At 44.1% G+C, this 171,527-nt stretch carries 152 protein-coding genes, 2 tRNA genes, 1 pseudogene and 1 riboswitch; of the genes and pseudogenes, 76 read left to right on the top strand and 79 right to left on the bottom strand.

What is annotated here, in order from left to right:
- Positions 1-134: 134 nt before the first annotated feature.
- Together R7F67_RS12170 and R7F67_RS12165 are read right to left on the bottom strand one after the other, a co-directional pair.
- The gene (locus R7F67_RS12170) at positions 135-869 is read right to left on the bottom strand and encodes a chromosome partitioning protein ParA (RefSeq protein WP_318057194.1); all 735 of its coding nucleotides are present in this window, start codon (positions 867-869) and stop codon (positions 135-137) included.
- Between the two features lie 31 nt (positions 870-900).
- The gene (locus R7F67_RS12165; protein WP_005377784.1) at positions 901-1,059 is read right to left on the bottom strand and encodes a hypothetical protein; all 159 of its coding nucleotides are present in this window, start codon (positions 1,057-1,059) and stop codon (positions 901-903) included.
- A gap of 527 nt (positions 1,060-1,586) precedes the next feature.
- A riboswitch (glycine riboswitch) is annotated at positions 1,587-1,686 on the top strand.
- A 122-nt stretch (positions 1,687-1,808) separates the two neighbouring features.
- Between R7F67_RS12165 and R7F67_RS12160 the strand changes: the two genes are divergently transcribed.
- Positions 1,809-3,185 carry an alanine/glycine:cation symporter family protein gene (locus R7F67_RS12160; protein WP_104975278.1) on the top strand — a complete coding sequence of 459 codons (1,377 nt, stop codon included), beginning with the start codon at positions 1,809-1,811 and terminating at the stop codon, positions 3,183-3,185.
- Positions 3,186-3,302: 117 nt separating this feature from the next.
- On the opposite strand, the gene R7F67_RS12155 is transcribed toward R7F67_RS12160, so the two are convergent.
- Entirely contained in the window at positions 3,303-3,869 is a 567-nt protein-coding gene (locus tag R7F67_RS12155) for a hypothetical protein (protein WP_005385713.1), read from the bottom strand.
- Positions 3,869-4,504: a LysE family translocator gene (locus R7F67_RS12150; protein WP_017820932.1), complete on the bottom strand. Its 636-nt coding sequence runs from the start codon at positions 4,502-4,504 to the stop codon at positions 3,869-3,871. Before R7F67_RS12150 ends, R7F67_RS12155 begins: the two co-directional genes overlap by 1 nt.
- Before the next feature lie 223 nt (positions 4,505-4,727).
- On the opposite strand from R7F67_RS12150, the gene R7F67_RS12145 reads away from it, so the two are divergent.
- Positions 4,728-6,200, top strand: a complete 1,473-nt coding sequence (locus R7F67_RS12145; RefSeq protein WP_005377788.1) for a carboxypeptidase M32 — start codon at positions 4,728-4,730, stop codon at positions 6,198-6,200.
- A gap of 70 nt (positions 6,201-6,270) precedes the next feature.
- Here R7F67_RS12145 and R7F67_RS12140 read toward each other — a convergent pair whose 3' ends face one another.
- From R7F67_RS12140 to R7F67_RS12130, 3 genes are all read right to left on the bottom strand, one after another.
- A complete protein-coding gene (locus R7F67_RS12140; RefSeq protein ID WP_064369089.1) occupies positions 6,271-7,221 on the bottom strand; it encodes an LpxL/LpxP family Kdo(2)-lipid IV(A) lauroyl/palmitoleoyl acyltransferase in 951 nt (316 codons plus the stop codon).
- A gap of 419 nt (positions 7,222-7,640) precedes the next feature.
- On the bottom strand, positions 7,641-7,976 hold the full coding sequence (locus R7F67_RS12135) for a DMT family transporter (protein WP_169644527.1): 336 nt from the start codon (positions 7,974-7,976) through the stop codon (positions 7,641-7,643).
- A gap of 123 nt (positions 7,977-8,099) precedes the next feature.
- Positions 8,100-8,486, bottom strand: a complete 387-nt coding sequence (locus tag R7F67_RS12130; protein WP_017633992.1) for a DUF6559 family protein — start codon at positions 8,484-8,486, stop codon at positions 8,100-8,102.
- A gap of 340 nt (positions 8,487-8,826) precedes the next feature.
- Between R7F67_RS12130 and metA the strand changes: the two genes are divergently transcribed.
- From metA to R7F67_RS12095, 7 genes are all read left to right on the top strand, one after another.
- Positions 8,827-9,768 carry a homoserine O-acetyltransferase MetA gene (metA, locus tag R7F67_RS12125; RefSeq protein ID WP_005377792.1) on the top strand — a complete coding sequence of 314 codons (942 nt, stop codon included), beginning with the start codon at positions 8,827-8,829 and terminating at the stop codon, positions 9,766-9,768.
- 179 nt (positions 9,769-9,947) lie between these two features.
- The gene (gene pilW / locus R7F67_RS12120; protein WP_017820928.1) at positions 9,948-10,673 is read left to right on the top strand and encodes a type IV pilus biogenesis/stability protein PilW; all 726 of its coding nucleotides are present in this window, start codon (positions 9,948-9,950) and stop codon (positions 10,671-10,673) included.
- A gap of 267 nt (positions 10,674-10,940) precedes the next feature.
- Positions 10,941-11,870, top strand: a complete 930-nt coding sequence (locus tag R7F67_RS12115; protein WP_053303129.1) for a phosphate/phosphite/phosphonate ABC transporter substrate-binding protein — start codon at positions 10,941-10,943, stop codon at positions 11,868-11,870.
- Positions 11,870-14,026: a GGDEF domain-containing phosphodiesterase gene (locus R7F67_RS12110; protein ID WP_225466642.1), complete on the top strand. Its 2,157-nt coding sequence runs from the start codon at positions 11,870-11,872 to the stop codon at positions 14,024-14,026. The genes R7F67_RS12115 and R7F67_RS12110 overlap by 1 nt, the downstream gene beginning before the upstream one ends.
- A gap of 156 nt (positions 14,027-14,182) precedes the next feature.
- Positions 14,183-17,359: a response regulator gene (locus tag R7F67_RS12105; protein WP_225466643.1), complete on the top strand. Its 3,177-nt coding sequence runs from the start codon at positions 14,183-14,185 to the stop codon at positions 17,357-17,359.
- Positions 17,360-17,368: 9 nt separating this feature from the next.
- Positions 17,369-17,845: a hypothetical protein gene (locus R7F67_RS12100; protein WP_017633987.1), complete on the top strand. Its 477-nt coding sequence runs from the start codon at positions 17,369-17,371 to the stop codon at positions 17,843-17,845.
- A gap of 1 nt (position 17,846) precedes the next feature.
- Entirely contained in the window at positions 17,847-18,938 is a 1,092-nt protein-coding gene (locus tag R7F67_RS12095) for a hypothetical protein (protein WP_025766727.1), read from the top strand.
- A gap of 146 nt (positions 18,939-19,084) precedes the next feature.
- Here R7F67_RS12095 and R7F67_RS12090 read toward each other — a convergent pair whose 3' ends face one another.
- The 4 genes from R7F67_RS12090 to R7F67_RS12075 form a co-directional block, all read right to left on the bottom strand.
- Positions 19,085-19,396 carry a hypothetical protein gene (locus R7F67_RS12090; RefSeq protein ID WP_225466644.1) on the bottom strand — a complete coding sequence of 104 codons (312 nt, stop codon included), beginning with the start codon at positions 19,394-19,396 and terminating at the stop codon, positions 19,085-19,087.
- A 202-nt stretch (positions 19,397-19,598) separates the two neighbouring features.
- Positions 19,599-20,033 carry a DUF962 domain-containing protein gene (locus tag R7F67_RS12085; RefSeq protein ID WP_005377800.1) on the bottom strand — a complete coding sequence of 145 codons (435 nt, stop codon included), beginning with the start codon at positions 20,031-20,033 and terminating at the stop codon, positions 19,599-19,601.
- Positions 20,034-20,152: 119 nt separating this feature from the next.
- Positions 20,153-20,506: an MmcQ/YjbR family DNA-binding protein gene (locus R7F67_RS12080; protein ID WP_017633985.1), complete on the bottom strand. Its 354-nt coding sequence runs from the start codon at positions 20,504-20,506 to the stop codon at positions 20,153-20,155.
- Between the two features lie 23 nt (positions 20,507-20,529).
- Positions 20,530-21,012: a MarR family winged helix-turn-helix transcriptional regulator gene (locus R7F67_RS12075; protein WP_017633984.1), complete on the bottom strand. Its 483-nt coding sequence runs from the start codon at positions 21,010-21,012 to the stop codon at positions 20,530-20,532.
- 110 nt (positions 21,013-21,122) lie between these two features.
- Here R7F67_RS12075 and R7F67_RS12070 point away from each other — a divergent pair, with 110 nt between their 5' ends.
- Positions 21,123-22,010 carry a DMT family transporter gene (locus R7F67_RS12070; protein ID WP_042522534.1) on the top strand — a complete coding sequence of 296 codons (888 nt, stop codon included), beginning with the start codon at positions 21,123-21,125 and terminating at the stop codon, positions 22,008-22,010.
- A 132-nt stretch (positions 22,011-22,142) separates the two neighbouring features.
- Here R7F67_RS12070 and R7F67_RS12065 read toward each other — a convergent pair whose 3' ends face one another.
- From R7F67_RS12065 to R7F67_RS12025, 9 genes are all read right to left on the bottom strand, one after another.
- Entirely contained in the window at positions 22,143-23,465 is a 1,323-nt protein-coding gene (locus R7F67_RS12065; protein ID WP_213903618.1) for an EAL domain-containing protein, read from the bottom strand.
- 519 nt (positions 23,466-23,984) lie between these two features.
- Positions 23,985-25,256, bottom strand: coding sequence for a 4-aminobutyrate--2-oxoglutarate transaminase (gabT, locus tag R7F67_RS12060; protein WP_225466645.1), 1,272 nt, complete (start codon positions 25,254-25,256; stop codon positions 23,985-23,987).
- Between the two features lie 14 nt (positions 25,257-25,270).
- Positions 25,271-26,698, bottom strand: coding sequence for an NAD-dependent succinate-semialdehyde dehydrogenase (locus R7F67_RS12055; protein WP_225466646.1), 1,428 nt, complete (start codon positions 26,696-26,698; stop codon positions 25,271-25,273).
- Between the two features lie 54 nt (positions 26,699-26,752).
- On the bottom strand, positions 26,753-27,835 hold the full coding sequence (aguA, locus tag R7F67_RS12050; protein WP_225466647.1) for an agmatine deiminase: 1,083 nt from the start codon (positions 27,833-27,835) through the stop codon (positions 26,753-26,755).
- A gap of 12 nt (positions 27,836-27,847) precedes the next feature.
- On the bottom strand, positions 27,848-28,714 hold the full coding sequence (gene aguB / locus R7F67_RS12045; RefSeq protein WP_225466648.1) for an N-carbamoylputrescine amidase: 867 nt from the start codon (positions 28,712-28,714) through the stop codon (positions 27,848-27,850).
- A gap of 17 nt (positions 28,715-28,731) precedes the next feature.
- Complete coding sequence (locus R7F67_RS12040) at positions 28,732-30,009, bottom strand: NAD(P)/FAD-dependent oxidoreductase (protein WP_054574096.1); 1,278 nt, start codon at positions 30,007-30,009, stop codon at positions 28,732-28,734.
- Positions 30,010-30,046: 37 nt separating this feature from the next.
- Positions 30,047-31,531 (bottom strand): aldehyde dehydrogenase, encoded by a 1,485-nt coding sequence (locus R7F67_RS12035; RefSeq protein WP_225466649.1) that lies wholly within the window; start codon positions 31,529-31,531, stop codon positions 30,047-30,049.
- 35 nt (positions 31,532-31,566) lie between these two features.
- Complete coding sequence (gene puuR / locus R7F67_RS12030) at positions 31,567-32,124, bottom strand: HTH-type transcriptional regulator PuuR (protein WP_005377813.1); 558 nt, start codon at positions 32,122-32,124, stop codon at positions 31,567-31,569.
- Between the two features lie 18 nt (positions 32,125-32,142).
- The gene (locus R7F67_RS12025) at positions 32,143-32,889 is read right to left on the bottom strand and encodes a gamma-glutamyl-gamma-aminobutyrate hydrolase family protein (protein ID WP_005377814.1); all 747 of its coding nucleotides are present in this window, start codon (positions 32,887-32,889) and stop codon (positions 32,143-32,145) included.
- Positions 32,890-33,229: 340 nt separating this feature from the next.
- Between R7F67_RS12025 and R7F67_RS12020 the strand changes: the two genes are divergently transcribed.
- From R7F67_RS12020 to R7F67_RS11950, 15 genes are all read left to right on the top strand, one after another.
- On the top strand, positions 33,230-34,573 hold the full coding sequence (locus tag R7F67_RS12020; RefSeq protein WP_053306915.1) for a glutamine synthetase family protein: 1,344 nt from the start codon (positions 33,230-33,232) through the stop codon (positions 34,571-34,573).
- Positions 34,574-34,591: 18 nt separating this feature from the next.
- The gene (locus R7F67_RS12015; RefSeq protein WP_005377816.1) at positions 34,592-36,067 is read left to right on the top strand and encodes a Na+/H+ antiporter NhaC family protein; all 1,476 of its coding nucleotides are present in this window, start codon (positions 34,592-34,594) and stop codon (positions 36,065-36,067) included.
- Between the two features lie 249 nt (positions 36,068-36,316).
- The gene (locus R7F67_RS12010; RefSeq protein ID WP_318057193.1) at positions 36,317-37,000 is read left to right on the top strand and encodes a DUF4336 domain-containing protein; all 684 of its coding nucleotides are present in this window, start codon (positions 36,317-36,319) and stop codon (positions 36,998-37,000) included.
- Positions 37,001-37,416: 416 nt separating this feature from the next.
- Complete coding sequence (locus R7F67_RS12005) at positions 37,417-37,884, top strand: Sbal_3080 family lipoprotein (RefSeq protein ID WP_253656911.1); 468 nt, start codon at positions 37,417-37,419, stop codon at positions 37,882-37,884.
- A 64-nt stretch (positions 37,885-37,948) separates the two neighbouring features.
- Entirely contained in the window at positions 37,949-38,281 is a 333-nt protein-coding gene (locus R7F67_RS12000) for a YnfA family protein (RefSeq protein WP_005377819.1), read from the top strand.
- 141 nt (positions 38,282-38,422) lie between these two features.
- Positions 38,423-38,827, top strand: coding sequence for a DUF1801 domain-containing protein (locus R7F67_RS11995; RefSeq protein WP_017633973.1), 405 nt, complete (start codon positions 38,423-38,425; stop codon positions 38,825-38,827).
- Between the two features lie 153 nt (positions 38,828-38,980).
- Positions 38,981-39,361, top strand: a complete 381-nt coding sequence (locus tag R7F67_RS11990; RefSeq protein ID WP_047100679.1) for a hypothetical protein — start codon at positions 38,981-38,983, stop codon at positions 39,359-39,361.
- 150 nt (positions 39,362-39,511) lie between these two features.
- Positions 39,512-40,012 carry a GNAT family N-acetyltransferase gene (locus R7F67_RS11985; RefSeq protein ID WP_137281925.1) on the top strand — a complete coding sequence of 167 codons (501 nt, stop codon included), beginning with the start codon at positions 39,512-39,514 and terminating at the stop codon, positions 40,010-40,012.
- Positions 40,013-40,110: 98 nt separating this feature from the next.
- Complete coding sequence (locus R7F67_RS11980) at positions 40,111-40,362, top strand: TIGR03643 family protein (protein ID WP_005377824.1); 252 nt, start codon at positions 40,111-40,113, stop codon at positions 40,360-40,362.
- 405 nt (positions 40,363-40,767) lie between these two features.
- The gene (locus tag R7F67_RS11975) at positions 40,768-41,157 is read left to right on the top strand and encodes a lysozyme inhibitor LprI family protein (RefSeq protein ID WP_017820912.1); all 390 of its coding nucleotides are present in this window, start codon (positions 40,768-40,770) and stop codon (positions 41,155-41,157) included.
- 163 nt (positions 41,158-41,320) lie between these two features.
- Complete coding sequence (locus R7F67_RS11970) at positions 41,321-41,770, top strand: nuclear transport factor 2 family protein (protein ID WP_005377826.1); 450 nt, start codon at positions 41,321-41,323, stop codon at positions 41,768-41,770.
- Between the two features lie 192 nt (positions 41,771-41,962).
- Positions 41,963-42,535 carry a hypothetical protein gene (locus R7F67_RS11965; protein WP_248394029.1) on the top strand — a complete coding sequence of 191 codons (573 nt, stop codon included), beginning with the start codon at positions 41,963-41,965 and terminating at the stop codon, positions 42,533-42,535.
- 205 nt (positions 42,536-42,740) lie between these two features.
- Positions 42,741-43,139, top strand: coding sequence for a VOC family protein (locus R7F67_RS11960; RefSeq protein ID WP_031780991.1), 399 nt, complete (start codon positions 42,741-42,743; stop codon positions 43,137-43,139).
- A gap of 160 nt (positions 43,140-43,299) precedes the next feature.
- A complete protein-coding gene (locus R7F67_RS11955; protein WP_053303139.1) occupies positions 43,300-43,938 on the top strand; it encodes a DJ-1/PfpI family protein in 639 nt (212 codons plus the stop codon).
- 129 nt (positions 43,939-44,067) lie between these two features.
- Positions 44,068-44,298 carry a hypothetical protein gene (locus R7F67_RS11950; RefSeq protein WP_017820907.1) on the top strand — a complete coding sequence of 77 codons (231 nt, stop codon included), beginning with the start codon at positions 44,068-44,070 and terminating at the stop codon, positions 44,296-44,298.
- A 258-nt stretch (positions 44,299-44,556) separates the two neighbouring features.
- Here the strand turns inward: R7F67_RS11950 and R7F67_RS11945 are convergent.
- From R7F67_RS11945 to R7F67_RS11905, 9 genes and pseudogenes are all read right to left on the bottom strand, one after another.
- Positions 44,557-44,633 (bottom strand) — tRNA-Val (locus tag R7F67_RS11945).
- Between the two features lie 33 nt (positions 44,634-44,666).
- A tRNA-Val gene (locus tag R7F67_RS11940) sits at positions 44,667-44,743 on the bottom strand.
- A 179-nt stretch (positions 44,744-44,922) separates the two neighbouring features.
- Positions 44,923-45,261 carry a hypothetical protein gene (locus tag R7F67_RS11935; RefSeq protein WP_005377830.1) on the bottom strand — a complete coding sequence of 113 codons (339 nt, stop codon included), beginning with the start codon at positions 45,259-45,261 and terminating at the stop codon, positions 44,923-44,925.
- A 119-nt stretch (positions 45,262-45,380) separates the two neighbouring features.
- Complete coding sequence (locus R7F67_RS11930) at positions 45,381-46,040, bottom strand: DUF2726 domain-containing protein (protein WP_005377831.1); 660 nt, start codon at positions 46,038-46,040, stop codon at positions 45,381-45,383.
- 195 nt (positions 46,041-46,235) lie between these two features.
- Complete coding sequence (maiA, locus tag R7F67_RS11925) at positions 46,236-46,904, bottom strand: maleylacetoacetate isomerase (protein WP_318057192.1); 669 nt, start codon at positions 46,902-46,904, stop codon at positions 46,236-46,238.
- Positions 46,905-46,925: 21 nt separating this feature from the next.
- Positions 46,926-47,963, bottom strand: a complete 1,038-nt coding sequence (locus R7F67_RS11920; RefSeq protein ID WP_025766743.1) for a fumarylacetoacetate hydrolase family protein — start codon at positions 47,961-47,963, stop codon at positions 46,926-46,928.
- 9 nt (positions 47,964-47,972) lie between these two features.
- Positions 47,973-49,103, bottom strand: a complete 1,131-nt coding sequence (locus tag R7F67_RS11915; protein WP_186584309.1) for a homogentisate 1,2-dioxygenase — start codon at positions 49,101-49,103, stop codon at positions 47,973-47,975.
- Positions 49,096-50,169 carry a 4-hydroxyphenylpyruvate dioxygenase gene (gene hppD / locus R7F67_RS11910; protein WP_005377835.1) on the bottom strand — a complete coding sequence of 358 codons (1,074 nt, stop codon included), beginning with the start codon at positions 50,167-50,169 and terminating at the stop codon, positions 49,096-49,098. The genes R7F67_RS11915 and hppD overlap by 8 nt, the downstream gene beginning before the upstream one ends.
- 595 nt (positions 50,170-50,764) lie before the next feature.
- A pseudogene (locus tag R7F67_RS11905) lies at positions 50,765-53,083 on the bottom strand (collagenase); the annotation flags it as partial.
- Positions 53,084-53,385: 302 nt separating this feature from the next.
- On the opposite strand from R7F67_RS11905, the gene R7F67_RS11900 reads away from it, so the two are divergent.
- Positions 53,386-53,820, top strand: coding sequence for a hypothetical protein (locus R7F67_RS11900; RefSeq protein WP_005389745.1), 435 nt, complete (start codon positions 53,386-53,388; stop codon positions 53,818-53,820).
- A 120-nt stretch (positions 53,821-53,940) separates the two neighbouring features.
- On the opposite strand, the gene R7F67_RS11895 is transcribed toward R7F67_RS11900, so the two are convergent.
- The 7 genes from R7F67_RS11895 to R7F67_RS11865 all read right to left on the bottom strand — a co-directional run bounded on the left by R7F67_RS11895 (position 53,941) and on the right by R7F67_RS11865 (position 61,750).
- Entirely contained in the window at positions 53,941-54,789 is an 849-nt protein-coding gene (locus R7F67_RS11895; protein ID WP_054576453.1) for an ABC transporter permease, read from the bottom strand.
- Positions 54,790-54,791: 2 nt separating this feature from the next.
- Positions 54,792-56,072, bottom strand: a complete 1,281-nt coding sequence (locus R7F67_RS11890; protein ID WP_047100695.1) for an ABC transporter permease — start codon at positions 56,070-56,072, stop codon at positions 54,792-54,794.
- The gene (locus R7F67_RS11885) at positions 56,069-57,190 is read right to left on the bottom strand and encodes an ABC transporter ATP-binding protein (RefSeq protein ID WP_213973380.1); all 1,122 of its coding nucleotides are present in this window, start codon (positions 57,188-57,190) and stop codon (positions 56,069-56,071) included. Before R7F67_RS11885 ends, R7F67_RS11890 begins: the two co-directional genes overlap by 4 nt.
- Before the next feature lie 73 nt (positions 57,191-57,263).
- On the bottom strand, positions 57,264-58,178 hold the full coding sequence (locus tag R7F67_RS11880; RefSeq protein ID WP_213973379.1) for a dihydrodipicolinate synthase family protein: 915 nt from the start codon (positions 58,176-58,178) through the stop codon (positions 57,264-57,266).
- 56 nt (positions 58,179-58,234) lie between these two features.
- The gene (locus R7F67_RS11875; RefSeq protein WP_213973378.1) at positions 58,235-59,209 is read right to left on the bottom strand and encodes an ornithine cyclodeaminase family protein; all 975 of its coding nucleotides are present in this window, start codon (positions 59,207-59,209) and stop codon (positions 58,235-58,237) included.
- A gap of 87 nt (positions 59,210-59,296) precedes the next feature.
- Entirely contained in the window at positions 59,297-60,370 is a 1,074-nt protein-coding gene (locus R7F67_RS11870) for a polyamine ABC transporter substrate-binding protein (protein WP_318057191.1), read from the bottom strand.
- A 123-nt stretch (positions 60,371-60,493) separates the two neighbouring features.
- Positions 60,494-61,750: an NAD(P)/FAD-dependent oxidoreductase gene (locus R7F67_RS11865; RefSeq protein WP_033905157.1), complete on the bottom strand. Its 1,257-nt coding sequence runs from the start codon at positions 61,748-61,750 to the stop codon at positions 60,494-60,496.
- 109 nt (positions 61,751-61,859) lie between these two features.
- Between R7F67_RS11865 and R7F67_RS11860 the strand changes: the two genes are divergently transcribed.
- From R7F67_RS11860 to R7F67_RS11835, 6 genes are all read left to right on the top strand, one after another.
- A complete protein-coding gene (locus R7F67_RS11860; protein ID WP_149191860.1) occupies positions 61,860-62,861 on the top strand; it encodes a 4-hydroxyproline epimerase in 1,002 nt (333 codons plus the stop codon).
- Positions 62,862-62,882: 21 nt separating this feature from the next.
- Positions 62,883-64,415, top strand: coding sequence for an aldehyde dehydrogenase (NADP(+)) (locus tag R7F67_RS11855; protein WP_258474638.1), 1,533 nt, complete (start codon positions 62,883-62,885; stop codon positions 64,413-64,415).
- 152 nt (positions 64,416-64,567) lie between these two features.
- On the top strand, positions 64,568-65,242 hold the full coding sequence (locus tag R7F67_RS11850) for a GntR family transcriptional regulator (protein ID WP_005377862.1): 675 nt from the start codon (positions 64,568-64,570) through the stop codon (positions 65,240-65,242).
- 30 nt (positions 65,243-65,272) lie between these two features.
- Positions 65,273-66,037 carry a hypothetical protein gene (locus R7F67_RS11845; RefSeq protein ID WP_005377865.1) on the top strand — a complete coding sequence of 255 codons (765 nt, stop codon included), beginning with the start codon at positions 65,273-65,275 and terminating at the stop codon, positions 66,035-66,037.
- A gap of 365 nt (positions 66,038-66,402) precedes the next feature.
- Positions 66,403-67,998 (top strand): S41 family peptidase, encoded by a 1,596-nt coding sequence (locus tag R7F67_RS11840; protein ID WP_025766760.1) that lies wholly within the window; start codon positions 66,403-66,405, stop codon positions 67,996-67,998.
- A gap of 70 nt (positions 67,999-68,068) precedes the next feature.
- Entirely contained in the window at positions 68,069-68,389 is a 321-nt protein-coding gene (locus R7F67_RS11835) for a hypothetical protein (RefSeq protein ID WP_053303157.1), read from the top strand.
- Between the two features lie 71 nt (positions 68,390-68,460).
- On the opposite strand, the gene rlmF is transcribed toward R7F67_RS11835, so the two are convergent.
- Together rlmF and R7F67_RS11825 are read right to left on the bottom strand one after the other, a co-directional pair.
- The gene (rlmF, locus tag R7F67_RS11830; RefSeq protein WP_115385898.1) at positions 68,461-69,588 is read right to left on the bottom strand and encodes a 23S rRNA (adenine(1618)-N(6))-methyltransferase RlmF; all 1,128 of its coding nucleotides are present in this window, start codon (positions 69,586-69,588) and stop codon (positions 68,461-68,463) included.
- A complete protein-coding gene (locus R7F67_RS11825; RefSeq protein ID WP_154204655.1) occupies positions 69,575-70,090 on the bottom strand; it encodes a M48 family metallopeptidase in 516 nt (171 codons plus the stop codon). The genes rlmF and R7F67_RS11825 overlap by 14 nt, the downstream gene beginning before the upstream one ends.
- Before the next feature lie 138 nt (positions 70,091-70,228).
- Between R7F67_RS11825 and R7F67_RS11820 the strand changes: the two genes are divergently transcribed.
- Positions 70,229-70,459, top strand: a complete 231-nt coding sequence (locus R7F67_RS11820) for a glutaredoxin family protein (RefSeq protein WP_005377871.1) — start codon at positions 70,229-70,231, stop codon at positions 70,457-70,459.
- 27 nt (positions 70,460-70,486) lie between these two features.
- Here the strand turns inward: R7F67_RS11820 and R7F67_RS11815 are convergent, their stop codons facing one another.
- The gene (locus R7F67_RS11815; RefSeq protein ID WP_005389786.1) at positions 70,487-71,356 is read right to left on the bottom strand and encodes a LysR family transcriptional regulator; all 870 of its coding nucleotides are present in this window, start codon (positions 71,354-71,356) and stop codon (positions 70,487-70,489) included.
- 106 nt (positions 71,357-71,462) lie between these two features.
- Between R7F67_RS11815 and R7F67_RS11810 the strand changes: the two genes are divergently transcribed.
- The 3 genes from R7F67_RS11810 (at position 71,463) to R7F67_RS11800 (ending at position 74,033) form a co-directional block, all read left to right on the top strand.
- On the top strand, positions 71,463-72,686 hold the full coding sequence (locus tag R7F67_RS11810) for an MFS transporter (protein ID WP_154204656.1): 1,224 nt from the start codon (positions 71,463-71,465) through the stop codon (positions 72,684-72,686).
- A gap of 89 nt (positions 72,687-72,775) precedes the next feature.
- Positions 72,776-73,348, top strand: coding sequence for a DUF1415 domain-containing protein (locus R7F67_RS11805; protein WP_025766766.1), 573 nt, complete (start codon positions 72,776-72,778; stop codon positions 73,346-73,348).
- 109 nt (positions 73,349-73,457) lie between these two features.
- Positions 73,458-74,033: a nucleoside triphosphate pyrophosphohydrolase family protein gene (locus tag R7F67_RS11800; protein ID WP_025766767.1), complete on the top strand. Its 576-nt coding sequence runs from the start codon at positions 73,458-73,460 to the stop codon at positions 74,031-74,033.
- 70 nt (positions 74,034-74,103) lie between these two features.
- Here the strand turns inward: R7F67_RS11800 and btuD are convergent, their stop codons facing one another.
- The 8 genes from btuD to cobT form a co-directional block, all read right to left on the bottom strand.
- Complete coding sequence (gene btuD, locus R7F67_RS11795) at positions 74,104-74,871, bottom strand: vitamin B12 ABC transporter ATP-binding protein BtuD (protein WP_017820884.1); 768 nt, start codon at positions 74,869-74,871, stop codon at positions 74,104-74,106.
- Complete coding sequence (gene btuC, locus R7F67_RS11790) at positions 74,858-75,853, bottom strand: vitamin B12 ABC transporter permease BtuC (protein ID WP_025766768.1); 996 nt, start codon at positions 75,851-75,853, stop codon at positions 74,858-74,860. Before btuC ends, btuD begins: the two co-directional genes overlap by 14 nt.
- Positions 75,854-75,935: 82 nt before the next feature.
- Positions 75,936-76,964, bottom strand: a complete 1,029-nt coding sequence (locus R7F67_RS11785) for a succinylglutamate desuccinylase (RefSeq protein ID WP_017820882.1) — start codon at positions 76,962-76,964, stop codon at positions 75,936-75,938.
- 274 nt (positions 76,965-77,238) lie between these two features.
- Positions 77,239-79,035 (bottom strand): M3 family oligoendopeptidase, encoded by a 1,797-nt coding sequence (locus R7F67_RS11780; RefSeq protein WP_138939952.1) that lies wholly within the window; start codon positions 79,033-79,035, stop codon positions 77,239-77,241.
- 128 nt (positions 79,036-79,163) lie between these two features.
- A complete protein-coding gene (gene cobC, locus R7F67_RS11775; RefSeq protein ID WP_138939953.1) occupies positions 79,164-79,778 on the bottom strand; it encodes an alpha-ribazole phosphatase in 615 nt (204 codons plus the stop codon).
- Between the two features lie 11 nt (positions 79,779-79,789).
- Entirely contained in the window at positions 79,790-80,323 is a 534-nt protein-coding gene (cobU, locus tag R7F67_RS11770) for a bifunctional adenosylcobinamide kinase/adenosylcobinamide-phosphate guanylyltransferase (RefSeq protein ID WP_005389806.1), read from the bottom strand.
- Positions 80,320-81,126, bottom strand: coding sequence for an adenosylcobinamide-GDP ribazoletransferase (locus tag R7F67_RS11765; protein WP_053306937.1), 807 nt, complete (start codon positions 81,124-81,126; stop codon positions 80,320-80,322). Before R7F67_RS11765 ends, cobU begins: the two co-directional genes overlap by 4 nt.
- Positions 81,126-82,169 (bottom strand): nicotinate-nucleotide--dimethylbenzimidazole phosphoribosyltransferase, encoded by a 1,044-nt coding sequence (cobT, locus tag R7F67_RS11760; protein WP_104979038.1) that lies wholly within the window; start codon positions 82,167-82,169, stop codon positions 81,126-81,128. The genes R7F67_RS11765 and cobT overlap by 1 nt, the downstream gene beginning before the upstream one ends.
- 248 nt (positions 82,170-82,417) lie before the next feature.
- Here cobT and R7F67_RS11755 point away from each other — a divergent pair, with 248 nt between their 5' ends.
- The 7 genes from R7F67_RS11755 to purT all read left to right on the top strand — a co-directional run bounded on the left by R7F67_RS11755 (position 82,418) and on the right by purT (position 90,007).
- Positions 82,418-83,107, top strand: coding sequence for an NAD(P)H-binding protein (locus R7F67_RS11755; RefSeq protein WP_053350419.1), 690 nt, complete (start codon positions 82,418-82,420; stop codon positions 83,105-83,107).
- Positions 83,108-83,307: 200 nt separating this feature from the next.
- Complete coding sequence (locus R7F67_RS11750) at positions 83,308-84,681, top strand: L-cystine transporter (protein WP_005377885.1); 1,374 nt, start codon at positions 83,308-83,310, stop codon at positions 84,679-84,681.
- Positions 84,682-84,838: 157 nt separating this feature from the next.
- Entirely contained in the window at positions 84,839-86,260 is a 1,422-nt protein-coding gene (gene sbcB / locus R7F67_RS11745) for an exodeoxyribonuclease I (RefSeq protein ID WP_017820876.1), read from the top strand.
- Between the two features lie 55 nt (positions 86,261-86,315).
- Complete coding sequence (locus R7F67_RS11740; protein WP_005377887.1) at positions 86,316-86,690, top strand: CidA/LrgA family protein; 375 nt, start codon at positions 86,316-86,318, stop codon at positions 86,688-86,690.
- Position 86,691: 1 nt separating this feature from the next.
- Complete coding sequence (locus R7F67_RS11735) at positions 86,692-87,369, top strand: LrgB family protein (protein WP_171344747.1); 678 nt, start codon at positions 86,692-86,694, stop codon at positions 87,367-87,369.
- Positions 87,370-87,800: 431 nt separating this feature from the next.
- Positions 87,801-88,688, top strand: a complete 888-nt coding sequence (gene cdd, locus R7F67_RS11730) for a cytidine deaminase (protein WP_005377892.1) — start codon at positions 87,801-87,803, stop codon at positions 88,686-88,688.
- 143 nt (positions 88,689-88,831) lie between these two features.
- Positions 88,832-90,007, top strand: coding sequence for a formate-dependent phosphoribosylglycinamide formyltransferase (purT, locus tag R7F67_RS11725; RefSeq protein WP_262636854.1), 1,176 nt, complete (start codon positions 88,832-88,834; stop codon positions 90,005-90,007).
- A 72-nt stretch (positions 90,008-90,079) separates the two neighbouring features.
- On the opposite strand, the gene R7F67_RS11720 is transcribed toward purT, so the two are convergent.
- Entirely contained in the window at positions 90,080-90,730 is a 651-nt protein-coding gene (locus R7F67_RS11720) for a thiopurine S-methyltransferase (protein ID WP_021707633.1), read from the bottom strand.
- Positions 90,731-91,055: 325 nt separating this feature from the next.
- On the opposite strand from R7F67_RS11720, the gene R7F67_RS11715 reads away from it, so the two are divergent.
- Positions 91,056-91,835, top strand: coding sequence for a phosphoribosylglycinamide formyltransferase (locus R7F67_RS11715; RefSeq protein ID WP_005377897.1), 780 nt, complete (start codon positions 91,056-91,058; stop codon positions 91,833-91,835).
- A gap of 121 nt (positions 91,836-91,956) precedes the next feature.
- On the opposite strand, the gene ihfA is transcribed toward R7F67_RS11715, so the two are convergent.
- Positions 91,957-92,253 carry an integration host factor subunit alpha gene (gene ihfA, locus R7F67_RS11710; protein ID WP_005377899.1) on the bottom strand — a complete coding sequence of 99 codons (297 nt, stop codon included), beginning with the start codon at positions 92,251-92,253 and terminating at the stop codon, positions 91,957-91,959.
- 534 nt (positions 92,254-92,787) lie between these two features.
- Here ihfA and R7F67_RS11705 point away from each other — a divergent pair.
- Positions 92,788-93,669: an AEC family transporter gene (locus R7F67_RS11705; protein ID WP_262636855.1), complete on the top strand. Its 882-nt coding sequence runs from the start codon at positions 92,788-92,790 to the stop codon at positions 93,667-93,669.
- Positions 93,670-93,884: 215 nt separating this feature from the next.
- Here R7F67_RS11705 and pheT read toward each other — a convergent pair whose 3' ends face one another.
- The 12 genes from pheT to thrS all read right to left on the bottom strand — a co-directional run bounded on the left by pheT (position 93,885) and on the right by thrS (position 108,221).
- Complete coding sequence (gene pheT / locus R7F67_RS11700; protein ID WP_262636856.1) at positions 93,885-96,290, bottom strand: phenylalanine--tRNA ligase subunit beta; 2,406 nt, start codon at positions 96,288-96,290, stop codon at positions 93,885-93,887.
- A gap of 18 nt (positions 96,291-96,308) precedes the next feature.
- Positions 96,309-97,292, bottom strand: a complete 984-nt coding sequence (pheS, locus tag R7F67_RS11695) for a phenylalanine--tRNA ligase subunit alpha (RefSeq protein ID WP_005385470.1) — start codon at positions 97,290-97,292, stop codon at positions 96,309-96,311.
- Between the two features lie 191 nt (positions 97,293-97,483).
- The gene (locus R7F67_RS11690) at positions 97,484-98,659 is read right to left on the bottom strand and encodes a hypothetical protein (protein ID WP_054574059.1); all 1,176 of its coding nucleotides are present in this window, start codon (positions 98,657-98,659) and stop codon (positions 97,484-97,486) included.
- Positions 98,660-98,669: 10 nt separating this feature from the next.
- Positions 98,670-99,461, bottom strand: coding sequence for an outer membrane lipoprotein-sorting protein (locus R7F67_RS11685; protein WP_025766823.1), 792 nt, complete (start codon positions 99,459-99,461; stop codon positions 98,670-98,672).
- An 18-nt stretch (positions 99,462-99,479) separates the two neighbouring features.
- Positions 99,480-101,858, bottom strand: coding sequence for an efflux RND transporter permease subunit (locus R7F67_RS11680; protein ID WP_017634848.1), 2,379 nt, complete (start codon positions 101,856-101,858; stop codon positions 99,480-99,482).
- Positions 101,859-102,108: 250 nt separating this feature from the next.
- Complete coding sequence (locus tag R7F67_RS11675; RefSeq protein ID WP_005377913.1) at positions 102,109-102,897, bottom strand: TetR/AcrR family transcriptional regulator; 789 nt, start codon at positions 102,895-102,897, stop codon at positions 102,109-102,111.
- A 448-nt stretch (positions 102,898-103,345) separates the two neighbouring features.
- Positions 103,346-104,155, bottom strand: coding sequence for a helix-turn-helix domain-containing protein (locus R7F67_RS11670; protein ID WP_005385480.1), 810 nt, complete (start codon positions 104,153-104,155; stop codon positions 103,346-103,348).
- Between the two features lie 366 nt (positions 104,156-104,521).
- Positions 104,522-104,839 (bottom strand): heavy metal-binding domain-containing protein, encoded by a 318-nt coding sequence (locus tag R7F67_RS11665; protein WP_005377919.1) that lies wholly within the window; start codon positions 104,837-104,839, stop codon positions 104,522-104,524.
- Between the two features lie 189 nt (positions 104,840-105,028).
- Positions 105,029-105,382, bottom strand: coding sequence for a 50S ribosomal protein L20 (gene rplT / locus R7F67_RS11660; protein ID WP_004727974.1), 354 nt, complete (start codon positions 105,380-105,382; stop codon positions 105,029-105,031).
- Between the two features lie 40 nt (positions 105,383-105,422).
- Positions 105,423-105,617: a 50S ribosomal protein L35 gene (rpmI, locus tag R7F67_RS11655; protein ID WP_005377932.1), complete on the bottom strand. Its 195-nt coding sequence runs from the start codon at positions 105,615-105,617 to the stop codon at positions 105,423-105,425.
- A gap of 120 nt (positions 105,618-105,737) precedes the next feature.
- Positions 105,738-106,289, bottom strand: a complete 552-nt coding sequence (gene infC / locus R7F67_RS11650) for a translation initiation factor IF-3 (RefSeq protein WP_080276913.1) — start codon at positions 106,287-106,289, stop codon at positions 105,738-105,740.
- A gap of 3 nt (positions 106,290-106,292) precedes the next feature.
- Entirely contained in the window at positions 106,293-108,221 is a 1,929-nt protein-coding gene (gene thrS, locus R7F67_RS11645) for a threonine--tRNA ligase (RefSeq protein ID WP_005395892.1), read from the bottom strand.
- 403 nt (positions 108,222-108,624) lie between these two features.
- Here thrS and R7F67_RS11640 point away from each other — a divergent pair, with 403 nt between their 5' ends.
- A complete protein-coding gene (locus R7F67_RS11640) occupies positions 108,625-109,602 on the top strand; it encodes a DUF3187 family protein (RefSeq protein WP_017634849.1) in 978 nt (325 codons plus the stop codon).
- A 6-nt stretch (positions 109,603-109,608) separates the two neighbouring features.
- Here R7F67_RS11640 and R7F67_RS11635 read toward each other — a convergent pair whose 3' ends face one another.
- Complete coding sequence (locus R7F67_RS11635; protein WP_025766828.1) at positions 109,609-110,352, bottom strand: sporulation protein; 744 nt, start codon at positions 110,350-110,352, stop codon at positions 109,609-109,611.
- 248 nt (positions 110,353-110,600) lie between these two features.
- On the opposite strand from R7F67_RS11635, the gene hutC reads away from it, so the two are divergent.
- The 6 genes from hutC (at position 110,601) to R7F67_RS11605 (ending at position 118,079) form a co-directional block, all read left to right on the top strand.
- Positions 110,601-111,308 carry a histidine utilization repressor gene (hutC, locus tag R7F67_RS11630; protein ID WP_005385493.1) on the top strand — a complete coding sequence of 236 codons (708 nt, stop codon included), beginning with the start codon at positions 110,601-110,603 and terminating at the stop codon, positions 111,306-111,308.
- Positions 111,309-111,437: 129 nt separating this feature from the next.
- Positions 111,438-112,688 (top strand): imidazolonepropionase, encoded by a 1,251-nt coding sequence (gene hutI, locus R7F67_RS11625; RefSeq protein WP_054576441.1) that lies wholly within the window; start codon positions 111,438-111,440, stop codon positions 112,686-112,688.
- 1 nt (position 112,689) lies between these two features.
- Positions 112,690-113,700: a formimidoylglutamase gene (hutG, locus tag R7F67_RS11620; RefSeq protein ID WP_054576440.1), complete on the top strand. Its 1,011-nt coding sequence runs from the start codon at positions 112,690-112,692 to the stop codon at positions 113,698-113,700.
- 73 nt (positions 113,701-113,773) lie between these two features.
- Positions 113,774-115,471, top strand: coding sequence for a urocanate hydratase (hutU, locus tag R7F67_RS11615; RefSeq protein WP_054576478.1), 1,698 nt, complete (start codon positions 113,774-113,776; stop codon positions 115,469-115,471).
- An 11-nt stretch (positions 115,472-115,482) separates the two neighbouring features.
- The gene (gene hutH, locus R7F67_RS11610) at positions 115,483-117,018 is read left to right on the top strand and encodes a histidine ammonia-lyase (protein WP_017821814.1); all 1,536 of its coding nucleotides are present in this window, start codon (positions 115,483-115,485) and stop codon (positions 117,016-117,018) included.
- A 335-nt stretch (positions 117,019-117,353) separates the two neighbouring features.
- Positions 117,354-118,079 carry a DUF3581 domain-containing protein gene (locus R7F67_RS11605; protein WP_017821813.1) on the top strand — a complete coding sequence of 242 codons (726 nt, stop codon included), beginning with the start codon at positions 117,354-117,356 and terminating at the stop codon, positions 118,077-118,079.
- Positions 118,080-118,189: 110 nt separating this feature from the next.
- On the opposite strand, the gene R7F67_RS11600 is transcribed toward R7F67_RS11605, so the two are convergent.
- On the bottom strand, positions 118,190-118,651 hold the full coding sequence (locus R7F67_RS11600; RefSeq protein WP_054576439.1) for a methyltransferase family protein: 462 nt from the start codon (positions 118,649-118,651) through the stop codon (positions 118,190-118,192).
- A 73-nt stretch (positions 118,652-118,724) separates the two neighbouring features.
- Positions 118,725-121,760 (bottom strand): FAD-binding and (Fe-S)-binding domain-containing protein, encoded by a 3,036-nt coding sequence (locus R7F67_RS11595; protein WP_054576438.1) that lies wholly within the window; start codon positions 121,758-121,760, stop codon positions 118,725-118,727.
- Positions 121,761-122,022: 262 nt separating this feature from the next.
- Between R7F67_RS11595 and R7F67_RS11590 the strand changes: the two genes are divergently transcribed.
- From R7F67_RS11590 to R7F67_RS11560, 7 genes are all read left to right on the top strand, one after another.
- Complete coding sequence (locus tag R7F67_RS11590; protein WP_005388843.1) at positions 122,023-122,703, top strand: DUF3334 family protein; 681 nt, start codon at positions 122,023-122,025, stop codon at positions 122,701-122,703.
- 208 nt (positions 122,704-122,911) lie between these two features.
- The gene (locus tag R7F67_RS11585) at positions 122,912-123,607 is read left to right on the top strand and encodes a DUF2786 domain-containing protein (RefSeq protein WP_005377954.1); all 696 of its coding nucleotides are present in this window, start codon (positions 122,912-122,914) and stop codon (positions 123,605-123,607) included.
- A 217-nt stretch (positions 123,608-123,824) separates the two neighbouring features.
- On the top strand, positions 123,825-124,484 hold the full coding sequence (locus R7F67_RS11580; RefSeq protein ID WP_005377956.1) for an OmpA family protein: 660 nt from the start codon (positions 123,825-123,827) through the stop codon (positions 124,482-124,484).
- A gap of 76 nt (positions 124,485-124,560) precedes the next feature.
- Complete coding sequence (locus R7F67_RS11575) at positions 124,561-125,535, top strand: J domain-containing protein (RefSeq protein WP_005388848.1); 975 nt, start codon at positions 124,561-124,563, stop codon at positions 125,533-125,535.
- A 177-nt stretch (positions 125,536-125,712) separates the two neighbouring features.
- Positions 125,713-125,895 (top strand): hypothetical protein, encoded by a 183-nt coding sequence (locus R7F67_RS11570; RefSeq protein WP_005377960.1) that lies wholly within the window; start codon positions 125,713-125,715, stop codon positions 125,893-125,895.
- Positions 125,896-126,307: 412 nt separating this feature from the next.
- A complete protein-coding gene (locus R7F67_RS11565) occupies positions 126,308-126,700 on the top strand; it encodes a SulA-like leucine-rich domain-containing protein (RefSeq protein ID WP_005377962.1) in 393 nt (130 codons plus the stop codon).
- A gap of 203 nt (positions 126,701-126,903) precedes the next feature.
- Positions 126,904-128,007 carry a phosphoribosylaminoimidazolesuccinocarboxamide synthase gene (locus R7F67_RS11560; RefSeq protein ID WP_064376418.1) on the top strand — a complete coding sequence of 368 codons (1,104 nt, stop codon included), beginning with the start codon at positions 126,904-126,906 and terminating at the stop codon, positions 128,005-128,007.
- Between the two features lie 78 nt (positions 128,008-128,085).
- Here the strand turns inward: R7F67_RS11560 and R7F67_RS11555 are convergent, their stop codons facing one another.
- The 3 genes from R7F67_RS11555 to R7F67_RS11545 all read right to left on the bottom strand — a co-directional run bounded on the left by R7F67_RS11555 (position 128,086) and on the right by R7F67_RS11545 (position 133,109).
- Complete coding sequence (locus tag R7F67_RS11555; protein WP_258494137.1) at positions 128,086-129,759, bottom strand: alkaline phosphatase D family protein; 1,674 nt, start codon at positions 129,757-129,759, stop codon at positions 128,086-128,088.
- A 329-nt stretch (positions 129,760-130,088) separates the two neighbouring features.
- Positions 130,089-130,466 carry a hypothetical protein gene (locus R7F67_RS11550; protein ID WP_005377965.1) on the bottom strand — a complete coding sequence of 126 codons (378 nt, stop codon included), beginning with the start codon at positions 130,464-130,466 and terminating at the stop codon, positions 130,089-130,091.
- A 288-nt stretch (positions 130,467-130,754) separates the two neighbouring features.
- Positions 130,755-133,109 (bottom strand): helicase-related protein, encoded by a 2,355-nt coding sequence (locus R7F67_RS11545; protein WP_258494136.1) that lies wholly within the window; start codon positions 133,107-133,109, stop codon positions 130,755-130,757.
- A gap of 213 nt (positions 133,110-133,322) precedes the next feature.
- Between R7F67_RS11545 and R7F67_RS11540 the strand changes: the two genes are divergently transcribed.
- The 3 genes from R7F67_RS11540 (at position 133,323) to R7F67_RS11530 (ending at position 137,490) form a co-directional block, all read left to right on the top strand.
- On the top strand, positions 133,323-135,011 hold the full coding sequence (locus tag R7F67_RS11540; RefSeq protein ID WP_005377977.1) for an NAD-dependent malic enzyme: 1,689 nt from the start codon (positions 133,323-133,325) through the stop codon (positions 135,009-135,011).
- A 154-nt stretch (positions 135,012-135,165) separates the two neighbouring features.
- Entirely contained in the window at positions 135,166-135,900 is a 735-nt protein-coding gene (locus tag R7F67_RS11535) for a vancomycin high temperature exclusion protein (protein WP_005388862.1), read from the top strand.
- A 219-nt stretch (positions 135,901-136,119) separates the two neighbouring features.
- A complete protein-coding gene (locus tag R7F67_RS11530; protein WP_005377981.1) occupies positions 136,120-137,490 on the top strand; it encodes an SLC13 family permease in 1,371 nt (456 codons plus the stop codon).
- A 142-nt stretch (positions 137,491-137,632) separates the two neighbouring features.
- On the opposite strand, the gene R7F67_RS11525 is transcribed toward R7F67_RS11530, so the two are convergent.
- Positions 137,633-138,970: a GGDEF domain-containing protein gene (locus tag R7F67_RS11525; protein WP_258475415.1), complete on the bottom strand. Its 1,338-nt coding sequence runs from the start codon at positions 138,968-138,970 to the stop codon at positions 137,633-137,635.
- 334 nt (positions 138,971-139,304) lie between these two features.
- On the opposite strand from R7F67_RS11525, the gene R7F67_RS11520 reads away from it, so the two are divergent.
- On the top strand, positions 139,305-140,129 hold the full coding sequence (locus R7F67_RS11520) for a DUF2797 domain-containing protein (protein ID WP_005377984.1): 825 nt from the start codon (positions 139,305-139,307) through the stop codon (positions 140,127-140,129).
- A 90-nt stretch (positions 140,130-140,219) separates the two neighbouring features.
- Here R7F67_RS11520 and R7F67_RS11515 read toward each other — a convergent pair whose 3' ends face one another.
- The gene (locus R7F67_RS11515; RefSeq protein ID WP_005377986.1) at positions 140,220-141,455 is read right to left on the bottom strand and encodes a cysteine desulfurase-like protein; all 1,236 of its coding nucleotides are present in this window, start codon (positions 141,453-141,455) and stop codon (positions 140,220-140,222) included.
- Complete coding sequence (locus R7F67_RS11510; protein WP_005377989.1) at positions 141,439-142,095, bottom strand: 2OG-Fe dioxygenase family protein; 657 nt, start codon at positions 142,093-142,095, stop codon at positions 141,439-141,441. The genes R7F67_RS11515 and R7F67_RS11510 overlap by 17 nt, the downstream gene beginning before the upstream one ends.
- 359 nt (positions 142,096-142,454) lie before the next feature.
- On the opposite strand from R7F67_RS11510, the gene trxB reads away from it, so the two are divergent.
- The 3 genes from trxB (at position 142,455) to cydC (ending at position 147,019) form a co-directional block, all read left to right on the top strand.
- Positions 142,455-143,414 carry a thioredoxin-disulfide reductase gene (gene trxB / locus R7F67_RS11505; protein ID WP_005377991.1) on the top strand — a complete coding sequence of 320 codons (960 nt, stop codon included), beginning with the start codon at positions 142,455-142,457 and terminating at the stop codon, positions 143,412-143,414.
- Between the two features lie 103 nt (positions 143,415-143,517).
- The gene (gene cydD / locus R7F67_RS11500; protein ID WP_005377993.1) at positions 143,518-145,305 is read left to right on the top strand and encodes a heme ABC transporter permease/ATP-binding protein CydD; all 1,788 of its coding nucleotides are present in this window, start codon (positions 143,518-143,520) and stop codon (positions 145,303-145,305) included.
- On the top strand, positions 145,298-147,019 hold the full coding sequence (gene cydC, locus R7F67_RS11495; protein ID WP_005377996.1) for a heme ABC transporter ATP-binding protein/permease CydC: 1,722 nt from the start codon (positions 145,298-145,300) through the stop codon (positions 147,017-147,019). The genes cydD and cydC overlap by 8 nt, the downstream gene beginning before the upstream one ends.
- 97 nt (positions 147,020-147,116) lie before the next feature.
- On the opposite strand, the gene R7F67_RS11490 is transcribed toward cydC, so the two are convergent.
- From R7F67_RS11490 to R7F67_RS11480, 3 genes are all read right to left on the bottom strand, one after another.
- A complete protein-coding gene (locus tag R7F67_RS11490; protein WP_005377999.1) occupies positions 147,117-148,448 on the bottom strand; it encodes a D-serine ammonia-lyase in 1,332 nt (443 codons plus the stop codon).
- Between the two features lie 90 nt (positions 148,449-148,538).
- Positions 148,539-149,633: a 3-phosphoserine/phosphohydroxythreonine transaminase gene (gene serC, locus R7F67_RS11485; RefSeq protein ID WP_005378000.1), complete on the bottom strand. Its 1,095-nt coding sequence runs from the start codon at positions 149,631-149,633 to the stop codon at positions 148,539-148,541.
- Positions 149,634-149,770: 137 nt separating this feature from the next.
- Positions 149,771-151,039, bottom strand: coding sequence for a DUF945 family protein (locus tag R7F67_RS11480; RefSeq protein ID WP_318057190.1), 1,269 nt, complete (start codon positions 151,037-151,039; stop codon positions 149,771-149,773).
- A 186-nt stretch (positions 151,040-151,225) separates the two neighbouring features.
- Here R7F67_RS11480 and R7F67_RS11475 point away from each other — a divergent pair, with 186 nt between their 5' ends.
- The 3 genes from R7F67_RS11475 to R7F67_RS11465 all read left to right on the top strand — a co-directional run bounded on the left by R7F67_RS11475 (position 151,226) and on the right by R7F67_RS11465 (position 154,500).
- Positions 151,226-153,166: an ATP-binding protein gene (locus R7F67_RS11475; protein WP_031778988.1), complete on the top strand. Its 1,941-nt coding sequence runs from the start codon at positions 151,226-151,228 to the stop codon at positions 153,164-153,166.
- A complete protein-coding gene (locus R7F67_RS11470) occupies positions 153,163-153,660 on the top strand; it encodes a response regulator (protein ID WP_005378005.1) in 498 nt (165 codons plus the stop codon). Before R7F67_RS11475 ends, R7F67_RS11470 begins: the two co-directional genes overlap by 4 nt.
- Before the next feature lie 291 nt (positions 153,661-153,951).
- Complete coding sequence (locus tag R7F67_RS11465) at positions 153,952-154,500, top strand: hypothetical protein (protein ID WP_005378006.1); 549 nt, start codon at positions 153,952-153,954, stop codon at positions 154,498-154,500.
- Between the two features lie 193 nt (positions 154,501-154,693).
- Here the strand turns inward: R7F67_RS11465 and R7F67_RS11460 are convergent, their stop codons facing one another.
- Positions 154,694-155,281, bottom strand: a complete 588-nt coding sequence (locus R7F67_RS11460; RefSeq protein WP_005378007.1) for a TfoX/Sxy family DNA transformation protein — start codon at positions 155,279-155,281, stop codon at positions 154,694-154,696.
- A 369-nt stretch (positions 155,282-155,650) separates the two neighbouring features.
- Between R7F67_RS11460 and R7F67_RS11455 the strand changes: the two genes are divergently transcribed.
- The 5 genes from R7F67_RS11455 to R7F67_RS11435 all read left to right on the top strand — a co-directional run bounded on the left by R7F67_RS11455 (position 155,651) and on the right by R7F67_RS11435 (position 161,368).
- Complete coding sequence (locus R7F67_RS11455) at positions 155,651-156,571, top strand: HDOD domain-containing protein (RefSeq protein ID WP_005378009.1); 921 nt, start codon at positions 155,651-155,653, stop codon at positions 156,569-156,571.
- A 146-nt stretch (positions 156,572-156,717) separates the two neighbouring features.
- A complete protein-coding gene (locus tag R7F67_RS11450; protein WP_005378011.1) occupies positions 156,718-157,623 on the top strand; it encodes a lysine exporter LysO family protein in 906 nt (301 codons plus the stop codon).
- Positions 157,624-157,831: 208 nt separating this feature from the next.
- Complete coding sequence (locus R7F67_RS11445) at positions 157,832-158,344, top strand: hypothetical protein (RefSeq protein WP_017634875.1); 513 nt, start codon at positions 157,832-157,834, stop codon at positions 158,342-158,344.
- Between the two features lie 211 nt (positions 158,345-158,555).
- Positions 158,556-160,202, top strand: a complete 1,647-nt coding sequence (panP, locus tag R7F67_RS11440) for a pyridoxal-dependent aspartate 1-decarboxylase PanP (protein ID WP_005378019.1) — start codon at positions 158,556-158,558, stop codon at positions 160,200-160,202.
- A 311-nt stretch (positions 160,203-160,513) separates the two neighbouring features.
- The gene (locus R7F67_RS11435; RefSeq protein WP_005378021.1) at positions 160,514-161,368 is read left to right on the top strand and encodes a MurR/RpiR family transcriptional regulator; all 855 of its coding nucleotides are present in this window, start codon (positions 160,514-160,516) and stop codon (positions 161,366-161,368) included.
- 76 nt (positions 161,369-161,444) lie between these two features.
- On the opposite strand, the gene R7F67_RS11430 is transcribed toward R7F67_RS11435, so the two are convergent.
- A complete protein-coding gene (locus R7F67_RS11430) occupies positions 161,445-162,689 on the bottom strand; it encodes an iron-containing alcohol dehydrogenase (RefSeq protein ID WP_005378023.1) in 1,245 nt (414 codons plus the stop codon).
- 377 nt (positions 162,690-163,066) lie between these two features.
- Here R7F67_RS11430 and R7F67_RS11425 point away from each other — a divergent pair, with 377 nt between their 5' ends.
- A complete protein-coding gene (locus R7F67_RS11425; RefSeq protein ID WP_005378026.1) occupies positions 163,067-163,333 on the top strand; it encodes a GrxA family glutaredoxin in 267 nt (88 codons plus the stop codon).
- Positions 163,334-163,508: 175 nt separating this feature from the next.
- On the top strand, positions 163,509-165,191 hold the full coding sequence (locus tag R7F67_RS11420; RefSeq protein ID WP_005378028.1) for an aspartate:alanine antiporter: 1,683 nt from the start codon (positions 163,509-163,511) through the stop codon (positions 165,189-165,191).
- A 78-nt stretch (positions 165,192-165,269) separates the two neighbouring features.
- Here the strand turns inward: R7F67_RS11420 and fabV are convergent, their stop codons facing one another.
- The 4 genes from fabV to nhaA all read right to left on the bottom strand — a co-directional run bounded on the left by fabV (position 165,270) and on the right by nhaA (position 171,506).
- Positions 165,270-166,472, bottom strand: coding sequence for an enoyl-ACP reductase FabV (fabV, locus tag R7F67_RS11415; protein WP_005388648.1), 1,203 nt, complete (start codon positions 166,470-166,472; stop codon positions 165,270-165,272).
- 174 nt (positions 166,473-166,646) lie between these two features.
- Positions 166,647-168,929, bottom strand: a complete 2,283-nt coding sequence (locus R7F67_RS11410; protein WP_054728681.1) for an acyl-CoA dehydrogenase — start codon at positions 168,927-168,929, stop codon at positions 166,647-166,649.
- 71 nt (positions 168,930-169,000) lie between these two features.
- Entirely contained in the window at positions 169,001-169,636 is a 636-nt protein-coding gene (locus R7F67_RS11405; protein WP_005378033.1) for a TetR/AcrR family transcriptional regulator, read from the bottom strand.
- A gap of 718 nt (positions 169,637-170,354) precedes the next feature.
- Complete coding sequence (gene nhaA, locus R7F67_RS11400; protein ID WP_005378034.1) at positions 170,355-171,506, bottom strand: Na+/H+ antiporter NhaA; 1,152 nt, start codon at positions 171,504-171,506, stop codon at positions 170,355-170,357.
- Positions 171,507-171,527: the final 21 nt, after the last annotated feature.

Below are 171,527 nucleotides of genomic sequence, written 5' to 3'. Positions count from 1 at the left end.
TTAACATGAGTAGTTTTACAGGCAAAGCCGAAACGGATGATAACCACCTACTGAAGTAGGTGGTTTAGGGCTGAAAACGAAAAAGGAGCTCTTAAAGAGCTCCTTTTGCTTTTCAAAAATCGGATACAAAAGACTTAAAGGCCGATATCTTCCATTATTGCTTTGATTTGTTTGAGGTCCATTTTATAGACTTCAATCATTTGATCGACCTGACTTAGTCGTGAATTAGCTTCATCATGTTTATCACACGCGTCCGACTTCACGTCCCAAGATTTGCCTTCTAAAAATACGTCACACTCTTTCTTGAGTTTCTCAATCTTAGGTAATAATTTTGACCGTTCTTTCTCGAGAGACTCTAATTCTTGCGAAATTTTTAGCTCTTTCTGGAATACTTCGCGGGACCGCTCAAACATAGTCGCTTGCATATCCGCTTGACGACTCAACTTCTCATTTTCTGACTTCGTCGTGTTGATCTTATCTGCCTGCTGCTTCAATTGAGACTCTAGTGACAAGTTGACCTTCTCGACCTCAGTCAATTGCTTTTGCAACTTCTTAAGTGCTTTCTGATGAGCTTCATCTTTCGCGGCGAGTAACTCACTAACTTGGTTTTGTATTTCTTGGTCGAGCGCCTCTTCACGCACTTTTACTTGAGATGCCAACTGGGTTTTATCTTGCGTTAGTGCTTGATACTTTTCTTCTAATACGTGGTAAGTCGATTCCCACTTGTTCGCAGTGACAACCGATCCAACAAGGCCACCAAATGCCAAGCCTAACACCGCAGCGATTGCGATATAGATATGCGTACGTTTGTCACGCTCTTCAATGACAACTACGTCGTCTTGCTCTTCCATTTTGTTCTGAGAACTCACCGTATACTACTCCAAGGACTCTTTTACTTTGCTAGCGGATCAATTCCGCAAACATAATTGATGCTGTATAAATCAGAAATGCGCCAATTAATGTTATAACGGTCGCTTTTTGGACTTTTTCATTGGTTCGATAACGAAACAGCACAAATGCTACTGCAATCAACACCGCAATGGCTAATAATCTGGTCATACCGCCTCCTTGTCCACTCATGAAAAACTGCCTAGGTCCGTAGACTGTTTCACAAAGATTCATTGTAACCCATTTATACGTACCATAAGGTCAACTTAGCGTAGATTTTAAAATAAGTGCTCCGATTTTAATCAATTTTGTGTCCTTAATTGAATAACTTATGTCGTAACAATCGAAACACATTTATCGTTCTGAAGTATTTTTGGGTTCCATTCCCTAACCCAATAAATTTTATTTATGCCGTGACTCGCACAAAAAGATTGGCAAACATAGCTTCATGAAAATTGATGAGGTTATTTCATTGAAAATAAATTGACATAGGGTGTTGAAATGGACCAAAAACATGATAGAGTTCACACGTTAATGATGACCAGCATCATTAACTAACCTTTACTCATTTAATTGAGTAATTGTTCCGATGAAGACTGCAGGAGAGTGGTTATTAATCAAATTTTAACATTTGATTAGCATAACTCGCCGAAGAATTAACTATTTCAGGTGCTACCTAGGTAGCGGGGACTGTAGTTGGAGGAACCTCTGGAGAGAACCGTTAAATCGGTCGCCGAAGGAGCAAGTCTTGCACTCACGCAAGGTGAAACTCTCAGGCAAAAGGACAGAGGAGTGGAAAGTTACAACCTAACTATTTTGCTTGGCCTTCCCGCCTACAACCAATAGCTTAGTTCTTTTAGAGATCGTTGATCTCGTCCTTTCCCTCTTCTCCTTATTAGTTGTTTTATTAAGGGGAAATCATGAACAACCTACAATCTTTACTACAAACCATCGATAATTTTGTCTGGGGTCCACCGCTGCTTATTTTGCTAGTGGGTACAGGTGTTTACTTCACTTTTAGCCTTGGCTTGATCCAGTTTAAACACCTCCCAACAGCGCTAGCGATGGTATTCAGTAAAGATAAGTCATCTAATACTCAAGGTGACGTTTCTAGCTTTGCAGCTCTTTGTACTGCACTCTCAGCAACAATTGGTACTGGTAACATTGTTGGTGTTGCCACAGCAATCAAACTCGGTGGACCAGGCGCTCTATTCTGGATGTGGCTCGCTGCCCTTTTCGGAATGGCGACTAAATACGCCGAATGTTTGTTGGCGGTTAAGTACCGAAGAGTCGATGATAAAGGCCAAATGATTGGTGGCCCAATGTATTACTTGCAATACGGTGTTGGCTCAAAAGCTCTCGCGATCATGTTTGCAGTGTTTGCTTTGGGTGTTGCTTGTTTTGGTATCGGTACGTTTCCACAAGTAAACGCGATTCTGGATGCAAGTGAGATATCTCTTGGTGTTAACCGTGAGCTATCTGCCTTTGTACTAACTCTTTTGGTTGCTTTCGTAACTTTGGGTGGCATCAAATCCATTGCTAACGTTGCAGGAAAAGTGGTTCCTACCATGGCTGTATTTTATGTGTTGGCGTGTTTAAGCGTGATCATCATGAATGCAGACCAATTGTTCAATGCCGTTGAATTAGTGCTGGTTTCAGCCTTTACATCAACAGCAGCGACGGGTGGTTTTTTAGGTGCAAGCATCATGCTGGCAATCCAATCAGGTATCGCTCGCGGTGTGTTCTCAAATGAATCTGGTTTGGGTAGCGCGCCTATGGCAGCAGCAGCAGCGAAGACAGACTCTTGTGTTAAACAAGGCCTAATTTCAATGACGGGTACCTTTTTCGATACCATCATTATTTGTACCATGACAGGCCTTGCTCTAATCCTGACTGGTGCATGGCAAAGTGACTTTGCAGGTGCCGCGATGACGACTCATGCTTTTGCGGTGGGTTTAAATGCAGATACATTTGGTCCTATGCTCGTCTCAATCGGTTTGATGTTCTTCGCTTTTACCACCATTCTTGGTTGGAACTACTACGGTGAGCGTTGCGTTGTGTTCCTGTTCGGAACTAAAGCTGTGCTTCCATACAAACTGATTTTCGTCGGCTTGGTGGCATCTGGTGCATTCCTTCACCTCGATATGATTTGGCTACTGGCTGATATCGTAAACGGTCTGATGGCAATTCCTAACCTAATTGGTTTGATCGCACTGCGTCACGTCGTACTGGCAGAAACCAAACTGTTCTTTAGCTCAACATCGCAATCAGGTAAAGTTGAAGCAGTGAAAGCTTAGTGAAACGGCAGGTTTGCGGTCACAAACTGTCAGTCACAGAGAGCAAGACACATTAGAAATGGTAAAACACAAAGCCCGCTATTATTTAGCGGGCTTTATTTATCTTCGGTTAAATGGTTAATCTCTCAACCATTGATGCTCAACGTTTTCTCCACGTTCTTCAAAAAACTTCGCATTTTTTTGCTTGAATTGATCCGCTTTCAACTCTGATAGCGGCCAGTCTAAAAATGCTTCTGTTACAAACGAGTCGCCGACACCAACTTCAATCGATTCCAGATGTTTCCCGATGTAGCGATAAAAGTAGCCTTGCCCAAACGCATCGCACACCATAGGTACATGCCTGACACGTTGATGATTGACAGAGACCGAAGCCCAAGTCGTCGTTTTAGGTTCACAGGTTTGCTCTTTTACAACGTCGACCTCAAATTTATTGTCCATAGTTGTCGAAACAAAAACGACAATAGCGTCATGCAAATACACACGCCTGAGCAATAACTGTTTAGTGTCTTGAGTTCGCGTTTGTTGTATTCCATTAGCAAAAGGCTCGAAGTAGCCCCAGTGCCAAGACCAGATCATGCCGCGTTGCGCAAACTGTACTTGTGGCCACGTATGCCAAGCTACAGCGGCACCTATCCCCACAATAAATACAGCGAGTAGTATCAACAATCGATAAATATTACGCATTAAACGGGTTTTTCAATTAATAACTTCACACCAAGTGCGACTAATACTGCGCCCGTCGCGCCTTCCATCCACTTCATAAAGCTTGCATTCTTTAGTAGATTTTTAGCCGAGTTAAGCGCGCCAGCTAAACCACACTGCCAAACCATCGCAATAGCAAAGTGTACAGATGCCATCATCATTGATTGAAGCAAGGGTGAACCTTCTGGATTCACAAACTGTGGCAAGAAAGCCAAATAGAAGACCGCCGTTTTCGGGTTCAAGACGTTAGAAAGAAAGCCCTCTCTAAAAGAGCGCTTACCATTAAACACTTCGTGAATCTGCTCGGTCACGGTCAATCCATCTTTCGACGACATTAGCGCTTTTAAACTGCTCAAACCAAGCCAGATAAGATAAGCTGCGCCAATCATTTTTACGATTTGGAACAACTCTGCTGATTGCGCAAGAATCGCCGAGATACCAACCGCAGAAAAAAAAGCATGTACGAATAAGCCAAAGCAAATCCCTAGACTGGTTGTACATCCATCTTTTAGGCCCGATCGGCTAGTGTTACGGATAACAAGTGCAGTATCTAAACCTGGCGTTAACGTTAAAATCGTAATGGCAATAATAAATGCCTCGAAATTCAAAATATCCATATTATCGTGATAATTAATTGTTAATCCTTCATCAATACCGCCAATCCACAAGATTCGCAAGCTTCTTTTTTAAGAGAGCTATACAACTGGGTGAGTTTATGGACAATGGGTTGGAGTTAATTGTTAATTATTAGTAAATTAACGCAGGTTGCTTAGTGCAACACCATATGAAGGACCCGTTATCGGGTGTTTAGGGAAAGAACAAAAGAATAAGAGTAGTCACATGAACGCATTTACAAAACTCGTTGAACATTCCAAAAAAGTGGCAAATTTTGAGCATCTATCAGCCATCATAGATTGGGATCAAGCGGCGGTCATGCCACCTGGTGGCGCTGAAGCACGCTCGAATGCCACGGCAGAGCTCGATGTACATATCCATTCTTTAATGACTCAACCGCACTTGGGAGAGCTTTTCGCTCAGGCAGAAGAAGAGACGCTGTCTACAAAAGAAAAATCTATCCTAAGAGAAATGAAGCGTGGGTGGCAGCAAGCTAACTTACTACCAGAATCATTAGTTCAAGCTCAATCTCTTGCTGGCTCCAAATGTGAACATGCATGGCGTACACAACGTGGAGAAAATGACTGGGCTGGTTTTGAAAAGAACTGGGCTGAAGTCGTAAAGCTATCGCAGGAAGAAGCGCAAATTAGAGCCGAAGCAAATGGCACGACTCCTTATGATGCCATGCTCGATGTTTATGAACCTGGCACAACATCTGCGTCGTTAGACATTCTTTTTGCTGACGTGAAAACCTGGCTTCCTACTTTGATCGATGAAGCGCTTGAAAAACAACAATCAGACAACATCTTATTGCCAACTGCACACTACCCTGCGGAAAAGCAAAAAGCGCTCGGTTTGGAAGTCATGAAGCTACTTCAATTCGATTTTGAACACGGTCGACTTGATGAGAGTACCCACCCATTTTGTGGTGGTGTACCGACAGATGTGCGTATTACGACACGTTATAATGAAAACGAGTTTGTCCAATCACTGATGGGGATTGTCCACGAAACTGGCCATGCTCGATACGAGCAAGGGCTACCAAAAGATTTATCAGGAACACCCGCGGGAGAAGCTCGCTCTATGGGTATTCATGAATCACAATCACTCTTCTTTGAAATGCAAATAGGACGAAGCAGCGCGTTTATCGATCACCTCGCTCGACTGGCTTCTAACCATTTTTCTGGTAGTGAATTCGAAAAAGACAATTTAGCCAAAATTTACACTCGCGTAGAAAAAGGCTTTATTCGCGTAGATGCTGACGAACTAACATATCCTGCTCACGTTATTCTTCGATATGAAATTGAGCGAGATCTCATGAACGGCGTCATCAAACATACAGATGTACCAGAACTCTGGAACGAAAAGATGAAAGCGTACTTGGGGCTATCAACCGAAGGAAACTTCAAAAATGGCTGTATGCAAGATATCCATTGGACAGACGGAAGTTTTGGCTATTTCCCGTCCTACACGCTCGGTGCGATGTACGCTGCACAATTTATGGCAGCAATGAAACAAACCGTCGATGTAGATGCGGTTATTCGTTCTGGCGACTTAGCTCCGATATTCAATTGGCTCTCGGAAAACATCTGGAGTAAAGGGAGCTTATTCACCACTGATGAGTTGGTAAAACAAGCCACGGGTGAAACACTGAATGCTAAACACTTTCAAGCTCACCTAAAAGATCGCTACTTATAAAGCGAAAAGAATAGAAAGTAAAAGCCCAAGGTTCGTATGTTCCTTGGGCTTTTTGTAGGCTCTCTATGTGTTATGCCAAGCTAGGGATGAGCCTAGGCTTGTACAAACAGTCCTCACCCTCTGGTCTAGTTTTAAACCGACGATGAAGCCACATATACTGGCTCGGACTTGCCATGATTGATGTTTCAACTATTTGATTCACGAATGCGGCGGCACGTTGATGATCCTCTTTCGGGAAACCTTCGACGGGCGCACTAATGGTTAGGGTATAGTGTCCGTCTTTTCCTCTTACCATCGTAAAAGGCACAATGGCGCAATCTGTAGAATCAACCAACAAACTTGTGCCTGTCGTAGTACAAGCATTTTTAACGGCAAATAACGGTGCAAATGTCGAGCGTCGGTTACCATAATCGTGGTCCGGTGCATACCAAACCCGCTCACCCGTTTTAAGTGCTTCAAGCATGGCTTTGACGTTTTTACGATCAATCAGTGTACGATTAGAGCGAGAGCGTCCTTTATACTGAAAATAATCAAAACACGGATTATTGTTTGGGCGATAAACACCGGTTCCAGACTTTTTAATGCCAAAAGCTCGAGCACCTAACTCTAGATTCATTGAGTGTACGGCCAACATTAATGCACCTTTGCCTGACTTCTCTAAAGCCTCTAGATGCTCCATGCCTTTTATCGTGACGTGTTTGTTTACCCGTTTATCTGACCAAAACCATGCCATTGCGGTCTCAAAAAGTGCGATGCCAGTATTGTCGATGTTGTCTTTTAGAATTGCTTCGCGTTGGCATTCTTCCATATGAGGGAAGCAAAGCTCAAGATTGCGTCTGATCGTAACTTGACGTTTTCTCATGAGTCGCATAGCTAAACGACCAATGTTGCGTCCCAAAGCTAGTTGAACTTTAAAAGGAAGGAGGCTAAGTAAGTACATCACGCTAATGATAATTAACGTTCCCCAGTAACGAGGCAAAAGAAATTCGGCCTTGAATGCAGGCTTTTTGTATTTGTTCATGTAAGTATTGTCAGATGTGCCCATCTATAAGTGATAAAAACAATGATAATGGACTGCACTTTTATCATTGATAACGCTAATAACATAAATTAAAGCGCGCGGATTCTATGGTTCTTCGACACACTACACAATAAGAACTTTGCAGAAATATGTAGGGAATGAAAAAGCAGTAAAGATGAGTCGCCACGTTAACATCTATCGGAGTGATTTATCTACTGCCCTTTTCTAAAGTTTGAAGAAACATAACTTTGTATTTTCAATGCGCTAAATAATGCCTGTTTTTCAATCACATAATGCGACCGTGATGAATGCAACAATAGACATCATATCAATACTCGCCATTAGCGATTGAATTTGCACTAAAAAGCCGCAGCAATTTCTCGCTGCGGCTTCTTATTCACTTAACAAGTAGAGTGGCGTTATTCGTACCCTACTGTTTTGGATAATAAATTTACGATCAACACACCAGCGATGATAAACCCAATACCAACTAGGGCTGGTAAGTCTAGACGCTGTCCGTAAACAAAGTAACCAACCGTCGCAACCAAAACGATCCCAGCACCACTCCATATGGCATAAACAACCCCGACAGGCATTGTTTGCACTGTGACGGAAAGCAAGAAGAAAGCGATGCCGTAACCAATCAAAACGACTGTGCTCGGCATTACTTTCGTAAATTGCTCTGTTTTGGGAATATAAGAAGTGGCAATCACTTCACATACAATCGCTATCGACAGCGCCAACATTGGTGGCATAGAGACAAGCATTTTGAACATAAGGCATTAACGCTCAACAGAAATGTAACCGACAACATGTCCGGATAATTAGGCCGCGCATTATACCCAACTCATCTCACGATGGAATACCACTAACGATGTTTACACACCATCACTTTCGCTTACTTTTTGATGACCAGGTGAAAGGCTGACGTTTTGGTGCTGACGAGAAATTTCAAAGTAGATATGCATATCGATCGGCTCAGGTGTATTGAGTAGCATCTTACCTACTTCACGTTGGAAATGACCATAATTACCTAGCTCATCCGTTAGTTCTAGGAGCTCGTAAGAGGCTTCATCGGCAAACATTCCATACGCATACTGATAATGACTGATATCCTTGCTCTTATCATAACCCAGCTTTTGAAGAACTTGATCAATCTCTTCCGGCGTATAAATGTCTTTATCACCAAACGAATGCAGTAGCACGCAAGGAACTTCTTGAGCTATGCTCTGAATCTTTGTCTTTCTCTTGAAAATACCGAACATAATGTCCTCCACTGACGATGTTTCCAAATATGCACATTAATGCAAAATGGTGAGCTGATTGTTTTTAGTATGGCTCATTAATTTGAGACTTCCTTACTACGAAGTCACCTTCACATATTAACGTGATCGCATAATTACCAGCAAATAGTACACACTGCGTTTCAAACCTATCTCATCAGAAACTCTGCTTTAGTCACAATTGTGTGACAACCCCGAGTACGGTTTACCATAATGTAAAGAGTAGATTGAAAAGTCGGATTTCGTATCGACATCTAAACTTAATTAAGTTAGCTTTAGAAGTATAGACGTCTAGATTGACTATACTTAGGGAGAGAAAGTCGTGCCAATTAGAATTCCAGATCAATTACCAGCTACCGATGTATTAAGGACAGAAAACATCTTCGTGATGAGTGAAACGCGTGCAGCGAGTCAGGAAATACGTCCTTTAAGAGTGCTGATCCTTAATCTGATGCCAAAAAAAATAGAGACTGAAACTCAGTTTCTGCGTCTACTCTCAAACAGCCCACTACAGGTTAACGTCGAATTACTGCGCATTGATAACCGCCCGAGTAAAAATACGCCAACTGAACATTTAGACACGTTTTATCGCCAATTTGAAATGGTGAGAGATAAAAACTTCGATGGCATGATCATTACTGGAGCTCCATTAGGTTTGGTGCAATTTGAAGATGTCATTTATTGGGATCATCTCAAAACCATCATGGAGTGGGCAAAAGATCATGTGACATCTACTCTTTATGTTTGCTGGGCTGCGCAAGCAGGGTTAAAGCTACTCTACGATCTACCTAAAAAAACGCGTAAAGAAAAACTTTCAGGTGTTTATCATCATCAAATCCATCATCAGTTTCACCCTATCTTACGCGGATTTGATGACACGTTTTTGGCTCCTCACTCGCGTTACGCAGATTTTTCGCCTCACTTTCTAGAAGAGCATACTGACTTAGACATTTTAGCGACATCGGATGTCGCAGGTGTGTACTTGGCCACCACAAAAGACAAACGCAATGTCTTTGTCACAGGACACCCTGAGTATGATTCTCACACCTTACATAATGAATATATCCGAGATTTAAGCGAAGGTATGGAGCCCGCTATTCCTGTCAACTATTACCCAAACAACAACCCAGATAACCCACCAATTGCAAGCTGGAGAAGCCATGGACACCTCCTCTTTTTAAACTGGCTGAACTACTGTGTTTATCAGCAAACACCGTACGATCTCGATCACTTCAGTGAAGATGCTTTCACTAAAGACGATTAGCTTCAAAATAAGCAAACAAAGCACTCATCATTACCGAAATGTAATATGTGAACCAAGCCGCCATATGGCGGCTTTTTCATAACAGTTTGCAAACCTGATCGCATAGTGTTTTTTCCTCAATAGGTTTTTGCTAAGTAATTCATATCATGCAGAAAGATTCAGGGATGTAGGGATAAAGAATGAAAACAGCAAAGCTCGGTGCACTAATATTATTGTCTCAGTTTGCACTCGTGGGTTGCGTGACGGTGAAAGAAGATGGAAGCCCTGTCGTTAAAGCCGATCCTGTGGCAATGGCAGAATCACGTATCGCACTTGGCTTAGGTTATTTAGACGGCGGTAACATGATTCGCGCGCATGATAACTTACAACAAGCCTTAAACCACGCACCTCAATACTATCGCGCGCAATTATCTATGGCTCACTACTACGAAACGGTTGGTGAAGATATTAAAGCCGAACAGATGTATAAACGCTCTCTACGCCAACACACTAAAAACGGAAATGTGCTCAATAACTACGGTACTTTTCTTTGCAAGCGAGGTGACTTCGAAAAAGCCGATCAGATGTTTAATCGAGCCATTGAGCAGCCTTATTACTACCTTATTCCAGCAAGCTATGAGAATGCAGCTTTTTGTGCGCTAAAATCACAAGATAAAGACAAAGCGAGATACTACTTTACTAGAGCTATCGATCATGACCCTCATAGACCAAAATCGATTTTGCAACTCGCTAAAATAGAAATTGATAGCGGTGATTATACTGAAGCTAGAATTCGATTAATGAGATTCAATCAAATGTATGGCGTGAAGAAGCCCTCTTTGCAACTCATGATTCAACTTGAACGTGCAGCAGGCAATGAAGCTCTCGAGAAAAAGTATCAAAAACAATTGGAAAAATTTTCTTAGTACAAAATAGCGATACATAAGGCGCATTAGCTCACAGCCAATACAGCGCTTGACCAAGAATCCAGTGAATTCAGACTCACGGTGATACATTCATCCTGTACATAAACGTCAAATTCGGTACTATTTGAACGGAATAAGTGACCAAGTCACATTATAAAAAGTGCGCACACAACGAAATTTGTACATCATACTGTTTTTAAGATTGATTTCGGCACATTGATAAATACTAAATATTACTGACATGCACCAGAAGGAAGTTGAAGCCGGATGAAACCTGCCTGCACTCTGTTATTACTCACTTTGCTGAGTTCACCTTTTGTTGTCAGTGCACAAGAAAATATTGAGAAAACATTCACATTTGGCATTGTGTCCAATAAAGCCCAAAGCAAAATCAAAAAAGCGACGCCCCTTACTCAGTATGTAACTGAAAATATGACTGAATATGGTTACGCAAAAGGGGCGGTAAAGGTATTTAAAAATTATCGTCAGCTCGCGGTTGCGCTTGAAAATGGCACCGTTCAAATTGCAACGGCGACCCCCTTTAATGCGATGACCTTAGAAAAGGAGTCTAATAGCCAAGTTCTTGCTATACGATGGAAAAAAGGCCTGCAAAAATATCATACGGTGTTCTTTACTAATAAAGAGAGTGGCATTGAGTCACTTTCTGACCTGCGCGGAAAAACGCTTGTTTTCGAAAAGCGCACGTCTACCAGCAGCTATTACCTACCTGCGATTACATTGCTGAACCACGGAGAAAAACTGCAATACCTTCCCTCTCCTGATGACAAACCGGCCAAAGACAGCATTGGTTATTTATTCCTTGATGAGCAACTCGCTCAGTCAAATGAAATCAACCTATCTGTATGGGTATATAAACAGAGAGTTGCAGCAGGAGCATTCAGTAACTTCAACTGGAACAATCCCAAAGATTTGCCAGAGAACATGAAAGACAAACTAGCGATTTTTTCTCGTTCTGTTGAAATACCCAGGGATTTGATTCTCGCTTCTCCAAGCATGAGCCTAGAGCAACAGCGTAAAATCACGTCCATACTGCTTGATATGGATACAACTCACGAAGGCTCTCTCGCACTTAAAAAGTTTCAGAACACCAAAAAATTCAGCGCGCTTACTCCAGAAATGCGAGCCTCCTTAAGTACAGTGCGCAAGTCAGTTCACTTGTTACCGAAGGTGGATTGATGTTTCAAAAGCTCTCACTCGAAACCAAATACATTTGCTCGACAATGTTCGTTGTCTTGTTTGTTGTGGTGATAAATCTTGCGTTATACATGCACGGTTACGATGCATATTCAAATAGCTTAACTCAACAAATCACGAACAACTCTCAAGAAAAAACAGAATCTTACGTTAAGCAAAAAGGGTTGGTTTATGCAGAGCTATTATCAAAACAGCTTTTTGATCCACTCTATACAGACAATATCAGTCAAGCGTATGAGCAAATTAAGGCAACATTGAGCCAGCCAGATGTCTCGAAAATACATGTTGTTGACAATGAAGGGCTAATCTTTCACGACGGCACTACTCAGCTAAGGATGTTTGCCCAACCTCATCACCGCTCTCCTTTTATTTTGAAAGCAATAGAAGAATCCAGAACTCTCGTTTCCTTTTCCAAGCATCAGTTGGAGATCGCAGCGCCGATTCAGCAATCAAATATTACTCTTGGGGCGGTATATCTTGAGCTTAACTTGATACATCTACTGGAAGAGCAAGAACAGAACATTGAACAAGTCCAAGCGATTACCTCACACGATAAACAGAAGATGTTTAACTTGCTGCTAACGATCAGTGGGATATCCGTTCTATTCGGTAGCATCATCGCTTATGCTTTGGGGCGGTCGTTAACTAAGCCACTCAAGCAACTAAAAGATCAATTTTCAGAGTCAAATACCCAAGCGCTGCCAGTCACCGACATACAAAGCAAAGATGAAGTGGGAGAACTTATTTCGGCGTACAACAAAATGTCAAACAAAGTGAACCGATACACCAGCCGAGTTGAGTTCATGGCGTACCACGATATTCTGACTTCCCTGCCAAACCGAGAAAAGTTACTCATTGATATTCAAACGCAAATAACTGACCACAAATCTCCCTCACTTGCGGTTGTGTTTATTGACTTGGATGACTTTAAGCACATTAACGATAACTACGGACATAACATTGGGGATAAATTGCTAGGCCATCTTGCTTCAGAGCTTCAAGGCCGTTTGCCGAGTTATTTTAAGCCGCTTTACCGCCTTTCTACCATCGTAAGTCGAGTAGGTGCGGACGAATTTGTACTGGCCTTTCCGTGCTCGGACAATCATGAAGCTAGAGAAAAAGCGCACGCTATTCATCGCCAACTACTCTCTCCCTTTAGTTTGGAAGAGAACGATATTCAAATTACGGCAAGCCTCGGAGTTGCTGTGTATCCAGAATTTGGTTCAAACGCTGAGTCTCTTTTACAGCTTTCTTCTCTTGCGGCGCAGGAATCCAAAAGACGCGGTAAAGACATTATGACGATATACGATTCCACGTTTGATGAAACGATTAAACAACGTTTATACATAGAACGAGAACTGCGTCGTTCAGTACGTAACTTGTCTCAATTCGAGCTGTGGTATCAACCACAATTTGATCTAAAAACCTATCGCCTAATTGGGGTCGAAGCATTGGTTAGGTGGAATCATCCCGAGAAAGGTTATATCAGTCCAGAATCGTTTATCCCGATCGCAGAGCAAAGTGATTTAATATTGGAGCTTGGAGAACATATCATTAAGACGGCAGTTGCTCAGCGGGCAATGTGGGCAGAACATTTCGGTACTGATTTTCACATTGCACTAAACTTGTCCCCAAGACAAATCTATCGCCAAGATTTAAGTCAATTATTTTCTAAGTATTTACGACGACATGATGTCGCCCCTCAAACCATTCATGTTGAAGTGACAGAGTCACTTTTTATTGATGATACAGAGAAAGCTCAATATGTGCTTAAAAAACTACAAAGTATCGGAGTGGAAGTTTGGCTAGATGACTTTGGTACGGGGTATTCAGCCCTTGCCTACCTACAACATATGGCTTTTGACGGTCTCAAGATTGATCGTTCATTTATCGCTCAAATCCGAAAAAGCGATCAAGACGATTCATTAGTTCGCGCGATTGTATCCATGGCTCACAACCTAAGAATGAAAGTAGTAGCCGAAGGCGTAGAAACTCAAACTCAACTCACACGAATGGAGTCTCTCCACTGTGACGTCGTACAAGGTTTTTTCTTAGGTAGACCTGTACCTGCCGAGGAATTGATTGCATTTGAATACCAACGAGGGAGTGGCGCTCAAAGCGTCAATCACTTTGCTTAGAACGCCGTTTTGTTAACTATTGCCGCTTAGCGCATTAGTACTCGTAATGCAATATCGGTCACACTTCCCCCACCTCATTAATATGAATTTTCTCTTAAAATCTAACATCTGAGATAAATAAACTACACTTTTCATATCAACTTCTTGGATATGGAAATGCGCGTGGTAGGAATCTTTTCTTGGAACAACCTGTCGGTAAAACAAAAGCTATTTGGGTTGGTTTTGCTGCCAATTTTATTGTTGCTTGTCCTCGCGGGTAAACATGTACAAAGCCTTTCTATCCAGGCTCAGGAACTACAAAAAGCACAGTTATTCTCTGTCTACATCGACCGCGTATCTTCGCTTTATCACCTACCGAATAACCCTGATGTAATAGATAAGCAACTAAAAACTCAGCAGATATCTCAATTGTTACGCGACACCGCTGCACCAGTATTCGGTGAAAACGCTGAGATACTAAACCAGTTGACAAGCTTTGAGGAAGCAACCCTCTCGATGCTCTCTTCGCAAAATCAAGAAGAAAAGTTAGATGCGGCAGAGTGGCGCGCTGATACGTTCAAAGAAATCCTCATGAGCTTAGACAAAGTCTATTTTAGAAATGTGAGTTATGAAACAAACACTCACCTTTCTTCTTTGATGCAACTTGAATGGTTGATGTTTTGGTCCACTGAAGAGCATAGATTAAGCGAATATTTGATTCGATCTTCAGAGGAAAATAACGAGTATGACCTCACAACACAGGCTTTTATCCAATCTTTAATCCAGAACCAACAACTATTTCTAGAGCGTTTTGTGACGCTAAATGCCAATCAACAACAAGTAGATCTGCTCATTGAGACGTTTACGGGTGAAGTCTTTATCAAAAGCCAAGAGTTTCGTGCTTATTTATTGCAACCAGCTCAACTCAAATCATTAACCCCGGATGAGATTGATGCGGGGTTATCTGCACTCAACAAACGCTTATCGTTATTACAAAGTGTTGACGACAAAATGGAACAACAGCTGAGTGATGATATATCAAAGACAATCAACACGACGACACAGCACCGCTTTACCTTTATCGCAATGATGAGCCTTTTAACGCTGTTGGTCGTAAGTTTAACGCTAAGATTGGTGCGAAAAGTTACTGGAAACTTGAATCTAGTCCTCAAATTTCTCAGTAACGAAAGCAATGAACAAAGTAACACTGAAAATTCACCTCTTGCTCAACTAATAAAGGGTAAAGACGAGCTGAGTAAGTTTGCTCGAGAGGTAAAAAAGCTTAGTGATGAGCGGATGTTGTCCAGACTAAAGCTCACACAAGCTAAAGAAGATGCAGAACAAGCAAAAGATGATGCAATTAAGGCGAGTAAAGCCAAAAGTAGCTTTTTGGCCAACATGTCCCACGAGATCCGCACGCCGCTAAATGGCGTTATTGGCATCTCTGAAGTGTTATCCGATACTTCCCTGACTGCCACACAACGCGATTACGTCGACACGATTGAAACCTCCTCCCAACTGCTTTTGAGTTTAATTAATGACGTTCTAGACTTCTCAAAAATTGAATCTGGGATGTTGCTCATTAGCCCACATTCAACTTGTGTTCGAGAGTCTATCTATGACATTGCTTCTATCATTTCACCGAAAGCAAAGGAAAAAGGCATCGATGTGCAAGTCAACATTAGCCGTAACACGCCTTACCACGTAATGTTGGATGACCATCGTATACGCCAAGTTGTCATGAACTTCATGTCTAACGCGGTAAAATTTACCGAACAAGGCAGTGTAGAGCTATCGGTCATCACCCGCGAAATTAAAAATGGTGAAGCGGTCATCGAGTTTTCCGTTAAAGATTCTGGGATTGGTATTGATGCCCAGCAGCAAAAGAAAATATTTGCTCCATTTGCCCAAGAGGATAACTCTACTACCCGACAATTTGGGGGAACTGGACTTGGGCTTGCCATTAGCACGCAATTAGTTGAGCTAATGGGTGGAGAAATTCAACTTGAATCCGAGAAAGGTAAAGGCAGTCGCTTCTTCTTTGAACTAACTGCTCCTGTTGTGACGCAAGAGTTTAACGCTTATCACGCTCTGAATCACAACGATATATGGATTGTATGCAGCAGTACTCAACTAGAACAAAAACTGCGTAACGAGTTAAGTTTTTTCAACATCAATATAACGCAGTCAGTAGATACCTTAAGTGCGTTGCCAACGTGGATTGATAACGAGCGCGTTATCGTTATTCATGTAGAAGCATCACCAAATGCAGCGGCGATGCATATCGATGAGATAGAAAGCCTTTGTAAACGAAACATTCGTGTCTGCCTCATCAAGCACCTCCATAGCCCACAATTCGACTTTAGAAACAGTATCAGCGCCTTGGTCACTCAGCCACTACTAGGGCAGCGCTTAATTAAAGCACTTGAAAGTTGTGCGGCAAATTTCTCGCACGCACAACAAGAGAGCACTTCAGCGCAACATGTTAAATCTCTGCCGAAAATTTTGGTCGTTGATGACAATACGGTCAATCAAAAAATCGCGGGGCTACACGTCACAAAAGCTGGCTTCGACTTTGATGTCGCTGTAAACGGACAAGAAGCGGTTGAGAAATTTCAACAGAATCAATACAGCCTAATTTTAATGGACTGCATGATGCCCGTAATGGATGGATTTGAAGCCACCCAAATAATTCGTCAAATAGAAGTAAAAGAAAAACGCGCTTTCAGAATTCCGATTATTGCTCTAACGGCAAGTGTGGTCGATGACGATATACAAAAATGCTTTGACGTTGGAATGGATGACTATGTGCCCAAACCGTTTAAAGCAGGGTTGCTCAAAGAGAAGTTAGATAAGGCAATAGGGTTACGCGTTTCCAACACGACGCCTGCTGAACCACACCAAGAGAACACTACTCCCGATAAAACTCATGAACTACCTGCAAGTTCTGAGCAACCAGAAGCAACGGTAACGCCTATTCGCTCCGAACGCATCTTGCTTGTCGAAGATAATAGAGTGAACCAGAAAGTGGCTTCTCTATTGCTATCTAAAGCAGGCTATCAATTCGAAGTCGCAGAAAACGGACAAATTGCAGTCGAAATGTTCCAAAAAGATGGAAAGTTTGATGTTATTTTGATGGATTGCATGATGCCCATAATGGATGGGTTTGAAGCTTCTAGGCAAATTAGAGCTTATGAAGCGAGTAAAGGATTAGCTAAGACGCCCATTATCGCATTAACAGCAAGCGTCGTTGATGATGATATTCAACGCTGCTTTGATTCAGGAATGGATGCCTACGTACCAAAGCCTGTGCGCAAAGAAAAACTGTTGTATCAAATTGAACAAGCAATGTAGGTGGATTCTATGAGTAGAAATCATTCTCGCGTTGCTTTTCCTTTGCGTTACATAAAACGCTATCTGTTTATTCTGATTGCCCTTCTTTCATTAAATTGCCAAGCTCTCGCTGCAGAGAGCTACGCCGTTTTCTCATTTAATGACGAATTCTCTCCGCTCACTGTCAATAAAGCGCGAAAGTTGTACAGAGGGAAGACGCAACTTTTACAAGGCCAGCGAATTGAACTCTCTGACTGGCCTGCGACATCAACAGAAAGAGCTGAGTTCTATCGTTATCTTCTCAACAAAAATTTAGCGCAAATGAACGCGCATTGGGCAAGCTTGTCTTTTTCAGGTAAAGCTAGACCGCCAAAAGTGATTGCACGCTCCAGCATTGATGACCTCATAGCATGGATGCAAGAGAAGCCGAATAGAATTGGTTATGCCCCAACATCGAGCGTCCCTAGTAATGCTCATGTTTTATGTGTGGTTAGCTCGGAGAATTGATATGAAAAAATATTTAACCATGTTATCGCTGAGTATCGCGACCTTTCCGAGCTCAGCCACGATTGAACTAACAGAACAACTTTCTTTAAGTGGTTTTGGCTCTACTTCGTGGGCAAAATCCGATAACCCAACTACGTTACTAGTTAACCGCTTTATTGGCGATGAATCTTGTTTCGATTGCGATACCACTTTCGGCATGCAGCTCGATTATTTTCACAAGGCATTTCGGGCATCCGCACAAGTCGTAAAGCGCCCGCAAGACCATTGGAGCTCGCCTCAGCTCGAGTGGGCGTATTTGGCTTATACCTATCAAAACATAGAAATACGAGGAGGACGCTTAAGACTGCCACTGTTTTTGATGTCTGAGTACAACTATGTCGGCCACGCTTTTACCCAAGCCCGCCCACCGAATGAGGTATATGACAGCATTCTAGGTATCACGGCTTATAACGGCCTATCTGCACGCTGGATTCATGACCTCAATGAGCAAGTCGTACTTACCGCCATGCCGTTTGTCGGGTTTAAAGACAATAGTGACGTAACCATCAATGAACGTACTGAATTGGAAATTGAGTCAAACAATACTGCAGGGATGAACTTAACGCTAAGCGGAGAGAGCTATCGTTGGAATTTTTCCTACCTCCACGGCGATTATGATCAAACAACGACGCTCTCTAACATTGAGCAGTCCACTCCCGGTGGCGGAACCACAATCATTGACCGTCTAGTTGAAACAGAAAAAAACAACACGATCGATCTGTTCTCTCTAGGGTTAAGATACGAGCTCGATAACATTGTGATTATGGCAGAAGGACAGACCAGCAATCTTTCCTCATCTTGGTACGCGACAACAAGTTATAATGTAAACAAGCTGACTCCTTATATTGTTTACGGTCAGCAGTTTAATAGTCGGGATAAAAAAAGTGGAGACAGTTTCTTACTCGGGTTGAGATATGACCTAGATTACAACGTTTCCCTGAACGCAGAATGGCAAAGGTTCAACGCCTACAATAATAGCTCTGGCGCGTTTTCATCAGCCCCAAAGGATGACAGTGCGAGCCTTTATACGCTAATGCTCAACTTCGTTTTTTAATGTTTCTTACAGTACCAATTTCCACAACACTGGGGGCTGCTGTATTAAGAAGGCTTTTTGCAACACATAACTAAACGCTAAACGACTGGAAGGGATAGAATCGTTCAGATAGGTAAGTGGCAATCCAAACAGAGACAAAGGTTACTCTATTTCGGTTTGTTTTGATTGCCTTTTAACCGCTTTTCTTTGCGTCGCAGTGCCCGGAAAAACTTTGACTCTTCGTGGTACCAACCAAGGACACTAATTGGAAAGCCCACGAGCATCATAATAAAAACATCCGCAGGGAGTTGTTCCCAAATGTCGCTTAAAGAATGCAGCTCTCCCAAAATGAACAAACCGATGACTTTACCAAGCAGTAATGCACAACAAATCATAAAGAAGGACTTTAATATATAGTGCCATTTGCCTTTTTTACGCTCTTCTCTCCAATAGGCATATTTATATTGTCGGTCGTACATTCATCCCCCTAAAGTAAACTTGCCGTAAGTTTAAGTATCTCGATAGCGTAAAGTGCGTTGGCACCTCTTTAATCATAGTGCGTATCTAAAGTGAATGCTTGTCGTGGCAATAAGAAGGAGAGGTATTCTGTAGTAAGAGCTACATAATCTCTGAACGTTATATGTCTTGTGTCATTCGGATGATGCCTGATTTTGCTTATCGCTAGTGTTTTCTGAACACCCAAATCGGGCCGATGAGTAGAAACTGTAAATCCTCAAAAAACGACGGTTTTTTACCTTCAATCTTGTGACCGATAAATTGCAATATCCACAATACGCCAAACAAAAGCATAGAAATATGCAGAACGGGCAACATCAATACCTCTAGAGACCAAATAAGGCCAATGCACGCTAATGTGTAGCCGATCATCATCATGAATACGCTCAGAGACAAACGAAAATAGAAAACCCAAGTGGGGATCACCGCTACCCAAACCCAATTAAGTTCGAAGCCTAATAATGAAATCTGGGGAATCGACCAAATAAGTCCAACCACAGAAAGGTAGATACCTGGAACTGCGATTGTGTGAATCTTTTGGTTGATAGGGTTTTGGTGACTCTCCCCGTATTCTTTTAGCCATTCAGATAATGCTCGCATATCATTCCCCTTTTCCACCTTCTTATTCTTATATAGCCCGAGGATGAAAAAGGTGCGAATTTTTCCGTAAAGGCTACGAGCAACGAGCGACAAAACAACAGAGGCCAGTGCGTTGCCGATTACTCACCAAGCAACGCTCGTTGTGCTTTCGGCAGCTTGGCAACGACAAGAGCATAAGAGCGTTCACACAAGTCTTGAATCAACCCATCCTCGACATCACCGTTAAAATAAACCGTTATCCAATGACGCTTATTTAAGTGATAACCCGGGATAATGTCCGTAAACTGCGACGTTAAGACTTCTCCATCTTCTGGTTTTACTTTTACGCTGACATACTCCCGACCGTTTCTCTCTGCAATGATGGCAAACATCTTGCCTTTGATTTTGTAAACAAGCGCTTCAGGCCCAAATGGGAAATCGCTTTCTGCACACATGAAGGTACTTAAGTATTGTTCTAGTTCTTTGCTTTTCATATCCCCTACCTCCTTCTGCGTTCTCACTCAAATTGTGGCAATAGCAATTTTAACGCCTGGTTAACCTGCTCTTTTTCATTGCCTTCTAAACCATGCAATAACGATTGCTGAACGTCTACATGCTCCAAAATTAGCTTGTCAATTAAGGTTAAGCCTTGCTCTGTTAGTTCAACGGTGACGCTACGTCGGTCTTCTTTACTATGGGTTCTGGTAATAAACCCTTTCTTCTCAAGTTTATCTAAGCGATTAGTCATCGCACCCGAAGTGAGCATCATCGACTCTATTAACGCTGAGGGAGTAAGACAATATGGTGAACCAGCTCGACGCAGTGTCGCTAACACATCAAATTCACCCATTTTCAGGTCGTACTTCTTATGTAGCTCGGCGACCCTAGATTCCATGTGTTTTGCAATTCGCATTAGTCGACCCATTATTGCCATCGGTTCAGTGTCGAGGTCTGGCTTCTCCCTAGCCCACTGCTCTACCACTCTATCAATTGCATCCATTATTTCTCTCCAAACATCATATATTTTTTATTTTAACATAAAGATACTTTACAAAAAGCCACCTTGCCGATATCGTTACATTTAATTATCTCTACATAAAGATATTTAACATGAACATTTTACTTGCGATGATTCCTGCCTTTTTTTGGGGGACGACTTACGCTGTTACTCAGTTTACTCTACCGGACTGGCCTCCCGTTTTACTTGGCGCTCTAAGGGCACTGCCTGCGGGTCTTTTGTTGCTGGCAATAAAGCCCTCGTTTCCAAAAAGAAGTGAGTGGAAGGTGCTGCTTGTTTTAGGAACCATCAACATCGCTTGCTTCTTTGGTCTCATTTTTGTCATGGCGTTGACGCTTCCTTCTGCCATCTCTGGTGTTGGTATGGTTTCGGTCCCCGTTTTTGCGATGCTGTTTGGTTGGGCGGTCTACAAACGTCAGCCTAGTGGCATTCAAGCAATAAGCGGCGCAACTTTGATTGCTTTAGCTTGGTTCTTATTTGATCCTAGCTCTATTTCTCTCGAACCCGTGGGTTTACTTGCGATGATCTCCGCCATTATGTGCATCGTGATAGGAAGTAGCGTAACAAAGTCACTAGGTACAAAAATGCACTGGTGGACAGTACTAACATGGCAGCTCATTTTGGGTGGCGTGATTATGTCTATCGCAACAAGTGTGCTGGCGATAAACAATCCAGAGCCATATGTTACGGTCGTTCAGGACGTATCCATGACGAATATTCTAGGGTTACTGTGGGTAATTATTCTGAACACCGCATTAGGGTATGGCATGTATGTATGGTTATTGCAGCGGATGTCGGTCGTAGATTTTACCTTTGGTGGTATTGCAAACCCAGTCGCAGGCATTGTTTCGGGCCTACTGCTATTGGGGGAAACGTTCACTCCTCTGCAATACAGCTTAATGCTAGGAATGATCGTAATGTCATTACTACCTCAGCTCATTACGTCGATCAAAGCGAAAAGAGCCGCACTCTCCTCCTAAGTAACGTTAATTCCTAACACTCTAGAAGTAATGAGAGTGTTAGGAATCCTCAAGTGTGACCCCATCAGCAGAAATCAGCGCTAACCTAGGCAACTGACACCTTTAAAACGGTACGTTTTGACGTTATGGCTGTTAAGCGCTTGCAAGGTTAGTCAGGGGCTCTGGTTTAGCGTAAACATAACCTTGAATAAGGTAAATCGCATGCTGAGCCAGGTATTCGACTTGAGCCTGGCTCTCTACACCTTCTGCAATCATCTCACATTCCGCTTTGTTCGCTGCAGACACAATTGAGTCCAGCACTTTCAACTTTTGGTCGTCAGATCCTATTGGATCAATGAACATCTTATCCACTTTTACACACCGGATGCCCAAATCTTGTAGGTAAGAAAAGCCACCATATCCGGTACCAAAATCGTCAATTTTGAACTTGTAGCCTTTATTCGTTAAATACAAAATCTCTTTTTTCGCGGCCTCAGTGTCTTTTACTGGTATTCTCTCGGTCAATTCAAAATGAATTCTATTCGAGATTGGCCAATTTAACTCCGACAGCAACTTCGTTAATACACCTGACTCTAAATGGGAGGAAACAATATTGATACTGACCCACGTATGCTCGGGTAAGTCACTTAAGTCTTGTATGATTTTACGAATAAGCTGATTCGTCATCGGGATAATCAGGCCACTTTCTTCTGCAGCACCAATAAACATATTTGGTGGCACCATTCCATCACGTCGCGACCATCGAATCAGAGCTTCGTATCCTACTGTCTTACCATCGCGACTATCGACAATCGCCTGGTAGTAAGGAATAAATTCTGCATTACTAATCCCATTTTCAATTAGACCAGTAATGGATTTTCTCAAGCTTTTACCAGATATGTATGCAAAGGCAGTCGCAAGACCAGCAAGCACACTTACAAGACCGCCCCACAAAAGTACTCTTTCCTGAGCATAATTTTTAAGTTTTTCACCGCTGTATATCTTGATGAGCATGTTGGCTTGAGACTCTCCTGAAAAGAAAAACTCTTTTGAGAGTGCGTTTTCTTCTCCTGCAATATTCGCTTTGCCACGGCTTATCGTTAAATCACCAAATATTGGTTCATCATACTTAAACTCTACAAATAGGCAGTCTTTGCAAGGCGTTTTTATTACCTCGTTAACCCAACTGTTATCAAGTACCCAGAAGACTTCAACGTGTTCATTATCATAAATGACCATCCACTCTATTTGGTCATTCTGTTGCGGCAAAATAAGTGATGCGAAAAAGTTTTCATCCATCTGAAATCGTTCACTACTAGATGGGCGAGACACTTCACTACCAACCGTGGAACACGTTTTTCCGCCTTCTGTGGTCATCGCAATAAAACGAATGTAACGGTTATAAAAACGTGGGTCGCGTAAAGTTCTTACATCACTATCACTACAAGTAAAATCTAACTGAGCAATCTGCTTCACTATTGCTCCGTCCAAATAGGCAGACCTTTGATTTAAATAATCTACGTAAGTATCTATTTTCGACGCTTTTACCGAGTTGACGTAAAAGTTGGTTATCGAATGAAAGGCCACTACAAATATGGCGATGGGAACTAAGCCGAGTAAAATGGCATACCTTGTATTCTTTGTTATCAAAGTTCGTCCTGCTAATCTGTCAAGCAACCTAAGTGGGATATGAATACTATCTCATTTTTATAGTCCAAAAAGTGAGGAATGACGCTCAATAAAATTATAGACTCAAGTGGCTTTCAGATGTCGGGATTTAGAATGTGAGCACCAAACCACATTCGAGGAGAACAAAGTAGCGACTAAGTGAAAAGTAAGAACGAGCCCAACTGTTAAGTCATCCGTAATAAAAGTGACAACTTGGATCTTGAGCAATACTTTTTAGATAGGCAGCAGATACGCTAAAAAACAAAAAGGAAACGATTGATGCCAACCGCTTCCTTTATTTGTTATTGCTATTTAAAAGTGCGTGAATTACGCCACTTCAATAATCACTTTTTCCAATTTATCTAGGCCTTCATTTAGCACGTCAGATTCGATGGTCAGTGGAGGTAACAGACGAATCACGTTCGCTTTTACCCCACAAGAAAGCAGGATAAGACCATTTTCTTGCGCTTTAGAAATCACCGATTTGGTCATCTCTTGTAGCGGCTTACCTGATTCTGGGTCAGTAAATTCAATCGCCATCATCGCACCCGTAGTACGGATTTCACCAATAGCAGGCACAGATTGTTGCAGTTTGGTCATACGTGCATTGACCACTTCACCGATGCCCATCGCTTTAGCACACAAATCTTCTTCTTCGATGATTTTCAGCACTTCAAGACCAGCAACACAACCGAGTGGCGAGCCTGCATAAGTACCACCTAAACCACCAGGCAGTGCGGAGTCCATTACATCCGCTTTACCAACAACAGCTGAGATTGGGAAACCACCAGCAATGCCTTTCGCCATTGTCATTAGATCGGGTTCAATGCCTAGGTACTCCGTCGCAAACATTTTACCGGTACGGGCAAAACCCGTTTGGATCTCATCCGCAATCAGCATGATACCGTGCTTGTCACACAGTTGACGCAAGCCTTGTGCAAACGCTTCAGGTGCTTTGTAGAAGCCGCCCTCACCTTGTACTGGCTCGAAGATGATCGCCGCAACACGTGATGGTTCAATATCACAAGCAAATAGATCGTCGATCGCTTGTAAACTTTGCTCAACGCTGATGCCGTGAAACGCATTTGGGTACAGCGCGTGGTAGATTTCGTTCGGGAAAGGACCAAAGCCCGCTTTGTACGGCGCAACTTTACCAGTTAACCCCATAGTCATGTTTGTGCGACCATGAAAGCCGCCTTTAAACGCTATCACGCCGCTACGGCCTGTATGAGCGCGTGCCACTTTTACGGCATTTTCGACCGCCTCGGCGCCAGTAGTAAGAAAGATCGCTTTCTTCTTAGTCTCACCTGGTGCAAGTTCTGTCAGCTTTTCAGCCAGCTCAACGAATGACGCGTACGGCGTAACCATCGCGCAGGTGTGCGAAAAGTTATCCAACTGAGCTTTTACCGCTTCGCTAATGCGCTTGTGAGAATGCCCGGTGTTAGTCACCGCGATACCCGCTGCAAAGTCGATGTATTTGTTGCCTTCGATATCCCATACGTAAGCGTTTTCTGCTTTCTCGACGTACAGTGGGTACAGTGCGCCCATGCCTTGAGCGATAACTTGGCTTCTTCTTTCGTGTAGTTGTTGGTTTGTCATTGTTTTGTCCTTAATTAGTTGCCGCCAAAGCAGAGATATTTCACGTCCATGTATTCATCGATACCTTGTTTTGCTCCTTCACGTCCGATACCGGACTGCTTAACACCACCGAAAGGAGCCACTTCAGTAGAGATCATACCTTCGTTAATGCCGACCATGCCGTATTCGAGCGCTTCTGCGATTTTCCAAACACGGTGAATGTTTTGGCTGTAGAAGTACGACGCGAGACCGTAGATGGTGTCGTTCGCCATTTCGATCAGCTGTTCGTCGCTGTCAAAACGAATCACTGGCGCGACAGGGCCAAAGATTTCCTCGGAAACAATCTTCATGTCGTGAGTAACGTCTTTGAGAACCACTGGCTGCATAAATAGACCATCGAGCTTTTTAAGTTCTGAAACCGGCTTCGCGCCTTGCTCGATAGCACCATCGATCAACGCTTGAATGCCTTGCTTCGCTGACTCGCTGATCACTGGACCAATGTTGACCCCCTCTTCCAATCCGTTACCAACTTTGAGCTGCTGAACCGCAGCGTCAAACTTAGCAACGAATTCGTCATACACTTTGCTGTGTACATAGAAACGGTTCGCACAAACACACGTTTGGCCTGCGTTACGGAACTTCGACGCCATCGCACCCGCCACGGCTGCATCAATGTCGGCATCATCGAATACGATAAACGGCGCGTTGCCACCGAGCTCCATTGAGGTACGTTTAATGTCCGCCGCGCTTTGCTGCATCAGCACACTACCAACTTGGGTAGAGCCAGTGAAAGACAACTTGCGAATCAACGGATGCGAAGTGAAGATAGCACCGACCTGACGGGAGTTTTCCCCCAATACCACTTGCAGCACATCGCGTGGGATACCCGCTTGATAGGCAAGCTCTGCAACCGCAAACGCTGACAGCGGCGTGGATTCAGATGGTTTTACGACAAAGCTACAGCCTGCCGCTAAAGCTGGCGCTGCTTTGCGCGTGATCATCGCGATTGGGAAGTTCCAAGGCGTAATCGCACAGGCAACACCAATTGGCTGTTTGATGGTCACCAAACGCTTGTCTGCACTTGGGGCAGGAATCGTCTCGCCGTAAGTGCGTTTCGCTTCTTCAGCAAACCATTCGATAAAGCTCGCGCCGTAAAGCACTTCACCTTGAGCTTCCGCTAGCGGCTTACCTTGCTCTAACGTCATCAAACGGCCAAGGTCGGCTTTGTTTTCTAGCAGGAGTTGGAACCAACGATTAAGCATGCCAGCGCGCGTTTTTGCTGGCAGTGCCGCCCACTCTTTCTGCGCCACACTGGCACGTTCAATGCCATTTAAAATGTCGTTTTCGGTTGAGACTGGTGCGTACCCGAGGAGTTCTCCGGTCGCCGGATTAGTCACTGCAATGCCCTGTTGTGGATTCGCTACCATAAACGAAACAAGGCTTTGGTTTTGTATCTGTTGCATGGTCATTCCTTTTGACAACTCATCATCGCCGCTAAGCCAGCGGCGAGTTTATGTTTAAGCAGGGATCTGCTGCGTAATGCAGTGGATGTTCCCTCCGCCGAGTAGAACCTCTCTCGACGGTATCGCGATGATTTGGTATTCCGGCATCGCGTTTTGCAAAATATCGATCGCCATAGCGTCGGTCTCTTCGTCCAGCATCGGCAAGAACACATGCTCGTTGACGATAAGAAAGTTGGCATAAGAGGCACTTAGGCGTTCGCCAGCTTGTCGACTCATTCCTGAACTGGCGTCAATGCCATTGGCTTCGCGCTCGCTGTAATGCAACGGACCCGGTAATGGCAAACGGACAATTTCAATCTCGCGCCCTCTCGCATCGTGCTGAGATTTCAGTACTTGTTCCGCTTGACGAGATAACGCGTATTGCGGATCGCTTGGGTCATCGGTCCAACTTAGTACCACTTTACCCGGTGCGATAACGTGCATCAGGTTGTCGATATGGCCGTCTGTTTCGTCATTGAATAAACCATTTGGCAACCAAATGACTTTTTCGATACCGAGGTACGCCTTTAACTGCTCTTCGATTTGCGCTTTGCTCAACTGCGGATTACGTCCTGGGCTGAGTAAGCACTCCTCTGTGGTGTAAAGGGTGCCTTCACCATCGGTGTGAATCGCCCCTCCTTCAAGTACAAACGGAGCACGGTAATGATCAATACCGATGATGTCGCACACCGAGCCAGCGACAAGGTCGTCCTGCTGCCAGTTGTCGTAAAGGCCGTTGTATTCGCCGCCCCACGCGTTGAATTGCCAACTAATCCCACGGCGCTCGCCCGCTTGGTTAACAAGCACGGTCGGCCCGATGTCTCGCATCCACGCATCGTTAAATGGGATTTCCACCAAACGTACGTCTGAGTGGAGCATTTGACGCGCTCGGTCAAAGTTGTGCGAGCATACCGCCACGCACACATTGGTCACATCCGCGATTAAGTTCGCGATTCTGGCAAAGGTTTCTTGCGCGGGTAATGCGTCATCACGCCAGTTGTCTTTCCTTTCTGGCCACGCTAGCCAAACTTCACTAACCGGCTGAAACTCAGCCGGAAAATAGAAGCCATCTTGCGCTGGTGTTGTCGATAACTTCATTTTAATGCCTCTTTAAACGGCTAGTTTGCCAACGCTGGTGTAAAGGTCTGGACGACGGTCGCGGAACAAGCCCCATGCGTGACGCGCTTTCGCTGTCGCAGCAAGGTCGATTTCTGCGTAAATGATGGCTTCACCTTCACGTGGTGCTTCGGCAATTTTTGCACCAGTGTGGTCAGTGATAAAAGAAGAGCCGTAGAACGTCGTCTCGATACCATCATCGACTTCAGTGCCCACTCGGTTTGACGCAATCACTGGAACGAGGTTTGCTGCCGAGTGACCTTGCATTGTACGTTGCCAGTGGTCACGTGAATCCAGTGTCGGATCTTGAGGCTCAGAACCGATTGCAGTTGGGTAAAAAATCGCTTCCGCGCCGTGCAGAGCCAAGCTGCGTGCAAGCTCTGGAAACCATTGGTCCCAGCAAATGCCAGCACCGAACTTACCGAACTTGGTTTGCCACACTTTGAAACCGGTATCGCCAGGGCTAAAGTAGTATTTCTCGCTGTAGCCCGGGCCGTCAGGAATGTGTGACTTGCGGTAGTTATCTAATACCGTGCCATCGGCATCTATCATCACTAGCGAGTTAAAAAACGTGTTGCCCGCTTTTTCAAAGTAGCTGACTGGAATAACCACGCCGAGCTCTTTAGCCAGTGCACTCATCTCTTTAATAAGACGACAATTCTCCGTTTCTTCTGCAAGCTCGAAATACTTTGCTTCTTGTTTTTTGCAGAAGTAAGGCGCAGCGAACAGCTCTTGCGGAAGAATCACGTTCGCACCGTTTTGTGCTGCTTCACGAATCGCCTTTTTTGCTTTGGCTAAGTTATCTTCCAGATCCCAGCTTTTCGTCAGTTGAAGGGCTGCAAATTTCACCACTTTGCTCATTGGATATTCCTTATCTCTTAAATCGCCAGTTTGTCACGTAGGTTGTAGTAAGCCGCGCCCATTGCCGTAAACGGAATTTGGAAGTGGCGGCCACCTGGGAAGGAGTAATGTTTCAGTGCAGCAAACGCATCGAAACGTTCAGCGTGTCCGGTCAATGCTTCTGCCAGCAACTTACCTGCTAGGTGAGTACACGTTACACCGTGACCGCTGTAGCCTTGTAGGTAGTAAATGTTGTCTGCAAACGAGCCAAATTGCGGCATGCGTGAGTAAGTCAGCAAGAAGTTACCTGTCCAGGTGTAATCAATCTTGATGCCTTTCAATTGTGGGAAGACTTTTTCCATCTTCGGACGGATCAGTGCTTCGATGTTTTCTGGGTCACGTGCTCCGTAAACCACACCACCTCCGAACAACAAACGCTTGTCGGCGGTTAAGCGGAAGTAGTCAAGCAAGTAGTTACAATCTTCAACGCAGTAGTCACTGGTCAGCACTTGTTTTAGCTGCTCATCACTCAAAGGCTGAGTCGCCACCACTTGTGTGCCGCACGGGATCGCTTTGTTGCTGATGTTTGGTGCCAAACCACCAAGGTAGGCGTTACCTGCCAAAACCACGTACTTGCTCTTCACGCTGCCTTGCGCTGTTTTCACTACTGGGTTAATCCCTTTGTCAATCGATACGACCGCCGACTGTTCGAAGATTTGGCCACCCAGAGAAATAAACGCAGCGGCTTCACCTAACGCGAGTTTAAGCGGGTGAATGTGACCACCGCGCATATCCAACAAGCCACCAGTGTACACTTTGGTCCCTACCGCTTGTTCTACTTCTCCTGCGTCAAGCAGAGTCAGTTGGTCGTTGCCGTAACGCTCCCAGTTCTTCTTATGTTCTTCTAGCCCTTTGAGTTGTTTACTGTTCAGTGCCGTGAACAAGCCGCCTTGCTTGTAATCACAGTTGATGTCGTATTTGTCGATCAGACCACGGATGATATCGCCGCCTTCAAAAATCATATCGCACAGAGCTTTGGCTTGGTTTTGGTCGTAACGGCTTTCAATCACGTCAACATCTCGGCTGTAGCTGTTAACGATTTGGCCACCGTTACGACCAGTTGCTCCAAAGCCCACTTTTGCGCTTTCTAGCACAACAACTTTAAAACCTTTTTCTGCAAGGTGTAGTGCAGAAGAAAGACCAGAAAATCCCGCACCGACTACACACACATCGCACTCGATGTCGTTTTGCAACTGTGGGTATTCCGGCATGTTTGGCACAGAGTGCGCGTAGAACGAATCCGTATGCTTGTTCATAGAACTATTCCTTTATTTATCGTAATCGTCAGCAGGCTTAAGGATGGAGGCGAATCCAAGTGGTTTTGGTTTCGGTGAATTTTGCAATCGCGTGGAGAGACTTGTCTCGACCATTTCCGCTCATTTTGAATCCGCCAAATGGGACCGTCATGTCACCTTCGTTGTAGTTGTTGACCCAAACCGAGCCGGCTTGCAGTCGTTTTGCTACGCGATGAACGCGGTTGATATTGCTGCTCCAAAGTGCAGCACCTAAGCCGTACTTCGAATCGTTAGCGATCTCAATTGCTTGCGCTTCATCTTTGAATGGAATGACACACAGCACCGGACCAAAAATTTCCTCTTGGGCGACACGCATCTTGTTGTCGACGTTGTCTAAAATGGTTGGGGAAACAAATGCGCCCTGCCCATCGACATCGCCACCACAACGTACGTTTGCACCTTCTGATTCACCTAACGAGATGTATTCCAATACTTTTGATTTATGATCTTGGTCGATGAGTGCACCCATGGATGAACTTGGGTCCATTGGGTCTTTTGGCGTGAACGCTTTCGACGCTTGAATAACTTTTTCTATAAACTGCTCTTTGATGCTTTCGTGAACAAGCAGGCGGGTTGCCGCGACGCACACCTCACCTTGGTTGTAGAAACACCCTGCGGCGGTGTCTGCTGCTGCGCGGTCTAAATCATCACAATCTTCAAACACGATGTTCGCGTTCTTGCCGCCCGCTTCTGCAAACACACGCTTTAGGTTGCTCTCACCCGATCTGACCATCAGTTGACCTGCAATGCGCGTCGAGCCTGTGAAGGCGATGCAGTCTACGTCTTGGTGTTTCGCCAACGCGTCGCCAGCTTCATGACCAAAACCCGTAACGACTTGGAAAACGCCTGTTGGTAATCCCGCTTGAGAAGCAAGTTGACCTAGAAATATCGCGGTGAGAGAAGATTTTTCTGACGGTTTTAGAATCACGCTGTTACCAGCGGCTAAAGCAGGACCAAGCTTCCAGCACGCAAGCCAAAGGGGAAAGTTCCACGGTACAACTGCAGCCACCACGCCAATTGGCTGATGAGAAATAAAGGCATGTACGTCTTTTTCCGTTGGAGCAACTTCACCGTACACTTTGTCGATCGCTTCAGCGTACCAGCGTAAAGAGTTTGCTGCGCCAGGAATATCGGTAGAGAAGCTGTGAGAGATAGGTTTACCAGTATCGAGAGTTTCTAATAGTGCTAACTCTTCTTGGTGTTGATCAATCAGGTCAGCAAACTGTTTAAGCACTGCTTTGCGATGAGCTGGGCTGCTTTCACTCCAGATACCAGATTGAAATGCTTGGCGAGCGTATGATACCGCGAGATCAACATCTTCATTTTGGCAACGGGCGATTTCGGTGAATATCTCGTCTGTTGCTGGGTTAACTACCGGGATGGTTTGCCCTGTTAAAGCGGCACTGTATTCACCGTTAATGTACGCCCTGTTTTCGATGTTTAGATTGTTTTTTAGTTCAATCCATTGCTCTTGGGTTTTCATACGCTCTCCTTGTGATCACACAAGGCAAGCCCCCACTAAAATGTGGTTGGCGTATGCGCACTTATCATTCGACAAGCCTTGTCTGTGTGATTTGTAAATCGATGGGGCTTCGTCGTATCAATAATGTACGACTCGCCCGCTGTTATGACATGAGATTGCCCTTTATATTCCAGAGTGATTTCACCCTCTAATACGGTGCCAATCTCTTCGCCTTCGTGTTTGATTTCTGCCGCACCAGTGGTTCCATAAGGTGCGTATTCCTCGATCAAGAATCCGATAACTTGATCTTTGTCGCCATTCGTTACCAGTTTCATGGACACCGTCTCGCTCCCGATTTCCACAAGATCTGACGGCTTGATGACTACTTTCACTTCATCGTTCGAAGGTTGTTCAAAAGTGAAAAACTCTGATAACGATAAAGAAAATACATTAACGATTTTTTGTAGTGAGCTGACCGACGGGCTCACTTTGCCATTTTCAATGGATGAGATTGCACTGTGGGTAATACCAGCGCGCTCGGCTAGTTCCCTTTGTGACAATCCATGTTTTTTTCGTAACTGAACAATATTTTTACCAATCTCTTGATTGTCCATTCATACAGCTCCAAACGTTTAACGAGAGGTAGCCATCATAAATTCATTGAACAAAATTTGAGAGAAATGATTGGTTTTTGCTTCCCATTCTGGGTGCCACTGCACGCCAACGAAAAATTTTTGATTAGGAAGACTAAATGCTTCTACCAAGCCATCCGGGGCTTTAGCTTCTACTTGTAATAGAGGAGCAAGCTGATCGACGCCTTGGTTGTGTAGTGTGTTCACTTCAAAGAAGGTGGTATTTTCCCAATGATTTTGCACCAGCCATTGTTCAAATAAGCTCTGCTTTTGAACTAGTACAGCGTGTGCTGGCGCGTATTTTTGTTCGAAATCTTCAACAGGCGCTTCACGATGGTCATTGAAGCCGGAGTCATGAACGGCTGGGTTTAACGAGCCACCAAGTGCGACATTCATCTCTTGAAAGCCGCGGCAAATACCAAGGCACGGAATGTTTTGGTCAACCGCATGACGAATTAACGTGAATGAGAGCTCATCACGAGCTTCATCTTTGTAGCTCTCTTCGTGCGTTGCATTGTATCGATGTGGCGCAACGTTAGAGTGGCTGCCAGGAAAAAGAAAACCATCACATATGTCTAGGATGGTGGTTACGTCATCGCCCGACATGTCGGGAGCCAACATAATCGGTAGTCCTCCAAAATCCTTTATGGCGCGAAGGTAAAAGTCGTTGACCGCTTGTATCTGATAGCCACCCAACTCTTTAGCGCAGCTAACCACACCAATGATGGGTTTGTGTGTATCTGCCATGATATGCCCGTGTTCGATTTATTTAACACAAACCCTACAAACCATGTACAAAATTATCAACACAGATGACCATTATTATCGTCACAACGTGATCTGACGCACTTTTTAGGCTTCAAAACTGAATATTTATGCTCATTATATTGAACAAAACAAAACCAACTGTTACAAAATAGTTAACAGAAAGACATAAAAACCAGCCGTTAAACATCAAAAACACAGTGTAAGTGCATGTTTAAATTAAAAATAACCTAAAAAACAAACAACTCGCTCAGAGTACTGTAATTTATTTGTTAATTTGGTTATTTCTAATTTCTACTCGTCAGGCTATTTGGAGAAGAAAATGGAATCGTATCTACAGGAAGTAAAAAATTTTAAACAAAAATGGCCCGATATTGAATTTATCGATCTCATCTTTACCGATATAAATGCCACCCCAAGAGGAAAACGCATCCCGATAGATGCTCTAGAAAAACTGAATAAAGGTGTTGCCCTCCCCCTTTCGACCATCACCCTAGATACCAAAGGTAACGTCGTTGAAACAGCCGGGTTGGGAGAAGATCTCGGAGAACCAGATAATCTCTGCTATCCAATCAGCGGCACCTTAATGCCGACGGCAAAAGAACAAGTTGGTCAGCTACTGCTTAGTATGATGGATGAAACCGGGCAGCACCCTAACCCACTGTTCATCCGAAACATTCTCGCTTCTATATTGCAAACACTGCATGCTAAAGACCAATATCCTTGCGTCGCGCTCGAGCTGGAGTTCTATTTAATAGACAAAACCCGCGGCGAAAATGGCGAACCATTAACGGCAATTAACCCCACGAAAAAAACTCGAGAAAAAGATACCGAGGTTTACGACCTTGATGGACTAGATGACTACGCTGATTTCTTGGCCGACCTTAATCGAATTGCATTAGAACAAGGTTTAAACACTTCCGGAGCCCTATCTGAATCGGCACCAGGGCAGTTCGAAATCAACTTCAACCATTCTAAAGATGTGCTTCGAGCATGTGATGAAATCATCATCGCAAAACGCTTGATTCGCCAGGTCGCTCATCAGCACGGATTTGACGCCACATTTATGGCGAAACCTTTTAGTGAGCAAGCGGGTAATGGCATGCACATTCACCTCAGCTTGGTTGATACAGATGGTAACAACCACTTTAGCCAACCAGACGGTCAAGCGAGCGCCTTCTTCTATCAAACCATGGCAGCGATGCTGTCACAAACATCCGATGCCATGGCCCTAATCTGTCCTAACGTTAACTCTTACCGTCGCTTTGTTCCTGGCGCTTACGTCCCGACCAAAGCCGATTGGGGAGAAAACCACCGCGGTGTTGCGTTGCGTGTGCCTATCAGCGATAGCAAAAATCGCCGTATAGAGCATCGTATAGCAGGCGCTGACGTTAACCCATACATTCTCGCTGCAGTAGTACTTTCCGCAGTATTAGCGAGTGAAAGCTACACCAAAGATCAATGTCCACCGACTCTCAGTGATGATGCAATTGAGTTACCTCTGCGTATGTCAGAAGCTCTAGAGCGACTGGAGCACAGTGAGCTAGCTCAATACATCTCAAGAGATTTTATCGATTTGTATCTAGCTTGCAAACAGAGTGAACTCGCAGAATTTGAGCGAGCGATTACTCCATTGGAAATCGACTGGATGTTGCACTCGGCATAAACAAAGGAAATGAACTTTATGACTACGCAGACCAAGGCGCTGGATGCGCCTCTTAAAATCAACTCTCAACACATTATTGTTTCTTTAATCTCGGTTGCGACGTTTGTCTTTTTTACCACAATCGGTTTGAACCATGAGGAAGGCGAAGCCTACGGATGGATGAGTCTTTTACCAACGGCGTTGGTATTGGTCTTTGCGCTGACAACACACCGAACTGTGGAAGCCCTCTTTAGCGGCGCTATTGCCGGTGTTCTTCTGCTTAACCCAACTGAAGCGGTGGAACAGATTGTTGATATTTCCATGAGTGTAATGATGGATGAAACTATTGCTTGGATCATCCTCGTTTGTGGTTTGATGGGCGGCCTAATTGCTATTTTGGAGAAAGGCGGCAGTATCTTAAGCTTCTCCGACATGCTGGTCACGAAAGTAAAAAGCCGTAAGCAATCGATGCTGATGACCTTTGCTTTAGGTATTCTGATCTTTATCGACGATTATTTGAATGCGATTGCAATTTCTTCCTCAATGAAAAAAGTTACGGACGGCTACCAAATCTCGCGTGAAAAGCTCTCATATCTTGTGGATTCAACCGCCGCGCCTATCTGTATCCTCGTACCGATTTCCACTTGGGCAATTTTCTTCAGTTCGTTGCTAGAAGCAAACGGAGTAGCAGAAGCGGGAGATGGTATCAAAGCATACATTGAAGCTATTCCATACATGGCTTACGGCTGGGTAACGCTGGTGATTGTTTTGCTGGTTGCAATGGAAAAGATCCCAGATCTAGGTGCGATGAAAAAGGCAGAAAAGCGTGCGAAGAATGGTCAAGTTCGTCCAGACGGTGCAACAGATGTCGACTTTGGCCCCGATGTATCTGCACATACCAACCCAACCATGGGCCTTGTCAACTTCTTGTTACCAATGATCGTACTTGTTGCCGCAAGTTGGTATTTTGGTATCGATCTACTTGCTGGTGTTTTCGTCGCGTTAATCTTTACTATTAGCTTTTACGGCGCACAAAAACTGATCTCGATGAACGACATGTTCGAAGCTGTTTATGATGGCATTAAAGTTATGCTACTGCCGCTTGCGACCGTTATTGGTGGTTTCATGTTGAAATCGGTCAACGACTCATTGGGCGTCACGCAGTATGTCATTGAGACCGTCAGCCCTTACCTGTCAGCGTCTTACTTCCCTGCGATTATCTTTATGATTACGGGCGCGTTGGTATTTGCAACGGCATCGTCTTGGGGAACGTTTGCAGTAGCGATGCCAATTGTTCTACCTTTGGGCGAACAGCTTGGTGTGCCTCTACACTTAACCGTTGCAGCGCTGCTTTCAGCATCAGCGGCAGGGAGCCACTCTTGTTTCTTTAGTGACTCAACCGTGTTATCTGCACAAGGTTCAGGCTGTACAGCAATGCAACACGCAACCACACAGTTTCCTTATGCGTTGATTGGTATTGTTGCAACCGCGATTTTCTTCTTCATCATCGGTTAGCCCCTTTATCTAATTGCAAAACCCTGCTCAAAAATAGCGGGGTTTTGTTCTATCAAGTCAAATGATCCTCTTAAAACTACTTTACGCGCGTTCAGTATAAAAATACTCAAAGACATACAGCTGCACTCAATAAGGGTTTGGTAAACCTAATATTTTTGGTTTACGCTTAGCGAAGCGTTTATTGTGCAGCAAGGCAGCTTTTGAGTAACTTAAATGCCGCCTTAATACAGTGTTAACGGTTGGAGAGACATGAAAAAGTTAGCCCAAGAGATATGGATATTTGACGGAGATCCCGTCCAATTCTTAGGACTCCCATACACCACTCGTATGACTATTGTTAGGCTTTCTGATGGTGGCCTTTGGATTCATAGTCCAATTAAGTTATCAAATTCGATTAGAGAGCAAATCAACAATCTAGGCCAAGTGAAATACTTAATCGCTCCTAATCATTTACACCACTTGTTCTTATCTGAATGGGTATCTGCCTATCCTAGCGCAGAAGTTTATGGCACAAATGAAGTCATTAAGAAGTGCCGTGATATACACTTTCACGCTTCACTTAACCAAGGCGGTAATGCTTGGAACTCTGAGATTGAACAAGAACTATTTTCTGGCTCTCCATTAATGGAAGAGTGTGTGTTTTATCATCGACTTTCAAAGACCTTAATTGTTACTGACCTCGTCGAGAATTTTTCTGGCCAGGACTTTAACTACTGGCAGCGGTTTGTGGCTAAAGGGGCCGGTATTCTTGCTCCGAATGGAAAAATGCCTTTGGATTGGCGCCTAAGTTTTATGTTTAGCAAACAAGAGGCTCGAAAACACTTAAATAAATTGCTGTCTTGGAAACCTAATATATTGGTTATGGCTCACGGTGAAATCGTCCTTGATAATGCAGACGAGTTCTTACAGCGCTCTTTTAAGTGGCTAGTATGAGACAACATTGAAAACTCACACAACAGAATAGACAAGAAGCTATTTTAAAACATTAGGCCCTTTTAGCTTAGTCTTAGGGACGAATTTACAGCACTACACGTTATGTTTAACGATAAGCTCCCCTATTCCTCTTAATTGAGCATTATGCAGCAATTTAAAATTCCGTTAGAATTGCACTTCAAAAACTTCAATGCGAAGAATTCTGGACATTGATACGGACATAAGTTCAAGAGTTAACATAACGCTATAGCAATCTCTTACTAATAATTTGCTTCGAGACATTGGCATACTCCCGAAACAAACCCTTCTACTCTAAAGGTTTTGTTAATAACAGTTGCCATGCTTGTTAGTTATTCTCGTTGAACTCAGTATCTTGAAGTTGTTTGAATATATAAATTTAAAAAAAGAGACATAAGATGCACAAAAAACTCATCATTCTAAGCTTGCCTATTCTATTAGCCGCATGTGCGGCACCAAAGTATACGGTAGAAACAATCTCGAAAGAAAATCAGAGCAAGGAAATCACCATCGTAAAAGACAACGCCACGCGAGATGTTTTCTTAGATTCGATGCAAGACTGGTGTTTGGATACCGCCCATAAATGCACAGTCGTAAGCGATGGCACTCCTCCTGTTAGCTCTGAGCTGACACTTACTTACGTATCACGCTGGAGCTGGGATTTTAGAACATTTATCGCTGATGCTCAGATCAAAGCCTACAAAAATAACGAAAAAATAGGACAAGTTGAATTTAAAGCACCAAACAGCGCGAATCCAGATAAATGGGGTAAAGACAACAAACGAATCATTTCGATGATGGATTTGTTATTCGGTAAACAAACCGTGAGTGAGGCTCAATCCAAGATTAAGCTGGGCGAAATGTAATGAGCCGAGCAATTGCCCATTTAACAAGCATCATATATTTGTAGAAAAAGATAGGAATGTTTAAGTGACTGAAGTCAAAACCATTGGGCTTTTCTTTATAACCGCCATTGCAGAAATATTAGGCTGCTACTTACCTTATCTCTGGTTAAAGGAAGATAAGTCAGTTTGGCTTTTGGTACCAGCAGCGCTATGCCTTGCTATGTTTGCTTGGCTTCTATCTTTACATCCTACCGCAACTGGCAGAGTTTATGCTGCTTACGGAGGTGTCTATATTTTTGTCGCAATTCTATGGTTGTGGTGTATCGACGGCGTTCGACCGACGCTCTGGGACATAGTGGGGGTTTCTGTCGCTATGCTTGGCATGTCAATCATCATGTTTTCACCCAGAGCATCCTAAACGTAACCGAGGGAAACCCTTACGCTTAGTATTTTGGCTATGTGCTAGATTTATTGATTAATAACATTATGACGTAATTGCTACATAGCCAAAGTACGCTTGGGCTTCACCCCAAAACAGCGCTATTTATAGGAGATACCAATGAACCATGCAGTGAAGGCAAGATTTGATGAGTATCCAAAACATGTGCGTATTCGGATAGAAGAGCTACGAAATATCGTCTTAACTATCGCTTCTGAATTAAAACTGGGGGAAGTTGAAGAATCTCTAAAATGGGGAGAGCCAAGCTACAGTGTGAAAACAGGTAGCCCGGTAAGGATGGATTGGAAACAGAAAACGCCTAGTCGTTATTATCTGTTCTTTAATTGCCAAACTAAGCTCGTCGACACATTCCGCGAACTGTATAGTGACTCACTTGAGTTTCAGGGTAATCGAGCAATAATTCTATCTTTATCAGCACCTTTGCCAGAAGCTTCAATCAAGACCTGTTTAGAATTAGCATTAACCTATCAAAAGCGAAAGAACTTACCTCTTTTAGGTATGTAAGATCGCTTAATAAAACTATTTACGGCCGATTAACCATATTCAACTACTCTACCTTTGTATCCTTTTTAATGCTTCCGCAGTAAAGTTTTAGATTAAGTGGTCACCTTAATAGCGCCGTAACCAAACTAGTAATATCGAAATAAAGAAGAGTTTATGAAATCAAAAATCTTGTTTTTACTTATGCTTGGAGCTCATTTCAATGCTTTTTCAGCGACGAACTATCAAGTCAATGTGGTAGTAACAGAGCCTCAATCAACATTCATTTTTCCGACTTTTGAAATATCCTCTAAAGGAAAAAGCAAAACCAGTTTTGTCGACGGCTGCGCGTACTTAGGAACCCTTTCAGAACCGAGCAAAAATAGCATACAGCTTGAAGCTACCATGTCATGCAACCGAGATGGCGCTACGTCAAGGATGGAAATGCCGGTATTTGTACTCAACTCCGAGGGTCAAAGCGCGAGTTATGATCTTGTAGAAAACGGGGTCGTGATGTGGAAATATTCTGTAGAAGTTAAGCCGTCACTTAAAAAGTGATATATCAGAAATACTAAAGTAACAATCAGCACTATTAACCGCCGCTTAAGTGTAATAGGTATATTCTTTACGACTTAATGACGTTACTTGTTGCCGCAAGTCTCCAACTCATGTACAAAACAGCCCTAATTTTAATAGGAGCTAAGTGGCATGAATTTAATTGTACGTCAGGTAACTTTAGGTGATGCTGAAGGCATTACAAACGTCCTCAATCCCATCATTATTGAAGGTTTATACACTGTATTAGATACGCCTTTCACACCTGAAGAAGAAAAAGAGTTCATTACTCATTTCCCAGAACGGGGCGTGTTTACAGTCGCTTTATCCGAAAATAGCTCACAAGTCATTGGTTTCCAAAATATCGAGCCCTTTGCACAATATACAAAAGCTTTTGACCATGTTGGCATAATTGGTACGTTTGTTAGTGACGGTGCTCGTGGCCAAGGTGTGTCTAAACAGCTTTTCAAATCGACATTCGAAGTAGCCAAACAAAAGGGTTACGAAAAACTATTTGCGTACGTCCGCAGCGATAATGACCGAGCGTTATCAGCCTATCTCAAACAAGGCTTCGAAATCGTAGGGACCGCGAAGAAGCATGCAAAAGTTCGTGGGAAATACGTAGACGAAGTCCTCATTGAGAAGTTTTTGTAGGTGTTAAGTCGCTAAACACTAAGCACGCATATAAGAACATTTGAACCAAGACTCAATTTCCGTCGTAACAATGTCTTTTCTTAAATAGGTTATTTGAAATGAAACTGACCTCGGAAACTGAGTCAAGAATAATAGAAATGGCATGGGAAGACCGCACCCCATTTGAGGCTATCGAATTTCAATTTGGTTTGAATGAATCCGACGTGATTCAGTTTATGCGTAGCCGGCTCAAATCAAGTAGCTTTAAATTGTGGCGTAAAAGGGTTTCGGGGCGCAATACAAAACACAACAAGCTACGAAACTCAGACATCATTAGAGGTTATTGCCCGACTCAATATAAGCCGCGATAGCGAACTGCACTTGGCATAAATTTTTATTACGAATCGCAACATTTATCGCCCTACCTTTGAACCAACTTCATGATTGGAGGGGAATAGTCACCACTTAATTCAACCTAGGTGTTTCAGGGCGATAATAAATTCCATGGGAGTCATATTAACATCCTCAGACGCCATCAAACTAATGATTCCACAGAAAAGATTGACACAAAACGCCCACTAAAAGTAAGTCAGATTAAGGCGTCATTTAACCCGTGTATCAATCTTCTTTGACCTTCTGTTTAGGCACTAGAATCACTAACCTTCTATTTTATCTTTGAAGGCACAGACAAAAAGCTGCATGATTAAAAAGGAAAAATAGCGGATAACGGTTTAACAAGCACTCGGAGCTTGGAGGCAATTTTGAACAAATTACTTATGATATTTGCGTTGGTTTCTTTACCTTGCTTGGCCTCTGATGATGTTGAAGATCCCTGCAAAGTAAAAGGCGGTGGCGTTATGGCTGGTTATCAGTGTGTAGAAAAGAAGATGGAATCTGCAGATAAAGAGCTTAACGAAAGTTACAAGGAAGCAATCGCTAGAATAGGTGAGGAAGAAAAAGCACTAAGGGAAACATGGTCTCAGACCGAACTGGTAGAGCCATTTCGAAAGGCCCAAAGAGCTTGGCTAAAATACAGAGACGCCGAATGTGAATTTACGGGCCTGTCTTCCACACCCTCACCCTGGCAAGGTGTCCAGATTGAAGAGTGTAAGTTAAGAATGACGTTAGAACGCGTCGAGTACTTCAATGGAGTATACGTAGGCTAAACGGATTACATCTAACAAAGCACTTCAATAAGATTCGCAACTCTTGGCAATTTCAGTTTAAATGTACTCGGTGTTTAAGATGCAAACGTTCAGGTTGAGTGGTCGCTCCGCTTACTACTTAACCCTGCGTTGTGCGTAAAGCTAATATGGGTGTGAAATAATTATGGAAAAAGACGATTTAGTTGGGCTAGTAGTTAAGTATTTCGAGAAAATAGATGCCGGTGATCCTAGCTATCTGGATCTATTCTCAGAGGATGTTGATTTTTTCTTTCCTAAATTTGGGCAAGCGAAAGGAAAGAGTGCCTTAGTGGAGTTTGGCAATAGGATTGGTAGCTCGTTGATTAGTATCTGGCACGACATAGACGGCTTTCAAATAACGACTGCTGGAAACAAGGTCATTGTTGAAGGACAGGAAGGCGGCGTAATGAGTGATGGTACCTCTTGGCCGGACAACAAAGTTTCCACAGGGCGTTTTTGTAGTGTATTTGAGTTTGAAGGAAAAATGATAAGTCGTATGTTTGTGTACGTAGATCCTGACTTCCCGAGTCGAGATTTTGAGAGAATTTCCGTGCTGTCAGGCGAGAGCAACGTGCGACAAACTGTTCAAGCCTGAATACTACCGTTACCGCATAGCATCTTTGTTATGCGGTAGTATTCATAGTTAAGGTGTGTTGAGGGCTTTGATATCGCTTTACTCACACCTTATCAGTGCGTTAGCCACATTCCCTTACTGATAGAAATGCTACTTTCTTCAATCGTCCTGTATTATGATAATGAAAAAGATTGCACTAATTTTAAAATTAAAATGAACCAAAAATTTTTTCTAAAACTACTCCCTGTCCCTTTTCTTCTAACCGGTTGCCAGTCTACGCAAAGCCAGCTACAGCCTATACCTGAAAACGTATTATCAAACCTATCGACTCAATGGGCAGTGGTAGAGGCCTGTTTTCATTCCGATGCTTATAGCTTAGAGCAATCGGTAAACTATCGAGAGGCCATTAACTATTCTTTTTCTACTTGGCTAGTCGATCAGTCCGATATCGATCAGTCGGTAAATGAAGCTCGTGTAGCGTTATCAGAATATCAGTCTCAGAATGATGGTTTAGGAACAACATGTAAGGATTGGCACCTACCCTTAGAATCTGGATTGCGAGAAGTTAACAATCACAAGAATCAAGTGGCGATAAACCAGCAGCGAGCACATGAAATACATAAAGCAAACGCTTCTAAACCTGTGACCTATTCAACACCAGCATCTACTTCGACTAGTAATGTTGTTCACTGTTACAAATTGGAAGACGTTAGCTTGAATAAGAACATTCAAACGTTTAATGGAATGATATGCCCTATAGGCTGGCTTAAATATTATGGCTATTAATGCATTTGATTAATAAAGCCCTTAAGAATGAACTCAAAGTTTAATTTTTAGTTCAAGGTTGGGTTTCGTGTTTACAATGTTATGTTTCCAGTTGGATTACCGTATTCGAATAGATTGACGAAGTTAATCAATATATGTGTATTGATGCTTACTTTTTATCGAGTTATCTTTGTTTGATAGCCATTAAAACGAGTAAGGAAACAAAGTGACTGTGTTAACAAAAGGCATACACCACGTAGGTTTAACCGTATCTAACCTAGAAGCAAGCGCGAAGTTTTTCACTGAACAATTAGGTTGGAGTGAAGTAAAAAGAAATCCAGACTACCCGGCAATATTTGTGAGTGATGGGCATATCATGCTTACACTATGGGCGGCTAAGGCTGATGCCGCCACTCCATTTGACAGAAAAACGAATATTGGTTTGCATCACTTAGCTTTACTCGTAGAGACTGAGAAGCAACTCTATGAGTTGCGTGATCAATTTATGGCGTCGGGAATCGAAATTGAGTTTGGTCCCGAGCTTGTTAAGACAGGACCCGCAAAACATTTAATGTGTTACGACCCAAGTGGTATTAGGGTTGAGTTTTTCTGGGCGGGCTCGTAAAACAAACATAACAAAGTTTTATAATAGGGATTTGGCACACATGGCATTGTTAGTTTGCACCGCGTTTGGTGTTTAAGGTGCTTAGCAGAAGCTTGTGTATCGAATACCCCCTCCTACTACACATTTTGGACTTACGAGTAAGTCCAAAAGGATAAATGTTATGTATAAAATCGGCGTTGTTTTATTTGATGATTTCACGGATATCGATTTCTTTCTTATGTATGACTTGCTGGGGCGCACAACCGACAGTTGGACAGTAAGTATACTTGGAACTAAATCTGAACATCATTCCCACCTCGGTATGAAAGTTAAAACAGACGGACACCTTTCTGAGGTGACGAATCAAGATGTCGTTCTTATTACAAGCGGCAAACGGGGTATTCCAGCCGCTTTAAAAGATGCTGAATTTATGTCAGCGTTGAATCTTGATCCAAATAGGCAGCTAATAGGTTCGATTTGTGCGGGATCATTCATCCTCCATGAACTCGGTTTACTAAAAGGCAAGCGATTAACAACAAACCCAGATGCAAAGGACGTTCTACAAAGTATGGGAGGAGATGTTCAGGATCTGCCTCTCGTGATAGACGGTAATGTAGCGACGGCTGGTGGCTGTCTTTCACTGATGTATCTAATTGGTTGGTTAACAGAGCGGCTATTTGACTCAAACAAACGAAAAGCTATACAAAATCAATTGATACCTGCTGGGCAATTAGATCTATTTGAAGAGCTTATTGCCACAACTATTCAATCAGCAGAGTTAGCAAGCTCGGATAACAAGGCGTTAAATAATCATTCATAACATGTGGTGTTTTACATTACGTTAGTTTTAGTGTTTAGGGTAAGTCACACATCAGTCTTGTGTGACTTACCCTTGAACATAACGCCACTTGGGGAAATTAACTTACAGGGAGTAAATCAATTGGTAAAAATGTACGGTTCTGAAGAGACAAGAGCGTTTTGCTGTAATTGTAAAGAAGTAACGCTACATCGGTACGAAAGCTTCTCTAAAGCGCAGGAAAAGACCGAGAAAAAAGCTAAAGGTTTCTTCTCAGGTCTATTTGCAGCAATAATTAGCTCATTAATGGAAGGCGAAGCGACTGGTGACTACAAATGTACAATATGCGGCACCAATCTTCACACGCCAGATAATTTAGATTAATAGTCAGTGTCTCTAATGCCACGGCTAGTGGCACGCAACATGATTTATAGACGGCTCTAGTGGGTTTGAAGCGTATGCACCTTATGCATTGCATTTAGGGTTTTGAGGTTGTGTTGCGGATCAAGTAGTGCGCTTTTATCTCTGACAAGGGGCTAAAGCAGAGCAAAAACAAGGGACAAGAAAAGAAGTAGTTTTACTTGAGTATCAATGAATTACAGACACAAAAAAGCCCACCAAAAGGTGGGCTTTTTTAAAATTTGGTGGGTCCGGGCGAACTCGAATCGCCGACCCCTACCATGTCAAGGTAGTACTCTAACCAACTGAGCTACGGACCCAAATTTTTATGTTCCTAACCATTCAATTCAGAATGGTGCGTCCGAGTGGACTCGAACCACCGACCCCCGCCATGTCAAGGCGATACTCTAACCAGCTGAGCTACGGACGCATTTCTCTGGAACGACGAGGATATTAGCTATAAGCGAACGACGGTGCAAGCACAAATTTACCAACTTTGAACCGTTTGGCGAAAATGTAAACTCAACACGCGTTTTCAGATGATTTTATCGACAAGGACTGAGCCTGCAGGGTTTAAAAGTGTGATCTATATAACTTTTATTATCTCACTTAATTGTCGTAAGGCACTTCACTGAGCATCCAAATCTGTAAGGTTTGCGATACCTTAGGGCAAGTGCCGAACAAAATCTGATATTTAGGTTTAAATGGTTCGCCGATATAGGTTGTACGGATCAACTCTCCTGTTTTGACGTCTACTTGAGTGCTCACCCTGCCTTTGAAGTTTTGAAATATGACAAACTGCTCACTGTGGTAAACCATTTGCTCTCGGTAAAACAAGAAATGATCTTGGGGTGTCTCTGTCAATTCACACTCCAGTGGTTTCAAATTAGGTATCGCACTAACATTCGATGCGATGAACAACGCCGATAAAATCCATCCGTATCGCATATGGCTGCCCTATTCTGCCCTCTTTTTCAAAGTATAGGCCCTGCCTTGATGACTGATACAAAAAAGGCTTTGATCATCTCTAATCAAAGCCCCTTGTTTCTGCTGGTTAATTGTCGTGTTTAGTCGTCCGCCTCAAACACAACGTTATAATTTTCGGTGTATGTACAATTCGGCTGACGGCTACAAGTAAAGAAACGTCTCCCTTTGAACTCACCTTGGCTTGCGGTTTTAATGATCATCGGACTGCCGCATTTTTTACAAAAACGCACTTCTTTATCGGGCTCAATCAAATCAATGTGTGCCGCAAGCAAACGACGTAATCGCCCAACTTGATAACTGTGCTTTATCGAAGCGCCAATTAAAGGCAGGTTGGCCGTCTTACAAACATGAATCAATAACTTTTGTCTTTCTATCTTACCCTTGTTTAGCTCCTGCCCATTATCCAATTCAACGATAACGCGCGGCTCTAGTGTCCTTGGGTCACAAATAACGTAATCAAAATAGCTTCGAGATATACGGTTGTTCGCGACAAAAAACTGCTTCTTATTTTTGATTTCTTTTGGCGTAACCAAACTGGACATGTTTACTTTCGCGAATACTACGGCATGCTCCCCTACCGCCGCTCTTAACGCATTATAGAACGCACCCTCTTGACCTCTGAGCAGAGGGCCTTTCGAGCGATAAGGATAATCACGCGTGTCATCGTGCTTAATCACGTACTTTTGAATAACAAAGAAGAATAAAACCAGAAGAACAACAATGATAAAAATGTTGGTCATAAATAAAGTGCATCCAAAACAACTCGTTGCTCAAAGCGTAAATGGAAATGTTATGCAGAGCAACAAAACCTCGCAATTTTGAGGCGCCACGACGATAGCGAGAAACAGAAAATTTTGCTCACCAATAAAAACGAGCCAATCACACACTTGGATTGGCTCGTTTAAATTTTGTTAATACATTATGTATGCTAAGAATCAACTATTAGCGTCTGGCTGATTCTCTGGCATCGCATCAATAAAAGCTGGCAGTTGATTGCATGACTGCACAACAGCGTTAATGGTTGGATAAAGAGAGGTATCTACACCAAAGCGTTGTGCGTTATAAAATTGTGGTACCAGACAAATATCGACAATAGATGGCGAGCTTGTCAGGCTAAACTTGCAATCACCATTTAGTTTACGATGCTTCTGAAGTTTCTCTTCTAATGCTGTAAAACCTTTGTGGATCCAGTGATGAATCCAAGCGACTTTGCGCTCTGGTTCGCAAGCTAGCTCCCACTCTAAATACTGTAGAACTCTTAAGTTATTCAGGGGATGAATCTCCATTGCAATATCCTGAGCCAAAGCTAGCGCTTGGTATCGAAGCGGCGTTTGCTCGGGGATCACAGTGACATCCGGGTAGTGTTCTTCTAAGTATTGAATGATCGCCAGTGACTGGGTTAACTGAACCTCCCCATCCACCAGCAAAGGAACCAGTTCAGAAGCGTTTAACTCATGGTACTCGTCACTGTGTTGTTCGCCACCATTGCGCACCAAGTGTACCGATTTTGAATCATACGATAACTCTTTAAGATTCAAGCAAATACGCACACGATACGCCGCCGATGATCGCCAGTATCCGTATAAAATCATGCTATCGCTCATATCGTCTCCCAACCAGCATTGTTAGTGCTTGAGATATTGGCTAACTTGTTGGTCAATCGAGCCGAATATGTTGTTGCCATCCGCATCGAACATTTCCAATCTAATTGAATCTCCAAACGACATGAAGTTAGTCGACGGCTTACCATCACGAATGGTTTCAATCATGCGAACTTCCGCGATACATGAATAGCCAACGCCACCTTCTTCAATAGAAGTGCCATGTTCCGTTCCCTGCTTGTTGGATACCGTACCTGAGCCTATAATCGCCCCAGCAGATAGCGGGCGCGTTTTAGTCGCGTGAACAATTAAGTCTGCGAAATCAAACGTCATATCGATACCTGCATTCGGGCGACCAAACGGCTTGTGGTTGTAGGTCGAGACCAATGGTAAATGCACTTTGTTTTCGTACCACGCATCGCCTAGTTCGTCTGGTGTTACTGCCACAGGAGAAAACGCAGAAGAAGGTTTAGATTGGAAAAAACCAAACCCTTTAGCTAATTCTGCGGGAATTAGCCCACGCAGTGAGACATCATTCACCAGCATGATCAAACGAATCGACTCCTGAGCCTCTGCAACACTCGCGCCCATTGGTACGTCACCTGTTACCACAGCCACTTCACCTTCGAAATCAATACCCCATTCATCACTCGCAAACTCGATGTTGTCACAAGGACCAATAAAGGCATCAGAGCCTCCTTGGTACATCAACGGATCCGTCCAAAAACTCTCTGGCATTTCAGCGCCGCGAGCTTTTCGAACCAACTCAACGTGGTTTACGTAAGCACTGCCATCAGCCCACTGATAAGCGCGAGGAAGCGGCGACTCGCAGTAGTGCGCTTCAAACTCTTCATACCCTGCAACCGTGCCATTGTTCAGTGCAACGTATAGCTCTTCCAGTTGCGGTGCTAGCGTATCCCAGTTATCAAGTGCCACCTGCATCGTCGGTGCTAAGTTCATGGGGTGGAAAATTTCTGTCGCTGGTACGCAGCGCGTTAAGTCTTTGCTCACGACCATCAACAAACCGTCACGAGTGCCATTTTTCTTGGTTGCTAATTTCATCCTTGCCTCTTACTTCTCTTGCCAGCTATAGACGTATTCTTTGTTTTCTACTTTTTCCAGCTCATCCGAAAACTGAAGTGCGTGACGCGTATCAATCATGACCGCAACTTCGTCGGTGAAAGTCTTCTTATGCTCTCGCCCTGCTTTGAATGCTTTCGGGTGAGGACCATGCGTAAATCCTGCTGGATGGAATGTCACCATGCCTGCTTCAATGTTGTCACGGCTGAAAAAATCACCTGCATGGTAGAACAAGACTTCGTCATAATCGTCATTGTTGTGGTAGAACGGTACTTTGAGCGCTCCAGGATCACTTTCAATTGGACGAGGAACGAAGGTACACACCACAAATCCTGCTCCTACAAATGTAGTATGTGCAGAAGGCGGTAAATGGTAACGATGTGACATAAGTGGACGAATATCACGCCAGTTCACTTTTACTACCGCCAAATCACCATGCCACCCAATCGCATCCAGCGGGTTGAATGGGTAAGTGATAACACTGACTTTATCGTAGCGTTTCACCTGAACCTGTGTTTGATTCTCAGAATATTGAGCACGGAACTGATCGTTGATCGACGGCGTTTCTAAAACCGCCGGATCAAACACCGCGTGGTTTCCAACCATGCCTTTTTCGGGCAATGTATAAGCCGCATCGGTGTTTTCAATCATCAGAATGAACATCGGCTCGCTTGGTTCTAAACGCCAGCTCGTTGAGCGCGGGATCATGACATAATCCCCTTCGCTCACTTTCAAATGACCATAATCACAGTAGAGATCTGCCGTACCTTGGTGGATGAATAGCAGTTCGTCGCCATCTGCATTTCTCACCAAGAAGTCCATTTTTTCATCCATACGCCAAACACGAACTTTACAATTCGCGTTGTGTAATAGATGCGGGACTGCCCAAGGGGTAATATGGCTGGCTTTTTCGACTAGATTAAAATCAAACGCTCGTGGACGTAGCTCGCCCTCCCACTCAGACCACCCCGTTGGGGCATGTTGATGATGAAAATGTGTTGCGGGGCCGAAGAAGCCACTTCGACCTGCCTCACGTTCATAAATTGCCTCTTCCGGGAAGTCAGCATGTGCTTGTTTAGAGCACACTCCCTCCCGATGAGGGAATGTGATCCATTTATGCATCGCTCAATACTCCTCGGCGAATTTGGTCTTCTTCTATCGATTCAAACAACGCTTTGAAGTTACCCTCGCCAAAGCCTTCATTGCCTTTACGTTGGATGATTTCGAAGAACACAGGGCCGATAACGGTTTGAGTAAAGATTTGTAGCAAGATGCCATCTTTCGTTGGCGCACCATCAATAAGAATCTGCAAATCACGAAGCTTGCTTACATCTTCGCCGTGGCCTTCAACACGCTGATCGACTTTCTCGTAATAAGTATCTGGTGTTGGCATAAAGTCCATGCCTCGCTCACGCAAGGTTTTGACCGTTTCGTAGATGTCGTCAGTGGTCAATGCGATGTGTTGAATACCTTCGCCATTGTATTCACGGATAAACTCTTCAATCTGTGATTTATCATCTGACGACTCATTGATAGGAATTCGGATTTTGCCGCAAGGTGCGGTCATCGCACGGCTGACAAGACCAGTCAGCTTACCTTCGATATCGAAATAACGAATTTCGCGGAAGTTACCAATGCGCTCATAGAAACCTGACCAGACATCCATGTTGCCTTGCTTAACGTTGTGCGTTAAGTGGTCGATTTCGTAAAGACCAACATTCGCTTTTGATAAACGCTCATCAGCATCATCATAAAAACGAAAATCGACATCATAAATGCTCTGCTTTCCATAACGATCGACAAAATAAAGCAAGCTTTCACCGATGCCATAAATAGCAGGAATGCTAAGCTCCATCGGCCCAATTTCCGTTTTATATTCTTTACCGCCATTCTCTAACGCATGCGCCAGAGCAACGGTGGCGTCTTTCACACGAAATGCCATGCCACAAACCGACGGACCGTGAACTTTGGCGAATCCCTCAGCTTGGCTATGCGGCTGCGCATTCACAATAAAGCTAATGTCACCTTGTCGATATAACCACGCTTCTTTTGAGCGATGCTTTGCAATCTCCGCAAAACCTAACGATATAAACAGATCTTTAAGCTGTTGAATGCCTTTGTTGTCAGCAGCGGTATATTCAACAAACTCAAATCCGTCTGTTCCTAGTGGGTTATATGCATCAACCATGACTTTCTCCTTGTCTCAGTAGCTTTTGTTTGGACTTATTTTTCTAACTTGGCGCAGGTCTTGAGAAATTGGAATACGTGGGGAGAAATCTTTATCTTGGCGATTTTTACGCATAATTGTAAAATATATGTTACACACAGAGAGCACGTCGAACCCACTTTCGTAAACATCAAACAAACTGCTTATTTTCAATATATTAGATTGATATTTTCGGCTTTACGCCACCACATAAAATGTAAACAAGTTGTTACTTTGGCATTTTATCTTGGCAACGTAGCTCAAAAAGCAAAAGGGGATGGAAAGTCTATTGCACCCTATCTCTATCCGATTTATTCATTTGATCCTGCAAAACATCAAAAGTAATATTTCGTGACGCTTCATACAGTTCGAAAGGCTCATCGGTCAGAATCGTGTCATGGATACCCCTTTATTGATTCACCTCAGTTTTATTCAAAAGTAACTGTGCCATAAGTGGTGCTCTGTTCCCTATCGAGCCGAGCCACAAGGCTTCACGCTCGATCAGAAAAAGAGACATCTAATGACACACATCAATCAAGAACGCTTAGTTGAACACTTTTGCCAACTAGTACGTATCATTATCTGACCACCCGTGAAGATTAGCACCATCCGGCCAACCAGAGTTACTGTATTCAAGCTTTAGGTTGCCCATACCGTTCCCCGTCGTTATCGCCAGATTTGAGCTCTCATTCACCGCTGGCACGCTCAGCCAAATGGTTTGTTGATTTGCCAAGCAAACGGGCTCTCCTGCTGTTAGGCGTCCACCGCTTACTTTACTTTGCACCGCGCAGTCTTGTGGCAATGTGTCATTACCGCCCAACGCTGAGATAACAACAGTATGAGTGGCGGTTGCCGTCAAGCCTTCACTGTCTGTCACACTTAGGCTGACCGAATACTCCCCTTCACTCCCATATTGGTGCGTCGGCTTGGTTTGTGTACTTGTCGAGCCATCACCGAAGTCCCATAAGACGCTGACGATCTTCCCGTTTGGGTCTGTACTGTTTTCACTGCTAAATGTAATGCTTTCACCGACTTTCCCCTTACTGTTTGCGGTTATGACTGCATTAGGTGCACCATTTGAGACAAGGGCTTGCTGCCACTGCTCAAACTCACTTTGATATAAATTCGCCCATTGGGTGATCGTTGCTTTGTAATTGCTCCAATTCCCCTGGCGTGTTTCCACCAGCATTTGGTTTACGTCATCTTTATGATTTTCAAACATAAAACGTACAGCTAAGTACCCCCAACGATAAATTCGATCGACATCAAACCCATCATAAGTAGTCTCGAAAATCTCACTTAAGGTATATGTCGAGCCGTCTAGAATCGTCTCAAGTGCTGCTTGGTTGTCATTTTCTTGAGCGACATACTCTGCAATGCCTTCACTCCACCACACTATTTTTTCAGTTGGATGACTAAACCCTCCATAGAGATCAAATCGACCATCTAAGTAATGCACGTATTCGTGCTCTAAGTTCCAGACAAAGTGATCCGCGTTCGCATAAGAGGCTTCATAAGCAATAAAGTTGGGAATATTCCCCGGCTGGGAAGGATCGCCCTCCAAGTACATACCGCCATTGTCAGTACTAATATCGAAAATTGGCCCTGCGTACTTACCATAATCGGTGCTTGAATCGAAGATATTGACTTGGAGCTGAGTATTGTGGTCATCTTTTACTGGTTGTTCACCCGTTTCTAATGACTGATGAAAGTAACCCTCTTCGTAACCCATTTTAGAACATGCGGCCGCGTGTTGCTCTTGTGTCATATTCTGGGACAATATTCGAATTGTTGGACTACAAGTATAAGTTTGCGATAGCACTAAGCCTTTTAGCTCAGTTTCGAAATTACAAATTCCGAACTCACTACAATCTGCGTAATATGAAGCGGTGTCCGCCGCCGCAAGCCAAACCGAGTCACCCCGACCATACATTTCATACTGTTCAAAGATTCGACTCAGCTGACTCTTCACAACAGAACTCGCGTTACCCGTATACTTGGTCAGACGCCCGAGCTCTCGCCCCGCATTCGCGGCCATAAACTCATCTTCAGCACCGATTGATGACGCCCTCAGAGCAAAATCGCCTAAAGCTTTGGCAAGGTCTGTTTGGTTACCAATTACTTGCACAAATTGCTCGTTCCACTGCCCACCAAACAAAATAGTGAAAACACCATTAACCGCATTGCGCATATACCAGTGCTGGGCGTATTGATCATTCCAACGTGTAAGCCACTGGGTCACTTGCGGTAAGTACGCGTGCTGCAAGCCCGCACTATCCATAGTGATGATGACTTCACTAAGCACTTTGCCGTGACGGTCGCTGTTCTCATAGAAGTTTGCGTTATTAACAAACGCATCCACGGATTCTTTCACCGCTGGTGTGACCCATTCAATAAATGAGATGTTGTCATTGTAAAACTCGGCGTAATAACCCGCGCGTAAGTATAAGAACAACGTTTCTAGTTCATCGCTCCCGCCACCCATATAACCCTTCGCCAAGGTCGTAGTGTGCTTAGCGATGTTGTACATATGATCGGAGCTAAATACCGACTCCTGAACCCGACTTTCAGCAGAGAATAACTGGTTCACGCACGTCGCGCCCTGACTTAAAATTTCGCTGATCAATTGGTTACTGCTTTCGGTAACCAATGCTTCCAAATCACAAGCAGTGCTCGACTCATCAAGGCTTTCAAGTGACTGTACTCGAGTTGCCTTGGAGGGCTGAATAGGGAGAGTTGCGGTTGGTTGGTATTCAACTCGATTGGATTCAACACCGTGTGTATGAGCCGAATGTGCATGTTGCTCTGTAACTTGAGAAACTGGCTCGCTTAACGCAAATACGCCAGTGCTGGTTAATGTTGTCGCAATCGCGACACTCAAAATCTTCAGTTCCATCTAATTTCTTCTATATTGAGTTTTCCTTAGATGCATTACGTCTTTTGCATCGCCACTGCCCTTATTACTGCAAGAGCATCTCCATATAATCTACTCGCAAGACAAGAAGAAACATTTTGTTAACAAATAGATGTGGCGGTATCAGTTTTTGGTACTCGAGTTGCCGTTGCACGAGCTTGCCAGAAATCGATTTGCTTTAGTAATATTGATCAACTAGTTGTTTATCTTTCCATTCAAATATCTTTTATTGCTCCTCACAAAAGCTATAAAATGGTTTCTTTTCTTTTTGCTAAACAACTCCTATGACCGACGCTGATATTGAGCTACAACACCTTTGGTTAGAAGTCCAAGCCGAACGCTGGCAAAACCTGCCACGCTTTTTATTCAGTTACTACTGCTACAAGCACAACCTTGTCAGTAAAACCAACAAAGTTTGCTGGGAGACGGCACGTGCAAAACTGCGCGCTTCAACATCAATAAAAGAGCGAAAAAAGGCGGTGGTTGAATCGTTAGTCCCTGAGGAAACCGTGGTTGGGTTATTGAAAGCCATCAGCAAAGATGGGGAAATGACATTTGACGTGATGGGAACCACACTTGATACGTTTTTGCATTATGTTGTGATTAGCAAGGAAGAAAAAGCGCGACTTAAATCAAACATGCCAGCTAGTTGGTATCAGCAATCAAACAAGTCGTCTTTGGCACGTTTCGAGCAAGCTGGCATTAAGCTACAAGAGTGATATGTCAGTCATCGCTGACGACAAACACAAAAGAAAAGCGCCTACAATGAGGCGCATTTGATCAAAAATTGAGGTGCCCCTAAACAAAAGTGCAAAGTGACCAACAAAGCAAAAGTTTGGTTATTCTTGAATGCCTCGAATGCGTACATTACGTCTACGTAAAACTTCTAATGTCACGAGCAAACACACCGACATAAAAATCAACAACGTAGCGACCGCCAATATGGTCGGACTAATTTGCTCTCGAATTCCTGACCACATCTGCCTCGGAACGGTTTTTTGTTCTGCCCCAGTCAGGAATAACGCCACCACAACCTCGTCGAACGAAGTGCCAAAAGCAAACAAGCCGCCAGAAATCATCCCCGGACGAATCAGCGGAAAGGTAATGTGTCTGAAAGTATAAACAGGGTTTGCTCCTAAGCTAGCCGCCGCTTTTACCAAGCTATGGTCAAAGCCGCTTAACGTCGCAGTAACGGTAATGACGACAAAAGGCGTACCTAAAGCAGCGTGTGCCAAAATGACGCCTAGATAAGTTTGTGACAAGCCAAGGCGCGTGTAGAAAAAGTACATCGCAGCAGCAGAGATAATGACTGGTACGATCATGGGTGAGATCAACAGCGCCATAATCGTATTGCGAAAAGGCAAATTACTACTGGCTAAACCCAACGCCGCCAGAGTTCCCAGCCCTGTTGCAACGAGTGTCGCCATAAAAGCAATGAACGTGCTATTTTTCAGCGCCAACAGCCACTGATCACTAGTAAACATTTCTTGATACCAGCGAGTAGAATACGCTTCCGAATCAAGGTTTAACATCCCCTCGGTAAAAGTAAAGTAAGGCGTTGCATTAAACGATAACGGGATGATGGTCAGAATTGGAGCGATTAAAAAGAACAGCACCACCCCACAAAAAGCTAAGTAACCTGCGTAAGCAACTCGCTCTACTTTTGATGCATAGTTTGGTAATGCCATGGTTATCCCCCTACCTTAAGGTTGTTAATGCCAACCACACGGTTGAACATATAAAACAGAACCAGTACAACGAACAAAAGCAGTCCACCCAATGCGCCAGCCATCCCCCAGTTCAGTGATGTCTGCATATGATAGGCAATCATATTGGAGATCATCTGTCCGCTTCTTCCACCAACCAAAGCGGGTGTAATGTAGAAACCAATAGAAAGAATGAAAGTAAGCAAAGCCCCCGCACCTATCCCCGGTAACGTAAGCGGCATATAAACTTTGATGAACGCAATGAAAGGCGTCGCGCCTAGAGAACGAGCGGCACGGAAATAAGTTGGGCTAATTCCTTTCATTACGCTATACAGAGGCAGGATCATAAAAGGCAACAGAATGTGCACCATAGACACCACCGTTCCGAAGGTATTGTGAATCATCTGAATTCGCTCAGAAGTAAAACCCGACCAAATAAGGAGATCATTAATGACCCCTTGGTTTTGCAGCAGAACAATCCAAGACGTGGTTCTGACTAACAATGATGTCCAAAATGGCAGCAGCACAATAATTAAAAGTAAGTTCGCGCGCTTATCAGGTAAATTGGCAAGCAGGTAAGCAACGGGGTACGCCATCACCAAACAAATTAAGGTGATTGAAATAGACATCCAAAAAGTTTTAAAGAAAAGGTCGACGTATATTTGGCGTTTTTCTGGTTGGGGCTCAATGTCTCCAAACTCATTCACTTGCAAGTCTAGCGCTGCAAGATAATGACTGAATGTTAATGCGCCACTAAGATTCTTAAACGCCGCCCAATATTTAGGATTAGTCCATCGCTTATCCAGCTTAGCCAACTGTGTCACCGAGCTCGGCAGCGACGTCAAACGAGACAACTTTCTGCCGGTTTTCATGAGTAAACTGCGCATACCAGACTCTTCAATATTCATCCGGTTGGCTATTTTCGGCAGCTCTTTGCTTTGATAAAGCGCAAGTACTTCAACAGAGAATGCCTCAATGACTTCTTGATGAGGCTGACCTTGATAATCCCAACTTTCTAAGGCTTGAATAGTTTGTGGTAGTGACAGGGATATTTCTCGGTTATCCACGCTTCGATAAAGCATGTCGAGGATAGGAAAAGCAAACGTAAGCAGAATAAAACACACCAATGGCGTTGTGAGCATAATGGAGCGAAGCTTTTTTCGGCGCTCGGCCTTTTGCAACTGCGCTTTCAAATTGGTTTCTTGCTCATGAACTTGGCGTTCGATTTCCAATACAGAATCTAATGCGGTTAGCTCTCGACTCATGCTGCTACCTCGCTACTTTGAGTTTGTGTCCCATCAAGAGCATGGCAATCGTCACTTTGCCAACCAATACGACAAATTGAGCCAGGCGTTAACTGCAAGTGTTTACGATTATCGTTAGGTACTTTAACGATGAAGTGACCAACGCTCTCTACTTCGACGACCAGACGATAATGATCACCGTGATAAATCAATTCTCGTAGGACGCCCGAGACTTGGTTCTCACAAGACGCTTTCTCTGGTTGAATAACAATCTTTTCTGGTCGAATGGAAAGTGTTGTTCTCTGCCCTTGCTCAGAGACTCTGACAGGTTTCGCAGTAAATAACTCTTTCCCAACGAGCACTTGGCAATACTTTCCGTTCCACTCTTTGACTAAACCTGAGAGTTGGTTGTTTTCTCCGATAAACTGCGCAACAAACGTATTACTCGGAGATTCATAAAGCTCGGTTGGTGTCGCGAGTTGTTGCACTTCGCCGTGATTAAAAACCGCAATACGGTCGGACATAGTGAGAGCTTCGTCTTGATCGTGCGTCACATACAAAATGGTAATGCCAAGCTTTTCATGCAAATGTTTAATTTCCATCTGCATTTGCTCGCGCAGCTGCTTATCTAACGCGCCTAGTGGTTCATCCATCAACACGAGTTTAGGCTCAAACACTAATGCTCGCGCTAACGCAACACGCTGTTGTTGACCACCTGATAACTGCTTCGGGTATCGAGTCGCAACATGCTCAAGCTCGACAATTTCTAATACACTCTGAACTTTGCTTTGAATCGTGTCACTGTCGAGTTTTCGCACCTTTAAAGGAAACGCAAGATTCTCAGCAATGGTCATATGTGGAAACAACGCATAGTTTTGAAACACCATACCAATATCGCGCTTGTGCGGCGCGAGATGATTGACAGGAACGCCATCGATATAAATGTCTCCACCGGTCGCAGTTTCAAAGCCTGCTAGCATCATCAAGCAAGTGGTCTTGCCCGATCCTGACGGCCCCAACATAGTAACGAACTCTCCAGGAGTAATATCTAAGTTGAAGTCTTTCACCACCAAATTCGTGCCATCGTAGGTTTTCTTAACGTGTTGAAAGCTGACATAGTCCTTGTTTTCCGTGCTCATGACTTCCCTCTTCTCATTTTTTGAATATTACGAATGAGTAGAGCGTCAGTTAACGCTCTACTAAACAGCACAATTACAGATTGTATTTGGATAGGTCTAAGCGGGTTTCTAACGCATGTTCAACCATTTGAATGACTTGTTGACGCTCTTCACCTTGTAAGAGTTGGCGTGGCGCACGAACTTGTTCAGAGCCACGTCCGCAGACTTGCTCGGCCAATTTTATGCACTGAACCAGCGTAGGAATGGTGTCTAAACGCAGTAGGGGTAAGAACCAACGGTAGATCTCTAACGCTTCAGCATAACGACCTTGGCTTGCCAGTTTATAAATCGCAACGGACTCTTCTGGGAATGCGTTGGTTAAACCAGAAATCCAGCCGGTCGCACCTAGCATCAATGATTCAAGAGCGATGTCATCAACACCACTGAACACGGTAAAGCGGTCATCAAATTTATTGTAAAGCTCGGTGATACGACGAGTATCAGTGGTCGACTCTTTGATAGCTACAATACTTTCAAACTCAGCCAGTTTCGCCATGATATCGAGGTTTACATCGACACCATAAGCAACCGGGTTGTTGTAAATCATGATTGGCATTTCTGGCGTTGCTTCTGCTAGCGTGCGGTAATATTCGAACGTTTCGCTCTCAGACGTGCGGTAAACCATGGCAGGCATCACCATACAACCATCGATACCAATTTTGTACGCATCCTGCATGTAATCAACAGCTGCTGTGGTAATAGGCTCTGCTGTACCAGCAATCAAAGGCACACGGCCATTTACGACTTCTTTTGCCGCTTGCAAAACCTGGCGTTTCTCCTCCGGGTACAACGCGCAGTTCTCACCGACAGTACCCAAGCAGATAATGCCATTCACACCATCTTTAATCTGGTTGTCTATAACGGTTTGCGTTGCGTCTAAGTCAATTGACTGATCTTGACGAAATTGCGTACTGACCGCCGGATAAACACCTTTCCAATCAATTTTCATGAACTACTTTCCTTATATGTATATTGTATGCAATTTAAATGAACGAGCGAAAATGCTCAGACATGGCTATCTATGCCATTTTCTAACAACACCGCCTTTACAGCGGCCAAATCAGCCAAAGCACTGCCAACTGATTTGTATAAAGTAATGACCTCATCGTTTTGACGTCCTGAGATTTGTTGGGCGCAAAGCTGCGGTAATTCCCCTTTGATATCGTCTGACGTGAATACGCCCTCTTGAATTGGAATGAGAAGATCGCCCGCTTCGGCTAATACATTAATACGGCTATCAACATACACCTGTGCTCGTTGCACTGCTTTAGAGTCGCATTCACGCTTGTCCAAGTCATGATTACCGACCAAATCAATATGGGTGCCCGGCTGCACGTCTGCGCCATTAAACAAAGGCTCTGCTGATGCAGTAATACAGCTGATGATGTCAACGTGTTTGATAACGTGGTCCACATTTTCTACGACTGAAACACGGAACCGACGCTCATCAGGAAGCGACTGATACTCTGAAGATGACACAATGGCATCTACCGTCGCCTCGGCTTTGTCTGAGTTACGCCCCCAAATATAAACCTGCTTAAGTGGGCGAACCGCAGCGTATGCCCACGCAAAATAAGGCGCAAGATTGCCCGTTCCGCAGATCAACAGACGATCAGCATCGGGACGCGCCAAATAGTCCGCTGCCAACGCAGAAGCTGCGGCGGTGCGCCAAAACGTTAAAACTTTACCGTCCACGAGTGCGAGCGGCTCACCATCGTTTCGTCTGAAAACAAGCAGCTTAGATGCAAGCGTATCTTTGCCTTGCTCGGGATTATGCGGGAAATACGTAAAGGCTTTCACCGCAATCAACTCCCGGTTCCAAGCTGGAAGTAGCGCAAACGCCTCGTATTCTCCCTCTTCTAAGGGCATGACTCGGCGTTGAGGTATTGTTGCTGGCCGCGAGTACATTTCACGCATCGTTTCAATAAGAGACTTCATTGTTAAACATTGCGCGACTTGCTGTGCTTCGATGACTTTCATCATTTCTCCGAAAACATAAATACAGTTGAGGAAAAGTACGGAACCTCGCTTATGGATGAAAACTCGGCCCCACACAAAAATTAACGCCTAGTTAAGCAGCCAGGTGTTGAACTCTTCATTGAGTTCATCCGCGTAGTCTGACCACCATTCATCGTTAATCAGGAAGGCCGTTTGGAAGTTTTGAGGTGCGGTAGGAAGGTTCGCTAAAATGTCTGGGTTCACCTCCGCCGAAGACGACTTACGCGTAGGCCCATAGGCAACGTACTTAGCTTGATCAGCTAATGGTTTTGTTCCTGAAGAAAAAGCAATGAAGTCCAATGCAAGCTTTGTGTTCTCACTCCCTTTAGGTATCGCCCATCCATTCATGTAACCCATTTGACGGTCCCATATAATCCGAAATGGTTGACCTTCATCTTTACGGGCATTGTGAATTCGGCCGTTAAACGCCGAGGCGATCACCACTTCTTTGTCTGCAAGCATTTGAGGTGGCTGGGCACCTGTTGTCCACCACAGCACTTCTGATTTGATCGTATCCAACTTAGCAAAAGCACGCTCACGCCCCGCTTCGGTTTCGAGCAGGCTGTAGACCTCTTCTGGCTTTACACCATCAGCCAATAGTGCCCACTCAAGATTGCCCTGAGGTTGTTTTTGCAATGCACGTCGACCTGGAAAAGTTTTTAGGTCAAAAAGATCGGTCAACTTGCTAGGCAAAGCCTTACCTTTAAACGCGTCTTCGTTCACCGCTAATACTGTGGACACAACGATGGTATTGATTGCGCATTCGTGAATCGCACCATCAATGAAATCCTCTTGTGCTGGTGTTCCATCTGCGCCCGGAGGCAAAATACTTGGGCTCACTGGTTCTAGTAACCCTTCGGCGCAACCACGAACAATGTCTGGCTTGTCGAGAGAAACCAAATCCCAGCGCACGTTGTTCGCTTCCACCTGTGCTTTAATTTCAGCTAATCCGCCGCTGAAATCCTCGGATACGATCTCAACACCTGTTCTTTTAATGAAAGGCTTATGATATGCCTCCACTTGGCTCTTGGTGAATGCACCACCCCAAGATACGACCGTCAATTTGTCTTCAGCATAAGCAGAGGCCCCCAACAGCATTCCTGAAATCAACAGCGCCAATGGTGCTTTGGTCATTCGTGACATGTTTTACTCCTTTTGGTTGTTTTTCTGGAGGCATCCGAGTACGGCTGTTGGACACCATTTTTGTTAAAATTAAGTTAACATTAGCATTTAATATATTTTATACAATATTTAATATTAAATTTTTCAGGCGAATCGTTGTAATGAAAAAGGTGATAGATCAATCGATGTCGGCTTTCCTTCGATAAGCTCTAAAAGGAGATCTGCCGTAATCGCCGCTTGAGTTAATCCAAGGTGTTGGTGGCCAAATGCCAGTAATACATTTCCATCCCAAATGCTATCAATAACCGGTAACGAGTCGACTGTTGAAGGCCGATTACCCATCCACTTTTCTCCTTGCTTGAGTGGATTTAACTCCGATTCAAACATCTCATCACCTAACTGAAAAAGCATTTCTGAACGTTTCATATTGGGTGGTGATTCTACATCGGCATACTCAACAGTGCCTGCCAAGCGTAGCCCGCCAGACATCGGAGTCATGATGAATTTTCTATCGGCAGAGCTAATAGGAAATGGCAGTACATCACGCTTGTCATCCACCATTAGGTGATAACCACGCTCGGCTTGAATAGGCACTTTGACTCCGGTTAGCTGCCATATCAAAGGCTTAGAATGTACACCAGCGGCAACGATGATTCGGTCAAATGAATGTGTTTGAGACTCAACCAACACATCACCATTTTTCTCCAACGCAGATACACCTTTTTGTAAAATCTTACCGCCAAGAGCTTCAAAAGCTTCACTTAGCTCAACACAGATCTGATAAGGGTCTAGCGTATGTCCTGTATCGGGAAAAAAGACGCCGACACGAACCTTATGGCTGAGATCAGGTATCCGCTTTCGAATCGCCTCTTGCGTCCAAACTTGATACGCCACACCGTTTTTGGCCAGTGAGTTAAGCGTACTTTGGTAGTCTTTAAACAGTTTCTCGTTTTCAAAAGTGAGCAATGAACCATTCATTTTTATTAGATGCGCTTTTCCGATTGAATCAAGCACGCCACGCCAACTTGCCACTGACCGCTCGTTAAGAGTTTTAATCGCGTTTTTTGCCTGCTCCGCGGCTGATGGCTTTGTTTGTAATAGAAAACGAATCATCCACCCGATAGTGCTTGGAATATCTTGCCAACGGATCGAAACCGGACTTTTGGGATCTAGCAGCATTTTAGGTAATTGTGGAAGCAGCGCTGGCGTTGCAAGAGGGAAGATTTGCTCAGTCGCGATATGACCTGCATTTCCCTTAGAGCATCCATTCCCCACGCCATTGGGATCAAAAATTGTGACTTGATAACCTTGCTGCTGCAACTTCAATCCAATTGATAAGCCAATAATCCCCGCACCTATCACGGCGATCCTTTCCTTTTTTGTTTCATCCTTGACCAACATAAATATGCTCCGAGTCACACTTGAAAACGTAGATTGTATACAATATATTTTACATTACGTTAACATCACTATTGTTTAATTCAACCATTTTTTCAGCAAGGAGCGAAAAATGAGACAAGGAACTTTTTTCTGTATTGATGCCCACACCTGCGGCAACCCAGTTAGGCTGGTCGCAGGCGGTGTGCCTCCACTCGAAGGCAATACCATGAGCGAAAAGCGCCAATACTTTCTTGAGCATTATGATTGGATTCGTCAGGCACTCATGTTTGAGCCTCGCGGACACTCGATGATGTCGGGGTCCGTTGTCTTGCCTCCTTGCAGCGATAACGCAGACGCTTCAATTCTGTTTATTGAAACCAGTGGCTGCTTACCAATGTGTGGCCACGGCACCATTGGAACCGTCACTACCGCTATCGAGAATCGCCTTATCACTCCCAAAAAAGAAGGCCGTTTGATACTTGATGTCCCAGCAGGACAAATCGAAGTGCACTACCAAACAAAAGGTGACAAGGTCACGTCAGTGAAGATATTTAACGTACCAGCTTACCTTGCCCACCAAGACGTAACCGTGAGCATAGAGGGCTTAGGTGAGCTCACTGTCGATGTTGCTTATGGCGGAAACTATTACGTAATCGTCGATCCTCAAGAAAACTACGCCGGACTTGAACACTACTCTCCAGATGAAATTTTGATGCTTTCACCAAAAGTTCGCGAAGCGGTATCTCGAGCGGTTGAGTGCGTACATCCAGAAGATCCAACAGTGTGCGGTGTTTCTCACGTGCTATGGACCGGAGAGCCCACTCAAGAAAACGCCACCGCTCGAAATGCTGTGTTTTACGGCGACAAAGCGTTGGATCGTTCGCCATGTGGTACGGGAACAAGTGCACGTATGGCGCAATGGCATGCAAGAGGCAAGCTCAATCAAGGGGAAGACTTTGTTCACGAAAGTATCATCGGCAGCCTATTTCAAGGACGTATAGAAGGCATTACCGAAGTGAATGGCAAAGCCGCTATTTTGCCAAGTATTGAAGGATGGGCACAAGTATACGGTCACAACACAATATGGGTAGACGATGAAGACCCATATGCGTACGGATTTGAAGTGAAGTAATAAGGATAGTAAGGAAGAATGATGAACCCACAAGAACCAACCACTTTTTACGCAGTCAACGCCTTTACTGGTGAGCCTCTACCTATTGCGTTTCCGGTACATGGAGAGCAAGAAGTTAATCAAGCCGCCTCAGCCGCCCAAAACGTTGCGCGTGAGTTTCGCCAACTAAGCAATGCAAAGCGAGCGAGCTTACTTTGCTCTATCGCCTCTGAATTGGAAGTGAAGAGTGAAGAAATCGTTGCTCGTGCTCATTTAGAAACTGCCCTTCCCGAAGCACGTTTAAGCGGTGAAATAGGACGTACAGCGAGCCAATTAAGACTATTTGCCGAGGTTGTGAGCTCGGGTAATCACCATCAAGCAATTTTCGATACGCCAAACCCAGACCGTCAACCACTGCCGAAACCAGATATTCGTCGTCAGCAAATCGCAATTGGCCCTGTCGCCGTGTTTGGTGCGTCTAATTTTCCGCTCGCATTTTCTACGGCAGGTGGTGATACGGCTTCGGCACTGGCAGCTGGCTGTCCTGTGATTGTAAAAGGCCATACCGCCCACCCTGGCACCAGTCAACTTGTTGCAGAGTGTATTGAGGCTGCACTTGAGAAAGAGTGCTTACCGCAAGCCATCTTCACGCTATTGCAAGGCAACAAACGCGCACTTGGCCAAGCACTCGTTACCCATCCAAAAATTAAAGGGGTTGGGTTTACAGGTTCCGTCGGTGGTGGCCGTGCGCTGTTCAATCTAGCTCAGCAAAGACCAGAGCCAATCCCCTTCTATGGTGAACTAGGGGCGATTAATCCAACATTTATTCTCCCTTCAGCCATACGAGCAAACGCCTCATTGGCTGAAGAGTTTGTGGCTTCTATGACTTTGGGCTGTGGACAATTTTGTACAAAACCAGGCGTTGTATTTGTCTTGAATAGCCCAGAAACGCAAGCCTTTATCGAAATCGCTCAAGGGTTAATTCGACAACAATCAACGGCCACTTTGCTAACGCAAGGAATCCGAGAAACGTATGAATCCGAAGTGGATAAGCGAGCTTCCGAAACAGGCATTAACGTAACTCGTTCTGAACAAGCAGAAGCGACCAATGTCTCACCAGCACTGTTCGTGACGGACAGTAAAAACTGGCGTGAAAACCCGCAATGGGAGGAAGAAATATTTGGTCCTCAATCGTTAATCGTAATCTGTGAAGATTTCGATGACATGTTGAAACTGAGTGATTCACTGACTGGATCGCTCACCGCAACCCTTCACGCTACCGCTGAAGACGAAGAACAAGCCAAGCAACTGCTTCCAAGTTTGGAAGAAATCGCCGGACGCCTTGTATTCAACGGTTGGCCAACTGGCGTCGAGGTTGGTTACGCTATGGTTCATGGTGGACCATATCCGGCTTCAACCAATTCTGCCTCAACATCTGTCGGTGCGGAGGCTATTCATCGTTGGTTGCGTCCGGTCTCTTATCAAGCTTTGCCAGAATCTTTATTGCCGGATTCATTAAAAGCGTCGAACCCACTGGGTATCCAACGCGCCATAGATGGCAGTGTGTCCCAATAAGCCCACCAAATGGCTCAAAAAGGCATCAACTGATGCCTTTTATTTCACTCTACTTCTCAAAACCTTCTTTCCTAGTTGGTTTGTGCCAGAAAAACAATAAACTACTAAAGTAAAATGGATTGGATACAATATTAATTTCACGGGAGACTTCAATGTCACAGAAACCTGTTTTTAAAACGCGCACTCAGCTCGTTGAGGAAGCAATTCGAACTCAGATCTTGAAGGGCGAGTTAAAAACTGGTCAACCTTTACGTCAAGATGCGTTAGCAAAAGAGTTTAATGTTAGCCGAATTCCTGTGCGTGAAGCGTTAGTTCAATTGGAAGCACAAGGACTCGTTAGCTTTGAACCTCACAAAGGTGCGACGGTCACTGAGCTATCTCCAGAGAAAATCAATGAGCTATTTGAACTGCGCGCTGTCGTGGAATGCCACATTTTAGAGCGCGCGATTCAAAATATGACAGACGCTGACCTTGAACGCGCGCGCGAAGTTCGCGAACGTTTCGAGTCAGTAGTGAACAGTGGCGACGAAGTAGAAGAATGGAGCAACTACAACTACGAGTTCCACAAAGCCCTATATGCGCCAGCCAACATGCCTGAAACTATGGACGTCATTTACAACCTGAACACAAAGTGTGACCGATACATACGCATGCAGCTATTGTTTACTACAGGCATTAAAAAGGCAGAAGAAGAGCACTTAAGCTTGTTTGAAATGTGCCAAAATCGCGATATCGAAGGCGCCAAGTACCTACTGAAAAAGCACATTCTAGAAGCAGGCACAGCGATTCGAAACCTGCTGCTTGAAAGGCAAAATATCAGCCAGTAAACGGAATAACGAATAAGGTGATATTCAAGGATGAATGTTGGACCAAAGTTTTTACTTGCAGCGCTACGACAAAAGATTAAAGAAGAAGGGCTTTGCTACAATTCCTTGTCAGAGAAAAGTGGCATCCCTTTATCTAGTATTAAACGCCACCTACATAATCCAGCTTTAGGTTTGGATAAAGTACTTATTTATCTGAACTACCTGAATACCGATCTCATCGAACTCGCAACCTTAGCCAACGAGCTTCAGCACCAAAACGAGCAAATGCTAACAGATGAAGAGAGCGCCCTTTTCGTTGAGCATCCTTATTTACTTGATTTTATTTATATGCTGACTTCTCGTGATATTAAACCGCAAGAGATAGCCCAAACTTACGGACTTTCTGATACAAGCTTACGATTCTATTTGCGTATCGCGGAAATTCTAGGATATGTCGAAAACTTCGGAGACGGCTTGTTTTACCGTTCTGGTCGTCGATTTATTATGGAAGAAGGTACGGCATTAGACACCTTATTCAAAGAGCGATTTCAACAAGATTCGCTTTCTCATGATATCAACCCAGGCGTATGTATAGGTCGCATTAGGCTCACCGAAGAGCAGAAAGTGCAAATAGAGGACGAGCTTTGTAATAAATTAGCGAAACTTAACGCAGTTAACACTTCCAACAATGAAGGTGAACTAACAAATATATTAATGCGCTGCACTCCCGGTGCTCAGATATTTTTCGCTGATGATTTACCTAACATTGACGGAAGCTTATTAAAGCACGTCGCTCAACTCACTAAATTAAGTTAAAGCATCAGATAAATAAATCAAACACCCCCGAGATAACATCATATATCCCTACCAAACTATTGATTCAAAGCGTTTCCTGAATCTAATTCTGATTTTTTATTTAGCAAGCGTCGCTTAGTCAACTAAGAACTTGTCTTAATTTCACACTTATTAATTGTCTTGTTAGCTCTTTTGAAATAGACAGAAAACTTAAGTAATGACTAATTTAGCTTAAGTATAAAAGACAACTTTTTTACGTTATTTACCTCACACTATTTAACTATAAATTTGCAGACGAACAAATTAAATTAATACATTCACCTAGCTAATAAAAACAAAAGCAAAACACATAATTATAATTCTATTATTTATAAGGACATAGAAAAGTGAAATTTAAGTATTCTTTAGCAACGGCAGTCACTCTCGCATTATTACAAGGCTGTGGCGGTGGTGGCGGTGATAGCTCATCACCTACTCCGTCCACTAGCAGTGCAAACGGTCCAACGTGGAAAGTTCATGATTTTAGCCAACCGTCGAAAACGTTTATCAACCAATGTGAAACGCCCCGCGTCGGACTGGACCCATATGACAACTATGCCGCCTATCCAGATAAATTGGGCTCTGCATTACACGAAAAACTCTTTTTAAGAGCTTTTACTAACGAAACGTATCTATGGTATGACGAGGTTCCTGATAATAATCCAGCAAACTACAAAACTGTTACTGATTACTTCAATACGCTGGTCACCTCTGCTACTACCGCGACGGGTAAACCAAAAGATCGCTTCCATTTTACCGTCCCTTATGAGGATGATATGAAATCATCGCAATCCGGTTTAGTTGCTGGATTTGGTTTTAACTGGGCATTCCTACGTGGCGTACAACCTCGAGACGTTCGTATTTCCTACACTGAAGAAGCCTCGCCAGCTGATAGAAGCGGCATTGCTCGTGGTGATAAGCTTCTGAAAATCAATAATATTGATGTGGTTAACACCGGTAGTCAGTCCGACATTGATTTTATTAATAAAACGCTCTTTAACCCTGACATCAATCAAGATTACACCTTCACATTTGAGAGTGTTGGCGGTCTAGAGAAAACCGTGACGCTTACCGCCTCTGATGTCATGACCTCTCCAGTTAAAAATGCCAAAGTGATTACACAAAATGGTATGCGGATCGGCTATCTGCAATACAACTCCTTTGAACCAAGCGCTCAAGCCCCGCTTATTGAGGCGTTCAGTACGCTCTCAGCAGAGAATGTTGACGAGATCGTCGTTGATTTACGTTACAACGGCGGTGGCTTAGTCCTTCAGTCCTCGCAAGTAGGCTACATGCTAAGCGGTGCTGGTCAGAACCGAGTCTTCAGTGAGTTGATTCATAATGACAAAGTGATGCGTACCATTAAAGATGGGGATAACATCTATCGCTTTACGAATCTAGCAATAGACTGGGCAGCACAGAAATATTCGGACCAAGTGCTTCCGACACTGAACAAAAAGCGCGTATATGTACTGACTTCAGGAGGCACGGCTTCCTCAAGTGAACTGTTGATCAACGCTTTGCGCGGCATTGATGTGGAGGTTATCCAAATAGGCTCAACAACCACAGGTAAACCGTATGGGTTCTCACCAGAACAAAACTGCGGCACTATGTACTACACTATTCAGTTCAAGTCGGCGAACGAGAAAAAATTTGGCGACTTCGCTGATGGTTTTATTCCTACTCCAAAGAGCCAAATCAATACCGAGCTAGGCTTAAACAATAGAGTGGAAGGTTGCTGGGTCAATGACGACCTAACAAAACCATTAGGCGATCCGTCTGAAGGTATGCTTTCTGCGGCGCTAAACTACATGGAAACTGGAACCTGTCCGCCAGTATCCCCTTCAAGTTTCAACGCCATGCCGCGTAACATTTCATCTCCGGAGTTAAGCGATCTTCGCTCTCCGCTACGAACAGAGGCAATTCATGTTGAGATCAACTAACTTTTTACGAATGCTGATTCGGGTTGCGCTTTTCTTAGGCACTTCGATTTCTTTGATAGGATGCCAAGCTATGTCACAAGAACCCGTTGAAGCATTGAGTAAAAAGAACTCTCCGGAAACAGTCATAGAGATTCAAAACGCGATCGCAGAAATCCAAGGGACACCAGCACCTAGAGTCGCAAATAACGTATTTGAATCCTCACCGCATTTGTTGATTGAAAAAGGACGAGTAAAAGGGAACAACAATCAACTGTTGGATGGCAGCTATACGGTTCTTCCAGACCAATATACGTTGCAGATAAGAGGTGAAACCTGTGGCTTGTACTATGCCAAAACAGATACTTTTGTCTCTCTCAGTTCACTAGATTGTGAGCCCATCATTAAGTTTTAGATCTCCCAAAATAGAAGCCCGCTGATATCAGCGGGCTTCCTACTTTATTGTTCAGTGTGAAACGGTCAACGTTACTTTAGTTCAATCCATGCTTTGCGCTGTTGCTTATCCATGTATGACCAAGCTACAAAGCGGCTCACTTTCTGCCCTTGACTCATTTCAACCACACGAATGGCTTTCACACCCAATTTTTCAAGCTGCTTGCGCATCGGGCGAACGTTGTCTTTTTTGGATATAAGTGTTGTAAACCACAAGACCTGTGCGGCAAAAGCTTGGCTTTCATTCGCCATTTTTCGGATAAACGCCGCTTCTCCGCCTTCACACCACAATTCAGCGTTTTGACCGCCAAAATTCAACGCAGGCTTACTTGTCTTTACTGGTGCGGTTTGAGGTTTTAGCCCTTTCTTGCGCTGGTTTGCTTTTAGATTATCGATTTTACGCTGGCTGCCCATAGCGGCATCTTCCGCCGAACGGTGGAATGGCGGATTACATGTCGTCACATCATAACGATCATTCGGTTGAATGATACCTCGATAAATATTGGCATCATTGTATTGCTGTACCAGTGCAATTTTTCCCTTCAAAACACGATTGTGCTCTACGATCGTTTGAGCCGATTGGATGGATTTTGGATCGACATCGCTGCCCGTATAGTGCCAACCGTATTTTGTTACACCAACAATCGGATAAATACAGTTTGCTCCCACGCCAATGTCCAACGCTTTCACTTTTTGGTGCGCGTACTGACCTTTTACTTCACCATCAAGAAGTTCTGCCACTCGGTGAATGTAATCAGCGCGGCCCGGAATCGGTGGGCAAAGGTAGGTGTCGGGAATGCCCCAGAACTCGATACCATAATACGCAGCAAGCAATGCTTTATTGAGAATTTTAACAGCGTTAGGATCAGAGAAGTTTATGGAGTCTTCCCCTTTCGGATTTTTGATAACGAATGGCTTTAACTGTGGTTCACTTTCCACGAGTTTTTTAAAATCGTAACGACCTCGATGAACATTACGCTCATGCAAACCATTCTTCGCTATTTTTATGAACTCGACTTCGCTCTTTCCTGCAGGCTGCGAGGATTTGCGCGCAACTTTGTCTTTAACACGCTTCGGCTTGGCTTTATTCGCGTCTTTATTCTGAGCCGCCTTTGAAGTCTTTGGCTTTGCTTGCTTCGCGTTGTGATTATTGTTCTTCATTCAAATTCGCTTTTAAATCGAGGTAAATCATAAACAAACGAGCATCAAATTCGAGTTGGTGATACTCAGGCTCCATATAGCAACATAGCTGATAGAACGCCTTGTCGTGGTTTTTCTCACGAGTATGCGCCAACTCATGTACCACCAGCATTCTTAATAGTGGCTCGGGCGCATCCTTAAATACATTGGCAATGCGAATCTCGTTTTTCGACTTCAGCTTACCGCCATGGTTTCTACTGATTACACTGTACAAACCAAGCGCGTTGTTTACCGCGTGAATTTTCTTATCGTAGACGACTTTACTGATTGGCGCGGCTTTCTTCATGTAGCGGTTTTTGATTGCCATGGCGTACTCATAGAGCGCCCTTTCGCTTTTGATTTGGTGCCTGTCCGGATAACGCTTCTCGAACCAAGGAACAAACTTGCCACTCGCTATCAATGAGCTCACCTGCTCTACGATGTTTTGTGGGTAGCCTTGAATGTATCGAAGTGACGGATGCATAGAATTAACGTCTGTTATGACAAAATAAAGGCGCTCAATATACCTGAGATAAAGGACAGTTTCACCTTAGCTTTCGCCTTTCATTTATTGTGAAAGGCCGTTAAACTTCGCCTCCCAATGATAATGGAGAGAAACTCAATGAAACGTGTCGTCCTTTACGTCAAAGACAAATGCCCTCACTGCAAAGATGCTCAACGTTATCTGGATTCGAAAAATATTAACTATCGTTTGTGCAATGCTAAGATGCAACGCGGTCGCAAAGAACTTGATGCGCTTGGTGCTCGTTCAGTGCCAGTTTTAAAAATTGGTGATCGGGTAATGATTGGCTGGAACCCAAAGAACTTCGAGAAGATGTACAAAGGCGACTAGTGCTCGGACGATGAATCTGCGCTGCGTTTAAACGTAGCGCTTGATAAAGTCGATAAACGTTCGATCTGCTATTGATAAATACCCCTGCTTGCGCCAAGCAAGTGCCAGATCCAGCGTCACTGGTGGTTCAAACGGTAAGCCAACAACGCCCGACTCATGTTGAGTCACCAATTCCAGTAACGCGGTAATCGCAAACTCTTGTTTTACAATACTCAAAATCAAAGGCAGTAAGTTGGTCTCGAATGATGACTTCATGGTAAACCCATGCTCCTCACTCACCTGATCCAAAAATTCGCGGTGAAAATAGCCATGCTGAAACATAACCAAATCGTGTTCAAAGAACTCATCAAAAGTAAGAGCGTGTCGCTGGGCTAACTCATGCTCAGGTGAAACAACTGCGACCATTTGGCTAGTAAACAAATGGTCAGTTTCTAGATCATCAGGCACATTATCACAACTGATCACACCAATATCGAGTTGACCATTGAGCAGCATACGACGAATCGATTGAGTTCCAGCTTCGACCAAGGTCAATTTTAACTCAGGGAATTGGCTTTTAAACGCCATCACAATTCGTGGAAAGAAATAACTGCCCATCATTGATGGCGTCCCTAGTCTTACTTCGCCTTTCGCTAAACCTTTCAACTCATCAATCGCGAGCTGCGCGTCGTGCAACTGTTGAATCACCCGCTTAGCATGTACAAATAACGTTTCGCCCTCTTTCGTTAAGCTGATTTTTTTATCATCACGGCGAAATAGGGTAACGCCCAAAGACTGCTCAAACTTTTTGATAGAAATGCTTAATGCGGGCTGGGCAATATGCAGGGCTTTCGCCGCATGGGTAATGTTTCCGTGTTCAGCGACCGCCAGAAAATGTTTAAGTTGTTTCGATTCCATTAGATCAAAAATATATGGTGTCCATATTTTTAATATATTTTTTTAATTTATAACGAACTGATAGATTGATCACAGTCTCTCCATTTGCTCACATTAGGCAGGATTCATGGTCAGTTTTGGCACACCGGAATACAAACGCATTACGCTCTCGCTAGCGCTTGGTTCCTTCTTGGTTTTTTCAAATTTATACCTACTACAGCCAATGCTGCCCACTTTTGCTCAAATTTTCACGATCTCAGAAACGCAAGTGAACTGGTTATTTGCGGCCTCAACACTCGCTCTCTCTTTTAGCCTCGTTCCAATGGCTGTGTTGTCAGAATCAGTGGGAAGAAAGCCAGTCATGATGGCTGGTCTGTTTTCGATTCCTACCCTTTCCGCTTTGATGCTATTTGGTGACTCATTTCTGTTTTTGGTGGTATGTCGAGCACTGATCGGTGTCGCGCTCGCAGCTTTTGCTGCAGTCGCCGTGGCTTACATGGCAGAAGAGCTCGACAAGCACGCTTTCTCGATGGCAATTGGAACGTACATTGCGGCTAACTCATTAGGCGGTATTGCAGGGCGTATTAGCGGCGGCTTATTGGCGGACAATTTCAGTGTTGATGTCGCCATTGAAGTTATGATGGTGTTCACTCTTCTTGGTGTCATTGGCGTTCACTATTTATTGCCAACACAGCGCAACTTCACCCCGTCATCAAGCAGCTTGCGCCATCAAAATCGTGCGCTTATTGGTCATTTTAAAAACCAACGCGTGTGGTTCGCAATGCTGATAGGAGGACTCAACTTTGCTTTGTTCGTCAACCTTTACTCCGTCATGGGTTTCCGTCTGGTGAGTGAACCTCACAATGTGCCCGTCGGGTTGGCCTCACTGATCTTTATTTGTTACTTGGGAGGGACTTTCTCCTCTCGTTGCGCAGGCCAATGGAGTAAACGTTATTCATCAATCCTCGGTATGTTCTTAGGCGCGATAGTGAGCATGGCGGGGATGTGGATTGCGGCGGTTGAAAGCTTGACTGCAATGCTATTTGGGTTGTTGCTGATAAGTTTTGGTGCCTTCTTTACTCATACCCTCGCCTACGGTTGGGTCGGTCAGAACGCCACTCGCGCCAAAGCCACCGCGACAGCGCTCTACTTAGTACACTACTACGTAGGCGGTAGCTTAGGAGGATTCTTACTTCTTTATTGTTGGCAACATGGTGGTTGGTCGAGTGTTCTTATGGGAGGAAGCGCAGTCTACCTAGCGATGTTTGCTGCAATTGCGTATTTGAAACACATTGCCGAAAGAAAGCATACTGACCAAACACCTGACGCTGCGAGTTTAAAGAGTAGCTAAGGTACGCTCATTTGCGTAATACCTCTCTGGTTACTTGGATAACCAACTCTGCTATGCTTGCGCTACTTTAATAAAAACCAGAAAGTCGTATGTCAACGCGTTCAACACAAAACACAGATATCGAAGCGATCACTCAACAGGTCGATCAATGGCTCAACGATGTAGTAATCGGTCTCAACCTTTGTCCATTTGCTGCCAAGCCGCAACGTAATAAACAAATCAAAATCTTTGTTAGTGAAGCGACTCAAGAAGAAGCGCTTCTAGAAGATATTTTATTGCAGCTGATTGAGCTGAGTAACACAGAACCCGAACAACTTGAGACCACGTTGGTTGTGGTTCCCAACATGCTACAAGATTTCTGGGACTACAACTTTTGCATAGATTGGGTTGAAGGATTAATTAAGCAGCAAAACTGGGAAGGTGTTTTCCAAGTAGCGACTTTCCATCCTGATTACTGTTTTGGCGGCGCAAGGCCTGAAGACGACGAAAACCTAACCAATCGTTCTCCTTACCCGATCTTCCATTTGATTCGCGAAGAGAGTATGGAAAAGGTACTAAAACACTATCCTGATCCTGAATCCATTCCCGATACGAACATCGCTCGTGTTTCCGCCCTTTCAGAGGAAGAACGTAAAAAGCTGTTCCCTTACCTATTTCGTTAAGCACCACCATTCCCAAAGGCAGATTTATCACCAGTTAGATGCAATGCCCTTGGGGTTCAAAGTGCGGTTTGGTATCATTGCCGCTTCAATCGATTCAATGGAAATTAGAATGCAACTGTCAAAGCTAACCCAAGAGATTTTTGATCACTTATACCGTGATATCACCGAGTTCCGTAGTACGTTCGACTTACCAGTCGCAGACGCTGCAAGCCTTGATACGCAAGCAGACACACTACACACCTCTTTGGCGATCGAAGAGCTAACAGAGCTAGCAGAAGCAGATTGTAAAACTGAGCAAGCAGATGCCATCGTAGACAGCGTGTATGTATTAATGGGCCGTCTCGTTCATCTTGGCCACAGCAAAATAGAAGACAACCTGGCGATCAGCTACTTAATTGATCTTCTATTAAACGTTGCGGTAAACCGTGGTATCGAATTTATTCCTTGCTGGGATGAAGTACATTCAAGCAACATGAGCAAAGTATGCCGTAACGAGCAAGAGTACTCAGAAACAGAAGCATTCTACGCGGAACAAGGTATCAAGTTGATGGCGGTGCAGAAAGGTGAGTACATCATCGCGAAATGCGCCGAAGATTTCGTATCGGAAGGTAAAACCATTCGTAAAGGCAAAGTACTCAAATCTGTTTACTACCGCCCTGCAGATCTAAAACCGTTAACTCAATAAGCGTTGAGTTTGGCTATCTCGATTAAAAAAAAACGACCTCAAGTAGGTCGTTTTTTATTGTCCCTAAACATTAATCAAAGATTAAATAAGGTTGCTCATCTACGATGACCTTTTTGACTTGAGTATTGAACACTTCCCCGAGAGCTTCTTCCGTTAGCACAGTATCGGCACTTCCTGATGAGTGCAGCACACCGTTGTTAAGCAGCAATACTTTATCTGCGTGCTTTAATGTTCGATTGAGATCGTGATTAGCAACCAATACTCCAATTCCCTGCGCCGCCATAGCGTTAATCAATTGATAGAGCAGACCCTCTTGCGCAATATCTAACGGTGCTGCTGGCTCATCCAAAATTAAAAACTGCGAAAAAGGATTAATGGTACGCCACACCTGCAAACATACACCTGCTAATCGGACACGCTGCCACTCACCACCGGATAATGTTTGAATACTGCGATGAAGCTTATCTTGCAGTTGTACCAGCTCCACCACCATATTGACAGCATCACGCACTTTGATATCCGCAATCTCAGCACCACTTGGCAGAGATAAAGCGAGATACTGAAACACATCAACATTAAACGCTGGGCGCGATTGCTGACACAAATAACCTCGAACATGAGCTTGCTCTGACAACGGTAAAGTAAGCAAGTTTTTGTTGCCAACGTACACTTCACCACTCATACCGTCTCGGTGACTTAACGTACCAGAAATCGCAGCCAATAAAGTACTCTTACCGGAACCATTAGGCCCAACGATATGTACGATTTCGCCAGCTTTGCATTCAAAAGAAAGAGGCAATAATCGACTACCAACCGACATATGTTTAACGTGCATCATGACTCTTCACCAGCATCCAGATGAAAATAGGTGCGCCAATCGATGTTGTCATGACACCTAGAGGTAACTCTGCGGAGTCCAATAACAGTCTTGCGCCGATGTCAGCAAATACAAGCAACGCAGCACCAGATATTGCAGAAAGTGGCAATAAATAACGGTTTTCCGTACCAAAAGCCAAACGCAACAAGTGCGGCACCACCAAACCAACAAAACTGATGATGCCACCCAAAGCGACTGAACTACCCACCAAAACAGAAATGGCGAGGATCAGTTTCCAACGCATTTGATGCACGTCGACACCCAATTGGGTCGCATGAATCTCACCCAGCATCAATTTATCAAGCGACTTGCCTTTACAACATAACCAGATAAGCACCGGTAACATCACCAAAGTAACGGTATGTTGATACCAACTTGCACCGCCAATACTGCCCATTAACCAATACATCAGTTGGCGTAAACTGAGATCATCACTAAAGTAAAATGCCCACGTCACAATCGCGCTCGATAAAATACCCAATGCGACCCCAACCAAAAGCAATCGAGCCGTCGTCAGGTGCATTGCCCTTGCTATCGCCACCAAAACAAACGTGAATAACATCGAGCCTGCAATCGCTGCCAACATAAAAACAATCGGGGTAGGAAGAACAGGTGACGCGAACATGATTAAGACCATTGCTAAGCTTGCACCACCAGATATACCAAGCACGCCAGGTTCAGCCAACACGTTCCCAAGCAACACTTGTAACGTCGCGCCAGATACCGCTAACGCAGCACCAATAATTGCCGCAGACACTAACCTCGGTAAACGCAAGTCCACCAATAACTTCTGTTCAAATGCAGATAAGGATTGAAAAGGAGAAAGGAAAATTTCTCCGACCATCAAGTGGATGGCAGAGAGTACAGCGAGCACGATCGACATAACCATCAGGTTACGTTGCCAGCGTCGTTCCTTGTTCAGGATAAGTTGTTGAAAATCCATAGCGGCCGATAAAAACAAACGAGGCTTAACCTTACAGTTAAGCCTCGGTAAATTGCAATTAACTTCTCAAAGCAATGTTGGATTAATCGTAAACCAACTCACCCTCTTCAAAACGGGTTTTCACTTCACAAACCATCAGAGCTGCACGTTGACCTATTGCGACGTGGCGGTTCGGGAAGACAATCGCTTCGTTTTCATTCTTCGCCATTAATGGTTTGTCGCCATCATGACCAAACACTTCGCCGTGAACAAATGAGGTGAAGTTTTCAACATTGTCGTCGAACATAAAGTCAAAGTCTTCGTTCAAACGAACGATTGTGCGACTTACGCGATACTTAATGCATGGTTTTGGTAGGTGTTCTGGCTTCGTTTCCGCAATCAAATTACGTAAAGACAAATCAAACGCGGTCAGTTTATCGAGGTCATTTTCACCGATACGAGCCACACGGCCAAGCTCCATTGTGAGAGCCTGCGCACCAAAGTTCTCGGCACTGTACCAGCTAAACGTGCTCGATGGTGAGTTTGACAGGAGCACTGCTTCAATGTGTGCACTGTCCAAGAAATCGATCAATGCTTTGCTGCGCACAGGATGACGAGTCTTAGGACTTACTGCAAACGTATAGTGCTTCGAGCCTCTAATCGCGCAGTGTAAATCAAGGTGCCAGCGTGTTGTCGGGTCGGTATCCTGATAAAAATCTCGAACAAGCAGCTTAAGTGTATCGGCGATAACAAGCTCTTTTGTCTGTTTGTGTTCTTTTTCGTCAAACAGACGGTTGAGGTTTTCTTCGAGGAATCGCGTGTGCGCCAGAGTGGATTCTGGGTGAGCGATAATGAACAGACAACGGGTATCGACCGTCTGGAACCCAGATTCTATGTCTTGAATAATGGAATCCACCAGCTCCATCGGTGCGGTTTCATCTCCGTGAACCCCACAAGAGATGATGATGTTCTTCGTATCCTGAGTATAATTCGCAGGGATTACTTCTAATACACCACGCTGATAGAGTTTAAGTTTTACACCGCTAGAAAGCACCTGCTCCGCTGGTGCAACATCAATATGAACATCTAACGTGTCAGTTAAAAACGATTGGCGAAAGAGAGACTTCGTCATGCGTTACTCCTTAATAGCACGGCGGATATGTTAATAAATTGTACAAAGGATTTTTGTTGCTGCGATCTCACTTATGAGTAGAAATCACTATTTCCCTCGAAAATCCGATGCCTTTTCGCGCCAGGCACTCAAATCAAGCATTGAGGCGTTTAATTTTCAAACAATTACAAAGTGTTAGGGCTGTGAACTTTACCACAGCCCTGATTAAGATCATTATGATTTGATCAAATTTTTGTAGCTATAAAGCAGATTATGCATCAACACTGCGAAAAACTTAGCCGCGCTGTGCGAGCAAACGCTCAAACTCATCGACTTTTTCACGCACTAGCTCAACACTCTGCTGCCAAAACGTTGGCTGGGTTAAATCCATCGACAGATGCTTTTCGACGACATCTTCCGCCATCATGCAGCCTGTATCGCGCAGCAAATTGATGTAATCGGTGTAAAACGCTTCGCCTTTGGTTTCTCGCTGTGCATAGATACCCTTGCTAAACAAGAAGCCAAATAGGTATGGGTAGTTATAAAAGCTCACGCTATCAATAGAAAAGTGCAGCTTGCTTGCCCAGAAGTACGGATCCGGTTCGCTCATTACGTCGCCATACCATTCTTTCCAAGTTTCTGACATCAACTCACAGAAATCATCTGCGGTTAACTCTCCATCCTGGCGGCGTTCATAAAACGATTTTTCAAACTCGTAGCGAACCGGAATGTTGATCATTAAAGCTAGCGCAGATGACAACTCTTCCCACAACATCTCGAGCTTTTCATCAACGCTCTCAGCTTTCGAAATCAAATGATCACGAACGATGTTTTCTGCAAAGATAGAGGCGGTTTCTGCTAACGTCATTGGGTAGTAAGTTTGGCAAAGTGGCAAATCACGAATAACCCAGTTATGGAACGCATGGCCAAGTTCATGTGCCAGAGTCATAAGGTCTGAACGGCTGCCACTCCAAGTCATAAACACAAGTGGTGTTCGCGTTGCTGGCAGTTTGGTGCAGTATGCGCCAAGACGCTTGTTAGCATTTGGCGCGGCATCAATCCAACCATTTTGTACCATCAAACGGACAAACTCCGACATCTCAGGGTTTACTGTTTCAAATGCTTCACAAATAACATCAATCGCTTCATCAAAGTCGTAAACCTTCGCTTCACCGCTCAAAGCAGGCATAGCCGCCAGATGATTCCAAGGTTTCATCTCATCCAGACCATGTACTTGCGCCATCAATAAACCTGCTTTCTGACCAATAGCTCGACTGTCTTTGGCGACTGTCATCATCGCATTTAAAGTTTCAGCTTGGATTCGGCTACCATGCAAACTCGGCTCTAGGAAGTGAACTTCACGCTTCGTAGAACGCTTTTTGTTTTCAGTTAAGCGCCATCCTGCTAACGCATTCAAAATCGCAGCGAATGATTCTTGGTGCGTTTGCATTGCATCTTGTACGCCTCGCCACGCGGCTTCTTGACGCTCGAATTCAGAACCATAAAGAATGCTTGCCGCTTGAGAAAACCCAAGCTCTTCACTATTACCATCTGTGTACTCAAGCTTCACTTTCAATGAGCCAGTCAGGTTATCGTATAGGTTACCCCAAGCCGATTTGCCATCCACACTCATCGCAGCCAGTAACTGTTCTTCTGCGTTGCTAAGACGAGTATCCGCCAACTTTCTAGAATTCAAGATAGAAAAAGCTTGCCCACTGATATCAGGATTCTCATGGTCTAACACGCGCAAGATAAACTCTTCGTCGGCATGAGTTAATGTCAAATCAAAGGGACTGAACGCTTGGGAAAGCTCCGAAAAGATGCGGGTCATTTTACCAAGTAACGATTTCGCTTCGGCGTTTGTTGCATCAACAGAAGCATAACAACTCGCAAAATTTGCAACTGTGCCCGCTAAACGACTCGCGGCTTCATTGGTTAAAATCGCATTTTGCATGATCTCTACGTTGCCACAATCTGCTGATTGTTTATTCAAAAGATCAATACATTGTTCCACAAGAGCAATATCGTCTTGAATTCGTGGGTCAGAAAGGTCGTTATAAACGATGGACAAATCCCAACTCGGCGTTGTCATTTCTATATTTCCTTTTTATGTAACTGAGTCAATTTTCGCTTCCTGCACCTAGCAGATGGGCTTCCACTGACATCTTCCGTGACTATGCCCGTAAGCAATATCGTTCTGGGCATTTTAATATTTATAAATTAACGAGTTAAAAGAGGTACGCCAATCGAACGCACCGAGGCGTAAATTTGCTCATCTATAGTAATTGTTATATGCGTGACAGAAGCGTTTCCTATCGACAACGTCGAATACCACTTTGGGTTACGCCAATCTAACTCCAATACATGAGCAAGAACCATACGAATGACGCCACCATGCGTGACGATAAGTAGATTGTCATTGATATCGTTGATGATTTGAGACCAAACGCGACATATGCGCTCAGAAAATGTGCTTAAGCTCTCAGCATTCGGCAACGTATGTTGTGCTGGCGATTGCCAAAAAGCATCTAGCTTTTTCCACTGCTCAGTGAGCATATCAAAAGGCATACCATCAAAATCACCAAATGCCATCTCTTGTAAAGACTCATCCGTCATTACTGGTAATAATTGCTGTTCAGCAATGATGTTTGCCAGTTCTTGACAGCGTGAAAGCGGAGAAGAAATTATTCCTCCCACACCTCGTCCACTCTCGGCCCAAGCCCGAGCAATACTCTCTTGATCAGCAGGCGTAACTTTTACATCTGTTTGGCCATGGAGTCCTGGTGGAGCGTCTACTTTTCCATGACGCACAAGATAGATATTGAGTGTTTTCATTTTGTTCCATCCTACTCTTTAAGAACCAACGGCAAACCAGCAGCAACAAAGGTAACGCGATGGCAAACACTGGCTAGTTTTTGATTCATCCGTCCTGCATTATCCACAAAATAACGACTAACCGCCCCCAAAGGTACAATGCCCATTCCAACCTCGTTAGAGACGAATATTAACGTCGCATCTGAGCCACGCACCACCTGTATAAGCTTTTCAATTTCTGCTTCTAGCTTCTCATTGGAACATTCATCACCTAACTCAAATATCCAATTGTTGAGCCACAAGGTTAAACAATCGACCAATACAACATCGGTGGTAGCGAAATTTGTCAGTAACTCAGATAAATGAAGCTGGCATTCATGCTCTTGCCACTCGCCCCCGCGTTGCTTTTGATGATGCGCTATTCGCTCTCGCATTTCTTGGTCAAATGGCAGCGCGGTTGCAACATAGTGTAATGCTCGCTGAGAAGCGACCGATAATTGCTTAGCTGTTTTTTCTGCCAAATGCGACTTCCCAGAGCGCGCGCCACCGAGTATCAATTGCTTCATGAGGAGTGATACAACCCAATCATAGTGAGATAAACAAGCAGTTCCGATAGCTGCTGCGCTGCGCCAAGGCAATCCCCCGTAAAGCCGCCAATTCGCTTGGTTAACCAACGTTTGAACATCAAACGAAATACCACGAGAACAAGCGATATCAAGATCGCATCCGCGAAACCAAGCACAAGCAATGTTACGCCACCAGTAAACAACAAAATGGAGACTTCTAGAGAAGACTGGCGACTTGCTAGCGGTTTACTTTTCGACGTATCACTGTCACTGACATAAGGCATGTCATAAATAAGCGTCGCTGCTAGTGCTCGGCTTGCGGTGTAAGCGACGACAATGACCAACCAAAAGTGCGGCAAGTTAGCCAGTTCACTCCAAAAAACATACTTAGCCAATAACGCCATAATGAGAGTGGCGGCACCATAAGTGCCAATACGACTGTCTTTCATAATAGAGAGGCGTCGCTCTACGGTCATGCCACCGCCAATGCCATCCGCCATATCGGTCAAGCCGTCTTCGTGAAAAGCCCCAGTTAACAATAAGCTAAACACCATCGTTAATACTATGGCAACCGACTCTGGGAAAAAAATTGAGGTGAGCGAGAATACCAAAGCGCAAAGTGCTCCAAGCACGAGACCAACTAACGCAAAGTAACGGCCTGCCTGATTCATGCGTTCTTCACTGTAAGGCAACGCTTGGGGCACGGGTAAGCGGCTAAAAAAACTGGTAGCTAATAGAAATAACTCCCACTGGTATCTTAACGATGACGGCGTGACTTTCTCAGAATTATCAGGGACTGACACTATACTGTAACTCCTGCACTCTCGAAGCTCGCCATTTTGTTGTAAAACTGAGCGGCAGCTTTTAACAAGGGTAAGGCAAGAGCGGCTCCTGTTCCCTCCCCTAGCCGTAAACCAAGGTCGAGCAGAGGTTCTGCTTTAAGATGTTCCAATACAAATTTATGTCCATTTTCTTCAGAGCGATGGGCAAACAACATGTATTCACGCGTTTCTTCATCTAGCAACGTCGCAATATAAGCCGCTACCGATACGATAAACCCATCCACTAAAACTGGAGTTTTAAGCCGCTTGGCTTCTAAAAAAGCGCCCACCATTTGTACGATTTCAAAACCTCCAACCTGTGCAAGAATCGCTTTAGTATCAAGACCTCGACATCGGTTTACCCCCTGTGCTACCAATTTATATTTGCGGCTCAACTGCTGTTGATTGATTCCAGTGCCAACGCCAACACAATAATCAATATCTAATGAGCTCAGCGCCGATAACAGTGCTGAGGCCGAACTGGTATTACCGATGCCCATCTCACCGAACATCAAGAGGTTTGAACCATGCAAAATGGTTTGCTCAGCAATCTTCGCACCATATTCTAAACCTAGCGCCACTTGTTCTGGGGACATCGCGGATTGTTTAGAAAAATTAGCCGTACCGTTACCCAACCGTTGTTCAACCAAGTTGGGATGGGATTTAAATTCTGGAACAAGCACATCAATAGGAGCCAACATGCCGCAATCTATTACTTTGAGTTGAATGCCATTGATGTCGCAAAAACAGTTGATGGCTGCGCCGCCAGCGAGAAAGTTAGCCACCATTTGCTGAGTGACTTCGCTTGGCGCAATGCTCACACCCTCCTCTGCAACGCCGTGATCTCCAGCAAATACCAGCATGCTTGGTTTGCAGATAGCGATGGAATCAACTGGCTGAGGTTTATTCTGACTTTGAATAAGAGCTAACTGCAGTGCCACCTTTTCCAATAAGCCTAAAGAACCGACGGGTTTGGTTTTGTTATCTATGCGTGCTTGTATCTCCGCAGCAAAAGAGTCATCCATTTTTTACGTTCCTTTGATGTTATCTGGGTGAGAGGTGTTCTGTTGTTCAAGAGGTCTTGTTCAGCGACAGTTTTTGCGCGCCCACTATTGTATACACTTGCATCCAATTGGGGCAGCGCTAATCAAGTTTATCTCAGGATAGTCTGCCGAGTTCGCAGAGCGTCTCACCTTTCTTGCACGAGATTATAAGTAACTCGTTGAAATCCGCTACAATAGCTTAGACTATGTTCCCATATAGGAGAAAAGATATGGATAACAACACCTGCGCAATCATCGCCGGTGCAACTGGCTTAGTAGGCTCAAAAGTCATTGCAAACCTCATAAATCAATCAGGTGTTGGAACATTATATTATCTTTCTCGCCGCCCACTCGATGGCGTCCTAGATGTGGACAACAAGCTTATTCCTCTCATTGATGCAGACCTTTCTATCCACCAATGGGATGAGAACCAACCAACACCAACCATCGGCTTTATCTGTTTAGGCACGACCCTTAAGCAAGCAGGCAGTAAGGATAATTTGCGTAGAGTAGATGTTGATCTGGTGTGCAAAGTCGCCCAACAAATGAAAACAATCGGAGTCAAACGCCTTGCGGTTGTTTCTAGCCTCGGTGCAAATAGTAAATCGCCATCCCATTACTTAGCTTGTAAAGGACAAATGGAACAACGAATCGAAGCTATGGATTTTGAGGAAATCGTATTTGTTCGCCCAGGCCCGCTTGTTGGTCAACGTCAAAACCCAAGAATGGACGAGAAGTTAGTACAAACTCTGTTTAAGGTAATTCGCCCACTTATGCTTGGCAAACTGTCCAACTTTTTACCTATTCGAGCAGAAGATGTCGCCAAAGCGATGATTTATCAACTTTTCAGTTATCAAGAAGACTCGGTGGTTTACTTACAAAGGAAAGAAATGCGTGACTTACTGCATCACTACGAATAACCATTTTGTACAATTAACGTGCTAATTCACACTCTCACGCGACTTAGATCTCGTTTTTATATTCATTTTAGATCTAGCTAATACCCGTTTGTCATTTTTAAAGTTATATCACGAGCGTTATCTTACGCTCCATAAATAAATCCGTATAAAACCCCGTATAAAAAACAACCGCCACTTCGGCTGGTTGATAAGGTCAAATTATGAATTTTGCAGTGATAGCCTCTCTAGCCGTCTTTGTTGGAATATTGTTCTTTCTATTTAATCAACAACAAAAGAAACACACTCTTTCACGTCTCGTTTTGATCGGTCTTGTTACCGGTTCTCTTTTTGGGCTTGCTTTGCAACTCATTCACGGTGAAGGCAACAGCGCAATTGCTCAAACACTTGAATGGGTAGGCATTGTAGGCAGTGGCTACGTTGGTCTACTGAAAATGGTCATCATGCCACTGGTGTTAGTATCGATGATCTCTGCAGTTGTTAAATTGGAGAAAGGTGGCTCTTTAGGTAAAATTTCTGGCCTGACCATCTCTGTTCTTCTAGTAACGACTGCAATTGCTGCACTCATCGGTATCTTGGTGACAACCACATTTGGCCTTTCAGCAGAAGGTTTAACTGAAGGCGCGCGTGAAACCGCTCGTATCGCCGTTTTAGAAAGCCGTGCCGGTACAGTAAGTGACCTAACTATTCCTCAAATGCTAGTTAGCTTCATTCCAACCAACCCATTTGCTGATCTAACAGGTGCTCGCTCGACATCAATTATCGCTGTTGTGATTTTCGGCGTGTTAACTGGTATCGCCGCTCGTAAAGTGATGATGGAAAAAGCAGAGTTGGAATCACCGATTCGTACTTTCGTAGAAGCAGCTCAGTCAATCGTTATGCGATTAGTGAAGATGATCATGGCGCTAACGCCATACGGCATCGCAGCACTGATGGCAAAAGTGGTAGCGACATCAAGCGCAGGCGACATCCTAAACCTACTTGGCTTTATTGTGGCGTCTTATGTTGCTATCGCACTGATGTTTGTTGTTCATGGCGTATTAGTCTCTTTTGTCGGCGTTAGCCCTGCGGAATACTTTAAGAAAATCTGGCCTGTACTGACCTTCGCGTTTACATCTCGTAGCTCAGCAGCAACAATTCCACTAAACGTAGAAGCGCAAATCACCAAGCTTAACGTTCCACCAGCGATAGCAAACCTATCAGCATCGTTTGGTGCCACTATCGGCCAAAACGGATGTGCAGGTATCTATCCTGCAATGCTGGCAGTGATGGTAGCTCCGACAATGGGCATCAACCCTCTGGATCTTCACTTTATCCTGTCATTGATTGCGATTATCACCATCAGCTCATTTGGTATTGCAGGTGTCGGCGGCGGTGCGACGTTTGCAGCCTTGATTGTTCTTCCTGCAATGGGCTTGCCTGTCACCATCGCGGCGCTGCTTATCTCTATTGAACCATTGATTGACATGGCACGTACCGCACTAAACGTTTCAGGCTCAATGACTGCGGGTACAATTGCTAGCCGAGTGCTGAAGTCACCAGAAAGTGAAGCAACATTGGAAGAAACACGAGCATAGAACTCAAATTCCTTCCAAAGCGATAAAACGTAAAATATCAAGCCGATGGTTCGCCATCGGCTTTTTTCATTTTCAAAAATTCAACTTGCATCTTTCGTTGCTAGTCAAGGCGTTGAATGGTCTAATACTGTCATCGGTTTTGTAAACGGTAAGCAGAATGCACCAAGATAATCAGCCCACTTTTTTCTTCTTTGATTATGAGACATGGGGAACCAACCCCGCGAAAGATCGCCCAAGCCAGTTTGCTGGTGTTCGTACAGATGAAAACTTTAATATCATCGGCGAGCCTTTAGTCATGTACTGTCAACCACCGGCTGATTATCTTCCGTCTCCTGAAGCTGCGCTTATTACTGGTATTACTCCGCAAAAAACGGTTCAAGAAGGCCTTTCTGAGCCAGAGTTTATCGCTAAGATTCACACTGAACTCGCGAGACCAAATACCACCAGTTTGGGCTACAACAGCATTCGCTTTGATGACGAAGTGACCCGTTATACTTGTTATCGCAACTTCATCGATCCATACGCATGGAGTTGGCAAAACGGTAACTCGCGTTGGGATTTACTCGATGTACTACGCGCGTGCCATGCCCTTCGCCCAGAAGGCGTAGAATGGCCAGAAAACGAAGATGGCTTCACTAGCTTTAAATTAGAACATTTGTCCGTGGCTAACGGCATAGAACATAGTAACGCGCACGATGCCATGGCAGATGTGGTTGCGACTATCGAAATGGCAAAGAAAGTAAAAGCAGCGCAACCAAAATTGTTTGATTACTTTTTTTCTATGCGCCAAAAGCGCAAGCTCAATGATTTAGTCGACATCGTCAACATGACACCGTTGATGCACGTTTCAGGCATGCTAGGGCGCGAATGCCAGTACACTAGCTGGATTGTGCCTGTTGCTTGGCATCCAACCAATAATAACGCCGTTATCACCATCGATTTAGCGAAAGACCCTCAACCTATTCTTGAGCTATCCGCAGAAGAGCTGCACGAAAGACTCTACACGAAGCGCGAAGATCTTGGTGAATTGCTACCAGTGCCAGTTAAACTAGTTCATTTGAACAAATGCCCTATTCTCGCCCCTGCAAAAACGTTAACGGCTGAAAATGCAGAGTCTATTGGCATTGATCGCCAACAATGTCTCGCCAATCTCGCTTTGTTGCGCCAACATCCTGAAATTAGAGAAAAGCTGATTAGCCTCTTTTCAGTCGAGCGCAAATTCGATAAAAGTGATGACGTCGATACACAACTTTACGACGGGTTCTTTTCTCCAGCCGATCGCGCAGCTATGGATATCATTCGCGAAACCGATCCGAATAATCTTGCTGCATTAGACATTGAATTTGATGACAAGCGCATTAAACCTCTATTGTTCCGCTATCGTGCGCGTAACTTCCCAGGCACATTAGACGAGCAAGAACAAAGACGCTGGGCACTACACTGTCGAGAAGTGTTTGAAAGCCAAATTGAAGAGTACATGCTGAATTTAGAAAACTTAGTTCACGAACATGAAAGTGACGAAAAGAAGATTGCGATATTAAAATCCGTGTACCGTTATGTAGAGAGCTTAGCTTCCTAACTCCTCCTAATACAAGCGCACCTTATGGTGTGCTTGTTGTTTATATACTGTCAAAATGATTAAAGAACGATTCTTACAACTGATCCAACTGCTCATTTCAATCTTCCTCATCATGGGAGCACTTGGCATCGGAATTACCATTCAAAAGTTCACTGGCGTTTCCGTTCCAGGAAGTGTCATCGGTATGCTCGTACTGTTTTTCTCCATGACTCTTGGGCTTGTAAAAGTCGACTGGGTCAAACCGGGCGCCACGCTATTTATACGCTATATGATCTTATTGTTCGTTCCTATCAGCGTCGGATTAATGCAGCATTTCGATTTACTACTCGCCAATGCGCTCCCTATCATCGCTAGCGCGGTTGGCGGTTCACTCATTGTATTGGTCAGCCTCGCTTGGCTGCTGGATTACTTGCTACAGGAGAAACACTGATATGTGGTTAGTTGTTACCATTGCGGTTTTTCTTATCGCTCGCCAAATCGCAATCAAAGTGAACAATCCTCTAGCAAACCCTTTGCTGATCAGTATCGCAGTGCTCATTCCTTTGCTTACTTACTTAAATGTGCCATTTGAAAAGTATTATGCGGATAACGAAGGAATTAGCTTTTTGCTTCAACCTGCTGTAGTTGCTCTGGCTTATCCACTATATGAACAACTACCGCAAATTAAAGCAAACTGGCGAATCATCACTTTCGCTTGCACAGTAGGCAGTGTGATGTCGATGATGACAACCACCTTGATCGCAGTCGCTTTCAAAGCGGATATCAGTTTAATCGCGAGTCTAGTGGGTAAATCCGTCACGACACCAATAGCGATGGAAATATCGAGTCACCTTGGTGGTGAAGCCGCCGTTGCAGCGATCTTGGTTCTGATTGTCGGTTTATTGGGCGCAATTTTGGCATACCCAATTTACAATTTGATTGGAATTAAACACCCGATTGCACGTGGTCTGACAATGGGTACAGTCTCTCATGCCTTAGGCACCGCTACTTGTGCAGAGAAACAGCCCATAGATGCCGCGTTCTCATCACTCGCATTGGTTTTATGTGGGATCATAACTTCTATTTTGGCTCCAAGTTTTTTTGCTTTGGCGGTCTGGCTATATCAATAGTTAAGCGCTCTCGGTCTGCCCTCCTTCCGGCAGGCCGTAGCCTTTCCGTTTCTTACTTATCCCTTTTCAAAACCCTATCTTATCTATCAAACTCACCCAGTAATATCGTGAAGGGACTTGACTGAGATATACATTCATAGCATTAGCATTCTAGCTGCTACCACTCGCTCTAGATTACGTAAGTATAAAGTAGCATAGCGGTAAAAGTCGCGTTGGTAACATACTCCTGCTCCTTGGTCATATGAATATATACTGATATGGTTAATTGTGAGACGGAGATAACGCTTCACACCTGTGCAATCGAATACATGTGTGAGCTCACTCTAATTATGTAACAGAATTATCAATTGCATTATTTATCGTGATCTAACGCACGGAACATTTCTATCTTTCACATAGAATAACTGTCCATGCAATAACAAGGATTCAACATGAAAAGTCGCATTGAACAGGCGCTAGCAGGCGCTCCAGAAGCACTTTCCAAACAACTTGCTCCTATCATCCAAGCTGATGATTTTGATGCTACGCTTTCAGTTCAACAATTTGAGCAGTTGCTTTCAGCTACCGGTCTATCAGACAAAGAGCTTCGTGTTGCGCTACTTCCTTTTGCCGCAGCGTACTCCTATGCTCCCCTTTCTGACTTTTATGTCGGCGCTATCGTTCGTGGTCTTTCAGGTCGCCTTTACTTCGGTGCCAACATGGAATTCTTTGGTGTACAGTTGGGTCAAACGGTTCACGCAGAGCAGTCTGCGATTAGCCATGCTTGGATGAAAGGCGAACGTGGTGTTAAGGATATCACTATCAACTTCAGCCCATGTGGTCACTGCCGCCAGTTCATGAATGAGTTATCTACCGCAAACGAGCTTAAAATCCAGCTCCCAGAACGTGAAGAAAAGTCACTTCATGAATACCTGCCTGAAGCCTTTGGACCAAACGATCTCGGTATCGAGTCCGGCTTAATGGCAGAAGTTAAACACCAATTCTCATGTGATGATGAAGACGCACTCATCCAAAGTGCAGTTGAAGCGATGAACATGAGCCACTCTCCATACACCAACAACTTGAGTGGTTTAGCATTAGAGATGACTAGCGGCCGTGTATTCCAAGGCGCTTATGCAGAAAATGCAGCGTTTAATCCTAGCTTGCCACCGCTACAAGTTGCGCTAATCCAAGTTTTACTTGCGGGTGAAACCTTTGACAGCATCAAAGCCGCTGCATTGGTAGAAAACTCTGAAGGTAAGATCAGTCACTTAGCCGATACGCAATCAACGTTGGAAGCGTTGAATCCAGATATTCCGCTTAGTTTTGTCAACGTATAAACGACAAATTCAACAAAAAGCTCTACAACATGTAGAGCTTTTTTATTACCTAAAAACCAAAAGCAAACGTTTGCTTTGTCATAAAACTTCAGTATGATCTCCTGCAATTTCTGTCTCATCACTCTATTTTGTAAGGGAACACTATGTTTGGCACTGCAACTAGCGCAAATGCTACCCGTGTATTACTTTTAGGCTCTGGCGAACTCGGTAAAGAAGTCGCCATTGAATGCCAGAGACTTGGTTTAGAAGTGATTGCTTGTGATCGCTATGCCAATGCTCCAGCGATGCAAGTCGCTCACCGTAGTTATGTTATCGACATGTTAGATGGGAACGCCTTAGAAGAAGTTATTACGAAGGAACAACCTACTTACGTCGTACCAGAAATTGAAGCCATCGCAACCGGCAAACTGGTAGAGCTTGAAGAAAAAGGACTGAATGTTGTTCCAACCGCTAAGGCAACCAGGCTAACAATGAATCGTGAAGGTATCCGACGTTTGGCAGCAGAAGAACTGGAATTGACGACTTCACCTTATCGTTTTGCAGATAACTTTGAAGACTTCAAAGCCGCGGTTGAGCATGTGGGTATTCCGTGCGTGGTGAAGCCTGTGATGAGCTCTTCAGGTAAAGGGCAAAGTGTTATCAAGACCGAAGACGACGTTACAAAAGCATGGGATTACGCTCAGGAAGGCGGGCGTACGGGTGCAGGTCGCGTTATCGTGGAAGGTTTTATCGACTTCGATTACGAAATCACTTTATTGACCATCAGAGCCGTTGACGGTGTGCATTTCTGTGCTCCAATTGGTCATCGTCAGGAAGATGGCGACTACCGCGAATCATGGCAACCGCAAACTATGTCAGAAAACGCAGTAAAAGCAGCTGAATACACGACTGAGAAAGTGGTAAACGCGCTCGGTGGCTACGGCATCTTTGGTGTAGAGCTGTTTGTCAAAGGCGATAAAGTCATTTTCAATGAGGTCTCTCCTCGCCCTCACGATACGGGTATGGTTACAATGATTTCGCAGGAAATGTCTGAGTTTGCTCTCCACGTGCGCGCGTTTACCGGAATGCCAATTAATAATATTGTGCAATATGGCCCATCTGCGTCTGCTGTTATTCTTGGACAAGGGACTTCCACAAACATTCGCTTTGAAAACCTAAGCAAAGCTTTAGCTCAACCTCAAACACAAGTTCGTCTATTCGGTAAGCCAGAAATCGATGGTCGCCGCCGTTTAGGTGTTGTCCTTACGCGACGAAAAACCACCGAAGAAGCCGTTCAAGATGCTGTTGAAAGTGCTTCAAAAGTGAATATCATTTATTAAATACGAACCACTCATACAAAAATAGCGCAGCTCAAATTGCTGCGCTATTTCGTGTTCCAAACCGAAGAGAGCCTATTCACTCTCGATTAAGTACACTTCTTCAGAGAAGCGACTTAAGCCTTTTTTCGCAATTTTAGGATGATTCTCGTCAGCTTCATCTACGTTCAAACAAGTAACTTTGTAACCTGAAAATAACTGCTCAATCTCTTCGACCGGCACGCTAAATGGAGGCCCCGCCATCTCTTCTTGAGGATAGTTGAGTGTAACAAGCAAAATACGACCGCCTGGGTTCAAAAGTTGCTTGAGACGCTCTACATACTCCTCTCGCATATCTTGCGGTAAAGCAACCAACGCGGCGCGATCATAAATGATATCGGCTTGAGATACTGGTGCAGTGAAAAAGTCCCCAGTATAAATAGAGAGCTCATCAAATTGATAAAGCTCGTGCATGCCATTAAGAGGCGTTACCGTTGGCGTGTAAAAATGTTCAGCAAAAAAGGCACGCACAGCAATATGGCTTAGCTCAACACCTTCAACCGAATCATGCTTCATCGCTAGCCAAATCAAGTCTTCTGACTTTCCACATAAAGGAACTAACACTTTATCTTCACGCTTTGGATTAGTGTGTTTCCAATATACTGGTAATAGCGGGTTTACATCTTCCAAGTGAAATCCGATCTGATTGCTGGCCCATTTGTTATGCCAAAATTCTTGGTCTCTCATTTTACTTTCTACTTGTCGGCTGTTTTCATTTTGAGAGGTAAGACTAACGTTTTTTTTCAATTTGTCTATGCCGTTCATCTTTGGTTAATACTGCGGTGATAGGATGTAATCGGTCTCATAGGAGACGCGCCTTTATCTGATAATCAGAATAAAGAAAAGAGAAATGGTGATCTAACGCACGATTCTACTTCAAGATAAAACTGAAACCTTGGAATCTTTCGTAATGGCCCCATTTATAAGTTAGTACCTGATTTGCCGAACTTAGCGACCTTTATGTTCCCTATTTTCTAAGTTTTTCTAAGTACAAGCAAGTTAAGGAGAGTGAATGAGCTTATTTCTTCGTACTACAGCATTGATGCTTTTGGTACTTAGCCGTGCACCGGCATTTGCCGCACTTCCAATTACCCCTGCGCCTAATGGCGAACAAAATCGTTCAACCAGCCAAAACGAAGTTTGTTCGAAACTTTTTAAACACAGCCTTAGCGGTTTATATGGCATTCAGTCAATCGACACCACACCAACTCAGCCATATTCTGACTTCGACATTCTTTACAGCAAAGCTCACCAAGCACAATTTGAACTTGAAACTATCTGTAAGAGTACCGCACTTCTTAATGACGCTCAGCCATACTTCGCAGGCGTGAAATCCAAACAACGAGCAGAAGAAAAGATAGCTTTAGAGTTAGATGGGAAAGTTGAACGTATTACTGACCTAGCACGTGCAACGATTGTAGCTGAAGACGTCGCGAGCTTAGTCTCCATTTATGAAACGTTAGAGCGTGAAACAACGATTGTGAAAGTAAAAAATCGATTCAAAAAACCTGGCCCTTCAGGATATAGAGACTTGAACTTGCTCGTTCGTTTACCAAAAACAAACCTAGTAGCCGAAGTTCAACTGCACTTGAAAGCAATCGCAGATGTAAAAAGCGGTCCCGAACACGACCTATACGAAAAAATCCAGAAACTAGAACGTCAAGCGATGTTGGAAAAACGTGAGCTAAGCGAAATAGAGCTTGCCTCTATTCGCAACATGCGTACACAGTCTAAGAACTTGTACCAACAAGCATGGCAACCATACTTAACAACGCATCTAGAAGCGGCGTAACCGATATCATTAGGCGTCTCTCATAAACAGAAAAACCACCGCATTGCGGTGGTTTTCATTTGTATGCACACGAATTTTACGCAAAAAAAGACCACGCCTTAGCGTGATCCATTTATTCGGCTTACTGTACTTTCTTCAGGTTTTCTACACGAGCTTTTAACTTCTGACCCGGGCGAAAAGTCACTACACGTCGAGCAGTAATTGGAATATCTTCACCAGTTTTCGGGTTACGACCAGGTCGTTCATTCTTGTCACGAAGATCAAAGTTACCAAAACCTGACAGTTTTACCTGTTCGCCACTTTCCAGTGCCTTACGAATCTCTTCAAAGAACACTTCCACCGTTTCCTTGGCGTCCCGCTTACTAAATCCTAATTTATCAAACAGGTTTTCTGCCAGTTCGGCTTTTGTGAGCGCCATAAAACTTTCCTCAAAGCTATGTTAAACAATGCTACGTTAGTGTAGCGCCAGAGCAGTTTTACCCTACCAATTCAACAACATATCGGGGTTACATCAGGAAGTGTATGACAAGCTTATGATTTTCGCCAACTTTTTTCTTGGCGAACAAAAGGAATAGCACTACGTAAATTATTGTTAAACGCCAGAAATTTGATATTTTTGTTTTTGTTTCATCTTTATCAGGAAAAACATCCAGATTATAAAACCAAAAGTAGTTTAAATATCAACATTAAACACTATTTAATAAAAATATCAGATATTGGTTATTTAACAGACACTTGACATAGAACTTGTCGTAAATTCAGTGATTTGTATGTAACTCGATACGTAACAATTAGATTAAAAGGTATGACCACCTGTACTTTGCAACTGTGCTTAGAAAGCTTGATTAAACCCACGCTTCTCGCTGTTTAACGATGACGCCATATATAAAGATTGATAATGTGGAAGTTCGTGTATTTCCTCATTAGCTTCTTACACTGCTTCTAGGCGACCATGATTAATCAAATCATAAATATTCTTTTCCCTGTTTTTGCTCTTGTCGGAGTTGGCTATTTGGTCGGTCGTTACATCAAGCCTGACTTTCGCCCAATAAACCGCATTAATATTGAGGTATTCACGCCAGCACTGGTATTTTCGTCACTCGTTAGCATGCCGCTCGATTCAAATCAGGGGCCGCTTCTTTTGGCGGCAATTGTCGCGGTTTTAATTCCCGCACTACTCATGATCCCGGTATGTCGATGGACGTCACTCTCGTTTAAAACCTGGGCGCCACCACATATGTTTCGCAATAGCGGAAATCTAGCTATTCCTTTGTTTACCTATACGTTTGGAGAAATTGCGCTGTCGTCAGCAGTGCTTTTACTTGTCGTGTCAGCATGCTTGCATATCAGCTTAGGCGTAATGCTGCTTAGTCATGGCAACCCTTTTAAGCAAATAGTCAAGATGCCAATCTTTTTAGCAGCGTCTCTGGCTCTGTTTCTCAACGTGTCAAATGTGGGTGCATGGGCGCCTTTATACGAAGCCACTGCTCTACTTGGGCAAGCGGCCGTACCCGTGATGCTTTTATCTCTGGGGGCACAAATGTGTCATTTACGGTTGGACGGTTTAAAGATTGGTGTGTTGTGTACCGTGCAGTCACTGGCAACTGGTGCTGTCGCTTTTGCACTTATTTATTGGTTAATTCCCCTTCCAACGATGCAATTGCAAATGATGGTGCTCTTCACAATGCTGCCGCCAGCCGTCATGAATTACCTATTTGCGGAAAGACTGAATATAGAACCCATGAAGGTGGCGTCAATGGTACTATTTGGCAACTTTTTCAGCATTCTTACGCTGCCTCTTCTGCTTAGCTGTACCCTCTCACTCGCTGCCTAACCGCCAATAAGCTATCGTTAGCGTGTATTAGCTGAAAAACAATACGTTCCTAATCTCGGGTAAGGGCCATCCCTAGTTTGGTCTAGTATTTTAAAATAATGAGGGGTGGTGCGAGCAGTAAGGAACTTGAACAACGATAAGGTAATCCTAAAAATAAAAAAAACCCTGCCAAACTGGCAGGGTTTTCATTTCTTAAGAAGATACGTTACGCGAGATTAGTCACGTAGAGACGCACCAAACTTCTCAGAAACGTGAGCAACGATAGCGTCAACCGCACCAGCGATATCTGCATCTTCAAGCGTACGCTCAAGTGACTGTAGAGTCAGAGCGATTGCTAGGCTCTTCTTACCTTCTTCAACGCCTTTACCTACGTAAACGTCGAACAGTTTTGCATCTTTAAGGAACTCGCCACCTTGCTCTAGACAAGCGTTAACGATGTCACCAGATGCAACAGCTTCATCCACTACTACCGCGATATCACGACGGTTTGAAGGGAACTTAGAAAGCGCTACCGCTTCTGGGATCACTTTGCTGTTGATTGCAGACCATTCGATTTCGAATACGATAGTACGACCGTTTAGACCGAACTTACGCTCAAGCTCAGGGTGAACTGTACCGATCACGCCCACTTCTTTGCCATCTACGATGATTGCCGCAGATTGACCTGGGTGAAGTGCTGGGTTAGCTTTTTTGCTTTCAGGTGACAGTGCAGCGAAAGAGTACGCTTTTTCGTTCGCAGATAGCTCTAGAATCGCTTCTAGATCGCCTTTAAGGTCGAAGAAATCAACCGTGTTAGTTTCGATATCCCAATGTTCTTCACCGCGAGTACCAGCGATAACACCCGCTAGCATAGGCTCTTGGCGCATGCCGTTTTCTGCAGATTCACATGGGATGAAACGTAGGCCGTATTCGAATAGACGAACGCGTGGCTGTTGACGCTTCTGGTTGTGAACAACCGTGTTCAGCAGACCTTGGATAAGACCAAGACGCATTGCTGACATGTCTGCAGAAATTGGGTTTGGAAGTACTAGAGGCTCAACACCAGGTACAACTAGCTTTTGCTGCTCAGGCTCAACGAAGCTGTATGTGATTGCTTCGTGGTAACCACGGTCAACAAGAAGATCACGAACGCGTTTCAGTGGAAGATCCGCTTCAACGTGGTTGTGCATCTTAAGTGCTGCTGCTGGGTTTTGGTTAGGAATGTTGTCGTAACCGTAGATACGGCCAACTTCTTCAATCAGATCTTGCTCGATAGCGATATCGAAACGCCATGTTGGCGCTACTGCCACCCAACCTTCTTCTGAAGCTTCAACAGTCAAACCTAGGCGCTCTAGGATTTCTACTACATCAGCATCAGCGATGTGGTGACCTAGTAGGTTGTCTAGTTTCGTGCGACGTAGTGCAACTTTGTTTGGCTTAGGTAGGTCTGCTTCAGATTCTACAGCTACAACAGGTGCTACTTCACCACCACAAATTTCAACAAGAAGCTGTGTTGCACGCTCCATTGCGCTCACTTGTAGTGCGTAATCCACACCACGCTCGAAACGCATTGAAGAATCAGTGTGAAGACCGTAGCTACGTGCGCGGCCACGGATGTGGTCAGGTGCAAAGAATGCACACTCTAGTAGAACGTCTTTAGTCTCAGTTGTTACACCAGACTCTTCACCACCAAAGATACCTGCGATTGCAAGTGCTTTGTTGTGGTCAGCAACTACCAGTGTATCTGCGTTTAGTTCTGCTTCGTTGCCGTCAAGAAGCGTTAGCTTCTCACCTTGCTCAGCCATACGAACTACGATGCCATCTTCGATCTTCGCTAGATCGAATGCGTGCATTGGTTGGCCTTGCTCTAGAAGAACGTAGTTAGTGATGTCTACTACAGGGTCGATAGAGCGAATACCACAACGACGCAGTTTCTCTTGCATCCATAGTGGTGTTTCAGCTTGAACGTTTACGTTCTTAATAACACGACCTAGGTAACGAGGACACGCAGCAGGAGCTTTCACTTCGATAGACACTTTATCGTCGATTGAAGGGGCAACTGCTTCTACTAATGGCTCTGTCACGTCAGCACGGTTTAGTACGCCAACTTCACGAGCTAGACCACGAATGCTGAAACAGTCAGCGCGGTTTGCCGTTAGGTCTACGTCTACTGTTACGTCGTCTAGACCTAGGAATTCACGGAAATCGGTACCGACTACTGCGTCTTCTGCTAGTTCCATGATACCGTCTGACTCAACGTCGATACCTAGTTCAGTGAATGAACAAAGCATGCCGTGAGATGGCTGGCCACGTAGTTTCGCTTTTTTGATTTTGAAATCACCTGGAAGAACAGCACCAACTGTTGCGACTGCTACTTTCAGACCTTGGCGACAGTTAGGTGCGCCACAAACAATGTCTAGAAGCTCTTCTTCACCCACGTCAACTTTAGTTACGCGCAGTTTGTCTGCATCTGGGTGTTGGCCACATTCAACAACGTGACCGACTTTAACGCCAGTAAAAGAACCAGCAACAGGAAGAACCTCGTCTACCTCTAGGCCGGCCATTGTAATTTGGTGAGTTAGCTCGTCAGTAGTAACCGCAGGGTTTACCCACTCACGAAGCCATGATTCGCTGAATTTCATGTTGATGAACCCTCTGGATTACTTGAACTGTTTTAGGAAACGAAGATCGTTCTCGAAGAACGCACGTAGGTCGTTCACGCCGTAACGAAGCATTGTTAGACGCTCAACACCCATACCGAATGCGAAACCAGAGTATTTTTCAGGATCGATACCTACGCTACGTAGCACGTTCGGGTGAACCATACCGCAGCCTAGTACTTCTAACCATTTACCGTTTTTGCCTTTCACGTCTACTTCAGCTGAAGGCTCAGTGAATGGGAAGTAAGATGGACGGAAACGTACTTCTACTTCTTCTTCGAAGAAGTTACATAGGAAATCGTGCAGGATGCCTTTCAGCTGAGCAAAGTTTACGTTCTCATCAACCAGCATGCCTTCCACTTGGTGGAACATTGGCGTGTGCGTTTGGTCGTAGTCGTTACGGTATACACGGCCTGGTGCGATGAAACGGAATGGTGGTTTACCATTTTCCATCGTACGGATCTGTACGCCTGACGTATGAGTACGAAGCATCAAGTCTGGGTTGAAGAAGAAAGTATCGTGGTCAGTACGCGCTGGGTGATCAGCTGCGATGTTTAGCGCATCGAAGTTGTGGAATGCATCTTCGATCTCTGGGCCTGCCTCGGTGTTAAAACCAAGTTCGCCAAAGAACTTCTCAATACGCTCTACAGTACGAGTTACTGGGTGTAAACCACCGTTTTCAATACGACGACCTGGTAGTGTTACGTCGATTGTTTCTGCTGCTAGTTTCGCTTCAAGCTCAGCACGTTGTAGTGCATCTTTACGAGCTGCGATAGCTTGCTGAACGACGCCTTTCGCTTTGTTGATCTCTTGACCAGCTTCACGGCGTTCTTCTGGTGGTAGTTTGCCTAGGCTTTGAAGTTGAGCAGTTAGCTCACCTTTTTTACCCAGATACTGAACACGCACTTCATCAAGTGCGACTAGCGATTCGGCAGCTTCAATTGCAGTGCTCGCGCTAGCAATGATCTCTTCTAGATGTTGCATCGTTTCCTCATCTACCTGTAGGTAGTGTCCATAAGGGAGTGATTGGTTTTTTGATAGCTGTACATAGTAGCCAAACCGGGCACCAATGCCAAATTGAATTACGAAAAGAAGAGGTTATTGAATAAAAAGAGCACAAAAACGTCAAAAATGTCATCTTTAGTTAATCTGCCGTTTAGTTGCGCCCTTTTGTTTTAGAAATAGTATTGAATAGATAGCTCGATAAAATCGTCATCTCTAGCGAAGTAGAGCAAATCATTTGGTGTTTCATTTTTAAACAACCAAGCATCAATTTGCCACTTAACGTGATTCGATATTCGGCTCGATGCTTCTAACTTAGCATTGTAAACATCATCGTTATCTAAATCCTTCGTAATTCCCGTCAATACTTCCGTTCCGTCCTCATCATTGAGCGCCCAACGAATACCTGCAAACACATCATTTTGACCGATAGTTTGTGCGTTGTTCCCACGACTGTCATAGAGGTACTCACCAATAACTCCCACATCCCAAACCGTGTCAAATGCACCGACGAAGGTATACTCAAAACCCGTTACAAGACCGACATGATTATCAGCGCTATCTCGATAAACACTTTCTAGTTTCCATAACCAATCGCCAACAATTCCTTGCACATCCAGACCGACATGACTCATCAGAGCGTAGTAAGGCTTTAATTCTCCGTACTCTAAACGAAAGTAAGGATCCCGGTTTGTTCCATATAAATAGCTTAGGCCTACGTCCCAATCGCCAAGCATTTTCGAATATCGAAAAGCCACATCTACGTGCTTCTCTTCTCTGCTTGATTCATAGATAGCATCATCAGAGACAACGGGTTCGGTTCGCAAGCGGCCATCTGTACCCGCAAACGTTCGTTCCCTAAAGTAAGGTAACAACATTGCGTGGACGGTGCCCCAGTCTTTGAAAGAGGTAAAATGTAACATCGGCTGACCGAGTTTATCTTCACCATCGACGGCTTCAATGGCATCTGTTTGGTTTACTACATCAACTAAATGGGCTGATTCAGTCACTCCCCAAAAGACCTTACTAATCCCAACTCGAAGCTCATAATCATCCCAATAAGTCAGATAAAGTGCCTCTCGTATGTCACCATGACTTCGCTCATCGTCTAGACCATCCAGACGATAGAAAGGTGTGAAAGTAAAGTTTGCATCACCATTTTGCATCTCCCAGTAAAATTCTGGCTGCAAAACCAATGACGTTTGCGCTTTGCTCTGACCCTGAGAGCCCGTTTTAAAAAACTGACGATGCTCAATATTGACTTGTCCTGCGAGCTCGACGGCAGTCAGAGGCATTGAGTAAAAAAAGGCTGCTGCACTAAGCAACAACCCAGCATTTAATCGCTTCATTTTTCCTCCACTATCTCACTCGCTTCAACACATTCTTATGAAAGTCATTGTCTTGTAATCCAGTGTTAAAACGCATTTCGCTAGTCGTTAGCTCTGTACTTTTTCCTGTTTGATGGTTTGTCATCGCCATAGTGTGCGCGCGCCAATATTGGTTGAGATATTGCTTGTAATCGGAAAAAGAAAGCGTTTTTAACAAAGAGCCTTTGCGGTCGTAAAACTCAACTTTAAGTGGACGATAATGCGCTTTATCTAACCACACCGTTTGCTTGGTATAACCTGAGTTCTTATCGGTCGGAATTTGCTCTACGACGAAAACATCTTGCCCGTTTATGCTGTCATCTTTTAGGTAGTTGAAACGGTATTTTTCAATCTCAAAGGAACTGAGATCCTCATACGCGAATTCACTGCCCATAAAAGGACCTGATTTATTACGCGAGGAAATACGTTTCACACGTTTCAGTGCAGGAAGGTAAAGCCATTGGTCATCGGCACCCACCGTATGAGAATGATTGAGAAACGCCGTGCCTTTTACATCTCTCGGTTCATCAAATATCGTGAGCCCTTTGTCACCATCGCCATCAACTTCGAGTGATTGTAAGCGCATTAAACGTGTGCTGCTTTCTCCTTGCGCGTTTCGCAGAATCATTTGCATCGTAGCAACAGAATCCCCCCACCCTTCATCACGGGCTTTGCGCTCTTGGGCAATTTCTAGTCCTTTTGCTTCATCCGCCAACACCGCATGACTCATAATAAGCGAGACAGAAAGTACTGATACTTTTAAGGCATTTTTTACTAAATTCATGTTCAATCCTTTAATTCGTTATGACTGAGTAACAGTCTTGGTTTGAGAGTCAGTTGATTTAAGCTTATTTCGGCGCTCCACCTCGTCGTAAACGCCTTTGTCAAACAACATCAGTAGAGTCGGTAGGAAGATGAAATCCACAACAAGAGCAATAAAGATGACAATGGCACTCAGCTGTCCCATATCGGCATTTAAACGGAAGCTCGACATCGCCAGAACAGAGAAACCAGCAACAAGCACGACAGTCGTAATCCAAAGTGCGCGCCCCACGGTACGAAAGGCGTAGCGAACCGCTTGCTCCGCACTGTGGCCATCTTTACGAGCGTGTTGATATTTAGAAAGAAAGTGAACGGCGTCATCGACAACAACACCAAGCGTTAATGTCACAACGACAGACAATCCCAAGTTAATCTCGCCAGAAACCAGCGCCCAAATACCAAAACCAATAAGCGCAGGAGCAATATTCGGGACAAGACTAATTAAGCCAAGCTTGAACGAACGCAAGGCAAAGATCAGTAATGCAGAGATTAAGACAAGAGTAATGGGCAAGGTTGACAGCATGCTGGCCATATTCGTTTCACCAATATGCGCAAACATCAATGAAGGACTAGAAGCAACAACATCATATTGAGGCGCGTTTTCGTTAAACCATTGGTAAATGCGATTTTCCAAATCAACAAGCTCGACGCTGCCCAAGTTCTCCACGGTGAGAACCATCTTGATCGACGACTTATCTACATTGATTTGGTTGTTCAAATCTAAACCATACGGTAGTGACATTTCGTAAAGCAGCAGATATTGAGCCGCTAATTCTCTGTCTTGAGGGAGCGAGTAATAAGCCTGATCATCTCCATGCATGTTCTTGTTTAGGCGCTTATAAACATCGCTCAAGGTCGCAACATGGTCCGTTTCTGGCTGCAACCTTAGCCAGTCAGTAAATTTACCCACGGTATTGAGAAAATTAGGATCCGCAATACCCTGCGATTCGTTGGTTTTTATCGCGATACTGATGTTCGCCATGCCACTGATTCGCTCTTCCATAAAATCAGCCGCTCGGCGAAATTCATTGCTATGGCCAAAGTACTCGACGGATTCATCATTGACTTTGTTCAATGGAATCAAGCTCGCACTCGCGACAATAACAAGCACCGACAACGGCAATAAAGCATGTCGCTTTGACACCACGAAATCTCCTAAATGATCCATAAAGTGCTTTCTTTCATCAGAAGTATCCGACTTCACCGTAACCGGAAGGATATTAAGCAAGGCGGGAAGTAACGTGATGGAAAGGAAACAAGCAACCATGACGCCAAGGGCTGATAGGTTGCCGAAATCTCTCAGGATTGGAGAATCCGACATATTCATCATTAAAAAGCCGATCGCGGTGGTAATGGAGGTAATCAAGATAGGCATGAAATTGAGCGCAATACTTCGCTCAATAGAGTGGGCTTTACTAAAGCCGTTTTGCATAGACTGACGCATTGTCGCGATGATGTGTACACAGTCTGCGACGGCAAGCGTCATCACCAAGGTAGGCACATTAACGGTCGCCGTGCTTAAGAACATACCAGCCCATCCTGACAAGCCCATTGTCACCATAACCGAGCCGATAATAACGATGAGTGTCGCGATGACGCTAAGCAATGAGCGCAACATGATGGTCAGAAACACCAATATCACTAGTAACATAGTAGGCACTAATGTTGCGCTATCATCTTGGGCTGCAGTCATAAACGCGTAGTTCATTGCAATAATACCAGCCTTATGGAATTCCGTGTCTGGGTACACTTGCTGATAACGCTCAATCATTCCGTTTATGTAAGCAACCACCTCTTGTACTTCAGCAGTTTTATCTATTTCAGGGAGTTGGACCGTAATGTTTACGACCGTGACATCTCCTTTTTCAGAAATCAGTGAACTTTTCAAAACCGGCTCACTCAACGCAATACTTTTGACTTTCTCTATTCGTTGAGGTGTCAATTCATATTCGCTATACAGTAAATCTTCGACAAGAAGATCATCTTCAAACGCTTCGGTATGCTGGTAGTTGGCGAGGGAATCAACGCGGGTCGAGTATGGAACTTGCCACGCCTCGTCAGTGATCTGCTGAATAAGAGATAATGTGCTAGGAGTAAAAACAGTGCCGCTCTTTGGCGCTATAACCAAAGCAAGACTGTCAGATTTTGCAAAGGTGGTTTGAATTTCATCAAACGCAAGTAACTGCTCATTTGTTCCATCAAAGAAGATGTCGTAATCTCCTCTAAAGTAAAGATTTTTTCCTCCAATAGTTGCTATGACAATCAATAAAACGGTAGCAAGCATCACCAATACACTGTAATTCGTTGGTAGCTTACCCCACCCTGAACGGGCGTATTGTTGAACGTTGTGATGTGGCATCACACTCTCCTTTTGTGACGTTTCGTCAAATTTAAAAACTAAAAAAAACAGCAAATGCTGTAAATAACCAGACAAACTCGACATGCAAACTTTAGATCGAATGAATTTGGCTACATAAGTTAGTTTTTAGTAACTTCCTATGCTTCTCGTGATCATTGGCTGAACGCCAACCTTCGAGATTCAATGACGATTCGTCACAATAGTGCGATAAAAAAGCCAACCATAACGTCAGATTGGCCTTTCCAGTTTATTAGCGATTCACTGACTCTAAATAAGCAAGCTCTTCACTAAATAACTCCTGCTCCACTCGACGCCAGGTTTTACGGTAGTCCCATTCTGTAGATAAAGGCGACCAACCTAAACCATCAAGTAACATATTCGCGTTGTGCAGTACTGAGAATGGGTCTTGAATTCGCTGAATACATCGACTGTTCGATGCATTTTGCGCCAAAGCGTTTGAACCGAATGCAATAGACCAGTTGGCGAATACAATAGCATCAGAACCAATTGCGGGAGAAAACTTAAGATCACCACATTCTACCGCATTGTTCACCAGCGCATCAGCACCATCTATTACTTGTTCTTCCAAGTTATTCAGTTCATTCACACGTTTAGGCGAAGCCTTCTCTAGAACCCAAGGCGTCTTTGCAACAATCGCACAGGTTGATAGTACTGGCTCCATACGAGCGTAAATACGATAACCTACATGCATCGCAATGATTTTTTCTCTGGTATTACCATTAAATTTGGCGGTACGTTCGAAAAATATTGCTTCGCTTTTCAGCGAATGAATACAAAGCGCAAGAATCACATCTTCTTTGCTGCAAAAATGATTGTAGATCGTCCCTTTAGAATAAGGGCTTGACGCTGTAAGCTTGTCCATCGTTAAGTTGGCAAAGCCTTGCTCTTGAACTAAAGACTTAGCCAATTGAATAAGCTCTATCTCACGATCAGCAATCGCCTGTTGCTTTTTTGTTAGCCCTGAAGACACACGACATCCGTCTTGCTTGCTATATTTTTTACAGCGAAAGTTAAACATAATCCTTTGATCCGTATACCAACACACTCCCAATAATTGTAACACGATTCTTTAATACAGGAACGCAACCAAAGTTGACGAACCGTCATAAATGACACTTCGTCATAATAGATCAAAAAACAAACATTTCAAGTATGAATTTATAATTAGAAGATAAATAGCTACCAATTATGCATACCCAAGTAGCTACTGGATGCTTGGTTCAACGAGAATGGTTTCTTTGTAGAGGAAGCGAGAGAGGCTTTGGGAGGAACAACGAAGGAAATCAGCATGTTAAAAATAACGAAAGTAGATGCTGAACAGGTATTATTCGAAATAAGCCCAAAACACTTTAAGTCTGAATTAAGAGCAAACACCGCTGAATGCCCTACTTACAAAGTATTTGCTGTCTTAGGCTTTTTCTTTTGCAACGCCCTTTCAGAAACTCTCTTCAAAAAAGGCTCAAAATCTATATCGATAGGCTTGGCTTATCACCTGCAGCTGCGATGGCATAACGAATATCATCAATAAATCGCCCCTCTGTCTCAATAATGCCGTCAGAGAATGTGACTGGCTGATGTGGCCCAGCAAGTAGAACAATATTAGTAAAATCAGAGACATTAAAGTTCTCTGCTACAACATTTTTGGAATGAAAATCGATGACGGTCTTTGCGACTTGATCTTCCAGTAACAAAAGCTGTTCTTCGGTAATTTTCATACGCGCCAAAGCAACGCGAACACACTTATCGTGGGTAGTCGTCTGCTCTTTTATGATTTCGGTATATTTGTCGTTGAGCTTGGAGTTCTCTGCATAGCTATAATATAAAGGCCCGTGCAGCGTTATATTTTTATCTTCATCAACGTAAACGAGGTCCAACAACTCTAATGCTTTTAAGTAATCGGACATGCTCTGCTCAGACAAGTCATACTTTTTCTTTAAAATAGAATAGCCGTCTTTACCTCGTAACATTCTCAATTCACGATAAAAGTCGTAAAGGTGAGGGAATTGAAAGAATACTTCATCCTGTGTGCGACTAAAGTAATCCTCGTCTTCACCTTGCAATTGATTTGCGAGCTTTTGTAGTTCATCTAACGTGCAATCAACCGCTCTACAATATTCCAGCAACTTATCTAAAGCGAGATTCGTGCTTGTAAGATGTCTCTTAAAGGTAGATAGTGGCATACCCATTTTCTCAGATAGCTCTCGATATGTTAGCCCTTTTGTTTTAATCGCTTGGCGTAATGCGGCTAGCAAGTATTCGGGAGTCAGATCTCTCATCTACAATTCCTTTTGGCAATGTTACAGCTGTATAGTATTTGTAACAATTTAGAACCGCTTGGCAAGGTATAAGTTCATATTTTTATAAGAAAAACATGAATTAATATACCGAAAAGAGAATTCACACAACAAATGAAAAATTCAATATGAATTCAATTTCATTATAGATATAAAATAATATGCAAAATAAAAGTGAAGCAATTACTCTAAATCATCGTGATTAATTTTAATAGTAACGTAAAGTTGAGAATATAAACCTATTCTCTCTACAAAAATCTAGAATAATTAACCTAAAAGGAACAGAACGGTAAATGCATAATAATTCACCGCTCTCTATTAGCATTTTTGCAATGCTATTCAAGTAGACTAGTCCGCTAGTTTCACTGCAGTACCAAATGCCAAAATTTCCGAAGAACCATCTACGATTGAGCTTGTGGTAAATCGAATCCCTACTATTGCATCGGCACCTTTAGATTCAGCGTCCGCCACCATGCGCTGTATAGCAATATCACGCGCGTCGGTCATCATTTCCGTGTAACCACGAATTTCGCCGCCAACAATGCTCTTGATACCCGCCATGAGGTCACGGCCAATATGCTTTGATTGAACAACATTACCAGTTACAACCCCTCTGATTTCAGAGATCTGCTTGCCAGGAATGCTTTCGGTCGTTGTGTAGATCATTTTTAATCCCTTATAAACGTAAAAATTTATACCCAAGCTACCTTATAACTAACATAAGATGCTAACCAATAAATTGAGAAGACTGATAAACAATACTCTAAATAGCCAAGCTAAAAGTCATTTGGGTATAAATTTTAGCAATAAAAAAGGAGAGCTAATGCTCTCCTTCTCTTAATCCTAAACTGCTAATTAAAGAGCAGCTTTCGCTTTTTCAACTAGAACTGCAAATGCAGCTTTGTCGAATACTGCGATGTCCGCAAGGATCTTACGGTCGATCTCGATAGATGCTTTCTTAAGACCGTTGATGAAACGGCTGTAAGATAGACCATTTTGACGAGATGCCGCATTGATACGTGCAATCCATAGTTGACGGAATTGACGTTTCTTAGCGCGACGGTCACGGTAAGCGTATTGACCAGCTTTAGTAACTGCTTGGAAAGCTACGCGGTAAACGCGTGAACGCGCACCGTAGTAACCTTTAGCTTGTTTTAGAACTTTCTTATGACGTGCACGAGCTTGTACACCACGTTTTACGCGAGGCATTATGCTTCTCCTAAACTAAACGATTGATAACTAAAAAGAATTAAGCGTATGGCAACATACGGATTACTGCAGCCACTTCACATTTTGGAAGGATTGCATTCGGACGTAGTTGACGCTTGTTCTTAGTAGTACGCTTAGTCAGGATGTGACGTTTTGTAGCGTGCTTGTACTTAATACCACCAGCAGTTTTCTTAAAACGCTTAGCAGCACCTTTGTTGGTTTTCATCTTAGGCATGATGAATAACTCCGCATTGAGTAGGTTTAATAAACAACGTAATTAGGGCGAACAAAACCCAGCCATATGCCTTTATATAAAGGAAAGCGGCTAGGTTTTAATTACTTGATGAGCCGTTAATTACTTCTTTTTAGGGGCTAGCACCATGATCATCTGGCGACCTTCAATCTTCTTAGGGAAAGATTCAACTACAGCAATTTCTGCAGTATCTTCCTTAAGACGATTTAGAACGTCAACACCGATGTCTTGGTGTGCCATCTCTCGGCCACGGAAGCGAATTGTTACTTTCACTTTGTTGCCTTCTTCAAGGAAACGCGTCAGGTTGCGTAGTTTTACCTGATAGTCTCCAATATCAGTTCCAGGACGGAATTTTACTTCCTTGATCTGGACCTGCTTTTGCTTCTTCTTCTGCTCTTTAGCAGTTTTGCTCTTCTCGAAGAGGAACTTACCATAGTCCATCACACGACAAACAGGTGGCTCGGCGTTAGGACTGATCTCAACGAGATCCATACCAGCTTCTTCAGCAGCTGCAATGGCTTCTTGAATCGATACAACACCAACTGATTCACCGTCAGCGCCTGTTAGTCGAACTTCACGAATACCACGAATTTCACCGTTGATACGGTGCGGGTTTTGTTTTACCGGCTGTTGGCCACGTCTTCCGCCTTTAATAGCTTATTCCTCCAGATTGAGCTTACGGCTAGAGATCTCGTCTTGGATGTATGCAATAAAATCATCCACTTTAAATTTACCAAGATCTTTACCTTTACGAGTACGCACTGCAATTTCGCCAGCTTCCATTTCTTGGTCACCAACAACAAGCATATACGGTACACGCTTCAAAGTATGTTCGCGGATTTTAAAGCCAATCTTCTCATTTCTCAAGTCCGCTTTAGCTCTAATTCCACTTTTTTGTAGTTTTTGTACTATTTCTTGAACATAACCTGACTGTTTATCAGTAATGTTCATAAGAACTGCTTGTTCTGGCGCCAACCAAGTTGGGAAGAAACCAGCATATTCTTCGATAAGGATACCGATGAAGCGCTCTAGTGAACCTAGAATCGCACGGTGAATCATTACCGGTACAAGACGTTCATTGTTTTCACCTACATAAGTTGCACCTAAGCGACCTGGTAGGTTGAAGTCTAGCTGGACAGTACCACACTGCCACGCACGGTCTAGACAATCGTATAGTGTGAATTCAATCTTAGGACCGTAGAACGCACCCTCGCCTTCTTGAATTTCGTATGGGATATCCATCGATTCAAGAGACTGCTTCAATGCTTCTTCAGATTGATCCCAGATTTCATCTGAACCTACACGTTTCTCTGGACGAGTAGACAGTTTCACTACGATGTTGTCGAAACCAAATGTTTGGTACGTATCGTACACCATCTTGATACAGTTTGTTACTTCTTCTTGAATTTGGCTCTCAGTACAGAAAATGTGAGCGTCATCCTGAGTAAAGCCACGTACACGCATAATACCGTGTAGTGCACCAGATGGTTCGTTACGGTGACATGAGCCAAACTCAGCCATACGTAGCGGTAGGTCGCGGTACGATTTTAGACCTTGGTTGAAGATCTGTACGTGACCTGGACAGTTCATTGGCTTAATCGCGTATTCACGGTTCTCAGAAGAAGTTGTGAACATTGCATCAGCGTATTTGTCCCAGTGCCCAGAGCGTTCCCAAAGAACACGGTCCATCATAAGTGGACCTTTCACTTCTTGGTAACCGTACTCATCTAGCTTAGCGCGGATGAATACTTCTAGATCACGGAAGATAGACCAACCATTGTGATGCCAGAACACCATACCCGGTGCTTCTTGCTGCATGTGGAATAGGTCTAGTTGCTTACCAATCTTACGGTGATCACGCTTCGCCGCTTCTTCTAGGCGAGTTAGGTGCGCTTTCAGTGCTTTCTTGTCGTGGAAAGCCGTACCGTAGATACGTTGAAGCATTTTGTTGTCGCTGTTACCACGCCAGTAAGCACCTGCAACATTCAGCAAAGTGAAGTGTTGACAGAAGCTCATGTTAGGAACGTGAGGACCACGACACATGTCGATGTATTCTTCATGGTGGTAAAGGCCTGGACGATCATCACGAGATACGTTTTCGTCTAGGATTTCCACTTTGTATGGTTCGCCACGTGATTCAAACGTATCACGCGCTTCCTGCCAGCTTACTTTTTTCTTAACCACTTCGTACTTGGTTTTCGCTAGCTCTTTCATACGCTTTTCAATCTTTTCAAGATCTTCTTGCGTTAGAGATTCGTCTAAGTCGATATCGTAGTAGAAGCCATTGTCGATGGTTGGACCGATCGCCATTTTAGCTTGAGGGTAAAGCTGCTTAAGAGCGTGACCAAGAAGGTGAGCACAAGAGTGACGAACGATTTCTAGACCGTCTACTTCATCTTTAACTGTGATGATTTCAAGGCTTGCGTCTTCTTCAATTAGATCACACGCATCAACGCGGTTACCGTTTACACGACCAGCGATAGTTGCTTTTGCGAGACCAGGACCGATCGATTGCGCAACTTCCATAGTAGAAACTGGGTTGTCAAATTGACGCTGACTGCCGTCAGGAAGAGTAATAATAGGCATGCTATGTCCTTTACAGTGGTGTTGCACACCAAGCAACACATGTTATTCAAATTAGAAGCTATTTGTTGAAAATAGTTGAGAGTCAATAAAGGCCTCTCGGTAACACGAATACCGGACCGTTATCGAAAATGGGATTGTACCTAGCTCACATTTAGAATGCAAAGCGCGATTTTGTTTTGTCATAAGAACTTAACCGCAGACCCGTCACGACAATCTGATCATGCTTTTTTAAGAGACCGCATAGCTGATGAATGGAATTGCCCCTCAATGAACTTACACAACAAATTACAATATCCCCTATTACGTGTGAACCGATACAAAGCCTAACACGCTGGGCGAGAGCTCAACGTGCGATTTAGGTATATAGTTGTTTTATAGAGTAGTTTGTATGTAGGTATTCATCATGGTCTATTTCAAATCGCGCTTTATGGTGCTTCTAAGCACCTCGATATGTTCTTTGCAAGCCTTCGCATCAAATGACTTATATGGCCCGCTGCGTTCTTACGCACAATCCCCAATGCAAGTGGTTAGTCACACCAACATACTACGTTCAGGACATAGTCTGCCCTCTGGTTTTGTCGAAGCTTATGGTTCGGGAACCGTGGCAAGTGTTTGGGCTCATACTGATGAATACGCACTGGATTATTACCACAATCAAATCGAATTAGGCAGCAAATGGCAAGTCAGCAACCGTTGGCAGTGGGAGCTCAACTATCGATGGGTCTTTGCCGCTGACAACCATTTAGATGGACTGACGAAAAGCTTCCATAAACTTTTCGGTATCGGACAAAATGGGCGGGATAAAGTAGACAGAGATCGTTTTTACATTTCAATGCCGCAATATGATGTGCTTGAAGATGATTTCGAAGGACAAACACTGGCCAATAACCTATCTACTTACTTACAGTATCAAGTGTTCCAAAATGAACATCACGGCCTATCGATTGGCGGCAGTTTGTATTTTAACGATGTGGCTCACGGCACTTTTCAAGGTAGCAGTTTCGAGCAAGGCTTCCAATTAAACTACAGCTACTTAAGTGATGCTCATGCATTTTATTCGATGATTGGCATGACTTTTCGCTCGGATGACCGTGCCTTGCTCGATCTGCCCTATCGACATAATACGATTGCCATTGCGGGTGGGTACCGTTATGCCTTAGAAGATAACCATCACCTGATGTTGGAATATCATTGGTATCAAGGGTCAACAGAAGGACCCACAGAGTTTGCTGATGCCTCTAATGAACTGGTATTGGGCTATCGATATCTAATGGAAAATTCAGCGCTTGAGTTTTTAGCCGTAGAGAACGCAAGAAACATGGATAACAGTACCGATATCGCTTTCACAATAGGATATCGGTACATATTTTCATCAAGGTGATGAGAGCTATAGATTTAGCGTTGGTGCAACTGCGGCTGCGACTTGAGCATCGGTTGCATTGATCGGCAACGTAAACGAGCGATATTGGTCACCAGCCAAGCTGAGCGAACGGTCAATCTCTGCCAAACAATGCATGACCTGCCCTTCCAGAATAAAAGAGAGCTCAATTTCTTTTGATGAGATAAAGCCGTTGTTACGGAACTCTAGCTCTTGATAAATACCAGAGCGAGAGGAAAACGAGCCACCGCGCAAAAAGCCTTTTTCAACATCGGCTTTAACCATAGTGAAACCAGCTTGCTCGATCGCTTGAATAACCCGAGATGCTACTGGTAAAGGTTTCACTTCAATATAGTCACGGTCACGCGGATCAATTGCAAAATCAATATCTAACGTCGTCTCGACCCAAACATGACATTGATTCTTAAGTGCGCTAACCGCAGTAATTGGTGTTTCATCATGCAGTTTTAGCTCAAACGGAACCTGCTTTTCTTCATTAGGTTGAATCACAAAAGGGTCAACTGCTTTCAATTGATCAATAGTGAAGGTTTGGTAACTTACGCTATCATCCACTTCGACTTTCATTTCCGTGTTCAATTTAATCGTAATAGCATCAATTTGTTGTTCGACATCTCCGCCTTTGATATGAACATGCCCTTTCAGCGTCGCTCCTTGAAACACGCTCATTTCGTCCAAAATGGTATCTACTTTTGCAGAGCCGATCCCCAGTGATGCTTTCAATTTTTTAAACATATTTTTCCTTTTTTAGCGACTTTTCTTCTAATAATCGTTTGTTTACACAATTGTTTTCTGCTGTGCAAGCAATAGACCACAAGAAAATGTTTGAATTCAATCATCAAGCCAAATAATGCTCAGCAGCAAGAGTCATTCAGCCCTGCTATAGGATTGTTCGGTCACTAAGCGGTACATTCGTCGAGAAATGTTTGCAATTTGTACCTAAATTAAGCAGTATTTGTATAGTCAAATAAAGGGAAATCATTATGTCTGCACCACTCTACATTCAAATTAAACAATTTATCCTGGATAAAATTGATGCTGGAGAGTGGGTAGTTGGTCATCGCATCGCCACCGAGATTGAGCTTACCGAGCAATTTGGTGTCAGTAGAATGACAGTGAACAAAGCAATTCGGGATTTAGTAAATGAGGGCCGATTACAACGTCGCCCACGCTTAGGCACGTTCGTGTGTGATCCTGGTGAAAAGTCAGAATCTCCCCTGCTAGACATTCGAAACATTGCCGAAGAAGTCAGCGATAGAGGGCGAAAGTATGGCAGTAAAGTGCTCAAACAGATTGCCATAAAAGCAGATGACAACATTGCGACAAAACTCGGCGTTATGCTAGGCACGACAGTGTTTTACAGTGAAATTATTCACTATGAAGACCAAACGCCGATTCAATTGGAGCTCCGCTGGGTGAATAGCCAATATGCCCCGAGTTATTTAAATCAAGACTTCACACAAATCACTCCAAATCAATACCTGTCAGATAATTGCCCACTCAGCGCGATAGAACATACTGTAGAGGCAATTGTGCCTGAAAGCCGTATTAAGCAAGACTTAAAAATGCAAGCCAATGAACCTTGCCTTCTCTTGAATCGCAGAACGTGGAGCCAAGATAAGTTAGTCAGTACCGCCCTACTTTATCACCCTGGTAACAAATATAAGCTGAGCTCAAAAGTGCTCATTTAAGGACAAGATTTATCCTCTAGATCTACGTTTTGATCACATTTTAGCAACATCAATCTTGTCAGTGTTCTTATTTTGCTCTATTTATTTGTATATACATTTAATGATACAAATAAACACAGGGACACAAACATGGATTTGCTGATTGAAAACGCACGTCTAGTTACCATGCAATCGGGAGAATGCGGATACCTTCCAACGCCTCCAGCGCGCATTGGTATTAAATCTGGAAAAATCGTTGCGATCAGTACTTGTGCCATTGGTGAAGACGCACCGCAAACCGAGTCTCTGCTGTCTGCCCAACATTACGCTCAGAGTATCGACCTTCAAGGCAAGTTAGTTCTGCCAGGTTTGATCGACTGCCACACTCATCTTATTTACGCGGGCAATCGTGCCAACGAATTTGAAATGCGCTTAAACGGCGTGCCATATCAAGAAATTTCCAAACAAGGCGGTGGGATACTTTCAACGGTGCATGCGACGCGTTCAGCAACCGAAGCGCAATTAGTTGAGTTAGCGTTGCCACGTTTAGACGGGCTACTCGCGAGCGGCGTCACTTCTGTCGAAGTGAAATCAGGCTACGGATTGACACTGAATGATGAAATAAAAATGCTCCGTGCAGCCAAAATGCTTGAACAAGAGCGCAAAGTTAAAATCACCACTACACTTCTCGCCGCTCACGCCATTCCGCCAGAGTTCCAAGGTCGTGCAGATGATTATATTGAGCACATTTGTCAGGACATAATCCCTGTTGTCGCAAAGGAAGAATTAGCTACGAGTGTCGATGTTTTTTGTGAATCGATTGGTTTCAATCTTGAACAAACAGAAAAAGTGTTTGTAGCTGCAAAACGCCACGGCTTAAAGGTTAAAGGGCATACTGAGCAACTTTCTAATCTCGGTGGTACAGCCCTCACTGCGCAATACAACGGTCTGTCAGCGGATCACATCGAGTTTTTAGATGAGCAAGGTGTTAAAGCACTTGCTCGATCAAACACCGTCGCCACTCTATTGCCTGGCGCTTTTTATTTTCTAAGAGAAACTCAGTTACCACCGATTGAGTTGTTGAGAGAGCATAACGTGCCGATGGCAATTGCTACGGACGTCAACCCAGGTACATCACCATTTTCTGATCTCACACTCATGCTGAATATGGCGTGCACGCTATTTCGCCTTACACCGCAAGAAGCATTGCGTGGTGTAACGCAACATGCAGCCAAAGCTCTGGGTTATCAAAACTCACGTGGCGAAATCAAAGTAGGGTTTGATGCGGACTTCTCTATCTGGGATATCGAAAGCCCTGCGGATTTAAGCTATCAAGTCGGAGCAAAACGTCTGGTAGGTCGTATAGTAAATGGTGAATACATTTCACACGGAGGCCAATAATATGTCTCAATTCGACCTACACTCTCCCCTATTTCATTGGCAAGGCCGTCATGATGCCGAGGACGGCAAGCTTGGTCAGCGAATTCATCACGTTGTTCAACGCCAAAAAGCAGATGAGTTGCGTGCCGTTGCGCATGGCGTCTCATTACTCGGTTTTGCTACCGACGCTGGCGTTGCGAGAAACAAAGGACGCATTGGCGCGAAAAAAGCGCCAGACTTAATCCGACGAGCACTCGCTAATTTAGCATGGCACCAAGACGCCCCACTATATGACTTAGGTACTGTGGTGTGTGAAGACGACTTACTGGAAGAGAGCCAAGCTCTATGTGCAGCAACCATTTCAAGCGCACTGCCCCATACGCCAGTCATCGTGCTAGGTGGTGGGCATGAGATTGCGTGGGCCTCGTTTTCCGGCTTAGCGGAATATTTTAAAGCGCACCATCCAGAGAAGAAGCCTAAAATCGGCATTATTAATTTCGATGCGCATTTCGATTTGCGCGCATTTGAGAGCAACCTCACCGACATAAGACCAAGCTCTGGCACCCCCTTCAACCAAATTCATCATTTTTGCCAACGTAACGATTGGGACTTTCATTACGCTTGTATTGGTGTAAGCCGTAGTAGCAACACTAAAGCGCTATTTGAAAAAGCAGATGCGTTAAATGTTTGGTATGTAGAGGACAATCAGCTCTGCTACTTAAACCACAGTTATCACTTAACTCAGCTTCAGCATTTTATTGACGACTGTGACTACCTCTATTTGACCATTGATCTGGATGTATTTCCTGCCGCAACCGCACCTGGAGTCAGCGCACCAGCAGCTCGGGGAGTGAGTTACGACACTATTGCACCCTTTTTAGATCGAATTCTTCATTACAAAAATAAGCTAATGCTGGCTGATATCGCCGAATACAACCCAAATTATGACGTCGATAGTCAAACTGCACGATTAGCTGCCCGTTTGTGTTGGGATATCGCCAACGCAATGGCGGAAAAACAGCACAAACCATAATGCATCCCAGATGCCACTGATTATTACGACCAAGCAAGTACTTGGTCATCACGAGAAACTAAAGGAGTCTGAAATGACACAGCGCCAGGGACAAGATCCACGACTTGATACAAGCAGAACAATTCGTGCACCTCACGGAGATAAACTGCGCGCAAAATCTTGGCTAACCGAAGCCCCTCTTCGTATGCTGATGAACAACCTTGATCCTGATGTTGCAGAACATCCACATTCACTGGTTGTATATGGCGGCATTGGCCGAGCAGCGCGAAACTGGGAATGTTACGACAAGATTGTTGAAGTACTTGAAAGACTCGAAGATGACCAAACGCTTTTAGTTCAATCAGGCAAGCCTGTTGGTGTTTTCCCTACTCATAAAAATGCCCCACGCGTGCTTATCGCAAACTCAAACCTTGTTCCGCATTGGGCAAACTGGGAACACTTCAACGAGCTCGATAAACAAGGCTTGATGATGTACGGCCAAATGACCGCTGGCAGCTGGATATACATTGGCTCGCAAGGTATCGTACAAGGCACATACGAAACGTTCGTATCTGTTGCAAAAAAACACTTTGACGGTGAAGCAAAGGGCCGTTGGATTCTAACAGGTGGTCTTGGTGGCATGGGTGGTGCTCAACCTCTCGCTGGTACAATGGCGGGCTTCTCCATGATTGCAGTAGAGTGTGATGAATCACGTATCGATTACCGCCTACGTACAGGCTATGTCGATAAGAAAGCGACTTCTTTAGATGAAGCGCTAGCTATCATTAAAGAGTCAGACACACCAGTATCGGTTGGTCTACTAGGTAATGCAGCAGACGTTTTCTCTGAGCTGGTAGAACGTAATATCACGCCTGATGTCGTAACAGACCAAACGTCTGCACACGACCCGCTCAATGGCTATTTACCACAAGGCTGGAGCATGTCTCACGCAGCAGAAATGCGTTTGCAAGATGAAGCAATGGTCGTAAAAGAAGCGAAAAAATCCATGGCTGTGCAAGTTCAAGCGATGTTAGAGCTGCAAAATCGCGGCGCCGCAACACTCGACTACGGTAACAACATCCGCCAGATGGCCTTGGAAGAAGGCGTAGAAAACGCATTCGATTTTCCTGGCTTCGTTCCAGCCTACATTCGTCCTCTATTCTGTGAAGGTATCGGTCCTTTCCGTTGGGCTGCTCTCTCTGGCGATCCTGAGGACATTTATAAAACCGACCAAAAAGTAAAAGAGCTAATTCCAGATAATCCGCACTTACATAACTGGCTAGATATGGCTCGCGAACGCATCCAGTTCCAAGGTTTACCTGCGCGTATTTGCTGGGTTGGTCTTAAAGATCGTGAGCGTCTTGGTCAAGCATTCAACGAAATGGTGAAAAATGGCGAACTTAAAGCGCCCGTTGTCATTGGTCGAGATCACTTAGATTCTGGCTCTGTAGCAAGCCCGAACCGTGAAACCGAAGGTATGATGGACGGTTCTGACGCCGTATCAGACTGGCCATTATTAAACGCGCTACTCAACACGGCGGGCGGCGCAACTTGGGTTTCACTACACCACGGTGGTGGCGTAGGTATGGGCTTCTCGCAACACTCAGGTATGGTTATCTGCTGTGACGGCAGTGAAGATGCCTCAGAACGTATTGCCCGCGTGCTGCATAACGACCCAGCAACAGGCGTGATGCGTCATGCTGATGCGGGATACGATATCGCTAAACAATGTGCAGCAGAGCAAGGGCTAGATTTGCCAATGCTCAACGAAGAACTGAAGAAGCTCAAGTAAGGATGAAAGAGATGTTAAATTTAACGCTAAAGCCAGGTCATATTAGCTTAAACGAACTACGCCAAGTGAGCCGTTCACCAGTCAACCTTACTTTGGATCCTGAAGCCATTCCGGCCATTGAAGAAAGCACACAGGTCGTAGACCGAGTCATCGCGGAAGATAGAACGGTTTACGGAATTAACACTGGTTTTGGGCTATTGGCTAACACACGAATAGCACCAGAAGATTTAGAAACACTGCAACGCAGTATCGTTCTTTCTCATGCGGCAGGTATCGGTGAGTTTATGTCAGATGAAACGGTTCGTCTGATGATGGTATTAAAAATCAATAGTCTGTCTCGTGGCTTTTCTGGGATTCGCCTAAAAGTCATTAATATGCTGACCGACCTAGTCAACGCACAAGTTTACCCTTGCGTACCTAAAAAGGGCTCTGTTGGCGCATCAGGTGACTTAGCTCCTCTAGCCCATATGAGCACTGTATTACTGGGAGAAGGACAAGCTCGCCACAACGGTAAAATCATTTCCGGGCAAGAAGCATTAAAAATCGCAGGTCTAGAGCCTATCACTCTGGCGCCAAAAGAAGGCTTAGCGCTACTAAATGGGACTCAGGCATCCACAGCGTTCGCATTGGAAGGCCTGTTTATCGCGGAAGACCTTTTCGCGTCAGCAACCGTTTGTGGTGCAATGTCTGTTGAAGCCGCTCTCGGCAGCCGACGTCCATTCGATCCGCGCATTCACCGTGTACGTGGTCATCGCAGCCAAATGGACGCAGCACTCGCATACCGTCATTTGTTAGACACATCGAGTGAAATAGGTGATTCACACACTAACTGTGAAAAAGTACAAGACCCGTATTCTTTGCGCTGTCAGCCTCAAGTGATGGGTGCGTGTTTACAGCAAATCCGCAATGCGGCGGAAGTATTACAAGTAGAAGCGAACTCCGTATCAGATAACCCGTTGGTGTTTGCTGAAGATGGTGACATCATCTCTGGCGGTAACTTCCACGCGGAGCCTGTTGCAATGGCAGCCGACAACCTAGCACTTGCGATTGCCGAGATCGGCAGCTTGTCTGAACGTCGTATGGCATTACTTATCGATAGCGCGCTATCAAAACTGCCACCGTTCTTAGTCGACAATGGTGGTGTGAACTCTGGTTTCATGATTGCTCAGGTTACCTCCGCTGCGTTAGCAAGTGAAAACAAAACACTCGCTCACCCAGCGTCAGTAGACAGCTTGCCAACATCTGCAAACCAAGAAGATCACGTCTCAATGGCAACATTCGCGGCTCGCAGATTGAAAGAAATGGGCGAAAACACTCGCGGTATTCTGGCTGTCGAATACCTCTCAGCAGCACAAGGCCTAGACTTTAGAGCGCCAAACAAGTCCTCTGAGCGTATTGAGATTGCGAAACAAATGTTGCGTGAAAAAGTATCGTTCTACGATAAAGATCGCTACTTTGCTCCAGACATTGAACAGGCAAATACTCTGCTTAAGCTGGCTATTCACAACACGCTCATGCCAGAGAGCTTGTTACCAAGTGTTCAATAACCAAGCATAACTGGCATTTCATCGAATAAACAGATAATGACTTGAAGGCTCTACGTTCTGCGTGGAGCCTTTTTATATACGATTAAACATATTGATGGCACTATTTATGAACGCCTGTCTACTTTGATGGCTATACTTTAAAAGATAGGCGAGCGAAAAGGTCGTTGTTTATTGTTTTCACAAATAAAAGCGTTGCTAAAGTATGCGTTTTTAACGGTTTATCCGCCGAAATAGTGTCTTATTGTTAGGATACGGTGAAGTTTTCACTGGATGGACCATTGCTACGCAGATATTCGCATATAATCCCACACAGTTTTGGTTACTACGTAAAAATTATGTTTCTAACACCTTATTTTTCAAACACTAATCACCAGTTTCAGTTCACTCGCGAACAAGCAAGCCACTTTGCAAAACGTGTCGCAGGTGACTACAACCCAATTCATGATGAAGACAACAAACGCTTTTGTGTCCCTGGGGATTTACTTTTCGCTGTGCTTCTCAGTAAAGAAGGCGTTAGCCAAAAGATGCGTTTTAACTTCTCTGGCATGGTAAACGATGGTGTAGCACTTCATATTGAAAATAAGTGTGACAAAGAAAGCGCTGTTGTTGACGAGGCAGGTAAAGAATACTTACACATGTCCCGTGAAGGTGAAACTAACCACGATCCGGCATTTATTGAGCATGTAGTGACAAATTACGTGCAATTTTCTGGTATGAACTTCCCTCACATCATGGTTCCTCTTATGGAAGAGAAGCAAATGATGATCAACTGCCAGCGTCCATTAGTTATTTATGAAAGCATGGAAGTCGAATTTTCACGCTTAGACCTTACGCATCCAGAGGTGGATTTCACTGGCGCAACATTCGACGTAGAAGGAAAACGAGGTGTAGTCACCTTAAACTTTGCGTTTAAAGAAGACGGTGAAGTCGTTGGTAAAGGTATTAAGCGCATGGTTGCAAGTGGCTTGAAGCCATATGACCAAGAAGCGGTTGATGACCTTGTACGCCGCTTTAATGAACGTAAGGATGCATTCCTAGCAAAGTTCGTTAAGGCAGCCTAGTAGACTGCCCTATCAGAAGCGCACAAAAAACGTGTTTACTAAAAGAAAGCCCAACGTCGACCGTTGGGCTTTCTTTTTATGTCTCATCCAAACAAAACTAAACGCAATGCTTAGAGCCAACGACGAACATGGTTTTTATAATCCACATACTCTTCACCAAACAATCGCTCTAAAACGCGTTCCTCAGGCTTGATTTGAAACCGATTCATATAACTGACAAATATCACGCCACAAAGCACCACACTCAAGTGCTGCCACCACAAACCAGTTGCTATGATTAGAAGCAATAATGCCATGTACATAGGGTTGCGTGAAAAGGCAAACACACCAGTTCTTACAACAGAAGATGCCGCTTCAGGTTTTACTGGGTTCACTGTGGTTTTTACTTTGCGAAATTCATACACGCCAGCAATGCCCATGTAGCCAGACAACAAAGTTAATACACCTACTACAAATTCAACAAAGGGTACTCGAATGTTCATGCTCGGCGTCAAAACTTTAAGTCCGTACATCAAAAGTATGACTAGCAAAAACACCACAACAGGTGGGACTTTGAGTTCAAGTTTTCTCAAGATTCATATCCTTTGAAAGGGTCTAAATACGGTTTCTAAAAAGCCCAGTAAAACTGGGCTTGATCTAGTCCGATTACAACAAAGTTAACAATGCCTGAACGGGATGCTTGGGCTTCGTTCCTTCAAAGCGTTTAACTTGGCTGCGGCAAGAATAGCCTGTAATCAAACATCTCTCGTTATCCAACTTATCTAAGCTCGGCTTCCAGCTTAAATTGTAAATGTCTTTCGACATCGACAACTTATCAACCTCATGACCGAACGTACCCGCCATACCACAACAACCAACAGGTACCGTATTCAAAAGTGCACCAAAGTGAGCAAAAATAGCGCCCCACTCTTTTTCCGCATTTGGCATTTTGGTTTTCTCAGTACAGTGCGCAAACAGATACCAAGGTTCCTGCGCCTTATGCTCTCCGCTTTCAAACGCTTCTAATCTTGGGTAAAGCCATTCGTGGGCCGTCAGTACATCGAAATCACCTCGCTTACTGCCAAGCACTTCAGCGTATTCATCTCGATAACACAGCACCAATGCAGGGTCGACACCAACTAATGGGATATCCAAATCCGCTACCATCGCCAAGAACTTCGCTGTGTCGGCTGCTGTGCCCTTAAACTGACGTAAAAACCCTTTAATGTGTTGTGCTTTACCATTCGGCTTAAACGGCAGAAGTACCGGATGCATACCCAGCTTTTTCAATAACTTAACGAAGTCTTCAACGACATCAGCGTCGTAGTAGCTAGTGAATGGGTCTTGAACAATTAAAACATGCTTGCTCTTTTCAGACGAAGACAAACCACTGAGCGCTTGCAGATCATAAGGCGTTGTCAGCGACTCTACTCGTTGTTTCAAGGTGGGTACTGATAACAACGGCGCATCGACATACCCGACCGTAGATGCCGTTAAACTTTTCACCCACGACTGCTTCAAAACACCATTTACGACACCTGGCGCTTTTGCCATCATCGGCAGCATAGTCTCAATGTTGGCAACCAGATAGTCTTTTGCAGGACGTTGATAACGAGAGTGATAGATGTTTAAAAAGCGTGAGCGAAAGCTCGGAACATCGACTTTAATCGGACACTGACTCGCACACGCTTTACACGCCAAACAACCATTCATCGCTTCATACACTTCGTGAGAGAAGTCATACTCGTGACGACGATTGATAGAATGACGTACGCGGTCAATCATGGTTTTGATTGATGTTTTGTTTTCTAGTGTTTGCTTTTCTAAGTCAAGGATATCAATGCCTTGCTCTGTGAGCTGACGCAACCACTCGCGAACCAAACCCGCACGACCTTTCGGTGAATGACGACGATCGGCTGTTACTTTCATCGATGGACACATTGGCGAGCTAGTATCGTAGTTAAAACACAAACCGTTACCGTTACATTCCATCGCTTGTTTAAAGCTGTCACGTACTTGAACGTCAATCTGACGGTCATAGTAACCACGTTTGGTATCGGTAACTTTTACTAACTCTGCATCACTATCAAGCGGCGTACAGATTTTGCCCGGGTTCATTTTGTTGTGTGGATCGAATGCCGCCTTCACACGTCTCAGCTCAGTAAACAACTCATCACCGAAAAACTCAGGGCCATATTCTGAACGGAAACCTTTGCCGTGTTCACCCCACATCAAACCGCCGTATTTCGCCACCAGCTTAACCACTTCATCAGAAACTTCGTGCATCAATGCTTCTTGGTGCGGGTCACACAAATCCAACGCAGGACGTACGTGAAGCACCCCGGCATCGACGTGACCAAACATGCCGTAATTCAGAGATTTGCTGTCTAACAGCTCTCGAAACTCTACAATGAAGTCCGCCAGATTTTCTGGTGGCACACAGGTATCTTCAGCAAATGCGACCGGTTTAGCGCGGCCTTTTGCTGCGCCTAACAAACCCACCGCTTTTTTACGCATGTTGTAAATACGCCCGATACTCGCTACATCGTTACAGACTTGGTAACCGATGATGCCCGCTTCTTCTGTTTCCAGCATGGTATCGAGCTTGGCGGTCAACGCTGCAACCTGCGCTGCAACTTCTTCTTCGTCCTGACCTGCATATTCCACCATATTGATGCCAAGCATCTCTTTATTTGGAACATCGGTAAGCAAATCACTCACGGTGTGCCAGACGATATCTTGCTTCGCGAGATTAAGCACTTTCGAGTCAACGGTTTCTACAGACAGCGCTTTCGCTTCGACCATCAACGGTGCATTACGCAGTGCAGAATCAAAGCTGTTGTATTTAACGTTAACCAAAGTACGCGCTTTCGGAATTGGCGTCAGGTTAAGCTTCGCTTCGGTAATGAATGCCAATGAACCTTCAGCGCCGCACAGTACTCGTGTGATATCGAAACGGTCACCTTCTTCATTCAAGGCATTTTTTAAATCGTAGCCCGTTAAAAAGCGGTTAAGAGGAGGAAACTTATCTACGATCTGCTGGCGTTTTTCACGACATACGGATTCCGTTACACGTAGCGCCTTGGCAGCAAACTCGTCTTCTTTTGGGTAGCCGTTGGACAGGTCTGATTCTAAAACTGAGCCATCAGCAAACACCGCTTGTAGCGACAAAACATGATCGGATGTTTTTCCGTATTTCAGAGAACCTTGACCAGAAGCATCGGTGTTGACCATGCCGCCAATCGTTGCACGGTTACTGGTAGATAAGTCTGGAGAGAAGAAGTAGCCATAAGGGCGAACTGCGTCATTTAACTGGTCTTTCACTACACCAGTTTGTACACGAACCCAGCCTTCTTTCTCATTAATCTCAAGCACTTTGTTCATGTGGCGAGACATATCCACCACAATACCTTTGGTTAGCGACTGACCATTGGTCCCCGTGCCGCCACCACGAGGTGAAAAGGTAATTCGTTCGTACTTTTCTTTATTGCTCAGTTTCCCGAGGAGAGAAACATCTTCTGTCGTTTTGGGATGAACGACAGACTGAGGAAGTTGCTGGTAAACACTGTTGTCAGTGGCAACCGCTAGTCGACTTGAATATTGGCTTTCGATATCACCAGTGAATCCGGCGTGCTCAAGCTCTTTCAGAAAACTAAGAACAAGAGGATCGACATCAGTTTGCGAGTGTAATCTTGGTAACATTTGCTTCCTGCCCCTACGACGCTGATCCGATCAGCTGCGGGTTGTGTAATTATTTGCTCACTTCTCATACAAATTGGCGCTAAGCGAAAAAAACACCACAAAAGAGTTAGTGAAGTAATATTCTTTGAATTTCGTCACTTTACAACATTTAAAAAGACGAGCAAATCAGAATCTCGATACAATAATTAAACTTATGCTTTATTTTTTCACGCTTGATGCCTTACATTGGGGAACGAATCGCGTTTCTAGATGAGTTTTCAGAATGAAAAAAAATAAAATTGTGACCACTGAAGATATCCTTCTCAAACTTTGCCAGTCTGTTTCTGGCGTACTTACTTCGGCGACATCTTCTCAAGTAAATTATTCAGCAATGGTGCAAAAAATCCACAAGACTAGCCTCAAACCAGATTTTGGCTGTTTTGTTCTGTTTGATGGCGGATTTACCGGGCTAGTTGTGATTAATTTTACGGCAAAAGCCGCACTGGAGATCTACACCAACTACATGCGTAATATGGGCATGCCAGAAGAAGAACTGGCAATATCTCATACTTCTGACGAGGTAGGCGATGTTCTGGGTGAACTCATGAATCAACTGGTCGGAGACTTCACTAATAAAATTCGTAAAGACCTGCAAACGAACATCACACAAAACCAACCAAAAATGCTGGCGCTGAATAAGCAAGTTATCTTACAAGTTGATACCAACCTTGACCGCCCTCAAGCGCGCAGAGTGACGTTCTCCACCGAAAACAACAATATTTTCTATCTCGAGCTAGCAATGGATAAAACTGAGTTCATCCAACTGGAAGAGTTTGAAGTTGCTGAAGACGAAAACCCAGACGACATTTTAGAGGCAACACGTAAACAGTTGGCTGAGAAAGAATCTAAATCGTCGGGATCAAACGATGATGCCGATGACTTGCTCAACCAGCTCGGGTTGTAATTCTAACGAATCTTAATGAAGAATGGCTTCTTAGACACAAGTACGACTTCATACTGATTACGACGAACTAAAACGCCAGCCTCGCTTAATGCGAGGCTTCTTTTTATGTGCAGAAATTATCTTCAGTCCCACCTTGTATTTCGTTTTTATGTCAAAAAAGGTAATATGTCTGACTTCATAAATTTTCTGCTTTCGTTACTGGTTGTCGATGGATAAACAAAAAGCTCTGAAAAAAATCGCCAAGTGCTTAGAACTGGGCAATTCCGCTAATGTTAATGAGGCTGCCAATGCTATCAAAATGGCACATCGCCTCATGCTTAAATATGGTCTCGATAAAGACGATATTGAGTTCATCAGAATGGGAAAAACACAATCTTCTCATCTGCTACCAGCGAACATCAGTTCTACCATATTGCGAGTGATTCGCGGCATTAACACAAAATTCGGTGTCGAAGCAGTATTGTTGAATCACAAAGGGCTCAAACGTGTCGAATTTATCGGTGAAGCAGATCGCGCTATTTTTGCTGCATTTGCTTTCGATATTGTTTATCGCGAGATGAACGAAAGTACCGGACAATTCCGAAACAGCTTTGCTGGCACCGGCACCTCTTCTCAGGAAGTGACTCGCCGTGTGAACTCATTTGTATCTGGCTGGGTGGAAGGCGCGATTGAAAAATTGCCAATTATTTCTCCAGATGAAGAGTCGGCCAATAAAATTAATGACTATATTGATAAAGAATTCCAAAACATTGACCGCGAAACGTTCAAGAAGCAATTGAAAGAAGCGATGAAAAACCTAACTGAAGACTACGAAGTGGGCTTAAAGAAAGGTAGAAAGGTTTCAGTTAACCGTGGAGTGGGCGGCGAACAAGCACGCAAAATGTTGGGCGATTCATCGAAATAGCCAGAATAGTAAAGGATTCACATAAGCAGCAATGACTTCGATGTCGATGGGGCTTACTTTGAGAGCTTTGGCAGTATTGATAGGAATTTTCTTACAGAAACTCTTATCAATCTTACTTTCTCATAACAAATATCAATGCTTGTTTATTCATAATTCGCATCCCATTATGAGGCATGGTTTCGCCTCAGTTTTATACGGAGATTTTCCCTTGAAAAAGATGCCTATTGCACTAGCTCTAGTGCTAGCTCTTACTGGCTGTCAAGCCACTCAACGCCAAAATGCAACAACGGGTGAATACGAAACTAACTCCACCACGCAAGGCGCGCTTATTGGTGCGATCGCTGGCGCAGCAATCGGCCTAGCAACGGGTGATGATGCTAAAGAACGTCGTCAGCATGCACTCATTGGTGCAGCCGCAGGCGGAGCGACTGGCGCTGGCGTTGGTTACTACTTTGACCAACAAGAAGCGGAATTACGTCGCGCTTTGCTAAACTCTGGCGTACAAGTTCAGCGTGTTGGTGAAAATCAGCTTTTACTGCGTATGGAAAACGGTATCGGCTTCTCTTCAAGCTCTTACCAGCTTGATGCTAGTATCCATAATACTCTACGCGGTGTTGCTCGCATCCTAGTTGAGTACCCAGATACCAGTCTCGTTATTGACGGTTACACGGATAGCACAGGTAGTGAGTCATACAACCAAACGTTGTCAGAGCGCCGTGCAGAGTCCGTACGTCAATTCCTAGTATCTCAAAACGTTGCACCTGGTCGTGCAATTGCACGCGGCTACGGCGAACGTAACCCAATTTGCTCAAACCAAACTTCTGAAGGTCGTGCGTGCAACCGTCGTGTTGAAATCCAGATCTTGCCACTGAAGTAATTTGGTTGCACCATAACGGTAATAATAAAAAATTACCGGAGCAGGCCTAACCATTATCGTTAGGCCTGACATATTAATGTCTGTCAAAACGTCTGCCCTACTCTGCTTATTTAGCCTCAGCTTTTCTGGCTACTCACTTGCCTCTCAAGCTCCAAATGACCCCATCGAACAATACGAGTACGCACAACAATTATTGGCATCAAACGAAGCTGAAGCCTCACCAGAAACGCGCTACTGGCTAGAGCAATCCGCCAACCAAGGTTACCTCCCTGCACAAAAACAGCTCGCGAACGACTTTGCTAAAGGGATAAATGGCGAAAAAAATGAAACACAAGCGTTATATTGGCTAACCTCTATCGCACTCAATGACCCAACCGATCGTGGCTTTCTTCTCGCCGATTTTATTCAGCGCAATCCAGGTAAGGTCACAACTTCTCAATTGACTGAAGCCTTGTATCAAATGGCTTCTCAGCATAATCCAGCAGCAGAACAAGCTTATAATCAACTGTTAGAGCTGCGCTTCAACCAACTAAGAGCTAAACAAGTCTCGCAAATAAAGTCGCTCGATAAAAAAGCAGAGCAAACACAAGAAGAGAAAAGCACAGTTGCAACCCCCAAAGTAAAACACTCGCAGTTTCTATGGCTGATTTGGCTAGCGGCGATCCTCATCATCAGCGGCTTAAGTTTCCTCGCGATCAAAAAACTTAAGCAGAATAGAAAAGCGCGTGAAGCCAAAGAGGAAAGCCAAAATCAACGAATGGCGGAAAAAATAAAAGAGCTAGAGTTTACGAACAAGCAACTGAAGCGTCAGTTAGAGAAAGTATTCAGAGAATTTAAGAAATCCAAAACTCAGGCAGAAAACCATAAGCTAAGCGTCGCGTGTGCTATGTTTGGCTACACACCACAAACCATCCCTGATTTACAGGCAATCAAGCTACGCTATAGACAGTTATCAAAGCTTTATCATCCTGACACAAGGGGCAGTGAAGAAGAAATGAAGCGACTCAATCATGCCTTTAAGCTCGTCTCACAAAATGTTACAAAACAGTAAAAATAGGTCAGGATACTTTGGCTACCATGCTTTTATTCCCATATAATCAAACACCGCAATCGATCTCCCTCTCAAAGAAATTAACAGACATTTAACTTAAGTCGCGCTTTTATGCCATAATGCCCGGCGCAAAATAACACCTAACGACTCAAATTAATCTAGGTGGGGAGAAAATCAATGTTCACTGAAGAAGGCACCTGTGATTGGTGTAAAAAACCTAGTCTTGTAACTCGTCACGATTATTTAGATGGCAAGCACCACTACTCATGTAAAGCTTGTTACGATATGGCAAAAATCGACGTGCGCCTATTTAACCAAGGCGAATTGCAAATGCGCGAACGTTTGCAACGAGCGAGCTAAGCAAGACGGAATCAATGGAACTGATTTTCAAAAGCGCCTTTTATAAGGCGCTTTTTTGATCTCCCAAGCCTATTTCCAATCTCTATCTCGTATTCCCTCCTATCCTACATAGCATGTCGCATCGGTTATCAGCCCTCTTCCACTGTATACAAACCACTGTCCGTGAAAAACACCTGTATATACAGTAGTAAACCCCTGTATGTCTCTCGTCCAACTTTCTACTCACCTCACATTTTTAAATTGATGTTAGACATATCAGAAATAAAAAATAAACAAATAAATTCAATTACTTAAAGTAAAATTCTTTTATTTCCTTTTCAAAAAACCGCAAATAACTTTTGAGAAACTTGTTGATCAGGTCGCCAAAACAAACTACTGTATAGGCATACAGCATGTATAAAGGAACAGTAAGATGCAGTTACAAAGTCAATCTCATACATACTCTCGTTACAACGTATTGGCACAAGCAACTAAGCCCATGGCCGTTTCGGATCAGCTTCTATCTAAGCTGGCTGTTTTATCGCAGCAGAAACAATGGATTTTGTTTACAGCAGACTGCCCTCGTCCAGACTTTGAACAACTCACTGCTTCTAATATTTGCTGTAAAAACGTTATTCAAATGAAGCCCTCTCAACAGCTTTCAGAAGTCGAGATCGTGATAAAAGCCATCCGATCAGGCAATGCCAGTGCTGTTGTCGCATCCAATAAAATTGCACTTATGAATCAATCTATGTTGCGCGACATGGCGCAGCGCTATCAGTGTGAAGTCTTTTTCGTCGAAGGCAGAGTTAATAAGTACCACTAATAAGTTCGACGTTATCCATCCTGCATCTCGCCTCCTTTTTAAGGGGGCTTTTTTTGTATTAAAGAAAATAGGCAAACGTTTGCTTTTTCTCTGGCGAGTTAAAATAGTTCTGGTATGATGCCCACATTCGATTTATTCAGCGCCCACATTTTGCTGAATATCTTCTCTTTCTGACGTTTGATTAAGATGATAGGAATGTCGCAATGAGCCTTGCTAATCAAGTACTTGCCGTCAATGACGACCTGCCAATTCGCACCCATAAACCCGTTCATAGTGGAAAAGTTCGTTCAGTTTACTGGTTAACTGATGAAGACAGCGCCCGACTGATCAAAGAAAAAGGATACAATGTCGCGCCAGATGCGCCTTTGGCTATCATGGTGATTAGCGACCGAATCTCTGCGTTCGATTGTATTTGGCATGCTGAAGGTGGTCTTAATGGTGTCCCGGGTAAAGGGGCTGCGCTTAATGCGATTTCTAATCACTGGTTCAAACTGTTCAAAGAAAATGGCTTAGCAGATAGCCATATTCTAGACATTCCTCACCCTTTTGTTTGGATTGTACAAAAAGCCAAACCGGTAAAAATCGAAGCCATCTGCCGCAAATACATCACGGGTTCGATGTGGCGCGCTTACGCAAATGGCGAGCGCGAGTTTTGTGGAATCCAACTTCCTGAAGGGTTAGAAAAAGACAAAGCACTGCCAGAGTTGCTAATGACCCCATCCACAAAAGGCATTCTAAAAGGCATTCCCGGTGTGCCAGAAGCGGATGACGTTAATATTACTCGTCAAAATATCGTAGACAACTACGAAGCATTTAACTTCTCAAGTGCGGACGATATCGCACTCTACGAAAAACTGCTGAAAGAAGGCTTTAACGTTATCAGCCAAGCATTAGAAGCAATTGACCAAATCTTTGTCGATACCAAATTCGAATTTGGTTATGTTCATGATGCTGCTGGCAATGAAAAGCTGATTTACATGGATGAAGTGGGTACACCAGACTCGTCTCGTATATGGGATGCTAAAGAGTACCAAGCAGGTCACATCGTAGAGAACTCAAAAGAAGGTTTCCGCCAGTTCCTACTTAACCACTTCCCTGACCCAGATATCTTGCTAAATAAAGAACGTATGCCAGAGCGTGAAGCACTCGCTCGTGATAATGCTTTACCCGTCGAATCTTTGATGGCGATTTCGAGCACCTACATTGGTATTGCCGAGAAGATTACAGGCAAGCCGATTCATTTGAGTGAGAATCCGAAAGCGGAAATCATCGAAGTTCTGAGCAAAGAATACGGATTGATTGACTAGCACTGTCGCTAGATTGCTAAATGCTTTCCAATAAAAAGTCCGCACTAGCTTGCGGACTTTTTTCGTATTAGGCTCAGTTTAGCCGATATTTAACGTAGTGCCATCTGTTGTAGAGGCTGACTTGGTCGTCACCTGATATGTTTTGTCTTTAATCGTTGATACGAAATACCAGGTCGCCTCTGCCTTGTCGGGCGTAAAAGTAACGCGCATAAAGCCACGCTGTTTGATGTCTGCCCACTGTAATTCTGACACTAAGTGCGGCAGCGTGTATTCCATTTGAGTGATCGCAACAGGGTCTAACGCGAGGTAGGCTTCTAACCCAGGGGAACTCACAGAGCTAGTCGCAAACTCTACCCCGATAGGATGCTTAGATACGTCTTTAAGCTCACTTGCCCATGCATTGTGCGTATCTCCTGCCAAACAGACAAAGTTACCACTGCTGGCTTTGGCCAGTTGATAAACGTTCTCTCGCTCAACGTAGTAACCATCCCATGCATCTAGGTTATATGGCAAAGCAATGGTATCTAAACTTGGGTCAGAGAGATAACCCGTAATCGCAGAGTTTACCGCTAATAACGCCTCTGTTTTTTGTTCTTCAGTGGCAGTAAACAATTGAAACATCGCGGTCATAACCGAACTTGGCAACTCCATACGAGACATTAACACTTGTTGCCCTAGCACATTCCAAGTTGCGTCGTGCGTACTGAACACATCCATCAGCCAAGCGAGTTGGTCACCGCCTAACAGCTCTCGGTCTTGACTGCGCGACTGGGCAACTAAACCGCCAATAGCTTCCATCGTTGGTGAGCTGAGCGAGAAATAATCCAACGGTTTATCACGCCCCACAAGTCGCGTGTCGAGCATCATCAAATTGACTAAACTTCCAAACGAAAACTGACGGTAAATCAGCATGTTTGAGAAAGTGTTTTCACGAACGGGCAACCATTCTGTCCACGCGGCAGCCGCAGCTGCACGACGATCATTAAAGCGGCCTTCCTCTTCTTGATGGTTTTCCGCACCATTTTTCCAACTATCATTTGCAAGCTCATGGTCATCCCAGACTGCAATCATTGGTAGGCTCGCATGTAACGCTTGCAGATCAGCATCTTGGCGATATTGCGCATACCGTTTTCGGTAATCATCTAAGGTAATGCATTCAGTGCCTTTGCTTGGCTCTCGCCCTAGTGCCTCAGCATCTTCACTAGCGTAGCCACCAGCCCCATACTCATAAATGTAATCACCGAGATGAAGTACCACATCAAACGGTTCTTGCTCATGTTGATTTAAGATCTCTCGATACACATGGAAATAACCAGCAGGATAGTTTGCGCAAGAAACAACGGCCATGGATGCCTTTTCTACACCACCCTCTGGTAATGTTTGAGTTTGCCCGACTTCGCTAGTGACATCTCCAACCATGAATCGATAGTAGTAGCGAGAATTTGCGTTGAGGTTTTGAACATCAACTTTTACCGTGAAATCTCGGCTCGTGTCTGTGGCAAAAGTGCCACTTTGCACGATATCAGTAAAATTTTCGTTAGATGAAACTTGCCAGCTTACATCTGCGTAGCTCGCTGAGGTTGTAACACGAGTCCAAATGATTACTTGTGTTTGAGTAGGGTCTCCACTCGCCACTCCGTGCTCAAAGGTAACCGCAACAGATTCACTAGCATCGCTACCACAGCCCACCAGCCCGGTAACAATCGCCGTTGAAGAGGCAGCTTTCATAAAGTCTCGACGAGACAAAGACATATTGACTTCCTTTCTTATTGTGTTTGTTTTTATGCCCAAATGACGTGGTGACTCAATCATCCTTGTGTGCCAATAAGGGACGTTAATTCGAACTTACAGTACCAACCACTTAGTCGGTAATTTGTCCTAAAAACACAAAGTTAGAAGCTAGTTATGACAATTGCATTTCCAAACGTTACATTTTTGTTAATTTAAGTGCAAATACTCTATATTCATCACACTTCCAAGACCTGTGACAAAAACCTCAAAATAAAAAAGCGACCTACTTTGAGGTCGCTTTTCATTGCACTATTGTTAAGTGGTACATCGATGAAGTGGAAATGCTCAGCCTAAAACTTGATGTTAAGGACATCTTGTTCTGACGTATCCACCTTCAACTGACTGCGAGATTCTATGTACTCGATTTGCTGAACATCGAGCGAATATGGCATAACGACTCGCAATTCATTGATCCCTTCATGTTTAGCTAACTGGGTTAAGCGGACCAAATTGGATTCATCACTTTTACGAGAAGACATCGATTTTAATGCGGCATCCCACAACCGATCTTCAGGCTTGCTCAATTCCGCAATGTTCTGTTTCCACATCAAACCGAAAATAGGCGCGATGGTGGCAAATGCCTCTAAGAAGGTCCATTTTTTACTACCTGTCGCCCCTAAAAAGCTAGTGTAGTCGAATTCAATGCACGTCTTTCCTTGTTGATCCATTCTATGCCCCCGACACTCGAAAATGAGATATACCAAATATCGTTCAACTGTTTTGATATAGCAATGGGATATAAAACATTCGTCTTTTATGCACTAATTTACATGCAAAAGGAAATATTAAAACCAGCTTTGTAACAACTGATGTACAGCTTCGCCATATATAAGCATTCAATTGATTAATATTTCAATTAAGAAACTAAAAACAACACGTAAGTAACGATATCAATATGAAATCATTATAGATTCACCAAGAAAATATCAATTCTTGTCACAACGTCATCCGCCTACCTACTTCACATCAATCACTCGACTGGCCTTTTTATACTGTATCTTCCAACCAGCCCAGCGTGGCAACTCCCAACGCTTCGGGTCTCCCTTACGGTTTCCCTCTCGATAAACGACCTGTACTAGCTTGCGAGACGCGTAATACTCAACATCCAGTTGGAGTTCTGGCAGCGAAAGTTCTAAAGGGTACTGCTCCGTGAAATCGTCGTATTCCCATTCTGGAACACCGTTAAATGTTAAGTCTTCCGGTTCAAACAACGCCATATCATCGACATTTTCAACGCCTAATGTTTCCAACTGATCCTTTAACCAGCTAGAAAATGTCAAGGAGGCCAAGTCGTTAACCTCTTCTCCTTCGACATTAAGGCCCAATGCGTTGTAGAGTTTCCAGTGTTGGATTTGTTGTTTTCTTTGAGAAGCAAATCCTGGTAACAGTGTCTCGTCTTCTATCATTTCGACAATAGACTGAACAGCAACATCACCTTGTAACGCTTGATGTTCAGAACAGATTGTTCGCCCGGCGTAGACCAAATGCATTGTTGCTCTTGGGGTCTCTTCTTCATAATTCGTCTCACCTTGTTGCCACTCCCCTAGCTCAAGTTCGCGTAATAACGTCAGCGGGATAGGCATCATAACCGATGCGAGGTTTAGTGTTTGCTTAACACCTCGTCCTGGCACGCTATGGCTATCTAGCACGATGGCCGCTTCTTCTTTATCAGGAAAGCGGCTGTTACGCCCAACCAGCATCTCGACTACGCCATTTCCTAGAGCATCCCTTCGACGAGCTCGTCGGACAAACACAAGCTCAGGGTGCAATGAGGCGATGGAGAAAAAGAGCGCTTCACGTTTATATCGAGAGGCAACGTCAAGTTCCGGCAATTCAAACACTTCTCGCATTTGTTTCGCTAAACCTTGTGCCTCTTCGAGCGCGCTAGCATCAATGATAATGCCTGAGAGTTGCTCCCCCCGAACCAAACGGATCAACAAAGAGGCATCACATCCGCATGGCTCCTCTTGAGATAGAAGCTCAGCAACTTCACCACTTTGTCGCTGATAGAGCTGCGCAGGCACAGATAAGGCGGCAGCCAAATCAATCATTGCTTCCTTCTCTGGCTTCGCTTGAATTCTGGTAACGAGATCGGCAAACAGTGCATCAATGGGTAGTGGATATACTTTTCTCCCGTGCTGCGTGACATTGCCATCCTCATCAATCGCTTCCATGGATAACAACGTCGAATGAGATGCCTCTAGCGACTTTTCTGGAATTGAGTCGAGAAAATCGAGTGTTGAGAGACGGTACCCACAACAAGCCGCTGCCAGCATGGGCTCGACGAGCTCTTCTCTGTGTAATTCTGGAGGTGTCACCAACTCTAAAGGCGCGTGCTCACCATATAGACGAATACAAGCCCCTTCGGTAACGCGACCTGCTCGCCCCATTCGCTGCGCGGCACTGGCCTTAGAAATGTTGGTTAACGTCAGTGCTGTACGTCCATTTCGTTGTACAGTTCTGCGCTCTAAGCCGCTATCGATTACCACCCGGATATTAGGAATGGTCAGAGAGGTTTCTGCGACATTGGTTGCCAATACGACTTTCCGTTGCTTTTGTACCGTCAACGCACGATGTCGTTCTTCATCACTGACCGAGGCATGAAGTTTAACCACCATGACATCGCCACAACTTTGTAGCATCTGAGCACATTGGGTGATCTCTTTGCGTCCAGGCATGAAAACAAGAATATCGCCATCTTCATCTTCCAGTGCTTCTTTTACCGCTCCGACAACCTCCTGTTCACATCCCTTTTTGTTCGGTAAATAGCGGATGTCTGTAGAACGATGTGTCACCGTGACTGGAAAGCAACGTCCCTCCGAACGCAGACGCTTAGCATTCAGGTAACGAGCAAGCTTTTCGCCTTCTAAGGTAGCAGAAGTGACGATCAATCGATGTTGATTTTCTTGCTTCAAAATGGCGGTTAATAGATCAATATCCCAGCGTCGCTCGTGAAATTCGTCCACTATCACGACATCAAAGTCTGCTAGCTTGTTTTCCGAAAACCAACGCAGTGCAACCCCCGGAGTCACAAATACAACTTCGGTTTTTTCATCAAAGTAGGCATGAAGCTTGATCGCGTAACCGACTTTGCGACCTATTGGCTCTCCAGATTGCTCCGCAAGAAATTCAGCCAGCGAGGTACAAGCAATTCGACGTGGTTCAATAACCAGAACGCGTCCGTGTTTTGCCGCCCACATGGGCAAGCGGGTAGATTTACCCGACCCGGTTTCGGCTTCCACCACAAGATGGTTAAGGCTTACATGATGGTCAAACTCGGCTTGCAGGCTGTCGATAGGTAGTTGAAACATAGAAATTGGATTTGATTTGATGATGCAAAACATTATACCCAAGTAAAAAAATCATGCTTTAGGTATCTCTAAACAACCAATATTGCCGATATTTTCGTCGGTATCTGAATTTTTTTGCAACATTACATTGATGTGCATCAACGCATGTTTACAACTAAATAGTGAACCCGTTAAAATTTGGTGCGCATCCTTCAACCCTACATAAGGCACCCAATGAACAACGATAAACGCCCACTATATATTCCATATGCGGGTCCGGCCCTTTTAGCAACCCCTCTTTTGAACAAAGGCAGTGCATTCTCTGCTGAAGAACGTAGTTCATTCAACTTAGAAGGTCTGCTTCCAGAGTCGACCGAAACTATCCAAGAGCAGGTGGAACGTGCCTACCAGCAATACAAAAGTTTCGAAAGCGATATGGATAAGCACATTTATCTGCGTAATATCCAAGACACCAACGAAACATTGTATTACCGCCTAGTGCAAAATCACATTTCTGAGATGATGCCTATCATCTACACACCGACTGTTGGCGCAGCATGTGAAAACTTCTCTAACATTTACCGTCGTGGTCGTGGTCTGTTCATTTCATACCCAAACCGTGACCGTATTGACGACTTGCTGAACAACGCAGCAAACCACAACGTTAAAGTGATTGTTGTGACAGATGGCGAACGTATCCTTGGCTTGGGTGACCAAGGTATCGGCGGCATGGGTATTCCTATCGGTAAACTGTCACTATATACCGCGTGTGGTGGTATCAGCCCTGCTTACACTCTACCAATCGTGCTTGATGTGGGTACCAATAACCCGCAACGCTTAGCTGATCCGATGTACATGGGTTGGCGTCATCCTCGTATTACGGGTGCAGAATACGATGCATTTGTAGAAGAGTTTATCCAAGCGGTACAGCGCCGTTGGCCTGATGCTTTGATCCAATTCGAAGACTTTGCTCAGAAAAATGCGATGCCTCTTCTTGAGCGTTACAAAGACCGCGTGTGTTGCTTCAATGATGATATTCAGGGTACTGCTGCTGTTACTGTTGGCTCTCTACTTGCAGCTTGTAAAGCAGCAGGAACTCAGCTTTCTAAACAACGTATTACCTTCCTAGGCGCAGGGTCTGCTGGTTGTGGTATCGCAGAAGCGATCATCGCACAAATGGTATCGGAAGGAATTTCTGACGAGCAAGCTCGCTCACAAGTTTACATGGTTGACCGTTGGGGTCTGTTACAAGAAGGCATGCCTAACCTTCTTGATTTCCAACAACGCTTGGTGCAAAAGCATACCAATACGAAAGAGTGGGAAAATGAAGGAAATGGCTTCTCACTACTCGATGTTATGCGTAACGCCAAGCCAACGGTACTAATTGGTGTTTCTGGTGCTCCTGGCCTATTTAGCCAAGAAGTCATCGAAGAAATGCATAAACACTGTAAGCGTCCGATTGTCTTCCCACTGTCGAACCCAACAAGCCGCGTGGAAGCGACACCGAACGACATCATTCGTTGGACAAATGGTGAAGCACTGGTTGCAACAGGTAGCCCATTTGAGCCAGTGGTTCATGAAGGTCGCACTTACCCTATTGCACAATGTAACAACAGCTACATCTTCCCAGGCATTGGCCTTGGTGTACTTGCTGTCAATGCAAAACGTGTCACTGACGAGATGCTAATGGAATCAAGCCGCGCGCTCGCAACATGTTCTCCTCTAGCAATCAACGGTCGTGGGGCACTACTTCCACCACTGGAAGAGATCCACTTAGTATCGAAAAAAATCGCATTTGCCGTTGGTAAAAAGGCAATTGAACAAGGTGTCGCATTAGAAATTACTGATGAAGCATTGAACGTGGCGATTGAACAGTCGTTCTGGCAACCTGTTTACCGCCGCTACAAACGCACTGCGTTCTAAGCTTGAGACAATTCGTTTAATAATTAGCCCCTACCATGTAGGGGCTTTTATTTTTTTATCATCCTAACCAGATTTTGGCATAAATGGGCTTCTCTCTTTTTGTTTCTATCAGATATGATGAGAACTACATTTTTAGTTAAGGATATAAAACGTTTTGTTGTTTTCTCGCATAAGATCAAAGTGGAAGCTGAAATTTTCCTGGAAGCGATTTGCTTTGATTTTGTCGATCTCTGCACTTAGTCTGCTTGTTTCTGTTATTGCCATCGACCGGTGGGTGGTTTTACAAGCCAAAGAGAGCATTTTCACTGAATACGAGCAAATCCCTCAACATGAGGTTGCCGTAGTTCTTGGTACCAGTAAATACATCGGAAAGATCCTCAACACTTACTACACTCATCGCATTAATGCGGCGATTGAGCTTTACAACCAAGGCAAAGTAAAACAGTTTTTATTGAGTGGTGATAACGCCCACCGTTCATATAACGAACCGTGGACAATGAAACGCGACTTACTTAAAGCAGGCGTGCCTGAAGAAGTGATTCACCTTGATTATGCTGGCTTTCGTACCTTAGATTCGATTGTACGAGCAAAAAAAATTTTTGCTTCGGAGCGATTTCTGATTGTGACTCAACGCTTTCACTGCGAACGCGCACTGTTCATCGCTGATGCTTACAGCATTGATGCGCAGTGTCTCGCGGTAGCAGGGCCGACGGCCAACAAGCAAAAAACATCGATGCGTGTTCGAGAACTGCTAGCCCGTGTGAAAGCGTTTTTAGACCTGTATATTATCAATACGCAGCCTAAGTTTCTTGGCCCTCAAGAACCTATCGTCGCAGTAAAAGAGCCAAATAAAGCAGCTAACGAGCCTCTTCAAGTCCCCGTCGAATAGAGGAATAACGTGGCTCACAAGCCTAGTAACATTTCTATAAAACAAATGGGTAGTTTTCTACCCATTTCCAATTCTCAACATCACACTTTCTAATTTGCTCTACGATTCAGGCAAAACTCTTTTTCGCATTCAAAGTAACATTTCATCAATAAATAACTACAAGTCAGTTACTTTGCCATAAAAAAACCGACAAAAGGCAATGCAAAAGGAGCACTACCCATGACCGCACTCGCTGTGACATTGAAGAATTGGTTCTTCACTCGCAACAGCATGATTTTGAACGCGAATATCCTATTGTTCATTATCTTGTTTAATACCTTACCCTTTGAACCACAAGTAGTAACCGGCCTGAGCATCTTAGTTTTTGTTGCTATTCTGTGGCTAACCGAAGCGATTCACGTCAGCATTACCGCGCTGCTCATACCACTACTTGCGGTATTTTTGGGTGTGTTCAACACTCAAACCGCACTGAATAACTTTTCCAACTCCATCATTTTTCTATTTTTGGGTGGTTTTGCACTAGCTGCGGCTCTACATAAACAAAAGTTAGATCAAGCTATTGCAGATAAAGTACTATTGCTGGCAAGAGGAAAAATGTCTGTCGCTGTATTCATGCTATTTGGTGTGAGTGCTGGCCTGTCAATGTGGATTTCAAACACCGCCACCGCCGCGATGATGTTACCGCTTGTGCTGGGTGTGATGACAAAGCTAGACGCCAAGAAAAACCACAACACCTTTTTGTTTGTTCTACTCGGTATCGCTTACAGTGCTTCAATTGGTGGTATTGCAACACTGGTTGGTAGCCCACCAAACGCAATTGCAGCCGCTGAAGTTGGCCTAAGCTTCACTGAATGGATGAAGTTTGGTGTACCTATTTCCCTAGTATTAATGCCAATCGCTATCCTCGTATTGTACACGATGACTAAGCCTGACCTTAGCCACAAGTTTGACCTTGACCATCAACCAGTCGAATGGACAAACGGCAAAATGATTACGTTAGCGATTTTCTTACTGACCGTGACGTTGTGGATATTCAGTAAGCCTATTAACGCTATGCTGGGTGGCTTCGCGAAGTTCGATACTCTTGTAGCTATTGGCGCCATCCTTCTACTTGGTGCTTCTCGCGCCGTCGAGTGGAAAGATATCGAGAAAACAACCGACTGGGGTGTGTTAATCCTATTTGGTGGTGGTATCTGTTTGAGTAACGTCCTAAAAGCAACCGGAACAAGCGTATTTTTGGCTCATAGCTTGTCAGGCTTTCTTGAGCAAGCTGGTATTCTCTTAACGATTCTTGCAGTGGTTGCTTTTGTTGTCTTCTTAACTGAGTTTGCGAGTAACACCGCCAGTGCTGCACTACTTGTCCCTGTATTTGCGACCATTGCAGAAGCCTTAGGCATGTCTCCGGTTATTCTTTCTGCACTGATTGCCGTCGCTGCATCTTGTGCATTTATGTTACCAGTTGCAACACCTCCAAACGCGATTGTGTTCGGTACGGGTCATATCAAGCAAAAAGAAATGATGCGAATTGGTTTCGTATTAAACATTGCCTGTATTGCTGCACTAACGCTTTTCGCTTGGTTGTTCTGGTAAAAATAGCAAGTTCGATTAGCACTACACTGCTGCTCACGGTAATCGTATCGATAACCCAAACTTCCCCCCTAAGTGGTGTTCAGCAGTTTCCCTCTTGGTGGCCAGTTGGCCACCTTTTTTCTTTCCTTTAAGTGAACGGCTATCAGGCTTGCTTCTTTTCGCAAGCAAGTAAACCATAATGAGCTTCCACTCGGTTGCGACCATTGCGCTTCGCCTGATACAACACTTCGTCAGCTCTCGCCATGGTTTCTGAGACGCGTTCATTCTGCATTTGGGCAACGCCAATACTGCAAGTTAATGATTCACCGTGCACCCACAAATGATCCTCCACATTTTTGCGAATCATTTCTGCCTTCTCTAACGCTTGTTCAATATTGGTATCAGGGCAAAATACGACAAACTCTTCGCCGCCCCAACGAACGAGTCGATCGTCTGAGTAAATAGAAGTCGCTACCACCATGACAAATTCGCGCAATATGTCATCCCCCATTTGGTGCCCAAACTTGTCGTTCACCTTTTTAAACTTATCCAAGTCCAAATAGAGAATACTGAAGGTGTTATGCCCCCAGCGAACCTGACGAGATTGTTGTTCCAGCCAGTGTTGCACAGCATATCGGTTCATCGCGCCCGTCAAAGCATCTCGATGCGCTAACTCTGCAAACTCATAGTTTTGAGCTCGCAAAGTATTATTCACCTTTTCCAAATGACGGTGACGCTTTTGCGCTTTTTCATAAGCCACTCTATTTTTTCGTAACTCATGCAGAGAAAAAGCCAGTCCAAGCGCCATCCAAGAGATTAATAATGCATACAACAATGTTTCTTGCGCAAGGTAAGCGCCTTCAAACTCAATTTTATCAATCACAATTCTATGTTTACCAAGTGCCGCACCAGACCCAGTTGCAATATCAATACGTGTGATGTTTGAAAATTCAGGTGCGGAGTGTTCAATCGCGACTCCGTTATCTACTAACCACCAGGTCATCACCTGAAGATTTTTAATCGGAATTTCGACAATATCGATCGAACCCGACGGAGAAAACTGCATGCCATTATATTTAATGGTGTACTCGTCGTCCGGCTTGGAATACTCAGAATTATAATTGCGAAGATACAAACGTAGGTCGTGGCTAGGGTTAGCCCCTATTCCTGCCTCTTCATATCGCACCTTCAATCGAATCGTATGGTAGTTGGAAAGGTCAATACCCTGTGTTGGCGTTGCTGAATCGGTATAAACCGAGATTCCGCAATAAGGCCAAGCATACGAGCTCTGCTTTAGTTCACAGCTAAGAACTAGGCTTTGCCGATCGTATGTGATATCAGCCTCACTCACACCTCCTTCACTGGCATCTTTAGTTGCATAGATATTGAAATGCTCAGGTGTAATGGTCAGCTTTCGCGTATCGCCAAGCACACTATAAAGGGCAACCAAACTGATAGTGCAAATAGAAAGAGCAAAGATAAAGTTATGGATCCACTTCATGGGCAAGTGACCTGCTGAGATTATACAATACGTGGGGTTCAATAATTTCAAAAAATGAAATCAAGGTAATTTATCAAGAAATAAAATCGCTTTTTCATTCAATTCTTAGTTTCGACACATAGTAACGGATTTTGAACCGTTATCACGTTTTAAAATTTCTAAAAAGTGCAGCCCAACTTCTATTTGCGAAGCATTTCACAGCCATAATTTTTAGAAAATAAAACACGATGCATAATAATTTAGTGAAAGACATTTACTTTAAAGCTCCTGTCAACCCTGCATCTCTTCTCCACTTCAGTATATACTGTGCAAAAACACAATAATGAGTAATGTCATGTCATTAATTGCAACTGGCACGCTAAACAAAATGCGTGCTTCTCTGGACGGTGCCGTCAATTACCGTCTTCCTGTCGGTGAGGAAGAAATCGACTTAACTCCGTTTCTGGGTAAAACGCTCACACTGACTCACACTGGCAATATTTTTTGTTGCTCATGTGGAAAGAAAACGAAAAAGAGTTATTCGCAAGGCCACTGTTTTGTATGCATGAAAAAGCTAGCAAGCTGCGACATGTGTATCATGAAGCCAGAGACCTGCCACTACGATCAAGGGACTTGTCGCGAACCACAATGGGGTGAAGAGAATTGCATGGTGGATCACTTTGTCTACCTGTCCAACACATCCAGCTTAAAAGTTGGTATTACTCGTCATACTCAAATCCCGACTCGTTGGATTGACCAAGGCGCGACTCAGGGCTTGCCAATTTTTAAAGTAAAAACTCGCCATATCTCCGGTTTAATTGAAGTTGAACTGGCGAAACATATCGCAGACAAGACCAATTGGCGCACACTGCTAAAAGGTGACGGTGAACCTATGGCATTGCAGGACCGTTTTGCTGAGCTATTGCCTTTAGTCGAAGAGAAAATTGCCGAGATAAAACAGCAATTCGGCGAAGATGCCATTGAAGTATTAAACGAAAGCATTACCGACCTTAGCTACCCGGTACAACAGCACCCAACGAAGATCACTTCGCATAACTTCGATAAAAACCCGGTTGTTACTGGCACTTTGCAAGGCATCAAAGGTCAATACCTCATCTTTGATACCGGCGTTATTAATGTAAGAAAATTCACTTCCTATGAAGTTGAAGTTAGTGAGTAATCGCTTGCAGAACGCGTTGATTCAAATAAAAATGAAAAAAGCTCGAGTTTGACTCGAGCTTTTGTTTTTCTATTAGGAAGAAATCGTTAGTTATGCGTCAAGGATGCTTTCTAGCACATCGAATAACATATCGACTTCTTCTATTGTGTTGTAATGCATACAACCAATTCGCACTACACCACCCGATTCTTCTAAACCAAGTTGACGAACTAAGCCCAACGCATAAAAGTGACCATTCCATACACAAATGTTATGTTCACCCAGTGTTTTCGCGATGAACTCTGGAGAATATCGGTCAAACGTTAGCGCAAAAGTTGGCGTGCGGAGTTGGCTATCTTCCTTTGCGATACCGAATAGATTGACACCATCTAATGCATTCAAACGCTGCAAGAAACGCTCACTCAAGCGCTGCTCATGTTGTTCATACAGTTGGTAGCTTTGCTCCAATCGTTGGCGAAGAGGTAAACCGACTTCACCAAATTGAGCCAGATACTCAACCGCAGAAACGACACCAGCAAGACCTTCAAAACTTTGCGTTCCTGTTTCAAATCGACCAGGGCCTATATTAGTGGCAGGCTCGACTTTGTAAGGGCGAATACTGTGGAGCCACTGATCGGCTATGTAAGCAATACCAACGTGTGGTCCGAAAAACTTGTAAGCTGAGCAAGCTAAAAAGTCACAACCTAACGCTTGAACATCAACCAAATGATGAGGCGCATAATGGACGGCATCCACATAAACTTGTGCCCCAACATTGTGCGCCATGCTGACTACTTGCTGTACATCCACAATAGAGCCCGTCGTGTTCGATGCATAAGTCACAGCGACAAGGCGCGTTTTATCAGAAAGAAGGCGGCTTAAATGCTCCATATCAAGCGTACAATCTTCTTCGTTGATACGAACTTGATGAACCGTAACGCCTTTATCTTCTGCCGCTTGCTGCCAGCTGGATACATTTGAATAGTGATCCAAAGCGGAGACAATGATCTCATCTCCTGCTTGCCAATCTCGACTAATCGCGCGACTAAGCTGAAAGGTTAGTGAGGTCATATTGGCACCGAAGACAATATTGCCAGATGAAGGGGCATTAAGTAGAGCCTGAGCCGACTCACGCGCATTTTGCATTACGTCAACGGTCACTTGGCTAGAAAAATAATGCCCGCCTAAGTTAGCGTTGAAACGACCTAAATACCCAACCATGCTGTCTAGTACTGGTTGAGGCACTTGTGAGCCACCTGGACCATCAAAAAACGTCACGGGCTTGTCGTTGTGGTATTGAGCCAACGCCGGAAATTGCTCTCTGATCTGATTAAGATTGAAGTTCATTACGCTTATCCGTAGCAGTAAGTACAAATACATCCATATGGCCCGCTTCGTCATCAATAACAGAGCGGATTGGGCACGCGTTATGCCACAGCTTGCTATCAGCCAAGATTGCGACCTCTCCGGTTTCTAGCACTTTACGGAAAAATGGGGCTTGGTTATGGCTGCTGTACAGCATGATGTCGCCACCGATGATGTTATGGCGTCCCACACCAACCATTGCAATATGATCAAAACCGTCTTGGTGCACACCTTCAGGTGCTACTTGGGTTTCTTCTTCCAGTGCCCTGATACGGATTTGGTGAATTTCTATTTCTTGACCGTTTGGCAGATGATTCGCATTGACAAACAATTCACACATTTCTCGAAATCCATCGCTGGTAAGAATATCCTTCTCAATTGGCTCGAATTGTCTTACTACATCACCTTGAAATCGGTTGATATCAGAGGATTGAACAAAGCTATTTTTATTTAAGTCGATGACTTTGCCGTTATCAAAGCCAACCACAGAATAACGTCGTAGTCGATACTGACCATCTGCATGTTCGGTACGAGGCAGTTCTTCAAACGATGGGGAAAGCTGCTCAATTGCTGCCATGCTGAGCTGTGTTAAATGTAGAGTATTCTCACGTGAATGTAACATCATTTGCTCCTTTAATGAGGCACATTAATTAACATTTAATTTACACACTAGGTTACGCAAATATTCTGCAATTACCAGCTTTTAACGTTGATAGCTTCAACAAAACGACGAAAACAACATAACAAACCAAACCAAACCACAAAAACAGAGCCATGTTTCAGTTTTACGCTTTGACAATATTTGAAACTAGACTTCTCTACTACGAATAGAATTTTATGCTAGAAGTCAACGTTCTCAATCAATATTTAGTGGGTTCTAATCTATAACCAATTATTCGATCACAATCGTTGTTTATGCTTTTAAAGCACTAAGAATTTCCATACAATCGAGGGAAATGTTACGCCCTTTTTGGAGCCATAATGAGCGACGTAAAACACTGTAAATTATTAATTCTTGGTTCTGGTCCTGCAGGATACACAGCTGCCGTCTACGCAGCGCGTGCAAACTTAAACCCTGTGCTTGTGACGGGAATGCAACAAGGTGGTCAGCTAACCACCACAACTGAAGTTGAAAACTGGCCAGGCGATGCTGAGGGACTGACAGGTCCAGCATTGATGGATCGCATGAAAGAACACGCCGAGCGTTTTGAAACTGAAATCGTATTTGATCACATCAATGAAGTAGAGCTATCACAACGCCCATTTCGTTTAAAAGGCGACTCAGGTGAGTACACTTGTGATGCCTTAATCATATCTACCGGCGCATCAGCAAAATACCTTGGCCTTGAGTCTGAAGAAGCATTTAAAGGTCGCGGCGTTTCTGCTTGTGCAACCTGTGACGGTTTCTTCTACCGTAATCAGAAAGTTGCAGTTGTGGGCGGTGGTAACACGGCTGTTGAAGAAGCGCTATACCTATCTAACATTGCGTCAGAAGTTCACCTGATCCACCGCCGCGATTCATTCCGCGCAGAGAAGATCCTTGTGAAACGTCTGATGGATAAAGTTGAAAGCGGTAATATCGTTCTTCATACCGATCGCACTCTCGATGAAGTACTGGGTGACGATATGGGCGTAACGGGCGTCCGCATTAAAGACGTGAACAGCGGTGCGACAGAAGATATCGATGTAATGGGTGCATTCATCGCAATTGGCCACCAGCCAAACACACAAATCTTTGAAGGCCAAGTAGACATGAAAGATGGCTACATCATCGTTCAATCAGGTCTTGAAGGCAACGCAACACAAACTAGTATCGAAGGTGTATTTGCAGCTGGCGACGTAATGGACCACAACTACCGTCAAGCGATCACCTCTGCAGGTACAGGTTGTATGGCTGCATTAGATGCTGAACGTTTCTTAGACTCACTTGGTGACAAATAACTTTTCACATTTGTGTCATATCCTTAAAGCCCAGCGGTATTCCCGCTGGGTTTTCTTTTGTATACTACCGCCTCATTAAAACAATTATCATTAAGCCTTCACGATGGATAAGAAAAAGCAAAGCAGCTTGAATAAGTGGCTGAAGCAACAAAGTAAGTTAGCCAAGCGCTGGCTTATGATTGCGATAGGCCTAGGCGTACTTTCAAGCGTGTTTTTATTGGCTCAAGCAGCCCTGCTCGCCTCCATTCTGCACCAGTTAATCATTGACCAAGTCGACAAAGCCGACCTCATTTGGCATTTTGTTGGGCTCGGTGGCACGGTTATCGGTCGAGCTGCTTGTACCTGGGGTCGAGAGCTTGCCGGTTACCGTTGCGGGGAGCAAATTCGAGTTTATATTCGCCAACTCATTTTAGATAAAGTTCATAAACTTGGGCCAGCTTACATCAAAGGCAAACCTGCTGGCAGTTGGGCAACGCTCATCTTAGAGCAAGTAGAAGATATGCAAGATTTCTTCTCACGCTACTTGCCTCAAATGTCATTATCGGTACTAGTGCCTTTCATCATTTTGGTTGTCGTATTCCCAGTAAACTGGGCAGCAGGCTTGATCTTCCTGGTCACTGCACCACTAGTGCCTATTTTCATGGCACTGGTTGGGATGAAAGCCGCAGAAGCAAACCGTAAAAACTTTAAAGCGATGCAGCGTTTGTCGGGTCACTTTTATGACCGCTTGCAAGCAATGACAACCATTCGCTTATTCGATAGAACAAAATCTGAAACTGAGACGCTAAAGGGTGCTTCAGAAGTCTTTCGTACTCGTACCATGGACGTTCTGAAAATCGCGTTTCTGTCTTCTGCGGTGTTAGAGTTTTTCACTTCCATTTCTATCGCAATTACCGCTGTCTACTTTGGCTTTAGTTATATCGGGGAGCTGGACTTCGGCTACTACGGCACAGGTGTTACGCTCTTTGCTGGTTTGTTCATTCTGATTCTTGCTCCAGAGTTTTATCAGCCATTACGTGATTTGGGCACGTTCTATCATGCGAAACAGCAAGCGGTTGGGGCAGCAGAAAGCATTGTCGAGTTTCTGGATTTGGAAGTCGATCAAATCAAAGATGGTACCCAAGCGTTAGATAAAAACAGCCCTATCCATATTGAAGCGGACCAGTTAACCATTTTTAGTCCGGAAGGTAAGCAGCTCGCAGGTCCCCTATCCTTCTCTCTTGAAGCCAACAAAAGTACGGCTTTAGTTGGACCAAGTGGCGCAGGTAAAACAAGCTTGGTAAACACCATCCTCGGTTTCATGCCTTATCAAGGTAGCTTGAAGATTAATGGTTGTGAATTGTCGCAACTGGATCTAGCCACATGGCGAGAGGCAGTAAGCTGGATTGGTCAAAACCCGATGCTATTACACGGTAGCATTCGAGATAACATCACACTAGGTAAGCACAATATTCAGGATGCAGACGTACATTCTGTGTTGAATGACTCTCACGCTGCTGAATTTGTTGAAATGCATGGGTTGGATTATCCGATATCTGATCGTTCTGGTGGTTTATCTGTCGGCCAAGCGCAGCGTTTAGCACTGGCTCGCGCCATGCTACAAAATGGTCGTTTTTGGTTATTAGATGAACCAACCGCAAGCTTAGATGCTCGCAGTGAAAAACTCGTGATGGAAGGCATTAACAAGTATGCGCATGCCACAACGAATTTGATGATTACTCACCAACTTGCGCCTTTACAAAACGTATCGCAAATTCTTGTTATGCAGGACGGCCAGATTGTTCAACGTGGTGATTACGCCACACTGTCGACAGAAGATGGCTTATTTAAAGACATGTTGGAAGCGAACCTCGCACAACGTGAAACAGACAAGGGGAACTTAGATGCGTGATTTACTCCCTTATCTAAAACTCTATAAAAAACACTGGTTTGGTCTTTCGCTAGGTATGCTACTGGCATTTCTGACCTTAGCGGCGTCTATTGGCTTATTAACGCTATCAGGTTGGTTTATTTCAGCCGCAGCGGTGGCAGGCTTGACGGTTGCTCGTGAGACCTTCAACTACATGTTACCAGGTGCCGGGGTACGCGGCGCTGCAATGGCTCGAACCGCAGGTCGATGGGGAGAACGTGTCGTTAGCCACAATGCAACGTTCAAGCTGCTTACCGATCTACGTATCTTCTTCTTTAAGAAACTTGCACCACTGATTCCGGGTCGTGTTTCTACGATGCGTGATGCCGATCTGCTCAACCGCTTAGTAGCGGACGTAGATGCGATGGATCACGTATACCTTCGACTTATCAGCCCTGTCGTGATTGGTATTTTTGGCATATTGAGTTTAACGGCTGTCCTGGCGTTCTTTGATTGGCATCTCGCCCTACTGCTTGGCTCGATTCTTACCGTCATGTTGTTTGTATGGCCAGTGCTGTTCTATAAACTGGGTAAAAATAATGGCGAGAATCTCACTCATCATAAAGCGCAATTGCGAGTGGCGACACTGGACTGGCTTCAAGGCTACAGCGAACTGAGTATCTTTGGAGCAGAAGAACGTTATCGTAATCTCATTCTAGAGAAGCAGAAGCAGTTGCTGTCTAACCAATTTGTGAACGCGAACTTAACGGGCATGGCTTCAGGCCTGCTTATGCTGGTGAACGGCATTACACTGGTTGTGATGCTTTGGTTTGCTGCAGACGGCGTAGGTGGTCGTGCTCCTGATCCTTGGATTGCGCTGTTTGCGTTTGCAACCATGGCGAGCTTTGAGATTCTGATGCCTATCGCAGGCGCATTCCAGTATCTCGGTCAAACGTTGACCTCTGCTCGTCGTTTAAATGAAGTAATTTTGGCTGAACCTGACGTTGTCTTCCCTGAGCAGTCGAAACATAAAGACACAACGTTAGACATTGAATTCGACAACATAGATTTTACTTACCCTGACGGTCAGCAAAAGGTGCTGAAAGACTTGTCACTCTCACTACCGTTGGGCACTAAAACTGCAATTGTAGGTCAAACAGGTTCAGGTAAATCAACACTGATTCAGCTTCTTTGCCGCTACTGGGATGTTAACCAAGGTGAAGTTCGAATCGGTGGTACAAAACTGCAAGATTGGAGCGAGTCGGACCTGCGATCAGCAATGACTGTGGTCAGTCAACGCGTAGATGTACTAAACGGGACACTACGTGACAACTTACTCATGGCCGCTCCGGATGCAAGTGATGAGCAACTGTCTACTATTTTACAAAAAGTCGAGCTTGGCGGGCTTCTTGAAGAGCCGGGGTTAGACGCTTGGTTAGGCGACGGCGGTCGTCAGTTATCTGGTGGTGAGAAACGTCGAATCGGTATTGCTCGAGCATTGCTACGTGATGCCCCAATCCTACTCTTAGATGAACCGACTGAAGGCCTCGATAAGCGTACGGAACAAAAAGTGATGGCGCTTTTCAATGAACACTTTGCTAATAAGACAGTAGTATTCATTACACACCGACTGATAGAGCTAGAAAGTATGGATAGCATCTGTTTGATGGAACAAGGTGAGATCATCGAACAAGGCGACCATCCAACGCTACTCGCTCAAAAAGGTCGTTACTACCAGCTATTACAATCTCTATAATTCGATTTTCAGTGACGAGAAGGGCTCATCAAACGATGAGCCCTTTTGTTATTCCTGTATTATTAGTTACCTAATTAAGCACGTATACAGTGCTGATTTACCGACCAGATTTTTTGAGATAAGCCGCCATTTCATCTTTCGGAACCATGCCCCCACCTGTTGCCCAAACAAGATGTGTTGCGTTTTTGAGTTTTTCTTCGTCAAATTTCATTCGAGACTGGTAAGCATGGTTATTCGAGACGTGCACTGCACCAATCATACCGGCTAATGCAGAAGGCTCTAGATTAATACCTTCCAGTTCACTTAACTGACCCAAGTGGTGATACATACGAGCGTCATCAATGGTGTAAAAACCATCAAGTAGCCTTTCCATCGCTCTTCCGACAAATCCCGAGGCACGCCCGACTGCCAAACCATCAGCGGCGGTGATGTTATCGATACCCAAATCTTGTACCGAAATATCGTCATGCAAGCCTGTATGTACGCCCAACAGCATGCACGGTGAGTGCGTTGGCTCTGCGAAAATACAGTGGACATGCTCGCCAAATGCTACCTTCAAGCCAAATGCCACCCCACCAGGTCCACCGCCAACACCACAAGGAAGATAAACAAACAATGGATGATGCTCATCAACCACGATTCCCAAGTCATCAAATTGCTGCTTAAGACGCTCACCCGCAACAGAGTAACCTAGAAACAGCGTTCGTGAGTTTTCATCATCGATAAAGAAACAGTTGGGATCTTTTTCTGCCTCTTTACGACCTTGCGCGACAGCAATACCATAATCTTCCTGGTGCTCTACGACATTAACACCATGTGACCGGAGCTTATTTTTCTTCCATTCCCGCGCATCCGCAGACATGTGGACTGAAACTGAAAAACCCAGCTTCGCACTCATGATACCGATGGACATACCAAGATTGCCGGTTGAGCCAACTGCAATACTGTACTGCTTAAAAAACTGCCGAAACTCATTGCTGAACAATTTGCTGTAATCATCGCTTTCACAGAGCAAGCCGGCTTCAAACGCCAACTTTTCTGCATGAGTGAGCACTTCATAAATACCACCTCTCGCTTTGATCGAACCAGAAATTGGCAAATGACTGTCTTTTTTGAGCATTAAATGGCCCAATATTGGTGTGTCGTATTGCTGCTCCAAACGCACTTTCATATTGGGAATATCCACCACTGGGGACTCAATAATGCCACGCGACGTTTCCGTTTCGGGAAACGCCTTCATCAAATAAGGCGCAAATCGTGCTAGCCGTTCACTCGCCGCTTGAATATCTTCTTCATCTAACCCGACATGAGGTAAACCTTCCTCCAAGGAAGTGGTATAGGGGTTGAACCAACAAACCTCTTCAAGATCAATAAGTGCTGCCAAGAGTGGGAACTGCTTAGTCAGCGCTTCAATATTTGCCTTGGTCATTTTACCTTCCTGGAATGATGTGAGTTGAGATAAACAAAAGCGCCGCAATAGCGACGCTTTGGAGAACAACTATCAGTTATCAGTTTGAGCTTACGCGTAGTTTTTCTCAAACTCTTGCATGAAGTCTACTAACGCTTGAACGCCTTCAAGCGGCATTGCGTTATAAATGGATGCTCGCATACCACCAACTGCTCGGTGACCTTTTAGCGCTTTCAGCCCTTTAGAGTCTGCTAGCTCAAGGAAGGTTGCATCCAGTTCAGGCTTAGCAAGTTGAAATGGCACGTTCATCAAAGAACGGTTTGCTGAGTGCACGCCATTACGGTAGAAATCAGACTGATCGATGTAATCATACAGTAGCGCGGCTTTAGCGCGGTTCACTTGCTCAATCGCTTTTACTCCGCCCTGTGCCTTCAGCCATTTGAAAACAAGACCAGACAGGTACCATGCAAAGGTTGGTGGCGTGTTGAACATTGATTCTTTTTCTGCCAAAACAGTGTAATCCAAAATACTTGGTAGTACCTGCTTCGCCATACCTAATAAATCATCGCGCACGATAGCAATAGCAATGCCGGAAGGACCAATATTTTTCTGAGCGCCCGCGTAAATCACACCGTATTTCGACACATCAATTTCACGAGAAAGAATTGTCGAAGACATGTCAGCAACAATCGGTTTGTCGGTGATAGGAAGATCGTTAATCTCAATACCATCAATGGTCTCATTTGGACAGAAGTGAACGTAAGCCGCTTCTGGAGCAATTTTCCATTCACTTGCAGGTAGAACCGCGACTTTCCCGTTGATTTCTGTTTTTGCATCAAACACGTCTGGTTCGCAGTATTTTTTCGCTTCAGCTACCGCGCTTTCAGCCCAATAACCACCATCGATGTAAGTTGCCGTATCGGCATCACCAAGTAAGTTTAGAGGAACAGCAGCAAACTGAGCACGAGCACCACCTTGGCAGAACAGTACTTTATAGTTGTCCGGAATATTCAGAAGATCACGTAAATCCTGCTCGGCTTCTTCTGCAACTTTGATGAACTCTTTGCTTCGGTGGCTGATTTCCATGACCGAAGTACCAAGGCCTTGCCAATCGATTAGTTCCTGTTGTGCTTGCTGCATAACTGCTTTAGGCAGACCTGCTGGCCCTGCACTGAAGTTAAATACGTTGTCCGTATTTTGTTCCATGATGCTCATTGCTCCTGCTATGTAAATATTACGAAATTAATATCACGTTTTCGCAGTGATAAAAACAAGAAAAGAGGTCTTACGACCTCTTTTTAAAGACTAAGCGTTGAATTGGAACAAATTCGCAACAACACGAATTACTGTTGTTGCATCAAAGCAGGCATAAGTAGAGCCACCAATGGGAACTCATGCCCATTTTCGAACTTCAATTTGCCTTCACCAATTTCTGCTTTTAATTGATAACCGCCCTCTACTTTTTCGATCAACTCCATAATAAGGAGCTCATCAATCCCTTCTTGAATAAATGGGTAATGCGTTACTAATTCATCAGAGAAGTAAGTGCTAAGTTCACCAGCAGTGGCCGTCACCAACTTCATTGGATCTTGAGAAATATGCTCAGTACCTTCAGGGATGGATAGTTGCCACTCATTGTGGAACTTGCCGTCACCGAACGCGAGTGAAAGCTCGTTCACGGATAAATCAAAACCTTTGCTAAACAGCGTATCGACATGCGGCAATAAATTCGCAATTTCCTGTTCATCTAGCATAGGAGAGCTTTGATAGATAGACATAATTTGATCAAAAGACTGGCTATCCACATCTGCAATTGAGAAATCCAACTTAAAGTTATCGACATCCGTCCCATCAGTTAAACGTAGTTTCTTAGCATCTAGGTTTAATTGACTGTTCAGCTTATCACCAGACTCACTCATCGTAGTGTTACCACGGTAGCTCGCATTTTCAATCAAAAAGACAGGCGTTAAGTTCGCATCAACCACATCTAGCTTCTCTAGAGAGAAAGACTGCTCGCCTAACCAGTAGCCTTTTGCTTGCTTTCCTTTACCTTGCCCTGTCAATGCATTCAGATGAAGCTCTTCACCGTTTTCAAAATCCACTTGAACAGAAGGAACAGAAACTTGGTAATTGAGATCACCCAATACCGTCACATCACCTGTTACTTTTGCAGGGCTTGTAGAAACAGAAACACCTTGCGCTTCGTTACGATAATGCCAACTGTCTAGGTCGAGGATAAATGCTGTATTGCCATTTAGTTGAGTCTGGCTATGCATCGTGAGAGGCAAAAAGTCATTGTCCACCAATTTTGAATCTGCTGTTAGGCTTGTTAGACCGTGGCTAACATCACTGGTTACGTCAAACGTCGTTGGCATACCATCACGCTCTAACTGCGTTTTAAGCTCAGGATCAACAACTGAATAACGAGTCAGCACGACTGAAGACAAATAGCCACGCTGATACTCGACCACTTCGCCTTTAATCATTTCATCATTCATATTGGTAATACCATCTTCAATGATGGACTGACCAATTTGTCCGACAGCCAATGGCCAACACAGTGCTAATGAGATAGCACCACCAATGGCGCCGATTTTTTTAAGATTTTGCATAACGTCACTTATTAGATATTTTCGGTCAGTCTACCCCAAACCACCTGCGGAGAAAACATTGAGACAAATCAGACTATTGATGCTTATTCTAGTCCATTAATCAGGAATCATACTTGGCTCCCACTCATCATGTCCTTTTATTGTTAAAGTTTGCGTGGCGAAGTTTTAACCGGAGCTAAAACATCTGTGAATCGTTATGCTGTGTTGTGTCTCGACAACAACCCAATCAGTGCTGAACAGTTTCGATTGGAGCTGTCTGCCTTCTCAAGTAAGTTTGATATTTTTTCTGTCGAATCGATAGAAGAGGCTCAAAGCGCTTTAGAGTATCTAGAAGAAAGAGAACAGACTGTTGCTTTAGTTATAGCGAGCCATCACGCTCATTTTAACGGCGTGGATTTTCTTATTGGTTTAGACCGGATGCCACATACCGAGCAAGCAAGAAAAATTCTTATTAGCTGCTCGTCTGATATAGAGGCAATTCTCACTGCCGTTAATGAGGGCAGGCTCGACCACTGCCTCACTAAACCTTTGCCAGATCACGTCTTATTTAACACAGTGCAAAAAGAGCTGACCCAATTTATCTTGCGAAATGGCAAAGAAGACCTGCTAAGTTACAGTCAGATATTGGATCATCACAGCTTGTTGCGAGCGCACATCAATAACCAGATGAGCCATTATCAAGCCGGATTCTTACACGACTACCACTCGATGTCTGATGCCGAGTTAGCCGAGCAAGTGATCTCCGCTCTCCAGCAATTTTTCAAAGATAATGACGAAACAAGAGCGTGCCGTACATACTCACCTGAACACTTATTAACCGTGGAAGGCGAGCCAAATTGCTTTTTGTGGTTTATCACCGAAGGTGAAGTGGCTCTGTACAAGCGCGATGAGCAAGGCATGCAGCGAGAGGTTGTACGCCATAACAAAGGGAATATTGTCGGAGGCATGTCGTTTGTTACTGGGGAATGTTCTTTCTCGACAGCTCTAACACTAACCAAAACAGAAGTTATCAAACTCGATCGCAACGTATTCAATAAAGTGATGCAAAGCGACTCAAACTTACTGCCTCTTTTTACAAACTTGCTCTTACGCCACTTCAACCGCCGATTGCAAAGAAGCATCAACACCAAACTGCAACTTCAAAAAACGCTCGAATCTTTAGAATCAGCCCACCAGCAGCTCATTGAAAGAGAAAAAATGGCGATGCTTGGTCAATTGGTTGCGGGAGTGGCCCACGAACTAAACAATCCAGTAGCCGCGATATTAAGGGGCGTAGAGAATTTAACGCATACACTAGAACGATTACTTAACGATGCGCCCAGTTCCGATATACAAAGCAAAGGCATTGAATTACTGAGCAAAGCGCAAATCTCAAAACCCGCTTCAACCGCCGAGCTCAGATCACGCGTAAAAGCGCTTAGCCATACTCTTCCAGACCGAGCATTGGCAAAAAAAGTGGTGAGCCTTGGATTAGAGTCCGATCAAGAGCTACTTACCCAACTAACGAGAAAGCAGAAAGCGTCTTATCATGCTCTCAATACACTAGAGCAATACCACAAAGCAGGTTCTACACTTCGCTCAATTAATGTCTGTGCAGCACGAATTGCTGATATGGTAAAAAGCCTGAAAGGATATGCTCGGTCAGATGATGAGACCCTGCACTATGCCGATATTCATGAGGGCATTGAAGACACCTTGGTGATTTTCGAGAACAAATTAAAAATGCACCAAGTTTCAACCGACTATGCAAACTTGCCTTCCATCCTTTGTCAACCGATCGCACTCCAACAGGTGTGGACGAACTTGGTCTCTAACGCCATTGACGCATTTCCAGAGAAAGGTGTGTTAAACATACAAACACGCCTTATAGAAAAAGAGCACACACATTATGCCGTTATCTCATTTGAAGATAATGGATGTGGCATTCCTGAATCGCAAAGAGACGCCATTTTCGAGCTGAACTTCACCACAAAAAAAGAAGGTAATTTTGGCTTAGGCATCGGGCTGTCCATCTGCCAGCAAATCGTAACAGCACACAGAGGGTGGATTGACGTCGAATCAGAGATCGGCCAGTTCACACGAATGACCGTCTGGTTACCAGTCATCGAAGAAGGAGATGAAACATGACCAAGTATCTAATTTTATGTGTCGATGACGAACGAGAAGTCTTGGATAGCGTGCTCCAAGATCTTGCTCCCTTCGAGGAGAACTTTGTCGTCGAAGGAGCGGAATCGGTGACTGAAGCTCGGCAAGTGATTGAGGAGATGGCGGAAGAAGAAGTTCAGCTTGCGCTCATTTTATGTGACCACATTATGCCGGAACAAACTGGGATCAGCTTCTTAATCGAACTCAGTCAAAATGGTGACACAAAAGCAGCGCGCAAAGTTTTACTCACAGGACAAGCTGGTTTGGAAGACACCGTAGAAGCCGTAAATAACGCGAGTCTCGATTATTACATTGCCAAACCTTGGAAAGGTGAAGCATTGAGAAAAGCAATCGTGTCTCAGCTTACCGCGTTTGTGATTGAGAATGATGATAACCTGCTATCCTGGACTCAAATCCTTGATTCTGAGGCAATCCTCAACGCCATGGCAGAAAGAAGAGCAAGCTTTGGCGAGTAATAAAGTGTTTGGTTCTAACTTGAACTCAACGATGCTCATTGCACCACCTAACCTCGCATAGTCGAATGAGGTTAGAAAAACATCGTTACTTGTCCGAGTGAAATTCTCGGACACTACGTATATGGCGTAGTTTTTGCTTAAACCAAGGAACTATTAAGTTAATTGACAAAACATCGACACATTTTTGTTGGTCGTGGACCTTCCTTTTTATTATGATGTCGGACAAATCAGATTACGGTTCAAGTGGTTGCTTGAATCCATGGAAATAATGAACAAGGTTTATCGTTAGTTATGCGTAAAACACTATTAGCCGCTGCCTTACTAGTGGCATCAAGCCATGCCCTAGCTGCAAACGATCGCAATGCGCCAGCAACTATGAGCAACTTTAGCTACGACTATTTCGAAGCACGTATTGGCGCAAGTCCTGTGACATTTGGTGCTGGATTCAGCAAATCAATTCACCCGAACGCGCATGTTATTGCTCGTATTGACTCTGAGTTTGAAAGTGATTTTGACTCAGCTGCAGGCTTTGGCTTCCATTCTCCGCTAAACAACTGGGCAGATCTTACTGGTGAAATGCTAATGCGCGTTGTGCAACCTTCGAATGAGAGCAGCACAGATGTTGGTATGGAGCTTAACTTAGGTGTTCGCCAATGGTTGGGCCCTCAATTAGAAGTAGGCGGCAAAGTCGGCTACGTTTCTATCGATAACGATGACGATTGGACTGGCTCTGCCTACGCTCGATTCCACTCAACAGAGCTTTTCTCTTTGGGTGCTGAAGCACGTATCAACGATTTTTACGGTGATCAGGTAATGTTCACTACGCGTTTTAAGTTTTAAGATTTGTGCTATAAGAAAAGAGCAAATTAAAAAAACAAAAACCGAGGTCTCTGCCTCGGTTTTTTTGTCTAATTTAATGACTAACTCAATGAAGTGGTAAAAAACTTCAACGTCCTTTTTCCGCTTTTCACACTTGCCTTTACGACCCGCTAACTCCATCGAAACGAGTCAATCATTGTGCGATCAGCTTCGCTTAGTCACACAGTGCCAATAACTGTTTTTTACGCGGCTCTTGGATCAGTTTCCAATGTACGCCATCAGTTGCACCAGCAAATTTCCACAGTAGCTTTACATCAACATCATTACCGTAAGCCGTTTTAACTTTGTTGAAGACTTTTACAGGTCCAAGTTCTAAAAAGGTTTCTACGTCATCAACACCGGCTTTCTTGACCATACGTTCAAGGGTTAGTTGCATGTTGGGTAAGTCTCTTAAGCGTCTACTGGCAGAGGACTTTTGATATTTCCGTTCCTTAATTGAGTATTCAATTGATTTCTGTACCAGTTCATCAAGCCCTACATATCCGGATTCGAATAAATCGGTTACATCATAATAATTTACGGTTGCCGTCGTCTGTTTTTTGACGTGCTTATACTTCTCACAGCTCAGTTGAGTAAACACTTCATCTAGCCCATTACCACCACGTAAGTAGCAGCAATCATTGCTGACAAGCGCAAACATAGCATCATCGGTGAATAAACCAATACCACCGAACATAGAACGTTTTTGGTACTCACTGAAGGTGCGTACATATTTAAAAAAAGCTTGGTCTGTCATGTCCATTGACCTCTTTAATCTGAATAAATTACCCCGATTAGCGATGTCACCAGATAAACAGCAGCTTATAGCGAATTATAAATGTCGATTTGTTGGCGATATTTTTGTGAGTTGTGCTCACCAACTTGCTTAATCATACTTAACGTTGAAAAATAAGTTAGGACATAGGTCACATATAAAAAAGTATAAATTCCGCATACGTGATTAGTTTCACACTTATTGTTTGTGTGGTGATATTTTTTTGACGCATAGCATGCCTAAAACACGCCATCATTATGATCTCGCTGGCAATTACGGGCACATAATACGCATTTAATTGATAAAGAATACGCTGTAAGGGTACACTGTACGAAAGATCTCAAGTACAGCGTCACAATGGAACATTTATCATTTTTTTGGCTGCCAAATAATAAAGATAAGCTTATAAACGCACTGGAATCCGAGTTTGCTCAGCTGGTAGAACAGTCCATCGCCACGGGTAAGATTTCGTTACCTCCTATTCCTGATGTCGTGCTTAAAATTCAGCAGTTATGTGTCGAAGAACACACCACGATTGCCGATGTTGCTAACTGTTTATTGGAAGATCCCGGATTAGCAGCGGTCGTTTTACGAGTCGCTAACTCTGTGATTTTCAATCGCAGAAATATCACCTGCAACGACTTAACTACAGCGGTATCTCGTCTCGGAATACTTCGTGTACGTGATATTGTTACCGCACAAGCGATCGAGCAACTTAAACACTCAGTTAATCTCACTAAAGAATGCAATGCCATCTTGGTGAAGAGTGCAGCGATATCGCGTGAGCTCGGTGCCGTCATGGTGATGTTGGTTCAATCGTTTCGTAGCCACGAGCCAGGCACTTATGGTCATCTAGAGCAAGAAAAGGCGTTATTGGTCGGTCTATTAGCCGATATTGGGTTATTTTGCCTAATTAATGAGTACCACTTGTACTTAGATAGGGGCAATTACTTAGACCCAGATATTGCATTGCAAATCTTCCAAACACGTTGTTCTGCCACAAGTAAACTAGTGCTTGAGCGTTGGGGATTTGACAACGACTTCAGAGAAGTATCCTCAAACGAAAAATACGAATTAACGCGACCAGAAGTGAGTTATCTCGACATCGCTAGAATTGCGCATCATTTATTGATGTTTCGCAATCACGATGAACGCATTGACGAACACGAAGTTGAATTCAACTTAACTGGTGCAGAAGTCTTGTATGAACTTAGTAACATGAGTGATACTGACTTCAATGATCAAATCCGTGCTGTACTCAATGCTAGCGGTTTGTAATTTATCGCTTTCTGATAATACCTTATACGTGATAAAACGATTCGCTCAAGGCTGAGCTGTGTGTGGTGAAATATCTCTAATTTCAACCGATAGATAATTTGATTTATGCGTGTTGATGTTATCTCAAAAAGGAATCATTGAGCTTTATGTTTTCAGGGATGCTATTTATTTTCGCTCCGCTTGTGGTGGGGTATCTAATTCCTATATCTCGATCTTCGTTATTGGAGAAGATCAATCAGTCAACGTCCTACCTTATTTACGTCATTTTGTCGTTGATGGGTCTTAGTTTGGCGGCGCTCGATAATTTAAGCAGCAACTTACAAAGTATTCTCCTCTATGCGAGTACGTTTTTTTTGTGTCTAAGTGCCTGCAACCTGTTGGCTCTGCCTATTATTGATAAAATTATTCCACTCCAGACCAATCAGAATCAAAAGAAGCTACCGTTATCTTCGATGGCTTTAGAGTCTGTTAAGCTTATTGTGGTCGTTGGCGGAGGGTTAGTGGTTGGCCTGCTGTTACCCATTGATTTGAGTTGGGTAGATACAGCAAGCGAATGGATACTCTTTCTACTTCTATTTTTTATTGGTATTCAGCTGCGCAATAGTGGACTTACTCTGCGTCAAATCCTATTAAATAAACAAGGAATGGCCATTGCGGCTGTTGTCATCGCAACATGTATGCTTGGTGGCGTTCTTGCAGCGGTGCTTTTGGATCTTCCTCTTTATCAAGCACTCGCAATGGCTTCAGGTTTTGGCTGGTATTCACTCGCAGGTATTTTAATGGGTGACGCTTTTGGTCCGGTATTTGGTGGCGCGTCGTTCTTGATTGAATTGATGAGAGAGTTAGTCGCACTGGTTGCCATTCCTCTCTTTATTCGTAGCTATCCGTGCACCGCAATTGGTTATGCCGGTGCAACAGCAATGGACTTCACCCTACCCGTTATTCAAACTACCGGTGGTGTGCGTTGTGTTCCTGTTGCTATCGTTAGCGGCTTTATTTTGAGTTTATTGGTACCAGTTATGATGCTTTTCTTTGTATCACTTGCTAGCTAGATCTCAGGTTTTCGCTTTAACATCCATTACAATACGGCAAAAATTTAAATACCCAGTTAACGTCAAAGTGGTCAATATTTTTTGGCAAGACCCCTCTTTCTTTTCGTCATTCAGCCCAACGATTTGTCACGACCAAATAGAAAGAAGGGAGAAACATCAACTGATGTGCATTGCGTTAATAAAGGGATAACAACCAGAAGGAAGAAGAATGAAACGCTTTGTCGTTGCAGCGCTCCTCGCTACAAGCTCAACTTTTACGCTTGCCGCAGATCAACAATGTCTTGCTAGCAAATACGATGGCTACGTCGATGCCTCACTACAGTGGTATCAAGATCTTGTTGATTTGACGGTTACCCAATATCCAGATCTGAAAGAAGTTAGTCAATGGTTCTTGGATGGACGTAAACATCACTTTGAATTAAACCGCGAAGCGGTTCACTACTTTCTAGAGAACGACCCTAGCCGCGTTGCGACGGAACAGCCAATCGAAGCATGGTTAAAACTAGAGCAACATGACGTTAAGCAGTTAGCGACCCGAAGCGATAAGTTAGGTGAAGTTGCAAAACAGACATTTAGCGACCGTCAATCAACTAACCACCCAAAAAACTACGAGCTTCGTTCAGCATTCGCTGATCTGCTTAGTCATCCCCAACAAATTGATACCGCACTTAATAAGTACAATCAGTCAATAGAAAAGATTGAAAAGCAGAAATGTGACTAAGATTGCTCGCATTAGTCGTTGATTAGCATTCGAAAACACTAGAATGTTTTAACGTACTCAATCTAGAATTTTTTAATGTGAATATCGTAACCTTCACCTAAAATTTTCATTTCTACAACTTGGGTTTCAACAATTAAAACGGGACTTTGCGCCCGTTTTAGTTTAGATTGTGCCGCTCGCATTACCAAAATAACTACAAAGATTCTTTGCTATGGTTAAGGAACAAAAAACCGCTGATGTTAGCTTTGAGAGCTTGCTAAAGATCTTCACTGTCCCAGAAGGTCCGGACTCAACGTTAACTAAAATTGACGAGAGCCTCTCGCGAAATCTAAATCAATTTCTTCGTGAACACATCGTGGCAGAAGAAAAGCCTTTACGCGAAATCGAAAAAGACTTTTCTTCTGCTCAGATTCCTGAGCAGCCAGAGTTCGTGTCAGATCATACAGAGCACTTACTCGACACTTTGGTGTCGCACTCAGTTCACACATCTTCACCAAGCTTCATTGGTCATATGACATCGGCACTGCCTTATTTCTTGATGCCACTGTCAAAGATCATGATCGCCTTAAACCAAAACCTGGTAAAAATAGAGACTTCCAAAGCCTTTACACCACTTGAGCGTCAAGTTTTGGGTATGCTGCATCGCTTGATATATGGTCAGAATGATACGTTTTACAATCAGTGGATGCACAGTGCAAACCACTCATTAGGCGCATTTTGTTCCGGCGGCACCATTGCCAATATCACTGCGCTTTGGGTAGCGCGTAACAAAGCGTTAAGAGCCAATGGCTCATTTAAAGGCGTGGAAAAGGAAGGCCTTTTTAAAGCCATGAAGCACTATGGCTATGATGGCTTAGCGGTGCTAGTGTCTGAGCGTGGTCACTACTCCCTTAAGAAAGCAGCCGATGTATTAGGGCTAGGCCAAGAGGGCTTGGTTGCGGTTAAAACCGATGCCAACAACCGTATTATTGTCAACGACCTGAAAGCGAAAATTGTTGAGCTCGAAAAACAAAACATCAAGCCTATTGCTGTTATTGGTGTGGCTGGCACAACAGAGACAGGTAATGTTGATCCATTGCCTGAAATCGCTGAAGTCTGCCAAGCTCACGGCTGTCACTTCCATGTGGATGCCGCATGGGGTGGCGCAACACTTATGTCTAACCATCACCGTCACCTTCTTAAAGGTGTGGAAATGGCAGACTCAGTAACTATTGATGCGCACAAGCAGCTCTACATCCCGATGGGCGCTGGTATGGTTCTGTTCAAAGACCCTGACGCAATGAAATCCATAGAGCATCACGCTCAATATATATTGCGAAAAGGTTCAAAAGACCTAGGCAGCCATACATTAGAAGGTTCACGTTCGGGTATGGCGATGTTAGTCTACGCCGCAATGCACATCATAAGTCGCCCAGGTTATGAGCTTCTTATTGACCAAAGCATTGAAAAAGCTCGCTACTTTGCGGATCTAATCAAACAGCAAGATGATTTCGAATTGGTTTCTGAACCAGAGCTTTGTCTGCTCACATACCGTTATTTGCCGCCATTCATCCGTGAAGCATTAGCACAAGCAGAAGGCTCACAAAAAGAACAACTGAATGAGCTGATCAATGAGTTAACACAGTTTATTCAAAAGCGTCAGCGCGAAACGGGCAAATCGTTCGTTTCACGTACAAGACTGAACCCAGACCAATGGCAACGCATGAATACGATAGTGTTTAGAGTGGTTTTGGCAAATCCACTGACCACAAAAGAAATTTTGAGCTCAGTGCTTGATGAACAACGCGAAATCGCCAAGCAAGCACCAAATTTGATGAAAAGGATTCAACAGCTGGTTGTTGATATTCAATCGTCTTAACAGCCAGATCGAGTTACATCAATTTGAAATTTTTTTTCGTTTTGATGTAACTCAAACATCATTATCGTGCGACTAGCGCAACAAAACTTCGTTTACACATCCAATTCTGTAGCTTTTACAACATTTTGTTTGAGGCCTGTCAAATTCTCACTAAATAGTACCCGTTATTGGTTTAGACTGATTGAAGATCAGGTTTATACTGATTCTATGGCGCTGGTTGTTTTCGTTAACGCCCCACTCTACTCCGGAATCTTCGTGTTTCCTTTCGTTAGCAGAGCCAGCGAGTTGTTCTCTATACCCTCGTGAACACTATGAATACATTAGAAAAAATTCAAAAAAACCTGGAGAATTTCAGTAAGTCAGAGCGCAAAGTTGCGGAAGTAATTATGGCGTCTCCACAAACTGCAATTCATTCAAGCATTGCAACGCTGGCTAAAATGGCCGACGTTAGTGAGCCCACTGTAAACCGCTTCTGTCGTCGTCTGGACACCAAGGGCTTTCCAGATTTTAAGCTTCACTTGGCACAGAGCCTAGCCAACGGCACCCCTTACGTTAACCGTAATGTGGAAGAAGACGATGGCCCAGACGCGTACACCCATAAGATTTTCGAATCGACGATGGCGTGTTTAGATGTCGCGAAAAATAGCCTAGATCCAATGCAAGTGAACCGTGCGGTCGATTTGCTAACGCAAGCGAAGCGCATTTCATTCTTTGGCCTTGGTGCATCATCTTCTGTCGCCCGAGATGCACAAAACAAGTTTATTCGCTTTAATATTCCAATTACTTGTTTTGAAGATATTGTTATGCAGCGCATGAGTTGTATCAACTGCAGTGATAATGATGTTGTGGTTCTTATTTCTCATACCGGTCGAACAAAGAGTCAGGTAGAAATAGCGAACCTTGCTCGTGAAAATGGCGCAACGGTTATTGCTATTACAGCGAAGGATTCTCCTCTAGAAAAGGCAAGCTCGCTGGCCATCACGCTCGATATTCCAGAAGATACCGACGTTTACATGCCAATGGCAAGCCGAGTTGTACAAATGACAGTGATTGATGTGCTAGCAACTGGCTTCACTCTTCGCCGTGGTACAGGTTTCCGTGAGAACCTAAAACGCGTAAAAGATGCGTTGAAAGACAGTCGCTATGACAAACTAAGCCAGTACTAAGCACTAAAGCTTAGTCAATACTTTATCTAGGGGAACTCAAGGCTCCCCTTTTGTTTTAATGCTGCTAAGGGAGCAATCACCCTAAGTCGTTGACACTCGATAAGTCCGCTCTTGATTCCAGTACTTCAACAGAACTGACATGTTGTGCACTCTCTGCTACACACTCTCCGCTACAATCACAGACTTGCTGCAATATGTAAATCAAACGTTCCTGATTAAGAGGTAAAGGATTCCCCCTGATTGCCATTGACTTAAGCGCATCGTTCGCCACTTGCTCAAAAGAGGTTTCGCATACTCCAAATTGAGCCAGTAGCGGTAACGCTAACTTATCTAGCACCATATTTACCCAAAGAATTCCATCGTGTTCGTTAGCATTTACTCGCTCAGTGACTAATTGGGCCAGCTTACGATAACGACTTATCACATCATTCCTACCCGCGAGTTTAGCAGCGTTAATGTTCTCCTGCATCACGTGCGGAGCTAGGCGAGCCGTAATAACGCTATGGGGGGCGTCTAACTTGCCTCCTAACGCCGATGCTAACCCATGAGCAGCACCTAATTTGGCATTAGTAATCGCCATACCACCAAGCAATGCAGCGAACGATAAATCAGAGCGCGCCTTATGATTATCTTGCTTACAAGCGGCAATCACTGAACGGCTTAAACGGCGTAGCCCCTCTTCGCAGACCATATCAGTAAGAGGGTTTGGCTCACCACACACATACGCTTCCATTAAATGAGTGAACGCATCCATTGCGCCACGTCCAGATGTGTATTGGTCGGTCCCGTAAGTAAGTGTCGGGTCTACAATGGCAACGTCTGCGAGCATATCAGGGCTTCGAAGACTCACTTTCACTTTATCTTGTCCAGATTTCAGCACAGCATTTCTGGTCACTTCTGAACCGGTGCTTGCTGTCGTAGGAATTGCAATAAAATGAAGAGGCTTTGCTTTTAAAGGGACGCTTCTTCCTACCACTTCTACGTAATCGTAAACATTGCCTTGATTGGGAATAATGGCAGCTAAGGCTTTGCCCATATCGATGACGCTGCCACCACCTATCGCAACCACCATATCAGGTTGGAATTTTCTACCGAGCACTGCGGTCTCTTCTACCATCGTGATGTATGGTTCACCAACGATAGCTACGTGCTGGTAACGCATATTTTGAGCTTTAAGATATTGGATAATGGGGGCGGCTCGTTGGGTATCCTGCCCAGTAACCAGCAAAACACTGTAGCCAAATTGGTTAATAACGGATAATGAAGATTGAAGTGCACCTTCACCAAATATAATCCTTGTTGCAGTCATAAACTGAAACATACACACCCTCCCAAAAGAATATACCCAAATAACCTCTCGCCCTCTGATTTAACACTTATGTAAGAGTTGAAGTTATTTGCGTATAGCCAAAATAGATTGCTATTTTTTTAAACAAAAAAAATTGACCAATTCCACCTTGCCATCATTAACCCTTTAGAATGTATGTTTTTTATGCGTCACTTCACATACTTCAGAGTCGTAAAATAAGCACGTGCGTTTAGTTTTTATTCGATAGATTTCACCTATAGAACCAAGAGGTAATTGCCGCTTTATTTCCGTATCTGGATCGGGCATAGTTACTCCAACAAAAGAAAGCGCACTCAGCCGCTATGTTTTGTACGCTTTCAAAAAAGAATAGATTTAGGAGAAATAAGATTATGTTCGTTGTTATCTTTGGTCGCCCTGCATGTCCTTTCTGTGTTCGTGCAAAAGAGCACGCAGAAACGCTAAAAGCAAAACGTGATGACTTCAACTACCGTTACGTTGATATTCACGCTGAAGGTATTTCTAAAGCAGATCTTGAGAAAACAGTTGGTAAACCAGTTGAAACCGTTCCTCAGATCTTTATCGACCAAGAGCACATCGGTGGCTGCGACGAGTTCGAAGCATACGCGAAAGAGCACCTAGGTCTATTTGACGAGTAATAAAGACTGTTTTCAAAAAAGCCGCTTCATGCGGCTTTTTTATTATTTTTCAGCTGGTTATTACGTTAAGTCAACTAATGGTAAAACCTAAAAAAATTCACTTATCTTTTTGCTATATTTAGTTACAATTCACAGTTCTTAATCTTTTTTGGCACACACTCTACCGAGCCACACAGTGAACATAGACGTCGTATACCTTCTCGAGCAAAACCCTATCCTTCTAATCTTCGTCGTATTAGCCATTGGCCTTGCCATCGGAAAAATTCGATTTGGCAAATTACAATTAGGCAACTCTATTGGCGTTCTTATTACCTCTTTGGTAATGGGCCACCTTGGTTTCTCATTTAATGCAGAAGCTTTAACCATTGGCTTTATGCTGTTTATCTACTGCGTTGGCATTGAAGCTGGACCAAACTTTTTTGGTATATTCTTCAGAGATGGTAAGCATTATTTTATTTTAAGCATGACTGTTCTCGTGTCTGCGGTCAGCTTAACGTATGGCTTGAGTCACTATTTCGGCCTCGATTTTGGCTTATCCGCCGGTATGATGGCAGGCGCATTGACCGCAACGCCAGTACTGGTTGGTGCACAAGATGCTCTTAACTCTGGCCTTGCGACTATACCGCGGAATATGGAATTTTCTCTGGTATTAGAAAATCTATCCGTAGGCTACGCGATGGCTTATCTGGTCGGCTTAATTAGCATGATCATGTTTGCTAAATTGTTGCCAAAACTGCAAAAACAAAACCTTTCTGATTCCGCGCAGCAAATCGCACAAGAGCGTGGCCTTGGAAATTCAAGCCAGAGAAAAGTGTATTTACCCATTATTCGAGCTTACCGAGTGGGCCCAGAGCTAATTGACTGGACTGATGGTAAAAACTTACGAGAACTGGGTATTTATCGTCAAACTGGCTGTTACATTGAACGAATCCGCCGAAATGGTATTCTCGCCCACCCAGATGGTGATGCTATCTTGCAAGAGGGAGATGAAATTGCACTGGTTGGCTTCCCTGACAGCCATGCTCGCTTAGACCCTAGCTTCCGTAATGGTAAAGAAGTATTCGACCGTAACTTGCTTGATTTACGCATCGTTGAAGAAGAAATCGTCGTAAAAAGTGACGCAATCGCTGGTAAGCGTTTATCGGATTTGAATTTGTCTGAGTTTGGCTGTTTCTTAAACCGCGTAGTTCGCGCTCAGATTGAAATGCCTATGGACTTAGACATTGTGCTCGCTAAAGGGGACGTCCTTCAAGTGAGCGGCGAGAAAAGCCGAGTACATGGACTGGCGGAAAAAATCGGTTTCATCTCGATCCACAGTCAAATGGCCGATTTGCTCGCTTTTTGTAGCTTCTTTATTTTGGGTATTCTGTTTGGCCTCATCACAATGACGTTCGGTCAGGTGTCTTTCAGTTTGGGTAATGCGGTGGGTCTTCTGTTGTCCGGTATTACGCTTGGTTTCTTACGAGCAAATCACCCTACTTTCGGTTATGTCCCACAAGGGGCGCTGAATATGGTCAAAGATCTAGGGTTAATGTTCTTTATGGTCGGAATTGGTCTAAGTGCAGGTGGAAAGATGTTCGAGCACCTAACGCAAGTAGGACCAAAAGTCATTGGTTTGGCATTTATTGTCAGTGTTGTGCCTGTAGTTCTGGCTTACTTAGTTGGCGCACACGTACTCAAGATGAACCGTGCCCTGCTCTTCGGTGCCATTATTGGCGCCCGTACTTGCGCTCCGGCTATGGATGTCGTTAACGACTACGCTAAGTCCACCATCCCAGCCCTTGGTTATGCGGGTACCTATGCGATTGCGAATATTTTAATGACGCTAGCTGGTACGATTCTGATAATACTAAGTTAATACTCACTTTGACTATGAAATACAAAAAGGCGCTCAATGAGCGCCTTTTGTTTATTGGTTATCTAGTCTGTGATTCGATTAGATTTGAATGAAGTCTGCTTCAACTGCTGGATTCACATCCGCTTCGTAATCTACGCCTTCAACGCCGAAACCAAATAGTTTCAAGAACTCTTCTTTGTACTCAACGTAGTCAGTCAGCTCTTTTAGGTTCTCAGTCGTAATTTGAGGCCATAGCTCACGACAGTGCTGCTGAATGTCGTCACGAAGTTCCCAGTCATCCAGACGTAGGCGGTTCATCTCATCAACTTCTGCCGCGCTACCGTCTTCTTTGTATAGACGTTGGCTGAACATACGGTAGATTTGTTCCATACAGCCTTCGTGTACACCTTCTTCGCGCATTTTCTTGAATACCATTGCGATGTACAGTGGCATAACAGGAATTGCAGAACTCGCCTGAGTTACAACAGATTTAAGTACCGCAACATTGGCACTGCCGCCTGTTGCTGCTAACTTGTCGTTTAGCGCTTTCGCTGCACGGTCTAGGTCCATTTTTGCTTTACCTAGTGCACCATCCCAATAAATTGGCCAAGTTAGCTCAGTACCAATGTAGCTGTACGCGACGGTCTTACAACCTTCAGCAAGAACACCAGCATCAGACAACGCATTGATCCAAAGTTCCCAATCTTCACCGCCCATTACCGTGACAGTGTCTTTGATTTCTTCTTCTGTTGCAGGCTCAACGCTAGCTTCGATGATCACATCTTTGTTGGTATCAACAGCCGTTGATGTGTAAGTTTCACCGATAGGTTTAAGAGATGAACGAACTAATTCACCAGTTTCTGGCATTTTACGTACTGGAGATGCCAGTGAGTAAACCACCATATCGATTTGACCTAAGTCTTCTTTGATCAGCTCGATAGTTTTCTGTTTCGCTTCATTTGAGAAAGCGTCGCCGTTTAAGCTTTTTGCGTACAGACCTTCTTCACGCGCTAGCTTTTCAAAAGCAGCGGCATTGTAAAAACCTGCTGTACCTGGCTTCTTCTCAGTACCTTCTTTTTCGAAGAAAACACCGATAGTTGATGCACCGCCACCAAATGCCGCAGCGATACGAGAAGATAGACCGTAGCCACTTGATGCACCAACAACAAGAACACGCTTAGGTGCGTTTTTGATTGGACCTTGCGCTTTGGTGTACGCAATTTGTTCTTTTACGTTAGCTTCACAACCAACAGGGTGCGTTGTAGTACAGATAAATCCACGAATTCTAGGTTTGATGATCATATTCAACTTCCTTTAAAAAACCTTGTTAGGATAAAAGTTTCGTTGGGATTTCGCATCTAATTTCTGTAAAAATGCTCTTAAAAGGCAAGTGGTTGGAGCACTATCCCACCATCCACTCCCCAAGAATACAAAAAAGCACCTCATTGAGGTGCTTTTCTTAACATTAGTTGTCTATTATGCCGCCGGATTCAACTGCGACTTTTTTGGGCTATGAGTTCGCACTTCAGAAAAGTCATGACTAAAGTGGTCAACTTGAATCGCCTTGTAGCGCAATTTATCTGCAGCCATGATTTGATCAATTTCTTGTTCAGTTAACACGCCTGCTTCAAATGCTTGCTGCAAACGATCATGTAGCAGACCTTTACGAGCCACTTTACCATCCTTCGCAGCCTTCACAAGTTTACGCTCCAAAGGTTTAATGTCGTACATTGCAAGGAATGCATTCTCCATTAAGCCTACGCTGTCATCCTCTGATTTTCCGATGTAGCACAGATGCGTAAGGCGATCACGTTGCGCGCCTGGCGTCATCATCGCTTCAGCCAAATTCACACACAGCTCATCACTTGGCTTATTGAAATGATTACCAAGCGGGAACAATAGCCCCTTAAGCACACCGCCAACGTATTTCACAGGGAAGTTGGTGTAAGCCTCATTTAATGACTTAGAAGCGTTATACAAACAGTGTTGAACAGCGTAATGAACGAAGTCTAGATCGCCTTGTTGACGGCCTTCATCTTCATACTTTTTCAAGGCAGCAGATGCCATGTATAGATAGCTTAATCCATCACCCAAACGTGCGGAGATCATTTCTTTACGCTTCAAGTCTCCACCTAAGGTTAACATCGCAAAGTCTGCACTTACTGCAAGTGCACGACTGAGACGAGTAATGTCTTTGTAGTATTGCTGCGTTGGGCCACTCATGTGCGCGTTAACAAATCGAGAACCAGTTAGTGCTGCACCAAATGCACCGAATGTATTACCGAGCGCGTGCTTGATGTGTTTAAAGAGTAAGTTGTCAAATTCTTTCGCACCTTGTTCAGAATCTGGATTCGCCGCGGCTTCCATTTCTTTTAGAACATATGGGTGGCATCGAGTCGCACCTTGACCAAAAATCATCAGGTTACGAGTCAGAATATTCGCGCCTTCAACGGTGATAGCAACCGGGATACCAAGGTAATGTTTAGCAAGATAGTTCATTGGACCATCTTGAATCGCACGACCCGCGTGGATATCAAACGAATCATTTAGAATGGTACGCGCGATTTCCGTCATGTGGTACTTGGCAATCGCGGTTACAATCCCAGGTTTTTCTTTCATATCGAGAGAAGTCGTCGTTAGCGTACGCGTCGCTTCTAGTAGGTAAGTAAGACCACCAATGCGCCCCATCGCTTCTGCGACGCCTTCAAACTTACCGATCGACATTCCAAACTGTTTACGCACGTAAGCATAAGCACCTGTTGTACGTGTAGTAAGGTGACCAATCGCTGTGCCAAGCGCTGGGAGAGAGATACCACGCCCCGCAGAAAGACACTCAACCAGCATACGCCAACCTTTACCTGCGTAATCAGCGCCACCGATCAACCAGTCCATAGGGATGAAGACATCTTCACCACGAGTAGGACCATTCATGAACGCAGACCCCAGAGGATCATGGCGCTCGCCTATCTCGACACCTTCATGGTCAGCGGGAATCAACGCACATGTAATGCCAACCTCTTTCTTGTCACCAAGTAGCCCTTCAGGATCCTGCAGTTTAAATGCTAACCCGAGCACTGTCGCAACTGGCGCAAGCGTGATGTAGCGTTTATTCCAACTAACTCGCACGCCAAGCACTTCTTTGCCTTCATGGGTGCCGTAACAAACCACGCCTTGATCAGGTATGCCACCTGCATCAGAACCCGCTTCAGGGCCAGTTAGGGCGAAACAAGGGATGTCTGTACCATCAGCTAAACGAGGCAACCAGTAATCTTTTTGCTCTTGCGTACCATAGTGCGATAGCAGCTCACCAGGACCAAGAGAGTTTGGTACCATTACCGATACCGCGGTACTGATACTTCGAGTCGCAATACGAGAAACAATGGTTGAGTTCGCCAAAGCGGAAAATTCACGACCACCATATGCTTTCGAGATGATCAAAGAGAAAAATCGCTCTTTACGTAGGTACTCCCATACTTCAGGCGGTAAATCCCTGTCTTCTTTGACAATCTTCTGGTCATCAAGCATTTCTAGCAGGGTTTCAAGCTCATTATCCATAAATGACTGCTCTTCTGCCGTCAGTGTAGGCGTTGGATAATGATGCAATGTTGTGAAGTTTGGCTTGCCTGAGAATAGTTCGGCATCCCACCATACACTACCCGCTTCCATCGCCTCTTTCTCGGTGCTAGACAGAGGTGGCAATACTTTTTTGAACACTTTAAAAGCCGGGTCACTAATCCATTTTCTTCGTAGAGAGCTCATAGTTCAGATCCTTTTGTTCACGTAACCGCTCGGGGTATAATCTTATTATTGGTTTAACTTTCTTATTTGTCTTATGCCAACTGCTTTGCTGACATTCCTGCTGACAAATATGGAATCAGTAAATCGACGACAGATTTCACATCGACTTCCTTTTCAAACTTACTTTCTGCCAGCTCCGAAAGAGCCTGGCTTGAAGCCATCGTAAATACACAGGTTCCTAACGTGAAGTGCAGTCGCCAAAACAACTGTTCTTCACATAGTTCCGGGTTCGCCTTCATTATCGAGAAAGTGAAAAGGTTCAGTACCTCTTCGTATCTGGTGGTAATGAACCAGCGTAGATGACCTTGAACGTCTGTATAACCGCGGCCAATTAACAACATAAATAGCGCAGTACCATTTGGGCGTACATCATTTAATGTACGTAAAGGTAATCGCAATGACTCAAAGACATCGTCCATGTTGTAGCTATCGCGCGTGTTTAACTCAATTAATGAAGTCTTAATGCTCGGCATTAGCGCTTCTAAATACCTATCTAAAACCGCTCTAACCAGCGTTTTTTTATCGCCAAAGTGATAGTTTACCGATGCTAAGTTAACGTTAGCTTTACCTGTTATCGTTCTTAGCGAAGTATCATTAAAGCCATGTTCAGCAAAGAGTCCTTCTGCGACATCGAGTATTTTTTCTTTTGTTGATGTTCTCGGGGCCATTTTAATCACTCGTATTAAACAACTGTTTGAAAATATACTCCCGAAACTTAAGATTAACAAATGATTAACATCACACTTTAACCAATTGGTCTGACCAGACTGTAAAAGGGGTGATCTAATCTTTTGAAATTCAATCGAATACTCCAGTGAAGCTTGTCAGAAGAAAACGATCAAATTTCTCAGTCCATCGCAATTGAAACGCTAACAATAGCCATGGCGGCTCGGAGTGAGCGACGAGAGTATGAAATACATCTTCGGTTCTAGGGGAGATAAAATGAGAAACACAGAAGTTAGTAACTTCGCCAAGTTGGTAATCCATCTCGATTTTTCTATTACTTTCGGGTGTGTAAGAAGCTAGAAAGCATTAAGTAGAAATTTTTTGAAAAAAAAATGGAACTGTTTGGAAAAGGCTCGGTCTGAATATACGTAACAGTTAGGGCATTTGAAGTTTCACTGGCCGTCAAACTTGTTTCCATCTAATTGTTACGTTGCTGCTTTTTTCTTATTAACTCCTATGTTTGTATCCGCCCAGTCAAATTTTCGGCTGGGCTTTTTTTCGCCTATAGATTTACCAAGCGCCTCTTTCGATGATTTGCCCTAACTCCATAAGCTAGACCTTAGTTGGTCACAAAAGTAATCACCCTGAAGTGGTTGATGTGCCGATCTGCAGATATAAAAAAGCCTCCCGAATGGGAGGCTTCATTAAACAGTGTGTATCTTACGCTTGCGCTTTCTTAGGCAAAGAAAAGTGCAGTAACGCGTAGCCAAGTAACGCGGCTGTCGTCGAGCCCATTAAGATACCTAGTCGAGCATAGGTATCAAACTCAGGGCTTACATTTCCAAACGCTAAAGAGGAAATGAATATAGACATTGTAAAACCGATACCACACAACACAGAGACCGCAAAGATATGCTTGAAGTTAATGCCTTCAGGTAACTTAGCTACACCCATTTTCACAGCTGCCCAACTAAAGGTGAAGATACCTAGAGGCTTACCAACCAGTAGCCCCAAAGCAATACCTAATGGCAGCATTGAAGTTAGGCCTGACATCGATACGCCTTCTAGCGAAATCCCCGCATTTGCAAATGCGAATAGAGGTAAGATACCAAATGCCACGTATGGATGAAGTGCGTGCTCCATGTGCTTAAGTGGAGAATGTTCGCCCTGTTTACCCTTAAGAGGAATAGCAAAGCCGATCACTACGCCTGCAAGTGTTGCGTGAACACCAGATTTAAGTACCGCAAACCATAAGATCGCGCCGACTATCATGTATGGCGTCAGTTTCGTTACTTCCTTCGCATTCAACATGAACAGGACACCAGTCATGATGAAGCCAACAAGCAGCGCCATGCTAGAAAGATCACCTGTGTAAAACAGTGCAATAATAACAACCACGCCTAAATCGTCGATGATAGCGAGAGCTAACAAAAACACTTTAAGGCTTACTGGTACGCGCTTACCTAGTAGCGCCATGATACCTAGAGCAAATGCAATATCCGTCGCAGCTGGGATGGCCCAGCCAGAAACCGCCTCTGGGTCGTTAGCATTAAACGCAACGTAAATAAGAGCAGGGGCTAACATACCACCAACCGCTGCAATCGCAGGGAAAATTGCGGTTTCTTTTGATTTTAGCGCTCCTTCAAGTAGCTCTCGCTTCACTTCAAGGCCAATAAGTAAGAAAAAAACAGCCATTAGGCCATCATTAATCCAGTGAGAAACTGACATACCGAATACATAAGTATGCAGTACAGATTGATAAGTTTCGCCCAGCGGTGAGTTAGCAATGGTCATCGCAATTGCCGCTGCAATTACAAGAAGAATACCACCTGCTGATTCCATTTTGAAAAAGTCACGAATGACATCGTTCATGGTTTCGTCCTTATATTTATT

The sequence above is a fragment of the Vibrio sp. YT-17 genome, from assembly GCF_033337375.1.
Lineage (GTDB): Bacteria > Pseudomonadota > Gammaproteobacteria > Enterobacterales > Vibrionaceae > Vibrio > Vibrio alginolyticus.
Note: the sequence above shows the minus strand (reverse complement) of the source record. Positions and strands in the feature narration are given on the sequence as shown.

What these genes read in the sequence shown, in the direction of transcription:
- R7F67_RS12165 (WP_005377784.1), bottom strand. Translation starts at nt 1,059, where the DNA reads ATGACCAGATTATTAGCCATTGCGGTGTTGATTGCAGTAGCATTTGTG.
- R7F67_RS12160 (WP_104975278.1), top strand. Translation starts at nt 1,809, where the DNA reads ATGAACAACCTACAATCTTTACTACAAACCATCGATAATTTTGTCTGG.
- R7F67_RS12155 (WP_005385713.1), bottom strand. Translation starts at nt 3,869, where the DNA reads ATGCGTAATATTTATCGATTGTTGATACTACTCGCTGTATTTATTGTG.
- R7F67_RS12150 (WP_017820932.1), bottom strand. Translation starts at nt 4,504, where the DNA reads ATGGATATTTTGAATTTCGAGGCATTTATTATTGCCATTACGATTTTA.
- R7F67_RS12145 (WP_005377788.1), top strand. Translation starts at nt 4,728, where the DNA reads ATGAACGCATTTACAAAACTCGTTGAACATTCCAAAAAAGTGGCAAAT.
- R7F67_RS12140 (WP_064369089.1), bottom strand. Translation starts at nt 7,221, where the DNA reads ATGAACAAATACAAAAAGCCTGCATTCAAGGCCGAATTTCTTTTGCCT.
- R7F67_RS12135 (WP_169644527.1), bottom strand. Translation starts at nt 7,976, where the DNA reads ATGCCACCAATGTTGGCGCTGTCGATAGCGATTGTATGTGAAGTGATT.
- R7F67_RS12130 (WP_017633992.1), bottom strand. Translation starts at nt 8,486, where the DNA reads ATGTTCGGTATTTTCAAGAGAAAGACAAAGATTCAGAGCATAGCTCAA.
- pilW (WP_017820928.1), top strand. Translation starts at nt 9,948, where the DNA reads ATGAAAACAGCAAAGCTCGGTGCACTAATATTATTGTCTCAGTTTGCA.
- R7F67_RS12115 (WP_053303129.1), top strand. Translation starts at nt 10,941, where the DNA reads ATGAAACCTGCCTGCACTCTGTTATTACTCACTTTGCTGAGTTCACCT.
- R7F67_RS12110 (WP_225466642.1), top strand. Translation starts at nt 11,870, where the DNA reads ATGTTTCAAAAGCTCTCACTCGAAACCAAATACATTTGCTCGACAATG.
- R7F67_RS12105 (WP_225466643.1), top strand. Translation starts at nt 14,183, where the DNA reads ATGCGCGTGGTAGGAATCTTTTCTTGGAACAACCTGTCGGTAAAACAA.
- R7F67_RS12100 (WP_017633987.1), top strand. Translation starts at nt 17,369, where the DNA reads ATGAGTAGAAATCATTCTCGCGTTGCTTTTCCTTTGCGTTACATAAAA.
- R7F67_RS12095 (WP_025766727.1), top strand. Translation starts at nt 17,847, where the DNA reads ATGAAAAAATATTTAACCATGTTATCGCTGAGTATCGCGACCTTTCCG.
- R7F67_RS12090 (WP_225466644.1), bottom strand. Translation starts at nt 19,396, where the DNA reads ATGTACGACCGACAATATAAATATGCCTATTGGAGAGAAGAGCGTAAA.
- R7F67_RS12085 (WP_005377800.1), bottom strand. Translation starts at nt 20,033, where the DNA reads ATGCGAGCATTATCTGAATGGCTAAAAGAATACGGGGAGAGTCACCAA.
- R7F67_RS12080 (WP_017633985.1), bottom strand. Translation starts at nt 20,506, where the DNA reads ATGAAAAGCAAAGAACTAGAACAATACTTAAGTACCTTCATGTGTGCA.
- R7F67_RS12075 (WP_017633984.1), bottom strand. Translation starts at nt 21,012, where the DNA reads ATGGATGCAATTGATAGAGTGGTAGAGCAGTGGGCTAGGGAGAAGCCA.
- R7F67_RS12070 (WP_042522534.1), top strand. Translation starts at nt 21,123, where the DNA reads ATGAACATTTTACTTGCGATGATTCCTGCCTTTTTTTGGGGGACGACT.
- gabT (WP_225466645.1), bottom strand. Translation starts at nt 25,256, where the DNA reads ATGACAAACCAACAACTACACGAAAGAAGAAGCCAAGTTATCGCTCAA.
- R7F67_RS12055 (WP_225466646.1), bottom strand. Translation starts at nt 26,698, where the DNA reads ATGCAACAGATACAAAACCAAAGCCTTGTTTCGTTTATGGTAGCGAAT.
- aguA (WP_225466647.1), bottom strand. Translation starts at nt 27,835, where the DNA reads ATGAAGTTATCGACAACACCAGCGCAAGATGGCTTCTATTTTCCGGCT.
- aguB (WP_225466648.1), bottom strand. Translation starts at nt 28,714, where the DNA reads ATGAGCAAAGTGGTGAAATTTGCAGCCCTTCAACTGACGAAAAGCTGG.
- R7F67_RS12040 (WP_054574096.1), bottom strand. Translation starts at nt 30,009, where the DNA reads ATGAACAAGCATACGGATTCGTTCTACGCGCACTCTGTGCCAAACATG.
- R7F67_RS12035 (WP_225466649.1), bottom strand. Translation starts at nt 31,531, where the DNA reads ATGAAAACCCAAGAGCAATGGATTGAACTAAAAAACAATCTAAACATC.
- puuR (WP_005377813.1), bottom strand. Translation starts at nt 32,124, where the DNA reads ATGGACAATCAAGAGATTGGTAAAAATATTGTTCAGTTACGAAAAAAA.
- R7F67_RS12025 (WP_005377814.1), bottom strand. Translation starts at nt 32,889, where the DNA reads ATGGCAGATACACACAAACCCATCATTGGTGTGGTTAGCTGCGCTAAA.
- R7F67_RS12020 (WP_053306915.1), top strand. Translation starts at nt 33,230, where the DNA reads ATGGAATCGTATCTACAGGAAGTAAAAAATTTTAAACAAAAATGGCCC.
- R7F67_RS12015 (WP_005377816.1), top strand. Translation starts at nt 34,592, where the DNA reads ATGACTACGCAGACCAAGGCGCTGGATGCGCCTCTTAAAATCAACTCT.
- R7F67_RS12010 (WP_318057193.1), top strand. Translation starts at nt 36,317, where the DNA reads ATGAAAAAGTTAGCCCAAGAGATATGGATATTTGACGGAGATCCCGTC.
- R7F67_RS12005 (WP_253656911.1), top strand. Translation starts at nt 37,417, where the DNA reads ATGCACAAAAAACTCATCATTCTAAGCTTGCCTATTCTATTAGCCGCA.
- R7F67_RS11995 (WP_017633973.1), top strand. Translation starts at nt 38,423, where the DNA reads ATGAACCATGCAGTGAAGGCAAGATTTGATGAGTATCCAAAACATGTG.
- R7F67_RS11990 (WP_047100679.1), top strand. Translation starts at nt 38,981, where the DNA reads ATGAAATCAAAAATCTTGTTTTTACTTATGCTTGGAGCTCATTTCAAT.
- R7F67_RS11985 (WP_137281925.1), top strand. Translation starts at nt 39,512, where the DNA reads ATGAATTTAATTGTACGTCAGGTAACTTTAGGTGATGCTGAAGGCATT.
- R7F67_RS11980 (WP_005377824.1), top strand. Translation starts at nt 40,111, where the DNA reads ATGAAACTGACCTCGGAAACTGAGTCAAGAATAATAGAAATGGCATGG.
- R7F67_RS11975 (WP_017820912.1), top strand. Translation starts at nt 40,768, where the DNA reads ATGATATTTGCGTTGGTTTCTTTACCTTGCTTGGCCTCTGATGATGTT.
- R7F67_RS11970 (WP_005377826.1), top strand. Translation starts at nt 41,321, where the DNA reads ATGGAAAAAGACGATTTAGTTGGGCTAGTAGTTAAGTATTTCGAGAAA.
- R7F67_RS11965 (WP_248394029.1), top strand. Translation starts at nt 41,963, where the DNA reads ATGAACCAAAAATTTTTTCTAAAACTACTCCCTGTCCCTTTTCTTCTA.
- R7F67_RS11955 (WP_053303139.1), top strand. Translation starts at nt 43,300, where the DNA reads ATGTATAAAATCGGCGTTGTTTTATTTGATGATTTCACGGATATCGAT.
- R7F67_RS11950 (WP_017820907.1), top strand. Translation starts at nt 44,068, where the DNA reads ATGTACGGTTCTGAAGAGACAAGAGCGTTTTGCTGTAATTGTAAAGAA.
- R7F67_RS11935 (WP_005377830.1), bottom strand. Translation starts at nt 45,261, where the DNA reads ATGCGATACGGATGGATTTTATCGGCGTTGTTCATCGCATCGAATGTT.
- R7F67_RS11930 (WP_005377831.1), bottom strand. Translation starts at nt 46,040, where the DNA reads ATGACCAACATTTTTATCATTGTTGTTCTTCTGGTTTTATTCTTCTTT.
- maiA (WP_318057192.1), bottom strand. Translation starts at nt 46,904, where the DNA reads ATGAGCGATAGCATGATTTTATACGGATACTGGCGATCATCGGCGGCG.
- R7F67_RS11920 (WP_025766743.1), bottom strand. Translation starts at nt 47,963, where the DNA reads ATGAAATTAGCAACCAAGAAAAATGGCACTCGTGACGGTTTGTTGATG.
- R7F67_RS11915 (WP_186584309.1), bottom strand. Translation starts at nt 49,103, where the DNA reads ATGCATAAATGGATCACATTCCCTCATCGGGAGGGAGTGTGCTCTAAA.
- hppD (WP_005377835.1), bottom strand. Translation starts at nt 50,169, where the DNA reads ATGGTTGATGCATATAACCCACTAGGAACAGACGGATTTGAGTTTGTT.
- R7F67_RS11900 (WP_005389745.1), top strand. Translation starts at nt 53,386, where the DNA reads ATGACCGACGCTGATATTGAGCTACAACACCTTTGGTTAGAAGTCCAA.
- R7F67_RS11895 (WP_054576453.1), bottom strand. Translation starts at nt 54,789, where the DNA reads ATGGCATTACCAAACTATGCATCAAAAGTAGAGCGAGTTGCTTACGCA.
- R7F67_RS11890 (WP_047100695.1), bottom strand. Translation starts at nt 56,072, where the DNA reads ATGAGTCGAGAGCTAACCGCATTAGATTCTGTATTGGAAATCGAACGC.
- R7F67_RS11885 (WP_213973380.1), bottom strand. Translation starts at nt 57,190, where the DNA reads ATGAGCACGGAAAACAAGGACTATGTCAGCTTTCAACACGTTAAGAAA.
- R7F67_RS11880 (WP_213973379.1), bottom strand. Translation starts at nt 58,178, where the DNA reads ATGAAAATTGATTGGAAAGGTGTTTATCCGGCGGTCAGTACGCAATTT.
- R7F67_RS11875 (WP_213973378.1), bottom strand. Translation starts at nt 59,209, where the DNA reads ATGAAAGTCATCGAAGCACAGCAAGTCGCGCAATGTTTAACAATGAAG.
- R7F67_RS11870 (WP_318057191.1), bottom strand. Translation starts at nt 60,370, where the DNA reads ATGTCACGAATGACCAAAGCACCATTGGCGCTGTTGATTTCAGGAATG.
- R7F67_RS11865 (WP_033905157.1), bottom strand. Translation starts at nt 61,750, where the DNA reads ATGTTGGTCAAGGATGAAACAAAAAAGGAAAGGATCGCCGTGATAGGT.
- R7F67_RS11860 (WP_149191860.1), top strand. Translation starts at nt 61,860, where the DNA reads ATGAGACAAGGAACTTTTTTCTGTATTGATGCCCACACCTGCGGCAAC.
- R7F67_RS11855 (WP_258474638.1), top strand. Translation starts at nt 62,883, where the DNA reads ATGAACCCACAAGAACCAACCACTTTTTACGCAGTCAACGCCTTTACT.
- R7F67_RS11850 (WP_005377862.1), top strand. Translation starts at nt 64,568, where the DNA reads ATGTCACAGAAACCTGTTTTTAAAACGCGCACTCAGCTCGTTGAGGAA.
- R7F67_RS11845 (WP_005377865.1), top strand. Translation starts at nt 65,273, where the DNA reads ATGAATGTTGGACCAAAGTTTTTACTTGCAGCGCTACGACAAAAGATT.
- R7F67_RS11835 (WP_053303157.1), top strand. Translation starts at nt 68,069, where the DNA reads ATGTCACAAGAACCCGTTGAAGCATTGAGTAAAAAGAACTCTCCGGAA.
- rlmF (WP_115385898.1), bottom strand. Translation starts at nt 69,588, where the DNA reads ATGAAGAACAATAATCACAACGCGAAGCAAGCAAAGCCAAAGACTTCA.
- R7F67_RS11825 (WP_154204655.1), bottom strand. Translation starts at nt 70,090, where the DNA reads ATGCATCCGTCACTTCGATACATTCAAGGCTACCCACAAAACATCGTA.
- R7F67_RS11820 (WP_005377871.1), top strand. Translation starts at nt 70,229, where the DNA reads ATGAAACGTGTCGTCCTTTACGTCAAAGACAAATGCCCTCACTGCAAA.
- R7F67_RS11815 (WP_005389786.1), bottom strand. Translation starts at nt 71,356, where the DNA reads ATGGAATCGAAACAACTTAAACATTTTCTGGCGGTCGCTGAACACGGA.
- R7F67_RS11810 (WP_154204656.1), top strand. Translation starts at nt 71,463, where the DNA reads ATGGTCAGTTTTGGCACACCGGAATACAAACGCATTACGCTCTCGCTA.
- R7F67_RS11805 (WP_025766766.1), top strand. Translation starts at nt 72,776, where the DNA reads ATGTCAACGCGTTCAACACAAAACACAGATATCGAAGCGATCACTCAA.
- R7F67_RS11800 (WP_025766767.1), top strand. Translation starts at nt 73,458, where the DNA reads ATGCAACTGTCAAAGCTAACCCAAGAGATTTTTGATCACTTATACCGT.
- btuD (WP_017820884.1), bottom strand. Translation starts at nt 74,871, where the DNA reads ATGATGCACGTTAAACATATGTCGGTTGGTAGTCGATTATTGCCTCTT.
- btuC (WP_025766768.1), bottom strand. Translation starts at nt 75,853, where the DNA reads ATGGATTTTCAACAACTTATCCTGAACAAGGAACGACGCTGGCAACGT.
- R7F67_RS11785 (WP_017820882.1), bottom strand. Translation starts at nt 76,964, where the DNA reads ATGACGAAGTCTCTCTTTCGCCAATCGTTTTTAACTGACACGTTAGAT.
- R7F67_RS11780 (WP_138939952.1), bottom strand. Translation starts at nt 79,035, where the DNA reads ATGACAACGCCGAGTTGGGATTTGTCCATCGTTTATAACGACCTTTCT.
- cobC (WP_138939953.1), bottom strand. Translation starts at nt 79,778, where the DNA reads ATGAAAACACTCAATATCTATCTTGTGCGTCATGGAAAAGTAGACGCT.
- cobU (WP_005389806.1), bottom strand. Translation starts at nt 80,323, where the DNA reads ATGAAGCAATTGATACTCGGTGGCGCGCGCTCTGGGAAGTCGCATTTG.
- cobT (WP_104979038.1), bottom strand. Translation starts at nt 82,169, where the DNA reads ATGGATGACTCTTTTGCTGCGGAGATACAAGCACGCATAGATAACAAA.
- R7F67_RS11755 (WP_053350419.1), top strand. Translation starts at nt 82,418, where the DNA reads ATGGATAACAACACCTGCGCAATCATCGCCGGTGCAACTGGCTTAGTA.
- R7F67_RS11750 (WP_005377885.1), top strand. Translation starts at nt 83,308, where the DNA reads ATGAATTTTGCAGTGATAGCCTCTCTAGCCGTCTTTGTTGGAATATTG.
- sbcB (WP_017820876.1), top strand. Translation starts at nt 84,839, where the DNA reads ATGCACCAAGATAATCAGCCCACTTTTTTCTTCTTTGATTATGAGACA.
- R7F67_RS11740 (WP_005377887.1), top strand. Translation starts at nt 86,316, where the DNA reads ATGATTAAAGAACGATTCTTACAACTGATCCAACTGCTCATTTCAATC.
- R7F67_RS11735 (WP_171344747.1), top strand. Translation starts at nt 86,692, where the DNA reads ATGTGGTTAGTTGTTACCATTGCGGTTTTTCTTATCGCTCGCCAAATC.
- cdd (WP_005377892.1), top strand. Translation starts at nt 87,801, where the DNA reads ATGAAAAGTCGCATTGAACAGGCGCTAGCAGGCGCTCCAGAAGCACTT.
- purT (WP_262636854.1), top strand. Translation starts at nt 88,832, where the DNA reads ATGTTTGGCACTGCAACTAGCGCAAATGCTACCCGTGTATTACTTTTA.
- R7F67_RS11720 (WP_021707633.1), bottom strand. Translation starts at nt 90,730, where the DNA reads ATGAGAGACCAAGAATTTTGGCATAACAAATGGGCCAGCAATCAGATC.
- R7F67_RS11715 (WP_005377897.1), top strand. Translation starts at nt 91,056, where the DNA reads ATGAGCTTATTTCTTCGTACTACAGCATTGATGCTTTTGGTACTTAGC.
- ihfA (WP_005377899.1), bottom strand. Translation starts at nt 92,253, where the DNA reads ATGGCGCTCACAAAAGCCGAACTGGCAGAAAACCTGTTTGATAAATTA.
- R7F67_RS11705 (WP_262636855.1), top strand. Translation starts at nt 92,788, where the DNA reads ATGATTAATCAAATCATAAATATTCTTTTCCCTGTTTTTGCTCTTGTC.
- pheT (WP_262636856.1), bottom strand. Translation starts at nt 96,290, where the DNA reads ATGAAATTCAGCGAATCATGGCTTCGTGAGTGGGTAAACCCTGCGGTT.
- pheS (WP_005385470.1), bottom strand. Translation starts at nt 97,292, where the DNA reads ATGCAACATCTAGAAGAGATCATTGCTAGCGCGAGCACTGCAATTGAA.
- R7F67_RS11690 (WP_054574059.1), bottom strand. Translation starts at nt 98,659, where the DNA reads ATGAAGCGATTAAATGCTGGGTTGTTGCTTAGTGCAGCAGCCTTTTTT.
- R7F67_RS11685 (WP_025766823.1), bottom strand. Translation starts at nt 99,461, where the DNA reads ATGAATTTAGTAAAAAATGCCTTAAAAGTATCAGTACTTTCTGTCTCG.
- R7F67_RS11680 (WP_017634848.1), bottom strand. Translation starts at nt 101,858, where the DNA reads ATGCCACATCACAACGTTCAACAATACGCCCGTTCAGGGTGGGGTAAG.
- R7F67_RS11675 (WP_005377913.1), bottom strand. Translation starts at nt 102,897, where the DNA reads ATGTTTAACTTTCGCTGTAAAAAATATAGCAAGCAAGACGGATGTCGT.
- R7F67_RS11670 (WP_005385480.1), bottom strand. Translation starts at nt 104,155, where the DNA reads ATGAGAGATCTGACTCCCGAATACTTGCTAGCCGCATTACGCCAAGCG.
- R7F67_RS11665 (WP_005377919.1), bottom strand. Translation starts at nt 104,839, where the DNA reads ATGATCTACACAACGACCGAAAGCATTCCTGGCAAGCAGATCTCTGAA.
- rplT (WP_004727974.1), bottom strand. Translation starts at nt 105,382, where the DNA reads ATGCCTCGCGTAAAACGTGGTGTACAAGCTCGTGCACGTCATAAGAAA.
- rpmI (WP_005377932.1), bottom strand. Translation starts at nt 105,617, where the DNA reads ATGCCTAAGATGAAAACCAACAAAGGTGCTGCTAAGCGTTTTAAGAAA.
- thrS (WP_005395892.1), bottom strand. Translation starts at nt 108,221, where the DNA reads ATGCCTATTATTACTCTTCCTGACGGCAGTCAGCGTCAATTTGACAAC.
- R7F67_RS11640 (WP_017634849.1), top strand. Translation starts at nt 108,625, where the DNA reads ATGGTCTATTTCAAATCGCGCTTTATGGTGCTTCTAAGCACCTCGATA.
- R7F67_RS11635 (WP_025766828.1), bottom strand. Translation starts at nt 110,352, where the DNA reads ATGTTTAAAAAATTGAAAGCATCACTGGGGATCGGCTCTGCAAAAGTA.
- hutC (WP_005385493.1), top strand. Translation starts at nt 110,601, where the DNA reads ATGTCTGCACCACTCTACATTCAAATTAAACAATTTATCCTGGATAAA.
- hutI (WP_054576441.1), top strand. Translation starts at nt 111,438, where the DNA reads ATGGATTTGCTGATTGAAAACGCACGTCTAGTTACCATGCAATCGGGA.
- hutG (WP_054576440.1), top strand. Translation starts at nt 112,690, where the DNA reads ATGTCTCAATTCGACCTACACTCTCCCCTATTTCATTGGCAAGGCCGT.
- hutU (WP_054576478.1), top strand. Translation starts at nt 113,774, where the DNA reads ATGACACAGCGCCAGGGACAAGATCCACGACTTGATACAAGCAGAACA.
- hutH (WP_017821814.1), top strand. Translation starts at nt 115,483, where the DNA reads ATGTTAAATTTAACGCTAAAGCCAGGTCATATTAGCTTAAACGAACTA.
- R7F67_RS11605 (WP_017821813.1), top strand. Translation starts at nt 117,354, where the DNA reads ATGTTTCTAACACCTTATTTTTCAAACACTAATCACCAGTTTCAGTTC.
- R7F67_RS11595 (WP_054576438.1), bottom strand. Translation starts at nt 121,760, where the DNA reads ATGTTACCAAGATTACACTCGCAAACTGATGTCGATCCTCTTGTTCTT.
- R7F67_RS11590 (WP_005388843.1), top strand. Translation starts at nt 122,023, where the DNA reads ATGAAAAAAAATAAAATTGTGACCACTGAAGATATCCTTCTCAAACTT.
- R7F67_RS11585 (WP_005377954.1), top strand. Translation starts at nt 122,912, where the DNA reads ATGGATAAACAAAAAGCTCTGAAAAAAATCGCCAAGTGCTTAGAACTG.
- R7F67_RS11580 (WP_005377956.1), top strand. Translation starts at nt 123,825, where the DNA reads ATGCCTATTGCACTAGCTCTAGTGCTAGCTCTTACTGGCTGTCAAGCC.
- R7F67_RS11575 (WP_005388848.1), top strand. Translation starts at nt 124,561, where the DNA reads ATGTCTGTCAAAACGTCTGCCCTACTCTGCTTATTTAGCCTCAGCTTT.
- R7F67_RS11570 (WP_005377960.1), top strand. Translation starts at nt 125,713, where the DNA reads ATGTTCACTGAAGAAGGCACCTGTGATTGGTGTAAAAAACCTAGTCTT.
- R7F67_RS11565 (WP_005377962.1), top strand. Translation starts at nt 126,308, where the DNA reads ATGCAGTTACAAAGTCAATCTCATACATACTCTCGTTACAACGTATTG.
- R7F67_RS11560 (WP_064376418.1), top strand. Translation starts at nt 126,904, where the DNA reads ATGAGCCTTGCTAATCAAGTACTTGCCGTCAATGACGACCTGCCAATT.
- R7F67_RS11555 (WP_258494137.1), bottom strand. Translation starts at nt 129,759, where the DNA reads ATGTCTTTGTCTCGTCGAGACTTTATGAAAGCTGCCTCTTCAACGGCG.
- R7F67_RS11550 (WP_005377965.1), bottom strand. Translation starts at nt 130,466, where the DNA reads ATGGATCAACAAGGAAAGACGTGCATTGAATTCGACTACACTAGCTTT.
- R7F67_RS11545 (WP_258494136.1), bottom strand. Translation starts at nt 133,109, where the DNA reads ATGTTTCAACTACCTATCGACAGCCTGCAAGCCGAGTTTGACCATCAT.
- R7F67_RS11540 (WP_005377977.1), top strand. Translation starts at nt 133,323, where the DNA reads ATGAACAACGATAAACGCCCACTATATATTCCATATGCGGGTCCGGCC.
- R7F67_RS11530 (WP_005377981.1), top strand. Translation starts at nt 136,120, where the DNA reads ATGACCGCACTCGCTGTGACATTGAAGAATTGGTTCTTCACTCGCAAC.
- R7F67_RS11525 (WP_258475415.1), bottom strand. Translation starts at nt 138,970, where the DNA reads ATGAAGTGGATCCATAACTTTATCTTTGCTCTTTCTATTTGCACTATC.
- R7F67_RS11520 (WP_005377984.1), top strand. Translation starts at nt 139,305, where the DNA reads ATGTCATTAATTGCAACTGGCACGCTAAACAAAATGCGTGCTTCTCTG.
- R7F67_RS11515 (WP_005377986.1), bottom strand. Translation starts at nt 141,455, where the DNA reads ATGAACTTCAATCTTAATCAGATCAGAGAGCAATTTCCGGCGTTGGCT.
- R7F67_RS11510 (WP_005377989.1), bottom strand. Translation starts at nt 142,095, where the DNA reads ATGTTACATTCACGTGAGAATACTCTACATTTAACACAGCTCAGCATG.
- trxB (WP_005377991.1), top strand. Translation starts at nt 142,455, where the DNA reads ATGAGCGACGTAAAACACTGTAAATTATTAATTCTTGGTTCTGGTCCT.
- cydD (WP_005377993.1), top strand. Translation starts at nt 143,518, where the DNA reads ATGGATAAGAAAAAGCAAAGCAGCTTGAATAAGTGGCTGAAGCAACAA.
- cydC (WP_005377996.1), top strand. Translation starts at nt 145,298, where the DNA reads ATGCGTGATTTACTCCCTTATCTAAAACTCTATAAAAAACACTGGTTT.
- R7F67_RS11490 (WP_005377999.1), bottom strand. Translation starts at nt 148,448, where the DNA reads ATGACCAAGGCAAATATTGAAGCGCTGACTAAGCAGTTCCCACTCTTG.
- serC (WP_005378000.1), bottom strand. Translation starts at nt 149,633, where the DNA reads ATGGAACAAAATACGGACAACGTATTTAACTTCAGTGCAGGGCCAGCA.
- R7F67_RS11480 (WP_318057190.1), bottom strand. Translation starts at nt 151,039, where the DNA reads ATGCAAAATCTTAAAAAAATCGGCGCCATTGGTGGTGCTATCTCATTA.
- R7F67_RS11470 (WP_005378005.1), top strand. Translation starts at nt 153,163, where the DNA reads ATGACCAAGTATCTAATTTTATGTGTCGATGACGAACGAGAAGTCTTG.
- R7F67_RS11465 (WP_005378006.1), top strand. Translation starts at nt 153,952, where the DNA reads ATGCGTAAAACACTATTAGCCGCTGCCTTACTAGTGGCATCAAGCCAT.
- R7F67_RS11460 (WP_005378007.1), bottom strand. Translation starts at nt 155,281, where the DNA reads ATGGACATGACAGACCAAGCTTTTTTTAAATATGTACGCACCTTCAGT.
- R7F67_RS11455 (WP_005378009.1), top strand. Translation starts at nt 155,651, where the DNA reads ATGGAACATTTATCATTTTTTTGGCTGCCAAATAATAAAGATAAGCTT.
- R7F67_RS11450 (WP_005378011.1), top strand. Translation starts at nt 156,718, where the DNA reads ATGTTTTCAGGGATGCTATTTATTTTCGCTCCGCTTGTGGTGGGGTAT.
- R7F67_RS11445 (WP_017634875.1), top strand. Translation starts at nt 157,832, where the DNA reads ATGAAACGCTTTGTCGTTGCAGCGCTCCTCGCTACAAGCTCAACTTTT.
- panP (WP_005378019.1), top strand. Translation starts at nt 158,556, where the DNA reads ATGGTTAAGGAACAAAAAACCGCTGATGTTAGCTTTGAGAGCTTGCTA.
- R7F67_RS11435 (WP_005378021.1), top strand. Translation starts at nt 160,514, where the DNA reads ATGAATACATTAGAAAAAATTCAAAAAAACCTGGAGAATTTCAGTAAG.
- R7F67_RS11430 (WP_005378023.1), bottom strand. Translation starts at nt 162,689, where the DNA reads ATGTTTCAGTTTATGACTGCAACAAGGATTATATTTGGTGAAGGTGCA.
- R7F67_RS11425 (WP_005378026.1), top strand. Translation starts at nt 163,067, where the DNA reads ATGTTCGTTGTTATCTTTGGTCGCCCTGCATGTCCTTTCTGTGTTCGT.
- fabV (WP_005388648.1), bottom strand. Translation starts at nt 166,472, where the DNA reads ATGATCATCAAACCTAGAATTCGTGGATTTATCTGTACTACAACGCAC.
- R7F67_RS11410 (WP_054728681.1), bottom strand. Translation starts at nt 168,929, where the DNA reads ATGAGCTCTCTACGAAGAAAATGGATTAGTGACCCGGCTTTTAAAGTG.
- R7F67_RS11405 (WP_005378033.1), bottom strand. Translation starts at nt 169,636, where the DNA reads ATGGCCCCGAGAACATCAACAAAAGAAAAAATACTCGATGTCGCAGAA.
- nhaA (WP_005378034.1), bottom strand. Translation starts at nt 171,506, where the DNA reads ATGAACGATGTCATTCGTGACTTTTTCAAAATGGAATCAGCAGGTGGT.